182 protein-coding genes and 1 riboswitch are annotated in these 187540 nt (G+C 72.0%); of the genes, 90 read left to right on the top strand and 92 right to left on the bottom strand.

The genetic code is table 11. The features are described 5' to 3' along the window. Positions 1 to 130 precede the first annotated feature (130 nt). The gene (locus ACFYUV_RS33590; protein ID WP_387675568.1) at positions 131 to 562 is read right to left on the bottom strand and encodes an ATP-binding protein; all 432 of its coding nucleotides are present in this window, start codon (positions 560 to 562) and stop codon (positions 131 to 133) included. A gap of 92 nt (positions 563 to 654) precedes the next feature. Further along, positions 655 to 1203, bottom strand: a complete 549-nt coding sequence (locus ACFYUV_RS33585) for a TetR/AcrR family transcriptional regulator (protein WP_387675565.1) — start codon at positions 1201 to 1203, stop codon at positions 655 to 657. Between the two features lie 100 nt (positions 1204 to 1303). On the opposite strand from ACFYUV_RS33585, the gene ACFYUV_RS33580 reads away from it, so the two are divergent. Continuing rightward, the gene (locus ACFYUV_RS33580) at positions 1304 to 2878 is read left to right on the top strand and encodes an MDR family MFS transporter (protein ID WP_358286449.1); all 1575 of its coding nucleotides are present in this window, start codon (positions 1304 to 1306) and stop codon (positions 2876 to 2878) included. Here the strand turns inward: ACFYUV_RS33580 and ACFYUV_RS33575 are convergent. Then, a complete protein-coding gene (locus tag ACFYUV_RS33575; protein WP_387675563.1) occupies positions 2859 to 3179 on the bottom strand; it encodes an STAS domain-containing protein in 321 nt (106 codons plus the stop codon). The genes ACFYUV_RS33580 and ACFYUV_RS33575 overlap by 20 nt on opposite strands. Positions 3180 to 3248: 69 nt before the next feature. On the opposite strand from ACFYUV_RS33575, the gene ACFYUV_RS33570 reads away from it, so the two are divergent. Further along, entirely contained in the window at positions 3249 to 4196 is a 948-nt protein-coding gene (locus tag ACFYUV_RS33570; protein ID WP_387675560.1) for a GNAT family N-acetyltransferase, read from the top strand. A 23-nt stretch (positions 4197 to 4219) separates the two neighbouring features. Here the strand turns inward: ACFYUV_RS33570 and ACFYUV_RS33565 are convergent, their stop codons facing one another. From ACFYUV_RS33565 to ACFYUV_RS33545, 5 genes are read right to left on the bottom strand one after another with little or no spacing between them, the layout of a single operon-like run. Next, positions 4220 to 5503, bottom strand: a complete 1284-nt coding sequence (locus ACFYUV_RS33565) for an AAA family ATPase (protein WP_352327730.1) — start codon at positions 5501 to 5503, stop codon at positions 4220 to 4222. Further along, positions 5494 to 6930 carry a hypothetical protein gene (locus tag ACFYUV_RS33560; RefSeq protein WP_387675557.1) on the bottom strand — a complete coding sequence of 479 codons (1437 nt, stop codon included), beginning with the start codon at positions 6928 to 6930 and terminating at the stop codon, positions 5494 to 5496. The genes ACFYUV_RS33565 and ACFYUV_RS33560 overlap by 10 nt, the downstream gene beginning before the upstream one ends. Next, positions 6918 to 8048 carry a hypothetical protein gene (locus ACFYUV_RS33555; protein WP_387675555.1) on the bottom strand — a complete coding sequence of 377 codons (1131 nt, stop codon included), beginning with the start codon at positions 8046 to 8048 and terminating at the stop codon, positions 6918 to 6920. The genes ACFYUV_RS33560 and ACFYUV_RS33555 overlap by 13 nt, the downstream gene beginning before the upstream one ends. Then, the gene (locus ACFYUV_RS33550; RefSeq protein ID WP_358286459.1) at positions 8045 to 8815 is read right to left on the bottom strand and encodes a hypothetical protein; all 771 of its coding nucleotides are present in this window, start codon (positions 8813 to 8815) and stop codon (positions 8045 to 8047) included. Before ACFYUV_RS33550 ends, ACFYUV_RS33555 begins: the two co-directional genes overlap by 4 nt. 50 nt (positions 8816 to 8865) lie before the next feature. Further along, on the bottom strand, positions 8866 to 9546 hold the full coding sequence (locus ACFYUV_RS33545) for a class I SAM-dependent methyltransferase (RefSeq protein WP_387675552.1): 681 nt from the start codon (positions 9544 to 9546) through the stop codon (positions 8866 to 8868). A gap of 55 nt (positions 9547 to 9601) precedes the next feature. On the opposite strand from ACFYUV_RS33545, the gene ACFYUV_RS33540 reads away from it, so the two are divergent. Together ACFYUV_RS33540 and ACFYUV_RS33535 are read left to right on the top strand one after the other, a co-directional pair. Further along, complete coding sequence (locus tag ACFYUV_RS33540; protein ID WP_387675549.1) at positions 9602 to 10021, top strand: hypothetical protein; 420 nt, start codon at positions 9602 to 9604, stop codon at positions 10019 to 10021. After that, positions 10018 to 10593, top strand: coding sequence for a TetR/AcrR family transcriptional regulator (locus tag ACFYUV_RS33535; RefSeq protein WP_387675547.1), 576 nt, complete (start codon positions 10018 to 10020; stop codon positions 10591 to 10593). The genes ACFYUV_RS33540 and ACFYUV_RS33535 overlap by 4 nt, the downstream gene beginning before the upstream one ends. A 48-nt stretch (positions 10594 to 10641) precedes the next feature. On the opposite strand, the gene ACFYUV_RS33530 is transcribed toward ACFYUV_RS33535, so the two are convergent. From ACFYUV_RS33530 to ACFYUV_RS33510, 5 genes are all read right to left on the bottom strand, one after another. Continuing rightward, positions 10642 to 11856 carry a phosphotransferase family protein gene (locus tag ACFYUV_RS33530; RefSeq protein WP_387675544.1) on the bottom strand — a complete coding sequence of 405 codons (1215 nt, stop codon included), beginning with the start codon at positions 11854 to 11856 and terminating at the stop codon, positions 10642 to 10644. Then, a complete protein-coding gene (locus tag ACFYUV_RS33525) occupies positions 11853 to 13043 on the bottom strand; it encodes an acyl-CoA dehydrogenase family protein (RefSeq protein ID WP_387675540.1) in 1191 nt (396 codons plus the stop codon). The genes ACFYUV_RS33530 and ACFYUV_RS33525 overlap by 4 nt, the downstream gene beginning before the upstream one ends. A gap of 9 nt (positions 13044 to 13052) precedes the next feature. Next, positions 13053 to 13844: a hypothetical protein gene (locus tag ACFYUV_RS33520; protein ID WP_387675537.1), complete on the bottom strand. Its 792-nt coding sequence runs from the start codon at positions 13842 to 13844 to the stop codon at positions 13053 to 13055. Positions 13845 to 13846: 2 nt separating this feature from the next. Beyond that, positions 13847 to 14710, bottom strand: a complete 864-nt coding sequence (locus ACFYUV_RS33515) for a hypothetical protein (RefSeq protein WP_387675534.1) — start codon at positions 14708 to 14710, stop codon at positions 13847 to 13849. Positions 14711 to 14877: 167 nt separating this feature from the next. After that, positions 14878 to 15063, bottom strand: coding sequence for a hypothetical protein (locus ACFYUV_RS33510; protein WP_352350903.1), 186 nt, complete (start codon positions 15061 to 15063; stop codon positions 14878 to 14880). A 342-nt stretch (positions 15064 to 15405) separates the two neighbouring features. Between ACFYUV_RS33510 and ACFYUV_RS33505 the strand changes: the two genes are divergently transcribed. Next, positions 15406 to 15750, top strand: coding sequence for a DUF6285 domain-containing protein (locus ACFYUV_RS33505; RefSeq protein ID WP_364337380.1), 345 nt, complete (start codon positions 15406 to 15408; stop codon positions 15748 to 15750). A gap of 3 nt (positions 15751 to 15753) precedes the next feature. Here ACFYUV_RS33505 and mctP read toward each other — a convergent pair whose 3' ends face one another. The 4 genes from mctP to ACFYUV_RS33485 all read right to left on the bottom strand — a co-directional run bounded on the left by mctP (position 15754) and on the right by ACFYUV_RS33485 (position 18964). Continuing rightward, a complete protein-coding gene (gene mctP / locus ACFYUV_RS33500; protein ID WP_387675528.1) occupies positions 15754 to 17349 on the bottom strand; it encodes a monocarboxylate uptake permease MctP in 1596 nt (531 codons plus the stop codon). Beyond that, positions 17346 to 17558 (bottom strand): DUF3311 domain-containing protein, encoded by a 213-nt coding sequence (locus tag ACFYUV_RS33495; protein WP_352329975.1) that lies wholly within the window; start codon positions 17556 to 17558, stop codon positions 17346 to 17348. Before ACFYUV_RS33495 ends, mctP begins: the two co-directional genes overlap by 4 nt. A gap of 228 nt (positions 17559 to 17786) precedes the next feature. Next, the gene (locus ACFYUV_RS33490) at positions 17787 to 18416 is read right to left on the bottom strand and encodes a carboxymuconolactone decarboxylase family protein (RefSeq protein ID WP_387675525.1); all 630 of its coding nucleotides are present in this window, start codon (positions 18414 to 18416) and stop codon (positions 17787 to 17789) included. Next, positions 18416 to 18964 carry a VOC family protein gene (locus tag ACFYUV_RS33485; RefSeq protein ID WP_387675522.1) on the bottom strand — a complete coding sequence of 183 codons (549 nt, stop codon included), beginning with the start codon at positions 18962 to 18964 and terminating at the stop codon, positions 18416 to 18418. Before ACFYUV_RS33485 ends, ACFYUV_RS33490 begins: the two co-directional genes overlap by 1 nt. Before the next feature lie 78 nt (positions 18965 to 19042). On the opposite strand from ACFYUV_RS33485, the gene ACFYUV_RS33480 reads away from it, so the two are divergent. Then, complete coding sequence (locus ACFYUV_RS33480; protein WP_387675519.1) at positions 19043 to 19933, top strand: SDR family oxidoreductase; 891 nt, start codon at positions 19043 to 19045, stop codon at positions 19931 to 19933. 34 nt (positions 19934 to 19967) lie between these two features. Here ACFYUV_RS33480 and ACFYUV_RS33475 read toward each other — a convergent pair whose 3' ends face one another. Continuing rightward, a complete protein-coding gene (locus ACFYUV_RS33475) occupies positions 19968 to 20912 on the bottom strand; it encodes a WYL domain-containing protein (RefSeq protein WP_352350891.1) in 945 nt (314 codons plus the stop codon). Continuing rightward, entirely contained in the window at positions 20894 to 22507 is a 1614-nt protein-coding gene (locus ACFYUV_RS33470) for a CocE/NonD family hydrolase (protein ID WP_387675515.1), read from the bottom strand. The genes ACFYUV_RS33475 and ACFYUV_RS33470 overlap by 19 nt, the downstream gene beginning before the upstream one ends. A gap of 89 nt (positions 22508 to 22596) precedes the next feature. Between ACFYUV_RS33470 and ACFYUV_RS33465 the strand changes: the two genes are divergently transcribed. Next, positions 22597 to 23382, top strand: coding sequence for an SGNH/GDSL hydrolase family protein (locus tag ACFYUV_RS33465; protein WP_387675513.1), 786 nt, complete (start codon positions 22597 to 22599; stop codon positions 23380 to 23382). 89 nt (positions 23383 to 23471) lie between these two features. Here the strand turns inward: ACFYUV_RS33465 and ACFYUV_RS33460 are convergent, their stop codons facing one another. Continuing rightward, positions 23472 to 26978: a S8 family serine peptidase gene (locus tag ACFYUV_RS33460; protein ID WP_387675510.1), complete on the bottom strand. Its 3507-nt coding sequence runs from the start codon at positions 26976 to 26978 to the stop codon at positions 23472 to 23474. Positions 26979 to 27116: 138 nt separating this feature from the next. Continuing rightward, positions 27117 to 28556 carry a glycosyltransferase family 39 protein gene (locus tag ACFYUV_RS33455; protein ID WP_387675507.1) on the bottom strand — a complete coding sequence of 480 codons (1440 nt, stop codon included), beginning with the start codon at positions 28554 to 28556 and terminating at the stop codon, positions 27117 to 27119. A 239-nt stretch (positions 28557 to 28795) separates the two neighbouring features. On the opposite strand from ACFYUV_RS33455, the gene ACFYUV_RS33450 reads away from it, so the two are divergent. The 4 genes from ACFYUV_RS33450 to thyX all read left to right on the top strand — a co-directional run bounded on the left by ACFYUV_RS33450 (position 28796) and on the right by thyX (position 35902). Beyond that, on the top strand, positions 28796 to 30922 hold the full coding sequence (locus ACFYUV_RS33450) for an anthranilate synthase component I (RefSeq protein WP_358286490.1): 2127 nt from the start codon (positions 28796 to 28798) through the stop codon (positions 30920 to 30922). Positions 30923 to 31013: 91 nt separating this feature from the next. Then, on the top strand, positions 31014 to 32159 hold the full coding sequence (locus ACFYUV_RS33445) for an amidohydrolase family protein (RefSeq protein ID WP_387675505.1): 1146 nt from the start codon (positions 31014 to 31016) through the stop codon (positions 32157 to 32159). 187 nt (positions 32160 to 32346) lie between these two features. Further along, positions 32347 to 34986, top strand: coding sequence for a M4 family metallopeptidase (locus ACFYUV_RS33440; protein ID WP_387675502.1), 2640 nt, complete (start codon positions 32347 to 32349; stop codon positions 34984 to 34986). A 133-nt stretch (positions 34987 to 35119) separates the two neighbouring features. Further along, positions 35120 to 35902, top strand: a complete 783-nt coding sequence (gene thyX / locus ACFYUV_RS33435) for an FAD-dependent thymidylate synthase (RefSeq protein WP_352330108.1) — start codon at positions 35120 to 35122, stop codon at positions 35900 to 35902. 4 nt (positions 35903 to 35906) lie between these two features. Here thyX and ACFYUV_RS33430 read toward each other — a convergent pair whose 3' ends face one another. Together ACFYUV_RS33430 and ACFYUV_RS33425 are read right to left on the bottom strand one after the other, a co-directional pair. Beyond that, complete coding sequence (locus ACFYUV_RS33430; RefSeq protein ID WP_352330107.1) at positions 35907 to 36227, bottom strand: hypothetical protein; 321 nt, start codon at positions 36225 to 36227, stop codon at positions 35907 to 35909. A gap of 3 nt (positions 36228 to 36230) precedes the next feature. Then, positions 36231 to 37310 carry a WD40/YVTN/BNR-like repeat-containing protein gene (locus tag ACFYUV_RS33425; RefSeq protein ID WP_387675499.1) on the bottom strand — a complete coding sequence of 360 codons (1080 nt, stop codon included), beginning with the start codon at positions 37308 to 37310 and terminating at the stop codon, positions 36231 to 36233. Between the two features lie 175 nt (positions 37311 to 37485). Here ACFYUV_RS33425 and ACFYUV_RS33420 point away from each other — a divergent pair, with 175 nt between their 5' ends. Continuing rightward, positions 37486 to 38295, top strand: coding sequence for a helix-turn-helix transcriptional regulator (locus ACFYUV_RS33420; protein ID WP_358286498.1), 810 nt, complete (start codon positions 37486 to 37488; stop codon positions 38293 to 38295). Positions 38296 to 38317: 22 nt separating this feature from the next. On the opposite strand, the gene ACFYUV_RS33415 is transcribed toward ACFYUV_RS33420, so the two are convergent. Further along, positions 38318 to 39436, bottom strand: coding sequence for a globin domain-containing protein (locus ACFYUV_RS33415; RefSeq protein WP_387675496.1), 1119 nt, complete (start codon positions 39434 to 39436; stop codon positions 38318 to 38320). 349 nt (positions 39437 to 39785) lie between these two features. Between ACFYUV_RS33415 and ACFYUV_RS33410 the strand changes: the two genes are divergently transcribed. From ACFYUV_RS33410 to ACFYUV_RS33395, 4 genes are read left to right on the top strand one after another with little or no spacing between them, the layout of a single operon-like run. Beyond that, the gene (locus ACFYUV_RS33410; RefSeq protein WP_387675493.1) at positions 39786 to 40472 is read left to right on the top strand and encodes a gamma-glutamyl-gamma-aminobutyrate hydrolase family protein; all 687 of its coding nucleotides are present in this window, start codon (positions 39786 to 39788) and stop codon (positions 40470 to 40472) included. Positions 40473 to 40481: 9 nt separating this feature from the next. Next, on the top strand, positions 40482 to 41396 hold the full coding sequence (locus tag ACFYUV_RS33405) for an alpha/beta hydrolase (protein WP_364337353.1): 915 nt from the start codon (positions 40482 to 40484) through the stop codon (positions 41394 to 41396). Further along, a complete protein-coding gene (locus ACFYUV_RS33400; RefSeq protein WP_352350863.1) occupies positions 41393 to 42172 on the top strand; it encodes an enoyl-CoA hydratase/isomerase family protein in 780 nt (259 codons plus the stop codon). The genes ACFYUV_RS33405 and ACFYUV_RS33400 overlap by 4 nt, the downstream gene beginning before the upstream one ends. 57 nt (positions 42173 to 42229) lie before the next feature. Continuing rightward, positions 42230 to 42781, top strand: a complete 552-nt coding sequence (locus tag ACFYUV_RS33395) for a hemerythrin domain-containing protein (RefSeq protein WP_387675489.1) — start codon at positions 42230 to 42232, stop codon at positions 42779 to 42781. A gap of 6 nt (positions 42782 to 42787) precedes the next feature. Here the strand turns inward: ACFYUV_RS33395 and ACFYUV_RS33390 are convergent, their stop codons facing one another. Together ACFYUV_RS33390 and ACFYUV_RS33385 are read right to left on the bottom strand one after the other, a co-directional pair. Further along, a complete protein-coding gene (locus tag ACFYUV_RS33390) occupies positions 42788 to 43969 on the bottom strand; it encodes an acyl-CoA dehydrogenase family protein (protein WP_358286510.1) in 1182 nt (393 codons plus the stop codon). A gap of 26 nt (positions 43970 to 43995) precedes the next feature. Further along, a complete protein-coding gene (locus ACFYUV_RS33385; protein WP_358286512.1) occupies positions 43996 to 44586 on the bottom strand; it encodes an SAM-dependent methyltransferase in 591 nt (196 codons plus the stop codon). A 128-nt stretch (positions 44587 to 44714) separates the two neighbouring features. Here ACFYUV_RS33385 and ACFYUV_RS33380 point away from each other — a divergent pair, with 128 nt between their 5' ends. The 5 genes from ACFYUV_RS33380 (at position 44715) to ACFYUV_RS33360 (ending at position 48830) form a co-directional block, all read left to right on the top strand. Next, the gene (locus tag ACFYUV_RS33380) at positions 44715 to 46307 is read left to right on the top strand and encodes a histidine kinase (protein WP_358286514.1); all 1593 of its coding nucleotides are present in this window, start codon (positions 44715 to 44717) and stop codon (positions 46305 to 46307) included. Beyond that, the gene (locus ACFYUV_RS33375; RefSeq protein WP_387675482.1) at positions 46304 to 47002 is read left to right on the top strand and encodes a response regulator; all 699 of its coding nucleotides are present in this window, start codon (positions 46304 to 46306) and stop codon (positions 47000 to 47002) included. Before ACFYUV_RS33380 ends, ACFYUV_RS33375 begins: the two co-directional genes overlap by 4 nt. A gap of 62 nt (positions 47003 to 47064) precedes the next feature. Continuing rightward, the gene (locus ACFYUV_RS33370) at positions 47065 to 47484 is read left to right on the top strand and encodes a hypothetical protein (protein ID WP_387675479.1); all 420 of its coding nucleotides are present in this window, start codon (positions 47065 to 47067) and stop codon (positions 47482 to 47484) included. A 10-nt stretch (positions 47485 to 47494) separates the two neighbouring features. Continuing rightward, positions 47495 to 48085 carry a phosphoribosylanthranilate isomerase gene (locus ACFYUV_RS33365; protein ID WP_387675476.1) on the top strand — a complete coding sequence of 197 codons (591 nt, stop codon included), beginning with the start codon at positions 47495 to 47497 and terminating at the stop codon, positions 48083 to 48085. Further along, positions 48078 to 48830 (top strand): GNAT family N-acetyltransferase, encoded by a 753-nt coding sequence (locus ACFYUV_RS33360; protein ID WP_387675473.1) that lies wholly within the window; start codon positions 48078 to 48080, stop codon positions 48828 to 48830. Before ACFYUV_RS33365 ends, ACFYUV_RS33360 begins: the two co-directional genes overlap by 8 nt. A gap of 64 nt (positions 48831 to 48894) precedes the next feature. Here the strand turns inward: ACFYUV_RS33360 and ACFYUV_RS33355 are convergent, their stop codons facing one another. Continuing rightward, positions 48895 to 50529, bottom strand: a complete 1635-nt coding sequence (locus tag ACFYUV_RS33355) for a hypothetical protein (protein WP_387675471.1) — start codon at positions 50527 to 50529, stop codon at positions 48895 to 48897. Between the two features lie 180 nt (positions 50530 to 50709). On the opposite strand from ACFYUV_RS33355, the gene ACFYUV_RS33350 reads away from it, so the two are divergent. The 8 genes from ACFYUV_RS33350 (at position 50710) to ACFYUV_RS33315 (ending at position 60660) form a co-directional block, all read left to right on the top strand. Continuing rightward, a complete protein-coding gene (locus ACFYUV_RS33350; RefSeq protein ID WP_352350843.1) occupies positions 50710 to 51291 on the top strand; it encodes a CDP-alcohol phosphatidyltransferase family protein in 582 nt (193 codons plus the stop codon). Between the two features lie 4 nt (positions 51292 to 51295). Beyond that, the gene (locus ACFYUV_RS33345; RefSeq protein WP_387675467.1) at positions 51296 to 53800 is read left to right on the top strand and encodes a sugar phosphate nucleotidyltransferase; all 2505 of its coding nucleotides are present in this window, start codon (positions 51296 to 51298) and stop codon (positions 53798 to 53800) included. Positions 53801 to 54061: 261 nt separating this feature from the next. Next, positions 54062 to 54574 carry an FHA domain-containing protein gene (locus ACFYUV_RS33340; RefSeq protein WP_352325615.1) on the top strand — a complete coding sequence of 171 codons (513 nt, stop codon included), beginning with the start codon at positions 54062 to 54064 and terminating at the stop codon, positions 54572 to 54574. Positions 54575 to 54597: 23 nt separating this feature from the next. Continuing rightward, positions 54598 to 55224, top strand: coding sequence for a MerR family transcriptional regulator (locus ACFYUV_RS33335; RefSeq protein ID WP_358286528.1), 627 nt, complete (start codon positions 54598 to 54600; stop codon positions 55222 to 55224). A gap of 132 nt (positions 55225 to 55356) precedes the next feature. Then, positions 55357 to 55827 (top strand): bifunctional nuclease family protein, encoded by a 471-nt coding sequence (locus ACFYUV_RS33330; protein ID WP_090771501.1) that lies wholly within the window; start codon positions 55357 to 55359, stop codon positions 55825 to 55827. Between the two features lie 147 nt (positions 55828 to 55974). Continuing rightward, on the top strand, positions 55975 to 56595 hold the full coding sequence (locus tag ACFYUV_RS33325; protein ID WP_352325612.1) for a MerR family transcriptional regulator: 621 nt from the start codon (positions 55975 to 55977) through the stop codon (positions 56593 to 56595). Between the two features lie 48 nt (positions 56596 to 56643). Then, positions 56644 to 56740, top strand: a riboswitch (glycine riboswitch). Between the two features lie 166 nt (positions 56741 to 56906). Then, positions 56907 to 59732 (top strand): aminomethyl-transferring glycine dehydrogenase, encoded by a 2826-nt coding sequence (gene gcvP / locus ACFYUV_RS33320; protein ID WP_387675465.1) that lies wholly within the window; start codon positions 56907 to 56909, stop codon positions 59730 to 59732. A 127-nt stretch (positions 59733 to 59859) separates the two neighbouring features. Continuing rightward, complete coding sequence (locus ACFYUV_RS33315) at positions 59860 to 60660, top strand: tetratricopeptide repeat protein (protein WP_387675462.1); 801 nt, start codon at positions 59860 to 59862, stop codon at positions 60658 to 60660. A gap of 15 nt (positions 60661 to 60675) precedes the next feature. On the opposite strand, the gene ACFYUV_RS33310 is transcribed toward ACFYUV_RS33315, so the two are convergent. Further along, positions 60676 to 61032 (bottom strand): hypothetical protein, encoded by a 357-nt coding sequence (locus ACFYUV_RS33310; RefSeq protein ID WP_387675459.1) that lies wholly within the window; start codon positions 61030 to 61032, stop codon positions 60676 to 60678. An 82-nt stretch (positions 61033 to 61114) separates the two neighbouring features. On the opposite strand from ACFYUV_RS33310, the gene ACFYUV_RS33305 reads away from it, so the two are divergent. Continuing rightward, positions 61115 to 61750 (top strand): alpha/beta family hydrolase, encoded by a 636-nt coding sequence (locus tag ACFYUV_RS33305; protein ID WP_387675456.1) that lies wholly within the window; start codon positions 61115 to 61117, stop codon positions 61748 to 61750. Here the strand turns inward: ACFYUV_RS33305 and ACFYUV_RS33300 are convergent. Next, the gene (locus ACFYUV_RS33300) at positions 61707 to 61904 is read right to left on the bottom strand and encodes a DUF5999 family protein (protein WP_125637444.1); all 198 of its coding nucleotides are present in this window, start codon (positions 61902 to 61904) and stop codon (positions 61707 to 61709) included. The genes ACFYUV_RS33305 and ACFYUV_RS33300 overlap by 44 nt on opposite strands. A gap of 198 nt (positions 61905 to 62102) precedes the next feature. Continuing rightward, complete coding sequence (locus ACFYUV_RS33295; RefSeq protein WP_358286538.1) at positions 62103 to 62663, bottom strand: TetR/AcrR family transcriptional regulator C-terminal domain-containing protein; 561 nt, start codon at positions 62661 to 62663, stop codon at positions 62103 to 62105. A gap of 109 nt (positions 62664 to 62772) precedes the next feature. Here ACFYUV_RS33295 and ACFYUV_RS33290 point away from each other — a divergent pair, with 109 nt between their 5' ends. Beyond that, entirely contained in the window at positions 62773 to 63171 is a 399-nt protein-coding gene (locus tag ACFYUV_RS33290) for a hypothetical protein (RefSeq protein ID WP_364337329.1), read from the top strand. A gap of 144 nt (positions 63172 to 63315) precedes the next feature. Here the strand turns inward: ACFYUV_RS33290 and ACFYUV_RS33285 are convergent, their stop codons facing one another. The 3 genes from ACFYUV_RS33285 to ACFYUV_RS33275 form a co-directional block, all read right to left on the bottom strand. Further along, the gene (locus tag ACFYUV_RS33285; protein ID WP_358286542.1) at positions 63316 to 64653 is read right to left on the bottom strand and encodes an RNA polymerase sigma factor; all 1338 of its coding nucleotides are present in this window, start codon (positions 64651 to 64653) and stop codon (positions 63316 to 63318) included. A 170-nt stretch (positions 64654 to 64823) separates the two neighbouring features. Next, on the bottom strand, positions 64824 to 65174 hold the full coding sequence (locus ACFYUV_RS33280) for a hypothetical protein (protein ID WP_387675451.1): 351 nt from the start codon (positions 65172 to 65174) through the stop codon (positions 64824 to 64826). 46 nt (positions 65175 to 65220) lie between these two features. Next, complete coding sequence (locus ACFYUV_RS33275) at positions 65221 to 66366, bottom strand: AMP-binding protein (protein ID WP_387675448.1); 1146 nt, start codon at positions 66364 to 66366, stop codon at positions 65221 to 65223. A gap of 82 nt (positions 66367 to 66448) precedes the next feature. Here ACFYUV_RS33275 and ACFYUV_RS33270 point away from each other — a divergent pair, with 82 nt between their 5' ends. Together ACFYUV_RS33270 and menD are read left to right on the top strand one after the other, a co-directional pair. After that, entirely contained in the window at positions 66449 to 67342 is an 894-nt protein-coding gene (locus tag ACFYUV_RS33270; protein ID WP_387675592.1) for an o-succinylbenzoate synthase, read from the top strand. Continuing rightward, positions 67339 to 69000, top strand: a complete 1662-nt coding sequence (menD, locus tag ACFYUV_RS33265) for a 2-succinyl-5-enolpyruvyl-6-hydroxy-3-cyclohexene-1-carboxylic-acid synthase (protein ID WP_387675445.1) — start codon at positions 67339 to 67341, stop codon at positions 68998 to 69000. Before ACFYUV_RS33270 ends, menD begins: the two co-directional genes overlap by 4 nt. Here menD and ACFYUV_RS33260 read toward each other — a convergent pair. Next, a complete protein-coding gene (locus ACFYUV_RS33260; RefSeq protein WP_387675590.1) occupies positions 68990 to 69883 on the bottom strand; it encodes a 5'-3' exonuclease H3TH domain-containing protein in 894 nt (297 codons plus the stop codon). The genes menD and ACFYUV_RS33260 overlap by 11 nt on opposite strands. Positions 69884 to 69893: 10 nt before the next feature. Then, positions 69894 to 71138: a PP2C family protein-serine/threonine phosphatase gene (locus tag ACFYUV_RS33255; RefSeq protein WP_387675442.1), complete on the bottom strand. Its 1245-nt coding sequence runs from the start codon at positions 71136 to 71138 to the stop codon at positions 69894 to 69896. A 176-nt stretch (positions 71139 to 71314) separates the two neighbouring features. On the opposite strand from ACFYUV_RS33255, the gene ACFYUV_RS33250 reads away from it, so the two are divergent. The 5 genes from ACFYUV_RS33250 to ACFYUV_RS33230 all read left to right on the top strand — a co-directional run bounded on the left by ACFYUV_RS33250 (position 71315) and on the right by ACFYUV_RS33230 (position 75658). After that, entirely contained in the window at positions 71315 to 72430 is a 1116-nt protein-coding gene (locus ACFYUV_RS33250; RefSeq protein ID WP_387675439.1) for a M24 family metallopeptidase, read from the top strand. 4 nt (positions 72431 to 72434) lie between these two features. Then, a complete protein-coding gene (locus ACFYUV_RS33245; protein WP_387675436.1) occupies positions 72435 to 73199 on the top strand; it encodes a protein phosphatase 2C domain-containing protein in 765 nt (254 codons plus the stop codon). Positions 73200 to 73440: 241 nt separating this feature from the next. After that, the gene (locus ACFYUV_RS33240) at positions 73441 to 74307 is read left to right on the top strand and encodes a terpene synthase family protein (RefSeq protein WP_387675433.1); all 867 of its coding nucleotides are present in this window, start codon (positions 73441 to 73443) and stop codon (positions 74305 to 74307) included. A 248-nt stretch (positions 74308 to 74555) separates the two neighbouring features. Continuing rightward, positions 74556 to 75149: an ATP/GTP-binding protein gene (locus ACFYUV_RS33235; protein WP_352326803.1), complete on the top strand. Its 594-nt coding sequence runs from the start codon at positions 74556 to 74558 to the stop codon at positions 75147 to 75149. Between the two features lie 23 nt (positions 75150 to 75172). Further along, complete coding sequence (locus ACFYUV_RS33230; RefSeq protein ID WP_387675431.1) at positions 75173 to 75658, top strand: Lrp/AsnC family transcriptional regulator; 486 nt, start codon at positions 75173 to 75175, stop codon at positions 75656 to 75658. A gap of 71 nt (positions 75659 to 75729) precedes the next feature. Here the strand turns inward: ACFYUV_RS33230 and ACFYUV_RS33225 are convergent, their stop codons facing one another. The 6 genes from ACFYUV_RS33225 to ACFYUV_RS33200 form a co-directional block, all read right to left on the bottom strand. After that, on the bottom strand, positions 75730 to 76704 hold the full coding sequence (locus tag ACFYUV_RS33225) for an N-acetylglucosamine kinase (protein ID WP_387675429.1): 975 nt from the start codon (positions 76702 to 76704) through the stop codon (positions 75730 to 75732). Beyond that, positions 76704 to 77963 carry a 6-phospho-beta-glucosidase gene (locus ACFYUV_RS33220; RefSeq protein ID WP_387675427.1) on the bottom strand — a complete coding sequence of 420 codons (1260 nt, stop codon included), beginning with the start codon at positions 77961 to 77963 and terminating at the stop codon, positions 76704 to 76706. The genes ACFYUV_RS33225 and ACFYUV_RS33220 overlap by 1 nt, the downstream gene beginning before the upstream one ends. Further along, positions 77960 to 78850 carry a carbohydrate ABC transporter permease gene (locus tag ACFYUV_RS33215; RefSeq protein WP_352350803.1) on the bottom strand — a complete coding sequence of 297 codons (891 nt, stop codon included), beginning with the start codon at positions 78848 to 78850 and terminating at the stop codon, positions 77960 to 77962. The genes ACFYUV_RS33220 and ACFYUV_RS33215 overlap by 4 nt, the downstream gene beginning before the upstream one ends. Next, entirely contained in the window at positions 78847 to 79788 is a 942-nt protein-coding gene (locus ACFYUV_RS33210; protein WP_387675424.1) for a carbohydrate ABC transporter permease, read from the bottom strand. Before ACFYUV_RS33210 ends, ACFYUV_RS33215 begins: the two co-directional genes overlap by 4 nt. A gap of 6 nt (positions 79789 to 79794) precedes the next feature. Continuing rightward, positions 79795 to 81126 carry an ABC transporter substrate-binding protein gene (locus ACFYUV_RS33205; protein WP_387675422.1) on the bottom strand — a complete coding sequence of 444 codons (1332 nt, stop codon included), beginning with the start codon at positions 81124 to 81126 and terminating at the stop codon, positions 79795 to 79797. Between the two features lie 64 nt (positions 81127 to 81190). Then, entirely contained in the window at positions 81191 to 82387 is a 1197-nt protein-coding gene (locus tag ACFYUV_RS33200; protein ID WP_387675420.1) for an ROK family protein, read from the bottom strand. 314 nt (positions 82388 to 82701) lie between these two features. Here ACFYUV_RS33200 and ACFYUV_RS33195 point away from each other — a divergent pair, with 314 nt between their 5' ends. From ACFYUV_RS33195 to ACFYUV_RS33180, 4 genes are all read left to right on the top strand, one after another. Continuing rightward, positions 82702 to 84894 (top strand): HelD family protein, encoded by a 2193-nt coding sequence (locus ACFYUV_RS33195; protein ID WP_387675417.1) that lies wholly within the window; start codon positions 82702 to 82704, stop codon positions 84892 to 84894. 519 nt (positions 84895 to 85413) lie between these two features. Then, positions 85414 to 87117 (top strand): apolipoprotein N-acyltransferase, encoded by a 1704-nt coding sequence (gene lnt, locus ACFYUV_RS33190; RefSeq protein ID WP_387675414.1) that lies wholly within the window; start codon positions 85414 to 85416, stop codon positions 87115 to 87117. Next, positions 87114 to 87860, top strand: a complete 747-nt coding sequence (locus ACFYUV_RS33185) for a polyprenol monophosphomannose synthase (RefSeq protein WP_358286574.1) — start codon at positions 87114 to 87116, stop codon at positions 87858 to 87860. Before lnt ends, ACFYUV_RS33185 begins: the two co-directional genes overlap by 4 nt. Positions 87861 to 87957: 97 nt before the next feature. Beyond that, entirely contained in the window at positions 87958 to 88455 is a 498-nt protein-coding gene (locus tag ACFYUV_RS33180) for an FxsA family protein (RefSeq protein ID WP_364337293.1), read from the top strand. Positions 88456 to 88460: 5 nt separating this feature from the next. On the opposite strand, the gene ACFYUV_RS33175 is transcribed toward ACFYUV_RS33180, so the two are convergent. The 9 genes from ACFYUV_RS33175 to ACFYUV_RS33135 form a co-directional block, all read right to left on the bottom strand. Continuing rightward, a complete protein-coding gene (locus ACFYUV_RS33175; protein ID WP_387675411.1) occupies positions 88461 to 89474 on the bottom strand; it encodes a DUF2804 domain-containing protein in 1014 nt (337 codons plus the stop codon). A gap of 11 nt (positions 89475 to 89485) precedes the next feature. Further along, positions 89486 to 90889 carry an NAD-dependent succinate-semialdehyde dehydrogenase gene (locus tag ACFYUV_RS33170; protein ID WP_387675408.1) on the bottom strand — a complete coding sequence of 468 codons (1404 nt, stop codon included), beginning with the start codon at positions 90887 to 90889 and terminating at the stop codon, positions 89486 to 89488. Next, positions 90882 to 91547 carry a GntR family transcriptional regulator gene (locus tag ACFYUV_RS33165; protein ID WP_358286581.1) on the bottom strand — a complete coding sequence of 222 codons (666 nt, stop codon included), beginning with the start codon at positions 91545 to 91547 and terminating at the stop codon, positions 90882 to 90884. The genes ACFYUV_RS33170 and ACFYUV_RS33165 overlap by 8 nt, the downstream gene beginning before the upstream one ends. A gap of 14 nt (positions 91548 to 91561) precedes the next feature. Next, positions 91562 to 92722: a mandelate racemase/muconate lactonizing enzyme family protein gene (locus ACFYUV_RS33160; RefSeq protein WP_387675406.1), complete on the bottom strand. Its 1161-nt coding sequence runs from the start codon at positions 92720 to 92722 to the stop codon at positions 91562 to 91564. 7 nt (positions 92723 to 92729) lie between these two features. Next, positions 92730 to 93548, bottom strand: coding sequence for a carbohydrate ABC transporter permease (locus ACFYUV_RS33155; protein ID WP_352324937.1), 819 nt, complete (start codon positions 93546 to 93548; stop codon positions 92730 to 92732). Beyond that, positions 93542 to 94426: a carbohydrate ABC transporter permease gene (locus ACFYUV_RS33150; protein ID WP_387675403.1), complete on the bottom strand. Its 885-nt coding sequence runs from the start codon at positions 94424 to 94426 to the stop codon at positions 93542 to 93544. The genes ACFYUV_RS33155 and ACFYUV_RS33150 overlap by 7 nt, the downstream gene beginning before the upstream one ends. Continuing rightward, positions 94423 to 95781, bottom strand: coding sequence for an ABC transporter substrate-binding protein (locus ACFYUV_RS33145; RefSeq protein ID WP_387675400.1), 1359 nt, complete (start codon positions 95779 to 95781; stop codon positions 94423 to 94425). The genes ACFYUV_RS33150 and ACFYUV_RS33145 overlap by 4 nt, the downstream gene beginning before the upstream one ends. A 30-nt stretch (positions 95782 to 95811) precedes the next feature. Next, complete coding sequence (locus tag ACFYUV_RS33140) at positions 95812 to 96936, bottom strand: zinc-binding dehydrogenase (protein WP_387675397.1); 1125 nt, start codon at positions 96934 to 96936, stop codon at positions 95812 to 95814. A 76-nt stretch (positions 96937 to 97012) separates the two neighbouring features. Next, positions 97013 to 97648, bottom strand: coding sequence for a TetR/AcrR family transcriptional regulator (locus ACFYUV_RS33135; protein ID WP_387675587.1), 636 nt, complete (start codon positions 97646 to 97648; stop codon positions 97013 to 97015). A gap of 74 nt (positions 97649 to 97722) precedes the next feature. On the opposite strand from ACFYUV_RS33135, the gene ACFYUV_RS33130 reads away from it, so the two are divergent. From ACFYUV_RS33130 to ACFYUV_RS33115, 4 genes are read left to right on the top strand one after another with little or no spacing between them, the layout of a single operon-like run. Further along, on the top strand, positions 97723 to 98973 hold the full coding sequence (locus ACFYUV_RS33130) for an MFS transporter (protein ID WP_387675395.1): 1251 nt from the start codon (positions 97723 to 97725) through the stop codon (positions 98971 to 98973). Between the two features lie 4 nt (positions 98974 to 98977). Beyond that, on the top strand, positions 98978 to 100597 hold the full coding sequence (locus ACFYUV_RS33125; protein ID WP_387675392.1) for an alpha-amylase family glycosyl hydrolase: 1620 nt from the start codon (positions 98978 to 98980) through the stop codon (positions 100595 to 100597). Beyond that, the gene (locus ACFYUV_RS33120) at positions 100594 to 102300 is read left to right on the top strand and encodes a glycoside hydrolase family 2 protein (protein ID WP_387675389.1); all 1707 of its coding nucleotides are present in this window, start codon (positions 100594 to 100596) and stop codon (positions 102298 to 102300) included. Before ACFYUV_RS33125 ends, ACFYUV_RS33120 begins: the two co-directional genes overlap by 4 nt. Further along, positions 102287 to 103270, top strand: a complete 984-nt coding sequence (locus tag ACFYUV_RS33115) for a DUF2804 domain-containing protein (RefSeq protein ID WP_387675386.1) — start codon at positions 102287 to 102289, stop codon at positions 103268 to 103270. The genes ACFYUV_RS33120 and ACFYUV_RS33115 overlap by 14 nt, the downstream gene beginning before the upstream one ends. Before the next feature lie 61 nt (positions 103271 to 103331). Here the strand turns inward: ACFYUV_RS33115 and ACFYUV_RS33110 are convergent, their stop codons facing one another. From ACFYUV_RS33110 to ACFYUV_RS33100, 3 genes are all read right to left on the bottom strand, one after another. Beyond that, positions 103332 to 103676, bottom strand: a complete 345-nt coding sequence (locus ACFYUV_RS33110) for an RNA polymerase-binding protein RbpA (protein ID WP_043625492.1) — start codon at positions 103674 to 103676, stop codon at positions 103332 to 103334. 153 nt (positions 103677 to 103829) lie between these two features. Beyond that, on the bottom strand, positions 103830 to 104444 hold the full coding sequence (locus ACFYUV_RS33105; RefSeq protein WP_387675383.1) for a hypothetical protein: 615 nt from the start codon (positions 104442 to 104444) through the stop codon (positions 103830 to 103832). Positions 104445 to 104557: 113 nt separating this feature from the next. Continuing rightward, positions 104558 to 105052: a hypothetical protein gene (locus ACFYUV_RS33100; protein WP_387675380.1), complete on the bottom strand. Its 495-nt coding sequence runs from the start codon at positions 105050 to 105052 to the stop codon at positions 104558 to 104560. Between the two features lie 33 nt (positions 105053 to 105085). On the opposite strand from ACFYUV_RS33100, the gene ACFYUV_RS33095 reads away from it, so the two are divergent. Both ACFYUV_RS33095 and ACFYUV_RS33090 read left to right on the top strand, forming a co-directional pair. Further along, complete coding sequence (locus ACFYUV_RS33095; RefSeq protein WP_352350760.1) at positions 105086 to 105565, top strand: helix-turn-helix domain-containing protein; 480 nt, start codon at positions 105086 to 105088, stop codon at positions 105563 to 105565. Between the two features lie 113 nt (positions 105566 to 105678). Further along, complete coding sequence (locus ACFYUV_RS33090; protein ID WP_387675377.1) at positions 105679 to 106143, top strand: hypothetical protein; 465 nt, start codon at positions 105679 to 105681, stop codon at positions 106141 to 106143. A 6-nt stretch (positions 106144 to 106149) separates the two neighbouring features. Here ACFYUV_RS33090 and ACFYUV_RS33085 read toward each other — a convergent pair whose 3' ends face one another. The 7 genes from ACFYUV_RS33085 to ACFYUV_RS33055 all read right to left on the bottom strand — a co-directional run bounded on the left by ACFYUV_RS33085 (position 106150) and on the right by ACFYUV_RS33055 (position 112575). After that, positions 106150 to 107583, bottom strand: coding sequence for an MFS transporter (locus ACFYUV_RS33085; protein WP_387675375.1), 1434 nt, complete (start codon positions 107581 to 107583; stop codon positions 106150 to 106152). A 144-nt stretch (positions 107584 to 107727) separates the two neighbouring features. Then, entirely contained in the window at positions 107728 to 108528 is an 801-nt protein-coding gene (locus ACFYUV_RS33080; RefSeq protein ID WP_364337262.1) for a glycerophosphodiester phosphodiesterase, read from the bottom strand. Positions 108529 to 108562: 34 nt separating this feature from the next. Beyond that, a complete protein-coding gene (locus ACFYUV_RS33075; RefSeq protein ID WP_387675372.1) occupies positions 108563 to 109102 on the bottom strand; it encodes a TrmH family RNA methyltransferase in 540 nt (179 codons plus the stop codon). Next, complete coding sequence (locus ACFYUV_RS33070) at positions 109099 to 109689, bottom strand: methyltransferase (protein ID WP_352350751.1); 591 nt, start codon at positions 109687 to 109689, stop codon at positions 109099 to 109101. The genes ACFYUV_RS33075 and ACFYUV_RS33070 overlap by 4 nt, the downstream gene beginning before the upstream one ends. An 11-nt stretch (positions 109690 to 109700) precedes the next feature. Beyond that, positions 109701 to 110648, bottom strand: coding sequence for a VWA domain-containing protein (locus tag ACFYUV_RS33065; protein WP_387675369.1), 948 nt, complete (start codon positions 110646 to 110648; stop codon positions 109701 to 109703). Next, positions 110645 to 111577 carry a DUF58 domain-containing protein gene (locus ACFYUV_RS33060; RefSeq protein WP_387675366.1) on the bottom strand — a complete coding sequence of 311 codons (933 nt, stop codon included), beginning with the start codon at positions 111575 to 111577 and terminating at the stop codon, positions 110645 to 110647. Before ACFYUV_RS33060 ends, ACFYUV_RS33065 begins: the two co-directional genes overlap by 4 nt. Beyond that, complete coding sequence (locus ACFYUV_RS33055) at positions 111574 to 112575, bottom strand: MoxR family ATPase (protein WP_352350745.1); 1002 nt, start codon at positions 112573 to 112575, stop codon at positions 111574 to 111576. The genes ACFYUV_RS33060 and ACFYUV_RS33055 overlap by 4 nt, the downstream gene beginning before the upstream one ends. 55 nt (positions 112576 to 112630) lie before the next feature. Between ACFYUV_RS33055 and ACFYUV_RS33050 the strand changes: the two genes are divergently transcribed. Together ACFYUV_RS33050 and ACFYUV_RS33045 are read left to right on the top strand one after the other, a co-directional pair. Then, positions 112631 to 113392 (top strand): hypothetical protein, encoded by a 762-nt coding sequence (locus tag ACFYUV_RS33050; protein WP_358286614.1) that lies wholly within the window; start codon positions 112631 to 112633, stop codon positions 113390 to 113392. 43 nt (positions 113393 to 113435) lie between these two features. Continuing rightward, on the top strand, positions 113436 to 114308 hold the full coding sequence (locus ACFYUV_RS33045; RefSeq protein ID WP_387675361.1) for a DUF2268 domain-containing protein: 873 nt from the start codon (positions 113436 to 113438) through the stop codon (positions 114306 to 114308). Here the strand turns inward: ACFYUV_RS33045 and ACFYUV_RS33040 are convergent. Further along, complete coding sequence (locus ACFYUV_RS33040) at positions 114278 to 114916, bottom strand: response regulator (protein WP_387675360.1); 639 nt, start codon at positions 114914 to 114916, stop codon at positions 114278 to 114280. The genes ACFYUV_RS33045 and ACFYUV_RS33040 overlap by 31 nt on opposite strands. A 154-nt stretch (positions 114917 to 115070) precedes the next feature. Beyond that, entirely contained in the window at positions 115071 to 116378 is a 1308-nt protein-coding gene (locus ACFYUV_RS33035) for a sensor histidine kinase (protein WP_387675357.1), read from the bottom strand. A 144-nt stretch (positions 116379 to 116522) separates the two neighbouring features. Here ACFYUV_RS33035 and ACFYUV_RS33030 point away from each other — a divergent pair, with 144 nt between their 5' ends. Then, the gene (locus ACFYUV_RS33030) at positions 116523 to 117086 is read left to right on the top strand and encodes an ATP-dependent Clp protease proteolytic subunit (RefSeq protein ID WP_357975757.1); all 564 of its coding nucleotides are present in this window, start codon (positions 116523 to 116525) and stop codon (positions 117084 to 117086) included. A 2-nt stretch (positions 117087 to 117088) separates the two neighbouring features. Then, complete coding sequence (locus ACFYUV_RS33025) at positions 117089 to 117706, top strand: ATP-dependent Clp protease proteolytic subunit (RefSeq protein WP_364342966.1); 618 nt, start codon at positions 117089 to 117091, stop codon at positions 117704 to 117706. 372 nt (positions 117707 to 118078) lie between these two features. Here the strand turns inward: ACFYUV_RS33025 and ACFYUV_RS33020 are convergent, their stop codons facing one another. The 4 genes from ACFYUV_RS33020 to ACFYUV_RS33005 form a co-directional block, all read right to left on the bottom strand. After that, positions 118079 to 118345 carry a DUF3817 domain-containing protein gene (locus tag ACFYUV_RS33020; protein ID WP_387675354.1) on the bottom strand — a complete coding sequence of 89 codons (267 nt, stop codon included), beginning with the start codon at positions 118343 to 118345 and terminating at the stop codon, positions 118079 to 118081. Positions 118346 to 118347: 2 nt separating this feature from the next. Then, positions 118348 to 118845, bottom strand: coding sequence for a hypothetical protein (locus ACFYUV_RS33015; protein WP_387675351.1), 498 nt, complete (start codon positions 118843 to 118845; stop codon positions 118348 to 118350). A 418-nt stretch (positions 118846 to 119263) separates the two neighbouring features. Further along, a complete protein-coding gene (locus ACFYUV_RS33010) occupies positions 119264 to 119692 on the bottom strand; it encodes a MarR family winged helix-turn-helix transcriptional regulator (RefSeq protein WP_387675349.1) in 429 nt (142 codons plus the stop codon). Positions 119693 to 119733: 41 nt separating this feature from the next. Next, complete coding sequence (locus ACFYUV_RS33005; RefSeq protein ID WP_387675347.1) at positions 119734 to 120321, bottom strand: TetR/AcrR family transcriptional regulator; 588 nt, start codon at positions 120319 to 120321, stop codon at positions 119734 to 119736. Positions 120322 to 120401: 80 nt separating this feature from the next. On the opposite strand from ACFYUV_RS33005, the gene ACFYUV_RS33000 reads away from it, so the two are divergent. Both ACFYUV_RS33000 and ACFYUV_RS32995 read left to right on the top strand, forming a co-directional pair. Next, the gene (locus ACFYUV_RS33000; protein WP_387675344.1) at positions 120402 to 121439 is read left to right on the top strand and encodes an FAD-dependent monooxygenase; all 1038 of its coding nucleotides are present in this window, start codon (positions 120402 to 120404) and stop codon (positions 121437 to 121439) included. Positions 121440 to 121582: 143 nt separating this feature from the next. Continuing rightward, positions 121583 to 122344: a sulfite exporter TauE/SafE family protein gene (locus ACFYUV_RS32995; RefSeq protein WP_387675341.1), complete on the top strand. Its 762-nt coding sequence runs from the start codon at positions 121583 to 121585 to the stop codon at positions 122342 to 122344. 32 nt (positions 122345 to 122376) lie between these two features. On the opposite strand, the gene ACFYUV_RS32990 is transcribed toward ACFYUV_RS32995, so the two are convergent. Next, on the bottom strand, positions 122377 to 123498 hold the full coding sequence (locus tag ACFYUV_RS32990) for an MFS transporter (RefSeq protein ID WP_387675338.1): 1122 nt from the start codon (positions 123496 to 123498) through the stop codon (positions 122377 to 122379). Beyond that, positions 123495 to 124247 (bottom strand): DeoR/GlpR family DNA-binding transcription regulator, encoded by a 753-nt coding sequence (locus ACFYUV_RS32985; protein WP_387675335.1) that lies wholly within the window; start codon positions 124245 to 124247, stop codon positions 123495 to 123497. Before ACFYUV_RS32985 ends, ACFYUV_RS32990 begins: the two co-directional genes overlap by 4 nt. A 44-nt stretch (positions 124248 to 124291) precedes the next feature. On the opposite strand from ACFYUV_RS32985, the gene ACFYUV_RS32980 reads away from it, so the two are divergent. The 3 genes from ACFYUV_RS32980 (at position 124292) to ACFYUV_RS32970 (ending at position 126203) form a co-directional block, all read left to right on the top strand. Continuing rightward, positions 124292 to 125263, top strand: a complete 972-nt coding sequence (locus ACFYUV_RS32980) for a helix-turn-helix transcriptional regulator (protein WP_387675333.1) — start codon at positions 124292 to 124294, stop codon at positions 125261 to 125263. 79 nt (positions 125264 to 125342) lie between these two features. Continuing rightward, positions 125343 to 125951 carry a LysE family translocator gene (locus tag ACFYUV_RS32975; protein WP_387675330.1) on the top strand — a complete coding sequence of 203 codons (609 nt, stop codon included), beginning with the start codon at positions 125343 to 125345 and terminating at the stop codon, positions 125949 to 125951. Positions 125952 to 125990: 39 nt separating this feature from the next. Then, positions 125991 to 126203 carry a hypothetical protein gene (locus ACFYUV_RS32970; protein ID WP_352328267.1) on the top strand — a complete coding sequence of 71 codons (213 nt, stop codon included), beginning with the start codon at positions 125991 to 125993 and terminating at the stop codon, positions 126201 to 126203. Between the two features lie 13 nt (positions 126204 to 126216). Here ACFYUV_RS32970 and ACFYUV_RS32965 read toward each other — a convergent pair whose 3' ends face one another. Beyond that, on the bottom strand, positions 126217 to 126642 hold the full coding sequence (locus ACFYUV_RS32965; protein WP_387675327.1) for an SRPBCC domain-containing protein: 426 nt from the start codon (positions 126640 to 126642) through the stop codon (positions 126217 to 126219). Beyond that, on the bottom strand, positions 126639 to 126941 hold the full coding sequence (locus ACFYUV_RS32960; protein WP_364390571.1) for a metalloregulator ArsR/SmtB family transcription factor: 303 nt from the start codon (positions 126939 to 126941) through the stop codon (positions 126639 to 126641). Before ACFYUV_RS32960 ends, ACFYUV_RS32965 begins: the two co-directional genes overlap by 4 nt. 98 nt (positions 126942 to 127039) lie before the next feature. On the opposite strand from ACFYUV_RS32960, the gene ACFYUV_RS32955 reads away from it, so the two are divergent. Next, positions 127040 to 127381 carry a VOC family protein gene (locus tag ACFYUV_RS32955; protein WP_358286640.1) on the top strand — a complete coding sequence of 114 codons (342 nt, stop codon included), beginning with the start codon at positions 127040 to 127042 and terminating at the stop codon, positions 127379 to 127381. A gap of 36 nt (positions 127382 to 127417) precedes the next feature. Further along, the gene (locus tag ACFYUV_RS32950) at positions 127418 to 127996 is read left to right on the top strand and encodes a CGNR zinc finger domain-containing protein (protein ID WP_387675323.1); all 579 of its coding nucleotides are present in this window, start codon (positions 127418 to 127420) and stop codon (positions 127994 to 127996) included. A gap of 40 nt (positions 127997 to 128036) precedes the next feature. Here the strand turns inward: ACFYUV_RS32950 and ACFYUV_RS32945 are convergent, their stop codons facing one another. Continuing rightward, on the bottom strand, positions 128037 to 128798 hold the full coding sequence (locus tag ACFYUV_RS32945; RefSeq protein WP_387675320.1) for an SDR family NAD(P)-dependent oxidoreductase: 762 nt from the start codon (positions 128796 to 128798) through the stop codon (positions 128037 to 128039). Between the two features lie 139 nt (positions 128799 to 128937). Between ACFYUV_RS32945 and ACFYUV_RS32940 the strand changes: the two genes are divergently transcribed. Then, positions 128938 to 131235: a HelD family protein gene (locus ACFYUV_RS32940; protein ID WP_387675316.1), complete on the top strand. Its 2298-nt coding sequence runs from the start codon at positions 128938 to 128940 to the stop codon at positions 131233 to 131235. A gap of 72 nt (positions 131236 to 131307) precedes the next feature. Here the strand turns inward: ACFYUV_RS32940 and ACFYUV_RS32935 are convergent, their stop codons facing one another. Beyond that, the gene (locus ACFYUV_RS32935) at positions 131308 to 131760 is read right to left on the bottom strand and encodes a MarR family winged helix-turn-helix transcriptional regulator (RefSeq protein WP_387675313.1); all 453 of its coding nucleotides are present in this window, start codon (positions 131758 to 131760) and stop codon (positions 131308 to 131310) included. 97 nt (positions 131761 to 131857) lie between these two features. Between ACFYUV_RS32935 and ACFYUV_RS32930 the strand changes: the two genes are divergently transcribed. After that, on the top strand, positions 131858 to 135091 hold the full coding sequence (locus ACFYUV_RS32930; protein WP_387675310.1) for an efflux RND transporter permease subunit: 3234 nt from the start codon (positions 131858 to 131860) through the stop codon (positions 135089 to 135091). A gap of 113 nt (positions 135092 to 135204) precedes the next feature. On the opposite strand, the gene ACFYUV_RS32925 is transcribed toward ACFYUV_RS32930, so the two are convergent. Continuing rightward, a complete protein-coding gene (locus tag ACFYUV_RS32925; protein ID WP_387675307.1) occupies positions 135205 to 135582 on the bottom strand; it encodes a hypothetical protein in 378 nt (125 codons plus the stop codon). Positions 135583 to 136032: 450 nt separating this feature from the next. Here ACFYUV_RS32925 and ACFYUV_RS32920 point away from each other — a divergent pair, with 450 nt between their 5' ends. Further along, entirely contained in the window at positions 136033 to 141762 is a 5730-nt protein-coding gene (locus ACFYUV_RS32920) for a LamG-like jellyroll fold domain-containing protein (protein ID WP_387675304.1), read from the top strand. Between the two features lie 325 nt (positions 141763 to 142087). Next, complete coding sequence (locus ACFYUV_RS32915; RefSeq protein ID WP_387675301.1) at positions 142088 to 142426, top strand: hypothetical protein; 339 nt, start codon at positions 142088 to 142090, stop codon at positions 142424 to 142426. A gap of 132 nt (positions 142427 to 142558) precedes the next feature. On the opposite strand, the gene ACFYUV_RS32910 is transcribed toward ACFYUV_RS32915, so the two are convergent. Beyond that, on the bottom strand, positions 142559 to 142753 hold the full coding sequence (locus ACFYUV_RS32910; RefSeq protein ID WP_352350685.1) for a CsbD family protein: 195 nt from the start codon (positions 142751 to 142753) through the stop codon (positions 142559 to 142561). Positions 142754 to 142947: 194 nt separating this feature from the next. On the opposite strand from ACFYUV_RS32910, the gene purB reads away from it, so the two are divergent. Together purB and ACFYUV_RS32900 are read left to right on the top strand one after the other, a co-directional pair. Then, positions 142948 to 144378, top strand: coding sequence for an adenylosuccinate lyase (gene purB / locus ACFYUV_RS32905; protein ID WP_387675298.1), 1431 nt, complete (start codon positions 142948 to 142950; stop codon positions 144376 to 144378). After that, the gene (locus tag ACFYUV_RS32900) at positions 144375 to 145163 is read left to right on the top strand and encodes a GNAT family N-acetyltransferase (protein WP_387675295.1); all 789 of its coding nucleotides are present in this window, start codon (positions 144375 to 144377) and stop codon (positions 145161 to 145163) included. The genes purB and ACFYUV_RS32900 overlap by 4 nt, the downstream gene beginning before the upstream one ends. 23 nt (positions 145164 to 145186) lie before the next feature. Here the strand turns inward: ACFYUV_RS32900 and ACFYUV_RS32895 are convergent, their stop codons facing one another. Continuing rightward, positions 145187 to 145783 carry a dihydrofolate reductase family protein gene (locus tag ACFYUV_RS32895; RefSeq protein ID WP_387675292.1) on the bottom strand — a complete coding sequence of 199 codons (597 nt, stop codon included), beginning with the start codon at positions 145781 to 145783 and terminating at the stop codon, positions 145187 to 145189. A gap of 102 nt (positions 145784 to 145885) precedes the next feature. On the opposite strand from ACFYUV_RS32895, the gene ACFYUV_RS32890 reads away from it, so the two are divergent. Beyond that, complete coding sequence (locus ACFYUV_RS32890) at positions 145886 to 146926, top strand: DUF4037 domain-containing protein (protein ID WP_387675289.1); 1041 nt, start codon at positions 145886 to 145888, stop codon at positions 146924 to 146926. Between the two features lie 69 nt (positions 146927 to 146995). On the opposite strand, the gene ACFYUV_RS32885 is transcribed toward ACFYUV_RS32890, so the two are convergent. Next, on the bottom strand, positions 146996 to 147751 hold the full coding sequence (locus tag ACFYUV_RS32885) for a MerR family transcriptional regulator (RefSeq protein ID WP_387675287.1): 756 nt from the start codon (positions 147749 to 147751) through the stop codon (positions 146996 to 146998). A gap of 29 nt (positions 147752 to 147780) precedes the next feature. Here ACFYUV_RS32885 and ACFYUV_RS32880 point away from each other — a divergent pair, with 29 nt between their 5' ends. The 8 genes from ACFYUV_RS32880 to ACFYUV_RS32845 all read left to right on the top strand — a co-directional run bounded on the left by ACFYUV_RS32880 (position 147781) and on the right by ACFYUV_RS32845 (position 157536). Then, positions 147781 to 148584 (top strand): MerR family transcriptional regulator, encoded by an 804-nt coding sequence (locus ACFYUV_RS32880; RefSeq protein ID WP_387675284.1) that lies wholly within the window; start codon positions 147781 to 147783, stop codon positions 148582 to 148584. 94 nt (positions 148585 to 148678) lie between these two features. Beyond that, positions 148679 to 150133, top strand: a complete 1455-nt coding sequence (locus tag ACFYUV_RS32875) for an alpha/beta hydrolase (protein ID WP_387675281.1) — start codon at positions 148679 to 148681, stop codon at positions 150131 to 150133. 84 nt (positions 150134 to 150217) lie between these two features. Further along, a complete protein-coding gene (locus ACFYUV_RS32870; RefSeq protein ID WP_387675278.1) occupies positions 150218 to 150919 on the top strand; it encodes a response regulator transcription factor in 702 nt (233 codons plus the stop codon). Next, positions 150916 to 152379: a sensor histidine kinase gene (locus ACFYUV_RS32865; RefSeq protein WP_387675275.1), complete on the top strand. Its 1464-nt coding sequence runs from the start codon at positions 150916 to 150918 to the stop codon at positions 152377 to 152379. The genes ACFYUV_RS32870 and ACFYUV_RS32865 overlap by 4 nt, the downstream gene beginning before the upstream one ends. Before the next feature lie 91 nt (positions 152380 to 152470). Next, the gene (locus ACFYUV_RS32860) at positions 152471 to 153352 is read left to right on the top strand and encodes a polyphosphate polymerase domain-containing protein (protein WP_387675272.1); all 882 of its coding nucleotides are present in this window, start codon (positions 152471 to 152473) and stop codon (positions 153350 to 153352) included. After that, complete coding sequence (locus ACFYUV_RS32855) at positions 153349 to 154035, top strand: DUF4956 domain-containing protein (protein WP_387675269.1); 687 nt, start codon at positions 153349 to 153351, stop codon at positions 154033 to 154035. The genes ACFYUV_RS32860 and ACFYUV_RS32855 overlap by 4 nt, the downstream gene beginning before the upstream one ends. A gap of 9 nt (positions 154036 to 154044) precedes the next feature. After that, complete coding sequence (locus ACFYUV_RS32850; RefSeq protein ID WP_387675266.1) at positions 154045 to 155670, top strand: CotH kinase family protein; 1626 nt, start codon at positions 154045 to 154047, stop codon at positions 155668 to 155670. A gap of 375 nt (positions 155671 to 156045) precedes the next feature. After that, on the top strand, positions 156046 to 157536 hold the full coding sequence (locus tag ACFYUV_RS32845; protein WP_387675264.1) for an alpha/beta fold hydrolase: 1491 nt from the start codon (positions 156046 to 156048) through the stop codon (positions 157534 to 157536). A gap of 91 nt (positions 157537 to 157627) precedes the next feature. Here the strand turns inward: ACFYUV_RS32845 and ACFYUV_RS32840 are convergent, their stop codons facing one another. Continuing rightward, positions 157628 to 159874, bottom strand: a complete 2247-nt coding sequence (locus ACFYUV_RS32840; RefSeq protein ID WP_387675261.1) for an ATP-binding cassette domain-containing protein — start codon at positions 159872 to 159874, stop codon at positions 157628 to 157630. 57 nt (positions 159875 to 159931) lie between these two features. Between ACFYUV_RS32840 and ACFYUV_RS32835 the strand changes: the two genes are divergently transcribed. After that, on the top strand, positions 159932 to 160885 hold the full coding sequence (locus tag ACFYUV_RS32835) for an alpha/beta fold hydrolase (protein WP_387675258.1): 954 nt from the start codon (positions 159932 to 159934) through the stop codon (positions 160883 to 160885). Here the strand turns inward: ACFYUV_RS32835 and ACFYUV_RS32830 are convergent. Further along, the gene (locus ACFYUV_RS32830; protein ID WP_387675256.1) at positions 160852 to 161514 is read right to left on the bottom strand and encodes a response regulator; all 663 of its coding nucleotides are present in this window, start codon (positions 161512 to 161514) and stop codon (positions 160852 to 160854) included. The genes ACFYUV_RS32835 and ACFYUV_RS32830 overlap by 34 nt on opposite strands. A 90-nt stretch (positions 161515 to 161604) precedes the next feature. Continuing rightward, on the bottom strand, positions 161605 to 162813 hold the full coding sequence (locus tag ACFYUV_RS32825) for a sensor histidine kinase (RefSeq protein WP_387675253.1): 1209 nt from the start codon (positions 162811 to 162813) through the stop codon (positions 161605 to 161607). Here ACFYUV_RS32825 and ACFYUV_RS32820 point away from each other — a divergent pair. The 3 genes from ACFYUV_RS32820 (at position 162797) to ACFYUV_RS32810 (ending at position 164827) form a co-directional block, all read left to right on the top strand. Beyond that, the gene (locus ACFYUV_RS32820) at positions 162797 to 163057 is read left to right on the top strand and encodes a hypothetical protein (RefSeq protein ID WP_387675250.1); all 261 of its coding nucleotides are present in this window, start codon (positions 162797 to 162799) and stop codon (positions 163055 to 163057) included. The genes ACFYUV_RS32825 and ACFYUV_RS32820 overlap by 17 nt on opposite strands. A 167-nt stretch (positions 163058 to 163224) precedes the next feature. After that, entirely contained in the window at positions 163225 to 164496 is a 1272-nt protein-coding gene (locus tag ACFYUV_RS32815) for an alpha/beta hydrolase family protein (protein WP_387675247.1), read from the top strand. 79 nt (positions 164497 to 164575) lie between these two features. After that, positions 164576 to 164827, top strand: coding sequence for a helix-turn-helix transcriptional regulator (locus tag ACFYUV_RS32810; protein ID WP_358286695.1), 252 nt, complete (start codon positions 164576 to 164578; stop codon positions 164825 to 164827). A gap of 31 nt (positions 164828 to 164858) precedes the next feature. Here the strand turns inward: ACFYUV_RS32810 and ACFYUV_RS32805 are convergent, their stop codons facing one another. From ACFYUV_RS32805 to ACFYUV_RS32790, 4 genes are all read right to left on the bottom strand, one after another. Then, positions 164859 to 165683, bottom strand: coding sequence for a dienelactone hydrolase family protein (locus ACFYUV_RS32805; RefSeq protein ID WP_387675244.1), 825 nt, complete (start codon positions 165681 to 165683; stop codon positions 164859 to 164861). A 92-nt stretch (positions 165684 to 165775) separates the two neighbouring features. Further along, positions 165776 to 166804, bottom strand: coding sequence for a tyrosine-type recombinase/integrase (locus ACFYUV_RS32800; protein ID WP_387675241.1), 1029 nt, complete (start codon positions 166802 to 166804; stop codon positions 165776 to 165778). A gap of 112 nt (positions 166805 to 166916) precedes the next feature. Continuing rightward, positions 166917 to 168446 (bottom strand): UDP-N-acetylglucosamine 1-carboxyvinyltransferase, encoded by a 1530-nt coding sequence (locus ACFYUV_RS32795; protein ID WP_352326032.1) that lies wholly within the window; start codon positions 168444 to 168446, stop codon positions 166917 to 166919. A 16-nt stretch (positions 168447 to 168462) separates the two neighbouring features. Further along, on the bottom strand, positions 168463 to 170199 hold the full coding sequence (locus tag ACFYUV_RS32790) for an enoyl-CoA hydratase-related protein (RefSeq protein ID WP_387675238.1): 1737 nt from the start codon (positions 170197 to 170199) through the stop codon (positions 168463 to 168465). Between the two features lie 299 nt (positions 170200 to 170498). Here ACFYUV_RS32790 and ACFYUV_RS32785 point away from each other — a divergent pair, with 299 nt between their 5' ends. Together ACFYUV_RS32785 and ACFYUV_RS32780 are read left to right on the top strand one after the other, a co-directional pair. Further along, complete coding sequence (locus ACFYUV_RS32785) at positions 170499 to 170873, top strand: nuclear transport factor 2 family protein (protein ID WP_387675235.1); 375 nt, start codon at positions 170499 to 170501, stop codon at positions 170871 to 170873. Positions 170874 to 171448: 575 nt separating this feature from the next. Continuing rightward, the gene (locus ACFYUV_RS32780) at positions 171449 to 171781 is read left to right on the top strand and encodes a hypothetical protein (protein WP_387675233.1); all 333 of its coding nucleotides are present in this window, start codon (positions 171449 to 171451) and stop codon (positions 171779 to 171781) included. 45 nt (positions 171782 to 171826) lie between these two features. Here ACFYUV_RS32780 and ACFYUV_RS32775 read toward each other — a convergent pair whose 3' ends face one another. After that, a complete protein-coding gene (locus ACFYUV_RS32775) occupies positions 171827 to 172429 on the bottom strand; it encodes an SGNH/GDSL hydrolase family protein (protein ID WP_387675230.1) in 603 nt (200 codons plus the stop codon). A gap of 428 nt (positions 172430 to 172857) precedes the next feature. Between ACFYUV_RS32775 and ACFYUV_RS32770 the strand changes: the two genes are divergently transcribed. Next, positions 172858 to 173148 carry a hypothetical protein gene (locus ACFYUV_RS32770; RefSeq protein ID WP_364335639.1) on the top strand — a complete coding sequence of 97 codons (291 nt, stop codon included), beginning with the start codon at positions 172858 to 172860 and terminating at the stop codon, positions 173146 to 173148. A 273-nt stretch (positions 173149 to 173421) separates the two neighbouring features. Beyond that, a complete protein-coding gene (locus ACFYUV_RS32765; RefSeq protein WP_387675227.1) occupies positions 173422 to 173796 on the top strand; it encodes an STAS domain-containing protein in 375 nt (124 codons plus the stop codon). Here ACFYUV_RS32765 and ACFYUV_RS32760 read toward each other — a convergent pair. Genes ACFYUV_RS32760 through ACFYUV_RS32750 form a run of 3 tightly spaced genes read right to left on the bottom strand, consistent with a single transcriptional unit; the run spans position 173784 to position 175010 of the window. Beyond that, entirely contained in the window at positions 173784 to 174083 is a 300-nt protein-coding gene (locus tag ACFYUV_RS32760) for a DUF952 domain-containing protein (RefSeq protein WP_387675224.1), read from the bottom strand. The two genes, ACFYUV_RS32765 and ACFYUV_RS32760, sit on opposite strands and share 13 nt — an antisense overlap. Continuing rightward, positions 174080 to 174634 carry a GNAT family N-acetyltransferase gene (locus ACFYUV_RS32755; RefSeq protein WP_387675221.1) on the bottom strand — a complete coding sequence of 185 codons (555 nt, stop codon included), beginning with the start codon at positions 174632 to 174634 and terminating at the stop codon, positions 174080 to 174082. The genes ACFYUV_RS32760 and ACFYUV_RS32755 overlap by 4 nt, the downstream gene beginning before the upstream one ends. A gap of 52 nt (positions 174635 to 174686) precedes the next feature. Further along, the gene (locus ACFYUV_RS32750) at positions 174687 to 175010 is read right to left on the bottom strand and encodes a multidrug efflux SMR transporter (protein ID WP_358286711.1); all 324 of its coding nucleotides are present in this window, start codon (positions 175008 to 175010) and stop codon (positions 174687 to 174689) included. 72 nt (positions 175011 to 175082) lie between these two features. On the opposite strand from ACFYUV_RS32750, the gene ACFYUV_RS32745 reads away from it, so the two are divergent. Then, complete coding sequence (locus ACFYUV_RS32745) at positions 175083 to 176036, top strand: radical SAM protein (protein WP_387675217.1); 954 nt, start codon at positions 175083 to 175085, stop codon at positions 176034 to 176036. 9 nt (positions 176037 to 176045) lie between these two features. On the opposite strand, the gene ACFYUV_RS32740 is transcribed toward ACFYUV_RS32745, so the two are convergent. Then, complete coding sequence (locus tag ACFYUV_RS32740; RefSeq protein ID WP_387675214.1) at positions 176046 to 176543, bottom strand: GNAT family N-acetyltransferase; 498 nt, start codon at positions 176541 to 176543, stop codon at positions 176046 to 176048. A 90-nt stretch (positions 176544 to 176633) separates the two neighbouring features. Further along, positions 176634 to 178100, bottom strand: a complete 1467-nt coding sequence (locus tag ACFYUV_RS32735; RefSeq protein WP_387675211.1) for an MFS transporter — start codon at positions 178098 to 178100, stop codon at positions 176634 to 176636. A 65-nt stretch (positions 178101 to 178165) separates the two neighbouring features. Here ACFYUV_RS32735 and ACFYUV_RS32730 point away from each other — a divergent pair, with 65 nt between their 5' ends. After that, positions 178166 to 179140, top strand: a complete 975-nt coding sequence (locus tag ACFYUV_RS32730) for a helix-turn-helix transcriptional regulator (protein WP_387675208.1) — start codon at positions 178166 to 178168, stop codon at positions 179138 to 179140. 909 nt (positions 179141 to 180049) lie between these two features. Further along, positions 180050 to 180571: a hypothetical protein gene (locus ACFYUV_RS32725; RefSeq protein ID WP_387675205.1), complete on the top strand. Its 522-nt coding sequence runs from the start codon at positions 180050 to 180052 to the stop codon at positions 180569 to 180571. Positions 180572 to 180729: 158 nt separating this feature from the next. Here the strand turns inward: ACFYUV_RS32725 and ACFYUV_RS32720 are convergent, their stop codons facing one another. Both ACFYUV_RS32720 and ACFYUV_RS32715 read right to left on the bottom strand, forming a co-directional pair. After that, the gene (locus ACFYUV_RS32720; RefSeq protein WP_387675202.1) at positions 180730 to 181008 is read right to left on the bottom strand and encodes a hypothetical protein; all 279 of its coding nucleotides are present in this window, start codon (positions 181006 to 181008) and stop codon (positions 180730 to 180732) included. Positions 181009 to 181047: 39 nt separating this feature from the next. After that, positions 181048 to 181395: a hypothetical protein gene (locus ACFYUV_RS32715; protein ID WP_387675200.1), complete on the bottom strand. Its 348-nt coding sequence runs from the start codon at positions 181393 to 181395 to the stop codon at positions 181048 to 181050. A 70-nt stretch (positions 181396 to 181465) separates the two neighbouring features. Here ACFYUV_RS32715 and ACFYUV_RS32710 point away from each other — a divergent pair, with 70 nt between their 5' ends. After that, entirely contained in the window at positions 181466 to 181918 is a 453-nt protein-coding gene (locus tag ACFYUV_RS32710; RefSeq protein ID WP_387675197.1) for a DUF6082 family protein, read from the top strand. On the opposite strand, the gene ACFYUV_RS32705 is transcribed toward ACFYUV_RS32710, so the two are convergent. After that, positions 181834 to 182094, bottom strand: coding sequence for a hypothetical protein (locus ACFYUV_RS32705; RefSeq protein WP_387675595.1), 261 nt, complete (start codon positions 182092 to 182094; stop codon positions 181834 to 181836). The two genes, ACFYUV_RS32710 and ACFYUV_RS32705, sit on opposite strands and share 85 nt — an antisense overlap. A gap of 293 nt (positions 182095 to 182387) precedes the next feature. Here ACFYUV_RS32705 and ACFYUV_RS32700 point away from each other — a divergent pair, with 293 nt between their 5' ends. From ACFYUV_RS32700 to ACFYUV_RS32685, 4 genes are all read left to right on the top strand, one after another. Continuing rightward, a complete protein-coding gene (locus tag ACFYUV_RS32700) occupies positions 182388 to 182912 on the top strand; it encodes a hypothetical protein (RefSeq protein WP_387675194.1) in 525 nt (174 codons plus the stop codon). A 307-nt stretch (positions 182913 to 183219) separates the two neighbouring features. Beyond that, positions 183220 to 185433, top strand: a complete 2214-nt coding sequence (locus tag ACFYUV_RS32695) for an ATP-dependent RecD-like DNA helicase (protein ID WP_387675191.1) — start codon at positions 183220 to 183222, stop codon at positions 185431 to 185433. Between the two features lie 168 nt (positions 185434 to 185601). Continuing rightward, positions 185602 to 186795, top strand: coding sequence for an Ig-like domain-containing protein (locus ACFYUV_RS32690; RefSeq protein ID WP_387675188.1), 1194 nt, complete (start codon positions 185602 to 185604; stop codon positions 186793 to 186795). Between the two features lie 225 nt (positions 186796 to 187020). Next, complete coding sequence (locus ACFYUV_RS32685) at positions 187021 to 187329, top strand: MiAMP1 family antimicrobial peptide (RefSeq protein WP_352329610.1); 309 nt, start codon at positions 187021 to 187023, stop codon at positions 187327 to 187329. The last annotated feature ends 211 nt before the right edge of the window (positions 187330 to 187540 follow it).

The following is a 187540-nucleotide window of genomic DNA, read 5'->3' as shown; positions in this document are numbered from 1 at the left end:
GGGCGGGCCCCGCTCGCCCTCCTGCCCCCCCCCCCCCCCCCCCCCGCCCCCCCACAACCACCTCCACCCCCCCCCCCCCCCCCCCCCGGCCGCCCCCCCCCCCCCCCCCCCCCCGGCCCCGGTGTGCGGGTCACCTGGCGATGAGATGCTGTCCCGCCGCCCCGGGGGTGAAGCGCAGCTTCTTCTCCAGGCAGACCATCGCCCCGTTCTCGCGCACGTTGGTGAACCGGATGTCGTCGGCGAGCGCGCGCATGATCTGCAGTCCGCGGCCGTGCTCGGCCCCCGGGCCGGGTTCGATCACCTTGTTCGGATCGAAACCGCCCCCCGTGTCGACGACCTTGATGACGCACAGGTCGTCGTGCACGCAGGCGCTGACGGTGTAGTCGTCGCTGGGCGTCGCGTGCTTGATCACGTTCGCGCACGCCTCGGTCAGCATCAACTCGATGTCGTCGCGAATCTGGGCCTCGACGCCGAGCGACCGCAGCGTGCCGTCCAGCATCTGCCTGATCAGCGGGACGCTCGCCGCATCCCTGGGCAGTCGGAGCGCTATCGTCGCCTCCACTGCGTCTCCTCCCGTCTGGATGCGTGCGAGCCTTCTGCCCCGGATCCCGCGCGCCAATCGTCCATTGCGCCCCCGAAGCGCCACAGGGGTCGCTACTGCTCCACGAGCCGCAGCGCCACCTCCATGCACGCCTTGTCGATCTCCTCCTCGGTCAGCCCCTCGCCGGCCATCGACAGCCACTTGCCCGCGTGCAGCGCGAACAGCGCCAGAGAGCGGCTGATGCGCTCGGTGGGCGTGGCGCCGGGGTCGCTCATCTCGGCGGTGAGCTCCATCATCGTGTCGCGCATCCTGGCGAGCTGGGGGTGGTTGCGCATCGCCGTCTGGTTGCTCTCCAGGAAGCGGGCGACGGCCAGGTAGCGGGGCTGGCGCAGCCGTTCGGCGTAGCGTTCGAGCAGCTCGCGGCGGGTCTCGGGGGTCTTCGGCGCGTTCCTGGCCCACTCCAGCAGTTCCTGCAGCTCGGCGACCCGGAGGTCGACCAGGCTGCCGATGATGTCCTCCTTGGTCTTGAAGTGGTAGTACAGCGCGGCCTTGGTCACGCCCAGCTCTTCCGCGATCTCGCGCAGCGAGGTCGCCTCGTAACCCTGCTCCGTGAAGAGTTTCAGCGCGATCTCCTGGATCCGCGCCCGCGTGTCTTCCCGCACTTTGCACCTTGATTTCGACTTGACGGTCGGCAAGTAAGTATCTAGCTTATTCTAAGCTTGCCGGTCGGCAAGTAAGCAAGATCACAACTGGGGGTGTGCAGTGGCGGAGGCAGTCGGACGGCGCCGCGAGGTCATGGTCGTCCTGCCGGGCCTGATGCTGGCCATGGTGCTGGCCATGCTGGACAACATGATCGTGGGCACGGCCATGCCGCGCATCGTGGGCGAGTTAGGGGGCCTGACCCATCTGTCGTGGGTGGTGACCGCCTACGTCCTGGGCACGACGGTCTCGACGCCGATCTGGGGCAAGATCGGCGACCTGTACGGCCGCAAGACCATCTTCATCACCTCGGTCGTCATCTTCATGATCGGCTCCGCGCTGTGCGGCATGGCCGGCTCCTCCATGCTGGGCGGCCCCGCCGACGGCATGACCGAGCTGATCGCCTTCCGCGCGATCCAGGGCCTCGGCGCCGGCGGCCTCATGGTCAACGTCATGGCCATCATCGGCGACCTGGTGCCGCCCCGCGAGCGCGGCCAGTACCAGGGCATCATGGCCGGCGTCATGTCGCTGGCGATGATCGCCGGCCCGCTGGTCGGCGGCTTCATCACCGACCACCTCGACTGGCGCTGGGCCTTCTACGTGAACCTGCCGGTCGGCGCGGTCGCGCTGGTCCTGCTCGTGCTCAACCTCCACCTGCCGCGGACGCACAACAAGGTGCGCATCGACTGGGCGGGCGCGGTCCTGCTGTCGGTCAGCATCACCGCGATGGTGCTCATCACCACCTGGGGCGGCAACGAGTACACCTGGGGCTCCTGGCAGATCCTCACCCTGATCGCGGTCGCCGTGGTCTTCCTGGCCGGCTTCATCGTGGTCGAGCGCCGCGTGGCCGAGCCCATCATGCCGCTGCAGCTGTTCCGCAACCGCAACTTCACCCTGATCTCGGGCATCGGCTTCCTGCTCGGCTTCGCCATGTTCGGCGCGATCAACTTCCTGCCGCTGTTCCAGCAGACCGTCCAGGGCGCCACGGCCACGAACTCCGGCCTGCTGCTGCTGCCCATGATGGCCGCGGCCATGGTCGTGTCGCTGTTCGTCGGCAAGGCCATCACCAGCACCGGCAAGTACAAGATCTACCCGATCGTCGGCGGCGTCGGCATGGCCGCCGGCATGTGGCTGCTGTCCACGATGGGCGTCGACACCGCCTCCTGGCAGACCGGCCTCTACATCGCCGTGCTCGGCCTGGGCATGGGCTTCCTCATGCAGACCACCATGCTCATCGCGCAGAACAGCGTCGAGCAGAAGGACCTCGGCGTCTCCAGCAGCGCCACCACGTTCTTCCGGTCGATCGGCGGCTCGTTCGGCGTCTCGCTGTTCGGCGCGATCTTCAACAACCACTACCTGTCGGAGCTGACCGGCCGGTTCGGCGCGCAGGCGGCCGAGCGCATGACCTCGGGCGGCGGCGCCAGGATGGACCCCAAGCAGCTCGAACAGCTCCCCGTGCAGATGCGCACCGGGATCCTGGAGTCGCTGGCGACCTCGATCTCCGGCGTGTTCTGGTGGGCCATCGCCTTCGCCGTCGTGGTGCCGCTGCTGGCGGCCTTCATCAAGGAGATCCCGCTGCGCGGCGGCGCTCCCGCGGAGGCGGCCCCGCAGGAGGCGGTCAGCCCGGCGGCAGGCTGAACAGCCGGTCGATCGCCGTCAGCTGGAACAGGCTGCGCAGATAGGGCGTCAGCGCCACCACCCGCACCACGGCGCCGGCGTCCGCGGCCCGCAGCTGGAGGCGGACGAGCCCGGCCAGGCCGGAGGAGTCGACGAAGGTCAGCCGGGACAGGTCGACGTCGATCGCGGTGCAGCCCGCGGGGACGGGGAAGTCGCCCAGCCGGCTGACGGACTCGTAGTCGAGGTCGCCGGACAGGGCGAGCGCGACGGTCGTCGCGTCGGGGGTGGCGACCTCGATGTGCAGCGGCTTCCTGTCGACCACCCGGCCAGCCTAGCCACCCCGGGAAAAATGGGAGGCGGCGGGGTGGGCGAAGTGTGCACAATCCTCCCCATGCACATCTTGCGCCGCCCCCGGGTCGACGACGCCGCGGCCATCCACGAGCTGGTCGCGGCCTACGACACCGACGTCATCGGCTCGCCCGACATGACGCTCGACGACATCGCCGACGAGCTGGCCGAGCCGGGCTTCGACCTCGACAGGGACGGCTGGCTGGCCCACGACGAGACCGGCCGCCTGACCGGTTGGGCCTGGGCCTGCCGGGTGGGCGACAGCGACCTGGTCAACATCGAGGTCATCACCCGCCCCGGGCTGGACGGCCTGCCCGGCCTGGACGACCTGCGGCAGGAGCTGTGGCGCACGGTCACCGCCCGCGCCCGCGAGCTCGGCGCCGAGCGCGGCCACGACGGCGTCACCCTCGACATCGGCATCTACCGCGCCGACCAGGACAAGCAGTCCTACGCCAAGGAGCAGGGCTTCGCGCCCGGCACCAGCTTCCACCGCATGCGCGCCGACCACACGGCCCCCGTCGAGGCGCCCGCCCCGCCGCCCGGCCTCACCCTGCACACGGGCGAGGACGAGGAGACCCGCCGCGCCGCGCACGAGGTGCACCAGATCGGCTTCGCCGAGCACTTCGGCTTCATCTCGGTCGACTACGACCACTGGTACGAGCGCCGCCAGGCCATGAGCGTCACCGACTGGAGCCAGCTCACCCTGGCCAGGATCGACGGGGAGCCCGCCGGCGTGCTGATCGGCAACAACCAGTTCGTCCCCGACGAAGACTGCGGCTACGTCGCCACGCTCGCCGTGCACCCGCGCTTCCGCGGCCGGGGCCTGGGCCGCTTCCTGCTCCGGCACGCCTTCGCCGCCGACGCCGCCAGAGGCCGCAAGGGCACGATCCTGCACGTGGACAGCAACAACACCACCCCCGCGCTGGGCCTGTACGAGTCGGCGGGCATGCGCCGCGTGCTGGCCATCGACGTCTGGCGGCGCCGCCTCTGACGCCGTCCCGTCACCGGCTCCCGCTAGACCCGGTGGCGGGCCAGGTGCTCCAGCACCGACTGGTTGGCCTCCCAGCCGTCGGGGAACTTCACCGGCACCCCGAGCTGCACCGGCTCGGCCGACGGGTGGGCGTCCAGCAGCTCGGCGATGCCCGCCCGCGCCACCATCACGCAGGCGTGCCGGTGTCGTGAGGCCAGCACGCACAGCCGCCCCGACTCCAGGTGGAAGGCGGTGGCGTCGCGGCGGCCCGACAGCGGGTGCAGCACGATCGTCACGTCGTACTCGCGGCCCTGGAGGCGGTTGGCGGTGTCCACGGTGATCTCCGGCGGCAGCCCGGCGTTCCTGATCGCGGCCACCTGGTCGCGGTGGGCCGCCCCGACCGCGATCCGGTCGGCGGTCACCGGCCGCTCGCCCTGCTCGGAGGCGGCCACGGCGCCGCGCTGCAGCAGCCGCGCCGCCAGCAGCGCCACGGCCTGCACGGCCTCGCCGTCGGTGCGCACGGTGTGCCGCTCGGGCAGCTCCAGCAGCGCCCACCCCGACCGGGCGGCCTCCTCCAGCGCGCGGTCGTGCACGGTGCCCATGCCGCCCGCGGTCAGTTCGAGCCGCCGGTCGCCCGCCGAGGTGCCCGACCGGAACCCGGTGAACGGGTAGAACGCCTTCGACACCACCGGCGCGGCCGAGGCGGGCAGCCGCCAGGACACCGGCAGCCGATGGACCGGCAGCTCCGGGTTGTGCCGCAGCAGCACCGCCACCGCGCTCTGCAACGGGTCCCACGACAACCCCGACCAGCGGTCGCCGTCGACGATCGAGAACGGGTCGAGCTGTCCGGGGTCGCCGACGAACAGCGCCCGTTCGAACAGCCCCGCGATGCGCAGCAGCTTGTCCGAGCGCATCTGGTACGCCTCGTCCACGATCGCCCACGGCCACACCCGGCCGGAGATCCACGCCCACTTGTCGGCCGTGGCGATGACGATGTCGGGGTCGCCGAGGTCCTGGATCCTGGTGCCGACGGTGACGCCGGCCAGCTCCAGCATGCGCGGGTGGGGCACGTACCCGCCGGCCGACAGCCGTCCGACCTTCAGGTGCGGGTGTTTGTCGGAGATGCGGGCCACCAGGTCGTCGACCTGCTCGTTCGTCTGGGCGACGATCATCAGCGGCTCGCCGGTGGCGGCGATGTGCGCGGCGGCCCGCACGACCAGCGTGGACTTGCCGGCGCCCGGCGGGGAGTCGACCACGACGCCGCGGTTCCTGGGCAGGTCGGCCAGGACGTTCGCGATCACCTGCTCCGGGCTCTCGCTCACGACCATTCCTCCTGGGCGTCCTCGTCGTCGGGGATGTACTCCTGCGGCGGCCCGCCGTGCGTCCAGGGCGTGGCCTCGGCCTCGGGCAGCGCCGGCGAGCCCTGGAAGTCGTCGGTCAGCGAGGTGTAGCAGACCCGCTCGCCGATCTCCGGCACGGCGCCGGGCGCGGGCGTCCTCCCCCGGCCCATGCCCTTGGTGATCTTCAAGGTGATCAGCCCGTCGTGGGCCTCGACCAGCTCGGCGCCCTGGCCGCGGCGCTGCGGGGTGCCGAGCGAGGCGCCGGGCCGCAGGCGTACCGGGTCGTCGGTCTTCAGCACCACCAGCGGACGCAGCTTGCGCGAGCGGCCCTCGCCCTCGACGTTGTCGGGGACGGTCTCGACCACCTCGCCGGCGAACGCCTCGCCGGTCAGCCGGTACTCGGCCATCACCAGCGGGTCGTCGTAGGCGCGCTGCACGTCGTAGGCGGCCTGGGCACGTTCCATGCGGGCCAGCTTGGCCGCGGCCGCCACCGCGCCGTCGCGTCTGGCCTGCGGCGGCGCGCCCTCGGCGATGTGGGCGGCCATGGCGCTGAACGAGCCGCGGTCCTGCTCCCAGCGCTGGGCCACGCTCGCGCCCGGCTCCAGCCCGGCCAGCAGGTCGAGCGCCTGCCACATCAGCCGCCAGGTGGGTTCGAGCTGGGTGCGCAGCGCCTCGGCGACCCGCTCGGGCGACTCGCTGTCGATGGCCGGCGCGAGCACCTCGGCGTCGAAGCCCGGATCGGTCGCGGGCCCGGCGGGCGGCCAGATCAGCGGGTCCTCGGCGTCGTCGGAAGGGCCCTGGGTGATCCAGGACAGCAGCGCGGCCAGGTTGGCGTCCTCCAGCGCGCTCTGCCCGCTGGCCCAGTGGCGGCCCAGCTCCTCGGTCGCGGCCAGCGTCAGCGACGAGCCCGGGTAGGCCGCCCGCTCGGCGAAGTACGTCAGCCACCGCCCCAGCAGCGGCACCTCGGGCGGCACCGGGTAGGGCCCGTCGGGCCTGCGGAAGCGCGTGGAGCGGCCGAGCAGCCTGGTGAAGCCGACGCCCGCCTGGTTCGGCAGGACGAGCTGCGGCGCGTCGAGCGCCCGCTCGTAGGGGTCCGCGTTCTTGCGCTCCACCGTCTCGGTGTCGGCGGTGAACCCCTCGACGTACGGCAGCAGCACCCCGGCCAGCTCGGCGGCCCAGGCGAAGCGCAGGTCACGGTTGCGCGGCTGGGTGACGACGAGCAGGCGCGGCCGGTCGCGGTCGGTGCCGAGCATGGCGGCCAGCGGCGCGGCGGCCTCGCCCGACAGCTTGAGCGGGATGAACACCATCGGCCGCGCGCCCACGTGGCAGTGGCGGACCGTGGCGACGGGCTGGGCGATGCCCTCCCGCAGGGCGCGCAGCCGGGCGAGCGAGGTGAGCAGGCTCAACTGAGGCACTCCCTGCGCAGGCGTTCGGCGTTGCGGAGCAGGCCGGCGATCTCCTCCTGGCCGTCGGCGGGGTCGCGCAGGCCGTCGGCCAGGCCGAGCGCCTCGGCGACCGAGGCGACCCCGCCCAGCTCGTCGCGCACCTGGCGGCCGAGCAGGTCGGAGGCGCCCTCCTGGCGGGCCTCGTCGCGGCAGAAGAAGCACAGGTCGCACGCGGACAGGCAGTCGGGCGCGTAGCGGGCGGTGGTCCTGCGCAGCGCGTCGGCCAGCTCGGCCGCCGGGCGGGTGGGCCGGCCGTCCTCGCCGGGCCGCAGGTCGAAGCTGAGGTCCTCCGGCAGCGCGGCGAGCAGCCGGTCCAGGCCGGTCATCCGGGTGAGCTGACGGCGCAGCACCGCGAGCTGCCTGCGCACGTCGACCAGAGTCGCCACCGGCCGGTTGGCGAAGTTCTCGGGGCACACCAGCACCACGTCGTGGGAGACGGTGAGCGGGTCGTGCCCCAGCTCCGCCAGCATCGTGCGCAGCGCCAGCACATAGACGGCGGCCTGGCGGGCGGCGGCGGCCACCGCGGCCGGCTCGGCCTGCCCGTCGACCACCGCGAACGACTTGATCTCCACCACGTGGAAGCGCCCGCCGAGCTGGAAGGCCACCACGTCGGGTTCGAGGAACGCGGTGTGGCCGGCGATCTCCAGGCTGAGCAGCGGGTGGTCGAACAGCGTGCCGGCGTCCTGGTCGCCGCGCGCCGCCCGGTCGAACAGCGCGCGGGTGTGGGTGTGGCGCAGGTGGGCGCCGACGTTCTCCACGTCGTGGTAGGCCACCTCGGCGACCGGCAGGTCCAGCACCTCGCGCAGCATGCGCAGCAGCTCGGCGCAGCCGTCGGCCTTGACCAGCGCCTCGAACGCGTTCCCGCGGGTGATCGCGAACGGCGACTGGCCGAACGGCGCGGGGAAGCCCAGGTGGCGGGCGGCGGCGTCCTTGTCGACGCCGGCGCCGTCCATGAGGGCGCGGCGGGTGCAGCCGGGGTTGGCGGCCAGGGCCGCGATCGCTCTGGCGTCGTGCGGCTTGGGCGGCGTCGTGCCGCGCAGCGCGTCGAGCCGGTGGGCCGGGCCGTCCTCGCGTCTCAAGCCGCTCACGTCGCTGTCTCCTCCTTGATCGTGCCCAGCGTAGCGGCGCCGAAGAGCCTGGCCACGTCACCGAGCTGGGATGTGGCGCGTCGTGCCAGCTCGGCGCGGTCGCGCGTGTCGCGTTCTGCGTGCACCGCCAGCTCGGCCCTGGCCGCCTCGGCGATCCGCCGGCGGTCGGGCGGCCCGAGGTCGGTGGCCGTGGCGCCGGGCACGTTCCTGGCCATCCGCGCCAGTAAGCGCAGGGCCCGCTCGTCCTCGCCGTCGTGCGAGGCCACCGCGATGGCGCAGGTCAGGAAGTCGACGCGGGGGCTGAGCGGGCCGACCACCCGCCGCTCCAGCGGCCAGGTGCTGAGCGTCAGCAGGCCGCGGGCGGGGGAGAGGCGGTCGGTCAGCGCCGCGCACAGGTAGTACGGCCTGCCGTGCGGCGTGGACCGGAACGAGCGCTCCTCGTCGCGGCGCAGGCTGGTGAGCTGGGCGCTGCGGATGGTGCCGGCGAAGAACGCGCCGCTGACCGCCACCACCAGGCGCGGCTGCGCGGCGGCACCGAGCAGCGCGAGCGCCTGGTGGACCTGCTCACGCACGGTGACCAGCCGGGGGCCCTCCGCCCTGGCGCGCGGCTGCTCGCCACTCACCAGGGCGTCCCAGGCGCGCTCGGCGGCGCGCAGCTCGGCACGCAGCACGCGGGCCGTCGCGCCGTCCCTGACGCGCATGGCCTTGCGCACGCCGGCCCGGAGCCCGTCGATCCGCCGCTCCAGCTCGTCCAGCGGGTCACTCATGGCGCGAGGGTATCAACAGTTCCAGTATTTCCCAGTATTTACACCGAAATCTACGATGTAAAGGGGCGGGCCAGGAACCACATGCGGTCCTCGGTGAGGAACCGCTCCAGCCGCAGCCCCTCGGCGGCCAGGGCGTCGGCCAGCTCTTCGTCGGTCATGCGGCGCGAGGTGAACGACTGGGTCCAGACCCGGTCGCCGTGCTCGTAACGCATGGTCGCGGCGAACACGCCGGGGGAGATCTCCTCGACCTCCGCCAGGGTGATCGTGACGTCGCCGTCCTTCCTGCCCGAGCCGGCCCGCCAGCCGTCGTGCCGCTCGGCCGTCATCCACTGGACGAGCACCGCCCCGCCCGGCTTGACGTGCCGCGCGCACGCCGCCAGGAAGGACCGCCTGACCTCCACGTCGACGACGTTGACGAGCTGGGAGGCCAGCGTGACGGTGTCGAAGCGCCGGTCGAGCCGCAGGTCCTGGAGCCGCGCGTGCACGGTCTCGGCCCCGCGCACGTGCGCCAGCATCTCGGTGGACTCGTCCACGGCCACGACCTGTAACCCGGCCTCGACGAGCGCGTGGGTGACCCTGCCGACGCCGGCTCCGAGCTCCAGGACGGACCCGCCGGGCGGGGTCTCCTGGATGACGACGTCGGCGTCGCGGCCGGGCTGGAGGAGGGTGTAGAACTCGACCGGGGATCCGTCGGGGGTGATGGCGCCTGGGCCTGTGCCGGTGTTCTTCATGCCCAAAAACCTAACCGCCGCGTGAGCGGTCCGTGAGCGGGGGACGATGGCCTCTGTGACCGGTGAGGTACGAGTTCTGATCGGCGTCGGCGTGGGCCTGGCCGCCGTTCCCCCCGTCTATTACCTGACCGAGGCGGGTGCCAGAGCGCTGCGGGCCGGGCAGGCGGCCTTCGCTCCGGCCCCCGCCGGGGTGGGCCTGCTGGCGGCGGCGGCCCTGATCGTCGCGGTGCTGGCCGCCTGGCCCGCCGCGGCGCTGGCCTGCGGGGTGCCGCTGGCGGTGGCGGGCGTGCTGTTCGCCCTCGACCTGCGGGCCGCGATCGGCCTGGCGGGCGCGCTGCCCGGCCTGTGGGAGCCGCCGTGGGCCGAGCCGCCCGGCACCCTCGCCGGGGCGACCGGCCTGTACGCCTACACCGGCGCGTTACTGGTCTTCTCGGCGCTGCTGCCGCGTCGTCTGCGATCTATCCTGGGCAGATGAGCAGACGGGACCCCGACCGGCGCAGGGCGCTGCTCGACGCCGCCGACCGGGCCATCGTGGCCGAGGGCCCCGAGGTGTCGATGGCGGCCATCGCCGCCGAGGCCGGCATCACCAAACCCGTCCTCTACCGCCACTTCGGCGACAAGAGCGGCCTGTACCAGGCGCTGGCCGACCGCCACGTGCGCACGGTCATCGCCCAGCTCCGCCCGCAGTTCGCCGGGCCCGGCACCGACCTGCGGGCCCGTGCCCGCGCCGCCATCGGCGCCTATCTCGACCTGATCTCGGCCAACCTCGACCTCTACCGCTTCCTGTTCCACCGGGCCAGCGCCGAGGACACCCGCATCCGCTCCCACATGACCTCGCTCGTGCGCGGCCTGGGCGAGGAGCTGCGCCGGGTGCTGGCCGACGAGCGGGTGGTGGCCGACCCGGTGCGGGCGCAGGTGCTCGGCCACGCGTTCGTCGGCATGGTGCAGACGACGGGCGACTGGTGGCTGGAGCATCCGGAGGTGGACCGATCGCAGGTGGTGGAGGGGCTGGTGGACGTGATCGCGGCGGCCGTCGCCGGGGGCTGAGGGCTCCGGCGGGCCGACCGGCGGGCGGCCCGGCCCGGCCCGGCCAGCTCAGGTCAGTAGGCCGAGCAGGTCCCACTCGTTCTGGCAGGCGCGGCGGCCGAGGGCGGCCAGCTCGACCGAGGAGGCGCCGCCGCGCAGGTGCCGCATGGTCTGCATGACGCAGATGATGCCCCATTTCAGCACGCCGAACGTCTCCCACCAGCGCAGCGCGTCCAGGTCGACGGGCCGGCCGCCGGCCTCCTCGTAGGCGGCGATCAGCTCGGCGTAGCCGCCGAACCCGCCCACGGGCAGCGGCGAGCCGAACCGCCACGCCTTGACGCACAGCCAGCCCAGGTCCTCCAGCGGGTCGCCGGCGTGGGCCAGCTCCCAGTCGAGCACGGCCCTGACGCCCTCCGGGCCGACGATCAGGTTGCCGTTGCGGAAGTCGCCGTGCACGACGCTCGCCGGGACGGCGGGCGGCCGATCGGCCTCCAGCCTGCGCAGGGCCAGCTCGAACACCGGGTGCGGCTGGCCGGTCAGGTCGAGCACGCCACGCCAGAACCGCAGCGGGTCAGCGGGCACGGCCTGCGGCGCGGTCGCAGGCGCGGTCGCGGTCGCGGTCCCGGTCCCGGTCGCGGTCCCGGCAGGCGCGGATTCGAGGGGCGCGGTCTTGGGGGCGGTCGCGGGTTCGGGTTCGGTCGCGGGGCCGGTCTCGGGCAGGCAGGACAGTGGCATGCGGTGGATGGCCGCCAGCGCCCGCCCGCACTGGGCGGCCAGTTTCGGCCTGGCCTCCCGGTACGCCTCGTCCCGCAGGATCCGGCGCGGGATGGTCTCGCCGGGGATCCGGCTCATCAGGACGTACGGCCCGGCGGGCGGCTGAGTGGGCGGCCGGGCGGACGGTTCGGCCAGCGGTCGCGCGGGCGACCCAGGGGGCCGGCCGGTGTGCGAGTCGGTGGGTGGGCCGGTGGGCGGTCCGGCTGGTGGGCCGGCGGCGGCCACGACGTGCGGGACCGGGACCCCGGCGGCGGCCACGACGTGCGGGACCGGGACCCCGGCGACGGCCGCCGCCTGCATCAGCCGCGCCTCCTCGGCCAGCCCCGTCCCAGCCTCCAGGGCGGCCCCCGGCCCGTCGAGCCGGAGCACCAGCTCGTGCCGGTCGCCGCCGGGGACGACCACGTCCAGGGCCCAGGTCTCCCTGGAGGCCCCGCCGGGCAGCCTGATCGCGTACGGGACGGCCGCGTCCGGGCCGTACACCTCGCGGACGATCGTCTCGACGCGGTTCATCGGGGGCGGAACTCCCAGGCGCCGCCGGCCGCGTACGCGCCCAGGAGGCGGCGGCCGACCGCGTCGATGTGCACCTCGTCGGGGCCGTCGTAGACGCGCGCGGCGCGGGCGTGCCGGTACATGCGGTCCAGCGGCGTGTCGGGGGTCAGGCCGGCCGCGCCGTGCACCTGGACGGCCCGGTCGATGACGTTGTGCAGCATGCGCGCCCCCACCACCTTGATCGCGCCGATCTCGACGCGGGCCTGCGAGCCGGCGTCCACGGCCTCGGCGGCCTGGAGCGTGAGCAGGCGGGCGGCCTGGATCTCGGTGTAGGAGTCGAACACGTGCTGCCGCATGAGCTGCTTGGCCGCCAGCGGCTCGCCGAAGGCGGTGCGCGCGTGCAGCCGCCGGCACATCAGGTCGAAGGCCCGCTGCGCCTGCCCGAGCCAGCGCATGCAGTGGAAGATCCGGCCGGGCCCGAGACGCCGCTGGGCGATGACGAAGCCGTGCCCGCGCTCGCCCAGCAGGTTCGCGGCCGGCACCCGCACGTCCTCGTAGCGCACCTCGCAGTGCGCGCCGCCGAGGCCGAGCACGGGGGTCTCGCGCACGATCGTGTAGCCGGGCGTGTCCGTCGGCACGAGGATCATGGAGAAGGCCCGGTGGGGCGGCGCGTCCGGCTCGGTCCGGCACATCACGGTCGTGTACGCCGCCACCGACGCGCCCGTCGTGAACCACTTGTGCCCGTTGATCACCCATTCGTCGCCGTCGAGCACGGCGGAGGTGGTGAGCTGGGTGGGGTCGCTGCTGGAGACCTCCGGCTCGGTCATCGCGAAGCTGGGCGAGATGTCGCCGCGCACCAGCGGCTCCAGGTAGCGCTCGCGCTGCTCGGGGGAGGCGTGCTCGTGCAGCATGAGCGAGTCCTGCAGGGTGAACGTGCCGAGGGCGAGCTGCCCGTACTCGCTGCGGCCCTGGACCTCGTTGACGTAGACGTAGTCGAGGAACGGCAGCCCGCCGCCGCCCAGCTCGCGCGGGTGGCCGAGGGCCCACAGGCCCTCCTTCCTGGCCTCGTCCCGCAGCCCGGCCATGGTGGCGGCGGCCCGCGGCCCGCCCTCGTGCAGCACCTCCTCGGCCGGTTCGACCCGCTCGGTCATGAACGCGCGCACGGCGTCGCGGATCGGCCGGACGTGCTCGGGCACGGCGAAGCTCATGGGGTGATCTCAACCGAAATCCGTTGCGCGGTCAACGGTCGGCGCGCCCGCGCAGCAGCAGCGATCGAAGTCGAACCGCTCGGCGCAGGCCCGCTCCCACAGCCGGGCGGTGTCGCCGCCGGCGCGCGGGAAGACCAGCCGCGCGATCACCAGCGCGACCACCGCCCGCGCCCCGGCCAGGTAGAGCGCCGAGGCCGCGCTCTGGACGTGCGCGCCGGAGACGAACAGGTCGTCCACCAGCAGCACCCGCGCGCCGTCGACGCGGCCCAGCACCTGGAAGGCCCGCTCGTCCGAACGCCGCCGAGCGAGGTTCTCGGCCGCCTGCGCCGACCCGGCCATCAGCACGGGACGGTGCAGCCCGCGCAGGTCGCCGACCATGTCCACGATCCGCGGCATCGGGCCGAAGACCTCGATGGGCCGGTCGAGCCGGGTTCCGGGCAGCGTGGTGACCATCGTGAAGGGACCGCCGGCCAGCCGGGTCAGGCAGGCGGAGTGGGCCCGGTGGAAACGCGCCACGGTGGCGGCCAGGAAGGGCACCCGGCGCACGCTGCCCGGCGGGTCCCTGCGACGGGTCACGATCGCGTGCAGCTGGGCGCCGTCGCCGTCGCGCACGCACAGCGAGACGGGGACGACGTGCTCGGTGTGGCGGTACAGGCCCTGGGTGGTGACGCCGCAGGTGACGCAGAGCCCGGACGGCCCGCCGGCGCCGGTGTGGCAGATCCGGCAGACGCCGGGACCGGCGGCCGGGACGTTGCGGAAGATCTGCAGGTACGCCTCGGTCACCGCGCGGGCGTCGCCCATGGTCAGAAGACGGTCGTCAGCCGGGTCACATCTACAAGATTGACCGCCTGGCGCGCCAGCTCGTCAATGCCCGCTACGACAGTGACTCCTCCCCGGTAGGCCAGCCGGGGCGTCCAGGGCAGGCCGGGCGCGGCGAAGACGTGCTTGCCCTGGGACAGCGCCATCGCCGCCCGCTCGCCGTCGCAGGCGCCGGTGACGTAGAGCGCGGCGGCCAGCCCGCTGGTCACCAGCCCGGTCACCGCCCGCGTCCGGGCCGTCGTGGCCGTGCCCGGCCAGAACGGCGACACCGCCACGACGGCCCCGGGCCCGCCGACGCCCGGCCGCCCGCCGTCCGCACCGCCCATGAGAGCCCCGAGCCCCCCGGTCACCGGCCGGCCGTCGTCCGGGCCGACCACGATCGCGCGGCCGCCGGCCGTCGCCGCCGCGCCGGCGGTGCGCGGCGCGTCGCACACGACGGTCAGGCCGGCCGCGGACAGCGCGCGGGCCGCGGCGCGGGCGCCGGGGGCGTCGCCGGTGACCGCCACCGACCGGTGGTCGCCGGGCCCGAGCCGGCCGCGCACCCACAGGAACGGCTGGAGGTTGTGGGCGCAGGCCAGGTTGCCCGGATAGTCGTCGTCGAGCACGGTCACCAGCGCGGCGGGACAGGCTGCGATGAGCGCCTCGGCCCGGCCGAGGTCGCCCGGCCGCAGCCGCGCGACGACCCGCGCGGCGTGCGCCCTGTCGTGCTCGCCGAGCCCGCCGAGGTCGCCGCGGGCCAGCCGCACCGCGCTGCCCCGGGCCTCCACGACCCGCGCGGTGTGGTGCCACGGCCCGGCGGTGGCCCTGGTCAGGGCGAGCACCGCGGCCTGCTCCTCGGTCACCGACATATCACCCATCGTCCGGTTGGAACGACCGTACGCGTGCCCACCGACAGAACCGGCTCCCCATCGTGCCGCCCGCGGCCGCCCGGCCCGCGCGGACGCGCCGCGGCACGCGAAAGGGCCCGGCGGCCGCAGGGCATCCGCGGCCGCCGGGCCCTTCGGAGGGGACGGGGTCAGGCCGCGTTCTCCTCGGCCTTGCGGGGCAGGACCTCCAGCTCGAACGCGCCCGACCTGACCGCCTCCAGGAAGTGCTGCCAGTCGCGGCGCGGGATCTCCAGGACGACGTCCGGGGAGGAGTCGTGGATGAGCTCCACGTGGTCGTTGATGCGGCAGGCCTTGACGCGTACGTCGTCGTTCATGCTGCGCTCCCTCGGGTTGACTGCGGCTGAGCGGCCCGGGAAGCCGGGGGCCGGGAGCTGCGCCGGGCGACTTTCCCAGCCGTCCGGGCCGTCCGCGTGACCCCGGAGGGCCGGGCCGCTCGGGAAGCGTGCCATCGTCGCGCGGGGGCCCGCCACCGCCGGTACGGGCGGCTCGGTAGAGACACGCCGATCGTGGGCGGAGGCCTGTCGTCCCCGGGGTGGAGAAAGGTCATCCGTGGGCCGGGGGCCTTGACAGGCAGGGCGATGATCCTTATGCCTGGGCTCACGACTGGCCGTGCGCGGGCGTACGGCTCCGGAGCCGAGGTGACGGGAGTGCCGCCGATGGCGCAGCCCCATGACGTGCCCACCGCCGCGCAACTCGTCGCGGCCGTCCGCGGGTTCCTGCGGGACGACGTGCTGCCCGCGGTCGAGGGGCGGGTGCGTTTCCACACGCGGGTGGCGATCAACGTGCTCGCCATGGTCGAACGGGAGATGGAGCTGGGCCAGGACCAGGCCGCCGAGCACGCCGCGCGGCTGGCGGCGCTGGGGGTGGCCGACGACGCCGAGCTGGCCGCCGCCGTCCGCGCGGGCCGCTTCGACGGCGACGACGCGCTCACCGCCGCCCTGGTCCAGGCCGTCCGGGCCAAGCTGGAGGTGGCCGATCCCGGCTACCTCCAGCGGCCGTGAGCGTCAGTGGGAGCCGGCCAGGTCCAGGTCCTTGACGTCCGGGTCGCCCTCGTCGGCGAAGTAGTCGCCGCGCCGGGTGGCGTCCGCGCCGTCGGCCACCTTGGCCGCCCGGAAGATCAGCGTGGCGACCGCGGCCACGACCAGGTTGACGATCAGCGCGAGGAAGCCCGCGTAGATGGTCATCTTGGTGTCCAGGCCCAGGTTCGACAGGCTGAAGGCCGAGCCGCCGAAGTGCTCCTTGCCCTTGGCCGGGTTGGGGATGAGGTAGAGCATCCACATGCCCGCCGCCAGGCCCGCGGCCCAGCCGGCCATCAGGCCGCCCTTGTGGAACCAGCGGGTGTACAGGCCGAGCGCGACCGACGGCAGCGTCTGCAGGATGATCACGCCGCCGATGAGCTGCAGGTCGATCGAGAACTGCGGGTCGAGCAGCAGGATGCACAGCACCGCGCCCACCTTGACCACCAGCGAGACGACCTTGGAGACGTTGGCCTCCTGGGCGTCGGTGGCCTGCTTGTTGATGTACTCGCGGTAGATGTTGCGGGTGAACAGGTTCGCCGCCGCGATCGACATGATCGCCGCCGGCACCAGCGCGCCGATGCCGATCGCCGCGAACGCCACGCCGGCGAACCAGTCGGGGAAGAGCTGGTCGAACAGGTTCGGCACGATCGTGTTCGGGTCGCCGCCGACCGGCTTGGTGCCGGCCGCGATGGCCATGAAGCCCAGCAGCGCGATCAGGCCGAGCACGAAGCTGTAGGCGGGCAGCGCCGACATGTTGCGCTTGATGACGTTGCGGTTCTTGGAGGCCAGCACGCCGGTGAGGCTGTGCGGGTAGAGGAACAGCGCCAGGGCCGAGCCGAAGGCCAGCGTGACGTACTGGAGCTGGTTGGCGCCGTTGAGCAGGATGCCGTCGCCCGGCGCGGGGGTCTTGTCGAACTTGGCCTGCGCCATGTCGAAGATGTTGCCCCAGCCGCCCAGCTTGGCCGGGATGTAGATGACCGCGGCCAGGATCACGATGTAGATCAGCGCGTCCTTGACGAAGGCGATCAGCGCGGGCGCGCGCAGGCCGGACTGGTAGGTGTAGGCCGCCAGGATGGCGAAGGCGATGATGATCGGCAGGTGCCCGGTGATGCCCATCGACTTCAGCACCGCCTCGATGCCGACGAGCTGCAGCGCGATGTACGGCATCGTGGCCACCAGCCCGGTGATGGCGATCAGCAGCGCCAGCGTCGGCGACCCGAACCGGGCCCGGACGAAGTCGGCGGGCGTGACGAACCCGTGCACGTGCGAGACCGACCACATCCGCGCCAGCACCAGGAACACCAGCGGGTAGACCACCACGGTGTAGGGCAGCGCGTAGAAGCCGAGCGCGCCGGAGCTGAACACCAGCGCGGGCACGGCCACGAACGTGTAGGCGGTGTAGAGGTCGCCGCCGACCAGGAACCAGGTGACCCAGGAGCCGAAGCTGCGGCCGCCGAGGCCCCACTCGTTGAGGCTGGCCAGGTCGGTGGGCCGCCGCCAGCGGGCCGCCACGAAGCCCATGCCGCTGACCAGGATGAACAGCAGCCCGAAGACGACCAGCTCGGTCACGTGCCCGCTCATTTGGTCATCCTGTAGACGATCGTGGTGCAGCCGACGCCGACCACGATGAAGGCGAGCTGCAGCCAGTAGAACAGCGGGAAGCCGAGCAGGCGCGGCTCGTCGGAGTTGAACAGGAACGTCAGCAGCGGCAGCACGATCGGCACGACCAGCAGCCAGTTCCACGGGCTGCGGTCGGTACGCGGCGGCTGCCCGGATTCCCCGGTAGTCATCGGCCCTCCGATTGGGGGATCAGGAGCGGCGTGTTGACCGGCTCCTGACAACGTCGTCAATGGAGGGAGATTAGCTTTCCGGTGGTATTAAACCCAATGTCCGGAACATTACGGTTTGGCCTAAATGTCGAGATGAAATCTCAATATGTGAGACCAAGCCACCCCTCGCCAACGGCACGTTAAGTCCCTCCCGGGCCGCGCGGAACCGGGCGATCGGCGAATGGTCGGCTACTCGCGACGAACGGTCACTTCGTCGGCGATGTCGCGCGTCCCGTACCCCTCGGGGGCGGGCACCTCGGTGATCGGGTCGGGGCGGTCGTCGAACTCCAGCCGCAGCGCCCGCGCCATGGTGGCGTGCATCTCGTACAGGCAGACGATGTAGGTCAGCTCCAGGATCTGCTCGTCGGGCAGGTGGGCGCGCAGCACGGCGAACACCTCGTCGTGCACCCGGCCGCCGTCGAGCACCAGGCCGTCGGTGTAGGCCAGCACCGCCCGCTCCAGCTCGCCGAACCGGTCGCTGACCTGCCAGGAGGCCACCGCCCGCACCTTCTCCTCGGGCACGCCGAGCGCCCTGAGCTGCTTGCAGTGCTGGGAGTAGACGAACTGGCTCTGCCGCGCCCAGCCCGCCCTGGTCTGCCCCAGCTCGCGCAGCACCGGGTCCAGCCGTGACTCCCGGTAGATCTGGAAGCCCTTGACGCAGTGGCGGAAGATCTTGGGGTCGAGGGCGAAGACCGTCCACCAGTCGCCCGGCGAGCCGGTCGCGGTCCCCGTGCCGTCGGGGGACAGCAGCCGGTCGTGGAAGAACCGGACGACGGGGTCGGTCACCTCCTCCGGCGGCACCCGCCGCAGCCGCGGCATCAGACGGTCCGGTCGGCGGCCGTCTTGGGCTCGTGCCGGACGTCGCCCGGCTGCCCGACCGGCCGCGTCCAGGCGGCGAACTCCACCAGGATCCCGTCGGGGTCCTTGAAGTAGATGGACCGGACGAAGACGCCCTCGTGCATCGCGGGCGCCACGCCGAACTCGCTGTCGTCGTGGTTGAGCAGCACGCCCACGTCGATGCCCTTGGCCACCAGCCGGTCGCGGTACTCCTCGATGCGCTCGGGCGGCACGTCGAAGGCGATGTGGTTCATCGAGCCGACCGCCGACAGCAGCTCGCCCCGGTCCGGCAGGTTCTTCGGCGCCGAGATCCCCGGCACGCCCTCGGGCGCGTCGGGGAACCAGAAGAAGGCCAGCGCGTTGCCGCCGCCGCAGTCGAAGAAGAAGTGCTGGCCCCAGCCCAGGGGCAGCTCGATCGTCTTGATCAGCGGCATGCCCAGCACGCCGGAGTAGAAGTCGACGGTCTGCTTCATGTCCGAGCAGACCAGCGCGATGTGGTTGACCCCGCGGAGCTCGAATTCGCTGTTCATGGTAATCAATTACTTATCACGGCGTTCCTGCGGAAAACATGACAGGAGGTGGCGGGTATTCGGGCCACGATCGTGCCCGTGATTGTTGTGGTGGCGGGCGCGACCCGCGGAACGGGACGAGGAATGGCGGTCGCCCTGGGGGCGGCCGGAGCGACGGTCTACTGCGCCGGACGGAGCACGCGCGAGCGCCGTTCGGAGATGAACCGTCCGGAGACGATCGAGGAGACCGCCGAGCTGGTGAGCGCGGCCGGCGGGACGGGCATCGCGGTCCCCGTCGACTTCCTGGACCCGGCGGCGGTGGCCGGGCTGGCCGCCCGCGTCGAACGGGAACAGGGCCGCCTGGACGTGCTGGTCAACGACGTGTGGGGCGGCGACCACCTGTGGAAATGGGAGACCCCCGTCTGGGAGCAGGACCTGGACGACGGGCTGCGCCTGCTCAGGCTGGCCGTCGACACCCACCTCATCAGCGCCCGCCACCTGCTGCCGCTGCTGATCCGGCACGAGGGCGGCCTGGTCGTGGAGGTCACCGACGGCACCTGGGAGTTCCACAGGACCCGCTACCGCGAGAACGTCTACTTCGACCTCGCCAAGCTGTCGGTCAACCGGCTGGCCTTCGCCTGGTCCCACGAGCTGCGCCCGTACGGCGGGACGGCGGTGGCCGTCACGCCCGGGTTCCTGCGCTCTGAGGCGATGCTGGACGGCTTCGGCGTCACCGAGGAGAACTGGCGCGAGGCGAAGGCGGACAGCGCGTGGATGGTCTCCGAGACCCCCGCCTACGCCGGTCGCGGCGTGGCCGCCCTCGCCCAGGACCCCGACCGGCGCCGGTGGTCGGGGTCCTCGGTGACCAGCGGCGAGCTGGCCGAGGCGTACGGCGTCACCGACGTGGACGGCAGCCGGCCGCAGGTGTGGCGCTACATCGCCGAGGTCATGGAGAAGGGCGGCGAGGGCGGCTGGGAGGACTACCGCTGACACCCGTGGTGGAGCCGGGCCACGCGGGCGTCCCTCAGCGCCGGTAGAGCTCGGCCATGCGGGCGGCGGCGTCGGCGACCTGGGCGCGCAGCTCCTCCGGCGCCAGCACCTCGGCCTCCGGGCCGAACCGCAGCACCTGGGTGAAGGCCACCCGCGTCGACTCCACGGCCAGCCGCACGGTCCCGTCCGGCTGGAGCGAGGCCAGCGCGTCGTCCAGGGCGGCCGGGTCGGCGACGTACCGCAGCATGCGCCGGCCGGCCGGGGTCAGCCGCAACGTGATCACGTCCCTGAGCAGGGAGCGGCTGAACTCGGCCGCCTGCCCGGCCCAGAACGCGGCCAGGTCGAAGTCCGCGTCCCGCTCGAAGCGCGGCTCGCGCGCGCGGACGTCCCCCATGCGGTCCACCCGGAAGATCAGAAACCGTTCGCGCAGGCGGGCCACCAGGTACCAGGCGCCCGCCTTCAGCACCAGCCCGTACGGCTCCAGCTCCCGCGTGCGCTCCTTGTAGACCACCGTGACCGGCAGGTCGTTCCAGACGGCCCTGGCCAGCGGGGCCAGCGCCGGGGGCGGCGGCGTGTCGGCGGCGTACCAGCCGGGCGCGTCCAGGTGGAAACGCTGCGCGGCCGTGGCGGGCGCGTCGCGCAGCGAGGGCGACAGCGCGGCGGCGGCCTTGAGCCGGGCCGTCGCGGCGACCTCCTGCAACCCCATCTCGCGCAGCGCCGCGGGCACCCCCGACAGGAACAGCGCCTCGGCCTCGGCCCGGTCCAAGCCGGTCAGCCGGGTGCGGTAGCCGTCCAGCAGCCGGTAGCCGCCGCCGCGCCCGCGGTCGGCGTAGACCGGCACGCCCGCCTCCGACAGCGCCAGCACGTCGCGGTGCACCGTGCGCTCGGAGACCTCCAGCTCCCTGGCCAGCTCGGCCGCCGTCATCCCGCCCCTGGCCTGCAACAGCAGGACCAGCGACATCAGCCGCGCGGCGCGCACAGCGGCAGCACCACGGCCGAGGGGCGGGCGGGGGAGTGGAACACCTCGACGTCGGCCGGCACCATCGGGCCGCCGGGCGCGCCCACCGGCTCGCCGGTGCCCGGGTTGCGGGCGATCGTCGGGTACGCGCCGGCCGCCACGTGCACCCGGATCCGGTGGTCGCGGCGGAACCGGTGGCCGATCGGCCACAACTCCACCCGGACCCGGCGCACACCGTCGCCGTTCCCTTCGGCGTTCCCGTCATCGGCGGTGTGCGGGCCCAGCCGGCGCACCCCCTCGCACAGGTTGAGCGAGCGCCCGTCGGGGTGCACGTCGCAGACCCGGACCACGACGTCCACGTGCGGCGTGCTGGACCGGACGTAGACGTCGGCGTGCACCGGGCCGATCATCTCCGCGTCGGCCTCCAGCGCCGCGGAGCTGTAGACCAGCACGTCGCGCCGGGCCTCCAGGCGCCGCTGGTCACGCGGCCTGGAGTCGGCCAGCAGCACCGGGCCGCCGATCGCCGGCGTCGGATGGGCGGGGTGGTAGCGGAACCGGTCGGACCCGGCCTCCTCGGGCTCGCGCGGGTCCAGCCCGCCGCCCGGCCGCAGGTGCCAGCGCTGCTCCCGCACGCCCGGCACCGGCCAGTCGGGGTAGTCGCGCCACTCGCCGGCCCCGGTGACGTACAGCCGCACCGGGTCCGTCCGCAGGCCGGACGGGTCGTCCATGAGGTGGGCGCGGAACCAGGCCAGCGCCTCGGCCTTCGAGGGCCGCCCGTGCCGGGAGTCGACGTGGTACCAGGGCCCGATCGTCAGGTACGGCCGCCGCCCGGCCGCCCGCATCGCCGCGTAGTCCTTGAGCTGCCAGGGCAGGAAGACGTCGTACCAGCCGCCGAGCATGGTGACCGCCGCCTCCACCTCGCCGACCTTGAGCGAGAAGTCGCGCTTGTGCCAGTACGGCACGGCCGGGTCGGCGTGGTGGGCCAGCAGGTCGCGGAAGAACCGCAGCGGCCGGCCCGCCGAGGCCATGTCCAGCTCGGCCACCGGCCGCCCCGACAACACGGCCCGGCGGGTCACCCTGGGGGCGGTCAGCATCGCGGCCCCGCCGACGAAGCGGCGCGTCATGGTGTCGGTGAGCGTGGTCCAGCTCAGCGTCGACTCCAGCGCGAACGCGCCGCCCACGTAGGCGGCGTCCCTGAACTGGGAGGCGGTGATCTGCGTGGCCATGGCCTTGAGCTCGGGCCCGGCCTCGGCGGCGACGGCCCACTGGGCGTAGCCGAGGTAGGAGGGGCCGAACATGGCGAACGAGCCGCCGTACCAGGGCTGTTCGCGCAGCCAGGCGATGGTGGCCAGGCCGTCGTCGTGCTCGTCGCCGAGCGGGTCGAGGCTGCCGCCGGAGCCGAAGCCGCCCCGGCAGCTCTGGATCAGCACGTGGAAGCCGTTCCTGGCGAAGCCGCGGCCGTACATCCAGCCGAACAGGCCGCGCCGGCCGTACGGCGAACGGATCAGCACCGCCGGGCCCGGCCGCCCATGAGCCGGGGCGTAGTGGTCGGCCAGCAGCGTCACACCGTCGGGCATCGGGACGGGGATGTCCCGCCGCAGCCGCACGCGTCTCATGTCCTAACCAGTAACAGATCGGGCGGGACGGGTGGTAGCCGGGGGTTACGGTCGCGTAGGGAGAAAGGTCCTTGGCAAACTATCCGGTCATGGGACGAATCACGTCGTATGTCGCCCTAGGGGACAGTTTCACCGAAGGACTTGAGGACCCGGCCGACCACGGGTTCCGCGGCTGGGCAGACCGGCTGGCCGAGCACATCGAGGCCGACCGCCGCCAGGCCGGGGAGCCCGGACTGCGGTACGCCAACCTCGCCGTCCGCGGCCGGCTGATCGACCGGATCGTGTCGGAGCAGGTGCCGAAGGCGGTCGAGCTCGGCGCCGACCTGGTCTCGCTGTGCGCCGGGGGCAACGACATCCTGCGGCCGGGCAGCGGACCGGCGTCCGTGGCCAGGCGGCTGGAGGAGGGCGTCAGGACGCTCACCGAGGCGGGCAGCCGGGTGCTCATGTTCACCGGCTTCGACCTGCGGCACGTGCCGGTGATGCGGCTGGCCCACTCCAAGATCGAGGTCTACAACCTGCACATCCACGACATCGCCCGCCGCTACGACGCGCTGCTGGTGGACCTGTGGCCGATGCCGGTCCTGCGCGACCCGCGCGCCTGGAACGCCGACCGCCTGCACCTCAGCCCCGACGGCCACCGCCGGGTGGCGCTGCGGGCCGCCGAGGTGCTCGGCGTGCCGGTGGCGGAGGACTGGCGCGAGGCGTACCCGGCCAGACGACCGCCGGTCTGGACGGCCGCCCGCCGCGAGGACCTGCGCTGGGCCAGGACCTACCTCGGCCCGTGGATCGGCAGGCGCATCAACCGGCGCTCCTCGGGCGACGGCGTCGCGCCCAAGCGCCCCGACCTCGCCCCGCTGCCGACCGCCGGACGCTGACCCCGGCCCCGATCCGATTCCAGGCTCGCCACCGATCCCGGCCCCGGCCCGGGGTCCCGCCGCACCAGGAACGGCGGGACCCCGGACGGTCAGGGCAGCGCCTTGTCCGGGCGCTCGGAGACGCGCACGCCGTTGACCAGCGTGGCCCCCTGCCGGGCGGCGAAGCGCACGTTGAGCTGACCGTCGGTCACCTTCACCGTGTACTGCCTGGCCACCGCCGTGTACGTGCCCGCCTCCAGCGCCAGGTCCAGCGCCGGGATCGCGAGCTGGCCCTCGACGAGCACGTCGAAGACCCGTTTGCCCATCTGCGTGCTCTTCACCTCGGCGAAGTCCAGCTCCACCGTGTACGTCCCGGCGGGCACGCCGTCGAACCGGTACTCCAGCATGCCCTCCCTGGCCGTCCGGAACAGCGCCTGGTCGGCGGTGCCCGCGATGGTCCTGGACGTGCTCGCCGTCTTGGTCGAGGTCGCCACGTAGCCGTACCCGCCCTGGGTCCAGCGGCGGTCGGGCGCCCAGGCGTCGCCGTCGGCGTCGGTCAGCGCCTTCGACCCGCCGGCGTCGACGGCCACCTGGAACTTGGGCACCACCACGATCACCTTGATCTCGATGGCCGGCTGCCGCCCGCTGGCCGACTTGACGACCAGCTTGCCGGTGCGCATCCCGCCGGGCGTCACCCCGGCGGCGGAGAGCGTCACCCGCAGCGTCGCCTTCTGGCCCTTGGCCAGCTCGCCCGTCTGCGGCGTGACCGACGCCCAGTCGGCGTCGCTCGTCACCGTGTAGGCGGTGGGGGAGCCCAGGTTCGTCAGCTCAACCGTGCGCGTCCTGGTCGCCCCGGCGGGCATGACCGCGCTCAGCTCGGCGGCCGAGGCGCTCACCCGGCCGGTGACCAGGGCGGTGTCGATCCTGGTCAGCGTGCCGGGCGTAACGGTGACCGGCTTGGTGAAGGTGCCGTAGTTCTCCTTGGCCACCACCACGTCGTGGTCGCCCGCCGGGACCTGCCCGAAGAACGACCCGTCCGCGCCGGTCGTGAACGAGGCCACGTCGCCCAGCTTCACCGACGCCCCGGCCAGCGGCTCGCCGTCGTTGGCGTCGGTGACCACGCCGGTCACCAGGCCGTGCCGGCTCGCGGTGAACGTCACGCCGCGGCCGGTGGCCAGCGCGGCCTCCTCGTAGGAGTAGAGCAGCGCGTCCGTGCCGGCCGCGTTCTCGATGCCGACCGTGGCGCTGGCGCCCTGTTCGCGCTCGCTCTCGACGTCCTTGTACCGGAAGGAGACCGAGCCGTCCTCGCCCAGCAGCGCGGCGAACGACACCCGCTCGCCGGTCCCGCTGTAGAAGGTGACGTTGCGCCACTCCACGACGTACTGGCGGTGCGGGGCCGTGCCCGCCACGCCGGTGTAGACGCCCGCCTCGGCGTCCACCTTCAGGTCGTCCCAGTACGGGTAGACCGCGTTGTTCGGCGTGCCCGTGCCCGGCAGGCGGCTGTTGCTGCCCGTGGTGACCCGGTCGGCGGCGAAGGTGACGAGCCCGTTCGTGCTGATCCACGCCCTGGACTGCCCCGTGCCGTAGAACGGGACCGCGAACGGCAGCGTCACCTGCACGGCCTCGTCGTCGCCGGTCAGCGCCAGCTTCTCGGTCCCGGCGACGTACGGCTGCGCCGCCGCCCGGCAGGTGTAGCCGAAGCCGTCGCCGCGCAGCGGCAGCTCCACGTCCCTGACCGTGCTCCCGTCGTCCCCGTCTATGGAGACCTGCGCGCTCGCGCCGCTGGAGCAGCGCGAGACCGGGGTGACCGTCAGCGTGTACGTCCCGCGCGGCAGCGTCATCGTGTACCGGCCGGAGGCGTCGGTGACCGCGCTCACCGGCGTGCCGCCGGCGGCCACGGTCGCGCCCGGCTCGGGCACGCCGGCCGTGCTGACCGTGCCCGAAAGCGTGCCGGACGGCTGCCGGACGAGCGGCACGTCGCCGGTCGTGACCTGCTCGGCGGTCACCGTGGCCGTGGCGCTGCCGCGGTCGTAGCCGAACTTCTCCGCCGTCAGCGCGTACTCGCCGGGCAGCAGGCGCGGGATCGTGTACGTGCCGTCCTGCCCGGTGACGACCGCGCGCGCCAGCGGACCGGTCACCTTGACCGTCACGCCCGGCACCGGCTCGCCCGCCGCCGTGACCGTGCCGCGCAGCTCGCCCAGCCCCTCGTCCGGCGCGGCCTGGACGGCGGCGTAGGCGTCCAGCCGGCCCTCGCCCCAGACGTTGTTGTCGGCCGCGGTGCCGCCGCAGCTCGTGTCGGCCACGTCGATCGCCGTGCCGTCCAGCAGCGGCCGGGTCGCGGCCACGTCGCCCTGGAGCCGGGGCGCGGCCGACCAGATCAGCGCCACCGTGGCGGCCACGTGCGGCGAGGCCATCGACGTGCCGGTGTAGGAGTCGTAGTCGTCGTCCGGGACCGAGGAGCGCACGTTCACCGCGGGGGCCGCGATGTTCGGCTTGATCTCGCCGTCCTGGCCCTCGCCCTTGCTCGACCTGCTGTACAGCACGTTGTTGACGTCGAAGCCGCCCGCGCTGTAGCTGATCGCGTACTGGCCGGGCGAGCCGCTGGTGCGGCAGGCCGGGCCCTCGTTGCCGTTGGCGAAGGCGGGGAAGATGCCCGCCGCCACCCACGCCTGGACGGTCTCGACGTACCAGGGGTCGAACCCGTTGCCGCCCCAGGAGTTGTTGACGATGTCCGGCGCGAGGTCGGGACGCGGGTTGGCGCCGTTCAGGTCGGTCGGGGCCAGCACCCACTGGCCGGCGGCCAGCAGCGAGGCGTCCGTGCAGGTGTTGACCTCGCAGCCCTTGGCGGCGATCCAGCGCACGCCGGGCGCCACGCCGATGCCGTTCGCGCCCGCCATCGTGCCCATGACGTGCGTGCCGTGGCCGTTGTTGTCGCACGGCGCCGCCGACGGGCAGACGCGCGCCGGGTCGAACCAGTTGTAGTCGTGGGTGTAGGAGCCGTCGGGGTTCCTGCCCCGGTAGCCCGCGGCCAGGTCGGGGTGGTCGTACTGGACGCCGGAGTCGATGGAGGCGACCACGATGCCCTCGCCCCGGTCGCCCAGCTCGCTCCACACCCGCGGGGCGCCGATCCGGTCGACGTTCCACTCGACCGCGCCGGCCCTGGGCTCGGCCCTGCCGGTCACGGGCTCGGGCAGCGCGACGACGGTGACCGGGTCGATCCGGTCCACCTCGGGCAGCTCGCTGATCGCCGACGCCAGCTTGGCGTCCGCGGTCACCCGTACGGCGTCGACGATCCAGTACGAGGTGTAGTCGGCCTTCTGGGCGTCCAGCAGCTTGACCAGCCCGGCCTGCGAGGTCTTGGCCCGCTCGGTCTTGGCCTGGTAGACCAGCTGCGTCCTGGCCCGTTTGGTGGCGGCCCGGCGGGCGGCGCCGAGATCGGCGGTGCCCTTCATCCGGACCCAGAAGGTGGCCTTGCCGTCCTTGTCCAGCTCGGCCTGGACGGTCTGGGAGATCTTGCCGGGATCGGGCGCCGCGTGCGCCGGGGCCTGGGGGACGGCCAGGGCGGCGGCGGTGACGATCCCGGTCAGGATCGCACGCCAGGTGAGGGTGTTGCGCACGTGCTCTCCTTCACGACGTTCACGACGGTGAGGAAGAGGTGATCTTTCCGCCTCTGTCGAGAAGGGTGAAGAGATCCTGTCGGGAAAGCAAGGGCGCTGATCCTAACAAGCTCGGATAAGTCCCGAAATGTAATGTGGTCAGCTGAAATGTCGCCACATCGGCCAGGTGGCGGACCACGGCCGGACGGGATCCCGGCAGAGCCACACCGGCATGCCCTGCTCCTCGTTGTCGACGTCCACGCCGTTGTCCACGCGGGCCTTCTGCTCGCAGGAGCCGAACAGCGCGCGGGCCCGGCCACCCGCGTTCACCAGGATCGCCACGGTCGCGTCGTCCGGCGGCGGTCCGTACGCCCAGAGCTGGTTGTGGCCGGAGTACACCCGGGTCAGGCCCGCCCGGCCGAGGGCGCCGTACTCGCCGTAGTTGCCCGTCACGACCACCGCGCGGGCCTGCTCGTCCGGCGGCAGCGACCGCAGCACGCCGCCGACGGCGGCGGCGAAGCGCGGCCAGCCGACCGACTCGCGGGCCACCTCGTTGATCGCCGGCACCGGCGTGGCGGCCAGCGCGCCGACCGGCACGAGCGGCAGCGCGAGCACCGCGCAGGCCGCCGCGTTGACCGCGAGGAACGCCCACGCCGCGCGCACCCGCCCGGCCCGCGCCCGCGACACGCTCACGCACCCGGCCGCGAACAGCGCCACGATCAGTCCCGCGGTGTAGTCGAAACGCCCGCCGCTGACCAGCGTCAGCACCGCCGTCACCGGATAGGCCACCGCCACCGCCCGCACCCGCCGGTCGCGCCACAGCCGGACGAACCCCAGCGCCGCGACCACCGACACCACCGGCCCGAACAGCGTGAGCTGCATCGGTACGAACATCACCCGCATCTCGGCGCCCTTGTCCGCGCTGAGCGCGGCGGCCATCGACAGCTGCGGCCAGTCGTGCGTGGCCTGGTAGACCAGGTTCGGCGCGGCCAGCACGGCGGCCAGCAGCGCGCCGCCCCACAACCACGGGCTGCCCAGCGCCCGCCGCGGCCCGGCGATCAGCAGGCCCGCCGCCAGGCCCAGCACCAGCAGCGCGATGAGGTGCTTGTTGTAGGTGGCCAGCCCGATCACCGCGCCCGCCGCGAGCCACCAGCGCGGCTGCTCGCGCAGCAGCGCCCGGAGCGCGAACAGGATCGCCGCCGTCCACAGCGGCAGGTCGAAGCTGACCGTCAGCAGCGTGTGCGCCGCGATCAGCGTGTACGCCCCGGTCGCCGCGCCCACGGCGGCCATCGTCTGGGCGAGCCGGTCGCCGCCCAGCTCCCGCGCCACCAGCGCCACCAGCACGACCACGACCGCCGCGGCCAGCGCGGGGAACACCCGCAGCGCCGTCACCGTGTCGCCGAACAGCCCGAGCGCCGCCTTGCCCAGCATGGGCGTCAGCGGGGGCTGGTCGACGTACCCCCAGGCCGGGTGGCCGGCCAGGACACGGAAGTACAGCTCGTCGCGGTGGTAGCCGTACCAGGGGCTCAGTGCGAGGGCCACGCCGGCGGTCAGGACCGCGGTCACCGTCACCGGACGCCACGCCCAGGGCCGTTCCATGGACGTCGAGGCTAGATCCATTGCCCGCCTTTTGTCACTGCCTGAGCGGGTGTCGCGTTGCGCGATCTTGGTCCGGCGGTTAACCTGGGGGGCATGCGAAATCGCCCTCAGATCCAGTGGTGGCGCCGCTCCTAGGCGGCGCGTTTTCGCATTCCTCTCAAAGGACGGCCGCCCCGGATGGCGGCCTTTCTCGTGTCCGCCCCCGGGGCCTCATGATGTGACGTGGTAAGGGGCAGCAAGTGGAGACCAGCGGATATACCACCGCCGGGGGCGTCGGCGTCGAGCGCGAGGCACGCGACGTGTCGGAAGAGGCGCTCGAAGAGATCGTGACCGCGCTCGGCGAGCGGCGCGGCGGCGCCTTCTCGTCGGGCATGGACTACCCGGGCCGCTACAGCCGATGGGCCTTCGGCTACGTCGACCCCTGCCTGGAGCTGGTCGCCAAGGGGCGGGTCATCTCGGCGACCGCGCTCAACGAGCGCGGCAGGGTCGTGCTGCCCGCCGTGGCCTCCTGCCTGCTCGCCGCGGGCAAGCCGGTCAGCGAGCCGACGCCCGACCGCGTCGAGGTGCACGTCCCGGAGTCCGAAGACCTGCTGCCGGAGGAGATGCGCAGCCGCCGGCCCACCGTGTTCACCGCGATCCGCGAGGTCATCGCCGCCTTCGCGGGCGACGACCCCCACCTCGGCCTCTACGGCTCCTTCGGCTACGACCTGGCCTTCCAGTTCGAGCCCATCCGGCAGGAGCTGGCCCGTCCCGACGACCAGCGCGACCTGGTGCTCCACCTGCCCGACCGGATCGTCGTCATCGACCGCCAGCGCGAGACCAGCGTCGAGTACCGCTACGAGTTCACCGTCGACGGCGCCACCACCCGCGGCCTGGAGCGCACCGGCAGCTCCGTCCCGCAGGTCGTCCCCGGCGAGCTGCCGAAGGACCCGGTGCGCGGCGAGTACGCCAAGGTCGTGGCCGCCGCCAAGGAGCGGTTCAAGCGCGGCGACCTGTTCGAGGTCGTGCCCGGCCAGGTCTTCCACGCCGTCTGCACCGACCCGTCGGCCTTCTACCGCGGCCTGCGCCACAGCAACCCGGCGCCGTACGAGTTCATCATCAGCCTCGGCGACGGCGAGCACCTCGTGGGCGCCTCGCCCGAGATGTACGTCCGGGTCAACGGCGACCGCGTCGAGACCTGCCCCATCTCCGGCACCATCGCCCGCGGCAGCAACCCGGTCGAGGACGCCGAGGCCATCCGCACCCTCCTGAGCAGCGTCAAGGAGGAGTCGGAGCTGACCATGTGCACCGACGTCGACCGCAACGACAAGTCGCGCATCTGCGTCCCCGGCACGGTCAAGGTCATCGGCCGCCGCCAGATCGAGCTCTACTCGCGCCTGATCCACACCGTCGACCACATCGAGGGCCGCCTGCGTCCCGAGTTCGACGCCCTCGACGCCTTCCTCACCCACATGTGGGCCGTCACCGTCACCGGCGCCCCCAAGACGTGGGCCATGCAGTTCATCGAGGACCACGAGGCCACCACCCGCCGCTGGTACGGCGGCGCCATCGGCTTCATCGGCTTCGACGGCTCCATGAACACCGGCCTGACCCTGCGCACCGCCCAGATCAAGAACGGCGTGGCCACCGTCCGGGCCGGGGCGACCCTGCTGTTCGACTCCGACCCCGAGGCCGAGGAGCGCGAGACCGAGCTCAAGGCCAGCGCCCTGCTCGGCGCCCTGGCCTCGGTCAACCAGCCCGACGCCGTCCCGCCCGCCGTGGTCAGGGAGCAGCCGGGGGCCGGCATGAAGGTGCTGCTCGTCGACCACGAGGACTCCTTCGTCAACACGCTGGCCGACTACTTCCGCCAGGAGGGGGCCGACGTGGTGACGCTGCGCCACGGCTTCCCGGCCCACACCATCGACGACGTCGCGCCCGACCTGGTCGTGCTCTCGCCCGGCCCCGGCTGGCCGTCCGACTTCGGCATGGCCGCGCTCATCGACGAGATCTACGCCCGCGACCTGCCCGTCTTCGGCGTGTGCCTGGGCCTGCAGGCCATGGTCGAGCACGCCGGCGGCTCGCTGGAGCTGCTCGACTACCCCGAGCACGGCAAGCGCGGCCAGGTCAGCCGCCTGGGCGACAGCGCGCTGCTGGAGGGGCTGCCCGAGGAGTTCACCGCGGCCCGCTACCACTCGCTGCACGCCAAGCGGCCCGGCGTGGTCGGCTTCACCCCGACCGCGCTCACGCCCGACGGCAACGTCATGGCCATCGAGGACGTCGAGCGGCGGCGTTTCGCCGTGCAGTTCCACCCCGAGTCGATCCTCACCCAGGAGGGCGGCGCGGGCGCGAAGATCATCGCGAACGTGCTGCGCCTCACCCGGCGCTGACCGGGCCGGTTTCGTCTGGGAAGGGGCAGGGTGTTCCTGTCGTAGGGCAAAACGTCCGCGGGGGCGTGCGGGGCTCCCCTAGAGTCTCCGCATGCTCCCCGTAGCCCTGCCCGACACGGTGCGTGACGCGCTGCTCGCCCCGCTCGTCGACCACCACTGTCACGGGGTTCGCCGGGACGACCTGACCCGGGCCCAGTTCGAGCCGCTGATCAACGCCGGCGGCGCCCCGGCCCCGCCCGGCACCACGCATTTCGACTCGCCGTTCGGCATGAGCCTGCGCCGCTGGTGCGCCCCGCTGCTCGACCTGGAGCCGCACGCGCCCCCGGCCGTCTACCTCGCCCGGCGGGCCGAGCTGGGCGCGGGCGAGGTCAACCGGCGCCTGCTGGCCGGGGCGGGGGTGGTGGCGTTCCTGGTGGACACCGGGGACGAGGACATCGACCTGCTGTCGGCGGCCGAGATGGGCCGCCACGGCGGAGCCGCCGCCGACGAGATCGTCCGGATCGAGCAGATCGAGCAGGACGTCGCCGAGTCGGCGCAGCTCGCCGTCGACTACCTCGACGGCCTGGCCGACGAGCTGTCGGCCAGGGCCGCCAGGGCGGTCGGGCTCAAGACGGTCATCGCGGGCCGCTGCGGGCTCGACTTCGACCCGGCCAGGCCGAGCACCGGCTCGGTCATCGCCGGCGCCAACCGCCGCCTGGCCGACCCCAAACGGCCGCTGACCGACCCGGTGCTGCTGCGCCACCTGCTGTGGAGCGCGATCGACGTGGCCCGCGAGCGGGGGCTGCCGGTGCAGTTCCAGGCCGGGTTCGGCGGGCGCGGCCCCGACCTGCACCGTACGGACCCGGCCAGGCTCAGCGCCCTCATGGACGCGTTGCAGCCCCTCGGCGTGCCGGTCATCCTGCTCCACTGCTACCCCTACCACCGCACCGCCGCCTACCTGGCGGGCGTCTACCCGCACGTCTACGTCGACGTCGGCCCGGCCCTGCCGCACACCGCCGCCGCCTCGGCCCGCGTCATGGACGAGCTGCTGGAGCTGGCGCCGTTCCACAAGCAGCTGTTCAGCTCCGGCTGCCGGGGCGTGGCCGAGACCGGCTACCTCGGCGCCCTGTACCACCGGCAGGCGCTGGGCGCGGCCCTGCTGGCCAGGCTGGAGGCGGGGGAGTGGAGCCCGGCCGACGCGGCCAGGATCGCCCACATGATCGGCTCGGGCAACGCCCGCCGCGTGTACCGCCTCTGACGCCCGCTGGCAACGCCCGGTGGCGGCGATGCGCGTTGTGGCCGTGACGGAATGCCATTAATTCACGACATTTCCCTGACTAATCGGAAATTCACATTTCCGGTAATCAAATTGTGATTTGTCTATTTGTCAATATTGCTGTGATGATCGTGGACGCCAGAACCCCTACGCCACACCTGGAGGTGTCGTGTCCTGGCGTCCCTTCGTCCTCACGGCCGCAGCCCTGTCACTCGCGCTGGCTGTTCCCGGTGTCGCGGCGGCCGACGACCCGCCGCAGCCGCAGGTGGAGTCCCGGCCCGGCACCCGGGCTCCCGCCGAGGTGAGCGGGCTGGCCGAGCCCGCCGCCGCAGCGGACCCCGTAGCCGCGGCCAAGGCCCACCTGGCCGACCCGCGCTACCACCTCGACCCCGCCGACCTGGTGCCGCTGCGCACGGTCGTGAACGGCCAGGACGAGACCGTCAGGTTCGCCCAGCGGTACCGGAACCTGCCCGTCTTCGGCGCCCAGTACCTGGTCCGCTTCCGCAAGGACGGCGCGCAGCGCGAGGTCACCGGCGCCGGCGGCCGCTTCCTCACCGACCTCGACGTGGACACCACGCCCACGGTCACCCCCGCGCTGGCGGCCCGGCTGGCCCGCGCCCGGCTCGTCCGCGACGACCAGGTCCGCGCCACGGTCAAGGCCGCGCCCGGCGAGCTCGTCGTGCTGCCGCGCGGCAAGGGCGTGCTGGCCTGGCACGTCACCCTGACCGGCGCAGACGCGGCCAGGAAGCGGCCCGTCCTGCTGGACGCCTACGTGGACGCCCACTCCGGCCGGCCGCTGTTCGCCCTGGACCGGCTGCGCATGGAGGGCCCGGCGACCGGCAGCGGGCAGACCGCGCACGGCAAGACCGTCCCGCTCAACGTCTACCAGCGGGCCGACGGCGCGTACGAGCTGCGCGACCGCGCCCGCCCGATGTGGAACGGCACCACCGGCGAGATCCTCACCTACGACGCCGCCGGCGCCGACGTGCAGCAGTTCCTCGAACCCGGCGTGCCGGCCGGCACCGAGCTCGCCAAGTCGCCCACGCCCGCCTTCGGCCCCGAGCACACCGAGAGCGGCGCCGTGGACGCCCAGTGGGGCGCGGGCAAGGTCTACGAGTACTACAAGGGGCTCGGCCGCGACGGGCTCGACGGCAAGGGCGGCACGATGTACTCGGTCGTCAACGTCACCTACTACGGCACCCCTTTCGAGAACGCCTTCTGGGACGGCACCAAGATGGTCTACGGCGGCGGCGGCGCCGACCTGCACTCCTTCGCCGCCAGCCTCGACGTCGTCGGCCACGAGATGACCCACGGCGTCATCACCCACAGCGCCGACCTGGTCTACCAGGGCCAGTCGGGCGCGATGAACGAGGGCCTGGCCGACTACTTCGGCAACGCCATCCAGACCGGCGCGCTCGGCATCCCGATGAGCGACCCCGACGCCAGCCTGCTCGGCGAGGACCTGTGCAAGAGCCTGCCGCCCGCCCAGTGCGCCACCCGCGACCTCGACGACGACCGCAACGCCGCCGAGGACTACCTCGGCGTCACCACCGCGATCGACGCCGGCGGCGTGCACCTCAACTCCACGATCTTCTCCGGCGCGCTGTGGGACGTCAGGGAGCAGCTCGGCGCCGGCTTCGACAAGGTCGTCTACAAGGCGCTGACCGAGTACATGACCCCGCTCGACGACTTCGCCGACGGCCGCCGCGCCGTCGAGTCGGCCGCCCGCGCCGCCGGGCTGTCGGGGCGCGACCGGCTGGCGATCGCGGCGGCCTTCGAGCGGCACGGCATCAGGCCCGGCTGGGAGCGGCTGATCCGCACCGACAGCCGCGTCGTCCTGGACGGCCTCACCGACTCCCTCGACCCGCCCGCCCTGGCCGGTGACCGGTACGCCGTCACCGACAGCACCCCCGACGCGAACGGCCCCACCGTCATCAGGACCGGACGCGTGAGCGGCGGCCCCGCGACCACCGTCTCCGACGACGGCCGCTGGGACTGGACGCCGGCCACCGACGGCAGGCGCGCGGTGTGGGTCGCCCTCGACCCCGAGTCGGGCCGCTTCCAGGTCCGCTCCCGGCCGCTCGACGCCTCGGCGCCGTCCACCGTGCTGCACGAGACCACCGGCTACGTCTACGCCGCCGCGGTCTCGGGCGACGTCGTGGCCTGGTCCGGCGAGGACCCCGCGACCGGCGAGGTCGAGCTGTGGCTCAAGCGCGGGAACGCCGCCCCGGTCAACCTCACCGCCGACAAGGGCGTGGCCGGGTACATGCCCTCGGTCACCGGCGGCCGGCTGGTCTACGTACGGGTGAGCTTCGTCTCCGGCGGCAGCCACAGCACGCCCGTCGTGCACGACCTGGCGACCGGCAAGGAGGTCGTGGTGCCCGAGGTGCCGCCGGCCGGCGCGATCCCGTCGCTGTCGATCCGCCCGGCGCTGACGGCGGGGCACGTCGTCTGGCTCTACGACGCCGACCGCGACGGCCGCATGGGCGTCATGCGGGCCGCCCTGGACGGCACCGGCCAGACGCCGGTCGTGCCGGACGGGCCGCAGGCGCCGTACGCCACCTGGCTCGACGCGAGCGAGTCGCGGGTGACCGTCGGCGTGCAGCCGGACGGGACCACGCTGGAGAACGCGAACCTGACCAAGATCTACCAGGTTCCGGTCACCGGCGGGGCCCTTGAGCGCTACTCCTGCAACCGCGGGGAGCAGGCGCTGTTCGCCGCCGGCGCGGCGGGCCGCGTCCTGTGGCTGGACGGGACCGCCGGCGACACCGACCTGGTGACCCGCGACAGGCCCGCGCACCGCTGCTGACCTGGCAAGGGCGTCCGCCCGGCGCCCGCCGTGCCTCCGGAGGGGGACGGCGGGCGCCGAGTCGCGCGCAGCCCCGCGAGCTGGTTTGCTTGAGCCCGTCACAAACCACAGAACCCGAGCGGGGGGCTCCCTTATGCGCAGTGTCGAACCCGAGGTCTTCATCGTCGCCCGTCCTGAGCTTGACTACGACGAGCTCGGTCGTTACCTCGCCGAGGTCGGCGGCGAGAGCTGGCTGGAGCGGCTCGACCGCGGCGACCTCGACGCCCAGAACCTCGCCGAGTTCGCCGGCCGCCTCTGCTACCGCTCCTTCGAGCCGGGCCTCAACCCCAACGTGGTGCGCATCAGGGAGAACCAGGACGACTACCTGCGCAACATCCTGGCCAGCGCGCACGGCTCGGTCCTCGAACACGTCAGCTTCAGCTTCGTGCTGCACAACGTCAGCCGCGTCCTGACGCACGAGCTGGTGCGCCACCGGCCCGGCGTGGCCATCTCCCAGGAGTCGCTGCGCTTCGTCCGGCTCGACGAGCTGCCGTTCTGGTTCCCCGAGTGGGCCCAGCAGGACCCCGAGCTGATGAAGCGGGCCACGGCCGTGCTGGAGCAGCTGGAGCAGTTCCAGCTCTGGATGGCCGGCCACTTCGGGCTCGACGAGGAGGGCGTGCCGTTCTCGGAGAAGAAGCACCGCACGTCGTTCATGCGCCGCTTCGCCCCCGAGGGCCTGGCCACCGGCCTGGTCTGGACGGCCAACGTGCGCACGCTGCGGCACACGATCGAGGCCCGCACCGCCGTCGGCGCGGAGGAGGAGATCCGCCTGCTCTTCCAGCGCATCGGCGAGCTCATGCGCAAGGAGGCGCCCGCCCTGTTCGGCGACTACGTCGTCGAGGACGGGGCCTGGGTGCCGGGCTGGCGCAAGGTCTGAGGCGTCAGGCGAGCGCGGGCAGCACGTAGACCTCGGCGCCCGGCGGCAGGGCGCAGTCCAGGCCGCCGAGCCCGCGGGCGTTCTCCCCGCACACGATCATGCTGATGTGCCGGCGGATGCGGCCGTAGTCGTCGCGCAGCCGCTCCTCCAGCAGCGGATGGGTGCGGCGCAGCATGTCGAGCGCCGAGCCGAGCGTGGGCGGGGAGTCGCGGTCGGCGCCGACCGCGAACACCTTCACCTCGGTGCGCCCGCTCACCCACCGCCGCAGCGAGCTGGGCAGCACGAACACGACCATCGTCACGGGCTTGGTGAATGACCTGGCCATCGGTCAGAGCACCGCCGCGCGCACGCTCAGCACGTCGGGCAGGTGGCGGGCGACCTGCGACCAGCTCTCGCCGTCGTCGCGCGAGCAGTAGACCTCGCCGTCGCGGGTGCCGAAGAACAGCCCGGCGGGGGAGGCGGTCATCGCGTCGCGCAGCACGGTGGCGTGCACGGGCCCCTCGGGCAGGCCCTCGCCCAGCTCCTGCCAGGTGGCGCCGGCGTCCTGGCTGCGGCAGACCCGGTAGCGGTGGCCGACCGGGGTGCGGTCGACGTCGGCCGTCAGCGGCAGCACGAAGATCGTGTCGGGGCGGGTGGGGTGGACCACGATGGGGAAGCCGAAGTCGGAGGGCAGCGCGGAGCCGATGTCGTGCCAGCTGCCGCCGAAGTCGTCGCTGCGGTAGACGCCGAAGTGGTGCTGGAGATAGAGCCGGCCGGGCCGGACGGGGTCGAGGCAGACCTTGTGCACGCACTGCCCGAACTCGGGGTACTGCTGCCCTTCGGGCAGGAACGGCGCCCGGATGCCCTGGTTGGCGGCCTCCCACGACATGCCGCCGTCGCGGGTGCGGTAGAAGCCGGCCGCAGAGACCGCGATGCCCATGACCTCGGGGTCGGTGGGGTGGGGGACGATCGTGTGCAGGCACAGCCCGCCGCCGCCCGGCTGCCACCGCGGCCGGTGGGGATGGTCCCACAGGCCCTCGACCAGCCGGTAGGTCACGCCGTTGTCCTCCGAGCGGAACAGCGCGGCCGGCTCCACGCCGGCCCACACCACGCCCGGCTCCGACGGCGAGGGCGTGAGCTGCCACACCCGGGCCAGCGTCGCGTCGGTCTTGTCGGGGAAGGCGATGGGCGGCTGGGGCGCCTCGCCCCAGGACTCGCCGAGATCATCGGAGTACATCACGGACGGGCCGAAATGGCCGTACTCGATGCCGGCCAGCAACCGGGGTGTGCCTCCCCGGGTGTCGAAGGCCACCGAGGGCACCGCGACCGTGGAGAACCGGATCGGCTCGATCTCGAACGGGCCGCCGCCCGCCGAACGGGCGAGGAACAGGCCCTTGCGGGTGCCGATCGCGAGGACTGCGTCACTCATAGCATCGCTCCCATGTTCGCTTGCCGCCATCGTGCCACGCGCGCGGCGGCGGTGCCGAGGACTGGGAGATTTGCCGCACGCCTGCCGCCCGGCCGCCCCGCGGACGGCCGGGATGGTGCGGGCATTACCCGGCAGGTAATCGTGATACTTCCCTCTCCCCGCTAAATTTCCTGACATGGGAGCAGTAGCGATACAAGAAGAGACTTTTGGTGATTTGTTGCGGTCGTGGCGGCAGCGGCGCCGGGTGAGCCAGCTCGATCTGGCCATCGAGGCCGACGTCTCCTCCCGGCACGTCAGCTTCCTGGAGACCGGCCGCGCCCGGCCCAGCCGCGAGATGGTGATGCGGCTGGCCGAGGAGCTCGACGTGCCGCTGCGCCACCGCAACCGGCTGCTGGTCGCCGCCGGGTTCGCGCCGGTCTTCCCCGAGCGCGAGGTGCGCGCCCCGGAGATGGCCGTCGTCCGCCAGGCGCTGGACAAGATCCTGGCCGGGCACGAGCCGTACCCGGCGCTGGTCGTGGACGCGGCGTGGAACCTGGTGGCGGCCAACTCGGCGGCCGCCATGTTCATGGCCGGCGTGCCCGCCGAGCTGCTGGCCGAGCCGGTCAACGTGATGCGGCTGTCGCTGCACCCCGACGCGATGGGCGGCAGGCTGCTGAACCTGGCCGAGGTCCGCGCGTACCTGCTGCACCAGCTCCGCAGGCAGGCCGAGGCGTCGGCCGACGGCCGCCTGGCCGAGCTGCACGACGAGCTGGCCGCCTACACCTACCCCGGCGTCAACCTCAACGTGGCCCACGTGCCGGGACCGGGCGACATCCTGCTGCCGCTGCGCATCGCCGACGGCGACCGCGTGTTGTCGATGTTCACCACCATCGCCACCTTCGGCACGCCGATGGACGTGACCGTCTCGGAGCTGGCCATCGAGACGTTCTGGCCGGCCGACGAGGAGACCGCCGCCGCCTTCCGCCGCGACCCGGCGGCCTCCTGACGCCCACCGGGGACGTTCAGTCCTAGCGTTCACCGGGGACGACGTCGCGGTGGATGCGCGCAAGCGGCACGCCGTCGGCCTGCAGGCGGCGCACGGTGCCGTCCACCATGCCGCCCGGACCGCAGACGTACACGTCGTGCTCGCGCCAGGAGTGGAAGCGCCCGGTCACCTCCGGCAGGTGGCCGCGCATCCCGGCGTAGGACGGGTCCCCGGAGACCACCGGCAGCACCTGCAGCCACGGGAAGGACGCCTGCATCGCCAGCAGGTCGGGCAGGTCGTACAGCTCGTCGGCGGTGCGCACGCCGTGCAGCAGGTGGATCCGCGGCCGGCGGCCCGAGGCGATGACGTGCTCGACGATCGCCTTCAGCGGGGCCAGCCCCGTGCCGCCGGCCACGCACAGCAGGTCGCGGGCGCTGTGCTCGCACGGCGTCATCGTGCCCATCGGCGGCCCGAGCATGACCGTGTCGCCGATCCTGGTGTGCCTGGTCAGCGCCGTGGACACCCAGCCGCCCGGCACCGAGCGCACGTGCAGCGTGACCGTGTCGTCCGGGCGCGGCGCGTTGGCGATGGAGAACATGCGCCACACCCGCGGCCAGCGCGCGGTCTGGACGGTGACGTACTGGCCCGCCGTGTACGGCAGCCGCTGCGCGGGCCGCAGCGTGATCACCGCGATGTCCGGACGGCGCAGCTCGTGGTCGACGACCTCGGCCGGCCACCAGGCCGGCGAGACGCCCGCCTGCGACTCGGCCGACTCGATCATCAGGTTGGCCGCCGCCGTGTACGCCGACACCCACGCCGCCTCGATCTCGTCGTTCCACACCTCGGCGGCGAAGCGCCGGATCGTGGCCAGCAGGGCGGTGCCGACGGCCGTGTAGTGCTCGGCGAGCACCCCGTACTTGCGATGGTCCCTGCCGAGCTGGCCGAGGTAGGCGGCCAGGCCGTCCGGGCTGTCCAGGCTCCACACGATCCGGGTCAGCGCGCCGAACAGCCGGTCGCGCTGGACGTCCATCGCGGGCGGGAACATCCCCCGCAGGTGCGGGCTCGCGGCGAACAGCCGCCCGTAGAAGTACGCGGTCGCCTTGTCGGCCACGGGCTCGACGAGTGAGAAGCTCTCCTTCACCAGTCGCGGATTCAACGACATGCACTCAACCCCACCCCATTGGACCGGAAAATCGATTCCGGCCGCGTCGGCCACCTCCTGACGGCTCCGGGTCGTGAACGCGCTGTGTGCCCCGGCACATCCGGCGCGCTCGGAAATGAGTCTTACACCACCTCTGATGCGTCACAACCGATTCACCCCAATTGCGATATGGGCTTTTCCGGCGGAGAAAATGAATAAAAGTGATTTTCGTCTTTCGGATTCCGGTGTTTCCCGCCGGGCGGCGGAGGCGTAGCATCCCGCCATGGCGGTCCTCCACCCCGGCCCGGCGAGGCCCGGCTGACCGCCGGGACGGCCTCCCGCCTGCCCTGACCCGCCCCTGGAGATCCGCATGTCCCGACCGCTCATCGGCATCACCGCCTACCTGGAGGCCGCCCGCTGGGGCGACTGGGTGCGCGAGGCCGTGCTGTCACCGCCGTCCTACGCCAAGGCGGTCGAGCGGGCCGGCGGCGCGCCGGTGCTGCTGCCGCCGCTCGACCCCCATGTCGCCGCCGACCACGTCGGCGGCCTGTCCGGCGTCCTGCTGGCCGGCGGCGCCGGCCTCGGCGCCGCGGCCTACGGCGGCGAGCCCGACGAGCGCGCGCCCGAGCCGCAGCCCCACCGCGACCGGTACGAGCTGGCCCTGGCCGGGGCCGCCGTCCGGGCCGGCCTGCCGATCCTGGCCATCGCCCGCGGCCTGCACGTCCTCAACGTCGCCCAGGGCGGCACGCTGATTCCGTGGCTGCCCGAGGTGGTCGGCCACGAGCGGCACGGCGAGCCGGGCGCGGTGCACGACATCCAGGTGAGCGTGTCGAGCAAACTCGGCAAGGCGGTCGGCGACCACGTCGAGGCGGTCGCGCCGCACCACCAGTCCGTGCGCCGCCTGGGCAGCGGCCTGCTCGCGGTGGCCTGGGCCGACGACCAGATCGTCGAGGGCGTCGAGCTCCAGGGCCACCGGTTCTGCGTCGGCGTCCAGTGGCATCCCGAACGCGGCGGGGACAATCGGCTCTTCGATGCGTTCGTCGAGGCGGCCCGCTAGGCTGCGCTCATGCCGCTGCACCCCCAGGCGCGGGACTACGTCGCCCTCTACCCGTCGGACCTCAACACCGACCTGGCCACGCTCGACCTGGCCACGATCCAGGAGATGCGCGCGCACGACGGCTTCGCGGCCCAGCGGGGGCCGCTGACCAAACTCCCGTTCGTCCGCGACGAGCTCGCCGGCGACGTGCCGATCCGCATCTACCGCGCCGACCCCGGCGACGGCCTGCTGCCCGTCGTGGTCTACTTCCACGGCGGCGGCTGGGTCTTCGGCAGCGTCAGGCGCAACGACGCGCTCGGCCGCGACCTGGCCCTGCGCACCGGCGCCGTGGTCGTCTCGGCCGACTACCGGCTGGCCCCCGAACACCCCTTCCCGGCCGCCGCCGACGACGCCTGGACCGTCGTGCGCGACGTCTTCGCCAGGCCCGCCTTCTACCAGAGCAACGGCAGCGTGGCCGTCGTCGGCGACAGCGCGGGCGGCAACCTGGCCGCCGTCGCCGCCTGGCGGGCCGCCGGGTCCGGCATCCGGCTGGCCCACCAGGCGCTGGTCTACCCGGTGCTCGACACGGCCATGGACACCCCGAGCTACCGCGCCTACGCCAAGGGCTTCGGGCTCGACGCCGCCGAGATGGCCTGGTTCGCCGAGCGCTACGCGCCCGGCGCCGACCCCGCCGACCCGCTGCTGAGCCCCCTGCGCATCGACGACCTGACCGGCCTGCCGCCGGCCACCGTCCTCACCGCCGAGTGCGACGTGCTCAGGGACGAGGGCGAACACTACGCCCGCCGCCTGGCCGACGCCGGCGTGCCGGTGGAGGCGCGCAGGTTCGACGGCGCGATCCACGGCTTCTTCGGCCTGCCCGGCCTGTTCGACCAGGCGGCCGAGGCCAGGCAGTACATCGCCGACCGCCTGCGGGAGCACCTGTGACCTACACCAAGCTCAAGCTCGACACCCCGGCCGAGGGCGTGCTGCGCGTCACGATCAGCGAGCCCGGCAGGCTCAACGCCGTCGACATGACCGGCCACCGCGAGCTGAGCGAGATCTGGCGCGAGGCCGACCGCGACGACTCCGTCCGGGCGATCGTGGTCAGGGGCGAGGGCACGGCGTTCTCGGCCGGCGGCGACCTGTCGATGATCGAGGAGATGACCCGCGACCACGCCACCAGGATGCGCGTGTTCGCCGAGGCCCGCGACATCGTCTACAACGTGCTCAACTGCTCCAAGCCCATCGTCTCGGCCGTGCAGGGCCCGGCCGTGGGCGCCGGGCTCGCGGTGGCGCTGCTGGCCGACATCTCGGTCGCCGGCCGCACCGCGCGCATCATCGACGGCCACACCCGGCTCGGCGTCGCCGCCGGCGACCACGCCGCGATCATCTGGCCGCTGCTGTGCGGCATGGCCAAGGCCAAGTACCACCTGCTGCTGTGCGAGCCCGTCACCGGCGAGCAGGCCGAGCGCATGGGCCTGGTCAGCCTGTGCGTCGACGACGACCAGGTGCACGACAAGGCCATGGAGATCGCGGTCCGGCTCGCCCAGGGCTCCCAGGAGGCGATCCGGCTGACCAAATACTCGCTCAACAACTGGCTGCGCCTGGCCGGCCCCACCTTCGACGCCTCGCTGGCGATGGAGTTCCTCGGCTTCACCGGCCCCGACGTGGTCGAGGGCGTGCGCGCGGTGCGCGAGAAGCGGCCGCCCGCCTTCGGCTGAGCCGGGCGCGTGTGCTTGTCGCGTGTGCTTGTCCGGGCCCGGGGTAGGCGCACCCTCATGACGGACAACGATGTGGTCGACCTGCTGGTGCGCCAGCACGAGCAGATCAAGAGCCAGTTCACGGAGGTCGAGAACGCTGCCCCCGAGGACAAAGCAGCGGCTTTCCAGAGGCTGGTGCGCCTGCTGGCCGTCCACGAGACAGCAGAGGAGGAGATCGTCCACCCGTACGCGCGCCGCCACGTCGACGACGGCGACGACCTGGTGGACGAGCGACTGGCCGAGGAGAACGCGGCCAAGGACATGCTCACCCAGATGGAGCGGGCGGGCGTCGACGACCCGCAGTTCGCGGCCAACCTGGCCACGCTGCGCAAGGCCGTCGTCGAGCACGCCGAGGCCGAGGAACGCGAGGAGTTCCCCCGGCTGAGGCAGGCCGCCGGTGACAAGGAGCTGCGCGCGATGGCGCTCGGCGTCAAGGCCGCCGAGGCGCTCGCGCCCACGCACCCGCACGCCGGCGTCGAGACCGCGCCGAAGAACCTGCTGGCGGGCCCGCCCGCCGCGATCATGGACAGGGCCCGTGACGTGATCCGCAAGGCGACGGGCAGGGCCTGAGGGCCGTCAGAAACTCCGGGGCAACCCGAGCACCTGTGTCGCGAGGTAGTTGAGCAGAAGCTCCTCCGTCACGGGTGCCACCCTTCCGATACGGGCGTCGGCCAGCAGCCTGGCCACCGGGTACTCCAGCGAGTACGCCATGCCGCCGTGCGTCTGGAACGCGGCGTCGGCCGCCTCCCACGCGGCCTGGGAGGCGGTCAGCTTGGCGACGTTGGCCTCGGTGCCGCACGGCAGCCGCCGGTCGAAGGACCAGGCCGCCTTGTAGAGCATCAGCCGCGCCAGCTCGATCTTGGCCTTGACCTGCGCCAGCGGGAACGCGATGGCCTGGTTGGCGCCGATCGGACGGCCGAACACCTCGCGCTCCTTGGCGTAGCCGACCGCCACCCGCAGCGCCACCTCGGCGCCGCCCAGCGCGGAGGCGGCCAGCAGCACCCGCTCGGGGTTGAGGATGTCCCACAGCACGGCCGCGCCGCCGTCCACCTCGCCGACCACGCTCGTGGCGGGCACCCGCAGGTCGTCGACGAACACCATGTTGGACGGCGTGGTGTTCGCGCCCATCTTGGGGATCGGCCGGAAGGACAGCTGCCCGGCGGCGACCGCCTCGGGCACGTTCACCAGGAACACGGTCAGCCCGTGGGTGCGCGGCCTGGCCTCGGCCGCCGGGACCGTCCTGGTCACCAGCAGCATCCAGGTGGCCCGCTGCACGCCGGTGATCCAGATCTTCTGGCCGTTGAGCACGTAGTCGCCGCCGTCGCGGCGGGCCGAGGTGGTGATCGCCAGCGAGTTGGAGCCGGCGTCCGGCTCGGTCAGGGCGAAGCACGTCTCAACCTCGCCCGTGGCCAGCCGGGGCAGCAGCTCGGCCCGCTGCTCGGCGGTGCCGTGCCGGGCCAGGGTGAGCGCGCCGAAGCCGGGGGTGAGCACGTACGTGAAGGCCGAGCCGCCCGCCGCGCCCGAGCTCGCCAGCGTCTCGGTGGCCACCGCCAGCTCCAGCAGCCCCTGCCCGCCCCCGCCGTACTCCTCCGGCACGGCCAGGCCCAGCCAGCCGCCCTTGGCCAGGTCGGCCCAGACCTCCTCCGGCCAGCGCTTGTCGCTCTCGCACCGCTGCCAGTAGTCGAGGTCGTAGCGGGCGCAGATCTCGGCGACGCCGCGCTGGACGGCCTGGGCGCTCTCGGGAAGGGTGAAATCCATCACGCCATCGTAGAAGTTCGTTCTGTTCAGGGTCGAGGTCTGCGGGCGTGGAAGACGAAGGCCGGCGGCGTGTTGCGCCACACCGTGCGTCCGGGCACGACCTCCTCGAACCGCTCGGCCAGCAGCGCCCGGAACCGCCGGGCCGAGCTGAGCGGGATGGCGTGGATGTAGGAGAAGGTGGTGAAGGCCGCGCCGGGGCTCATCACCGACGTCACCGCGTCCAGCAGCTCGTGCTGCAGCCCCGTGGGGAAGGCCGCCCACGGCAGGCCGCTCACCACGACGTCGGCGTGGCTCAGCCCGCGCCCGGCCAGCAGCTCGCCCAGGCGCGCCGCGTCCGCGTGGGCCACGTCCACGGCGGGGAAGCGCGCCGCGAGCAGCACCGCGAGCCGCTCGTTCACCTCGACGGCCAGGTGGTGGCCGCGCCCGGCGAGCCGCTGCTGGATCTCCGCCGTGAACGGGCCCGTGCCCGGCCCGAGCTCCACCACGGTCGGCTCGCCGCGCTCCGGGACCGGCGCGCAGACGGCCGCGGCCAGCCGGCGCGAACTCGGGGCGACGGCGCCGATCACGGCGGGGGCGCGCAGGAACTGACCGAGGAACATTGCGGTGTCGTTGGACATGGACCCGAACGTATCGGGAAGATCACCCGCTGCGCTCCCTCCTCTGGACGAACCTGCGGCCACTAGGAGGAGACGGGGTCCTCCGCGCGGAGGATCAGGTATCGGCCGAGGGTGGATAGCGTGAGGCCATGCGTTGGCGTGGTGTGCCGCTCGATGTCCTGCTCGCGGCATCAGGCGTGGGGCTGGATCTGTTGACGACGGCCCACGCGGGCGACACCGCGTACCTGCCGGCGGCGATGAACATCCCCATGGCCCTCCTGGTGGGCCTGCCCATGGGGCTCGTACGGCGGTGGCCGCTGGCCGTCACCCTCTACCTGGCCGTCTTCCTCGTGCTCAGCGACCAGCTAGGCTCCTACACCTCCAACACCGCGCAGATCCTCATCTGCGTCGCGCTCGGCGTGGTCGGCTTCCGCGTCCCGTGGCGGCCCGCCATGGCCGGTGTGGGCGCCACCGTCCTGGCCACGGCGGTCAACATCGCCGACCCCGGCATCGCGATGACCGGCAACACCTGGATGTACTCGGTGCTGCTGCCCGTCTTCCCCACCGTGCTCGGGGCCTACCTGCGCAGCTCGGCCGAGCGGCTGGAGGAGCGCGACGTCACGCCCGACGCGCTGCTGGCCGCCGGCGGCGTGGCCATCACCGTGCTCAGCACCTGGACCTCCTGGCACAGCGGCGCCCTGCCCGTGTGGGTGATCGGCCTGCTGGCCGTGGTCGGCGGGCTGTCGCTCGGCGTCGCCCGGCGCCTGCCCGGCCTGGTCCTGCTGCTGCAGGGCGTGCTGCTGATCGCCGCCGACACCTATCTCAACGACGCCGTCAACACCTGCCTGATCCTCACGCTCATCGCGATCGGCGTGTTCTCCATGCGCGTCGCCTCCTGGGCCTGGACGGGGGCCGCGTACCTCACCGGCTGCCTGCTGACCGCCATCGCCGTCGTCGGCGACGGCACCGAGATCACCCCGCTGCGCGTCGGCGTGCTGATGACGCTGGTGGCCACGCCCATCGCGATCGGCCGCTACCTCGGCATGCGGCAGGCCGCCGCCGCCGCCGAACGCCTGCGCGCCGAGGAGTCGGCCCGGCTCGCGGTCGCCCAGGTGCGCGCCGACCAGCTCGCCGAGCGCGAGCGCATCGCCCGCGACGTGCACGACATCGTGGCCCACCACGTCGGCGCCATGGTGCTGCGCGCCAGCGCCGCCCGCTACACCGCGCCCGACGGGCCGGTCGCCGACGCGCTGTCCGACATCCGCGAGACCGGCCACCAGGTGCTGCAGGACCTGCGGGACCTGCTCGACCTGCTGCGCGACCCCGACCGCGGCCCCGACCTGCTGGCCAACCCGGCCGACGTGGTCCGCGAGTCCGCCGAACGCATGGCCGCCGCCGGCCTCGTCGTCGACCTCGACCTCGATCCGGCCAGCGACCGCGCCCCGCTCATCGCCCGCGCCTCCGCCGCGCGCATCGTCCAGGAAGGTCTCACCAACGTGCTCAAACACGCCGGACCCGGCACCCGGGTCCGCGTCACCGTGGCCCCCGCGCAGGAGGGGTTGTCCATCGAGATCCGCAACGGCCGCCCGCCCACCGTCATCGAGCGGCTGCCCTCCTCCGGCCGCGGCCTGGCCGGGATGCGCGAACGGGTGCGCGCCCTCGGGGGCACCCTCAGCGCCGGCCCCGACGGCGACGGCGGCTGGCTGCTGCTGGCCAGCCTGCCCGCCAGGAGCGCCGCGTGATCCGCGTCCTGGTGGCCGACGACCAGGCGCTGGTCCGCGCGGGCGTGCGCATGCTGCTGCAGGCCGCGGGGGACATGGAGGTCGTCGGCGAGGCCGAGGACGGCGCCGAGGCCGTCCGCCTGGCCGAACGCCACGTGCCCGACGTCATCCTGATGGACCTGCGCATGCCCCGCGTGGACGGCCTGGAGGCGACCCGGCGGGTGCTGGCGGCCCGCCCGGGGGCCCGCGTGGTCGTGCTCACCACCTTCGCCGAGGACGCCGACGTGCACGCCGCCCTGCGCGCCGGCGCCGTCGGCTTCCTGGTCAAGGACGACGAGCCGGAACGCATGGTCGACGCCGTGCGCAGGGCCGCCGCGGGGGAGCAGCTGCTGGCCCCCTCGGTGCTGCGCCGGGTCGTGGAACGGTTCCTGGCCGCCGAGGAGCAGGCCGCCGTGCCGCCGCCGTCCGGGCTGACCGAGCGGGAGCTGGAGGTGCTCGCCCTGGTCGGCACCGGCCTGTCCAACGCCGAGATCGCCGAGGAGCTGCACGTCGGCGTCACCACCGTCAAGACGCACATCGCCGCCGCCATGGACAAGCTCGGCCTGCGCAACCGCATCCAGGCCGCCGTGGTCGCCCACCGCTCCGGTCTCGTGGACGCCGCCTTCCGCCCGGTCCGTCCGCCACGTGGGGGACCGGGAGGTCATCCCGCAGGCTGACGACCGCATGTGGCCGTCCTCGACACGATGTGGGTCCTTCGTTCGCAGAAAGGATCCACATCATGGGGGAGACACAGGTCATGCCGCGTCCCGGCACGACCCGGCAGGTGTCGGCCGGGCTGCTCTACAGCCTGCGCGTCGCCATCATCGCCCAGGCGGCCGCGCTGCTGGTGGCCGCCTCGTTCGCCGGGCAGGCCGTGTCGGCGGGCGGCGGCCCGGTGGCCGAGACGCACGTCATGGCGGGCATGGTCGTCCACCTGGTGGCGCTCGTGCAGATCGTGCTGGCGATCCTGGTCTGGCGGCCAGGACGCGGCGCCGGCTGGCCGGTGTGGGCCAGCGTCGCGCTGTTCGTCGTCGGCGGCCTCCAGCACGTCACCTGGCTCTGGCTGGGCGCCCACCTGCCCAACGGGGTGCTGCTGTTCGGCCTCATCGGCGCGCTGCTGATCTGGTCGTGGTCGCCGTCGGCGGCGGGGCGCCGCTAAGGTCTGAGGTGTGTATGTGAAGATCTGCGGGTTGAGCGAGCCCGAGCACGTCGAGGCCGCCGTCGAGGCGGGCGCCGACGCCATCGGGTTCGTGCTCACCCGGAGCCCGCGCAGGGTCACGCCCGAGCGGGCGGCCGAGCTGGCCGTGCCGATCCCGCCCCACGTGCTCACCGTGGGCGTCTTCCGGGGCGAGACCCCCGAGGAGGTCCGGGCCGCCGCGCTGGCCTCGGGCGTGCGCGCCGTGCAGCTGCACGGCCACCACCCCCACGCCGACTTCACCGCCCTGAAAGACCTCGGCCGGCCGCTCGTGCGGGCCGTCGACGCCGCCGCCGACCTGCGGTGCGGCGCCTTCGACGAAGACCTGCTCATCGTCGACGCCCCGCGTCCCGGCTCGGGGGAGCCCTGGGACTGGGCGGCGGTGCGCGGCCGCCCGTCCGGCCGGTGGATGCTGGCCGGCGGGCTCGACCCGGCCAACGTGGCCGAGGCCGCCGAGGCCGCCGGCGCGTGGGGGGTCGACGTGTCCAGCGGCGTCGAGACCGCGCCGGGCGTCAAGGACTCCGCCCTGATCAGGGCCTTCCTGCGGGCCGCCCGCGGTGGCTGACGAGCTGGCGCGGGTCCTTTCCTTCCTGCACGGCTTCGCCCGGCGCAAGGCGCCCGTCGTGGCGCCGGTCCCCGGCGGGTTCGCGGTGCTCGACGAGCGCTACCCGATGTCGCACGACGACAACAAGCTCGTGGTCTGGAACGGCCGCCCGGGGCCGGTGCTCGCGGCCGCCGAGGAGCGGCTCGCCGGGCTCGGCCACCGGCTGGTGTGCGTCGACGACGACCGGCTGGGCCAGGAGTTCCGGCCCGCCTTCGCCGCCGCCGGCTACGGCCACGAGACGAACGTCGTCATGGCCTTCCGCGGCCCCCGCCCCGCCGCATCCGCCGCCGCCACCACCGAGCGGCTCGCGTTGGAGGAGCTGCTGCCCGTGCTGCGCGAGGAGTGGCGCGCCTCGCTGCCGCAGGCGTCGCAGGGCGTGGTCGACGGGCTCGCCGCCCGCGCCGCGGCCCGCGCGTCCGGCGCGGACCGGGTCGAGTTCCACGCCGTACGCGCCCCCGGCGGGCAGATCGCCGCCCACGCCGACCTCTACGTGCACGAAGGCGTCGCCCAGATCGAGAACGTCTACACCCTGGAACGCCACCGCGGCCAGGGCTTCGCCCGCGCCCTGCTGACCGCGCTGCTGGCCGCCACGGCCGGCGCCGAGCTGACGTTCCTGGTCGCCGACGCCGCCGACTGGCCGCGCGAGTTCTACGCCCGCCTCGGCTTCGAGCCGGTGGGCCACACCCACGCCTTCCTGCGCACCTGACCACCCGGCCTGGCTGCCCCGCCTGACCGCCTGGCCCGGCCGCCGCGACGGGCCGGGGGCGCGCTCAGGCGCCCACCCAGCGGGCCAGGGCCACCGCGGCGGGGCCCAGCAGGGCCAGCACGGCTCCCGACAACGCGTGCACCACCGTGTACGCCAGCAGCGGCGTCCCGTTCCCCGACATCGCGCGCACCCCGCCCAGGACGGTCGTCAGGCCGTGCTGCCCGGTCACCGCCCCCAGCACCAGCGGCGGCGGCGACATCATCAGCTTGGCCCCCATGGCCAGCGAGATCACCACCGGCACGGCGGCCGTGGCGACCGCGCCCAGGGCCACCTGCCAGGCGTGCCGCGCCACCAGTTCCACCGCCGCGGGCCCGGCCGACAGCCCGAGCGCCGCCACGAAGACGGCGAGCGCCACCTCGCCCACCACCCGGGCGGCACCGGCGTCGTACTGCCCGAAACCGGCCCGTCCCGCCCGTGCCCGGCCGAACACCAGCCCGGCCGCCAGGCAGCCGAGCGACGCCGTCAGGCCGCCCGCCAGGCCCGCCACCAGCCCCGCCACGAGCCCGGCGGCCAGGTAGACGACGTCGGCCCGCCGCCCGGCGTCCGCCCGCGCCCCGAGCCAGGACGCCGCCCGGTCCACGTCCCGCTTCAGTCCGGTCACCCGCACCACGTCACCGGCGCACAGCTGCGTGCCGGGCCGGACCGGCAACCGGCACCCCACCCGCCGCACCTCGCACACGTGCAGGTCCTGCACCCCCTGGCCGGACAGCCCGGCGCGCAGGTCGCGCACGGTCGCCGGCGGCCGGCCCCCGAGCATGACGTCGGCCACCTCCACGTCCAGGTCGAGCTCCCGCCCGCCCGGCACCTCGGGCCCGACCACCGCGCCGGCGTTGACGACGTCCTGCCGCACGCCGACCACCACGACCTCGTCGTCCCGCTGCAGCAGCGTGTCGGGGCCGAACGGGATCGGCCGGCCGTTCCTGCGCAGCCGCTCCACCGAGACCCGGGTGCCCATCGCGATCTCCGCCTGCCCGACCGTCCTGCCCTCGCCGGTGGTGACCTGGTGGGCCCGGCCCAGCACCGCCGGCGGCGGCGTCTCCTCCGCGCCGTCCAGCCGCCGCCACAGCGCCGCGGCCTCCTCCCGGGGGTCGAACCGGAGCGCCGCGGGCGCGGCCCGCACGGTCAGCAGCGCGACGGTGACCAGGGCGAGGAGGTAGGACAGGACGTACGCGGGCCCGAGCGCCTGCTGCGCGATCCCGGCGGCCTGCAGGGCGTCGGCCGCCGTGCCCAAGGCCACCGGCCCGGCCGCCGCCCCGGCGACCAGCCCGGCCGTGGTGCCAGGGTCGAGCCCGAGCGCGTCCGCGACCAGCGCCGCGACCGCCAGCGCCCCGACGACCTCGACGACCGTGAACCACAGGTACCGCAGGTTGCGCCCGGAGAAGGCGGCGAAGAAGGCGGGCCCGAGGGTGTAGCCGAGGGTGAAGGCGAAGATCGAGAACGCGATCACGCGCACCTGCTGGTGGACCTCGACGCCGCCGGTCAGCAGCCCGACGGCGAGGGCGGCGGCCAGCGTCCCGGCCGCGCCGCCGAGTGCCACCCCGCGGAACCTGAGCCTGCCCAGGGCGAACCCGAGGGCCAGGCAGAGGAACAAGGCGATCTCCGGCGCGTCCCGCAGCACGCCGGACTCCCAGGGCCACATCCGATCCCCCCAAGGCAGGCCGGCAGCGCGGGGGGATCGATCATCCAGCCTTTTCCCGCCCCCACATGCCGCGAAACGCCATCAACCCCCATCGGCCCCGCGTCCGTGCGGGGGCGGGCGAGCGGGGAATGGTCGCTGGTGGGGCGTCTGTGCCGGAGTTCCACGCAGTAGGGTCTCTGCGTGAGCGAAACTTCCGCCGAGGACCGGATCTGGACGGTTCCCAACCTGCTGAGCTTCCTGCGCCTGCTCGGCGTGCCCGTGTTCCTCTGGTTGGTTCTGGGGCCCAGGGCGGACGGGTGGGCCATCGCCATCCTCATCGTGGCCGGGTTCACCGACTGGCTCGACGGCAAGATCGCTCGTGCGTTCAACCAGACCAGCAAGCTCGGCCGGGTGATCGACCCGGCCGCCGACAAGCTGTACGTCTTCGCCACGATCCTGGCGTTGCTGCTGCGCGAGGTCATCCCGTGGTGGCTGGTGGCCGTCATCGTGGCGCGGGAGCTCTTCGTCGCCTGTTCGTTCCCCGTACTTCGCAAACACGGATATAAGGCACTTCAGGTGCATTTCCTGGGCAAGGCCGCCATGTTCAACCTCATGTACGCCTTCCCGCTGCTCTTCCTCGCCTCCCACACCGGGTGGTATGCCGATATAGCGCGAATTGCCGGGTGGGCCTTCGCGATCTGGGGCACCGGCCTGTATTGGTGGGCAGGGATCCTGTATGTGGTGCAGGTGCGCCAACTCGTAACCGCGACCACGAAGGAGTGATCGGGTGAAGGCGGTCGTCATGGCGGGCGGGGAGGGGACTCGGCTGCGTCCGATGACCGCCAACCAGCCCAAACCTCTGCTCCCGGTGGCCAACCGCCCGATCATGGAACACGTCCTGCGCCTGCTCAAACGGCACGGCATCACCGAGACGGTGGTCACCCTGCAGTTCCTGGCCGCCCTCGTGCGCAACTACTTCGGCGACGGCGACGAGCTGGGCATGAACCTCCAGTACGCCACCGAGGACCTGCCGCTCGGCACCGCGGGCAGCGTCAAGAACGCCGCCGCCCGCCTGCGCGACGACCGCTTCCTGGTCATCTCCGGCGACGCCCTCACAGATATCGACTTATCCGACATGATCCGTTTTCATCGCGAAAATTCGGCTCTTGTCACCATCGGCCTGAAACGCGTTCCCAACCCGCTCGAATTCGGGATCATCATCCTCGACGAGAACGGACGCGTTCAGCGCTTCCTGGAGAAGCCCACCTGGGGCCAGGTCTTCTCCGACACCGTCAACACCGGCATCTACGTCATGGAGCCCGAGATCCTCGACGCCGTGGCCGACGGCGAACCGGTCGACTGGTCCTCCGACGTCTTCCCCGCTCTCCTGGAACGCGGCGCCCCCATCTACGGCTACGTCGCCGACGGCTACTGGGAGGACGTCGGCACCCACGCCAGCTACCTCAAGGCCCAGGCCGACGCGCTGTCCGGCCGGGTCCGCCTCGACATCGGCGGCTTCGAGCTCTCCCCGGGCGTCTGGGTGGCCGACTCGGCCACGGTCGACCCCGACGCCGTCCTGAAGGGCCCGCTGCTGATCGGCGACTACGCCAAGGTGGAGGCGGGCGCCGAACTGCGCGAGTACACCGTGCTCGGCAACAACGCGGTCGTGCGCGAGGGCGCCTTCCTGCACCGCGCGGTCGTCCACGACAACGTCTACGTCGGTCCCGGCGCCCACCTGCGCGGCTGCGTCATCGGCAAGAGCACCGACGTCATGGGCGGCGCCCGCGTCGAGGAAAACGCCGTCATCGGCGACGAGTGCGTCATCGAGGCCGAGGCGTACGTCTCCAGCGGCGTCAAGGTCTACCCGTTCAAGACCATCGAGGCCGGCGCGGTCGTCAACACCAGCGTCATCTGGGAGTCGCGCGGCCAGCGCAACCTGTTCGGCCCGCGCGGGGTCAGCGGCCTGGTCAACGTCGAGATCACCGCCGAGCTGTGCGTCCGGCTGGCCGGCGCGTACGCCACCACCCTGCGCAAGGGCGCCTACGTCGTCACCTCCCGCGACTGCTCCCTGGCCGCCAGGGCGCTCAAGCGGGCCGTCATCGGCGCCCTGACCGCCGCCGCGATCAACGTCCTGGACCTGGAGGCCGCGCCGCTGCCCGTGGCCCGCTTCCACACCGCCCGCGAGTCGGCCGCCGGCGGCATCGCCCTGCGCACCACGCCCGGCGACCCGCAGAGCGTCGACATCGTCATCATGGACGACCGCGGCGCCGACCTGCCCCCGGCCGCCCAGCGCAAGCTGGAGCGGGTCTTCTCCCGCCAGGAGTACCGGCGGGCCTTCCCCGGCGAGATCGCCGAGCTGCACTACCCGGCCAGGGCCGTCGAGGGCTACACGCACGAGCTGATGCGGGCCATCGGCGTCACCGGCGTCAAGGACATGAAGGTCGTGGTGGACTGCGCCGGCGGCACCTCGTCCCTGGTGATGCCCACGCTGCTCAGCCGCGCCGGCGTCGAGGTGCTCACCGTCAACGCCCGGCTGGACGACGTCTCGCCCACCGAGACGCTGGCCGAGCGCCGCCGCGACCTGCAACGCCTGTCGGAGCTGGTCAGCTCCTCGCGGGCGGCCTTCGGCGTGCGCTTCGACCCGGTCGGCGAACGCATCGCCCTGGTGGACGAGACCGGCCAGCTCATCAGCGAGGAACGCGCCCTGCTGGTCGTGCTGGACCTGGTGGCGGCCGAGCGCCGGGGCGGCCGGGTGGCCCTGCCGGTCACCACCACGCGGGTCGCCGAGCAGGTCTGCCGCTTCCACGGCGTGCAGGTGCAGTGGACCTCGACCGCGCTCGACGCCCTGACCTCCGCCGCCCAGGGCCCCGACATGATCTTCGCGGCCGACGGGCGCGGCGGGTTCGTCGTGCCGGAGTTCAGCCCGGCCATCGACGGCCTGGCCGCGTTCATGCGCCTGCTGGGGCTGGTGGCCCGCACTCGGCTGTCGCTCAGCCAGATCGACGCCAGGATCCCCGAGGTCAAGCTGCTGCGGCGGAGCGTCCCGACCCAGTGGGCGGCCAAGGGCGCGGTGATGCGCTCGGTCATCGAGGCCGCCGAGGCCGAGCCCGACGGCTGGCGCGTGGACACCACCGACGGCGTGCGGGTCGCCCGCGACGACGGGTCGTGGGTGCTGATCCTGCCCGCCGCCGCCGAGCCGGTCACCGACCTGTGGGCCGAGGCCCCCGACATGGACGGCGCGCAGGCACTGCTCGAACGGTGGGCCCGCGTGGTCGAGCAGGCGGCCGTCTGATCACGTAGAGTAGCGGAAAAGCCTTCGCCCGAGATGTGCGCGCGGAGTGCCGCAAGATCGTAATGTAGAAACGCGCGGCGGCATGGACCACGGGGTGGGGGCGGCGGTAACTTTGTCAGCGTCCGAACCGCAGTCCAGCGCCCCGCCTTGACCTTTGCCGCTGATCAGCGTAAGTTGCGGCATTCGCAAACTTGAAGAGCGAAGGCAGGCGCGTCCCCAGCACCGTCGCCGCGTCTTCGCGGTAGGAGGCCGAGCCGATCGATGCCGAGCGTCTACTGCACGCAGTGCGGGCACGCCAACCCCGAGGATGCCCGTTTCTGTTCCCGCTGTGGGTCACCGCTGACCAGACCCGAGGTCTCCGGGGACACCACGTCGACGATCTCGGTCGCGGGAATCGAGGCGTACGAGGCTGAGACAGGCGACATGCTCCTGGCCGAACGGGCGCTGGTCGAACAGCTCCCGCCCGGCACGGCGTTGCTCACGGTCACCAGGGGGCCCAACCAGGGCAGCCGGTTCCGGCTGGACAAGGATCTCACCACGACCGGGCGCCACCCGGAGAGCGACATCTTCCTCGACGACATCACCGTCTCCCGTCGCCACGTCGAGTTCTACCGCCACCGCGGCGGCCAGTTCTCCGTACGGGACGTGGGCAGCCTCAACGGCACCTACGTCAACCGGGAGCGCATCGAGGAGGTTCCCCTGCACTCCGGAGACGAGGTGCAGATCGGCAAGTTCCGCCTCGTCTTCCTGATGAGGGTCAACGCCGGCGCATGAGCTCACAGGCGGCACGCTCGCACATGAGCATCGGGGAGGTGCTCGCCCTGCTGCAGGGCGAGTTCCCCGACGTCACCGTGTCCAAGATCCGCTTCTTGGAGGGTGAGGGGCTGATCGAGCCCGAGCGCAGCCCCTCGGGCTACCGCAAGTTCACCCATCTCCACGTCGAGCAGTTGCGTTTCATCCTGACCGAGCAGCGCGACCACTACCTGCCGCTGCGGGTGATCAAGGACAAGATGGCCGAGAGCTTCGGCCGTCCGCGCGCGGTGCAGCAGACGCAGGAGATCCGCTACGACCGGGCCCAGTTGCTGGAGGCGGCCGGCATCGACGAGGAGACCCTCGCCGAGCTGGAGGACTACGGCCTGCTGGCCCCCGTGGCCAGGCGCTACGACGAGGAGGCGCTGAAGATCGCGCGCAGCGTCGGCGCCCTGGCCCGCTTCGGCCTGCACGCCCGCCACCTGCGCGCGGTCAAGGCCGCCGCCGAGCGGGAGTGCGGGCTGGTCGAGCAGACCGTCGCGCCCATACTCAAGCGGCGCGCGCCCGGCGCCATCGGCGAGGCCGACGAGGCCGCCAGGGAGTTGTCCACGCTCCTGCTCGACCTGCACGCCTCCCTGGTGCGCCTCGGCGTCAGGTCTGTCCTGGGCCGCTGAGGGCACAGAGCTGGAAGGCCGGGGCACATTCCAGGCCTGCCGGGTGTTACGTTGAAATGCATAAGCGTGTAGCAGAAACGACCCAGTCAACAGCTGTGCCGGGCGACCGGCCGGCCGAATACGGAGCAGCCCGTGTTGCAGATGGAGGTCGTGGGCGTTCGAGTTGAGATGCCCACAAATCAGCCGATCGTCTTGCTCAAGGAGGCACACGGGGAACGGTTCCTTCCGATCTGGATCGGCATGACCGAGGCGACCGCGATCGCCCTGGCGCAGGCCGAGGAGCCGCCGCCCCGGCCGCTCACCCACGACCTGTTCAGGGACGTGCTGAGCGCGCTCGGCGTCGGGCTGCGCGCGGTCAACATCGTGGCCCTGCGTGACGGCATCTTCTTCGCCGACCTGGTGTTCTCCAACGGCGTGGAGGTCAGCGCCCGCCCCTCCGACTCGATCGCCCTGGCGCTGCGCACCGGCGCGCGCATCTTCGCCAGCGAAGAGGTGGTCCAGGAGGCCGGCGTGATCATCCCTGACGACCAGGAGGACGAGGTGGAGAAGTTCAGGGAGTTCCTTGACACGATCACTCCCGAGGACTTCGGCAGGGCGGGGTAGGTATTTCAGTGCATTTACGCTTCACGACGCGCCGAGCCGGATCGTTGACTGAGCATGGTCACGGTCCTACGGTGCAAGTGAAACCCGTGGTCGCCCTTTACGAACCCCCAGATCAGGCCATGGGATGAGAGAAAGCCGGAGGTCCGCGTGGCGGTCAGCAGCGGCGAGGGAAAGACGGCCGGCCAGGAAGATCCGGTGCGGCGCGAGAGCGCGCGGCAGCGTGCCGGAGAGCAGGGACTGCTCTTCGACGAGCAGCCCGCGACGGTGCCCGACGACATCGGATACCGCGGGCCCACAGCCTGCTCGGCAGCCGGCATCACCTACAGGCAGCTCGACTACTGGGCGCGCACGGGCCTGGTCGAGCCCACGATAAGAGCCGCGCACGGCTCGGGCTCGCAGCGGCTCTACAGCTTCCGCGACATCCTGGTGCTCAAGGTCGTCAAGCGGCTGCTCGACACCGGGGTGTCGTTGCAGCAGATCCGCACCGCGGTGCAGCATCTGCGTGACCGCGGGGTCGCCGACCTCGCGCAGATCACGCTCATGAGTGACGGTGTCAGCGTCTACGAGTGCACCTCGGCCGACGAGGTGATCGATCTCCTCCAGGGCGGCCAGGGCGTGTTCGGCATCGCGCTCGGCCGGGTCTGGCGAGAGGTCGAGGGCTCCCTCGCGGAGCTGCCGGGGGAACGGGCGGCGGTCGAGGACACCGTCCCGGCCGACCATCCCGCTGACGAGCTCGCCAAGCGGCGTCGCGCACGCCGCACGGGGTGAGCTGAACCGCTGAACACACCGTAGTAATCTAGGACAGAGTAAGGCTGATGACCCCGTGCGGGAGAGTCCCTGGGCTACGGTCCTGGGGCGCCGAAGGAGCAACCCTCCCCGGAATCTCTCAGGCATCCCGTACCGCTCGGGTGAGGCAACTCTGGAAAGCAGGTGCGCCCGCCAGGCGCACCTCACCGACGGTGCAAGCCCCACGGTGGGGTGAAGCTCTCAGGTCGCGATGACGTCGCGATGACAGAGGGGGAGATCCGGCACTCGCCCGCGCCCTGGCGCCGGTCTCCAAGCCTCGGGAGGCAACCTCCATGACCGACCTGTCCGCTCCGCCGTTCTCGTCCAGGCACATCGGCCCATCGGAGTCCGAGCAGCAGCGCATGCTCGAGGCCGTGGGCTTCGAGTCCGTCGGCGATCTGGTGGCCGTGGCCGTGCCCGAGGCCATCAGGGTCAAGGACCGGCTCAAGCTGCCGGCCGCCGCGAGCGAGACCGAGGCCATCGCCGAGCTGCGCGAGCTGGCCTCCCGCAACCGGGTGCTGACCTCCATGATCGGCCTGGGCTACTACGACACCGTCACGCCCGCCGTCATCCGGCGCAACCTGCTGGAGAATCCGGGCTGGTACACCGCCTACACGCCGTACCAGCCGGAGATCTCGCAGGGCCGCCTGGAGGCGCTGCTGAACTTCCAGACGGTCGTCTCCGACCTGACCGGCCTCGACGTCGCCGGCGCCTCCCTGCTGGACGAGGCCACCGCCGCGGCCGAGGCCATGACGCTGGCCCGCCGGGCCGGCAAGTCCAAGAGCGACGTGTTCGTGGTCGACGCCGACACGCTGCCCCAGACCAAGGCCGTGCTGGCCACCCGCGCCGAGCCGCTCGGCATCACGCTGGTCGAGCACGACCTCGACGGCGAGCTGCCCGAGTGCTTCGGCGTGCTCGTCCAGTACCCGGGAGCCTCGGGCCGGCTGCGCGACTTCCGCGACGTGGCCGCCAGGGCGCACGAGGCCGGCGCGCTCGTCGTGGCCGCCGCCGACCTGCTGGCCCTCACGCTGGTGGCCGCCCCCGGCGAGCTGGGCGCCGACATCGCCGTCGGCTCCTCCCAGCGCTTCGGCGTCTCCTTCGGGTTCGGCGGGCCGCACGCGGCCTACATGTCCGTACGCGAGGGCCTGCAGCGGCAGATGCCCGGCCGTCTGGTCGGCGTGTCGGTCGATGTCGACGGCGACCCCGCCTACCGGCTGGCCCTGCAGACCCGCGAGCAGCACATCCGCCGGGAGAAGGCCACCAGCAACATCTGCACCGCCCAGGTGCTGCTGGCCGTGATCGCCGGCATGTACGCCGTCTACCACGGCCCCGAGGGCCTGCGCCGGATCGCGCACCGCGTGCACCGGCACGCCGTCGCGCTGGCCGGCGGGCTGCGCGAGGCCGGCCTGGAGGTCGTGCACGGCGAGTTCTTCGACACCGTGCTCGTCCGCGTGCCCGGCAGGGCCGCCGAGGTGGTGGCCGCCGCCGCCGAGCGGGGCGTCAACCTGTGGCAGACCGGCGACGACCACGTCTCGATCGCCTGCGACGAGAAGACCGGCGCCGCCGAGCTGGTCAAGGTGTGGGCCGCCTTCGGCGTCGAGCGCGAGGAGGTGGCGCTGGAGGCCGACGCGCTGCCGGCCGAGCTGCTGCGCGAGTCGGACTACCTGACCCACCCGGTCTTCCACAGCCACCGCTCCGAGACCGCGATGCTGCGCTACCTGCGCAGGCTCCAGGACAAGGACATCGCGCTCGACCGTTCGATGATCCCGCTCGGCTCGTGCACGATGAAGCTGAACGCGACCACCGAGATGGAGCCGATCACCTGGCCGGAGTTCGCCGGCGTGCACCCGTACGCGCCGGAGGCCCAGACCGAGGGCTACCGGGAGCTCATCGGCACGCTGGAGGGCTGGCTGGCCGAGGTGACCGGCTACGACGCGGTCTCCATCCAGCCGAACGCCGGCTCCCAGGGCGAGTTCGCCGGCCTGCTGGCCATCCGCGCCTACCACCAGGCCAACGGCGACACCGAGCGGGACGTGTGCCTGATCCCGTCGTCGGCCCACGGCACGAACGCGGCCAGCGCCGTCATGGCGGGCATGCGGGTCGTGGTCGTGGCCTGCGACAGCGACGGCAACATCGACCTGGCCGACCTCGACGCCAAGATCGCCAAGCACCGCGACAAGCTTGCCGCGATCATGGTGACGTACCCGTCCACGCACGGCGTGTACGAGGAGTCGATCACCGAGGTCTGCGCCAAGGTGCACGAGGCCGGCGGCCAGGTCTACGTCGACGGCGCCAATCTCAACGCCCTGGTGGGCCTGGCCAAGCCGGGCGAGTTCGGGGCCGACGTGTCCCACCTCAACCTGCACAAGACGTTCTGCATCCCGCACGGCGGCGGCGGCCCCGGCGTCGGCCCGGTCGCGGTCCGCGGCCACCTGGCGGCCTACCTGCCCGGCCACCCGCTGCGCGACGGCGGCCCGGTCGGCCCGGTCTCGGCCGCCCCGTACGGCTCGGCGGGCATCCTGCCGATCTCGTGGGCGTACGTGCGGATGATGGGCTCCGAGGGCCTCACGGCGGCCACCGAGCAGGCCATCCTGTCGGCCAACTACCTGGCCCGGCGGCTGGCCCCGCACTACCCGGTGCTCTACACCGGCCGCGGCGGCCTGGTGGCCCACGAGTGCATCGTGGACCTGCGCCAGATCACCAAGGAGACCGGCGTCACCGTCGACGACGTGGCCAAGCGCCTGATCGACTACGGCTTCCACGCGCCGACCATGTCGTTCCCGGTGGCCGGGACGCTGATGATCGAGCCGACCGAGAGCGAGGACCTGGACGAGCTCGACCGGTTCGTGGACGCGATGATCGCCATCCGCGGCGAGATCGCCAAGGTGGCCTCCGGCGACTACGACAAGACCGACAACCCGCTGCGCAACGCGCCGCACACGGCCGAGTCGGTCACCGCCGACGAGTGGGCCCACCCGTACTCGCGGACCGAGGCGGCCTACCCGGTGGCCTCGCTGCGCGAGGGCAAGTACTGGGTGCCGGTGCGCCGCATCGACCAGGCGTACGGCGACCGCAACCTGGTGTGCTCCTGCCCGCCGCTGGAGGCGTACGAGGACTGATCCGCCCGCGCGGGTCCCCGCCCGGGGGCCCGCGCCGGATCTGGCCCAGTCCTGCACCGTCAAGTGAGCAGACATGATCGCGGCGAGCCGTTAGGCTCGGTGCGATCCGTCGCCTGAAGGAGCTCTCTTGACGTTCTCAGAGCTGGAGACCCCGCCTCTCGACACCGCCCGCCGCCTGGCCGAGGGCGGCGACCTGGAGGGTGCGGCGGCGATCCTGACCGAGTTGGTCGCCGACCCCGACAGCCCCGACCGGGCCCAGGCGGCCGTGGGGCTGGCCGTGGTGCTCGACGAGCGCGGCGACACCGAGGCCGCCCGCGCCGCGGCCCGCACCGCGCTGGCCACCGGCCATCCCGAGTACGCCGCCCAGGCCGCCTGCCACCTGGCCCAGGGTTTCGAGCGCGAGGGCCGCGACGAGCAGGCCAGAGCCGCCTGGCAGGCGGTGCTCGGCGTCGGCACGCCGGCCTACGTCCCGCTGGCGCACCTCGCGCTGGCCCGGCTGGCCGGCAGCCCGCAGGAGGCCGGCAAGGAGCTGCGCTCCGCCCTCGACGCGAGCCTTGACTCGGGCGACGCCGAGGCCGCCGCGCACGCGGCCCGCCAGCTCGCCGAGACGCTGCTGGAATACGGCGACCCGGGGGAGGCCGCCGGGCTGCTGCTGGACGCGCTGGAGTTCGCCCCCGCGCGGGAGCTGCCGGGGCTGCGGGTGCTGCTCGGCATCGCGCACCTGGAACTGGCCTGCGCCGAGTTCGCCGAGGCCGTCGAGAGCGGGGCCGACCCCCAGACGGGCGCGCTGGCCATCGAGCTGCTGGCGCGCACGCTGCCGCTGCGCGGCCGCACCGAGGACGCCGGCCAGGTGTGGACCTACGGCCTCGAACACGAGGACCAGACCATGGCCGCCGAGGTCCGGCTGCGCTTCCACCGCGACACCTGAGTGCCGTGCGGCGGCTCAGCCGCGGCGCATGATGGCCACGGCGGCGGCCACGTTGATGGCGACGATCGCCAGCCACGTGATCGTCAGGCCGACCAGCCCCGAGTTGCCGGCCGCGATGGCGGTCAGCGGGATGCCGAGGCCCATCGAGCCCAGCGCGACGGGGATCATCGCCGCGCCGTTGTTCTGCCGCTGCCTGGGCTTGGCCGGGGGAAGGCCGTGGCCGCTCAGCTCGGCCTGGACGCGGGCGGCGATGGTGGCGTCGAGCCGTTCGACGAAGGACTCGACGAGCGCGGCCTCGTAGTCGGGGCCGAGGTCGCGGCGGGCGTCGAGGGTGGCCTGCAGGTCATCCCGGATGGGGCGCATCTCTGGCATGCAAGCCATCATCCCGGCTGTCCGGCGCGCCGTCATCAGACCTGGGGGCCAATGGCGGATCCTCCCCAGGTACGGTGCTGCCATGGAGATCATGACGCCGCGGGGGCCGGCGCTGGTGCAGGTCGACGAGGCGGCCGAGCCCCGGCTGCTGCTGGTGCTGACCCACGGCTCGGCCGGGGGAGTGGACGCGCCCGACCTGCTGGCCGTCCGTGACGCCGCGCTGGGGGCCGGGGCGACCGTGGCCAGGGTGTCGCAGGCGTTCCGGGTCGCGGGGGCGCGGGCGCCGGGCTCGGCCGCCCGGCAGGACGAGGCCTGGGAAGCGGTGCTGGGCGAGCTGCGCGCCGGGTGGCCGGGGCTGCCGCTGGTGCAGGGCGGCCGGAGCAACGGCGCCCGGGTGGCCTGCCGTACGGCCTCGGCGGTGGGCGCGGCGGCGGTGGTGGCGCTGGCCTTCCCGCTGCACCCGCCCGGCAGGCCGGAGCGTTCCAGGGCCGAGGAGCTGCGCGGGGCCGGGGTCGACGTGCTGGTGGTCAACGGGGACCGGGATCCGTTCGGAGTGCCGGATCCCGCGGACTGCGCCCGGCTGGTGGTGCTGCCGGGCGAGGGCCACGACCTGAAGCGGGACCCCGCCCGGGTGGGCGAGGTCGTGGCCCGGTGGATCGGCGGCTACGCCGCCGTCAGGCGGCGCCCACCAGGGGGTCGGGCCGGTGCGGCGCGATGACGGTGCCGCTGGGCAGCAGCTCCCCGGTGTCCTCGAACAGGACGACGCCGTTGCAGAGAAGGCTCCACCCCTGCTCGGGGTGGCATGCGAGGGTGCGTGCTGCCTCGCGGTCCGGCGCCTCGGCAGACGGACAGGCCGGGTCGTGCGGGCACATCGGCGTGCCTCCGATATCTCGTGGGTGCTCCCGGGAGAGGGACGGGAGCCGCTCGGGTTTGTTGTTCTGGCAAGTGTGCGACGTGTGTCACACGGTCCGACATAGCCCGTTCGGACTGTTACAGGAGGATCCCCCGGTCGTGTGACCTTCGACACAGCGTGCCTTATGCAGGATAACGGGCCAAGCGCGACACGCGCACTACGTTTGCAACCCCTTGAGCAAAGCGTCGAGTCCTCTTTCGAAGTCCACATCCGCCCTTTCGTCCCGCCTGACCCATTCATCGACTTCCGGGTCAGCCCATCCGGATTGCTGGACTTCGACCGCCACGCTGCCGAACACGAACGCCCGCAGCGCGCGCACGGCCTCGGGGGCGTCGTTCAGGCCGCCGTCGGCGAGCTGCTCGGTCTGCTCCCTGATGGCGACGGCGGTGGCGCCCTTGGGCGGCTTGGTCAGGGCCAGCGCGAGCACGCCCGGATGCTCGCGCAGCAGCTCCCGGCCCGCCCGGCACCACGCCCTGGCCGTCTCCTGCCAGGTGGCCGCCTGCTCCACGTGCACGGACGTGACGTGCTCGGCCAGCGCGTCCATCAGCGCCTCCTTGCCGCGGGGCAGGTGGTGGTAGATGGCCATGGCCTCCACCTCCAGGGCGTCGCCCAGCCGGCGCATGGTGAGCCGGCGCAGCCCCTGGCTGTCGGCGATGTGGAGTGCGGCCTCGATGATGCGCTCGCGGGAGAGTGGGACGGGAGGTCTCTTTGCGGGCATGGTGATCATCTTACTGGGCGGCCCCGTCCGTCGCCCGGTGTTCGGGGGCGGTGTCGGACGGCGTACCCTTGTGGGTTGAACAGCAAAGACTGCGTGAAGGGCAGGGTCGATGGCGTTTTTCCGTCCGCGGGTGAGCCGGGAGGCCGAGGTTCGCTACCACGCGGACCAGGAGATCTCCAAGGGCTTCCCGCAGCTGCTTGACAAGGCCAGGCAGGCCGAGCAGATCGTGCGCGACCTGCGTGCGGCCGCGGCCGACGAGATCGAGCTGCTGGCGGCGGGCCGGGCGTTCGACGTCGCGCTGACCGAGGCGCTGCGGGCCGCCGAGGCCGGGCAGCGGGCCACGTTCGGCGTGCGCTCGTACGACGACCGCATCGCGCGCCGCAAGGCCAAGGCCACCCCCCGCGGGGCCATGTGGACGGCCGAGGTCGACCGGCTGCGCACGCTGCGCGAGGAGAACCGCATGTGGGGCATCCCGCGCGTGCCCCGGCCGGTGCCCGCCACCGTCTGACCGAAGGCACACGAAAGCCCCGGCGCCGTGCGCGCCGGGGCTCTTCGTGCGTTCCAGGCCCTCACCGTCAGGTCCTGACGGCCGGGCTCGCGTTCCTGGGCCGTCGCCGTCAGGTCCTGACGGCGACGGCCGGGGCGGTGCGGGTCAGCTGGCCCAGTCGAGCAGCGGGCGGGTGTTGCTCGGGTGGCGCAGCTTCGACAGCGACTCCTTCTCCAGCTGGCGGATGCGCTCGCGGGTCAGGCCGAGGTGCTTGCCGATCTCGTCCAGGGTGTGCGGCTTGCCGTCCACCAGGCCGAACCGCAGGGCCATGATCTTCGCCTCGCGCGGCGAGAGGTTGTCGAGCACGCCGCGCAGCTGGTCGCCCAGCAGCTGGCGGTCGACGATCTCCGACGCCTCCGGCGAGTCGACGTCCTCGATGAGGTCGCCGATCGTGGTCTCGCCGTCCTCGCCGATGGTCGCGTTGAGCGAGATCGGCTGGCGGCTGGTGCGCAGCAGCTCCTCGATCTGGTCCGGCGTCTTGTCCAGCTCGACGGCCAGCTCCTCGGGCGTGGGCTCGCGGCCCAGCCTCTGGTGCATGTCCCGCTCGACCCGCGACAGCTTGGAGAGCATCTCCAGCACGTGGACGGGCAGCCGGATCGTCCGGGCGGAGTCGGCGAAGCCGCGCTGGATGGCCTGCCGGATCCACCACATGGCGTAGGTGGAGAACTTGAAGCCCTTGGTGTAGTCGAACTTCTCCACGGCCCTGATCAGCCCCAGGTTGCCCTCCTGGACGACGTCCAGCAGGGACATGCCGCGGTCGGTGTACTTCTTGGCCACCGAGACCACCAGGCGCAGGTTGGCCTCCAGCATGTGGTCCTTGGCCTGCCGGCCGTCCTCGATGACCAGGTGCAGGTCGTCGCGCACGGACGGCGGCACGTCGGGGTGGGTCTCCAGCTTGTACTCCGCGTACAGGCCGGCCTCGATCCGGCGGGCCAGCTCGACCTCCTGGGCGGCGGTGAGCAGGGTACGGCGGCCGATCGACTTCAGGTACGTGTGCACCGAGTCGCCCATCACGGACTGGTTGTCGTCCAGGTCCATGGCCTCGGTCTCGATCTCGGCGTCCTCGGCCGTGAGTTCGAGGTCGTCGGGGGCCACGTCCTCCTCGTGCTCCGGCTTGCCGTCCACCGGGCTTTTTGCCTCGGCGGCCGTGCGGCCGGTAGCCTTTGCCCCGGAAGCCTTCCTCGGCTTGGGGGCGCTCTTGTTCGCGGTCTTCTGGGTGGTCTTCCTGGCGGCGGTCTTGGCCAGCGACGGCTCGTTCTCGGCAGCCAGGCTCACACCGGCCTCCGAGAGCTCGCGCAGAATCGTGCGGCCTTCAGAGGGGCTGATGCCGGCCTCGGCGAACGCGTCGCGCAGCTCCGCCAGAGAAAGGTGACCCTGGGCTCGCCCTCGTTCAATGAGCTGGTCGAGAGTCGCGGGTGGGGTCGCCACGGCGGTTCTGGGCATGAGGACACCTCCTCCGTACGGAGTCGAAGCGATCAGGCAGGTTGTGGTGGGGCGGTGGTCACTCCGCACGGCGCACCAGTATCAATAACGCCATCCACCGCTATTTGTTCCCGGAGGGATGAAAAAGGGGCGGAACGCCCAGAGGGCGCGCCACCCCCGGAAGGCGGGAACTACTCCGCCACCTCGAAGCTTCCGGTCCCCTCCGGCATGGGCATCGGCTCGGCCTCTTCCATGCGCTTGTCGGTCCAGTAGTCGATGACCTCGCGTGGATCGGGATTGATCTCCGTGGAGACCACGACGCCCTCGGTGTCGCCGGGGGAGGGCACCGGCCGGCCGGTCGGCGACGTCTGCTCGGCGCTCTGGTCGGCCCTCTGGTCGGCCCTCTGGTCGACCACGGCCCGGGTCTCCCTGGCGACCGCGTCGAGCTTGCCCGCCGAGGCGGCCGCCGCGACCGACGCGCCGCCGACGACGATCACGCCGACGACCGCCGCGGACGCCCACATCTTGCGGGTCTGGTTCATGAAGGCTCCCTTCCTTCTCTCCCCGTTATGACGCAGCCGCGCCGCGTCAGGTTCCTGTCCGCAGCCGTACGAGATCGGTCTTGCCGTTGGGCAGCAGCGGCAGGCGGGGGAGGAGGCGCAGGCCGCGCGGCGCGGCGTGGGCGGGCAGCCGGTCGCGGCAGTAGGCGCGCAGCTCGGCCAGCGTGGGCGGCGCGGCCGGGTCGGCCGGCACCACGAACGCCGTGACCGCCTCGCCCCACTCCGGGTCGGGCAGGCCGGCCACGGCCACGTCGGCGACCCCGGGGTGGGTGCCGAGCACCGCGCTCACCACGGCGGCCACCACCTTCTCGCCGCCGGTGTTGACGACGTCGTCGGCCCGGCCGAGCACGCGCAGCCGGCCGCCGTTCAGCTCGCCGAGGTCGGAGGTGACGAACCAGTCGCCGTCGAAGGCGGTCCGGCCGGCGAAGCGGTAGCCGGAGAAGAGCACGGGCCCGGCGATCCTGATCAGGCCGTCCTCGCCGATTTTGAGATCTACATCGTAAAGGGGGCGGCCGTCGTAGACGCAGCCGCCGCACGTCTCACTCATCCCGTACGTGGTGAACACCCGGGCGCCGAGCTCCACGGCCCGCTCGACCAGCCCCGCCCTGGGCGCCGCGCCGCCGAGCAGGATCGTGCGGAACACCGACAGGTCGGCGCCCGCCTCGACCAGCCGGTGGAGCTGCGTCGGCACCAGGGAGACGTGGTGGGCGCCGGAGGACAGCACGGCCCGCACGTCGAAGGAGGGGTGGATGATCGGCTCGCTGCCCGACAGCAGCGCGCGGACCAGCACCTGCAGGCCGGAGACGTGGGAGACGGGCAGGCAGCACAACCACCGGTCGCTCTCGGCGGCCCCGATCTTGCTCAGCGAGGCCGACGCCGAGGCGCGCAGGGCCGAGGCCGACAGCTGCACGCCCTTGGGCGCGCCGGTGCTGCCGCTGGTGGCGATGACGACCGCCACGTCGCCCGGGACGCCCTCGCCGCCGGGCCGCGGCTCGCCGCCGACGTGCGTGGGCCGCAGGGCCTGGAGGACCTGGTGCTCGTGGCCCGGCTGGAGCGGCAGGACGGCCGGGCCGTCGCCGGAGAGGGCGTCGCGGATCGCGGTGAAAAGGCCGGGGCCGGGAGGCTGCACAATGGCATGCAGCGGACGGTCCGGATGCGACGGGTTCCTCCACATGCTCGTAAGGTTAATGGCGACAGGTCGGACACAGGTGCAGGGTAGGGTCGTGACGCGTTCTCCCGTGGTCTTCCGGATTCCGATGCGGACGCGGTTTCGCGGGCAGACCGTCAGGGAGGGCGTGCTGCTGCACGGCCCGGCGGGCTGGGGCGAGTTCTCCCCGTTCCCCGAGTACGGTCCGCGCGAGTGCGCCCGCTGGCTGGCGTGCGCCCGTGAGGCCGCCTTCGACGGCTGGCCCGAGCCGGTGCGCGATCGCGTCCCGGTCAACGCCACCGTCCCGGCGGTCGACGCCGAGCAGGCCCACGAGCTGGTGCGGCGCTCCGGCTGCGGCACGGCGAAGGTCAAGGTGGCCGAGCGCGGCCAGACGTTCGCCGACGACCTGGCGCGGGTGGAGGCGGTGCGTGACGCCCTGGGGCCGTCCGGGCGGCTGAGGGTCGACGTCAACGGCGCCTGGGAGGTCGACGAGGCCGTCACTCGGCTCAAGCGGCTCGACCGGTTCGGTCTTGAGTACGCCGAGCAGCCGTGCGCGACCCTGGAGGAGCTGGCGGCGGTGCGCAGGGCGGTCGACGTGCCGATCGCGGCCGACGAGTCGATCCGGCGCGCCGAGGACCCGCTGAAGGTGCGGGCGGCCGAGGCGGCCGACATCGCGGTGGTCAAGGTGCAGCCGCTGGGCGGGGTGCGCGCCGCGCTGCGGGTGGTGGAGGCGTGCGGGCTGCCCGCCGTGGTCTCCAGCGCCGTGGAGACGTCGGTGGGGCTGGCCGCGGGGGTCGCGCTGGCGGCGGCGCTGCCGTCGCTGCCGTACGCGTGCGGGCTGGGCACGATGTCGTTGCTGGCGGGCGACGTGGTGGACGACTCGCTGGTGCCCGTGGACGGATGGCTCCCGGTGCGCCGCCCCTCGGTGAATTTTCAGCATTTGTCGGAATTTGAGATTGAATCTCCCCAGTGGCTCGGCCGGATGCAGGAGGCGTCGCTTTGAACCCCGCAACCGCGCTGGCCACCGTGCTCGTCGACGAGCTGGTGCGCTGTGGCCTGACCGACGTGGTGCTCGCCCCCGGCTCCCGCTCGGCCCCCCTCGCCCTGGCGCTGCACGCCGAGTCGCGGGTGCGCCTGCACGTGCGCATCGACGAGCGCTCGGCCTCCTTCCTGGCGCTCGGCCTGGCCAAGCGCTCCGAGCGGCCGGTGGCGCTGATCTGCTCCTCCGGCACGGCCGCGGCCAACTTCCATCCGGCGGTGATCGAGGCCGACGAGTCGGGCGTGCCGCTGCTCGTCCTGACCGCCGACCGTCCGCCCGAGCTGCGCGGCACCGGCGCCAACCAGACGATCGACCAGATCAAGCTGTACGGCACCGCCGTCCGCTGGTTCGCCGAGGTCGGCGTGCCGGAAGACCGTCCCGGCATGGTCGCCTACTGGCGTTCACTGGCCTGCCGCGCCTACCAGCGGGCCGCGGGGGCGGCCAACCCCGGCCCCGTGCATCTCAACCTGGCCTTCCGGGAGCCGCTGATCCCCGACGGCGACACGAGCTGGTCCGAGCCGCTCGACGGCGGCGCGAACGGCCCCTGGGTGCGGGCCCGCGTCGCGCCCCCGCCCATCGCCCTGCACATCCCGCCCACCCGGCGCGGCGTGCTGGTCGTCGGCGACGGCGCGGCCAACGTCCGGCGTTACGTGGCCGCCGCCGGCATGGCGGGCTGGCCGGTGCTGTCGGAGCCCAACGGCGGCGCCCGCTACGGCGACCACTCCATCTCCAGCTACCACTACCTGCTCGGCACGCCCGAGTTCGCCGACTCCCACCGTCCCGACGTGGTCGTCACGCTGGGCCGGCCCGGACTGTCGCGGCCGCTGCTGTCCTGGCTGAAGCGGACGGACGAGCACATCGTGGTCGCCCCCGACCTCGACCGCTGGCCCGACCCGACCAGGTCGGCCACCCAGGTCGCGCAGGCCGTGGAGATCCCGGTGGCCTCCGGCGACGACAGCTGGCTGCACGCCTGGCGGCAGGCCGACGCGGCCGTCCGGTCGGCCCTCGACGCGGTCCTGGACGTCTCCGGCACCTCCGAGCCGCGCCTGGCCCGCGATTTGGCCGACGCGCTGCCCAACGGCGCGCTGCTGTTCTGCGGCTCCTCGATGCCGATCAGGGACCTCGACCAGTTCATGCGGCCGCGGCGCGGCATCAGGCTGATGGCCAGCCGGGGCGCCTCGGGCATCGACGGGCTGGTGTCCACGGCCATGGGGGCCGCGCTGGCGCACAACGGGCCCTCGTACGCGCTGCTCGGCGACCTGTCGTTCCTGCACGACCAGAACGGGCTGATCCTCGGCCCCCGCGAGCCCAGGCCGGACCTGTGCATGGTGGTCGTCAACAACGACGGCGGCGGCATCTTCTCGCTGCTGCCGCAGGCGGCGGTGCGCGACCCGTTCGAGCGGGTGTTCGGCACGCCGCACGGCGTGGACCTGGCCTACGCCGCCGCCGCGAGCGGGACGCCGTACACGCTGCTCGGGGACGTCAGCGAGCTGTCCAAGGCGATGCGCGGCGAGGGGCCGCGGGTGGTGGAGGTGCGCACCGACCGCGAGGAGAACGCCGCCGTGCACGGCCGCCTGCGCGAGGCGGCCCAGGACGCCGTGCGGGAGTTCCTCAGCTCCTGAGCGCCTCCAGCAGGCGGTTGAGCGGGCTGTCGAGGCCGTAGCGGTCGGCCAGGGCCACCAGGGCCTCCGGGTCGCGCGGCTTGTCCGGCAGCGTCAGGTCGGCGGCGGGCAGCGGCGCGTCGGAGGCCACCTCGACCACGGCGGGCGCGGCGTCGAGGTAGTCGCGGGCGGCGGCCAGGCGGTTGCGGCTGCCGGCCGGGAAGCCCTCGGTGACGCCGGAGTCGAGCGCCTCCAGCAGCGCGGCGAGCGAGCCGAACCGGGTGATCAGGGCCGCCGCCGTCTTCTCGCCGACGCCGGGCACGCCGGGCAGGCCGTCGCTGGGGTCGCCGCGCAGGGTGGCGAAGTCGGCGTAGGCGCGGCCGGGCACGCCGTACTTGGCGGTGACGAACGCCTCGTCGACGAACTGCAGGTTGCGGATGCCGCGCGCGGTGTACAGGACGCGGACCGGGCGGGAGTCGTCGACGAGCTGGAACAGGTCGCGGTCGCCGGTGACGATCTCGACGGCGCCCCGCGCCTGGTGGGTGAGGGTGCCGATCACGTCGTCGGCCTCGTAGCCGGGCGACTCGGGACGGGCGATGCCCACGGCGTCGAGGACCTGGTTGATCACGGCGATCTGCGGCACCAGCGCCTCGGGCACCTCCTCGACGTCGCCGTGGGCCACCCGGTGCGCCTTGTAGGTCGGGATCGCCGCCACCCGGAAGGCGGGCCGCCAGTCGGCGTCCATGGTGGCGGCCAGCGCCGCCGGGGAATGCTGACGGACCAGCGTGGCGATCATGTCGATGAGCCCGCGCACCGCGTTGACCGGGGAGCCGTCGGGCGCCTTGACCGACTCGGGCACGCCGTAGAAGGCGCGGAAGTAGAGGGACGGTGTGTCCAGAAGCATGAGCACCCGTCTATGGTCGCACTCCCGCCGCCCTCCCGTCCGGCTCCGGGACGGCGACGGCCAGCAGGCACGCGTCGTCCTCGGGGTTGGGGCCGCCGATGCCGGCCAGCAGGCGGTCGAGCCCGGCGTCGAGGTCGTGGGCGGACAGGCCCCCGGCGGCGTCGAGCACCAGCTCCAGGCCGACGTCGATGTCGCGGGTACGCCGCTCGACCAGCCCGTCGGTGAACATCAGCAGCAGGTCGCCGGGGCGCAGCCGGGTGTGGGCCAGCTCGTAGGGCCGCCCGGAGTCGGCGCCGAGCAGCACGCCGCGCGGCCTGCCCAGCAGGGCCGCCCGGCCCCCGCGCACCAGGATCGGGTCGAGGTTGCCCGCCTGCCCCCAGCTGAACAGCAGCGTCTCGGGGTCGAGGTGGCCGATGACGGCCGTGGCGGTGGTGTCCTTCAGCTGGTGGAGGACGAGGTCGTTGAGCCACGACAGCAGGCGGTCGGCGGGCCGGCCGGTCATGGTGAGGCCGACGAGGGCGTGGCGCAGGTGGGCCATGTGGGCGATGGCGGGCAGCCCGTGGCCCGACACGTCGCCGATGGCCAGCAGCAGGCGGCCGTCGGGCGTGGTCGCGGCCTCGAACCAGTCGCCGCCCAGGCTCGCGGTCTTCTCGGCCGGCACGTAGCGGACGGCGATCCTGGCCCCCGGCAGGTCGAGGCAGCCGGTGGGCGCGGGCAGGATGGCCTCGCGCAGCGCCAGCATCACGTTGCGCTCCTCGGCCGCCTGCTCGCGGGCCTCCAGGAGCTGGCGGCGCGACTCCGACATCATGCGCTCGGCCCGGCGGCGGCCGGTGATGTCCTGGATGACGCCGTGCATGCCGACCGGGCCGCCTGGCGACATCAGCGGTTCGAGCACGACGCGCAGGTCGCGCAGCTCGCCCGTGCCGCGCCTGACGCGGAACTCGGCGTGCACGGGCTCGACGCCCTCCACCACGTGCCACAGCAGCCGGTCGAGCGCGTCGAGGTCGGCCGGCTCGACCATGGCGGCCAGGTCGGGCAGGGACAGCGGCCCCTCCTCACGGTCTCTTCCGAAGATCGCGTAGACCTGGTCGGACCAGACGGCGGCCCCGGTGCGCAGGTTCCATTCGGCCCAGCCCATGTTGCCCAGCCGCTCGGCGTGGGCCAGCCGGACGGCCAGCAGCTCCGCCCCCGCCCCGCGCGCCCGCCCGTGCGGGGCCTCCCTGACCAGCTCTGCCGCGCCTGCGAAGTCGACCATGGCCTCACTCTCAAAGTGCAGTGGAACTGGACAATTGGTCCCACACTACGTGATCAATGTGGAACGGAGTGTAGTCATGGGCTCTCGTGTTGTGAGAAGTTTTCGCGGATTTTAGCCCTCGGCGGACAAGCGGCCTGCTGGAGTGGGGGCGCCGGGCGTCCGAGTAGATTTGGCTCGTGACGTCCTCAGACCTGTATCCCGTGTCCCGTCTTGCCGCCGCGCAGGAGGCCACCGCCAAGGCCGGCCTCGACGCCCTGCTGCTCACCCCCGGGCCCGACCTGCGCTATGTCAGCGGCTACGACGCCAAGCCGCTGGAGCGGCTGACCTGCCTCGTGGTGCCCGCCTCGGGGGAGGCGTACATGATGGTGCCCCGCCTTGAGCTGCCGGCCGCGCAGGCCTCGCCCGCCGCCCGGCTCGGGCTGGAGTTCGTGGCCTGGGACGAGACCGACGACCCCTACGGCATCGCCGCCTCCCGGCTGGGCCGGGTGGCCAAGGTGGGGCTGGCCGACCGCATGTGGGCCATGTCGTCGCTGCGCTTCCGCGACGTGCTGCCGGAGGCGGAGCAGGTGCTGGCCGGCACGGTGCTGCGCGACCTGCGCATGCGCAAGTCGCCGGCCGAGGTGGCGGCCCTGCGCGAGGCCGGCGAGGCCATCGACGCGGTCCACCGGCAGGTGCCCGAGCTGCTGCGCGCCGGTCGCACCGAGCGTGAGGTGGGCCGCGACATCGCCGAGGCGATCCTGGCCGCCGGCCACGCCACGGTCGACTTCGTCATCGTCGCCTCCGGGCCCAACGGCGCCAGCCCCCACCACGACGTGTCCGACCGGGTGATCCAGGCCGGCGAGCCGGTCGTCGTCGACATCGGCGGCCAGCTCCACAACGGCTACTGCTCCGACTCCACCCGCACCTACAGCGTGGGCGAGCCGCCCGCCGAGTTCGCCGCCTACTACGAGGTGCTGCGCCGCGCCCAGGAGGCCGCCTGCGCCGCGGTGCGGCCGGGCGTGTCGTGCGAGTCGATCGACGCGGCGGCCCGCGAGGTCATCGCCGAGGCCGGTTACGGCGACTACTTCATCCACCGCACCGGCCACGGCATCGGCATCGAGACGCACGAGGAGCCCTACATCGTCGCGGGCAACGACGAGCCGATGGAGGCCGGGTTCGCCTTCTCCGTCGAGCCCGGCATCTACCTGCCCGGCCGCCACGGCGCCCGCATCGAGGACATCGTCGTCTGCACCGAGACCGGCGGCGAGCGGCTGAACAACACGCCGCGCGAGCTGGTGACCGTCCAGCCGTAACGGCATGTTCACCGAGGTCAGGTACGCCACCCGGCCCGGGTCGGCGCGGCCCAACGAGGACCTGGCGGTGGCCGGGCCCTCGTGGGCGGTCGTGCTCGACGGGGCCACGGCGGCGGCCGGGGCCGGCGGCGGGTGCGCCCACGGGGTCGCCTGGCTGGTCGGGCGGCTCGGCGGGGCGCTGGCCGCCGGGCTGGCCGCCGACGGGCGCTCGCCGCTGGCCGACATCCTGGCCGAGGCCATCTCCGTCACCATGGGCGCCCACTCGGGCACGTGCGACCTGGGCGACCCCGACTCGCCGTCCACGACCGTGGCCATGATGCGCCTGGGCGGGGGAGTGGTGGAGTACCTCGTGCTGGGGGACTCCCCGGTGGTGCTCGCGCGGGCCGACGGCGGGGCCGAGGTCATCGGCGACGACCGGGTGGAACGGCTGCCGGGCGGGCGGCCGTACTCGGCGGAGCTGGTGCGGCGCATGCGCAACGCCGAGGGCGGGTTCTGGGTGGCCTCCACCCGGCCCGAGGCCGCCGGTCAGGCGGTCAGCGGGGTCGCGGAGGCGTCCGGGCTGCTGGGGGCCGGGCTGTTCACCGACGGGGTGACCCGGCTGGTGGAGTGGTACGGCTGGAGCTGGGAGTCCGTGCTGGCCGAGCTGGCCGGCGGGGGGCCAGGGGCGGTGATCTCGGCCGTACGGGGGTTGGAGGTCGAACGCGGGGCGGTGCGCGGCAAACCCCACGACGACGCCACCGCCCTCTGGGCCGCCTTCCCTTCCTCCTGACTTCGCCCCGCTGCCACCTGATGCCCCGCTCCCACCTGACGCCGCCTTCCGGCTGACGGTGCCCTTTGCGTGACGCCGCCCTTCCGTCTGGCTTGCGTCGCCGCCCCTTCGCCGGTTCGCGGAGGTGGGAATGGCTTGATGGGTGTATGTGATCATGAAAGAATTCTTCGGCAGGTGCATTCGTCCGGCCGACTGTTGGGGGGCGTCGCCATGAGCTGTGTACCGTGCGGGTGGCCCTAGGGTGCCCGGCGAGGAGCTGGAGGAGGCGTACCGGCTCGGCCGCACCTGCGCCCTGGCCGCCGAGTGCGGCAGGGACCTGCGGCGTTGCGCCCAGCTGTACGACGGCCTGTTCCCCGGCGCCGCCTTCGACACCGAGTTCTACCAGGCTCTGACGCTCGGCACCGCCTTCAGCGCCCCCTGGGCGGGCGCCGGCGGGCTGAAGGCGGTCAACCGCAGCGCCCTGTGGGTGCTGGCCGTCGGCCGTCTGGTCGACCACACCGCCACCACCCGCGAGCAGGTCGACCGGCTGACGCGCGAGTGCGTGGAGGTCGCCGGCGGTGCGGTGCCGCGGTCGCCGGTCACCCGCTTCCTGGCCGACCTGCGTGACGAGCTGGCCACCGTCGAGGGGTTCGGGCCGGCGCAGCGGCTCTGGCACGACCAGCTCGCCCGGACGCTGGCCGGCATGGCCAGGGCCTGGGTGTGGCGGGACACCAGCGCCGTGCCCACCCTGGAGCGCTACCTCGACAACGCCGACAGCCGCGGCTCCTGCTTCGTGGACCTGTCCCACTGGATCTACACCGGCGACGGCTGGACCAGGGGCCACCTGGACGAGCTGCGGACGGTCAGCCGCCAGGTGCAGCGATACCTGCACCTGCTCGGCGACGTCGCCTCCTACCGCAGGGACCTGAGCTGGGGCGACCTGAACGTGCTGGGGCTCGGGGTCACCGGCGGCGAGGTCACCACGGCGATGGCCGGCCTGGCCCGCGAGGCGACCGGCCTGATCGAGGCGTTGCGCGGCTGCAGCCCGCGGGCGGCCGCCTACCTGGGCCGACGGATCGGCTTCAACGCCGGCTTCACCGGCATTTCGGACCTGGGCCCCGCAACCTAACGATCTCGTCGAATAAGCTGACAAGCCTCTTGACCGCCCGTCGCCCGCCAGGCGATTTATAGGACTACCGACGATAAATCGTGACATTTGGTTCGTTGTAAAAGTTTATGTCTTGAGTGGAAAATGTGGCGTTGCTAGGGTGGCTCGATGCCAGGCACGGCGTACGGCCTTCACCACGCGCCTTGACAGATTTCACTGACCAGGCGCGAAGGCCACGACGTGCGCGGGACCTGTACGGGCGGTGCTGGATGGAATTCGGTCGCGTCGACCGTTGGAGGCTGCCGACCGCGATCAAGATCTTGATCGCCGGCGGATTCGGCGCGGGCAAGACCACCATGGTCGGCGCGGTCTCCGAGACCCGCCCGCTGCGCACGGAAGAGGCGCTCACCCACGTCGGCACGCACGTCGACGACCTGTCGGGCGTCGAGCGCAAGCTCACCACCACCGTCGCGATGGATTTCGGCCGCATCACCATCCGCGACGACTACATGCTCTACCTGTTCGGCACCCCGGGTCAGGAACGTTTCTGGTTCGTGTGGGACGAGCTGGCCATGGGCGCGCTGGGAGCCGTGGTGCTGGCCGACACCCGCCGCCTGGCCGACTGCTTCCCGGCCGTCGACTACTTCGAGAAGCGCGAGCAGCCGTTCATCATCGCGCTCAACTGCTTCGAGGGCACCCGGCCGTTCACCGTCGGCGAGGTGCGCTCGGCCATCGGGCTGGAACCCGACGTGCCCATCGTGCTGTGCGACGCCCGCCGGCGCGACTCCGGCCGCCAGGTGCTCATCACCCTGGTCGAGCACGCGATGAACCGAGGGGTCGCTCCCGTCGGGACCATGTCGTGACCATCACCGGCTACCTTTGACCGATGGAGGAGATCGACCGCCGGATCGTCACGCTGCTCGCCCACGACGGCCGCATGAGTTTCACCGACCTGGCCAGGGAGACCGGGCTCTCCGTCTCCGCGGTCCACCAGCGCGTACGCCGCCTGGAGAAGCGCGGCGTCGTCCGCGGCTACGCCGCCGTCATCGACCACGACGCGATCGGGCTGCCGCTGACCGCGTTCGTGTCGATCAAGCCCATCGACCCCGCCGCGCCCGACGACGCCCCCGTGCGGCTGGCCCATCTGAGCGCCATCGAGGCCTGCCACAGCGTCGCCGGGGACGAGAGCTACATCCTCAAGGTGCGCGTGGCCTCGCCGGTGGCGCTGGAGGACCTGCTGCAGCAGATCCGCGCCTCGGCCAACGTCTCCACCCGCACCACCGTGGTGCTGAGCACGCCCTACGAGCACCGCGCCCCCGTCGTCGCCCCCGACGTCACGCCCGCCGAGCCCGACCAGAACACCTCCGCCTGAAGCCCACCGGGCGCCGCCCCCCCCGCAGGACCGGCGCCCGGGGCGCGTACCCGATGAGCGGGACACGCGCGTCAGCGGGTGACCGGGAGCGCGAAGTGGGAGCGCAGCCGGGCCAGCGCGCTCTCCGGAGCGCCCAGGTGCTCCAGTCCCAGCAGCGCCGCCCCCGCCACCGGCGGCAGGTCGGCCACCACGAGCTCGGCCCGCGGCGCCCTGGCCGCGAACGCCGCCTCCAGCAGCGGCGTCAGCAGCGGGTCGCGGGCCGTCAGCATGCCGCCGCCGAGCACCACCTCGACCGGCGTCGCCAGCAGGCCGAGCCGCCGCAGGCACACCTCGGCCATCACGGTGACCTCCTCGGCCTGCCGCTGGACCAGCGACCGGGCGACCGCGTCCCCGTCCGCCGCGACGGCCAGCACGCCGGGGGCCAGCTCGTGCAGCCGGCCTTCGTCCACGCGCCCGAAGTGCAGGTCGAGCACCAGCTCCTCGACGGTGGACGTGCCGAAGTGGGCCGTGACCAGCTCCGCCAGGGCCGTCGGGGCGCCGCGGCCGTCCTCGGCGCGCACGGCGTGCCACAGCGCCTCCTCGGCCACGCCCTGGCCGCCGCCCCAGTCGCCGCTGATCCGGCCGAGCGAGGGGAAGCGGGCGACCTGCCCGCCGGGGGAGACGCCGACCGCGTTGATGCCCGCGCCGCACACCACCGCGACCCCCCACGGGGCCGACGTGCCGGCCCGCAGCAGCGCGAAGGTGTCGTTGCGGACCACCACGTCGCCGAACCCGCGGGCGGCGAACTCGGCGGCCAGCGCCTCCTCCTCCACCGGGAAGTCGGCCCCGGCCAGGCAGGCCGACACGTGGCGGAACGCCTGGGCCGGCAGGCCGGTGCGGGCCGCCGCCTCGGCCACCACGTCCACGGCCGCCGCCACGCCCGCGCTCTGCGGCTCGAAGGGACCCGCCCGGCCGGTCGCGACCACCTCGCCGTCGTCCGCGACCACCGCGACGTCGGTCTTGCTGTTGCCGCCGTCGACGGCCAGGAGCAGCCGGGGGCCCGCCACTAGCCCACCGTCCAGGGCAGGTGCTCGCGGTTGGCCGCCAGCAGCAGGCCGGTCAGCTCCTCGGCGACGTCGTCCTGGCCGATCAGCGGGTGCGCCAGCAGAGCGTCGCGCACCCGGTCCGCGCCGCCCCGGCGGGCGGCGTCCAGGGCCAGGGTCTCGTACGCCGACACGTGCGCGATCAGCCCCGCGTACAGCGGCTCGACGGGCGGCGCCGGCAGCGGCGCGGCGCCGGCGGCGGTGATGGCCGCGGGCACCTCGATGACGGCGTCGTCGTCCAGGAAAGGCAGGGTGCCCTGGTTGCGCACGTTGACGACCTGGGCGTCGCCCCGGTCGCCGAGCAGCGAGGCGATCAGCGCCACCGCCGACTCGGAGTAGAACGCGCCGCCCCGCCGGTCCAGCAGCTCCGGCTTGGTCACCACCGACGGGTCGCCGTACATCTCCAGCAGCCGCGCCTCCATCTCGGCCACCTCGGCGGCCCGGGACGGCTTGTCGCGCTGCTCGCGCACCACCGCGTCGTGGGCGTAGAAGTAACGCAGGTAGTACGACGGGATGACGCCGAGCCGCCGGATCAGCTCCACCCGCAGCCCGAGGGCTTCGGCGATCTCCTCGCCGGCCCGGTCGATGATGTCGGGCAGCACGTCCCGGCCGTCGAGATGGACCGAACGCTCCCAGCTCAGGTGGTTCAGCCCGACATGCCCCAGCGAGATGCGGCCGGGGTCGACGCCCAGCCCGGCGGCGAAGCGGCGCTGGAAGCCGATCGCGACGTTGCACAGCCCGATGGCCCGGTGGCCGGCGTCGAGCAGCGCCCTGGTGACGATGCCGACCGGGTTGGTGAAGTCGATGATCCAGGCGTCCGGGGCCTGCCGGCGCACGATCTCGGCCAGCTCCAGCACGACCGGGACCGTGCGCAGCGCCTTGGCCAGGCCGCCCGCGCCGGTCGTCTCCTGGCCCACGCAGCCGCACTCCAGCGGCAGCGTCTCGTCGATGTTCCTGGCCGCCTGCCCGCCCACCCGGAGCTGGAACAGCACGACCTGGGCCCCTGCGACTCCCTCGGCCACCGAGGAGGTGGCCAGCACGCGCGCCGGATGCCCGGCGTGCGCCAGCATGCGCCGCGACATCCCCGACACCAGCTCAAGACGGGACGGATCCGGATCGATGAGGGCGATCTCCGTCACGGGCAGCTCGTCACGCAGCCGCGCGAACCCGTCGACCAGCTCCGGCGTGTACGTCGAGCCGCCCCCGACCACGGCGAGTTTCAACCCTTCACTCCTGTCAAGGTCACGCCCTCGATGAAGACTTTCTGGGCGAGGAAGAACACGATGATCACCGGGGCGGTCACCAGCAGGGTGGCGGCCATGGTGAGGTTCCACTGGACGCTGTGGAACGCCTTGAACGTGGCCAGGCCGAGCGAGAGCGTCCAGCCCTCCTGCTCGACGCCGGCGTACAGCAGCGGGCCGTAGTAGTCGTTCCAGCAGTAGAAGAACTGGAACAGGGCGACGGCGGCGACCGCCGGACGGGCCATCGGCAGGATCACCCGCACCAGCGTCCTGAAGTCCGAGCAGCCGTCCACCTTGGCCGCGTCGATGTACTCGCGCGGGATGGTGATCAGGAACTGGCGGAGCAGGAAGATCGAGAACGCGTCGCCGAACAACATCGGCAGGATCAGCGGCCACAGGCTGTCGGTCAGCCCCAGCCGGGCCCACACCAGGTAGATCGGCACCGCGATGACCTGCGGCGGCAGCATCATGGCGGTGATCACCAGCAGGAACGCCGCCCGGCGTCCCCGGAAGCGGAAGCGGGCCAGCGCGTAGGCCACCGGGATCGAGGAGGCCAGCGTGAAGACCGTGCCGAGGCCGGCGTACAGCAGCGTGTTGATCCCCCAGCGCAGCAGCTTCGACTTCTCGAACACCACCACGAAGTTGTCGAAGTTCCACGTGCGCGGCCACAGGTCGCCGGTCAGCGCCTGCTCGTCGGTCATCAGCGCGGTCAGCGTCAGGAACACCACCGGCGCCAGGAACATCAGGGCCAGCACGATCGCCGTCGCGTGCGTGGCGATCCACATCAGCGTGCGCCGCCGCCGCGCCCTGACCCCCTGCCGCCGCGCGGGGGCCGCGGGCGGGGCGGGGGCGGTCATGGTCGCGCTCATATCGCCTCCTCGGCCCGGCGGAACTGCCGCAGCAGGATCAACGTGAAGATCATCGACGTGGCGAACAGCAGCAGCGCCAGCACGCACGCGTAGCCCATCGTCCAGTCGCGGAAGCCCGACTGGAAGAGCCACTGAGGCAGCGTCAGCAGCGACTCGTCCGGGTAGCCGGGGGTGAAGGTGGAGCCGGGGGAGTCGGTCGCGCCCGAGGCCACCCGGGAGGCGATCATCGCCTGGGTGAAGTACTGCAGGGCGTAGATGACGTTGGTGACCAGGGCGAACATCAGCACCGGCGCGATCGTCGGCAGCGTCACGCTGCGGAACTGCCGCCAGGCCCCGGCGCCGTCGATGGCGGCGGCCTCGTACAGGTGCCGGGGGACGTCCAGCAGCGCCGCCATGAAGATCACGGCGAGCTGGCCGCAGCTCCACAGCGACAGCAGCGTCAGGCTCGGCTTGGACCAGGCCGGGTCGCCGAACCAGTCGGGCCCGTGGATGCCGAACAGGGCCAGGAACTTGTTCCACGGCCCGGTGGCCGGGTTCATCAGGAAGACGAAGGTGATCGTCCCGGCCGCCAGCGGGACCAGCGACGGCAGGTAGAAGATCGTCCGCAGCACGCCGACGCCGGCCTTGAGCCGGACCACGAGCTGCGCCAGGGCCAGGGAGAACAGCACCGTGGCCGGCACCATGATCGCCACCAGCCACAGCGTGTTCTTGGCCGACATCGCGACCCGCGGGTCGTGCAGCAGGTAGGCGTAGTTGTCCAGCCCGATGAACTCCGGCGTGCTGGTCATGTCGTAGCGGTAGAAGGAGAAGTACACCGTGGACAGCAGCGGATAGACGAAGAAGATCGACACTCCGGCGATCCACGGCGACAACCACAGCAGGGCGCGCAGGCCCTCGCCGCGCCGCCTCGGCGGCGCGGCGTGGGGGGAGGAGGCCATCGCCGATCAGCCCCCGGACAGCTTCAGCTTGTCGTCGATCTGCTTGTCCACGCCCTTGAGCCCGGCGTCGAGGTCGGTGACCGCGCCCTTCTCCCACTTGACGACGAAGGTCGCCAGCGCCTCCTGGTTGAACACGCTGTTGACGCTCGGCGGCAGCGTCGAGGTCTTGGGATGGGAGAAGACGTCGAGGAAGGTGGCGAAGTTCGCGTCCTTGGCCAGGTCGGGCGATTCCATCGCGGCCTTGGTCGTGGGCACGTTGCGCAGGGCGTTGGAGAGCGTCACCAGCGAGCTGGTGTCGGTGGTCAGGTACTTGACCAGCTCCCAGGCCTGCTGCGGGTTCTTGGCGCCCTTGGGGACGCCGATGACGGTGCCGGCGGTGAAGCCGCTGCCGTACAGGTCGGGCTTGTCGTCGGCGACCGGCAGGGGAGCGGTGGCGTAGTCGAGCTTCTTGGCGTCGTTGGCGATCATGGCGTTGCGCCATTCGCCGTCCAGCACCATCGCGATCTTGCCCTTGTAGAACGGGTGGTCGGCGCTCCACTCGTCGCCCAGGCTCTTGCGGAACTTCTCCAGCTTGTCGTAGCCGTACCAGTCGATGAGGTCCTTCTGCCAGCGCAGCAGGGCCTTCCACGCCGGGTCGGTGCCGATGGCCGAGGTGCCGTCGGCGTTGTACCAGGTGGCGCCGACCATGGGGGCCAGGTGGCTGGGGCTGTTCTCGTAGTACTGCGTGCTGGGGACGAACCCGGCCACCTTGATGTCGCCGTTCGCGTCCCGCACGGTCAGCTTCTTGGCCAGCTCGGCCAGCTCGGTCAGCGTCTTGGGCGGCTGGTTGCCCTTCATCAGGGCCTTGTTGTAGTAGAGGCCGTACGCGTCGGCCAGGAGCGGCAGCGTGCACTGCCGGCCGCCGAAGCCGGTGTAGGTACGCGCCACCTCGGGCAGCACCGACAGGTCGATGCCGTCCTGCTTGATGACCGGGGTGAGGTCCTGGAACGATCCCGACCTGCACCACTGGGCGACGTTGTCCGTCGTGAACGAGGCCGCCACGTCCGGCGCGTTGCCGCCCCGGATGGCCTGCGTGATCTGGTCGTCCTGGACGCCCTTGGTGGCCTTGACGGTGATCTGCGGGAACTTGGCGTGGAACCCGGCGATGGCCTGCTCGAACGCCTTGACCTCGGCGTCGGTGGAGAATCCGTGCCAGAGCTGGATGGTGGCCGCCGGGAGGGCCGCGGAGGCCGAGCCCGAGGGTCTGGGCTGGGAGCCGAGCGAGGGCCCGGCCTCCCTGCCGGCGGTGCAGGCGGCGAGCGCGAGGATCGCGACGGCCGCCAGGGGGACGAAGCGCACGGGGGGTGCCTCCTACCGCTGGGGGATCATGAAGGGAGGGTGGAACGGGATGGAGAAAGAGGCTCTAGGAAGGGACGGTCGAGCTGAAGACCTCGTCGCGCACGGTGTCCAGGGCCAGGTCGAGCGCGCCGGCCAGCACCGGGTTGCCCTCCACGTGCGACAGCCGCACGACGGGGCGGGGGATGGTGAGGGCGTGCAGCTCGTGCTCGACCAGCTCGCGCAGCGGCTCGCCGCCCGACAGCACGACGCCGCCGGTCAGCACGATCAGGCCGGGGTCGATGACGGAGGTGATGGCCGCCAGGCCCACCGCCAGGCGGGCGGCGATGTCGCGCAGCCCCGCCCTGGCGTCGTCGGCCTTCTGCCCCGAGCCCTCCGACACGCGTACCGCCTTGGCGATGGCCTGGCGGAAGTCGGTGCCGTGCACGCCGTAGGAGCGCAGCAGCCGCAGCACGGCCGGGCCGCCGGTGAGCGCCTGGTAGCCGTGGTTGGCGTAGCGGCCGGCCTCGCGCGCCGTCGGCGCGCCCGGGGTCGGCATGTACCCGACCTCGCCCGCGCCGCCGGTCGCGCCCCTGTGCATGCGCCCGCCGAGCACGATGGCCGAGCCGATGCCCTCGTCGGCCCACAGCAGCACGAAGTCGGAGTGCCCGCGCGCCGCGCCGTGCGCCTGCTCGGCCAGGGCGACGAGGTTGACGTTGTTCTCCACGTCCACGGCCGTGCCGAGACCCGCGCTGAGGGTGGGCACGAGGTCGTCGATCTGCCAGCCGGGCACGTCCTTGGCGGCGGCGTAGCCGAGCCGGCCGGTGGCCGGGTCGATCGCCGCCTGCACGCCGATCACGACCCGGCGCAGCTTGTCCGGCGGGTTCGCGCCGGCCAGCGCCGCGCCCAGCCGGTCGACCAGCTCGCCGCCCGGCCGCCGGGGCGTGGGCAGCGTGTACGAGCCCACGACCGTGCCGGTGATGTCGGCGACGCGGGCCTCGATGCGGTCGGGGGTGACGTCGAGGGCGCCCACGTGGGCCGCCGCCGGGTTGATCCGGTAGACCTCGGCGGTACGGCCCGGCAGGCCCTCCCTGATGCCGTCCAGGATCACCAGTCCGGCGTCCTGAAGGCGCGACAGCAGCTGGGAGGCGGTGGGCTTGGACAGGCCCGTCAGTGCGCCCAGCTCCGGGCGGGTCAGCGACCCGCGCTCAAGGAGCGCCCGCAGGGCCGCGCGGTCGTTGATCGCGCGCAGCAGGCTGGGCGTTCCCGGAACCGGACCGCTCATCAGGAGGACTCCTTCGACGAAGTTAGGAAACTTTCCTAACTCGTGAACATAGGGAGTTCTCCCATACTGGTCAAGAGGGCGAAACCAAGCCGTGACCCGGAAGGGGGAAGGGAAGATGGGAGTGCCTCGACAGGCGTGCTAATGTCATCGTTTGTCGCAACAACAAGCAGAATGGCCCGGAGTGTCCCATTAACCACAATAATGGTCAGGCGGCAACTCGTCAAACGGAGCTCGCCAAGGAGCAGTCTTACGTCACCGGTCTGTACGACCGCCTCGACGAGCTGCGCGAGCGCACCCAGCGCCGGCTCAAGGAGGTGCTGGCCACGGGCGCCGTCGGCACGATGCAGAACAGATCCGAGCGCGACTCCTTCGCCGACATGTACGCCGGGCGGCTGGCCCGGCTCTGGGCGGTGGAGCGCGGCCTGGTTTTCGGCCGGCTCGACCACGTCGAGGAGGGCCGGCTCTACATCGGCAAGCTCGGCCTCACCGACGACGAGCAACGACGCCTGCTCATCGACTGGCGCGCGCCCGTCGCGCAGCCGTTCTACCGCGCCACCCCCGCCGCGCCCATGGGCGTGACCAGGCGCCGCCACCTGCAGACCAGGGAGCGCAGCGTCGTCGGCGTCGACGACGACCTGCTCGACCTCGACGCGCTCACCGAGGACGACCGCGCCACCCTCAACGGCGAGGCCGCGCTGCTGGCCGCCCTCGACGAGCGCCGCACCGGCCGGATGCGCGACATCGTCGCCACCATCCAGGCCGAGCAGGACCGCGTCATCCGCAGCGACCTCAACGGCGTCCTGGTCGTGCAGGGCGGCCCCGGCACGGGCAAGACCGTCGTGGCCCTGCACCGGGCCGCCTACCTGCTCTACACCCACCGGGAGCGCCTGGAGCGCAGGGGCGTGCTCATCCTCGGCCCCAACCTCACCTTCCTGCGCTACATCGAGCAGGTTTTGCCCTCGCTCGGCGAGACCGACGTGCTGCTGTCCACCGTGGGCGAGCTGTACCCGGGCGTGACCGCCACTCGGCGCGACCGTCCGGAGGTGGCCGCGGTCAAGGGCGACGCGCGGATGGCCCAGGTGATCGAGCGCGCGGTGCGCGAGCGGCAGAAGGTGCCGCGCAAGCCCATCGAGCTGACGATGGGCCGGCTGACGCTCACCGTCGACCGGGCCATGCTCGACGCGGCCAAGAACAAGGCCGTGCGCTCGCGCCGCCCGCACAACCAGGCGCGCGCCGTGTTCGTCAGGTCGCTGCTGAACGCGCTGGCCCGGCAGCAGGCCCGCAAGATCGGCAAGGGGCTCATCGACGACGACGAGCTGGCCGACCTGCGCGAGGAGCTGCGGACCGAGCCGGTGGTCAAGGCGGCGCTCAACCGGCTGTGGCCGTACCTGACGCCCCAGCGGCTGCTGCTCGGCCTGTACGGGTCGCCCGAGCGGCTCGACGCGGCGGGGGGCGTCCTCAGCCCCGCGGAGAGGGCGCTGCTGCGCCGCGACTCGGCCGAGTGGACCGACTCCGACGTGCCGCTGCTGGACGAGGCCGCCGAGCTGCTGGGCGACATCGACGAGCACGTGCTGCGCGCCTCGGCGATGCAGGCCGAGGAGGAGCTGGCCGCGGCCCGCCAGGCCGAGGAGCACCAGCGCGAGGCCGAGCTGGCCTACGCGCGCGAGGTGCTGGAGCTGACCGGCCTGTCCGACGTCATGGAGGCCGAGCGGCTGGCCGAGCGCCAGCGCGGCGACGGCCCCTACCTCACCACCGCCGAACGCGCCGCCGCCGACCGCACCTGGGCCTACGGGCACGTGATCGTGGACGAGGCGCAGGAGCTGTCGCCGATGGCCTGGCGGGCGGTCATGCGGCGCTGCCCGACGCGGTCGATGACGATCGTCGGCGACATCGCCCAGACCGGCTCGGCGGCGGGGGCGCGCTCGTGGGCGCAGGTGCTGGACCCGTACGTGGCCGGGCGCTGGCGTCAGGAGCGGCTGACGGTCAACTATCGCACGCCCGTGGAGCTCATGGAGGTGGCCGCGCGGGTGCTGGCCACCATCGACCCGGCCCTGGAGGCGCCGACGTCCGTGCGCGAGCTCGGCGCGCGGCCCTGGTCGGCGCCGCTGCCCGCGCTGCCCGAGCTGGCCAGGTCCGAGGTCGGGGAGGGCGGCAAGGTCGCCGTGGTGGTGCCCGACGCGCTGCTGGACACGCTCGGCGCGCGGCTGGTCGCGGCGGTGGAGGGCGCCGCGGTGGTCACGCCCGGCGCCGGACGGGCCGCCGGGGCCGCCGCTCTCGACGCGCCCCTCGCGGTGATGGGCGTGGCCGACGCCAAGGGCCTGGAGTTCGACTCGGTGATCGTGGCCGAGCCGGACCTCATCGCCGCCCAGTCGCCACGCGGGCCGAGCGACCTGTATGTTGCTCTGACGCGTGCCACGCAACGGCTGGGCGTCGTCCACGAAGGGCCGTTGTCGCAGGCGCTGTCGGGCCTGCCGGGCAGGTCCCCGACGTCGGCAAATGGGCTTTGACCCGCTTTACGACGGCAGGCCGAACATGTCCCACCTGCGGAAACTTGATGTTCCCGCTGATCGGGACACGGTTGACATCTGAGGTGGAGTCGGTAGTTTGCTGCGCAGTCCAGCACGGGACTTGGCCGGTTGGCCGTCTCTGACATCGCCGGATCCTGCGTCCGTGACGGAGCGTGACTTCGTCCACACAGCCAGGTGCAGGGCCGTCGGTCCGTCGAGTCGGGGCACCCCAACCGGTTGGGGGGTTGGACCCGGGACGGGTCCGGGAGCCCAGTAGACAACGGAATTCCGCGCTCGCCGCCGACGAGACGGGTCCGGTCCGAAGGGTTTCCGGGCCCTCTTCCCGCTCTCGTGCGCAGGATCGCGGATCGCGCCGGGTGATCCCGTCCCAACGGGATCACCCAGCCGGCCGCCTGTGAGCGGCCGTTTTCGATCTCCGCGTGCGCCGCTGGCTTGAGCGCGGCCCCGGGGCGGTAGCGTTTTCGCAAGCAGGCGTGCGATTTTGCGAGGAGACCCGGCGTGGTTCAGGACAAGACGAGCGTTCCGCCCGTCCCCGGGCGCGAACCGGCTCCCGAGGCGGACGCCACCGCCGCCGAGACCGCCTCCTCTGCGGGTGAGAGCGATCGCGCCAAGGGCGAGGGCCGGTGGGTGCTCGTCGCGCGGGTCGCGGCCATGGTCGCCGGCGGGCTGCTGCTCTACACCGCCTTCCCGCCGCTCGACTGGTGGCTGTGCGCGCCGGTCGGCATCGGGCTGATCGTCGCCGGCCTCTACCGCGCCCGTCCCCGGCGCGCCGCGTGGCTGGGTTATCTGGGCGCCGCCGTGTTCCTGTTCCCGGCCCTGGCCTGGGTGCGCACGATCGGTGACGACGTCTGGGTCATGCTGGTGGCCACCGAGAGCGTGTTCTACGCCGTCATGGCCGCCCTGGCGGCCCTGGTGTTCCGGCTGCGGCTGTGGCCGCTGTGGTTCGGCGCGCTGTGGGTGATGATGGAGTGGGCCCGCGGCCTGGTGCCCGTCGGCGGCTTCCCGTGGGCGCGGGTGGCCTTCAGCCAGGGCGAGTCGCTGTTCACCTCCTACGCCGCGCTGGGCGGCGCGCCGCTGGTGTCCTTCGCCGTCACGCTGTGCGGCGCCCTGCTGGCCCACGCCGTCCTGGTACGGCCCGCCGCCACCGCGGGCAAAGCCGCGAACAAAGCCGCGGGCAAAGCCGCGGGCAAAGCCGCGGGCAAGGCTGTGAACAGAGCGGTGCGCAGGGCCGTCCCGGTGGCCGCGGCGCTGGCCGTGCCGCTGCTCACGCTGGCCATCCCGAGGCCGGGCGACGAGGGGCGCTCGATCAACGTCGGCATCGTGCAGGGCAACGTCCCGGGGCGGGGCATGCACCCGCTCGGCGACGAGCCGGCCGTCGTCCTGCGCAACCACGCCGAGGAGACCAAACGCCTGGCCGACGCCGTGCGCGCCGGGGCCCTGCCCAAGCCCGACATCGTCGTCCTGCCCGAGAACTCCACCGACATCGACCCCTACACCAGCGCCTTCGCCCGCCAGGTCATCGACGAGTCGGTCAAGTACGTCGGCGTCCCCACCCTGGTCGGCGCCGTCGTGGCCATCGGCGACGAGCACCGCGCCACGCGCAGCCTGGTGTGGGACCCGGTGAGCGGTCCCGGCGCCTACTACGACAAGCAGCACCTGGTGCCGTTCGGGGAGTACACGCCGTTCAAGGAGATCGTGCTGGCCCTGTGGGAGCGGGCCAACCTGGTCGGCCGCCAGTCGGTCGCGGGCACCAGGCCGGGCGACCTGAAGCTCGGCCCGGTCACCATCGGCGCGGTCAACTGCTACGAGGTGGCCTACGACGACACCGTGCGCGGCACCGTGCGCGCCGGTGGCACCCCGCTGGTGGTGCAGACCAACAACGCCAGCTACGCGCTGTCCAACCTGCCCCCGCAGCAGCTCGCGATGTCCAAGCTGCGGGCCGTCGAGCACAACAGGGCCGTCGTCACGGCCGCCACGACCGGGATCTCCGCATATGTCACGCCTGACGGTAAGGTCTCCTGGCAGACCCGTGAACTTGTCCCTGACATGAACGTGGTCAAGGTGCCCGTACGCACCCAGGAAACGATCGCCACAAAGGTGGGCGAGCTTCCTGAATGGGCATTGATGTTGATGGGAGCGGTGGCTGTGGGAGTCGCCGCACGGCGCGGCAGGCGAGGCGACCGAATGGGGAACGGCTCATGATGGAGACTGTCGGCCGGGTGCTCGTCGTCGTCCCGACCTACAACGAGCGCGACAACCTGCCCGCGATCGTCGAGCGGGTGCGCGCCGCCGTGCCGGACGCCCACGTGCTGGTGGCCGACGACAACAGCCCCGACGGCACCGGCGAGGTCGCCGACGCCCTGGCCGAGGCCGACGAGCACGTCCACGTGCTGCACCGGCCGGGCAAGCAGGGGCTCGGCGCGGCCTACATCGCCGGGTTCCGCTGGGGCCTGGGCGAGGGCTACGACGTGCTGGTCGAGATGGACGCCGACGGCTCCCACCAGCCCGAGGAGCTGCCCAAGCTGCTGCAGGCGCTGGCCGACGGCGCCGACCTGGCGATCGGCTCCCGCTACGTGCCCGGCGGCAAGGTGGTCAACTGGCCCCACCGGCGCGAGCTGCTGTCCAAGGGCGCCAACATCTACACCCGGGTGATGCTCGGCCTGCCGGTGCGCGACGCCACCGCCGGTTTCCGCGCCTACCGGGCCGCCACGCTGGAGAAGGTGGGCCTGGCCGGGGTCGAGTCGCAGGGCTACTGCTTCCAGGTCGACCTCACGCTCCGCACGTCCAGGCACGGGCTGCGGGTGGTGGAGGTGCCGATCACGTTCGTCGAGCGCACGGTCGGCAAGAGCAAGATGAACGGCAAGGTCATGTCCGAGGCGCTGTGGCGCATCGGCATGTGGGGCGTCACCGGCCTGCCGCGCCGCCTGCGCCGCACCCGCGGCTGACCGGCGGCTGACGGGCGCCCGAGGATCCGCGTCCAGGAACGCGCGCGGCCCGCCGGACGTTGTTCCTGATGTACGTGTGCGCGGAATCGAGGAAACGATGCGGCTGCTGCTGTTGCTGGCCCTGCTGGGCGTCCCGGTGCTGGAGGTCTGGCTGCTGATCCAGGTCGGATCGATGATCGGCGGATGGCCGACCGTCGGCCTGCTCGTCGCGGGCAGCCTGCTGGGCGCCTGGCTGGTGCGCCGTGAGGGCCGCCGGGTCTGGCGGCGTCTGCAGGCGGCGCTGTCGGAGGGCCGGGTGCCCGACCGGGAGCTGGCCGACGGTGGCCTGGTGCTGGCCGGCGGCGCCCTGCTGATGATCCCGGGCTTCTTCACCGACGTCGTGGGCTTCGTCTTCGTGCTGCCCTTCACCCGGCCGCTGATGCGGCGGCTGGCGTCGTCGTTCTTCGACCGGCGGGTCAAGCGGGTGGCGGCGGCCTCGCCGTACGCGAACATGTTCCCGTCGGCGCCCGGCGTGGACCGGGCCCCGCAGGGCGGCAAGGTCGTGCACGGCGAGGTCATCCGCGGCGAGGTCATCCACGACGACCGCGACGCCTGACGGCGCTACCAGCGCCGGTAGACCTCCTCGGCCCAGCCGTACAGGCCGTCGATCGTGACGCGCTCGCCGTCGTCGGCGACGACCGTGCCGCGGTAGTGGCCGAACGCCTGGGCCTCCTGGCTGCGCATGTAGAACGCGCGCCGCACGTCTGCCTCGCGCACGTGCTCGGGGACGAACTCCAGGTCCACGCGCTCGCCCTCGATGCGCCAGGGCGCCCGCCAGTCGGTGGTGTCGTACCGCCAGACCAGCTCCTCGCTGATCTTGTGCAGGCGGCCGTCGAGGATCAGGCCGTTCTCCACGCTGCCGGTGCCGTCGGTCCACTTGCCGCCGATCTGCAGGGCGACGTCGCGGCCGCCGGGACGTCCGGCGGCGGCGCCCCAGTTCCAGCGGATGTCGCCGGGCCAGCGCCCGCGGCCGAGGTCGAGCGTGGCCAGGGCGTCGGCGGGGTCGAACTCGTAGGTCAGGCCGCCCACGCGCACGGTGCCCTCGGCGGGCCGGCCGACGTCCTTGACCGTGTACTGGAAGCGGCGCGGGCCCCAGGGCACCACGACCGACAGGCTCTCGCGGCCCGGCACCCGGCGCACCAGCACGTCGGCGGCGATCTCGGCCGACTTCAGCCGCAGCCGGGTGCCGTCGGCGGTCTCGTCGACGCTGATGCGGACCGGGCCGGCGCCGATGCGCACGCTGCCCTCGCCGCCGCGCTCGGAGAAGGCCACGCCCCTGGCCGGGACGAGCAGGCCCCGGCTGGAGACCTGCTCGCCGGTGCGCCGGTCGAGGAAGAACGCCGACTCGCCGGCCAGGTAGTCGAGGCTGCTGGCGCTGAAGGCGAACACGTGGCCGGGGCTGGTGACGCACCAGTAGTCCCAGCGCATGGTGCGGCCCCAGCCGCGGATGTTGGCGCGATGCAGCGGGGTGCGGCTCCAGCCGACCGCGGCCGGGTTGAGCCGGCCGTCGGGCAGGCACAGGTCGACCCGGCGGGTGATCTCGCGCTCGGCGACCGCGCGCGGGCTCGTCTTCATCGTGCTCTCCGTCATCGTCCCAGCCCCACGCTGAGGTACTTGTACTCCAGGTAGTCGGCCACCCCGTGGTGGCCGCCCTCGCGCCCGTAGCCGCTGCTCTTGATCCCGCCGAACGGCGCCTGCGGCGGCGCCAGCGGGCCGCCGTTCACGGTGACCATGCCGAACTGCAGCTCCTCGGCCACGCGCAGGGTCCTGGTCAGGTCGTTGGTCCACACGTAGGCGGTCAGCCCGTACGGGGTGGCGTTGGCGCGTTCGACGACCTTGTCGCAGTCGTCGAACTCCAGCACCGGCGCGACCGGCCCGAACGTCTCCTCGCGGCAGACGAGCATGTCCTCGCTCACCCCGCCCAGCACGGTCGCCGGGTAGTACGTGCCCGCCCCCTCCGGACGCCGCCCGCCGGTCAGGACGGCCGCCCCCTTCGCGACGGCGTCCTCGACGTGCCTGCTCACCTTGGCCACGGCCGCCTCGTCGATGAGCGGGCCCAGCTCGGCCGCCCGCGCCTGGCGCACCAGCTCGTCGGTGAAGGCGGCGGCCAGCGAGGAGTGGACGAAGATCCGGTTGGGCGAGGTGCAGGCCTGCCCGGCGTTGAGGAACTTGCTGCGGGCCACCGCGCGGGCGGCGGCGACCGGGTCGGCGTCGGGGAAGACCAGCACGGGCGCGTGCCCGCCCAGCTCGACGCTGAGCCGCTTGACGTCGTGGGCGCTCTGCCTGATCAGCTCGCGGCCGACCTCGGTGGAGCCGGTGAAGGACACCTTGCGCACCCGCGGGTCGGTCATCACCGCCTGGCCGAACCCGGCCGGCCGGGACGTGGTGACCAGGTTGAACACGCCCGGCGGCAGCCCGGCCGCGACGAACGCCTCGGCCACCGCGATCGCCGACAGCGGGGTCTGCTCGGCCGGTTTGAGCACGACCGTGCAGCCTGCGGCCAGCGCCGGGCCGAGCTTGCGGGTGATCATCGAGACCGGGAAGTTCCACGGCGTGATGCCCGCGACCACGCCGACCGGCTCGGGCAGCAGCCAGATGCGGTTGCCCTCGTGCGCGCCGGGCACGGTCTCGCCGTACAGGCGGCGGGTCTCCTCGGCGGCCCACAGCAGGTGGTCGGCGCCCGAGAGCACCTCGCCGGTCGCCTCGGCGAGCGGCTTGCCCTGCTCGGCCGTCATGATCGCGGCGATCCGGTCGGCCCGCGCGGTCAGCTCGCCGGCGGCGGCCCGCATGAGGCCGGCGCGCTCGTGGGCGGGCATGGCCCGCCAGCCGGGCAGCGCCGCCGCGGCCGCGTCGACCGCCTGCGTGGCCAGCTCGGGGCCGCAGTCGGCGACCTGCGCCAGCGGCTCGCCGGTGGCGGGGGAGCGGACGGTGAAGGTCTGGTCGGCCTCCTGCCATGCGGCTCCGATGAGAGCCTTGCGGGTGTCAGCCATGTGTCTCCTGGATTCCTTCGATGAGGGCCTTCATGGCGGCCATCTCGTGCGCGTGCTGCAGCCTGCCCGCCAGCGGGATGTCGCCCTCGACCAGGGCGTTCCTGATGGCGATGTGCTCGGCGTGCGACTTGGGCAGCCGCCAGGGCACCAGGCGGAAGCCGCGCTGGGCGGTCTCCGTGCGGGCCCACAGGCTCTGCAGCATGCGGTGGGTGAGCTTGCTGTGCTCGGTGTCGCACAGCAGGGAGTGGAAGCGCCGGTTGAGGCGGGCGAAGGCGGCGACGTCCTCGCGGGCGACGGCGGTCTCGCACTCGGCGAGCACCGCGTCGACCTCGGCCAGTCGCGCGCCCTCCAGCGGCACGCCGCCCAGCTCCAGCGCCAGCGCGGTGAGCGCGGCCCGGACGCTGTAGAGCTCGCGCACGTTGGCCACCGTGAGCTCGGCGACCACGGCGCCGACGTGCGGGCGCTCGACCAGCCAGTCCTCGGAGCAGAGCTGTTTGATCGCCTCGCGCACGGGCGTCTCGCTGATGCCCACGGCCTCGGCCACCACCCTGGTGGTGATCTTGGTGCCGGGAGGCGCCTCGCCGCTCATGATCAGATGTTTGATGTGCTCCGCCGCAAGGTCCGCCTTGGTGCGGAAGGGGGAACGCGATTCGGCCATGGTTGAGGAGCCCTTCAGACCCGCTGGACGGTGAGCGGCTCGATCGCCGCGTGGTCCAGCTCTACACCGATTCCGGGCCCCGTCGGAACGGCGACGAGACCGCGGGAGTCGGGCAGCAGCGGTTCGGTCAGCATGGCGTGGAACACCTCCGGGACGATCACCGGCGGATCGTAGGGGTACTCCAGCCAGTCGCAGTTCGGCAGCGAGGCGCAAAGTTGCAGGTTGCCCGCCACGCCGAGCCCGGTGGCCCAGGCGTGCGGGATGACCTTGCGCTGCCGGGCGGCGGCCATGGCGCCGAAGTCGCGCAGCGCGCCGATCTCCTCGCTCTCGTTCGCGTCGGGCTGAAAGATGTCGAAGCAACCATCCTCCAGCATGCGCACGAGCTGGCCGATGCCCCGGTTGTGCTCGCAGCCCGCGATCGGTATCGGCGAGGCCGCGGTCAGCTCGCACAGGGCGCGGTAGTCGTGCCGGGGCAGCGGCTCCTCCAGCCACGCCACACCGAGCCCGGCCAGTTCCCTGGCGGTGCTGAGGGCGCGGTCGAAGTCCCAGATCAGGCGGGTGCCGTCGGGGGCGTAGCGCCAGCGGGCGGCCGCCTGGTTGGCGTCCACCATGATCGCCACGTCGGGGCCGACCGCCTCGCGGACGGCGGCGACCTGCCGCACGTCCTCGGCGATCGTGGCCGCGTGCACGCGCAGCTTGATCCCCTGGAAGCCCCGTTCGACGGCGGCCAGGGCGTCCTCGGCCCGCTGGGCCGGGTCGCGGAGCTCGCCGAAGCTCGCGTACGCGCGGACAGCTCCCGAGTGCCCGCCCCAGAGCTTGTACAGCGGCTGCCCGCAGGCCTTGCCGACGGCGTCCCACACGGCTACGCCGACGACCCACGGACGGGGGAAGACGTACTCGGCCACGTACCGCAGCCGGTTGGCGACGTGCGTGGTGTCGAAGGCGTCCAGGCCGACCAGCTGCGGGCGGATCCAGCCGCGGATCGCCTCCAGCAGCATCGGCCCGGTGCCGTGGCCCATGTCGCCGCCGGACACCCCGACGATGCCCTCGTCGGTCTCGACCTCGACGATGACCGCCGACATCGCCCGGTGCGCGCCCTCCGGGGCCCACGACGGCACGAACGGCCGGGGATAGGGCAGCTCGATGACCCGCGCGCGGACGTCTGTGATCCTCATCGGCTCCTCACCCCTTGGTCGCGCCGTCCGCGAGACCCTTGATCAGGTACTTCTGCACCAGCAGCGCGAAGACCACCACGGGCAGCACGGTCAGCACGCCGACCGCGGCCAGCGGCCCCCACATCCCGCCCTTCTCGGTGTCGGCCGCGATCCCGGCGATGGCGACGGGGATGGTGACCGCCCGGTCGTTGGTGAGGATCAGCGCGAACAGCAGCTCCTCCCAGGCCAGGATGATGCAGAAGATCAACGTGGAGACCAGGCCGGTCAGGCTCGTCGGCACGATGATCCGGAAGAACGCCCCGAACCGCGAGCAGCCGTCGATCATCGCCGCCTCCTCCAGCTCCTTGGGCAGCCCGCGGAAGAAGGCCCGCATCAGCCACACCACGTACGGCACCAGGAAGGTCACGTACGCCAGGATCACGGTGATGTACTGGTCGGTCAGCCCGAGCTTCCTGGCCACCAGGAACAGCGGCACCACCAGCGCGATCGGCGGCACCGCGCGCGAGGCCAGGATCAGCCCGCCCACCACGCCCGCGCCGCGCATCCGCAGCCGCGACAGCGCGTACCCGGCCATCGAGCCGGCGACCATGGAGATGGCCGAGGCGCCGGCCGCCACGATGACCGTGTTGACCATGCGGGGCAGGATGCGCGCCTGCTGGAAGTAGCTGACGTAGTTGTCGAGGGTGAACTCGCTCAGCCACCGCGGCGGCACCGTGAAGATGTCCCTGGGCAGCTTGAACGAGATCGAGACCATGTAGAGCACGGGGAACAGGAAGGCCAGCGTCACCAGGACGGCCCCGGTGACGGCCGCGTACCGTCTCACCATCGGTTCTCCAGACGCCGGGTCACGCGGAACAGGACAAAGGTGATCAGCATCGTCAGGACCAGGACGATCGTCGCCATCGAGGAGGCCGAGCCGAACTCCAGGCTCCGGAACCCCTTCTCGTAGATGTAGAGGTTGATGACGTTGGTCGAGTTGCCCGGCCCGCCCCTGGTGGCGGCCAGCGCGATGTCGAACATCTTGACCGCGCCCAGCCAGCGCACCACGAACGCGGCGGCCATCACCGGCACCAGCAGCGGCAGCGTGATGCGCCGCAGGATCGCCCAGCGGCCGGCGCCGTCGGAGCGGGCGGCCTCGTACACGTCGCCGGGCAGCGCCATGATCCCGGCCGAGGCGATGAGCACCACGAACGGCGTCCAGCGCCAGGTGTCGATGACGATCAGGCTGACCATGGCCAGCGTCGGGTCGCCGATCCACTCGACGGGCCCCACGCCGACCAGGCCGAGGGCGTAGTTGACGACGCCCCACAGCGGGTCGAGCAACATCCGCCACACGCCGCCGGCGACCACGGGGGCCACCACCATCGGGATGAGGAACAGGGCGCGCAGCACGCCCCGGCCCCGCCAGGCGACGTTGAGCAGGAACGCGATGGCGAACCCGAGCACCATCTGCAACGGCAGCGCGATCGCCAGGTAGACGCCGGTGACCCGGAGCGAGTCCAGGAAGCCCGGATCGCGCAGCACGGCCTCGTAGTGCCGCCAGCCGACCCATCCGGACGGCTGGAAGGAGGCCAGGTCGAAGTCGGACACGCTCACCCAGGCCGTGTAGAGGATCGGGTAGAGCAGCATGCCCGCCAGCAGCAGCAGGGCGGGAGCCAGGAAGAGCCAGGCCGTGCCCGGCTCTCCCAGTCGGGCACGCCTCACTGGTTGTAGCCCTTGGCCGTCAGCAGGTCGCCGATCTCCTTGGCGGCCTGGTCGATCGCCTGCTGCGCGGTGGCCTGCCCGGACATGGCCCGGCTGGTCTGCAGCGCCAGGATCTGCTGCACGGCGTCGGACTCGGGCAGCCTGGGCCGCCACATCTCACCCTTGGAGACGACCTCGTAGCCGTCCTTGAGCGCCTTGTAGACCGGGCCGGCCCACTCGGCCGGCGGCGTGCCGTCGAGGCTGGAGTTGCGGGCGGGGAAGGTGCCGAACGCCTTGCCGGTGAACTGCTCGCCCTCCTTGGAGGTCACCCACTGCAGCCAGGTCCAGGCGGCGGCCGGGTGCGTGGACTTCTTGGAGATGCCCGCCGTCCAGATGCCGCGGTGGGCGCCCGGCGAGGTCGATCCGGCGGGCAGGGTGGTGAGGCCCACCTGCTCGGGGGTCAGGGTGGTGGTCTCCTTGTCCACGGCGGTGCCCTTGTAGACGCTGCCCCACATGAACATGGTGGCCGTCTTGCCCTGCCGGAAGGCCTCCAGCGGCTCGTTGAACTGGTACGTGCTGGCCCCGGGCGGCGCGTACTTGAGCAGGTCGACCTGCGTCTGCAGGGCCTTGACGCCCGCCGGGCCGCCGAAGGCGACCTTCGTGCCGTCCAGGATCTTGCCGCCGTCGGAGTTGAGCACGGTCTGCCACACGGTGGGGGTGAGCGGGTCCTTGGTGAAGTACGTGCCCACGGCCCAGGAGTCGGTCCTGCCGTCGCCGTCGGTGTCCTGGACGAGCTTGGGGGCGTCCTTGAAGTACTGCTCCCAGGTCGTCTGGGCGGTCGGCTCGGCCACGCCGGCCTTCTTGTACAGCGACTTGTTGTAGAACATCAGCAGCAAATTGGAGCGCACGGGCACGGCGTACTGCTTGCCCTCCCACTCCCCGGCGGCCAGCGGCGAGGGGTTGAAGTCGGCCCAGTCGTAGCCGGGGTCGTTCCACTTGGCCAGCTCGGGGCCCTTGAGGTCGTACAGGGCGCCGGTCTTGGCGAGCTGCGGCAGCCAGGGGTCGTCGGCGAGCACCACGTCGTAGGTGGCGGTGGTGCCGGTCAGCTCCAGCATCGTCTTGGGCAGCTGGTCGTTGTAGGGGATGCCGTCGACGGTGACCTTGATGTTCGGGTACTTCTTGGCGAACTCCGGCACGAGCTTGTCCTGCCACTGCTTGGCGAACGCGTCGTTGGCGATCACGCGGATCGACACCGGGGCCTGCGCCGTGCCGAGGCCGCCGCCGTCGGCCGCGACCTCCTGCGACGACGAGCCGCAGGCGGCGACGCTGAGCGCGAGCACGGCCGCGGCCGTGACGAGCCGGGTGTTGTTCAACACGGGTGTCCTCCCGGAGGGGAATGGGGGATTTCAGGCGGAGGGGTCGACGGCGAGCTTGACGACGTCCCGGCCGTCCAGGGGGTGGCCCGAACCCAGGGCTTCGAGCGCCTCGCGGACCCGGCCGAGCGGCACGCGGTGGCTGACCACGCGCTCGAAGGGGCTGCCGCCGCGTTCCAGGATCGTCAGCGCCTGGTGGTAGCGGCGCTGCATGTCGGGGCCGGCGCCGTAGACGCCGGCGATCGTGAGGTCCCGCTTCAGCAGGTCGCTGTAGGGGTTGAAGGGGACGGCGCCGCGGTCGGTGAAGTTGCCCAGCTCGGCCAGCACGCCGCCGTCGGCGACCAGGCCGAGCGCCTCGGTGAACGCCTCGGGCGAGCCCGCGGTGCCGATGACGGCGTCGGCGCCGGCGCGTCCCAGCGCGTCGAACACCGCCCGGCGGCGCCCGGCGGGCCCTTCACCGAGATCGACGACGGTGTCCGCGCCGAGCAGTGCGGCCAGTTCCAGCCGGGCGCCCGGCGCGCCGACGGCGACCACCCTGGCCGCCCCGGCGGCGCGGGCGGCGACCACGGCCATCAGGCCGATCGCGCCGACCCCCTGGACCACGACGGTGGAGCCGATCCGGATCGCGGAACGTTCCACACCGTGCAGGGCCACCGACAGCGGCTCCTGCAGCACGGCGACCTCGGCGGGCAGCTCGGTCCGGTAGAACACCGTTCCCGCGTTCGAGGCGTACAGGTGGGTGGCGAAGCCGCCGGTCAGGTACGGCGGCCGGTCGGCGGGGGAGGCGAATCCGTAGGACGGCCGCCGGTCCGGGCAGCTGCCCGGCCTGCGGCGCACCTGGCATTCGAAGCACCGGCCGCAGCTCAGCGACGGGAAGACGCCCACCCGGTCGCCGACGGCCACCGGCCGTCCCGCGTGGTCGGTCGCGACGCCGTCGCCGAGCGCGGCAAGCCGGCCGACGATCTCGTGCCCGAGCAGCGCGGGGAAGCGCACGCTGGCCAGCCGGCCCCGGTAGATGTGGGCGTCCGTGCCGCACATGCCGCACAGCTCGACCTCCAGGACGAACTCTCCCGGACCGGGCTGCGGCAGGCCGTACTCGCGCACCTCCACCGCTCCCGCGACGTCGGTGACGATCGCCGCGCGTGCCGTCGCGTCCATGCACCGCCTCCTGCATTCTGCTTTCTATAGAATGTGGAAGACGGTAGTTCGTCCGGTTTTGAACGGTCAATCCTTGTTACCGGAATGTTTCTGAGGCCACGTCCACGAAGTAGGCCCGCAGCAGCCTGCGTCCTTGCTCGATCATGGCCGGATCGCCCTGCGGCGTCGCGGAGAACGTCAGGTGCAACACCGCCGCCGTGCACTGGATCGCCAGCCGCATCACCCGGTATGGATCCGGCAGCGCCGGCAGCCCCGCCTCCTCCAGCGCGAAGTGGTAGAGCCGCTCGGCCAGCACGTCCCCGCTCTCCCGCACCCGCCCGGCGGGCAGGAACGACGGGCCGCCCGGCCGGGTGTCGGCGAAGTCGACCACGGTGAAGCCCGGCACGCTCCTGCGCATCTCCACCGTCTCGGCCAGCACCAGCTCCGCCGCCCGCGGCCAGGTCAGCGGCGGCTCCTCGGCGACCCTGGCCCGCAGCCGGGCCAGCAGCACCTCCAGGTTGCGCAGCGCCAGCTCGCGCAGCATGCCCGGCTTGCCGTCGAAGAACTGGTAGATCGTGCCGGAGGGCACACCGGCGCTCCTGGCGACGTCGGAGATCGTCAGGGCGTCCAGGCCGACCTCGTCCAGCAGGCGGGCGCAGGCGTCGAGGATGCGTTCGACCCTGTCGATGCTGCGCCGCTGGACCGGTCGGCGCCGGATGCCGGGGTTCTCCACGAACAAGTCTTAACATAACGACCTGTCATGTTCTAACGTGACATCCTCTCACGTTCCCCCCAGGGAGGACCTGCATGGCCGAACCGCGCCTCGCGCCTGACAGACGGGTGTCCGCGGGCTGGATGTCCCTGCTGGCGCTGGCCCAGATGGGGGTCATCATGGCGATGACCGTCGGAAACCAGATCCTGCTCCCCTCCCACGTGGCGCGCATCGATCCGCAGCACAAGGAGGCGTCGCTGGCGGTGGTCTTCGCCGTCGCCGCCGTCTGCACGATCGTGGCCAACCCGCTGTTCGGCGCCCTGTCCGACCGCACCCGTGCCCGGATGGGCCGACGCCGCCCCTGGATCGCGGGCGGTGCGCTGGTCTGCGCCGCGTCCCTGGTCTTCCTGTCCCGTCAGGACTCCCTGGCCGGGCTGGTCGTCGGCTGGGCGGTCGCCCAGCTCGCCTTCACCGCCGCCCTCGCCACCGCCATCGCCACCGTGCCCGACCAGGTGCCGATCAGCCAGCGCGGCAAGGCCTCGGCGCTGGCGGGCGTGGGCCAGCTCGCCGGGCCGCTGCTGGGCGGCGTCGTGGTCACCGTCGTGGCGACCGGCTCGCAGGCCGGGTTCGTCGCGATGGCCGTCCTGGTGCTGCTGCTGGTGCTGCCGTTCAGCCTGTTCACCAAGGAGCCCGCGAGCGCGCCGGCCGACCTGCCGCCGTTCGGGCCGCGCTCGCTGCTGCGCAGCTTCAAGGTGAGCCCGCGCAGGCACCCCGACTTCGCCTGGGCCTGGCTGAGCCGCTTCCTGATCACCCTCACCCTCGCCATGGCCATCGGCTACCTGCAGTACTACCTGCGCGACGGCGTCGGCTACGAGGCGCTCTTCCCCGGCTCCACCGTCGAGCAGGGCGTCGTGGTGCTGGTCGCGGTCTTCACGCTGAGCAGCGTCGCGCCCACCCTGGTCGCGGGCTGGTTGTCGGACCGGTTCGGCAACCGCCGCACGGCCGTCTTCGTCGGCGGGCTCACCATGGCCGCCTCCGGGCTCGTGCTGACCTTCCTGACCAGCTGGCCCGCCGCGATCGCCGCCAGCGTCCTGCTCGGCGCGGGTTACGGCATGTTCGCCGCCGTGGACCAGGCCATGGTCACCCAGCTCCTGCCCGCCGACGCCGACCGCGGCAAGGACCTGGGGATCGTCAGCCTGGCCAACTCCGCCTCCGGCACGTTCGGGCCGGTCATCGCCGCGCCCCTGGTCACCTCCGCGGGCGGCTACCCGCTCATGTACGCCGTCGCGGCGGCCTTCGCCGCGCTCGGCGCCTGCCTCATCTGGAGAATCCGCAGTGTCCGATAACACAGTGTCCGACGGATCCGCAGCCTTCGACGGCGACGCCTGGTGGCGCGAGGCCGTCGTCTACCAGATCTACCCCCGCAGCTTCGCCGACGCCGACGGCGACGGCCAGGGCGACCTGCCCGGCGCGCTGGCCCGCCTGGACCACCTGGCCGACCTGGGCGTGGACGCCGTCTGGCTGAGCCCGTTCTACCCCTCGCCGCTGGCCGACGGCGGCTACGACGTCGCGGACTACACCGACGTGGACCCCCGCTACGGCACGCTGGCCGACTTCGACGCCTACGTGGCCGCGGCCACCGCCCGGGACATCAAGGTCATCGTCGACATCGTGCCCAACCACTGCTCCGCCGCCCACCCGCGCTTCCAGCAGGCCCTTGCGGCCGGCCCCGGCAGCCCCGAGCGCGACTGGTTCGTCTTCCGCGACGAGCCCAACAACTGGCAGTCCATGTTCGGCGGCCCCGCCTGGACCCAGGCCCCCGACGGCCAGTGGTACCTGCACCTGTTCGACTCCGCCCAGCCCGACTGGAACTGGCGGCACCCCGGCGTCACCGCCATGTTCGAGGACGTGCTGCGGTTCTGGCTGGACCGCGGCGTGTCCGGGTTCCGCATCGACGTCGCCGCCATGCTGTTCAAGGAGGACGGCCTGCCCGACGTCGTCCCCGGCAGCCAGGGCGCGCCGCTGGCGCCCGGACGGTCCGCGGTGCCGTACGAGCACCAGCCCGAGCTGCTGGAGCTGTACCGGTCCTGGCGCAAGATCCTGGCCGCCTATCCCGGGCCGCGCGGCACGGTGGCCGAGATCTGGTTCGCCGACCCCGCCCAGGCCCGGCCCTACCTCGCCGGCGACGGCCTGGCCCAGCTGTTCAACTTCCGCCTGATGCCCCTGCCGTGGTCGGCCGGGGAGTTCCGCGCGGTGATCGAGGAGTCCCACCGGCTGGCCCGCGAGACGGGCGGCTCGATCCCCTGGGTGCTGGGCAACCACGACGTGCCGCGGATGGCGACCAGGTTCGGCATCGACCAGGACCTCGTCCGCGCGCCCACCGCCGACGTGCTGCTCGGCAAGGTCGCCGTCGACCGCCAGCTCGGCCTCAGGCGCGCCCGCGCCGCCACGCTGCTGCTGCTCGCCCTGCCCGGCGCCGCCTACCTTTACCAGGGCGACGAGCTGGGCCTGCCCGAATACCTCGACATGCCGGCGCAGGCGCGGCAGGACCCCATGTTCGAGCGCACCGGCCGCGCCTTCATCGGCAGGGACGGCTGCCGCGTGCCGCTGCCCTGGTCGGGCACGTCCGCGCCGTACGGGTTCGGGCCGGGCGGCACCTGGCTGCCCCAGCCGGCCGACTGGGCGCACCTCACCGTCACCGCCCAGCGCGACGACCCCGGCTCCACCCTCAACCTCCACCGCGCCGCCATCGCCCTGCGCCGCGAGCATCCCGCGCTCGGCGACGGCGACCTGACCTGGCTCGACGCGCCGCCCGGCGTGCTGGCCCTCAGCCGCGAGCCCGGCTTCACCCTCATGGTCAACTTCGGCCCGGACACGGTGCCGCTGCCTCCGCACCACGACGTCCTGCTGGCCAGCGGCCCCCTGGACGGCGCCGCCCTGCCCGCCGACACGGCGGTGTGGCTCTCGTGACCGGCGACCCGACCCCGCTGCCGGAGTACCCCCGGCCCCAGCTCGTCCGCGACAGCTACGTCAACCTCAACGGCCGCTGGCGGTACGCGATCAACGACGGCTCGCGGCCCGCGTCGTACGACGGCGACATCCTCGTGCCGTACTCGCCGGAGGCGCCGCTGTCCGGCGTCGGCCGGCAGCTGCTGCCGGGGGAGACCCTGTGGTACCGCCGCACGTTCGACCCGCCCGCCGGGCCCGCGGGCGGGCGGGTGCTCCTGCACTTCGGCGCCGTCGACCAGACCTGCCGGGTGTGGGTCAACGACGTCGAGGTGGGCGGCCACAGCGGCGGCTACCTGCCGTTCTCCTTCGACGTCACCGACGCGCTGACCGAGGGCGCCAACACCCTCGACGTGGCCGTCCAGGACGGCAGCGACACCGGCTGGCACGCGCGCGGCAAGCAGCGGCTGCGCCGCGGCGGCATCTGGTACACCGCCCAGTCGGGCATCTGGCAGACCGTCTGGGCAGAGCGCGTGCCGGATCGGCACGTGGAACGGCTCACGCTGACGCCGGTGCTGGCCGAGGAGTGCGTCGAGGTGACCGTGCACGCCGCGGGCGGCGAGGCCGAGGTCGAGATCCTCGCCGGCGGCCGGGTGGCGGCCCGCGCCACCGTCCCCGCCGGGCGGCCGGTGCGCGTCCCGCTGCCCGGCGCGCGCCCGTGGAGCCCCGAGGACCCCTTCCTGTACGACGTGACCGTCTCGCTCGGCGAGGACCGCGTCCGCGGCTACGTCGGCATGCGCTCCTTCTCCGTCGGCCCCGACGCCGACGGCGTGCCCCGGCTGCTGCTGAACGGCCGGCCGTACTTCCACGCCGGGATCCTGGACCAGGGGTACTGGCCCGACGGCCTCTACACGCCGCCCTCGGACGAGGCCATGGTCGACGACATCGTCATGATGAAACAGCTCGGCTTCACCATGCTGCGCAAGCACATCAAGATCGAGCCGCTGCGCTGGTACCACCACTGCGACCGGCTCGGCATGCTCGTCTGGCAGGACCTGGTCAACGGCGGCGAGACCTACCGGCCGCTGGTCGTCACCACCCCCGCGCTGCTGCCGCTGCGCCTGGACGACCGCCGCCACCACCGCTTCGGACGAGCCGACGCCGCCGGGCGGGCCGCGTTCGAGGCCGAGCTGCGCGAGACCGTCGAGCACCTGCGCAACGTGGTCGGCCTGGCGGTCTGGGTGCCGTTCAACGAGGGCTGGGGCCAGTTCGACGCCGCGCGGATCGCCGGGGAGCTGGCCCGCCTGGACCCCACCCGCACGATCGACCACGCCAGCGGCTGGCACGACCAGGGCGCGGGCGAGCTGCTCAGCCTGCACGTCTACTTCCGCCGCTTCCGCCCGCCCCGCCCGGACGGCCGCGTCCTGGCACTGACCGAGTACGGTGGCTACAGCCTGGCCGTCGAGGGCCACACCTGGGGCGAGAAGGAGTTCGGCTACCGGCGTTACCGCACCGCCGACGAGCTGGGCGCGGCGTTCGTCCGGCTGCACGAGGAGCAGATCGTCCCGGCCATCCGCCAGGGCCTGAGCGCCACCGTCTACACCCAGCTCTCCGACGTCGAGGACGAGCTGAACGGCCTGCTCACCTACGACCGGGCCGAGCTGAAGCTGCCCGCCGACCTCATTCGCTCCGTCACGAGGAGGCTCGCCTTCCATGACCACCCATGAACGGGAGCTCACCGCCCCCGCCGACCTGTGCCTGCCCGGCGGGCGGCTGAACCCCGCCGCCGTCGGCTGGACCCGCAGGCCGCTGCACCGGGCCGACCTGCGCGGCTGGGGACGGCGCAAGCGCTGGGAGTACTGGGGCGTCGTCACCCCCTCCCACATCATCGGCCTGGTGGCCTCCTCGCTCGACTACGCCGGGGTGCACGGCGTCTACGTGCTCGACCGGGCCACCGGCGCGGAGTTCGCCAAGGACGTCGTCGTGCCGCTGGCCCGCGGCGCCTCCTTCCCCGACCGCAGCGGCGCCGGCACGGTCTCCGTGCGCGGCGGCGGGCTGGCGATCGACATCCGGCAGGACCCGGCCGCCACCGTCATCCGCGCCACCGCCCCCGGCGTGCGGATCGACCTGGAGGTGCCGCTGCCGGAGGGCCACGAGTCGCTCGGCGTCGTGGTCCCCTGGGGGCCGAACCGGTTCCAGTACACGGTCAAGGACGTCGGCCGCCCGGCACGCGGACGCCTGCGCCTCGGCCCGGACGAGTTCGCGATCGACCCCGCCGACTCCTTCGCGGTGCTCGACCACGGCCGGGGCAAGTGGCCGTACGCGGTCACCTGGAACTGGGCGGCGGGCAGCGGGCCCGGCCGGTCCGTCCAGCTCGGCGGCAAGTGGACCGACGGCACCGGCGTCACCGAGAACGCCCTGTTCACCGGCGGCCGGCTGCACAAGATCGGCGACGAGCTGGAGTGGACCTACGACCGCGGCGACTGGCTGCGCCCCTGGCGGATCACCGGCCCGCGGGTCGAGGTGGAGTTCCGGCCGTTCCACGAGAAGGTGGCCCGCACCCAGCTGGGCGTGGTGGCCAGCGAGACCCACCAGTGCTTCGGCCACTTCTCCGGCCGCGTCCAGGACGACGACGGCGCGTGGGTGGACCTCGACGGCCTCACCGGCTGGGCCGAGGAGGCGCGTCAGCGCTGGTAGCGGGGGGCGGGCACAGCAAAACCCCCGGGCGTCGCCCGGGGGTTTTCACCGTGAGAAGTGGTCAGGCGCTCTTGCGGCGCTGGGCGCGCAAGACCGCGAGCCTCTCGTTGAGCACCTCTTCCAAATCCTCGATGGACCGCCGCTCCAGCAGCATGTCCCAATGAGTCCGTGGGGGCTTGGTCTTCTTCGACTCCGGCTGCTCACCGTCGACCCGCACCGCGGTCGCGCCGCACATGCGGCACTCCCAGGTCGCGGGGATCTCGGCCTCGGCGGCAAGCGGAACCTCGAAGCGATGGCCCTTAGGACAGGTGTAGGACACCTCCTGGCGTGGGGCCAGATCCGTGTTACGGTCGTTCTCGTAGCTGGTTGCCCCGAGCCGGGTGCCACGAAGCGCGCGCTCGCCCATGTCTAAATGCCTCCTACAGGGCCCCCATACGTGGGGGGTCTGTCTCCCACGGTGTCTAACGCTTGGTACCGTGATGGGATTCCCACCCGCGGGGTGATCCAATCGCGCTTGGGGCCTCGGGTATTCGAGCCCGCTCCCAGCGGTCCCTCGTCCTCAGGCCGCGGCGGTCGCCCGCGGGGCTCTGAGCAGGCTCGCCGCCAGCCACAACCCGCCGATCATGATGAGCGCCCCGTGCGCGATCCGCACCGGGTACGGGCCGAAGAACTGCGGGATGAACAGCGCCAGGCCCAGCGCGAGCGCCGTCCCGGCCCCCTTGGGCAGGATCCCCGAACGCCACACGGCCACGGCTGCCATCACCGTTCCGGCGCCCAGCAGTGCCAGCCCGGCGGCGAACAGGGTGATCGCGAGCGGGTCGAAGCGGAACAGCTCGGCCAGCTCCATCAGCGCGGGCGCGCCGTCGCGCAGGGAACGTTGCGCGATCACGTGCAGGCCGAAGTCCTCGGCCCCGTAGTAGGGGAGTGTCAGGCCGGCTCCGGCCCAGGTCACCGCGGCCGCGCGCAGCGACAGGCGGTCGCCGAGCACCTGGTGCAGCCCGAGCGTGCCCAGCCCGAGCAGCACGAAGCCGAGCATCGCGGCCAGATGGCCGGTGACCCATGCGGTCGAGGCCATGGCGACGGCGTCGTCGCCGGACGGCCGCACCACCGGGTAGACGAACAGCAGCACGCCGCCGAGGGCGAAGGCGGCGGAGGTGAGGCGGGGGGAGGTCATGGATAACTCCTGGCTGAGGGCGTTGCTCTGTTGTGAGAGCAATGCTCTCGTGACAGGTGTTCCCGTGTCAAGAGCACTGCTCTCTGTTCAGAGCGATGGCCGCAGCCCGGAGGTCAGGCCAGCAGCGGCACCAGGGTCCGGTCGCCGAACCTCGTCATCGCGGCCAGCGGCGCGGAGGCCGCCCCCACCAGCAGGGGAAGGCCCGGTTTGCCCTTGTCCCTGGCGATGCGCGGGCCCAGGGCGGCCATCAATGCGGTCAGTCCCGGCAGTGGCCTGATCCACATGGTGATCTCCCGGACCAGGCCGTCGTCGTCCAGTTCGAGCTGGGCCACCTCGTTCAGCGGCTGGCGGCCCACCCGGGCGGTCGCCGTCAGCATGCGGGTGCGGCCGTCGCCGATGTCGCTCTGGTAGCGCAGGTCCGACAGCACGTCGAAGACCGCTTCGAACAGCGCTCCCACCTGTGTCAGGCCCTCGAACCTGGCCCGGTAGCTCAGCGGGGAGTGGAACACCACGCCGTCGGCGAGGGTGGTCTTGAGCGCCTGGGCGTCGTGCGCCTCGCCGGCCCGGCGGTATGCGCCGGCGGGTGAGTCCTGAATGTGAACTGTCATGGGTTCACATTATCAACCCACTATCATGGGTGCATGAACAGGTTCGGTGAGATGCACTGCTCCATCGCCCAGGCCGTCGGCGTCATCGGCGAGCCGTGGACTCCGCTGATCCTGCGCGACCTGTTCCTCGGCCTGCGCAGGTTCGACGACCTCGCCGAGGACCTGGGCATCTCGCGCAACCTGCTGGCCCGCCGGCTCGACCATCTCGTCGCCACCGGGGTCGTGGAGAAACGGCCCTACCAGGAGCGTCCGGTGCGCCACGAATACCTGCTGACCGAGGCCGGGCGTGACGTCGTGCCCGCCCTGCTGACGCTCATGGCCTGGGGCGACCGGTGGTCCACCCCGCCCGGCGGGCCGCCCGCGCTGCTCGTCCACTCCTGCGGGCGGGAGTTCACGCCCGTCGTCACCTGCCCCCACTGCGGCGGCGAGGCCACGGCCGAGACCGTGCTGCCGATGCCCGGTCCCGGAGCCGCCCGGGGGCCGGGCACCATGGTCCTGGCCGCCGATCTGTGACCTTCCGTGTTTGACGCGCGACCCTTCGTGAGAGGACTCTCATGGCCCGCTCACGGCCGCCCCACGGCGGCCCCGCAGGCTGAGGGGACCGCGACGTCGATCAGGAGGCGTAGATGGATCTCATGCCACGCTGGCCCGCGGCGGCCGCCGCGCTCGCGTTCGTCCTCGCCGGGGGAGGGATGCTGCTTCCGGCCCAGGCGGCGGCCGGGCCACCCCCGGCGCTCGTCCAGGCCGTCCATGACGACGACGGCGATGACGACGGCGATGACGACGGTGACGACGGTGACAACGAGCGCGCCGCCCCCCGGTCCGGGCGGCGCGAACCGGCCAGGAAGCAGGCCCACGCCCCGCGCCGGGACGACGACGTCGAGGCCATCCCCGGCATGGAGGCCCGCGACTCCCGGCCCCCCGAGCCCGTCACCCGCCCGGCCGAGGCCCCCGGGCGGGCCGAGATCCGGCTGGAGAGCGGCACCATGACCGGCGGCGGGCACGTCGGCCCGCTGGTGCTGCTGGCCATCCTGGGCACCGGCGCCCTGGTGGGCACCTCGTACTGGCTCTCGCGCCGGTACGGCCCCTGACGGGCGTCAGATCCGCGACGGGACCTCGTTGCCGGCCGCCCTGATGGCCTTGGGCAGGTTCGTCAGGGCGAGCAGCACGAAGCCCACCACGAAGAATATGATCATGGACACGATGGCGATCCGGTAGCTGTTGGTGACCTGCAGCGCGATCGTCACGGTCAGCGACCCGATGAACGCCGACCCCTTGTCGCTGATCTGCAGCAGGCTGAAGTACTCCGCCTCGCGCCCCTTCGGGATCACCTGCGAGAACAACGACCGCGACAACGCCTGCGTGCCGCCCAGCACGATCGCGATGGCGAAGGCCATCAGGTAGAACTGCAGCGCCTGCCCCTCGCCGACGAACATCGCCACCACCACGATCCCGGTCCACAACACCAGGCTGGCCAGCACCGTGCGCTTGGTGCCGAAGCCGCGCGCCAGCCACCCCAGCAGCAGCGCCCCGAAGAACGCCACGAACTGCACCATCAGGATCGCCGTGATCTGGACGGTCTTGTCCAGCTTGAGCGCCTCGGAGGCGAAGGCCGCGCTGTTGCCGATGACCGTCTGCACGCCGTCGTTGTAGACCAGGTAGGCCACCAGGAACAGCAGCGTCAGCGGGTACCGCCGCAGCTCGGCCAGCGTACGGCCGAGCTGGCGGAAGCTCCCGCGCACCGAGCGCAGCGCCGTGGTCTCGTGCGCCGCCACGGGACGGTTGCGCAGCCGCAGCAGCGGGATGACCGTGAACGTCGCCCACCACAGGCCGGCCGACATCATGCTGATGCGCACCGCCATGCCCTCGCTCAGCCCCAGGCTGTCGTGCTGCAGGAACAGCGCCAGGTTGAGCAGGAGCAGCAGCCCGCCGCCGAGGTAGCCGATCGCCCAGCCGCGCGAGGAGACCCCGTCGCGCTCCTCGGGGGTGGAGATCTGCGGCAGGAAGGAGTCGTAGACCACCACGGAGGAACCGTAGGCCAGGTTGGCCAGCACGAACAGCACGCCGCCCAGCAGATAGCGGTCGCCCTCGACGAAGTACAGGCCCATGGTGGCCAGCGCGCCGACGTAGGCGAACCCGCCGAGCAGCTCCCGCTTGCGGCCGGTGTGGTCGGCCAGCGCGCCCACGATGGGCAGGAACACGATCTGCAGGAACACCGCCACCGTCAGCGTCAGCCCGAAGAAGGCCGCGGGCCTGATGTCGGCGCCGAGCACGTCGACGTACCCCAGGCCGGGGTGGCGCAGGAGCAGCGCGTCGAACTGGGATGCGCACGTCTCGGGCGCGAGGTCGGGGAAGTCTTTCGCGCAGGCCGCGGTCCTGGCGACCGGGATCAGGTACGGGCCCAGGAAGACCGAGATGATCGTGGTGTAGAACGCCGAGTTGGCCCAGTCGTAGAAGTACCAGCCGCGTTGCTCGCGGCGGCGCGCCGCGGGGGAGTCGTCGAGGGCCGCGGGGGGTGCGGTGGAGGCCATGGTGTCGTGTCGCTCCTCTGCGGCCACGGGGGGTCATGCCTGACGAAGTGCCCATCTTCGCAGGTCGTGGGTCACGTCCACGTGTCGTGCCCATGACCTTACAGTGATCACCTCAGGAGAGGAAGGTGGCCGCCGCCGGGCGGGTCAGGCCGCCATGCCGCGCGGGTGCCACAGGCCCCGCCGTTCGAGGACGTCGCGCAGGCCGGTGACGTTGTCGGTCATGATGCCGTCGACGCCGAGGTCGAGCAGGTGCTCCATGCGGACGGTGTCGTTGATCGTCCACACGTGCACCTGCATGCCGATGGCGTGGGCCGTGCGGACCAGGCGGCGGGTGGTGACGCGCAGGCCGCGGAAGCCGACCGGCACCTGCGCGCACGGGATCCCGGCCCGCGACAGGCGGGCCAGCAGCCGGCCGTAGCCGGAGGTGGTGGCGGCGGCCCGCAGCGCGGCCACACCGCGCGGGCCGAGCGCCGAGCACACCTCGCGGCCCATGGCGGCCCTGGCCATGACCAGGCGCTCGTCGGAGAAGGAGGTCAGGCAGACGCGGTCGTAGGCGTTGGTGCGGCGGACCACCTCGGCCAGCGGCGCGATGGCCGCCGCCTCCTTGACGTCGATGTTGAAGCGCACCTGCGGCCACGTGCCGAGCAGGTCCTCCAGCAGCGGGATCTCGTGCACGCCGGCGATGCGGGCCTGCCGGACCTCCCGGTAGGGCAGCTCGGAGATGCGGCCCCGCCGGTCGGTCACCCGGTCGAGGGTGTGGTCGTGGAAGGCCAGCAGCACGCCGTCGGCGGTGGCGTGCGCGTCGGTCTCCAGGTAGTCGTAGCCGAGCGCGACCGCGCGTTCGAAGGCCGCCAGGGAGTTCTCGGCGCCCTCCAGCGCGCCGCCGCGGTGGGCGAAGGCCAGCGGCCCCGGATGGTCGAGAAAGGCGAAACGACGGCTGAGCACGACCCGGTGTCCCTTCCGATGGTGGACGGTTCGGTCACGTTTCGGGAAGATTCTCCCACTCCTGGCGGCGCGCCTCGGCCAGCGCGATGGCCGCGGCCACCGACACGTTGAACGAGCCGACCCGCCCGACCTGCGGGATGTAGCAGACGCCGTCGACGGCCTCCAGCAGGGCGGGGGAGCAGCCGTGGTCCTCGCTGCCGACCACCAGGCACACGTCGCGGCCGAGGTCGGCGCGGTGCAGCGGCACGGCCTCGCCGGTCAGCTCGATGGCCAGCACGGCGTAGCCGTCGTCCTTGGCGGCCTTGACCGCCTCGGTGGCCGGGACCGGCTCGTGCCAGGTGACCAGGCGCTCGGTGCCGAGCGCCGTCTTGCCCGCCTTGGGGTTGGTGGGCGGCGTGGCGTTGCCCGCCAGCCAGATCTGGTCGACGCCGAACGCCGCGGCGCTGCGGAAGATCGAGCCGACGTTGAACGGCCCCGTCACCGACTCCAGGATCAGCGCGAGCCGGTTGTCGGTGTTCCTGCGCCAGGTGCGGTTGAGCCGCTTGACGTCGGTGGGGCGCAGCTGCCTTCTCATCGGGCCACCTTCAATATGCGGTAGGCGGCTCGGGAGGCCTCGCGGGAGGCCTGCCAGCCCTGCTCGCCGAGCCAGCGCTGCAGGGAGTCCGAGCCGAGGTGTTTCTGGACGACCAGGTAGGCGACGCCGTCGGGCGTCAGCCGGGTGAGCCACCTGGTGAGCATCTCGTGCAGAGCCGGCTTGCCAATCCGGATGGCGGGATTGGACCAGATGGCCCGAAATTTCACGTCATCCGGCACTTCATCAACATGTACGGGTCTTACTTTGTAAAGGCCGGCGGCCTGGGCGTTCCGTCCGGTCAGCTCCAGGCTGCGCCGGTTCACATCGACGGCCCACACCGTCGCCCCGGGCGCCCGCGAGGCCATCGTCAGCGCGATGGGCCCGTAGCCGCAGCCCAGGTCGAGCAGGTCGCCCTCCTGCGGCGGCGGCGGGACCGACTCCAGCAGCGCGCGCGTGCCGACGTCGACCCGGTCGGGTGAGAACACGCCCCGGTCGGTCTCCAGCCGCAGGTGCAGGTCCGGCAGGACCAGGTCGACCGAGCCCGGCCTGCTCGCGGTCTCGGGACGTTCGGAGAAGTAGTGGGCCACGTGGGAAAACGTTACGGGATGCGGGTGCCGAACAAGACCGCGGCGCCGGCCACCAGCAGCCCGAGCACGATCGCGGCCACGATGAACCACTGGGTGATCTCCTGGCTGACCAGCTTGAACCCCAGGGAGGTGCCGATCTGCTCGTAGACGTCGCGCAGTTCGCTGCCGGACTCGGCGGCGTAGGCCCGGCCGCTGGTGCCGTCGGAGAGCGACTGCAGGGTCTGCTTGTTGACCGGGACGTTCACCGGCCTGCCGTCGATGTCGACGGTGCCCTCCTGGGTGCCGTACGCGATGGTGGAGACCGGGACGTGGGCCTGCTGGGCGGCCTCGATGGCCTCGGTCACCGACCGGCCGGAGGTGTTGTCGCCGTCGGACAGCAGCACGATCGCGGCGGGCGGTGGGTCGGTGGCGGCCTGCTGGTCGAAGGAGCGCACCGAGTCGAGCGAGTTGAAGACGGCCTCGCCGATCGCGGTGCCGGGCCGGGTGGTCAGGTTGCCGATGGCGGTGACGACGGCCTGGTGGTCGGTGGTGGGGGAGATGACGACGTTGGCCGAGCGGGCGAAGGAGACCACGCCCACGTTGAAGCGGTCGGGCAGCTCCCTGGCGAACGCCTGGGCGGCGGCCTTGGCGGCGCTGATGCGGTTGGGCTGGACGTCGCCGGCGTCCATGGACAGGGAGACGTCGAGGGCGATCATGATGGTGGCGCGGTCGCGGGGGACGCGTACCTGGTCGGCGGGTTTGGCGGCGCCGACCACCAGGAACGACATCATGACCAGGAACAGCGCCGGAGGCACGTGCCGGCGCCAGCCCGGCCCGGCGGGGGCGACGAGGTTGAGCAGCGCCAGGTTGGTGAAGCGCACGGTGTAGCGGCGGCGGGCGAACTGCGCCACGACGTATCCGGCCACCAGCAGCGCCACCAGCACGAACAGCCACAACCAGCCGGGCGCGAGAAACGTCATACGGGTCTCCGGTGGGCGAGATGGCTCATGCGGCGCTGGCGCAGGACGAACTGCGCCACGTCGAACACCCAGTCCCGGTCGGTCCGCAGCACCAGGTGGGCGATCCCGGCGCGGCGCAGGGCGAGCCGGGTGCCCTCACGCTGGAGGGCGGCGGCCTCGGCATATGCTTGCCGGACTTTGGGAGAAAGGTGCACTTCACGTACGTTCCCGGTCTCGGGATCGGTGAACGCCACCCGGCCGACGTCCGGCAGCTCCAGCTCGCGCGGGTCGATGACCTCCACGGCCAGCACCTGGTGGCGGGCGGCCAGCCGCCTGATCGGGCGTTCCCAGGGGCGTTCGGCGTCGGGGTCGAGCTCGGGGCGGTCGTCGAGGAAGTCGGAGACGATCAGCCGCATGCCCCTGCGGCGGCGGGTGGCCGCCAGCACGTCGATGCCCTCGGCCAGGTCGGGGGCGTCGGGCACGGCCCGGCCGCGCGGGGCGTCCATGAGGGAGTTGAGCAGCCCGTACAGGGCCGGGCGGCCGGTACGGGCGGGCATGCGGTGGATGTACTCCTCGTGCAGCACCAGCGCGCCGAACCGGTCGCCCATGCGGCTGGACAGGAAGCCGATCGCGCCGACGGCGGCCACGACCAGGTCGCGTTTGTCGGTGTCGGCGGTGCCGAAGTCCATGCTGGCCGACAGGTCGGCCAGCGCCCAGGTCTCCAGCTCGCGGTCGGCGATCAGGTCGCGGACGTGGGGGACGGTCGTGCGGGCGGTGACGGCCCAGTCCATGCGGCGCACGTCGTCCTCGCCGGGCACGTACAGGCGGCTGTCGCCGGTCTCGCTGCCGGTGCCGGGCAGCAGCCCCTGGTGGGCGCCGTGCAGCAGGCCGTCGAGCCGCCGCGTGACGGTCAGCTCCAGCCGTCGCAGCGCCTGCTCGGCGGTGTTCAACGGTTCTGGTTCCAGACGACCAGGGGCGGCGGCACGGCGTGCAGGATCTGCTTGACGACCTGCTCGGGATCGACGCCGTCGGCCAGGGCGTCGAAGGTCAGCATGAGCCGGTGGGACATGACGTCGACGGCCACGTCGCGCACGTCGTCGGGCAGCAGGTAGTCGCGGCCGCGCAGCAGGGCCAGCGCGCGCCCGGCCGAGACCAGGCCGAGGGTGGCGCGGGGGCTGACGCCGATCTCGATCGTCTCGGCCAGGTCGGCCAGCCCGTAGTCGGCGGGCGCGCGGGTGGACATGACCAGGCGCACCACGTAGTCGGCCACGAGCTGGTGCACCGAGACCTGCTCGGCGGCCTGCTGCAGGGCCAGCAGCCGGGCCGGGTCGAGCACGCGGTCGGGCACGGGCGGCGTGACGCTCATGCGGTGGAGGATCTCCAGCTCCTCGTGCGCGCTGGGGTGCGGCACCCGCACGCGGAACAGGAAACGGTCGCGCTGCACCTCGGGCAGCGGGTAGACGCCCTCGGACTCGATCGGGTTCTGGGTGGCCAGCACGATGAACGGCCTGGGCAGCGGATGCGTGACGCCGGCCAGGGTGACCTGGCGCTCGGCCATCACCTCCAGCAGCGCGGACTGCACCTTGGCGGGGGCGCGGTTGATCTCGTCGGCCAGCAGGAAGTTGACGAACACCGGACCCAGCTCGACGTCGAACTTCTCGTTGGAGGGGTGGAAGACGCGGGTGCCGACGATGTCGCTCGGCACGAGGTCGGGGGTGAACTGGATCCGGGCGAACGTGCCGCCCACGACGGTGGCCAGGGTGGAGGCGGCGAGGGTCTTGGCGACTCCCGGCACACCTTCGAGCAGGCAGTGACCGCGGGCCAGCAGGGCCACGACCAGCCGCTCGACCATGTGCTCCTGTCCCACGATGACACGCCGGACCTCGTCGAGACTTCGACGCAGCACCGCCGCGTCGTTTCCGCCTGGCAACTCTTCGGCGACGCTCATGACGCCATTCCACCAAACGCGCCGCGAACGTGCACGACGCCACGTCTGTGCTTTCATGGCAAACGTGGCAAGTCCCCTGCAGTACGGTGATCCGCCCCAGCTGGGGCGCTACGTCGTGCAGGCCCGCCTGCACACGGCTCCGGCCGGGTTCGTCTACCTGGGACAGGGACCCGACGGGCGCGCGGTGTCGCTGGCCGTGCTCACCCGGGGCGCCGCCCTCGACGCGGCGGCGCGCGACCGGTTCCTGACCGCGATCAAGGAGGCGCCGGGGCGGTCCGGCGGGCGCGGGTGGCTGGGGCTCGGCCGGGCGCGCGCCTCGGTGCTCGACGGGACGCCCGAGGTGCTCGACGTGCACGACGGGCCGGCGCCGTGGGTGGCGGTGCCGTACGCGCCGGGGCAGCCGGGGGCCGAACGGTTCCTGGACCCGGTCATGGTGGGCGGGACGTTCATCGGGCAGGCGCACGGGCCGGACTTCGTGCCGTACTGGCTGACCGACCGCGCGCCCGCGCTGCCGGGGCCGCTGGCGCGGCGGCTGCCGCTGACCGAGACGCGGCGGCGGGTGCTGCTGGCCGCGCTGGCGCTGGCGCTGCTGCTGGTGCTGGTCACGACGATCCTGCTGTTGCTGCTGTTCGGCAGGCGCGACAGCGAGCCGATGCCCCGGCAGCTCCCGCCGACGGTGTTCGTGCCCACGCCGCCGCCCACGCCCGCCACGCCGGTGCCGGAGCCCTCGCCGTCGCAGTCGCCGTCGCCGACGCGCACCGGTCCCGGCACGCCGGGGCAGTCGCCGGGCGACGAGCTCGGCGAGTCGCCGCTTTAATGCGTTTGAGCCTCACGTTACGTGAGGCTTTAGCGTCCGCGGCATGGAGTTCATCGTTCACGACACGCTCACGGCCATGGCGGACCTGCTCGCCCGGCCGCTCGCCGACCGGCCCGAGGCGCTGCGGGAGATGCTGGCGCCGATCCGGCCGGCGATCCCGGTGCCCGGCGACATCGTCGACATCCACCACCAGGGCGGCGGCTTCCGCGTCGACGCCGAGGACGCCCGTTACCTGCCCGCCGTCCGGGCCATGATCGAGGCCGACGTGCTCGGCCAGGTGCGCAGGGAGCTGGAGCGCGCCTCCCACGCGCTGAGGGAGGCCAGGCAGGCCTCCTCGCTTCAGGTGATGTTCGTGCTCGGCGACCCGGACAACGAGCACCTGATGAAGGTCAGCGGCGGCTACTACGGGATGGGCGGCTCGCCCGGCTGGCTGTACCTGCTGGGCTGGCCGTCGGAGGAGGTCATCGGCCGGATCGCGCACTGCGCGGTGCACGAGTTCCACCACAACGTGCGCTACACCAACGTCGAGTGGGACCCGCGGAAGGTCACCGTGGGCGAGCACGTGGTGGCCGAGGGGCTGGCCGAGGCGTTCGTCCGGGAGCTGTCCGGCCCGGAGGCCATGGGGCCCTGGTCGCGGATGGTGACCGGGGAGGAGCTGGAACGCGCCCACGGGCTGATCATGGACGCGTTCGACCTGGAGGGCATGGGGAACACCCCGGCGTACGTGCTGGGCGACAGCGCCATGCGGCGCTTCGGCCAGGAGCCCCGCGGCATCCCCGACATGGCGGGTTACGCGGTGGGGCTGCGGCTGGTGGACCGCGCCCTGGCCGCGAAGGGCCTGAGCGCCGCCGAGGCCACCCTGCTGCCGGCCGCGCAGCTGCTCGATCAGCCGGGGGAGACGAACCCGGACTCGTAGGCGGCGATCACGGCCTGGGTGCGGTCGCGCGCGCCCAGCTTGGCCAGGACGTTGCCGACGTGCGTCTTGACGGTCTCCTGGCTGACGACCAGCTCGGCGGCGATCTCGGTGTTGGACATGCCCCTGGTCATCAGCCGCAGCACGTCGCCCTCGCGGCCGGTGAGCCGGTCGATGCCCGGCACGTGGGCGCGCGGGCGGCGGCCGGCCAGGGTGCGGATCGCGGCCGGGAACAGCAGCGACTCCCCGGCCGCCACCAGCCTGATCGCCTGGATCAGGTCGTCCGGTCTGGTGCGTTTGAGCAGGAAGCCGCTCGCTCCGGCGCGCAGGGCGTCGTAGACGTGGTCGTCGTTCTCGAACGTGGTCACGACCAGGACCTTGGGCGGGTCGTCGAGCGTCACGAGCCGGCGGGTGGCCTGGATGCCGTCCATGGCGGGCATGCGGACGTCCATCAGCACGACGTCGGGGCGCTCGCGGCGGACGACCGGCAGGACCGCGGCGCCGTCCCCGGCCTCGCCGACCACGCGCAGGCCGGGCTCGGCGTCGATGATGACGCGCAGCCCGGCGCGGATGAGGTCCTCGTCGTCGGCGATCACGACCTTGAGTGTCATGCCCCTGACCGTAGCGGCACCTGGGTGGAGAGGGTTCGGGGGTGTCCTGGGCTGACGGCGGCGGCCTGTCCTGGGAGCGAGCTGTCTGGAGGGGATCAGCGGGGGCCTGTCTCGGGAGGGAGCTGCCCGGAGGGGGCGGCCGCGGTGTGGGGGGTCATGGGGTCGGGCGCAGGGGGAGGCGGACCGAGACCGTCCAGCCGTCCTCGTCGGGGCCGGCGCGCAGGTCGCCGCGGAGCAGGCGCACCCGTTCGCGCATGCCGTCAACGCCCCGGCCGCCGCCCCGCCTGCGCCTCCCGCCGTGCCTCTCGCCGTGCCTCCCGCCGGCGTTGCTGACCTCCAGCCGCAGGTCGTCGCCCTGCACGGCGGCGGCCAGCCGGACCGTGCCGCCGCCGTGCCGGATCGCGTTGGTCAGCGCCTCCTGCAGGATGCGGTACGCCTCCCTGGAGACGACGGCGGGCACGCCGGACAGGTCGCCCACGTCCTGCCGCACCTCGGCGCCGGAGCCGGCCACCAGCGCCGCGAGGTCGGCCAACGTCGCCTGGGGCGCCCGCCGCCCGTCCTCGCCGCTCTCCCGGTGGCCCTCGCGGCGCCCCTCCCGCCTGCCCTCACCTGCATCGTCGCGTGTGTCCGCGCGCCCGTCCGCGCGCCCGTCCGCGTGTGCGTCCTCGCGCAGGACGCCGAGCACGTGGTCGAGGTCCTCCAGTGCGGCGCGGGCGGACTGCTCGATGGCCGCCAGCGCGGTTCTGGCGGTGGCCGGGTCGCGGTCGAGGACGCGTCCGGCCGCGGCGGCCTGCAGGGTGACGACGCTGAGCGCGTGCCCGACCGAGTCGTGCAGCTCGCGGGCCAGCCGGTTGCGTTCGGCCAGCGTACGGGCGTGATCTTCGGCGGCGGCCAGCCGCTCGGCGGGAGTGGGGCCGAGCAGCGGGGGAGCCAGGGCGGCCAGCAGCGCGCCCGCGCCCGCCGCGCCCGCCACCAGCAGCGCCAGCGCCCCCACGCCCGCCGCCGCCCACAGCACGGACGGCCACCCCGGCTCGGCCGTGAGGCCCAGCACCGGCATCGGCTCCCCGATGAACGGCAGCGCCATCGTGAACATCGTGAACGGCACCACCGCCAGCGTGAACCCGCTCACCACGCCGCCCACCGCCAGATGCAGCGTGAACCACGCGGCGGTGCGCCGCCGCTCCTGCCACGACCGGCGGGCCTGCCGCGGCGGGGTCTCCACGCGGGCCCCGAGCAGCCCCTGGGCGGCGTTCACCTCCAGCGCGCGCACCGGCAGGAACAGCCCGGTCACCGCCACCACCGGCAGCACCGCGACGAACACCCCGACCTGGATCGGCATCAGCAGGTCGGGCGACGCGCCGCGCCACAACCCGGCGACCAGCACCCCGGCCATCATGTACGGCATCAGCAGCGCCCCGCCCAGGATGAGGCACGCCCAACGGCGGGGGAGGTTCCTTCTCACATCCGGGATTGTATGTCGATACTTTTTCGCGCTGGGAGTAATGCGCCTTGAGTGAAATGCGCCCCCAGCGAAAATAGGCCGGAATTCACCGTCGCCGGGTCTAGCGTTTTTCGCAGAATTAGTTTCGGCAGAAAGGCGACGTCAATGACGGAGACCCAGCGCGCGGCCTGGCCTGACCAGCTCAGTCAGCGCCTGCTGAAGGAACGCATCGTGGTGCTCGGCCAGGAGGTCGACGACGAGATTTGCAACCGGCTCTGCGGTGAGCTGCTTTTGCTGGCAGCCGAAGACCCCAATCGGGACATAACGCTCTACATCAATTCGCCGGGCGGCTCGGTGACGGCCGGCATGGCGCTCTACGACATGATGCAGTTCGTCCCGTGCGACGTGGCGACGGTGGCGATGGGCTTCGCCGCCTCCATGGGCCAGCTGCTGCTGACCGCCGGGGCGCCGGGCAAGCGTTACGCCCTGCCCAACGCCCGCATCGTCATGCACCAGCCGCTGGGCGGCATCGGCGGCTCGGCCAGCGACATCCAGATCCAGGCCGACAACATGCTCTACACCAAGCGCAGGATGGCCGAGATCATCGCCCACCACACCGGCCAGCCGCTCGAGCGCATCCAGGCCGACTCCGACCGCGACCGGTGGTTCACCGCCCAGCAGGCGCTGGAGTACGGGTTCGTGGACCACATCGCCGAAGGGATGAACTGACCATGAGCGGTCGCTACGTGCTGCCCTCCTTCACCGAGCGCACCTCCTACGGGGTGCGGGAGATGAACCCGTACAACAAGCTGTTCGAGGACCGGGTGGTGTTCATCGGCGCCCCGATCGACGACACGGTGGCCAACGACGTCATGGCCCAGCTCCTCACGCTGGAGTCGCTCGATCCCGACCAGGACATCAACATGTACATCAACTCGCCGGGCGGGTCGTTCACGGCGATGACGGCCATCTACGACACGATGCAGTTCGTCCGGCCGGAGATCCACACGGTCTGCATCGGGGAGGCGTCCTCGGCGGCGGCCGTCCTGCTCGCGGCGGGCACGCCGGGCAAGCGGGCGGCCCTGCCGCACGCACGCGTCCTGCTCCACCAGCCGGCCACGGAGGGCGGCCGGGGGCAGTCGAGCGACCTGGAGATCCACGCCAGGGAGATCGTGCGGATGCGTGACCAGCAGGAGGAGATCCTGGCCCGGCACACCGGGCGCGGGGTGCTGGAGATCAGGAAGGACATCGAGCGCGACCGCATCTTCACCGCCGAGCAGGCGCGCAGCTACCGGCTGATCGACGACATCTACGCCTCCAGGAAACGCACCCTGGCCGCCGCCCACTGACCTACCGCCCGAGCCTGGTGCGAGCCCGCTGGTCCCTCTGGGACCCGGCAGCCCTTGGGGCTGGTCTGCCTGGAGTTGGCCTGTGGGCTCGTGTGGGCTGGTCTGTCCGGGGCTGGCCTGCCCGCTGGTGTCCTCGGGGCCCTGCGGGAGGTCTGCCTGGGCTCGTGCGGGCTGGCCTGTCGCTGGTCTCCCCGGGTCTCTGCGGGCTGGGTTGCCTGTGCCTCGTGCCCGCTGGTTAGCCTGTGCCTCCTGCGGGCTGGTCTGCCCGGGACCTTCGGGTCGCCCGGCCGTGGTCCTGCCTGGACCGCGGTATCGGCGTCCTGTTTGGGCCTGGCCTGCTGGCCTGCTCGGGGCCCTGGCCGGGCCCCGGGATCATCCCTCCCGGCCGTCCGGTACGGCGCGCAGGCGTCGCAGGGCCAGCAGTCCGCCGACGCCGGGGACGAACGCGCTCCAGCGCGCCCCGGGCGTGCTTTGCGCCCTGGGTGTCATGGCCACCGTGGCGATGACGATGAGGTAAGCCATGCCGTGCAGCGGGCCGGCGTAGGTCGTGATCGCCTTGGCGTGCACGGTGAGCAGGTTGGTCAGCAGAACCGCCAGCGTGACGGCCTCGGCGGCGGCGGCGATGCGCAGGGTCAGCACGCTCAGGCTCCCGTCTGCTCGCCCGGACGGACGATCATGAGCACGACGACGGCCGCCCACAGCAGGTTGTAGACGCCGGTGAGCATCGTCAGCGTACGGAGTCGGCGGCCGTCGTCGGGGGCGTCGAGGGCCTGGCGCTGGCGGGGGTGGATCTGGGTGGCCAGCAGGGCGCCCGCGACGGCGGTGAGGACCATCGCCACGATGATCCAGGTCTGCCCCATCCGTCCCTGCACACTGGCCAGCACGATCCCGGCCAACGGGACGATCAACCCGAACGCGGCGTAACCACCGGTGATGCGGTGCAGCACAGCGGCTACGGCGGCACTGCGCTCCGCGCCGGCGGCTTTGCCAGAGCCGACGGCCGTGGCAGAGCCGGCGGTGGTGATGGGCGTCGTGGATGCGACGGGGGCGTAACGGGGGAACAAGCTCGACGCGACCGCCGAACCGCCGACGAACACGATCCCCGCCAGCACGTGGATGGACAACAGGACATGATTCATGGATCGCCTCCAACCTTCAGGGTGACTGAAGCCTAGCGAAACCTTCAGCCACCCTGAAAGCCGCCCGGTCATTCGGGACTGCGGCGCACCCGCGCCTCCGCCTTCGCCCGCGCCCGCGCCTTCGCCTGCTAGGCCATCGCGGCCGGGCTGCGCGTCCTGTACGCCGGCTTCCACCGCCAGATGGCCGGCCATGTCACCTGCGACCAGCAGGCCAGCTGCATCCCCGCCATCCTTGACCCGTCCCGATACGGCGCTCGCCCTGGTGGCCCTGCCGAGGGGCTGGCCGCCTACGTGCTCACTGGCGTCACCCCCCGACCGCCGCCCGCGAGCAGGTGCTGGCGGCCGTCGCAGGGCTCTACCGCTGATGCGGCGACGGAGGACGGGCAGGGGTGGAGGCGGGGCGGTGGGGGGCGAGAGGTCAGGGGGTGGGGAAGGCGGTGCGGATCGCTTCGCCCACCTGTTGGTGGATCGGGTCGGCGTCGGGGCCGAAGAGGCGTTCGTCGACCTTGGTGATGGCCTGGGCGGCCTCCCGCAGGAGGCGGTGCCCCTCGGGGGTGAGCTCGATGGTCGAGGCCGACCCCGCCCGCGCCGTACGGTCGCGCACCAGCCCCGCCTGGACGAGCCCCTTGACCGCCGCGTGCACGCTCTGCACCGAGATGCCCGACATGCGGGCCAGGTCGCTGAAGGACGCGCCGGGCACCCCGGCGATGTGTCCCAGCAGTCCCAGGCGGCTGATCGTCAGCTCAAGCGGCGCCAGCTCGGCGGAGAGCTCCGTCTCGACCCGCCGCGCCAGCGTGAGCACCACGATGGAGGTGCTCGACACGGGCGGTCCGTTCTCGATCGTCACCGGTCCAGTCTCGCCTACCCGGCCGTGGCGGCGCCCGCCGGTCACCCGTGCGGCGGGTAGACGGTGTGCAGGAGGTCGCGCAGGAAGGCGTCGAGGTCGTCGAGGCCATAGTCGGCCAGCGTCTCGGCCGGTTGGGTGAGCAGGTAGGTCAGGGCCGTGTTGAGGCACATCGTGACCGTCGCGGCGGTACGCCGGGTCGCGGGCAGGCCCGCCGCCTCGTGGGCGCGCAGGTGCAGGGCCAGGTCGGCGCGGGTGAGCTCGGCCAGGGTCGCGCGCAGGTCCGGTCTGCGCGCGGCCTCGGCGTGCAGTTCGAGGTAGGCCAGGACCCGCGACCTGTTGGCCGTGACCGCGTGCTCGACCAGGCGGCGCAGGAACGCGGCCAGCCCGTCGCGCCCCCGGATCTTCTCGGCCGGAGCCGCATGGAGGTCGGCCCAATAGCGCTCGACGCAACGTTCGGCGGCGGCCCGCAGGAGGGCGTCGCGGGTGGCGAAGTAGTTCTTGGCCGTGCCCTCCGGCAGGCCGGCCGCGCGGTCGATCGCCCGGTGGGTCAGGCCCCTGCCGCCCTCCTGGGCCAGCACCTCGATCGCGGCGTCGCGCAGCTGGTCGCGCCGGTTCCGGTTCTCCGCCATGGCCTCCATCCTCGCAGTTGCCTTGACCACCACAACAGTGGTACCACAGTTGTGGTGAACGAGAACAGGGAGGTGTCGCCATGAAGGGGTCCGCGGTGATCGTCGGCGCCGGGATCGGCGGTCTTGCGACGGCCGTCGGCCTGCGGAGGGCCGGCTGGGAGGTGACCGTGCTCGAACGCTGGCCCGAGATCCGTCCGGAGGGCACGGCCCTGGGCATGCGTCCGGCCGCCCAGTCCGCCCTCGACCGGCTCGGGCTGGGGGCGGAGCTGCGGCGCCGTACGGTGCCCTACCGTTCGGCGCAGATCCTGACGCCGGACGGCCGCCGGCTGGCCGACCTCCCCCTTGAGCGCATCGAACGCAAGGAGGGCAGGCCCGTGCTGATGCTGTCCAGGGTGTCGCTGATGGAGATGCTGCTCGACGCCGCCGGCGCGGCGACCGTCCGGACCGCCGCGGACATCACCGACCCCGCGGCCCTGCGCAGCCGGTACGACCTGGTCGTGGGGGCCGACGGGCTGCGCAGCACGGTCCGCCGGGCGTTCTTCGACACCACGGCCCGGCCGCGCTACACCGGCATCGTGGCCTGGCGGGGCGTCGCCGCGTTCGAGCCGCCCGTCCATGGCGAGACGTGGGGGGCCGGTCAGGTGTTCGGCGTCACGCCGCAGGAGCCCGGCGTGACCAACTGGTACGCCGCCGTCGCCACCCCCGAGGGGCACCGCGAATCCCTGGACGCGCTGCGCGCCCGCTTCGCCGGCTGGCACACCGCCGTCACCCGCGCCCTGGCCGAGGCCGACGAGAAGAACGTGCTCCGGCACGAGATCCACGACCTGCGGCCGCGCCTGCGCTCGTTCGCCGGCGGCAACGCGGTCCTGGTGGGGGACGCGGCGCACGCCATGACGCCCTCGCTCGGCCAGGGCGCCTGCCAGGCCCTCCTGGACGCCGACACCCTCACCACCTGCCTGCGGGAGGCCGGGGACGTGGCGTCCGCGCTGCGTCGCTACGACGCCTCGCGCAGGAGGCCCGCGCAACGCGTGGTCACCATGTCGCGCCTCATGACCCGCCTGGCCGGGCACCACCTGCAGGGCCCCCGCAACCTCCTGCTCCGCCTCCTCGACGCCTGACCGCACGACTGGAGCACGCGAGGGGCGGGGGTGGGGGCACCGGGGGACGGCGCGGGGGGGCCGGGGTGAGGGGGTGGCCTGCGGTGGGTGGTTAGAGGGGGCTGTAGTGTTCTGGGCGTTTCCGGGGGGAGTGGGGGAGCGGCGTGCCGCTGGAGCAGGTTGTGGTGTTGCTGGCGGCCGCGGCAGGCGCCGGATGGGTCGACGCCGTCGTGGGCGGCGGCGGGCTGGTGCAGCTGCCGGCGTTGCTGATGACCGGCATGCCGCCCGTCCAGGCCATGGCGACCAACAAGTTCTCCTCGGTGTTCGGCACGGCCTCGGCCGCCGTGGCGTACGCGCGCTCGACCAAGATCGACCGTCAGGTGGCGTTACCGGGTGCGGCGCTGGCCGTGGTGAGCGCCGGACTGGGCGCGTGGGCGGCGGCGGCGATCTCGGCCGACGTGTTGCGCCCGGTCGTGATGGTGGTGCTGCTCGGCGTGGCGGCGTTCGTCACGTTGCGCCCTTCGATGGGCGCCCTGCCGCAGCCGCACCTGCGGACCGACGGCCGGGTGGTGGCGGCGGTGGCCGCGGCGGGCGTGGGCATCGCCTTCTACGACGGCATCATGGGGCCGGGCACCGGCACCTTCCTCATCATCGCCTTCACCACCATCCTCGGCCTGGACTTCGTCGCCGCCTCCGCCTCGGCGAAGATCATCAACGTGGGCACCAACCTCGGGGCGCTGGCGGTGTTCGGGCTGCAGGGCCACGTGCAGTGGGCGCTCGGCCTCGGCATGGCGCTGTGCAACGTGGCCGGCGCCCAGCTCGGCGCCAGGATGGCGATCAGGCGCGGCACGGCGTTCGTCCGGGTCGTGCTGTTGTGCGTGGTGGTGGCGATGGTGATCAGGCTCGGTTGGCAGCAGTTCGGCTGATCCCCGGCACGCCGCCGCCCGCGATCGGACGCCTAAGACCGCAGGGCGGGGGCCGTCAGGGCGACGAAGGCCGCCATCAGCGCCGGTACGGCCAGCGCCCGAGGCAACCCGGCGAGCTGGGCCACCGCCCCGATGATCACCGGCCCCGACAGGAACCCCAGGTACCCCACGGACGCCACCCGCGCCAGCGCCCGCCCGGCGAAGGCCGGATCCCGATGCCCGGCGGCCGAGAACACCTGCGGCACGATGCATGACAACCCCGCCCCGAAGCAGCCGAACCCCACCACCCCGGCCACCGGCCCCCCGCCGAGCAGCGCCAGCCCGAGCCCCGCCGCCGCCAGCAGCCCGCAGCACCGCACCAGCACCACTGGCCCGAACCGGGCGGCCAGCCGGTCGCCCGCCAGCCGCCCCGCGGTCATCGCGATCGAGAACGCGGCGTACCCGGCGGCGGCGAACCCCGCCGAGGAGGCCAGGTTCTCGCGCAGGTAGACCGAGCTCCAGTCGGCCGCCGCCCCCTCGCCCACCAGGCAGCAGAAGGCCAGCACGCCGAGGAACAGGATGCCCTTGGGCCGTCCGGACCCCGAGCCGCCGGCCGGCAGGGGAGCGGGCGTCGAGCGCAGCGCCCACCGCCGGGCCCACACCGCCAGCACGGCGATCACCGCCCCCACGCACCCGAACGTCACCGACGGCGGCAGCCCGGCCTGCGCGAACAGCCCGCCCGTCGTGGCCCCGGCGAACCCGCCGACGCTGTAGACGGCGTGGAAGGACGACATCACCGGCCGCCCGCAGGCGCGTTCCACCTCGACGGCGTTGGCGTTCATGGACACGTCCAGGACGCCGTGGACGATCCCGAAGACCAGCAGCGCGGCGGCCAGCGCGCCCAGGTTCGGGGCGAAGGCGGGCGGCACCAGCACCACGCCCTGCGACAGGGCCGCCGGGATCATGACGCGGCTGCTGCCGTACCGGTCCACCAGGCGGCCGACGGTCGTCATGCCCGCGACGGCGCCCGCGGCGATGGCCAGCAGCGCCAGGCTGAGCCGTCCCGCGTCGAGCCCGAGGGCCTCCTTGATGGCGGGGATGCGGGCCGTCCAGGTGCCGATGGCCAGGCCGGCCAGGAAGAACAGCAGGTGGACGGCCGTCCGTTCGCGTCTCACCCGGCCTCCTTGACGTCCACCCCTGCCGCGAGGAGCGCGTCACGCTGCTCGGGCGGCACGCCCTCGTCGGTCACCACGACGTCCAGGCGGGAGATCGGGCAGACCGCGCCGAAGGCCGTACGGGAGAACTTGCCCGAGTCGCAGGCCACGATCACCCGCCGGGCGGCGGCGATGGCCGCCCGTTTGACCGCGACCTCGGGCAGGTCGTGCGCGGTCAGGCCGTGCTCGGCCGACAGGCCGCAGCAACCGATCACCGCGGTGTCGAAGCGCAGCGCCGCGATCGAGCTCTCGGCGAGCGGGCCGGTGACGTTCAGCTCGCCCTTGCGGACCTCGCCGCCGGGCAGCACCAGGCGCACCCGCGGCGCGGCGGCCAGCAGCGAGACGGCCTGCAACGCCAGCGGCAGCACGGTCAGCCGCCGCCCGGCCAGGGCGCGGGCCACCTCCAGCACGGTGGTGCCGCCGTCCAGGACGACCGCCTCCCCGTCGGCGATCAGCGCCGCGACCTGGACGCCGATGCGCCGCTTGGCCTCCACCGCCTCCCGCTCGCGTACCCCGAACGGCGGCTCCTCGCCGCGCAGCAGCAGGGACAGCGCCCCGCCCCTGACCCGGCGGACCACGCCCTGCTGGGCCAGCTCGTCCAGGTCGCGCCGGATGGTCATCTCCGACACGCCGTGCCGCTCGGCGAGCTCGGTCACCGAGACGCTGTCCTGGGCGCGCAGGGCGTTCATGATGGCGGTCAAACGTTCCATCTGTTCATACAAACACCGAAAATGTGCGCAATACAATGACGGATATGCGTGCCAGCCGCCTGCTCTCCCTCCTCCTGCTGTTGCAGACGCGGGGCCGGATGACCGCGCCCGAGCTGGCCGCCGAGCTGGAGGTGTCGATCCGCACGGTCTACCGGGACGTCGAGGCCCTGTCGGCGGCCGGCGTCCCGGTCTACGCCGACCGCGGACCGGCGGGCGGCTACCAGCTCCTGGACGGCTACCGCACCCGCCTGACCGGGCTGACGGCCGAGGAGGCGTCCTCGCTGTTCCTGGCCGGGCTGCCGGGACCGGCCGCCGAGCTGGGGCTGGCCGACGTCGCGGCGACCGCGGAGCTGAAACTGCTGGCCGCGCTGCCGCCCGAGCCGCGCTCGCACGCCTCGCGCATGCGCGAGCGTTTCCTGCTGGACGTGCCCGGCTGGTACCGCTCGGCCGACGACGTGCCGCACCTGAGCGACGTGGCCGAGGCGGTGTGGGACCAGCGGCCGCTGCACATGACCTACCGCCGATGGGGGCAGCGGGAGGTCGACCGGGTGATCCACCCGTACGGGCTGGTGCTCAAGGGCGGCTCCTGGTACCTGGTCGCCGCCCCGCCCGAGGGCTCTCCGCGCACCTACCGGGTCTCGCGCATCCTCACCGTCGAGCAGCTCCCGGGCCGGTTCCGCAGGCCGGAGGGGTTCGAGCTGGCGGCGTTCTGGCGGGCGTACGCCAAGGAGTTCCGCGAGCGCATGTACACCGCTGAGGCCGTCATCAGGCTGGCGCCCGGCCGGGAGGACCTGCTGGCGTACACGATGGGGTCCGACGTGGTCGCCGCGGCGCTGGCCGCGGCGGGCGAGCCCGACCCCGAGGGCTGGCGCACGCTCACCGTGCCGGTCGAGTCGCTCACCCACGCGCGCTGGCTGCTGCTGCGCATGGGCGCCGACGTCGAGGTGCTGGAGCCGGCCGAGCTGCGGGCGCTGATGGCCGAGGCGGTGGCCGGCCTCGGCAAGCTGTACCTCTAGAGCAACTTGCCAGGATAAATCGCGAGAACCCAGGATAAATCGCGAGAAATAGGCCGCTTTCTCTGTCAGCATGCCCAGCATGTACCTTCTGGCTTTCGTCGGCGCGTGCTTCCTGGTGGCCATGGTCCCCGGCGTGAGCACCGCCGTCATCCTGCGTCAGACGCTCCGCTCCCGCGGCTCCGGCCTGGCCGCCGCGCTCGGCAACGAGACCGGTATCCTGCTGTGGGGGCTGGCCGCCGCGTTCGGGCTGTCGGCGCTGCTGGTGGCCTCGCAGGTCGCCTATGACATCATGCGCGTCACGGGCGCGGTCGTGCTGGTGGTGATGGGCGCGCAGGCGCTGTGGAACGCGCGCCGGGGCACCCCGCCGGTGGAGGCCGAGGCGGTGGCCGGGGTGCGCGGGTCCTACCTGTCGGGGCTCGGCACGTGCCTGGCCAATCCCAAGGCCGCGGTGTTCGCGATGTCCTTCCTGCCGCCGTTCGTGCCGGCCGGCCAGAACGTGCCGCTGACGCTGGTGACCCTCGCCGTCGTCTGGGTGCTGGTGGACACCGTCTGGTACGGCCTGCTCATCTGGACCGTCGCCAGAGCCAAGGACTTCCTCGGCCGCCCGGCCGTCAGGCGCCGCCTGGAGCAGATCTCCGGCGTCGTGCTCATCGGCCTCGGCGTCCGCCTGGTCCTGGACGCGCGATGACCCGCTGAGCGGCGGGAGATCGTGGACTACCGTTAGGGCATGACCAACGACCTGGCGTCCCTGATGAGGCAGGCGCAGGACGACGATCCGCTGCTGGCCCTGCACGCCACCACCGCGCTGCGGCGCGAGATCGAGCGCCTGGAGGCCGTCCAGGTGCGCCGGGCCAGGGTGGCGGGCCTGCCCTGGGCGCAGATCGCCGACGCGATCGGCGTCAGCAAGCAGGCCGTGCACAAGAAGTACGGCCGCCGCTGATCACGTCCGCGTATCACGCCCGCGTCCATCGGGCGGCGAACCAGCCCAGCACGATGTTCCAGGAGTAGCCGCGGCGGATGCGCCCGGCCACGTCCGGCGGCAGGGTGTCCAGGCCGCGGTGTTCGAGCAGCACCCGCGTGCCGTCCTCGACCGCGGTGAAGGCCACCTCGATCTCCATCCGGCCGCCGGGGTTGAGCAGGTCGGCCCAGACCAGGCGGCGGGGCGGCTCCCAGTGCACGATCCGGCCCAGGTCGGCGTGGCCGCCGTCGTCCCACAGCTCGCGCAGGTAGCCGTCCTGGAAGCGGATGGCCACCGCGCGGGCGGGGTCGACCCAGCTGTGGCGGCCGCGCACGTACCACTGGTCGATCTCGTCGGTGAACATCCGGAACGCGGTCGCCGGATCGACCGGCACGACGACCGCCGCCCGCACGGCGTTCACCGCCCGCGCTCCACGTGGTCCTTGAACGAGCCGAGCTGCTCGGCCCAGAACGCCTGCACCTGGTCCAGCCACGCCTGCAGCGCCGCGAACGGCTCCTGGCGCAGGGTGTAGAGCCGCAGCCGGGCGTCGTCGCCGCCCGCCTCCGCCCGCACCAGGCCGCCGGCCCGCAACACGCGCAGGTGCCTGCTGAGCGCGGGGGCGCTCATCCGCACCGCCTGGGCCAGCTCGCCGGCCGGGCGCGGGCCCTCGCGCAGCAGGTCGATCACCTTGCGCCGGGTGGGGTCGGCGAGGGCGGCCAGCGTGGCGTCCAGATTGTTAACGTCGTTGTTAATCTTTGCCTGCTTCCGTTATGGTGTTGATGCTTAACGATAACGGCAATTGTTGCGGGGAGACGTGCATGAGTGTCCAGCTGGGTTACTACACCCTGTCGGTCGAGGACCTGGAGCGCGCGGCGGCCTTCTACGGGCCGCTGTTCGGCTGGGAGTTCAGGCGCGAGCACGAGCGCTACCTGCACGTCACCAACACCGACGTGCCGATGGGCCTGCGCGCCGGCGGCCGGTCCGCGCAGCCCAACCTCTACTACCACGTCGAGGACATCGACGCCGCCGTCGAACGGGTGCGCGAGCTCGGCGGCACGACGGGCGAGGTGTACGAGAGCAAGTCCGGCCGCGGCTGCTCCTGCACCGACGACCAGGGCACCGAGATCAGCCTGTGGCAGCCCGCCCCCGGCTTCGAGTGACCCTCGCCGACCTCACTGTCTAGGTAGGCTTCGCCGGTGACGACAGACGTGTGGCGCATCACCGGCCAGTCCCAGATAGACAGTTATGTCGGTAGGTGGGTGGATCTGGCCGTGCTGCTGGTCAACGAACTGGCCGTCACCCAGGTGCGTGGTCGTCCCGCCGGGCCGCCGGCCGACCGGCGCGCCGCCCTCGACGCCGCCTTCGTCCAGCATGGATGGACCCCCAGCAGGGCGCTGACCGGCGCCGACGCCGACCGGCTGGCCGGGGTGGCCGAGGAGCTCCGGCCCGCTTTCACCGCGAGCCCCGCCGCGCCGGCCGTGCTGAACCGGGCCCTGCTGCGGCACGGCGCGGTGCCCAACCTGCACGGCGACCCGCCGGTCCTGGCCTTCCACGGGCCCGCCGCCGGCCTGGTGGACGCCTGGGCGGCCGACACGGCCACCGCGCTGGCCATGGTGATCGGCGTCGGCCAGGGGGTGCGGCTGCGCACGTGCGAGGCGGCGGCGTGCGAGCTGGTCTTCTTCGACGCCACCCGCAACGCCTCGCGCCGGTTCTGCGGCCTGTCGTGCCAGAACCGCGCCAAGGCCAGCGCCTACCGCGCCCGCCGGCGCATCTGATCTACAACGTAAAGGCGTGGGGCCGGGGCAACCGCAGCCGTCAGTGCACGGAGAAGCCGCCGTCGACGAAGAGCAGTTGCCCGGTGACGAACGCCGAGGCGTCCCCCGCCAGGAACACCGCCGCGCCCGCGAAGTCGGCGGGCACGCCGTTGCGGCCGGTCATGTGCCGGGCGGCCAGCTCCTCGACGCGGCCGGGGACGGCCTGGGCGGGCTCGGTCAGCGGGGTGAGCACGAATCCGGGGATGATCGTGTTGACGCAGACGCCGTGGGCCGACCACGCCTCGGCCTGCGAGCGGGTGAGACCGGCGACGGCGGCCTTGGCCGCGCCGTACACGCCGCTGTCGCCGAAGGCGCTGATGGACTGCTGGGAGCCGACGTTGATGATGCGGCCCCTGCCGCGGGCCGCCATGCGGGGGCCGAAGTGCTGGCCGAGCAGGTACGGGGCGGTCAGGTGCACGGCGATGGTCTGCTCGTAGTCGCCGGGGGTGAGCTCGGCCATGGGCTTGCGGATGTTGTTGCCGGCGGCGTTGACCAGGATGTCGATCTCTCCGGCGGCGGCGCACAGGCGGGCCAGGTCGTCCCGGTCGTGCAGGTCGGCGCTGACGGCGGAGGTGGTGACGCCGTGGGCGCGCAGCCGCTCGGCGGCCCGGTCGAGCTCGGCGGGCCTGCGGGCGGCGAGGACGACCTCGGCTCCGGCCCGGCCGATCGCCTCGGCCATGGCCAGGCCGATGCCGGAGCTGCCGCCGGTGACGAGCGCGCGGCGGCCGTGCAGGGAGAACAGGTCGTGTAGATAGTCCGACACGACCGCTCAAGCTAGCACCAGCCGCGGGAACGCGGACGGGCGGCGTCGGTTGCCGGAACGGCGAAGGAGGGCTAAGCTCGTGAGCTCGACAATACGAGAAGCGGCTCCACAGAGCTCCCGTAAAGGAGTATAGCAGGGAATGGCTAATCGTCAAGATGGTCTCGCGGAAGCCCTTGACAGCGAGCAGCGTACGGTCCGGTGGCTGTACGCCAGGCTCGACGCGGCCAGGGAGCGGGCGCAGGCGACGCTGCGCCAGGTGTACGCCGGCGGCGGCGCGCTGGGCACCCGGCAGGCGCGGTTCGAGCGCGAGGTGACCGCCTCCGAGCAGGCGCGGCGGCTGGCCCAGCTCAACGCGGTCGAGCGCGGCCTGTGCTTCGGCCGGATCGACGACTCCGGCGGCGTCAGCACGTACGTCGGCCGGATCGGGCTGCGCGACGAGGACCACGAGTCGGTGCTGATCGACTGGCGGGCCCCGGCCGCGCGCCCGTTCTACGTGGCCACCGCCACCGACCCGGGCGGCCTGGTGCGGCGCCGCCATCTGCACCTGAAGGACCGCACGGTGGTCGGCATCGACGACGAGGTGTTCGACCTGGACGGCATGTCCGACGGCGACCGGCGCACGCTGGTGGGCGAGGCGGCGCTGCTGGCGGCGTTGCGGCGCGGCCGTACCGGCCGGATGGGCGACGTGGTGGCCACGATCCAGATCGAGCAGGACCGGGTGATCAGAGCGGGCCTGCAGGGGGCGCTGGTGGTGCAGGGCGGGCCGGGCACCGGCAAGACCGTCGCGGCGCTGCACCGGGCCGCCTACCTGCTCTACACCCACCGCGACACGCTGGAGCGGCGCGGGGTGCTGGTGGTGGGTCCCAACCCGATGTTCCTGCGCTACATCGGGCAGGTGCTGCCGGCGCTGGGGGAGACGCAGGTGGTGATGGCCACGGTGGGCGAGCTGTTCCCGGGGGTGCGGGCGGTGGCGGCCGATCCGCCGGCGGCCGCGGTGGTCAAGGGCGACCTGCGGATGGCCGAGGTGGTGGCCGCGGCGGTGGCCGACCGGCAGCGGGTGCCCGCGGGCGATCTGGAGGTGGAGCTCGACGGGCTGCGGCTGCGTGTGCCGCACGCGGTGTGCGTGCGGCTGCGCGATCGGGCGCGGGCGGTGCGCCTGCCGCACAACATGGCCCGCAAGCTGTACGTCACCGAGCTGCTGAAGGAGCTGGCCAGGGCGGAGGCGCGGGCGCTGGAGGAGTCGCTGCACCTGGAGGAGCTGGCGGTCGACGACCCGGAGCTGGCCGAGCCGCTGGACCTGGAGGGCGACCTGGACGAGACGGACATCGCGCTGGCGGCCGAGCGGCTGTGGGGGGAGGAGCCGGTGCGGCGCGCGGTGGCCGAGCTGTGGCCGGAGCTGACGCCGCAGGAGCTGGTCGCCGATCTGCTGTCCGCGCCGGACACGTTGTGGTCGGTGTGCCCGCCGGGCCTGGACTGGACGCCGCTGGTGCGGCCCCGCGAGTCGCCGTGGACGGTCGGCGACGTGCCGCTGCTGGACGAGGCGGCCGAGCTGCTGGGCCACGACGACTCGGCCGACCGGGTGGCGGCGCGGCGGGCGGGGGAGGAGTGGGCCGAGCAGGAGTTGTACGCGCGCGAGGTGCTGGAGACCACCGGCCTGCTGGAGGAGGGCGTCTTCGACCGGGCCGACGTGCTGGCCGAGCGGCAGGCCGACGACGGCGCGGGGCTGACGACGGCCGAGCGGGCGGCGGCCGACCGCACGTGGGCGTACGGGCACGTGATCGTGGACGAGGCGCAGGAGTTGTCGCCGATGGCCTGGCGGACGGTGGTGCGGCGGGTCCCGGCGCGGTCGCTGACCGTGGTGGGCGACCTGGCCCAGACGGGGTCGGCGGCGGGGGCGCGCTCGTGGGCGCAGGTGCTCGATCCCTACCTGGAGGGGCGCTGGCGGGAGGAGCGGCTGCTGGTCAACTACCGCACGCCGGTGGAGATCATGCGGGTGGCGGCCGACGTGCTGGCGGCGGTGGCGCCGGGGCAGGAGCCGCCGGAGTCGGTGCGGGACGGCGGCGACGAGCCGCGCGCGGTGCGGGCGGCGGTGGCCGAGCTGCCGGCGCTGGTGGCGGCGGAGCGGGCCGAGCTGGGCGCGCGGGGCGAGGGCGGCCGGTTGGGGGTCATCACCCCCGACGGGCTGCACGCGCGGGTGGCGGCCCTGTTCCCGGGGTCGGCGGACCTGGACGCGCCGGTGGTGGTGCTGACGGTGACGCAGGCCAAGGGCCTGGAGTTCGACGGGGTGGTGGTGGTCGATCCGGCGGGGATCCTGGAGCAGTCGCCGATGGGCGGCCACGACCTGTACGTGGCGGTGACGCGGGCGACGCGGCGGCTGACGGTGGCCCATGAGGGCGAGCTGCCGTCGATGTTGTCCCGCTTGAGATCTACAATGTAAAGCCGCTGGGCTGGTGACGTTCACCCGTAATTCCCCGAAAAAGCGACAACGATCGGGAGCGCCTCCGGCGGGTCATTCGTTGTAGAGCTTGTCCGCGACTTCGCGGATGCGGCGGGTGGCGTGGTCGAGGGCGCGCAGGGTCTCGGTGTCGAGGTGGGACATGATGCGCTTGTAGTGTCTGAGTCCCGCGTCGTTGATCTCGGCGATCAGGGTGGCGCCGGCGGGGGTGAGCTCGACCCGGCGCACCCGGCGGTCGTTGGGGTCTTCGTGCCGGCTGACCAGGCCCTGGGCGACCAGGCGGTCGACGATGCCGGTGACGGTGGCGAGGCTGACGCCGAGGGTGTGGGCGAGGTCCTGGCCCGAGGCCGAGCCGTGCGTCGACAGCTGCATGACGACGCGGAGCTGCCGGATGGTGAGGTTGGAGCTGAACAGGGGGGACTGTTGCCGGGTGAACAGTCTTCCCAGGTCGCGCTGTGTCTCGGTGATCCGGCGGATCAGGTCTTCGCGGTCGTCGCTCACGCTCACCTCTCGCTTCCTGAGAAGGTTATCAGGAAAGCTGGATCAGGCTAAATATTCGTATAAGGCAAAGTGTTAGTCTGGGGCGAACTTTGGAGGGGAGCCTATGACCGCTTTCGCCCGGTTGAGTCTGGTCAACCGCAGTCTTGTGATCTTGGTGGCGGTCGTGATCACCGCGTTCGGCGCGTTCACGATTCCGCAGTTGAAGCAGCAGCTCCTGCCGTCGTTGGCGTTCCCGGGCGCGTTCGTCATCGCGCCCTTCCCCGGCGCCTCGCCGGAGATCGTCGAAGACCAGGTGACGAAGCCGATCGAGGACTCCTTCCAGGGGATCCCCGGCATGGAGCAGATGACCTCCACGTCGAAGGAGGGCATGGCCCAGATCCAGGTGGCCTTCGAGTACGGCACCGACATCGAGGCCTCGCTGAACAAGATGCAGCAGGCCGTCGCCAGGATCACGCTCCCGCAGGGCGTCGATCCGCAGGTGGTGGCGGGCAACACCGACGACATCCCGGTGCTGGTGCTGGCGGTGGGCGACGGCGGCGACGAGCGGGCGATGGCCGACAAGCTGCGCCGGATCATGGTGCCGGAGTTGCAGAGCGTGGAGGGGGTGCGCGAGGCGACGGTCACCGGCACTCGTGACGAGGTCGTCACGATCGAGCCGGACGTCAAGAAGATGGCGCTGGCCGGGGTGTCGGCGGCGCAGATCCCCGAGGTGCTCAAGGCGAACGGCACGCCGATCCCGGCCGGGTCGCTGACCGCCGACGGCAGGTCGCTGACCGTGCAGGTGGGGTCGCGGGTCGACTCGCTGGAGAAGCTGAAGAACCTGTACCTGACCCCCGCGCAGCCCGCCCAGCAGCAGGCCCAGTCCCCGGCCCAGACGCCGGGGCAGGCGCAGGGCCGTCCGCAGGCCGGGCAGCCGGCCCAGACGGGCCGGGCGGCGCTGCCGCAGCAGGTGGCGCGGCCCAAGCCGCTCAAGCCGGTCAAGCTCGGTGACGTGGCCGAGATCAGGCGCGGCCTGGCCGACGCCTCGACGATCACCCGTACCGACGGCAAGACCAGCCTTGGCGTGTCGGTGACGATGACGCCCGACGGCAACGCGGTGACGATCTCCCACGAGATCCGCGAGAAGCTGCCGGAGCTGACGCGGTCGCTGGGCGACTCCTCCGACACGCAGGTGTCGGTGGTGTTCGACCAGGCGCCGTACGTGGAGGAGTCGATCGAGAACCTGACCACCGAGGGCCTGCTGGGGCTGGCGTTCGCGGTGCTGGTCATCCTGGTGTTCCTGCTGTCGGTGCGTTCGACGCTGGTGACGGCGGTGTCGATCCCGCTGTCGGTGGTGATCGCGCTGCTGGCGCTGTGGGCGGGTGACTACTCGCTCAACATGCTGACGCTGGGCGCGCTGACGATCGCGGTGGGCCGGGTGGTCGACGACTCGATCGTGGTGCTGGAGAACATCAAGCGCCATCTGGGTTACGGCGAGGCCAAGCTGCAGGCGATCCTGACCGCGGTGCGGGAGGTGTCGGGGGCGGTGACGGCCTCGACGCTGACGACGGTGGCGGTGTTCGCGCCGATCGCGATCGTGGGCGGCATGGTCGGTGAGTTGTTCCGGCCGTTCGCGGTGACGGTGGCGGTGGCGTTGCTGGCCTCGCTGGTGGTGTCGCTGACGGTGGTGCCGGTGCTGGCGTACTGGTTCCTCAAGGCGCCGTCGTTGTCGCCGGAGCAGGCGCGGGCCCAGCGTGAGGAGGCCGAGGCCAAGGAGCTGCGCAGCCCGTTGCAGCGGGCGTACCTGCCGGTGCTGCGGTTCGCCACGCGGTTCAAGCTGGTGACCGTGCTGATCGGGGTGGCGGTGTTCGTCGGGACGATGGGCCTGGCGGGCGGTCTGCGGACGAACTTCCTGGACTCCTCCGGGCAGAACACGATCTCGCTGACGCAGAAAATGCCGGTGGGCACCGATCTGGCCACGACGGACAAGGCGGCCAAGAAGGTCGAGGGCGTGCTGTCGGGGCTGGACGGTGTGGAGACGTACCAGGTCAACGTGGGTGGCGGCAACGCCATGCAGGGCGGCGTGGGCGGTGGCGCGGACCGGGCGTCGTTCTCGGTGACCGTCAAGGACGGCGCCGAGCCGGCGACGGTGGAGCAGCAGCTCCGCGAGAAGATCACCGGTCTGTCCGGGGTCGGCGAGGTGACGGTCGGCGGCGCCGGCGGGGGCGGGTTCTCCTCCGACACGGTGAGCGTGATCGTGCAGGCGCCCGACGCCGAGTCGCTGCGCACGGCGACCGAGGCGGTCAAGGGTGCGATGGGCCAGGTGAAGGGTCTGCGTGACCTGTCGTCGAACCTGGAGGCCAGCGCGCCGCGCATCGAGGTCGCGGTGGACCGGGAGAAGGCGGCGGCCAAGGGGTTGTCGGAGGGGCAGGTCGGCCAGGCGGTGGCGCAGGCGTTCCGCGGCGCGCCGCTGGGTCAGATCACCCTGGACGGCCGCAGCAGCGACCTGGTGCTGCGCGGGGGCGATGCGCCCGAGGACGTCAAGGCGATCGAGGACCTGAAGCTGCCGACGGCGGCGGGGCTGGTGAAGTTGTCGTCGGTGGCCAAGGTGGAGCAGGTGGCCGGTCCGACGCAGGTGACCAGGATCGACGGTGAGCGTTCTGCGACGGTGTCGGGCAAGGTGGAGGCGTCTGATCTGGGCACGGTCACCCAGGAGCTGACGACGAAGATGAAGTCGGTGGCGCTGGGCGCCGGCGCCCGGCACGAGATCGGCGGCGCCTCGGCCGACCAGGCGGACGCGTTCTCCGACCTGGGCATGGCGATGCTGGCGGCGATCGCGATCGTGTTCATGATCATGGTGGCGACGTTCCGGAGCTTCGTCCAGCCGCTGATCCTGCTGGTGTCGATCCCGTTCGCGGCGACCGGCGCGGTGGGTCTGCTGGTGGCGACCGACACGGCGATGGGCGTGCCGGCGTTGATCGGCATGCTGATGCTGATCGGCATCGTGGTGACGAACGCGATCGTGCTGATCGACCTGATCAACCAGTACCGGGATCAGGGGCTGGGCGTGGTCGAGGCGGTGATCGAGGGCGGCAGGCGCAGGTTGCGGCCGATCCTGATGACGGCGGTGGCCACGATCTGCGCGCTGACGCCGATGGCGCTGGGGGTGACCGGTTCGGGCGGGTTCATCTCGCAGCCGCTGGCGATCGTGGTGATCGGCGGCCTGGTGTCCTCGACGCTTCTGACGCTGGTGCTGGTTCCGACGTTGTACACGGTGGTGGAGCGGGTGAAGGAGCGGATGGGGCGCAAGCCGTCCGCGCCCAAGCACGAGGCCAAGGTCCTCACGCCGACGTCGTGAGCGGAGCACCCCGGCGCCGACCTCATGCGGCGCCGGGGCCGGGTGGGGTCGTGGATGCCCGGTGCGAGGTTTCTCACCTCGTGCCGGGCATCCGGCCGTTCGGGGTCGGGCCGTCAGACGTCGGTGAAGGAGGCGCTCTGGTCGAACAGGGTGCGGAAGGGGTAGAGGCTCTCGAAGATGACCGCGCGGGTGGTGACCTGCGCGCCGCCGACTGCCCATTGCGAGGCGATGACGTAGTGGGCGTTGACGGCGATGTTGGCGCAGCCGGTGAGGTCGAGGTATCCCATCGGCTGGCCGGATGAGGTGGCGTGGCCTTCGCCTCGGCAGCCGTTGCCGGTCTGTCCCTTGGCGATGACGTACATGTCGGAGATCAGGTCGAGTCCGTTCTTGCTGGCGCAGAGCCGGATGGTCCAGCCGTTCTGCGACCTGTCGGCGCAGCCGCCGGCGGCGTGCGCGGGGGTCGTGGCGCCGGCCACGAGACAGGCGCTCATCAGGAGCGTGCTGAGTACTGCTGCCGCCCGGCGGAGGAGATTGCGGCGGTCGCGGTGTGTTCCGTCGGCATGGGGCATGCGCCGTTCCTTTCGTTGCGGGAATTCGGTGTTTCTGGCGCGGGGGCCAGGTGCTTCATATGTAATTTGTGTGGTCTGCGGGCGGCAACGTGTTCATTTGGTCCACAGCGGGCTGGGCTGTGGTGGTTATGGGGGACGCGGGCACCACAGTGCGCCGTGGCGGGCGGGTTTTGCAGGCGTGATCGCCTTGCCACTCCGCGTGTTGTGAGAATGGCAATTACCAGTAATTCGGCCAGGTATATCGTGCCGGAGAAGGCGGCCGTTACAGATTTTATGTTTACCTTATTGTGATCCCTGATCTTGTTGCCTGGCGATCTTGACCGTAGGTAAATCTTGTTTGCTAATCCGACTCGGCACAGATTGTGAGTGTTAGTGAACAAGTTAGTCAGCGCGGCAACGGTGAGCGGGAAGCCGCCCAGGCGCCTCGCCGTCGCCGCGACGCTCATGGTGGCGGCGTCGCTGCTGGTGGCCGGCGCCACGGTGGCGTCGGCCGATCCCGAACCGGCTCCGACCGCGACCCCCGCTCCTCCGTCGATGACGACCTTCCCCCAGCCGGAGGATCCGGACGCGCCGCTGCGGGCGGCGGTGGCCCAGGCGCGCAGGACCGGGCAGCCGGTGCCGGTGGAGGCGGCCTTCACCGAGTCCGCCCGCGTGTGGGCCTATCCCGACGGGCACCTGACCACCCACGCCTACGACGGGCCGGTGCAGCTCAAACAGGCCGATGGCGGCTGGGGCCGGATCGACACGAGCCTGGTGGAGCGGGACGGCGTGCTGAAGCCGAAGCTGGCCAAGGCCGACGTGAGCTTCTCGCTGGGGGGCGACGGCCCGTTCGCCTCGCTGGCACGTGAGGGGAAGCAGCGGGTCGCCCTGTCCTGGGGCGCGCCGCTGCCACGCCCGGAGATCACCGGCGACAAGGCCCGGTACGCCGATGCCGCCGGGCCCGGCGCCGATCTCGTGGCCACGGCCCTGCCCACCGGGTTCCGGCATGACGTCGTCCTGCGTGAGCGGCCCACGAAGCCGGTGGAGTTCCGGCTGCCGGTGGAGACCGACGGCTTGACGCTCTCGATGTCGAAGGGGGGCGGGCTGGCGCTGAAGAACAGCAAGGGCAAGACCGCCCTGTCGGCTCCGGCGCCCCGGATGTGGGACGCCGCCGCGGCCGACGCCGCCGACGGCCGGCCGGGCCGCGAGGCCAAGGTCAGGACGAGTGTGGAGACCAAGGACGGCCGGACCGTCCTGGTGCTGAAGCCGGACCCGGCCTGGCTGGCCGACCCGGCCACCCGGTACCCGGTGACCGTTGATCCCACCACCACTCTGGGCGTCACCCAAGAGGTGGGGATCATGTCGCCCAACTCCCAGATCGCGCCGGGCAGGGTGGGCCGCCAGAACTACCGGTACTGCACCGGGACGTGGCCCAACCAGACGTGCGCCGACAGGCCGGAGACGCTGCGGGCGCTGATGGCCTTCGACACCACGTCGATCGCCAACCGGAACGTGCTCAAGGCCACCATGCAGCTGACCCTGCGGGCCAACGCCAGCTCCTGCCTGGTCAACTACCAGTCGATCTTCGCGCACCGGATCACCGAAGCCTGGGTGGCCGACGACACGTTCTGGAGCAGGCAGCCCGCCACCACCCCCGACGGGCGCTCCTCGATCAATCCGTGCATCCAGCCGCAGACCGCCGGGGCGGTGTGGAGCTGGGATCTGACCGCGATGGCTCAGGCCTGGGCCGGCGGCACCCCCAACCACGGGCTGATGCTGCAACTGGGCACCGAGACCACCCCCGCCTCCAACGCCAGCGAGAACTTCGACTTCTGGCCTCAGGCCTACAACCAGAACGTGCCCAGGCTGAGCGTGGACTGGGTGCTGCCGCCGGAGATCCCGACCGTGGCCGCCGAGTCCATCGACTCCTTGAGCGGCAATGACGCCATCGCCCGCTCCACCGCGGTCAAGGTCACCTACAAGTCCAGCGTGCCCGAGGCCACCCCGCTCGACTACACCGTCAGCGTCAACGACTCCACCATGGCGCCGCCGCCCGCGCAGCTCCCCACCGGCGAGGCCGCCTACTGGAAGCTGGACGAGACGTCCGGAGCCGGCGCGGCCGACGCCTCCGGCCACAACCTGAACGCCACCCTGACCGGCAACTACAGCCGCGTCCCGGGGCAGGTGGGCCAGGCTCTCAAGCTGTCCGGCGGAACCGGCGCCACCGCCGGGCCGGTGCTCAACACCGATCAGAGCTACACGGTGACGGCCTGGGTCAAGTTGGAGGACAGCGCCGACGACCAGGTGGTCTTCTCCCAGCAGGGCGTCAACCAGCCCGCCTTCACCCTGGCCTACGCCCGCTCCACGGTTCCCGAGGTCGATCAGCGGTGGGTGCTCACCATGGTCACCCAGGACATCCCCGACCGGATCTACGAACAGTGGGCGGTCTCCAAGAACATCGCCCGGGTCGGCCGATGGAGCCATGTGGCCGTCCAGTACGACCAGACCGCTCACAAGATCCGCCTGTTCGTCGACGGCGAGCTGGCCGACGAACGCGATCACACCGCGAACTGGAACGCCCGCGGCGCCTTCCAGTTCGGCAAGGGGCAGATCGCCGGCAGTCACACGCCCTTCACCGGCGCGATCGACGACGTCCACGCCTACCAGCGGGTCCTGTCACCGTCAGACCTGCGCACGATGGTCACCGCTCCGGGCACCACGACGAACAACGGCGTGCCGGCCGGCCAGACGCCGGAGAGGATCTTCTCCCTGGACAATCCGGCCAGCTTCAAGTTCGTGGTCAAGGCGTGCCGGACCGGGGTGACGCCGCCGTCGTGCAACGAGAGCCCGGCCTACCGCATCACCTCCGACGCGGCCACGCTGCCCACCGACACCGAGACCGGCATGGCCGACCCTGTCCAGCCGATCCTGTCCGGCATGGTCAACCGCCCCTCCGGCGGGCCGGTGACCGCCAAGTACTACCTGTACGACAACGCCGGAACCCCGGTCGGATCGGCTCCGCTCGGGACCCGGAACGTCAGCGGCGGCGAACGCGCCTCCTTCCAGATCCCGGCCAACACGGTCCAGCCCGGCACCACCTACAAGTGGCAGATGGTGGCCTGCGCCGTCGGCCAGGGCGGCACCACGACGCCGAACCCCACACCGACACCGACACCGACCCCCACGCCGCCTCCCCAGGGACTCGTGGCGGCCTACGGCATGAACGAGGGCACCGGGACGAGCGTCGGCGACATCTCGGGCAGGAACAACGCCGGCTCCGCCCAGAACGCCACCTGGACCACCGGCAAGTTCGGCCAGGCGCTGTCCTTCAACGGCACGTCCAGCAAGGTGTTCGTCCCGCACAACGCCTCGCTCGTGCTGCCGCAGGGCATGACCATGTCCGCGTGGATCAACCCGACCAGCCTGAGCGGCTGGCGCAGCGTCGCCTTCAAGGACTACACGGGCGGCGTCGGCTACGGCCTGTACGCCTCCAACGGCACGGCCCCCAGCAGCTGGCTGCGTTCCGGCGGCGCCCACCAGCAGGTCGACGGCACGGCGGCGCTCCCCACCGGCACCTGGTCCCACCTGGCGGTCACCCACGACGGCACCACCGCCCGCCTGTACGTCAACGGGCAACAGGTCGCGCAGAAGGCCGTCGGCGCTCTGGAGGACTCCGGCGGCGCCCTGCAGATCGGCGCCAACACCAACTGGGGCGAGTACTTCGGCGGCGCGATCGACGAACTGCGCATCTACAACCGCGCACAGACCGCCGCCGAGATCCAGTCGGACATGCAGATCCCGATCGGCGCGCCCCCGACCCCGACGCCCACCCCCACCCCGACGACCACGCCGACCGACCCCACCACGCCGACCACCCCGATGCTCGAGGAGGTCTGCACCTCCAAGACCGCCCCGGTCTCCTTCACCACCCCGGGCACGCCCCCGCCGCCCCCGGTGGAGGATGTGCGGCACCTGACCCTGGGCAAGGACAACTTCGTCATCAAGTCGGCCAAGACCGACCCGGCCGCCTGCGACGGCCAGCCGTGCACGGTGACCGACTCGACCACGGCGCACATAGGGGGCGCCGGTACCGAGAAGACCGTAGCGGTCGTCAAAATCAAGCTCGACGAGCTCCCTCCGGGATCGATGGTGACGGAAGCCGTCCTCAAGCTCGGTGAACCCGTCTGCCCGGCGGGTACGTGTCCGGCCGACGCCATTGTCACGGCGACGCCGTTGCAGAGTTCGGTCACCGGCGAGACCAAGGGGTCAGATCTGGCCGCTGATGCCGATGCCGACGTCGCGCCGTACACGCTTCCACTGAGCGGTCCACAGAGTGACATCGCGAGCAGCGTCTACCAGTGGCTGATGCTGACCTCGAACAAGGATGAGGTGATCACGTTCGGGGACGTCGCGGCAGCCGAGCAGCCCTCGCTCACCCTCACCTATCTGCCGGCCGGGCCGCCCGGAAAGGTGCTCAACCTGGTGGCCTCCGGTGGCGACGCGAGCGCCGTCGCCAGTTGGGGCCTGCCTGAGAGCAACGGCAGCGTCGCCCTGCTGGACGGGTACGACGTCGAAGTGCTCGACAACGGTGGAGCCGTGGTCAAGACACTTGAGGCGAAGGAGCCCTACGCGGCTGTCTCCGGCCTGACGAACGGGCAGAATTACACCGTCCGAGTGCGCGCGAAGACAGCCTTCGGTACCAGCGGCTGGGAAGCCGCCACGGTTACCACCAAGGCCGTCCCGCCGCCTCCGGCACCAGGAAGCACGTGTGTCCTGGAGCCCTTCTCGGCGGCAGGCCAAGCCGCGGGCACGAAGACCGCCGCCGCGAGCTCTGGCGCGCAGGAATACGGCGACCGCATCAAGGCATACTTCCAGGCGCAGGATGTCGTCCTTGAACGAGAAGCCGCGACCGTCTGGGACGCCCCTGGTGTCACCCCCGAGGCGCCTGCCACGGCCAAGCTGTCGTTGCTCAACGATGAGCTCGATCACAATCTGAAAGACATGCAGCGGAGGGGCGTCACCCGCGACGGCTCCGCAGTCGAGTTGCTGAACCCGGTGATCCAGGCCATGCCCGATGGAACCGTCAAGGTCACCACGGAAGTGAAGCGAACCTGGACCGAACAGAAGAGTTCAACCGTGAGCGCGGGTCAGGCGCGTTCCGCCACAGGCGCGGCCGGTGTCGTCGAAGGCATCGAATCCACGCTCTCGATCTTCGTCTTCGACCGCTGCGGTGACCTGACCATCATCGACGTTCCTCTGCCGAACTACGAGGACACGAGCGACGGGCATGACCCATGCTCCGGCGTCGTCAATCCTGACGGCACGGTCGAGGAAGTGTGCGGCGTCTCCGAGGGGGGCGCAGGCGGGGCCGCTGCCGGCCCCGGAGGTTGCCGGGCCAATCCGTACGACATCTACTGCCAGCAGGTGGAGAGCCTGCGTATCAAGAACTGGTACGTACGGTCGTCGGTGTATTCCAAGTGGTCCAAGCCGGTGGACTGGGGCAGGAAGAAGGCTCACGAGTGGTGGGCCGTGGGTCCCTTCGAGAACATGTTCTTCGCCTACCCGAACTCTGGTAAGTACTGGAACACGAAGTTCGGTCTGGCGATGCAGAAGGCGCTGTTCGGCACCAAGAAGGAGAAGGGGATGGAGGTGATCGCCAAGGGGTGTTTCCTGCAGGAGTCCCTCAATCTCGGGAGTGACATCGCGACCGACGTCGCACCCAAGATCTTCAACAACTCGCCGGAATACAAGTTCAACATCTCCCTTCCCGTCGAGTATTCGATCGCGGGCGAATGTCACGAGACCAAGCTCACCAACAACCTCGAGAACGCCAAGACCACGGTCAAGCGCAGCGAGCCCGAGGTCACGGCTGAATGCAGCACGAGCCCTCTCATCGGGGTCTGCATGCTCACGCGGTTCGGGCACCACTTCCACGGCATCCTGAACGCCGAGTTCAAGCTGGCGGACATGAAGTACACCTTCATGGCCGAACACTCCATCGTGTGCCATACCGAACGCACGTTCGTCGTGGAAGTCGGATGGGTGTGGCACAAGGAGAACAAGGGAGTCGGATGTCGCCCCACGCGCGGCGCGTTGACCGCGCAGGCCGTCCCCGATAAGTAGCCGCTTGTCGTCGTGGAGGCGCTCGGAACACTTCGAGCGCCTCCACTTCCTTGAGACGGGAACGCCTCATGGACGAACGAGCAGTCCGACGAAGTAAAGGGCGCTTTTCCTGACGGCGCTGACTGCGTAATGGAAACGCGATTCGGGGTTTCGGGCGGAGAAATGCGTTCGAGGCCGGAAAATAAATTCCGGGCGGATGCCTTGACGGTTGCCGGTAATGGCGGGTCACGATGGAGGGGCCAGAGGAAGATGTCCTGTGGGAGGAAACGTGTTCAAGGAAGCATGCGCTGTGAGCGCCCTTGTCGCTGCCGCCCTCGCCCCTTCGATGGCCTCGCAGGCACTGGGGGAGAAAGTCCACGCCACCACCGCCACGCCCGCCACGTCGGCCGCGCTTGCCGACTGTGCCGCGGGCGGCGCCGCCGGTAACGCGCCCAAGTGCAAATACCTGGAGGAAGGCAACAAGCGGTGCTACTACTGCCGCGACAAGAAGGGCAGTGGGTACAAGAAGCAGTACTGCGAGCAGAAGACCAAGCAGCCGGAGCAGTCGACCGAGCGCGAGTGCAAGACCACCAAGGAGCCGATCACGGGGAGCCCGGACCGTACGTGCAAGACCTGCACGGACGCCAAGACCGGCAAGGTCCTGTCCCGGGAGTGCAACAGCTAGCCGACGCGGGGCCCGCGCTTCCGGCGACGGTCCGGCCGGCCCGGTAGCGGGGGCCGGCGACCGGGAAGCGGGGGAGGCGGTGCGGTGCGAGGTCGGGACGACCCCCCGCGCCGCCCCCCAAGGCCGCGGCGGTCACTTCTTGAAGGCGTCCTTGACCTTCTTGCCGGCGTCCTTGACCTTCTCGCCCGCCTGCTTCAGGCCGCCTTCGGTCTGGTCGGCGCGGCCTTCGGCCTGGAGGCTCTCGTTGTCGGTGGCGTCGCCGATGTTCTCCTTGGCGCGTCCCTTGAGCTCCTGGGCCTTGTTGCGGATCTTGTCGTCGGTGCTCATGTTCATGCCTTTCTGGTCGGGTCCTCGCGACTTCCTGTACTTACCGGCCAGGGCGGGCGGAAACATGGCCCGCGTCCGGCCGGGCGCGTGACGGCGCTGGTCAGCGCCCCTGCGTGAGGGCGGACGCGGCCGCCGGGAAGCCGGTGCGGGCTGGATGCGGTGCGGGTGACGGGGTGTGAATAGACTTGTCCAACGTGACTTCCAAGCCGCGCATCCCGAACGTCCTGGCCGCCCGCTACGCCTCACCCGGGCTGGCCCGCCTGTGGTCTCCCGAGTACAAGATCATCGCTGAGCGGCGGTTGTGGCTGGCGGTGCTGCGGGCGCAGGCCGAGCTCGGGGTGGCGGTGCCCGAGGGCGCGGTCGCCGACTACGAGAAGGTGGTCGAGCAGGTCGACCTGGACTCGATCGCGGCGCGCGAGCGCGTCACCCGCCACGACGTCAAGGCGCGCATCGAGGAGTTCAACGCGCTGGCCGGGCACGAGCAGGTGCACAAGGGCATGACCTCGCGCGACCTGACCGAGAACGTCGAGCAGCTGCAGATCCGCGACAGCCTGCTGCTGGTCCGCGACCGCGTCGTGGCGCTGCTGGCCCGCCTGGCCTCCCTGGCCGAGGAGCACACCGCCACCGTCATGGCCGGGCGGTCGCACAACGTGGCGGCGCAGGCGACGACGCTGGGCAAGCGGTTCGCCTCGGCCGCCGACGAGCTGCTGGCCGGCTACCACCGGCTGGAGGAGCTGATCGGCCGCTACCCGCTGCGCGGCGTCAAGGGCCCGGTCGGCACCTCCCAGGACATGCTCGACCTGCTGGGCGGCCGGCAGGACAGGCTGGCCGAGCTGGAGGAGAAGGTCACCGCCCACCTGGGGTTCTCCCGGCGGCTGACCAGCGTCGGGCAGGTCTACCCGCGGTCCCTGGACTTCGAGGTGGTCTCGGCGCTGGTGCAGCTGGCGGCCGCGCCGTCCTCGCTGGCCAAGACGATCCGGCTGATGGCCGGGCACGAGCTGGTCACCGAGGGGTTCAAGGAGGGGCAGGTCGGCTCCTCGGCGATGCCGCACAAGATGAACACCCGCTCCTGCGAACGCGTCAACGGCCTGACCGTGGTGCTGCGCGGCTACGCCTCGATGGTGGGCGAGCTGGCCGGCGACCAGTGGAACGAGGGCGACGTGTCCTGCTCGGTGGTGCGCCGGGTCGCGCTGCCGGACGCGTTCTTCGCCTTCGACGGGCTGGTGGAGACGATGCTGACGGTGCTGGAGGAGTTCGGCGCGTTCCCGGCGGTGATCTCGGCCGAGCTGGGCCGCTACCTGCCGTTCCTGGGCACGACGAAGATGCTGATGGCCGCCGTGCGCGCCGGCATGGGCCGCGAGCAGGCCCACGAGCTGATCAAGGAGCACGCGGTGGCGGCGGCGCTGGCGATGCGGTCGCGGGGCGCGTCCAACGAGCTGCTGGACCTGCTGGGCGGCGACGAGCGTTTCCCGCTGGACCGCGCCGAGCTGGAGGCGCTGCTGGCCGACCGGGTCTCCTTCACCGGCGCGGCCGCCGCGCAGGTGGCCGAGGTGGTGCGGCAGGTGGGGCAGGTCGTGGCCGAGCACCCGCAGGCCGCCGCGTACCGGCCGGGCGAGATCTTGTGATCCACCGGCTCGGCGACCCGGGCGCGCTGCGGGCCGCGTGCGGTGATGACGACCTGGTCGTGTGGACGGCCCAGGACCTGCGCGCCCAGGCCCGCGCCTGGGCGTCACGGCAGGCGGTGGTGGCCGCCGCTCCGGGCATCGCCCGGCACGACCGGCTGGCGGTGTGGGGCGACCCGGACGACGCGGCCGAGCTGGTCCGGCACGCGCTGGCCGAGCTGGGGCCCACCTACCGGCCGCTGGGCGAGCGGGAGCTGATGCGGCGGGTCGCGGCGAGGCTGGAGGGCGTGCGGGAGAGCGGCGCGTTCTCCTGGATGAGCCTGCAGGGGCCGCCGGCCGGCGCTCGCGCCGGCCAGGCAGACGCGTCGCCCCTGCACGCCGCACCACTGGCCGCCGGCCCGCCGCCGGTGGTCGGCTGGCTGGACGGCGACGCCGAGCAGGAGATCGCGGCGCTGCTGGCCGGGGACGCGCCCTCGTCGTACGCGGTGCCGGGCGCGGCCGGGGTGCGGCGCTGGGCGGGTGTGCGGGTGGGGCGCGAGCTGGCGGCGGTGGCGGCCGACGCGTGGTCGGCGCCGTCGGTGGGTTTGCTGGCCGGGGTCGCCACGGCCGCCCGCTTCCGCGGGCGGGGGCTGGCCGAGCGGGTGTGCGGCTGGATGTCGTCCCAGCTCGTGGCCACGCACGGCCGCGCGGCGCTGATGGTGGACGACGTCAACGCCGCGGCGATCAAGGTGTACGAGCGGATCGGCTACCGCCGGCGCCTGGTGCTGGCCTGCCACGTCGCCGGCTGAACCCCCCGCTCGAAGGCGGCGGGTCAGGTGATGGCGCGGTAGGTCAGGTGGGTGGCCAGGGGGGAGAAGTGCGTCTCGACCGGCTCCCACTGGCGGGGGCGCACCTGGGCGAACAGGCGGGTGCCCGCGCCGAGCAGCAGCGGCGCCAGGTGCAGGCGCAGTTCGTCGAGCAGCCCTTCGTCGGTGGCCTGGCCGATCAGGTCGGCGCCGCCCATGAAGACGATGTCGCCGTCCCCGGCCACGGTGCGGGCGTGCTCGACGGCCGCGGCGGGGCCGTCGGTGACGAAGGTGAACAGTTCGGGCCGGCGTACCGCTGAGGGCGGGACGTGGGTGACGACGAACACGGGCGTGGCCCGCGCCTGCTCGCGGGCCACGCCGTAGCCGAGCGGGTCGCCCCACCCGTAGGGGCCGTCGACCACGTCGAAGGTGCGCCGTCCCATGATGACGGCGCCGGTGGCGCGGACCGCGCCGCCCAGGACGCGCGCGTCGACGTCGGTGGGCCGGCGGGCCCAGGCGTGCAGCAGTTCGCCGCCGGTGCCGAGGCCGTGTTCGAGGCCGGGGTCGGGGCCGGTGACGTAGCCGTCCAGCGATACGGAGATGTCGGCGACGACCTTGCTCAACGGGTCCCTCCCCCTGGCGTGTCCGGTCGGTCACCACGCTGCCATCGGCGCTGGGAAAACCGGGTGAGGTTCGGGCGGTGCTCGTGCAGAGTTGACGGCGTGATGTCCAACTTTGTGCCTGGTATTGAGCTTTCTCGTGCCTTCTACGGCGAAGTCGTCGCGCCGCTGCTTCCCGGGGTGCGGCACAGCGCCGCGCTGATCGGCCCGGGGTCTGAGGTGCTCGCGTTCGACACGGCCCGCTCGGCCGACCACGACTGGGGGCCGCGGGTCCTGCTGTTCGTGCCCGCCGGTCAGGTGGAGCCGGTACGGGAGCGGGTGACGGCGGGGCTGCCCGACCGGTTCGGGGGTTTTGACACCGTGTTCGAGTACCACGGGGTGCGGCAGCCGGGGGTCGTGGTCGCCGAGCTGGGGGAGTGGCTGGTCGGGCGGCTCGGGTTCGATCCGCGTGCGGGCGTGTCCCTGCTGGACTGGTTGTCCGTGCCGTGGCAGACGCTGGCCGAGGTGACGGGCGGTGAGGTCTTCTGCGACGGGTTGCCGGGTGTGGGGCTGGAGGCGGCCCGGCAGGCGTTGCGCTGGTATCCGCAGGACGTGTGGCGGTACGTGCTGGCCTGCCAATGGCAGCGCATCGGCCAGGAGGAGCCGTTCCCGGGGCGGTGCGCGGAGGTGGGGGACGAGCTGGGGTCGGCCGTGGTGGGGGCGCGGCTGGCGCGGGAGGTGATGCGGCTGGCGTTGCTGCTGCGGCGCCGCTACCCGCCGTACACCAAGTGGCTGGGCAGCGCGCTGACCCGGCTGCCGGGCTCGGCCGAGCTGGGCGAGGCGCTGGGGGCGGCGATGGCGGCGCGGTCGTGGCGCGAGCGGGAGGAGGGCCTGACGGCGGCGTACGGACGGCTGGCGGCGCTGCAGAACCGCATGGCGCTGACCGAGCGGCTGGAGGAGGGGGTGCGGGGGTTCCACGACCGGCCGTTCCGGGTGATCGGCGGGGAGCGGTTCGCGCGGGCGCTGATGGCGTCGGTGACGGATCCGCTGGTCAGGGGGCTGCCGGTGGCGGGGTGCGTGGACCAGTTGTCGGACACGGTGGAGCTGTTGACCTCGCCCCGCCGGGCGCGCGCGCTGACGGCGGCCGCGCTGGACCTCCCGGCTTAGAAATCTACATTGTAAAGGTGCTGGGTCTGGACAAGATCCATTCTGCTCGATCAAAACCCAGCAGCCAGGTCAGAGGCGGCGGGCGTTGGCGTGGATGGCCTGGCGGTAGTACGCGGCCAGGCCGGGGGCGCGGTCGTCGTAGGTGGCGGTGAACCGGGGGTCGGTGGCGTACAGGTCGCCGAGGCCGCGGTGGAGTTCGGGCGTGCAGTCGTAGAACCAGCGGGTGATGTGGGCGCGGTGGCGTTCTGCGATGTCCATGACCTGGGGGTGGTCGGGGGCGAGCCCGCGGGCGTGGGCGGCGCGCATGTCGTCGTCGATGGCGGTGGCTTCGGCGGTGAGCTGGAGCCAGTCGGTCTTGGTGTAGGCGGCGGCGCGGCGGTGGCTTTCGGTGGAGGCGTCGGTGTGGCCCCAGCGGCGTTGGACTTCGGCGTGGTGGTCTTCGGGGGTGAAGTGGCCGAAGACGTCGAAGCGTTCTTCGGGGGTGAGGGGGAGGTGGTGGGTGTGGGCTTGGATGGCGCGTTCGACGTTGGTGATGACCTGGTGGAGGCGTTGGGCTTTGCGGGTGAGGAGTTGGTGTTGGCGGTGGAGGTGGGTGAGGTGGTCGGTGTGGGGGTGGTCGAGGATGTCGGTGATCTGTTCGAGGGGGAAGCCGAGTTCGCGGTAGAGGAGGATTTGCTGGAGGCGGAGGAGGTCGTCGTCGGTGTAGCGGCGGTAGCCGGCGGTGGTGCGTTGGCTGGGGGTGAGGAGGGCGATTTCGTCGTAGTGGTGGAGGGTTCGTACGGTGATGCCGGCCAGTTTGGCGACTTGGCCGATGGACAGGGTCATGGGTCTGACGTTACGTGAGGGTGGGTGTGGTGGTGGATGAGGAGTTGCTGCCGATTGGGCAGTTTGCGCGGCTTGGCCGGTTGAGTGTGAAGCAGTTGCGGCATTACGACGAGTTGGGGTTGTTGCGTCCGGCGTATGTGGATGAGGTGACGGGTTACCGGTATTACCGGGCCGATCAGGCGCGGGAGGCGTTGTCGATCGGGTTGTTGCGGTCGTTGGATGTGCCGTTGGCGGTGGTGGGGCGGGTGTTGTCGGGGGAGGTGGGGGCTTTGGAGTCGGTTCGGGTGTCGTTGGAGGTGGAGTTGGCGCGTCGGCGGCGGACGCTGGCGTCGTTGGAGCGGGTGCTGGCTGTGGGGTTGCCGGCGGCTGAGGTGGATGTGGTGCGGCAGGGCGGGGAGCGGGCGGCGTTCGTGGGTGAGCGGGCGGCGGGGTTGGAGGATGTGGGGCGGGCTACGTCCGCGGCGGTGGCGCGGTTGGTGGCGGGGGTGCCGGAGGGGTTCGGGCCGGTGCGGTTGGTGGGGTTGTTTCCGGTTGATGTGGGTGAGGTGGTGGACGTCCGGGTGGCGTTGTTGCTGGACGAGGAGAGGGAGGTCGGTCAGGGTTTCGAGGTGGGGGTGTTGCCGGGCGGGGTGTTCGCGCGGGCGACTCATGTGGGGCCTTATGACCAGATCGCGTTGACGGTGCATGCTGTGCTGGCGTGGTGTGCTGAGCGGCGGCTGGTGGTGAGGGGTGCGGTGCGGGAGGTGTATGTGTCGGATCCGGGGTGTACGCCTCCTGGGGAGTTGGTGACGGACGTGCTGGTTCCGGTGGTGGGTGATTTGTCGGTTTCGTGATGAGGTCACGGGCGGCCGGTGACGAGGTCTCTGGTTCGGCGATCGACGACCCGGCAGAGTCGTGGACGTCCCCACCGGAACCGAGAGGCCGCTGATGAAATCCCTTGCCCTGTTGTCCGCGTCCGCCCTGACGGCCACCCTTCTGGCGGCTCCGGCGCACGCCGCCGTCACCTCGTGGAGCTCCTGCCGGCCGGGCGAGGGCGTCGATCCCCGCCAGGAGTGCACGACGATCGAGGTGCCGATGGACTACTCCGCCGCCGGCGGCCCGTCGGTCACGCTGGCGGTGTCGAGGATCAGGACGGCCCGTCCCGACGTGCGCCGTGGCGTGTTGCTGATCATCCCGGGCGGTCCGGGCAGCCCGGGGCTGAACCGGCCCAGCACCTTGGTGAAGAAGCTGCCCAAGGACGTGCTCGACCGCTTCGACGTCGTCGGGTTCGACCCGCGTGGCGTCGGGAAGAGCTCGCCGGTCTCCTGCGGGCTCGCGCCCGCCGACCTGTCGCTGACGCGCATGAAGCCCTACCCCGACGCCGACGGGGGGATCGCCGGGAACGCGGCGTGGTCGCGCCGGATCGCCGAGGCGTGCGCCCGCAACGGCGGGCCGCTGATCCGGCACATCAGCACCCGCAACCACGCCAGGGACATCGACCGGATCCGGGTGGCGCTCGGCGAGGACAAGATCTCCTACTGGGGAGTCTCGTACGGCACCTACGCGGGCGCCGTGCACGCCACGATGTTCCCCGGCACCACCGATCGGGTGATCCTCGACAGCAATGACGACCCCGATCCGCACCAGGTGGCGCGTCAGTGGCTGGCCAACTACGCCGTCGGGGTGCAGGACGCCTTCCCCGACTTCGGCGCGTGGGCGGCCGCGCGTGACGGCGACTACGGCCTGGGCGCCGACGTGGCCGCGGTGCGCCGGACGTTCCTGGAGCTGGCCGCGCGGCTGGACCGCGAGCCGCTCGCCTGGCCGGGGTCCGAGCCGGAGCAGCGGCTGACCGGCAACCTGCTGCGGGAGACCCTGCTCAACGCGCTGTACTCGCGGGCGAATTACCCGATGCTGGCCGGGCTGTTGAAGGCCGCGCTGAGCGGTGCCGAGCTGCCCGCGCCGAACCAGCCGCCGCAGGCCGCGCTGCAGAACACCGCCGCGCACGCCGGTGCCACGATGTGCAACGACGTCGAGTGGCCGAGCTCGCTCGCCCGGCACGAGCAGCAGGTGCGGCGCAGCCGGGCCGCCTACCCGTTGACGGCGGGCATGCCGGTGAATCTGGGGCCGTGTGCGTACTGGCCGTTCCGGCCTGCCGAGCGGGCCACGCGGATCGGTTCGCGGGGTCCGGCCAACGTCCTGCTGATCCAGAATCTGCGGGATCCGGCCACGCCCTACAGCGGGGCGCTGAAGATGCGTGCGGCGCTCGGGCAGCGGGCCCGGATGATCGCGGTGGACTCCAGTGGTCACGGGGTGTATCTGGCCAACGGCAATGCCTGCGGTGACCGTGCCGTCACCGGCTTCCTGGTGACGGGCCGTCTGCCCGAGCGTGACCTGAGCTGCTGATGCACGGCTCTGCGGTCGGGCGCCGCCGAGCGGCGCCGCGGACGCTCACACGTTTTTCTCACCTTGTGCAGGTAGAACGATGTGGTGAGCGAACAATCCGCCGCGAAAGTGCTGGTGGTCGACGACGAGCCGAACATCCGCGAGCTGCTGTCGGAGGCCCTGGAGCTGAACGGCTTCGCCGTGCGGACGGTCTCGGACGGCCGCCGGGCGCTGGAGGAGGTGGCCCGGGAGCGGCCGGACATCATCGTGCTGGACGTGATGATGCCCGGCCTGGACGGGTTCACGGTGGCGCGCAGGCTTGGCGAGGCCGGTGACAGCCCTCTGGTGCTCTTCCTGACCGCCAAGGACGCGGTGCCCGACCGGATCGCGGGGCTGACCGCCGGCGGCGACGACTACGTGGCCAAGCCCTTCAGCTTGGAGGAGGTCGTGCTGAGGTTGCGGGCGATCCTGCGCAGGACGCGCCCGCCGGAGGAGCAGGCCGACGACGGCGTCCTGCGGTGCGCGGACCTGGAGCTGGACGAACAGGCTCATACCGTGCGTCGGGCCGGGCGGCAGATCCACCTGTCGCCGACGGAGTTCAGCCTGCTCAGGTATCTGATGATCAACGCGGGTCGGGTGGTCAGCAAGGCGCAGATCCTCGACCGCGTGTGGGACTTCGACTTCGACGGCGAGAGCAGGATCGTCGAGTCCTACATCAGCTACCTGCGGCGGAAGATCGACGCCGGTGGCCCGCCGCTGATCCACACGCTGCGCGGCGTGGGTTACCGGCTGCAGAGCACGTCGTGAGGGTGGCCCGCCGTCCGTGGCCGCTGCGGCTGCGGCTGCTGGTGGCTCTGCTAGGCCTGGCGGCGGCGGGGCTGGCCGTCTTCGCGGTCGCCGGCACCGTGATGCTGGAGCAGTCGCTGCTGTCGCGCGTGGACGCGCAGCTGGCCGAGTTCTCCGCGACCACCTCCGCCCGCCGGCCGCCGATCGGGCCTGCGCCGCCGCCCGGGAGCGTCCAGTTGCCGACCCAGTTCCGGATCGCCGTCTACGACCGTGCAGGGCGATTGGCCCGGCTGATCCCCGCGGACGCGACGGGCGGCCCGCAGGTCCCGGCCGAGGTGGTCAGGTCGGTGCCGTACCGGCCGTTCACCGTGCAGGACCGGAGCGGGCGGGAGGACTGGCGGGTGCTGCTCAGGCAGTTGCCGAACGGCGAGCGCGTCGCCTTGTCGATGTCGCTGGAGGCCAACCGGGCCACCGTGCGGCAGTTGCTGGTCATCGAGGCCGGCGCGGGAGCGTTGGTGCTCGTGCTGCTGGGCGCCGTGGCCTGGGCGGTGGTGCGGCTGGGCCTGCGCCCGCTCACGCGCGTCGAACGCACGGCGCGGGCGATCTCCGCCGGCGATCTGGACCGGAGGGTCGCCGATGCCGATCCGCGCACCGAGATCGGGCGGCTCGGCCAGACGCTCAACACGATGCTGGAGCGGCTGTCGGCCGCTCTGCGCGCCCGCCGGGAGTCGGAACAGCGGCTGCGCCGTTTCGTCGCCGACGCCTCCCATGAGCTGCGCACCCCGCTCACCTCCATCCGGGGCTTCGCCGAGCTCTACCATCACGGTCAGGGCCCGCGGGACGCGGTGGCCGAGCGGCTGCTGCGCAGGATCGAGGCAGAGGCCGAACGCATGGGCGTCCTGGTGGAGGACATGCTGCTGCTGGCCCGGCTGGACCAGGAGCCCGCCTTGGCGCCCACCGTCGTGGATGTGCACGTGCTGGCCGGGGATGTCGTCCATGCCGCCCAGGCGCGCGACCGCGAGCGGTCGATCCGGCTGGTCGTCTCCGCCGAGCCGGTGTTCGTGCTGGGCGACGAACATCGGCTGCACCAGGTCATCGCCAACCTGGTCGGCAACGCGATGCGGCACACGGCTGCGGAGGCGGAGATCCGGGTGGAGGTGGCCCCTCGCGCCGTGGCCGGGGTTCCCGCGGCCGGGGTGGTGCACGCCGGCGATGGGCCCGCTGCGCACGTCAGGGCCGCGCTGGTCGAGGTGCGCGACGAAGGGCAGGGCATCGAGGCCGGTCATCTGCCGCACGTGTTCGACCGCTTCTACCGGGCCGATCCCGGCCGTTCCCGTGACAGTGGTGGAACGGGGCTGGGCCTGGCCATCGCCGCGGCGCTCGTGCAGGCGCACGACGGCCGGATCGAGGTGACCAGCGTTCCGGGCCGCGGCACCGCCTTCCGTGTGCTGCTGCCTCTTGAGCAGCCTCGCGACGGCTGAACGCCCCGGCCGTTCATCCTCTCGTCAGGCGCGGTTCACACATTGCTCCCAGCTTCGTGCGGTCAGATGTGTGCCGACGAAAGGAGGGACATTGCTGAAAAGGTTCCGCGAACCAGCCGTTTCCGCAGCTGAGCAGGCCGGTCAGCCGCCGTCGGAGGCGGTCGGTGACCAGGGCCACCGGCTGCGGGCCCCCAGCAAGCTGCACGCCTTCAACCGCTACGAGATCAAGTACCTCGTGGACGCCTGGGAGGCGGTCGCGCTGCGGGAGGAGATCGAGCAGCGGCTCGATCGCGACCAGCACAGCGGCGAGGCGGGCTACGGCGTCTGGAGCGTCTACTACGACACCCGGCAGTTGCGCTTCTACTGGGAGAAGATCGAAGGGCTGAAGTTCCGCAGGAAGCTGCGGGTGCGCCACTACGGCGACCGCTTCTGTGTGGACGGCGCCACGCCGGTGTTCGTCGAGATCAAGCAGCGGGTCAACCGGGTCACCCAGAAGCGGCGGGTGTCTCTTGCGTACGCCGACGCGCTGCGCCTGTGCGACGGGCGGCAGATGGTCGGGCACGACCCGTCCCAGCGGGCCTTCCTGGAGGAGGTGCTCGACCTGGTGCTGCGCCTGGACCTGCGGCCCGTCGCGATGACCGGCTACCAGCGGCACGCCTACCTCGGCCGCGACGCCGACGTGGGCCTGCGGGTGACGTTCGACCGGCATATCCGCGGCCGTGACCGGGACTTCCACCTCGGCGCCGACGCCGAGAACCGGCTCATCGTCCCGGCCGGCAAGTCGATCGTGGAGGTCAAGGCCGACGAGCGCGTGCCGTACTGGCTGACCGATCTGACCGCCAAGCGGAACCTGCAGGTGGTGCGGGTCTCCAAGTACTGCCAGAGCGTCGAGGCCCACGGGCTGGCGCCGCGCTCGATCTTCCACGTTCCCGACCACGATCTCGTCCCCTCGACCGTTCTTCCGGAGGCATGACCCCGATGGACTTCTCCTTCCAGGACCTGTCCGGCACGTTCAGCGTGGCTGACATCGCCGTCGCGATGGCCCTGTCGTTCGTGCTCAGCGCCATGATCGGCTGGGTGTACCGGGCCACGCACCGCAACGTGTCCTACAGCCAGTCCTATGTCCAGACGCTGGTCGTCCTGGGCATGCTGATCTCGTTGATCATGCTGGTCGTCGGGTCCAACATCGCCCGTGCCTTCGCCCTGGTCGGCGCCCTGTCGGTGGTGCGGTTCCGCAACGCCATCAAGGAGACCCGCGACGTCGGGTTCATCTTCCTGGTGATGGGCGTCGGCATGGCCGTCGGCACCCGCTTCTACCTGCTGGGCGTCGTCGCCGCCGTCGCCATCTCGCTGATCGTCATGGTCATGCACCGGTTCGACTGGTTCCAGCTGGACGTGCGGCGTCAGGTCGTGAAGGTCCAGGTCCCTTCGGAGGAGGACCTGGCCGCCTCGATCCAGGACGTGCTCGTCCGGCACACCGACGAGTTCGAGCTGGTCAGCATGGAGTCGATCAGGGCGGGCGCGCTCACCGAGCTCATGTACACCGTCAAGATCAAGAAGGGTGGTGAGCCGGGCGACCTGATCTCCGCCCTGCGCGAGCGCAACCACGGCCAGTCGGTCACCGTCCTGACCGGGTACGACCAGAGCGACCTGTAGGCCCGGCACATGGCACAGACCAAGCGGCTCAAGCACCGTGTCCCCGTCAGGCTCCGGCAGAACTGGAGGCTCGTCGCGCTGTGCGCGGCGTTCCTGGCCGCCTGCTGGGGCGTCTTCGGCAGCGGCACGATCCGTCCGTACGTCACCACCGCCCAGGCCGCCGAGGCCAGGACCGTCACCACGAACCTGACCGGCACCAAGGACCTGTTCGACGCCTCCACCGCGCACGAGGTGAAGCTCACCTTCACCGACGAGGCCTACCAGGACATGCTGAGCGAGTACTTCAAGGACGGCGAGAAGAAGTACCTCGAAGCCGACCTGACGATCGACGGCACCCGCGTCCCGAGCGTCGGCGTCCGTCTCAAGGGCAACTCCACGCTGGGGCAGCTGACCTGGAAGGGGCAGTCCAAGCGGCGGGCCGTGCCCGGCGGCTTCCAGCCGCCCGGCAACGGGCAACCCCAGAACGGGCAACCCCAGAACGGGCGGCCGCAGGGCGAGGGCGGGCCTTTGGGCGGCGGCATGCCCGGCGCCTCCTTGAAGGCCGAGGAGCCGGAGAAGCTGCCCTGGCTGATCAGCTTCGACGAGTTCGTGGCGGGCCGCCGCTACCAGGGGCGCACCCAGGTCGCCGTACGGCCGGCCGCGATGGGCTCGACGACGATGCTGAACGAAGCGCTCGGCATCGCGCTGGTCGGCGCCTCCGGCGAGCCGACCCAGCGCTCGGCCTACAGTTCCTTCACCGTCAACGGCCGCGCGTCCGCTCCGCGCCTGGTGGTGGAGTACCTGGACGAGGGCTACGCGGCGGAACTCGGCGACGGGGTGCTGTACAAGTCGCTGGCCACCGGCTCCTTCACCTACAAGGGCGAGGACCAGACCGAGTACACCGGCGACTTCAAGCAGATCAACAAGGTCGGCGGCAAGGACCTGCAGCCGGTCATCGACCTGGTCAGGTGGACGGGCGAAGCCTCCGACGCCGAGTTCGCCGAGGGCCTGGCCGACCGCCTGGACGTGACCTCGTTCGCCCGCTACCTGGCCCTGCAGCACATCATGGTCAACTTCGACGACATGGCCGGCCCCGGCAAGAACTACTACCTGTGGTACGACACGGCCACCAGGAAGTTCAAGGTCATCACCTGGGACCTCAACCTCGCCTTCAACGGCGACGCCAAGAGCGGCGTGCACGACACGATCGGGATGGGCGGCTTCGGCCCTGGACGTCCCCAGCAGAACCAGCAGCAGGGCCAGACACAGCCCCAGACGCAGGGCCAGACGCAGGGCCAGACGCAGACCCTGCCGGTGCAACCCCGGCAGGGGCAGCCGCCTCAGGGCCTGACCCCGCCCGGCGGCGGGCAGGGGCGTCCCGGTGGCGGCATGATGGGCATGAGCCACCCCCTGAAGGAGAAGTTCCTCAAGAACGCCACCTTCAAGAAGATGTACGAGGGGCAGTACCGCGCCCTGTACACCAAGCTGCTGGGCAGCGGCGCCGCCTCCGGCCTGCTCGACGACCTCGTCGCCGCCTACAAGCTGAACGACGGCGCCGACACCGCCGAGGTCGACGCCGAGGCGGAGACCCTGCGCACGTTCCTGCGGACCCGGACCGAGACCCTGCGCTCGGACAGGGCGATCACCGGCGCCTGACCCGCACGCGGCGAACGGAATCTGGCGTGTTCCACGTCCGGGGCCCCTGACGCGAGGGGGCCACCGGCCCGGGAGACCCCGTTGACGCCGGATTCCGTTCCAGCTCTCGCCGGCCCCGGCTCGGCGGCGGGTTTCCGGCCGTGCGGGCTCTGCCACCCCGCACCCGCATTTGTCCAGATTCTGACGTAATGTCCACCGGCGCGGCCTTCGCCTGTTAGATTCCGAGTCGTGATCAAGGAGAGGCACGGCAGCGGCCCCGCAACAGACCGCTGAGGCAGGACGGGAGACGCTCCGCGGCCAGGCCAGGGGGCCCGATACGCGCCGTGCGAGCAGCCCCGCCCGCCGATCGACGTGCCGATCGACGATAGGAGCAATGTGCTGAGAAGAACATCCCTGCTCGCAGCCGCCCTCATGGCGATGGCGACGCTGTTAGCCGTCCCCATGGCGGGGACGGCCGGCGCGGCGGTGACCCGGCAGGACGTCACGGATGCCGTCGGCAAGCGCGGCATCACCTGGGGGCCGTGCGAGGAAGAACCCACCGTCGAGTGCGGCACGCTGGCCGTGCCCATCGACTGGTCCGAGCCCGACGGGCCGACCGTCGACCTGGCCCTGGCCCGCCGCAAGGCCACCGCCCCGTCGGCGCGGATCGGCTCCCTGCTGACCAACCCCGGCGGGCCCGGCAACTCCGGCGTGAACGACATCCTGCGCCCCTCCGGCTTCAGCCAGGACATCCAGCGGCGCTTCGACATCGTCGGCTACGACCCCCGCGGCGTCGCCCGCAGCCGCTCGGTGACCTGCTCGGCCTCGGTGTACAACCAGATGCCCTACCCGGTCATGACCAGCCAGGCCGACTACCTGACGTGGGTCGCCTTCGACAACAGGCTGCGCGCCGACTGCCGCAAGCTCACCGGCCCCCTGTACGACCACCTCGACTCGGTCAACGTGGCCCGCGACATGGACGCCATCCGCGCCGCGCTGGGTGAGGACAAACTGACCTCCTACGGCGTCTCCTACGGCACGCTGGCCCAGCAGATGTACGCCGAGCTGTTCCCGGGCCGGATCCGCGCCATGGTGCTGGACAGCAACATGGACCACAGCCTGGACGTCAAGGCGTTCCAGGTGAGCGAGGCCGCCACCGTCCAGGACAGCTTCGAGGAGTTCATCGCCTGGTGCGCCCGTGACAGCGACTGCGTCCTGCGCGGCCGCGACATCCGGGCGTTGTGGAAGGGGCTGCTGGCCAAGGCGGGCCGCGGTCAGCTGTTGTGGCCGGGCGACGGCCGGCCGGTGAGCGCGCACAACCTGCAGTGGCTGGGCGTGGTGCTCAACGAGGCGCCCGCCTGGCGGCTGGAGGCCAAGGTGCTGCTCGCGCTGGCGGGCGGCCCGGTGCCCGAGGACATGCCCGGCCCTCCCGGCAACTGGCCGGTGAACGGCCAGTACGCCGAACTGCCCACCGCGATCTTGTGCCAGGACTGGAACCTGTCGCTGCGGGGCTACGCCGAGTACGCCGAGGTGATGCGCGCCTCCAACGCGGTGCCCCCCGACATGCGCTACAACCCGATGCCGATGGGCGACATGCCGATCTGCCAGGGCCATCCGGTCAACAACCCCCAGCACCCGCTGCGGTACAAGGGCAGCACGCCGCTGCTGGTGGCCACCTCCAGGCACGACCCCGACACGCCGTACGCGTGGTCGGCCAACGTGGCCCGTCAGCTGGGCCCCAAGGCCACCCTGCTCACCTACGACGGCTGGGGCCACGGCGTCTACGGCATGACCACCTGCACCACGGCCGCCATGGACAGCTACCTGATCTCGGCGTCCGTACCCGCCAAGGGCATCGGCTGCCCGGCGGAGCAACCCCAGGGCTGACAGTGGGGCTGACACTGGGGCTGACACTGGGCTGACCACGGGCTGATCGTGCCGCCCCCGGCACGATCAGCCCCACCCCTCCCGCGGCCGGTCAGGCAAGCGCGGCCGCCAGATGCTCGGCGGTACGGGACCCCGAAGCGGTCAGCAGGTCGGCGGGGGTGCCCTGGAACATCAGGCGGCCGCCGTGTTTGCCGCCGCCCGGCCCCAGATCGATGACCCAGTCAGCCCGTTTGACCATCTGCATGTGGTGTTCGACCACGATGACCGTGTTGCCGGCGTCGACGATGCGGTCGAGCAGGTCGATCAGGGTGTCGACGTCCGACAGGTGCAGGCCGGTGGTGGGCTCGTCCAGGACGTAGACCGCGCCCGTCTTGGTGAGCTCGCCGGCCAGTTTCATCCGCTGGCGTTCGCCGCCCGACAGCGTGGAGGTGGGCTGGCCGAGGGTGAGATAGCCCAGGCCGACGTCGACCAGCGTGGTGACGCGGTCGCGGATGGCCGGTTCGGTGAAGAACGCGGCGGCCTGCTCGGCGGTCAGGGCCAGGACGTCGACGATGGTGTGCCCGCGCAGCCGGTGCCGCAGGGCCTCGGGGTTGTAGCGGCTGCCGCCGCACATCTCGCACACGGCGGTGACCGGGTCCATGAACGCCAGGTCGGTGTGGATGACGCCGCGGCCCTCGCAGGCGGGGCAGGCGCCGGTGGAGTTGTAGCTGAACAGGCCCGGCTGGGTGCCGCCGGCGCGGGCGAACAGACGGCGGACCGGCTCCAGGACACCGATGAAGGACGCCGGGCTGGAGCGGGCCGAGACGGCGACGGCCCCCTGATCGACGATGACCGAGCCGGGATGCTGGGCGGTGAACACCTCGCCGATGAGAGTCGACTTGCCGGACCCCGCGACTCCGGTGACGCAGGTCAGCACACCGGTCGGCACGTCGAGGGTGAGATGGTCGAGGTTGTGCAGGGCGGCGTCGGTGATAGTCAGGTGCCCGGTCGGGCGGCGCACGGCGCTCTTGAGCGGGGTACGGGCCCGCAGGTGGCGGCCGGTCAGGGTGCCGGAGCGCGCCAGCCCTTCGACGGAGCCCTCGTAGACGACGGTGCCACCGTGCAGACCGGCTCCCGGCCCGAGATCGATGACGTGGTCGGCGACGGCGATCACGTCCGGGTCGTGCTCGACCACCAGGACGGTGTTGCCCTTGTCACGCAGGGCCCGCAACAGCGTGTTGAGCCGGCCGACGTCGGCCGGGTGGAGGCCGGCGCTGGGCTCGTCGAACACGTACGTCATGCCGGTGAGGCTGGAGCCGAGATGGCGGACGGTCTTCAGACGCTGGCTCTCGCCGCCGGACAAGGTGGTGGTCTCGCGGTCGAGGGTGAGGTAGCCCAGGCCGATCTGGTCGATGCGGCGCAACGCGGCGGCCGCGGTGTCGGCGACGGGGTTGCCGAGCCCGGTCAGGACGCCGATGAGGTCGGTGATCTCCATGGCGGCGTGGTCGGCGATGTTGTGGGGGCCGATCATGGTGGCCAGGGCCGCCTGGTTGAGACGCGCGCCCCGGCACTGGGGGCAGGTGCCCTCGGTGACGAAGGCCAGGACCGCCTCTCGGGTCTTGTCACTCAGCCCCGACAGGTCGCGTTTGAGGTAGAGGCGGGTGAAACGGTCGGCGACGCCTTCGTAGTCGACCTTGTTGAGGGTGCCGTTCTTGCCGCGGACCTCGACGGTGAAGCCGCCGCCGTGCAGCAGCAGGTGGCGCTCTTCCTCCGTGTAGTCGGCGACGGGTTTGGCGGGGTCGAAGGTGCCGGAACGGGCGTAGATCTGCCACTGCCACGTGCCGACCCCGAACAACGGGAAGCGGATGGCGCCGTCGTCGAGGGACCGGCCCGGGTCGAGCAGCGCGTCGAGGTCGAGGCGGACGGCCCGGCCGAGGCCGTCGCAGCCGGGACACATGCCGTGGGGGTCGTTGAAGGAGTAGGCGTAGGAGTAGCCGGCGCTGGGCGTGCCGTAGCGGGAGAACAGCACGCGCAGGATCGGCAGGATGTCGGTCATGGTGCCGACGGTGGAACGCGAGCTGCCGCCGACCGGCTTCTGGTCGACGACGATGGCGGCGCCGAGGTTGTCGATGGCCTCGGCCTCGGGTTTCTCGTGTTTGGGCAGCCGGTTGCGGACGAACCAGGAGTAGGTTTCGTTGAGCTGGCGCTGGGACTCCACGGCGACGGTGTCGAAGACGACCGACGACTTGCCGGAGCCGGACACGCCGGTGAAGACGACGAGCCGGTTCTTGGGGATGCGCAGGGACAGGTTCTTGAGGTTGTTCACGCGCGCGCCGGTGATGACGATGCTGTCGTCCATACGGTCACGGTAGCGACGGGCGCCGACAGTTTCCGTCCCTGCCGGGAAGGGGCGAAAGTGGGCGTGAAAGTGGGCGTGAAAGTGGGCGTGAAAGTGGGCGAGGAGACGGCGTCCGGGGTCGGGCCGGCCGGGCTGGACATCGTGTACGAGCGGCTGGGCGACCGGGCCGCGCCGCCCGTGCTGCTGATCATGGGGGCGGGCGGGCAACTGATCAACTGGCCCGACGGGTTGTGCGCCGAGCTGGCCGGGCACGGCCTGCAGCTGATCCGGTTCGACGGCCGTGACTGCGGGCGCTCCACCCACTTCGACGACGCCGGCGAGCCGGACTTCGCCGCGGCGCTGGCCGGTGACCTGTCCTCGCTGGCCTACACGCTGGACGATCTGGTCGCCGACACCGTGGGGCTGCTGGACGTCCTGGGCCTGGACAGCGTCCACCTGGTGGGCGCGTCGCTGGGCGGCATGATCGCCCAGGCGGTCGCCGTCGCCCACCCTGGGCGGGTCAGGTCGCTCACCTCGATCATGTCCACGCACGGCGACCGCATGACACCCCCGCCGGCGCGCCCCGGCGCCGCGCGCGGCGTCCCGGGGCCGCCGCCGACCACCCGCGAGCTGTACGTGGCGCGCATGGTGGCCGGCGCGAGCGCCCACGGCGTGGCCGCCGACCTGGAGGCGGTACGGGCCGTGGCCGAGCGGGCCTGGGACCGCGGCTGGTCGCTGGCCGGCATGCTGCGGCAGGCCGCCTCGGTGATCGGGTCGGGCGACCGGCGGGAAGGATTGTCTCGGCTGGAGGTGCCGGCGCTGGTGATCCACGGCGCGGCCGACGCCGCCGCCGACCCCGCCGGCGGGCGGGCCACGGCCCAGGCGATCCCGGGCGCGGAGTTCTGGCTGGTCGAGGGGATGGGACACGGGTTCCCGCCGGGGGTGTGGCGGCAGGTCAGCGCCCGGATCGCCGCGCTGGTCCACCGGGCGGAGAGGGGTCATGAGGAGGGGCGGATCAGGCCGCTCTCGTAGGCGAACACCACGACCTGGGCGCGGTGACGCAGCCCGAGTTTGAGCAGCACACGGCTCAGATGCGTCTTGACGGTCGCCTCGGCCAGATGCAGGGCGGCGGCGACCTCGGCGTTGGACAGGCCGCGCGCCACCTGGACGAGCACGTCGTGCTCGCGGGCGGTCAGCAGGTCCAGCAGCCGGTGCCTTTCGCGGGGGCCGGGGGTGAGCTGGGGGGCGAACCTGTCCAGCAGGCGGCGGGTGACGCGCGGCGACAGGACGGCCTCGCCCGCGGCGACGTTGCGGATCGCGCTGAGCAGGTCGGCGGGCGGGGTGTTCTTGGGCAGGAACCCGGCGGCGCCGGCCTTGAGGCCGGCGAAGGCGTACTCGTCGAGGTCGAAGGTGGTCAGGATGAGCACCTTCGAGGCGGGACAGTCGCGGACGATCCGGCGGGTGGCCTCGATGCCGTCCAGGCCGGGCATGCGGACGTCCATGAGCACGACGTCGGGGCGCAGCCGGCGGGCCTGCAGGGCGGCCTGTTCGCCGTCGGCGGCCTCGCCGGCGACGTGCAGGTCGGGTTCGGCGTCCAGCACCATGCGGAAGGCCATCCGCAACAGCGCCTCGTCGTCGGCGATCAGCAGCCGGATGGTCATGGCACGTCCGGGCCGGTCAGGTCGATGCTCATGGCGCGTCCGGGCCGCTCGCGTGGGGGCCGGTCAGGTGGAGGGCGGTCAGGTCGAGGCTCATCGCGTGTCCGGGCCGGTCAGGTCGAGGACGGCTGCGACCCGCCAGCCGCCGCCGGGGGCCGGGCCGGCGTGCAGGGTGCCGTCGTAGGCGGCGACGCGTTCGCGCATCCCGGCCAGCCCCCGCCCGGCGGGCCGCAGGGGCGCCGGACGGCCGCCGTCGTCGGTGATCTCGATGTCGGCCCGCCGGCGGGTCAGGTGCACCCGGACGTGCGCGCGGGCGCCTGGGGCGTGCCGCAGCGTGTTCGTCAGCGCCTCCTGAGCCAGCCGGTAGAGGGTGAGCTGCGCGGCGGCCGGGACGTCGGCGGGGTCGCCGTCGACCCGCAGCCGGGTCGGCAGGCCGGCGGCGCGCATCCGGTCGGCCAGCGGGCCGAGGTCGGCGATACCGGGCGCCGGGTGCAGCGGAGCGATGCCCGGCTCCTGCTCCTGGCCGATGCCCTGGCCGATGCCTCGGTCAACGCCTCGGTCAACGCCTCGGTCGACGTCCTGACCGGTGGATCCGGCGGCGGCTCGGTTGGCGCTTCCGTCGGCGGCTGGATCGGTGGCTCGGTCGGCGTCGTGGTCGGCGTCCTGGTCGGTGCTGAGGGAGCGGCGCATGTCGCGCAGCGCCTGGCGGCCGGTGTCGGCGATCTGCGCCATCGCGGCCACCGCCTGACCGGGCGCACGGTCGTGGACGTAGGCGGCACTGTCTGCCAGCGCCACCATGACCGACAGGTTGTGGGTGACGATGTCGTGCATGTCGCGCGTCATCCGGGCGCGCTCCTCGGCGACCGCCAGACGTGCCCGCTGGTCGCGGTCGCGTTCCAGGGAGGCGACGTAGGCCCGCCGGGTCCGCGTCCACAGCCCGGCTGCCAGGGCGGCGGCCGACATCGCGCTCAGCGCCGCCACCGTCAACGGCATCCGGCCAGGCGGCGCCCACCGGGCCGCGGCCGCCACCACCCCGGCCTCCAGCACGAACGCGGCGGCCAGCGTCGCCCGCCACGGGCGGCGGGCCGCCACCGTGTAGAGCGCGACCAGCAGCGCCGCGTCGGCCGGAAGCTGCACGTCGATAGCCCACTGCAGGGCGGCCGCGCCGCCGATCACGCACAGCACCAGCAGCGGGGCGCGCCGCCGCCATGCCAGCGGCGCCACCAGAGCCACCTGCAGGGCCAGCACCGCAGGGCCGCCCTCGACCACCCGGCCCGGCCCCAGCGTGACCACGAAGATCACAGCAGCCAGCAACGCGTCGGCAGCCACAGGCGGCATCGAGCCGATCACCGAACGGATCGCCGAACGGATGACGGAGCCGATTGCCGAGCCGCTCACTGGGCGGACCGTCGAACCCATCACCGAGCCGATCACCGAACGAACCACCGAACGAACCACTGGGCGGACCGCCGAGTCGATCGTTGAGTCGACCATCGAGCGGGGCGGCGCGGTCGGGCGGGCGGCCGGAGTCATGCGCCCACCCTAAAGGCCGCGCCCCGGCGCCCCCCATCCTCCGCAAGGAGGAACATCTCGGCCCCTCATCCGAAAGTCGTACCCGCAGGTCAGCCCGTGGCCGCTGGCCCGCTCGCGAGCCCGCCTGCCAGCCTCGGACCACACCCCCCGCCTTCCGTCCCGTTCGAGGAGAACACCGGCATGCTCGTGAAGACGTACGCGGCCCCTCTGGCCGTCGCCGCCCTGACCCTGACGCCCGTCACCGTCCCCCTGCACGCGCAACAGGCACAGCAGGCACAGCAGGCACAGCAGGCGCGGCAGGCGGTCACGGTCGCCCTGCCCGCGCCCGGCGGCCCCCACCCGGTGGGAACCGTCGCCCTGCGCCTGGTCGACCGCTCCCGCCGCGACCCCCTGTTGCGGTCGAAGCCGTACCGCGAGCTGATGGTCAGCCTGTGGTACCCGGCCAAGGGCGGCACGCAGCCGCTCGCCCCCCACATGGCGCCCCTGGCCGCCGCCGACTGGGACCGCCGCTCCGCGCCGCCCATGGGCATCGCCAAGGGCGCCGTCGACTGGGCCGCCACCCGCACCGCCGCCCGTACCGGCGCGCCGGTCGAGCGCGGCGCGGGCCGGCTGCCCGTCGTGCTGTTCGGCTCCGGCGACGGCGGGCCGCGCACGCTGGGCACCACGCTCGTGCAGGACCTGGCCTCGCGCGGCTACCTCGTCGTCACCGTGGACCACACCTACGAGGCCGACCAGGTGGAGTTCCCCGGCGGGCGGGTCGTGCGCGCGCTGCCGCTGCCGGCCAAGCTCACCCCGCGTGTCATCGAGGCGCTGCTGGAGCGGCACGCGCGGGCGCGGCTGGCCGACATGCGGTTCGTGCTGGACCAGGTCACGGCCCTGGGGCAGGGACGGGCCATCGGCGGCGGGAAGATGCCCGCCGGGTTGCGCGGCGCGCCCGACCTGACGCGGGTGGGGGCGCTGGGGCAGTCCCTGGGCGGGTCGGTGGCGGCCCAGCTCGTCCACGACGACCCGCGGGTGGACGCCGGGGTCAACCTCGACGGCGGCTACGTCGGCCCGGTCGCCGCCACCGGCGTGGCTAGGCCGTTCCTGCAGCTGGCGGCCCAGACGCACACACGGGACAGCGAGCCGAGCTGGAAGTCGTTCTGGCGGGCCTCGACCGGGTGGAAGCGGGAGCTGCGGTTCAAGGGCGCCGCGCACGGCTCGTTCACCGACCTGCAGGCGCTGCTGCCGCAGATCGCCGCGGCGCTGCCCAAGGCGGGGGAGGGGAAGGAGGATGGGAAGCAGAGCGGGGTGCCGGTCGCCGACTTCGTCGGCACGATCGATCCGCAACGGTCGGTGGCGGCCCAGCGCGCCTACGTCGGGGCGTTCTTCGACCTGCACCTGCTGGCCAAGCCCACCCGCCTGTTCCAGGAGCCCGACAGCCGTTTCCCCGAGGTGTCCCGCATCCCCTGACCCTGAGGCCGGATCGGAGGTCCGCCCGGGGGCGATAACAATACCGGTATAAGTATCCCGCGGGTGTAAGGTGGGCGGCATGGTGCGATCCCCGCTGACCCCCGAGGAGCGGCTGCGCGGCGAGCAGCTCGGCCACATGCTGCGCCAGGCCCGAGGCGAGCGCAGCATCGTCGAGGTGGCCGCCGCGGCCGGCATGTCCGCCGAGACCCTCCGCAAGATCGAGACCGGGCGCATCGCCACGCCGGCGTTCTTCACCATCGCCTCACTGGCCGACGTCCTGGGCATCTCCCTCGACCGCCTGGCCGTCCGCGCCACCCCCGCCCGAACCTGACCCGCCCGCCACCTGACCGTGCGGGCCGGGGTCATTTCGTACGGGAGCGGCGTACCTCGTCCAGCACGTCCTCGATGCGCCGCCAGGCGTCCTGAGCCGCGGCCGGGTGGAAGGTGTCCCGCTCGTCGGCGGCGAACCCGTGGCTCGCCCCCGGATACACCACCGTCTCCAGCCGCTCGGCGATCGCCCGCTGCTGGGCGCCGTCGATGATCGGGTCGTCGGCGCCGAGCAGCACCACCAGCCGCCCCGGCGCCCGCGCGGCCCGCTCCAGCGTCGGCTCCGGCCGGCTCAGCGGCAGCTCGGTGCCCGTCAGCCAGCCCGGGTAGAGCGCTATCGCCGCCGCCAACCCCAGCTCACCGGCCACCGAGCACACCACGTGCCCGCCCAGGCTGAACCCGACCGCCGCGGCGGGCCGGGCGCCCACGCGCCGCAGGTGCTCAGACGCGGCACGCGCGTCATCCAGCACCTGCTCCCGGCGCAGCAGCCAGGCCAGCTCCAGCCCCCGTTCCCGGCCGGCCGCATCGACCGGCAACTCCACCACCCGCCCCACCGGGCCACCCGTCACCGCATCCACGGCAACCGTCACCCCGCCCCCCGCTTCGCCCGCCTCCCGCACAAGCCCCGCCGAAGAGCCCGCAGGGGACGGCAGCAGCTCGTGCCGGTGGTTGAAGTCGGGCACGACGGCCGCATGCCCCAACCCCGCCAGCCGGTCGGCCATCCGCCGCGCGTACCCGCTCACCCCGAAGATCTCACCGGCGACCAGCACGCCCACGGGCCGCCGCACCCCCACGGGCAGGGCCGTGTAGGCCGCCATACCCGCGATGTCCACCCATCCGGTGGTGATCTGTCCGTTCACGCGGCCGAGCTAACCAGCCCCCGCCCGCCCCCGGCCAATCACCAACCCGATGGCCGCCATCACGACCCCGATCGCCCCCTCGGGCCGAGGCCCTATCGCGACGGCTTGTCACGCAACAGCGGATGCGACCGCATCGCCACCTCCAGCTCCCCGGGCAGCTCGTCACGGTAGCGCCCCAGCGTCGACAGGTCGCTGTGCCCCAGCACCCGCCGCACCGCGTCCATGTCGACCGCGTCGGCCAGCAGATGCGTGGCCGTGGTGTGCCGCAGCCCGTGCGGCGTCACCGAACGCCGCTGATCGGGATCGACGTGCCGCTGCACCCGGTCGATCACCGCCTGCACGTCGCCTCGCGCCAGCCGCCGCCCCCGCCACGACAGCAGCAGCGCCTTGCCGTCGTCGGCGCCGGCCACCTGCCCCCGCCCCCGCGCCAGGTAGGCCTGCAACACCTCGGCCACGTCGTCGGGCAGCGGCACGTCACGCGTACGGCCGCCCTTGCCGAAGATCCGCCAGTAGCGCACCCCGTCGTTGGTGTAGAAGTCCTCCACGTTGGCGCGCACCAGCTCCGACACCCGCGGCCCCACCGTCGACAGCAGCAGCACGATCACCGCGTCACGCAACTGCATGCGCTGGTCGCGGCGCTTGCCCTCCTGCTCGGGCGCCTCCCGCAACTGCCGCGCCGCGCCGATCAGCCCTTGGGCCTGCTCCCGCGTCAGCGCCCGCCGCTCCGGACGCAGCCCGCCCCGCTGCTTGGCCGTCACCGTCGCCGCCGTCATCGGGTTGATCTGCACCCACCCGGCCAGGGTGGCGTGCTTGAACAACGCCGAGATCGACCGCCGGAACCGGGCCTGCGAGGACGGCGACTGCCCCGCCCCCGCCCCGCCCGCCTGCCGCGCGTCGGGCTTGCGCGCGAACGCCAGCAAGATCGCATCGACGTCCTCGCCGGTCAGGTCGTCGAGCACCACGTCGGCGCCGGCCAGCGCCACCAGCGTGGCCACGTCACGCGCGTAGACCTCGGCCGTGGCCGGGGACAGCGCGCCCGTCGACGTCTTGGCCACCACCAGCTCCACGTAGCGGTCAGCCGCCTGTCCCACCGTCAACCTGTCGAGCTCCGCGGGCCGCACCGGCTCCCCTCCTCACATCTCGGCGACGCACCGAACGCACCTGCCCGCGGACGACGCCGCGCGCAGGGATGCAGCTTGCAGAGGAGACGGTAGCGGCCGCCACCGACGAAAATCAGATGTCGCGGAAGGTCTCGATGCGCGCGCCCAGCGCGTTCAGCCGCTCGGCCAGGTCCTCGTAGCCGCGGTTGATCACGTACACGTTGCGCAGCACCGACGTGCCCTCGGCCGCCATCATGGCCAGCAGCACCACCACCGCCGGGCGCAGCGCCGGCGGGCACATCATCTCGGCGCTGCGCCACCGCGTGGGCCCCTCCACCAGCACCCGGTGCGGGTCCAGCAGCTTGACCGAGGCGCCCAGCCGGGTCAGCTCGGTCAGGTAGATCGCCCGGTTGTCGTAGACCCAGTCGTGGATCAGCGTCGAGCCCTGCGCCGCGGCCGCGATCGCGGCGAAGAACGGCACGTTGTCGATGTTCAGCCCCGGGAACGGCATCGGGTGGATCTTGTCGATGGGGGAGACCAGCTTGGAGGGCCGCACCGTCAGGTCCACCAGCCGGGTACGCCCGTTGGCCGCCCAGTACTCGCCCGTGCGGTCGCAGTCGAGCCCCATCTCCTCCAGAACCGCCAGCTCGATCTCCAGGAACTCCACCGGCACCCGGCAGATCGTCAGCTCCGAACTGGTCACCACCGCGGCCGCCAGCAGGCTCATCGCCTCCACCGGGTCCTCGGAGGGGGAGTAGTCGACGTCACGTTCGATGGAGGCCAGCCCGTGCACCGTCAGCGTCGTGGTGCCGATGCCCTCCACCCGCACGCCGAGCTGCTCCAGGAAGAAGCACAGGTCCTGCACCATGTAGTTGGAGGAGGCGTTGCGGATCACCGTCACCCCCGGATGCCGGGCCGCGGCCAGCAGCGCGTTCTCCGTCACCGTGTCGCCGCGCTCGGTCAGCACGATCGGCCGCGCCGGGGCCGCGCCGCCGTCCACCTTGGCGTGGTAGAAACCGCCCGTCGCGGTGATGTCCAGCCCGAAGTGCTTCAGCGCCGACATGTGCGGCTGGACGGTACGCGTGCCCAGGTCGCAGCCGCCCGCGTACGGGATCTGGAATTCCCCCGTACGGTGCATCAACGGCCCCAGGAACATGATCACGCTGCGGGTCCGGCGGGCCGCCTCGGTGTCCATCGCCTCCAGCTCCAGCCGGGCCGGCGGCACGATCTCCAGGTCGCTGCCCTCGTTGATCCACCGCGCCCGCACCCCGATCGAGGCCAGCACCTCCAGGATCCGGTAGACCTCCTCGATCCGCGCCACCTTGCGCAAGATCGTGCGGCCGTTGTTCAGCAGCGACGCGCACAACAACGCCACACAGGCGTTCTTGGACGTCTTGACGTCGATGCTGCCCGACAGCCGGCGCCCGCCCACCACCCGCAGATGCATCGGACCGGCATACCCCAGGGACACGATCTCGCTGTCGAGCGCCTCCCCGATCCGGGCGATCATCTCAAGACTGATGTTCTGGTTGCCGCGCTCGATCCGGTTGACCGCGCTCTGACTCGTCGCCAGCGCATCGGCCAGCTGAAGCTGCGTCCAACCGCGATGCTGACGCGCATCCCGGATGAGCCGGCCGATCCGCACAAGGTAATCATCTGCCACAACACACGACCATATCTCACATATGAGATGCCACCGCGACCCCGGGTCCCGACGCGCCGGACAGCTCCCGATGACCCGCCAGATGCGGGGGAGTGGCCTGCGCCCGCGCCTTGCCCACGAACGCCCGGCGCGCCTCCCGGAACCCGTTGCGGTCGTCGAACATGTCCCGGCTCATCTCCGCCAGCTCCTCGGCCCGGTAGGCGTCCAGCGGCTTGCGCCGCTCGTCGGCCTCCCGCGCCTGCCGCCGCGCCGCCAGCAACGCCTCGTAGGAGGAGTCCTGGGCCAGCCGGTGCGCGAAGTCCACCACCCGCCGCTCGAACTCCTGCCGCGACCCGCCCGCCACCCGATCGGCCAGCCCCAGCTCCACCGCCTCGGCGGCCCCCACCGGCAACGCCCGCCCGGTCAGCTCCGCCGCCGCCTGCGCCCCCACCCGCCGCGGCAGCACGTACGTCCAGAACTCACTGCCGAACAACCCCATCGTCCGGTAATGCGGATTGAGCACCACCGGCTCCCGCACGATCACCCGGTCGGCGCCCAGCCCCATCATCACCCCGCCCGCCCCCGCGTTCCCCGCGATCGACGTCACCACCAGCTGCGACGTGCACGCCACGATCTCCCGGCACACCGCGTTGATCGCGTTGATGTTCATCCACGCCTCCAGCTCCGGATGACGCGCCGCCTCGATCACGTTCAGGTGGATGCCGTTGGAGAACACCTCGCCACCGCGCACCACCAGCACCCGCGTGTCCTGCGCCGCCGCGTACCGCAACGCCGCCGCCAGCCGCCGGCACTGGTCGGTGGACATCGCGCCGTTGTAGAAGTCGAAGCTCACCACCCCGACCTCCTCGCCGCGCTCGTAGGTGATCTCGCTGTAGCCGGCCCGCTCACCCACACCCGCCAGCCGCTCACCCAGCACCATCGTCGCCGGCAGCTTCACCCCGCTCACCTGAGAGCCCGCCTGAGAGCCCGGCTCTGCGCCCGCCTCCAGGCGCAGGTGGCCCACCCACACGGTCCCCTGACCGGTGTGCACCAGCACCGCACCCTCACGCCGGGCCGCCACCGCCCCCGGCGCCCCGGCCAGATCGGGACCCCGGTGCACGTCGAACACCCGCACCGGCAACCCGCACAACCGGGCCCGGCCGCCCGGCGCCCCGTCAGCCGCCCGCACCAGCCGCACGATCTCCTCGGCCGGCTGCTCCCAGGAGAACTCCCGGTCGGCGTGCCGCATCGGCCGCCGCAGCCGCCCCGTCACCTCGGGGGAGCGGTAGTCCAACGGCGCCGGCGCGAACAACGGATCAGCCGCCTTGCCCGCGACCTCGGCCACCAGCTCCACCGCCGCGTCGGCCACCGGCCCGTTGTACAGCGCCGACTTGCGCGGCGGCTCCGACGGCATCGGGAACGTCCGCCACCCCCAGATGGGGCCGGCGTCCATCTCCTCCACCGCCTGCAGCGCCGTCACCCCCCACGCGCGCTCGCCTTCGGCGATCGCCCAGTCCAGCGAGGACGGCCCCCGGTCCCCGGGCGGCCCCGGATGGATGATCACCGTACGGTGCCCGCGCCACAACGCCTCCGGCACCCGCTCCTTCAGGAACGGGCAGATGACCAGGTCCGGCTTGACCAGCTCGGCCGCCTCCACCATGACCCGCTCGGAGATCGCCAGCTCGACGCTCACATCATGGCCGGCCCGCCGCAGCTCCAGCCAGGCACGCTGGGTCAGGCCGTTGAACGAGGAACACAGGAGCAGGATGCGCAACGCGGAACTTCCTTCACCGAGACGTCAAGGGCAGCGGGCAGGGGAGAGGCGTCAACCGATCGCGAGCGGACGAACACCACCAGTACCGGCATTAACGGCAGTCCCATAAGGCCCAGGCATCTCTAGATGTTGACACGAATCTTCCACCGATGCTGACAAATCACCGCAGACAGCCGGGCTGAGCAGCCAAATTGCCCTGATATGCCCGGAAAAATCCTGGCGGGGGAGACACCTCAACCCCGGCCAGCACCCCCACCCGAAACCCGCCGCAAGGGACAACCCGCCCCACAATGGATCACATGGACACCCGCGCCGCCGCCCAGCACTTCGCCGACACCTGGCAACACGGCTGGACCCACCACGACACCACCGCCATCATCGCCCTCTACAGCGACGACGCCACCCACACCAGCATGCCCTTCCGCCCACCCCACCACGGAAAAGACGCCATCGCCGACTACATCCGGCAATCCTTCACCGGCGAAAGCGACCCCCACGTCACCTTCACCACCCCCATCGTCGACGGCGACCAGGCCGCCATCGAATACCGGGTCCACGCCCTCGACAACGGCCACCCCGTCACCCTCGCGGGCTGCGTCTTCGCCCGCTTCAACCCCGACGGCCTGGCCATACAGACCCGCGACTACTGGCACACCACCCCAGGCCACCGATAAGCAGAAAAATCAGCGCCGCCCCATCGGCACCGGCGCCACCACCCCAGGCACCGGCAACGGACGCGCCACCTGCCGCGTCTCCTCAACCTCCGCCACCTCCGCACGCCGCTCGGCGTGCCCACCCCCGCAATACCCGTTCGTCAGGATCAACCGCCCCCGCAGCGGGGTGTACGCCTCCCTGTCGGAAGCAGGCAGAACCCCCTGACACACCGGACATAAAACCGACTGGTTCCCCACGTGCTGCTCCTCTCGCTGAGCGAATAGCAGGAGCTCTACCCTAAAACCACCGAACATGACAAAGACAGTGAATCAACACGCCGTCAAAGCCCCCGTCAGCCCCCAGGAGAACCCCGCCACACCACCCCACCACCCACAAAACCCCAGATCACACCCCCATTCCCAATTCACCCGCCAAGATCACAATGAAGGCGGAAACACCCGAAAAAACTTCCCACCAACCCCACAAGCAACCCCAGGGAACCACCGATGACGAGCCAGCCCTTGCTCAACCGCATCAACCAGGAACAACCGCGCACCTAGCCCACCTCTCCCTGCCCGTGGGCTACCCTCCGCCCATGGCCAAGTTCCTCGCCCTCCTCAACGGCGCCGCCGACAACACCGACAAGGCCGAACTCACCGAGCAGCAGCAGAACGAGTTCATACACGCATGGGCGGCATGGGCCCAGAAGAACGAGCACGCCCTGATCGACCCCGGAGCGCCCCTCTTCCACAAAAAACTGGTGACGACCCACGGCATCAAGGACTTCACCGACGCCAAGACCGGATACGCGATCGTGGAGGCCCACACCCACGAAGACGCGGCACAGCTCTTCAGCGACCACCCTCACATCGCCCTGATGCCCGGCAACTCGATCGAAGTCCTCGAATGCCCACCCATCCCGTCCTGACAAACGCCCAACCGCCACGCGCGGGCCCCACCACCCCGGCGCCCCTCACGGGATGAACAAAGACCCACTCACCCCCACCGGCTCCCACAGGCCAAGCGCCCGCAGCAGATTCCTCGCCAACGCCCGATGCCCGTACTCATTGGGATGACACCCGGACCCCATCCAATGCTCGCCACCGTCCCAGGCCGCATGATGATCCACCAACACATCCGCCTCCAGCGAGCGCACCACCTCGGCATAAGCCGGCAGATCCGCCCAGCCGGACTCCGGCGCCCGATTCGGCGTCTGAAGCACCACCGTCGCCCCCGCCTCCCGCACCCGGGAAACCACAGCGGCATAGTCACGGGCAAAAGCCGCAAGACCCGCCGGCCCGGCCACACAGTCGTTCAGCCCGAACATCAGCACCACCACATCAGGCCGATGACGCAACACCGCGTTCTCCACATCGAGCTGAGAGACCTTCTGACCACTCACCCCGGTGTTGATCACCACATCGGACGGCCGGTTCAGCTCGAACCGCACCCGCTCGGCGAACAACTGCGTGTAGTCACGCCACCCGAACGTGTGCAACGCCCCCTGAGTCACGCTGTCACCCGTGAACAACCACACCGTGCTCATCCCGATCACCACACCCCAGACGACGACCATGCCGCACGAAAGGCTAGACGATCACCGCCCCCACCACCCTGCACGGGGGAGTAGCGCTACGAACCAACGCTGGACAACCACCAAAAGGTAGCGCCGCCGACACAACCGCCCATCGGCCTCATCCGCAAAGGGGAGGCCGAACCGCCGCGCCGCCAAGCCTCAGGCGCCAGACGCGGGTCGCCCAGCCGCCCCGTACGCACAGCCCCCCGGCGGGAAGCACGACAGCGATCGCGCCCGAGTTCGACCACACAGCCGCCGAACGCAGCCGACCACCACCGCGACGGCACACCCCACCCGCGACCGGAAGCGCGGAGGAGGCCCTCGATCCGCTCTACTTGACATAATGTTCATTATCGAGCAACCAGCCAACGCCACGACGCAGCAAAAACATCCCGCATGAACAGTCACCCGCCGGGCAGATTTCCACCATGCCCAGCCTGACGTCCAGCCAGTTCCTCGCCGCCCCGCCGGCTCTGGCCGCCTCGACGGCCGGCCTCGTCGCACTCACCGCGGTCATCGTCGCCGCCGTCATCTGGCTGATCATTCTGGCCGTACGGTTCACCAAGAGCCCCCGCAATCGCCCCAACCCCAGCGTCGACCTGGTGGACCAGGCCCGGGAGCTGAAGGCCCTCGGTCAGATCCAGGAAGCCGTCTTTTTGGTGCGCGGCGAGACCGGCATGAGCCAGCGTGCCGCCTCCCGATTCGTGAACCGCCTCTAGCCGGACAAACTGCTCATACCGTACAGAACGTGGATTCTGTGTGGTTTGGGTAATTCGTCCGCAAAAGGGCTGCTCTTGGGGCTCTGGAGATCCCGGTGATTACGCACGGCGGTCGGACGGCTGCTCTATGCTGTCGGGGTGCGGGTGTGTGAATAGGGGGCGTGAAACCCCTCCGGCCTCGGCGAGGCCGCCTTGGTCCAGGGGGGTCGGCGGTCCCGGCGTACGTCACCGGCCGCACGGTCCACGGTCCACTCCCCCCTTCCGACACCGGGCATGTGTGAGCCCGGGAATGGCGGCTTTGTCGTGAATACCCCGGACCCCCTCGGGTGTGCGTCCCTCCCCCATCTGCTCTATGTCGATCACCAGTTGCGCATCACGTGCTGCCCGATGCCGGGTCCGTCGATCATCCGGTTGGTGGGCGAGGTGGACGCGACGAATCAGGTGGCGCTGGCCGAGACGTTGGGGCGGGCGCGGCGGATCGACGAGTCGCTGGTGGTGGATGTGAGCGGGCTGGATTTTCTGGGGGTGGAGGGGGCGCGGTTGCTGGTGGTGTCGTGCCGGGCGGGGCGTACGCAGTTGGTGGGGACGCCGCCGCATGTGTTGCGGTTGTTGCGGGCGATGGGGTGGACGGGTGGTCAGGGGGCGTAGGGGTGGGTGGCGGTGACGGCGGTGACGGGGAGGGGGCCGTAGAGGTGGGGGTAGCCGTTCTCGGTGCGGATGTCGAGGCCGGTGGGGTCGATGTCGAGGACGAGGAGGGGTTGGGTGACGGCGGTGTAGTAGGTGTCGTGGACGGTGCGGAGTTGGGTGTGGTCGTGGCTGAGGTGGATGAAGCCGATGTCGTCGAGGGTGTGGCCGAGGGTGGAGATGCGGTACTCCCCTGTTTGCTGGGCGTGTTGCCAGTCGGTTTGCAGGGCGAGGTGGTGGAGGACGGTCATGGGGTCCATTCGGTTTCGAGGATGGCGTAGATGGTTTCGCTGGTCCATTCGCCTTTGACGATTTCATTGTCGATGAGGGTGGCTTCGTGGCGCATGCCGAGTTTTTCCAGGACGCGGGCTGAGGCTTTGTTGCGGGCGTCGAGGCGGCCGGTGATGCGGTGGAGGCCGAGTTGGGTGAAGCCGAGGTGGATGAGGGGGCGGGTGGCTTCGGGGGCGTAGCCGTGGCCGTGGTGGTCGGGGTGCAGGACGTAGCCGATTTCGCCTTGGCGGTGTTGTGTGCTGGTCCAGATGAGCAGGGCGTTGCCGATGAGTTGGCCGGTGGTGCGCAGGGTGATGGCGAGGTCGAGGGCGTCGCCTTCGTCGTGGAGGGTGTGGCGGGTGATTTTTTTGTCGAGGGAGGTGCGGGTGGTTTGGCGGTCGCGGGGTTCCCAGTAGAGGTAGCGGGTGACGTCGGGGCGGGATTCGTAGGCGTGGAGGGCGTCGAGGTCGTCGGGGGTGAAGGGGCGTAGGCGGAGGCGGGGGGTGGTGAGGGGGTATTCGGGTGTGAGCACGGGGGCAGTGTAGGGAGGGGGTGGGGGGTGTTCAATGCGTTTTTGGTGGGGTTCAGTGGCTGCCGGCGAGGTTGAGGACGATGACGCCGCCGATGATGAGGAGGATGCCGCTGATCTTGAGGGGGGTGAGGGTTTCGCCCATGAGGGTGGCGCCGATGAGGGCGATGGCGGCGGTGCCGGCGCCGGACCAGATGGCGTAGGCGGTGCCCATGTCGAGTTGGAGTTTGAGGGCGCGGGCGAGCAGGACGAAGGAGGTGATGTAGCCGGTGGCGACGGCGATGGTCCAGCCGATGTGGGTGAGGCCGTTGCTGAGTTTGAGTGCGGTGGTGGCGAGGACTTCGGAGGCGATGGCGAGGGCGAGCAGGATCCAGGCCATGGGGTTCCTTCGGGGTGTGGGTGTTGCGGGTTCCGCTTGAAAAGGTAGTCGAATGCGTGTTCCACTGGTTGGGTGGGTTGGGATGCGCTGGCGCTTGTCGAGGCGGTCGATGAGCGGCCGCTGATCGAGCGGCGCGCGGTGGTGCGTGACGGTTTTTATGAGACGCAGGCCCGTACGGTGATCGAGCGGGTGCCTGGGAGTGCGGGCATCGTCGAGCGGTGGGCGGTTTCGCCTTATCGGGGTTGTGCGCATGCGTGTTTGGGGTGTGGGGCGCGGGCGGGTCATCGCAGGCTGGGGTTGGATGCGGGGGCTGATTTCGATGCTCGGATCGTGGTCCGGGCGAATGTGGTGGAGCGGTTGCGGTCGGAGTTGGGGCGGTGGGAGGGCGAGCCGCTGGCGGTGGGGGTGGCGGGCGATGGTTATCAGCCTGCTGAGGAGAGGTATCGGTTGATGCCGGGGGTGGTGGCGGCGCTGGGGGCGGCGGGGGTGCCGTTCACGGTGTATACGCGCAGTGCGTTGGTGTTGCGGGATGCGGAGGTGCTGGCGCGGGCGGGTGCGCGGGTGGCGGTGTCGATCGCGTTCGTGGACGAGCGGATCAGGCGTGCGGTGGAGCCGGGTGCGGTGGGGGCGCAGGCGCGGTTGGAGTTGGTGTCGGCGCTGGTGGAGGCGGGGGTGGAGTGCCGGGTGTTGATGGCTCCGGTGTTGCCGTTGCTGAGTGATGCGGCTGATCAGTTGACGGCGACGGTGCGGCGGATCGCGGGTGCGGGGGCGGTGGCGGTGGAGCCGGTGGTGTTGCGGTTGCCGCCGGGGACGCGGCAGTGGTATTTGCGGTGGTTGGCTGGGGCGCATCCGCATCTGGTGGAGCGTTATGAGGAGCTCTACGATCGGGCGGGGTTCCCCTCCCCCGGCTATGAGCAGCGGATCACGGGGCAGATCGCGCAGTTGTGCCGGGTTTATGGGATGCGGTGCGGTGCGCCCGAGCCGGTGGGTCGGGGGCCGTCGGCGGCTCAGTTGTCGCTGGTGTGATCCCTGGGGTCAGGGGCGTTGGCGGAGGATCATGCCGGGCCACTCCCCTACGGTGAAGGGCTGGTCGCGGGTGAATCCGCAGCTTTCGTAGTAGGAGATGAGGCGTTCGTCGTCGCCGGCGTAGCAGTCGACGCGGACGAGTCCGAGGCCGCGGTCGCGGGCTTCTTGCAGGGCCCATTGCAGGAGGTGTCGTCCGACGGATCGTCCTGCGTGGCGTTGGTCGATGACGAGGACCTGGACGTAGAGCTCGGGTTCGGTGGCGGGGGTGACGTAGGGCAGGGCGTCGCCGACGACGATGCAGCCGGCTGGTTGGTCGTCGATCTCGGCGATGCGCATGCCGCCGCCGGCGAGCCAGTCGGCGGCTTGCTGGGTGCGGCGGGGGTCGCCGGTGAAGGGGCGGGTGCCCCATTGGCCGGTGCGGTTCTGGCTGACGAGCCATTGCACGGCGCTGTCGAACATGGTCAGGAGGACGGCGTCGTCGCCGGGGCGGCCTTCTCTGATCTTCACCGGTGACACTGTAAGGGGTGGTGGGTGGGTTGGGTGCTGACGGGGGTCGGGTTGGTGGTGTGGTCCCGCTCCCCCGTCTCGGGGTCGTGTCTATGGGGCGTTCGTGGTTGTGGTTTTCGGGAGTGCGAGCATCACGAGTGCGGTGATGAGGTAGAGCGCGGTGGAGGCGATCAGGACGATGCTGAGCGCGTGACTGTAGGCGGGCGGGGCCGGTGGTGCGGTGGCTGGTGGGGTGGCGGTGGTGAAGAAGATGGTGCCGAGGACGGCGATGCCGGCCGCGGCGCCGATCTGGTTGACGGTGGACAGGACGCCGCTCGCGGCGCCTGCGTTGCGTCCGGGGACGCCTGCCAGGACGACGTTGACGAGGATGGGTGCGGCGAGGCCGAGTCCGAGGCCGCCGGCGAGCAGTGCGAGGGCGAGGGGCCAGTAGCCGGGCTGGTTGCCGTCTTTGACGATGGACCACAGGGTGAGCTGGGATGCGGCGATGGTGAGTGAGCCGGTGATGAGGAGCGTTCTGCCTGCTTTGGTGGCGAGGGCGACGCCGAGGCCGGAGGTGACGATCGAGCCGAGTGCGTACGGGAGGATCACCAGGCCGGTCTGCCATGCGGTTCGGCCGGTCGCGTTCTGGAGGTAGACCGACAGGGTGAGGAAGGACGGTGCGATGCCGCCGAAGAAGAGCATGGAGGCGGTCAGGCCGACGGTGAAGGCGCGGGTTCTGAGCAGGGCGGGGTCGAGGACGGGTTCGTCGCCGCGTCGGGTGAGGCGGCGTTCGTGGGCGAGGAAGATCGTGAGCAGGAGGGTTCCGGCTGCGAGGAGGGCGTAGCTGGTCCAGGTCCATCCCCAGGTCTGGGTCTGGATGATCGGCAGGAGCAGGAGGAGGATGCCGGTGGCGGCCAGGAGTGCGCCGGTGAGGTCCAGCCGGGCGGTGGCGGTGGAGCGGGACTCCGGCAGGGCTTTGGCGCCGATGGCGAGGGCGAGGATGGAGACGGGCACGTTGATCCAGAAGATGGTGCGCCAGCCCAGTCCGAGCAGGTCGGCGTCGACGAGCAGGCCGCCCAGCAGTGGTCCGGCGACCGCGGCGAGGCCTTGGACTGCTCCGTAGGCGCCGAAGGCCTTGGCGTGTTCGCCCGGGGGGAAGGTGGCCCGGATGATGCCGAACACCTGCGGGACCATGATTCCTGCGGTCAGTCCTTGCCCGGCTCGCATGGCGATGAGCATGCCGGGGTCGGTTGCCAGGGCGCACAGTGCCGAGGTGGTCATGAAGCCGGTCAGTCCGATGGTGAACAGGCGCTTGCGGCCGTGCTGGTCTCCGAGGCGTCCGCCGGTGATGAGGCCCGTGCCCAGGGTGAGGGTGTAGGCGGCGATCGTCCATTGGAGCTGGGTGTCGTCGGCGGCCAGGTCGTGGGCGATGGCGGGGGCTGCGACGGTGACGATGGTCGCGTCGAGAAGGTCCATGAAGGATCCGAGGAGGACCACCAGCAGCGCGGTGGTCGCGCGGGTGCGGGTGTCGCGTGTGGGGGGCGCTTCGGTGGTTCGTGGGCTGGGTGTGTCGGTCATGGCGGCCACTTTTGTCGGCATGGTTGCCATCGAGTGGCCGCTTTGGGTGGGAAGATCGGGCAATCATGGCTGCCACGTCCGCGCGTACGCTCAAGCTGCTGTCGATCTTCGGGATCGGTGCGACTCTGACGGCCGGCGAGCTCGCCGGCCGGGTCGGGGCGTCGGTGAGGACCGTGCGTCGCGACATCGAGACGTTGCGGGATCTCGGGTACGAGATCGAGGCCGTCCGCGGGGCGGGTGGAGGGTATCGGCTCGGTCGTGGCGCCCGTTTGCCGCCGGTGGTCTTCGACGAGGATCAGGCGGTGGCCACGGCGGTCGCGCTGCAGACGGTGCCGGCGGTCCTGTCCGGTATCCGGGAGAACGCGGCGCGTGCTCTGGCGACGCTGCACCAGGCGATGCCGGTGCGCGGCCGTCTGCAGGCCGAGGCGTTCACCGTTTCCTCGGCGCGTAACTACTGGGAGTTTCCCGCGCCGCCGATCGAGGCCGGGGTCGTCGCGGCCGTGGGCGGTGCGATCAACCGGCGGCATCTCGTGCGGGTGGACTACACCGGCGACGGCGAGCCTGTCACGCTCACGTTGGAACCGCATGAACTGGTGGTGTGGGCCGCGCGCTGGTATCTGGTCGCCTTCGACCGGGACGCCGGCCGGTGGCGCGCGATGCGGGTGGACCGTTGCACGCCGCACCCGCCCACGCACGTCCCTTTCGAGCGGCGTGACGTCCCGCACGGTGATCCTGTCGTCTTCGTGATGACGGCGCACGACCGTGGGGATGCCGCCGCTGAATGGCCGTGTCGCGGTTCGGCCGTTCTGGCTCTGCCCGCTGCCACGGTTGCCCGGTTCGCCCCTGGCGGGTCGACGGTGGAGTACGTCTGCGAGGGCACGTGCCGGCTCACGCTCGGCGCGTGGTCATGGCCGGGGCTGGCGGGGCTGCTGCTCACGTTCGACGCCGATCTCGCGCACATCGAACCGGCCGAACTCAGGCAGGCTTTGTGCTCGCTGGGCGCCCGGATCGGCAGGGGGCTCGACTCCGCGGCGCGGTGAACCCTGCTGTCGTGAGGCGCCTCTCCCCTGGTCAAGAGCCATGAGCTCTTCCCTGCCATCGGCTGCGTCCGTGTCTCGCCGGTGCTGGGCAAGGCTGTGCGGAGGTGCCCACTTCGAGCAGGGCGGATGCTGGGAGTTGTTCGGCACGTGGTTGATATTGACCACGTTCACGGGGGTCGTGCTCTTCTAGGCGTCTTCGGGGCATCGGGAGTCGAGCGGGCAACTGCGCAGGTCTCCACGACCAGGTCAGATCCCAGGTCGTCTCGTCGATGACGCCGGTCGGCGTCGCACCGACCTTGTCCTGGTAGCTGGCGCACACGGCCTTCGACTCCGGGCCGTAGACGCCGTCACGTCGCCTGACCGGGGCCCCGCTTCACCCGCGCGTACGGCTCCTTCCCTCGGGCACGAGGCGGAGTAAAGGAACTCGTGCAAGCGCCAGGGTGAGCAGACGGCATCTGGTCGGAGACGGGGTGGATGGGGCCGCCCAGGGCGAACCCGGCCCGCCGAGCAGGCGGCAGCGACCTGCCGGACCCCTGCCTGGCGGGCCTGCGCCGGGCGTGGGTGCGCGGTGGGCTGGGTGCGCCGCCCGGGGCGGGCCGTCGCGTCTGTACCCGTACATGCAGCCCCGGAGCTCACTCGCCCTGTCCAGGATCATCGTGCGCAAATATGCACGCCTCCCCCTATTTGCTGCTAAATATCTGAAACGATTGCTTTTTATTTGTCTTTCGAAACTCCTTACCTTCCACAGAAAACGTGTGCGCTTTATCGCTTCGCCGAAGGGGTACTTTCAAATTTGCAACCATTTAGGGGCAGCTATTGGCCCCTTTCGTTCGAATCTGGCATCTACAGGGGAAACACGTGGCTCCATACCAGAGCGGGCGCGCTTCGCACCCACTCGGCATCACACGCGTGCTGGCGTTTGCTCTAGCCGCTACGGCAACCAGCGCACTCACGGCTCTCTCAGTTCCAGCGCCGGCCTTTGCCGGCGTCCACACGACACCGGTCGCCGGCGTTCACGGCCTCGCGGATGCCAAGGTCGTGAAAGCAAAGAACCGCTCCTTCCCCGGCGGGATGGACGACGACAACGCTGTCGCGATCGACTCGGCCTTCCAGGGGGATCCCGAGGACGAGGAGAGGCCGCCGACCAAGTTCGTCGGGGTCGTTCGGGAGGACAAGGTACTGATCAGGGACCCGCGGACGACGCCACGATGGCACGACCTGTCCTCGCGGCTGCCCAGGAACTTCGGCCGCCTGGTCGACATCACTCTGGCTGCGCCCGACGAGGGGACGACCGTGCATGTCACTGTCCTCAACGCGCACTCCCGCATAGCGCAGAGCACGTGCACCGTCTTCCCGCCTCCGGGCACCATGGCGACGCGGCCCTGGCCCGCCAACTGCAGCCCCTTCTTCGACATCACGCCGCCCAACTGAGTCGACCGGGTCTGATCCGCTGACGCCGCTTGCCGTGCCCTGAACCTTCGGGGCACGGCACTCGCGTTGATCTCGACCGTTTTGGCCCATGTCGGGCCACGTGAGCAACTGGCATGTCGCCGTCGAGGCTGATCCGGCCGTGCATCCACCACGGGTCGTCACGTGACCAGTGGTTCTCGCGCGCCCACCACGCCGAGCGGCCACACCCTCAGGTGCCCGGACACGGTGTGCTCGGCGCCGGCCGCGCCGATCGTGAGCTGGGCGGAGAAGACGCCGAACGTCTTGCCGAGGACGAGCTCGCCGCCGAGAGTGCCGGTCGGCCGGTCAGACCACGGACCGGGCCCCCACGTTGTCGAGCCGAGAGCCTGCATGGTCTGGGTGAACTCGGGCGTGTACACCTTGCCGCTGTAGGGCCGGCCAACGTCGAAGTGCCGCACGTGGAGGCTGCCTTGCGGGTCGGGGCGGCACCGCACCGATCACAGACCACCCAGCGGGCCGCGTCGGTGCCGGGCGGCGTCGGCCCGTACCCGTCGACCACCGGCTTGTGACCACGGAGCCGGCACCAGAGCATGAGGCGCGGCACCTGGTGCGCCCGGAACCCGCGGTGGACGAGCATGCCGCTGGCGGCCGTCGCGCTTGAGGCAGTCGGTCGAGTGCCACCACATGATCAGTTCTCCGAGGGGTGAGAGATGGTGGGCGCGGGGCGGCCAGTGCCAGGTGCCGGGCTGGCCGCCCTCGATCCGGCTGGTGACCCAGTAGGTGTCGTTGCCGTCCAGGTGGACCTGGAGGTTGGCGTGGGCGGTGCCGGACGTGCGCACGACCATGGCGGAAGACGTCGCCGACCATGACGCCTCGTAGGCGTCGCGGCGCTCATGCGGAGGGCTCCCGAAGCTCGTGCAAGGCGGAGGGGTCCCGTGGCACGGCCCAGAAGACGACCTCCCCCTCCGGCTTCGCATCCTCGTCAACCTCTGGCTTGAGCAGTGGCGCTCGATGCACAACTTCGGGCTGATGGATGACTCGGAAATCCGTCGGCTTGTTTCAGGTCTCTTCGCGGGTGAGGCAGGTCGGAGGCGCTGGGCGGAGTGCAACGACGGGTACAGGGCCGATCGGCGAAACGTCCCCACCCGCGCTATTTCCCGGATAATGGACGAAGAGCTGGCGAAGGCTACTCGGGCACCAGCAGTGCCCATAACCCTTTCCACAGACCACACCGGGCAAGAGACACTGGCGTGCCGCTGCAGCAGCAGCAGCAGGAGCTGCCCTCATCGTCGACGTTGCGATAGGACGGCTCCGGTCGCGAAGGTGTGCCGCAGCTTGTGCGGGTGCGGCCGCTCCATCCCGGCCTGACGGTCGAGCCGCCGCCCCGTGGCCACATCGGCGTTCGGGTGCGGCACCAGCTCGGCGGTCACGGTTCGCCTTCGCCATCGAGGAGCCTGTCCACTGGTTTCCGTCATGCCGGCCTTGCCGAGGAGGTCGTCGATGAACACCGCCCGGTAGTGCAGCTCGGCCGCGAGCCAGAGCACCTCGTCGTCGTAGCCGGCCGCCGCCGGTCGTGGACCAGACGCAACGCCAGTTCGCTGGATGCGGCGAAATGGCACCGGCCGGAGCGCCCGGGCAGGCGAGAGACCCCGCGAGAGACGCCACCAGCTCGAAACCCGACATGCCAAAGGCGTCGAACGAAACTGAGGCGACGTCACCCCTCACGTCAGCCAAGAAGCTGCGACATTTGGCCATGGACGAATCTCCTCGGCACGCCGTAGCGTAGCCCTGACTATTAGCCCTTAGGGGGGAAGCAACAGTCACGGGGAGACCAACCATGCCACGCTTCGAAATCGCACGCATCAGCACCACGGCCCTGCTCCTCTCCGCAACCTTAGCGGTCGCAACACCGCCGGCACACGCCGTGCAGGCTGCCACATCGGCCGCCTTTACTTATGACCCAAAGTGTCAGTTCCGGGCTGCGAGGAAAGTCGGCAATAACTGGCACATCAGTGAAGGAGGCGGAAATCTCCTCAGGAGCGGGGAAGAGGTCTGCCAGACTGGCGCCGCGAAGCTGATCATGCAATCCGACGGTAACCTCGTGCTTTACAACAACGGCAGAGCGGTTTGGGCGGCCAACACCACCGAAACGTTGACGAAGCCCAGTGGTTATCGGGCCGAGTTCCAGACCGACGGCAACTTCGTGGTCTACGCCTACAATCCCCCTATCGTCAGATGGGCCTCCAACACATGGTCAACGTGCAGCGGCAGCGCGGTTTGTGAACTCGTCATCCAGGCCGACGGCAACGTGGTGATCTACAACATGAGCAACTCGAACAAGGTCGTCTGGGACGCCTGGTAGTGCGGCACATCTTCGCGACGCTCGCCTAGGAGGCGAGCTTGTGCGGGTGCATCCCCTCGATCCCGGCCTGACGACCGACACGCCGGACTCGTACACGTCCTTGCGGTCGAGGCGCCGGCCCGTGGCGGACGCGAACAGCGGGCCGGTCAGCGCCGCCACCGCCACCGCCACCCCGGCCCGCTCGGCGCGGTCGGCCAGGTATCTCGTCGATCGCGTGCGCCGCCGCCGGCGGGACCATGCGGTCTTCGGCTTGTCGCTCTCCTGCTGCTCTACCCTTGCCTTCAAAACAGGCAACAGAGGGGTTTGCGTGAAGCCTGACGCCAACGGTTCGCTCGGTGTGTCCCTCGATGCGGTGCTTGAGCGCATCACCTTCGCCAGTGAGGAGACGGGGTACACGATCGCGCGGGTGGCCACCGAGCGGTCGGGGGCGGAGTTGCTGACCGTGGTGGGGCCGTTGCTCGGGGCGCAGGTCGGGGAGTCGTTGCGGTTGCGGGGGCGGTGGACGTCGCATCCGCGCTACGGCAGGCAGTTCGAGGTGTGGTCCTACACCACCGTGTTGCCGGCCACGGTTCAGGGCATCCGGCGATATCTGGGGTCGGGGCTGATCAAGGGGATCGGTCCGAAGATGGCCGAGCGGATCGTCGATCATTTCGGTACGGGGACGCTGGAGGTGATCGAGCAAGAGCCACAGCGGCTGGTGGAGGTTCCGGGGCTGGGTCCCAAGCGGACGAAGATGATCGCGGCGGCGTGGGAGGAGCAGAAGATCATCAAAGAGGTGATGATCTTCCTGCAGGGGGTCGGGGTGTCCACCTCGATCGCGGTGCGGATCTTCAAGCAGTACGGGGAGTCGTCGATCTCGGTGGTGCGCGGGCAGCCGTACCGGCTGGCCGATGAGGTGTGGGGCATCGGGTTCAAGACGGCCGACACGATCGCCCAGGCGGTGGGGATCCCCCATGACAGTCCCGAGCGGGTCAAGGCGGGGCTGCGGTACACGTTGTCGCAGGCGGCCGACGACGGCCACTGCTATCTGCCGGCGCCGAACCTGGTGGCCGACGCGGTCAAGATCCTCGACGTGCCGGCCGAGCTGGCCACGCGGTGCATGGAGGAGCTGGCGGCCGAGGAGGGGGTGGTGCGCGAGCAGGTGCCGGCCGGGGACAACAGCGTGCCGGCGGTGTATCTGCCGCCCTTCCACCGGGCCGAGCTGTCGCTGGCCGGCGGGTTGTTGTCGTTGCTGAACAGCGGCCATGACCGGCTGCGGTCCTTCGCCGACGTCGACTGGGAGCGGGCCGAGTCGTGGCTGGCGGCCCAGACGGGCGCCGAGCTGGCGCCCGAGCAGCGTCAGGCGGTACGGCTGGCGCTGACGTGCAAGGTGGCGGTGCTGACGGGCGGGCCGGGCTGCGGCAAAAGTTTCACCGTGCGGTCGATCGTGACGCTGGCCAGGGCCAAGCGGGCCAAGGTGATCCTGGCCGCGCCGACCGGGCGGGCGGCCAAGAGGTTGTCGGAGCTGACCGGGCACGAGGCCACCACGGTTCACCGGTTGTTGCAGCTGAGGCCGGGCGGGGAGGCCACCTTCGACCGTGACAACCCGCTGGACGCCGACCTGGTGGTGGTGGACGAGGCCTCGATGCTGGACCTGCTGCTGGCCAACAAGCTGCTCAAGGCGGTGGCGCCCGGCACGCATCTGCTGCTGGTGGGCGACGTGGACCAGCTTCCCTCGGTGGGGGCCGGGGAGGTGCTGAAGGATCTGCTGGCCGCCGTGGACGTGCCGCGGGTGCGCCTGACGCAGATCTTCCGCCAGGCGCAGGAGTCGGGGGTGGTGACCAACGCCCACCGGGTCAACACCGGGCACCATCCGGTGCTGGCCGGCATGTCGGACTTCTTTCTGTTCCCGTGCGAGGAGCCGGAGGAGATCGCGGCGATGACGGTGGACGTCGTCGCGCGGCGCATCCCGTCCAGATTCGGGCTGGACGCCCGGCGTGAGGTGCAGGTGCTGGCGCCGATGCACCGCGGCGCGGCCGGGGCCGGGGCGCTGAACATCGCGCTGCAGGAGGCGCTGACGCCGGCCCGCGAGGGCATGCCCGAACGCCGGTACGGCGGGCGGGTGTTCCGGGTGGGCGACAAGGTCACCCAGTTGCGCAACAACTACGACAAGGGCGCGGCGGGGGTGTTCAACGGCACGGTGGGGATCGTCACCGGCATCCGTCCCGACGACCACAGCCTGACCGTGCGCACCGACGAGGACGAGGAGGTCGACTACGCCTTCGACGAACTGGACGAGCTGGCCCACGCCTATGCCGTCTCCATCCACCGCAGTCAGGGCAGCGAGTATCCGGCGGTGGTGATCCCGCTGGCCACCAGCGCGTGGATGATGCTGCAGCGCAATCTGCTCTACACCGCGATCACGCGGGCCAAGAGGCTGGTGGTGATCGTGGGGTCGCGGCGGGCGCTGGCCCAGGCCGTACGGACCAAGGGCGCCGGACGGCGGCACACGAGCCTGACCCATCGCCTGGAGCGGCGCTGAACCCCCACGGGCAAGCGCGTTGATCGTCGCGTTGACGCAGGTTGACCTGGGGTTGACAGCAATTAGTGATGCAAATGTGACCGAACTCTCCTAAATGCTTCTGCGTCATACATGCAGGAGCATTAAAGTCTTTGGGGTGGGTTTGCCGCCCTGGGGGAGAGGACAGTCTTGAACGTTGCGCCCGCATGGACGAAGTCTGCCGCCGGCCTCGCGCTGCTGGCGGTCGCGGCCCTGACGGCATCCTGCTCGAGCGGGAACGCCGCCTCGCGCGGGCCGGAAGCGCCCGACGCCACCACCGTGGCCACCCCGCAGGCGCCCACCGTCACCATCAGCCCCGCCGAAGGCAGCGCCAAGGTCAGCCCCGACAAGAAGGTCGTGGTCACCGCCGCAGGCGGCGCGCTGGAGGAGGTGACCGTCGAGGGCGGCGGCCACACGGTCGAGGGCAGGTTCAACGCCGACAAGACCAAATGGGTCTCCCGGACGCCGCTGAAGCCCTCCACCAATTACAACGTCTCGGCCAAGGCCGGCGCCACCGCCGCCACCAGCACCTTCACCACGGTCAAGCCCGAGCGGGAGCTGCAGGTCGCCGACGTCACCCCCAACGCCAAGGGCGAGACCCTCGGCGTCGGCGCCCCGATCATCGTCACCTTCAACCAGCCCGTCACCGGCAAGGCGGCCGTCGAGCGCGCCCTGGAGGTGGAGGCCGAGAAGCCCGTCACCGGCGCCTGGCGGTGGATCAACGACACCACCGTCATCTACCGCACCGCCAAGTACTGGCCCGCCCACCAGAAGGTCACCTTCAACGCCCGCATCACCGGCGTCAAGGCCGGCAAGGGCCTGTACGGCGTGAAGGACTACTCCGCCAGCCTCAAGATCGGCGCCAAGGTCATCAGCAAGGTCAACACCAAGACCCACATGATGTACGTCTACAAGGACAACAAGCGCGTGCAGACCATGCGCATCAGCGCCGGCATGGCCACCACCCGCGAGTACACCACGACCTCCGGCGTGCACCTGACGATGGAACGCGGCAACCCGGTGCGCATGATCTCCCCCGGCCGCAAGAAGGGCGACCCCGGCTACTACGACGTGATGATCAACCACGCCGTGCGCATCTCCAACTCCGGCGAGTACGTCCACGCCAAGGACAACGTCTGGGCCCAGGGCGTGCGCAACGTCAGCCACGGCTGCATCAACTCCCGCCCCGACCAGGCCAAGTGGTTCTACGACAACTTCCAGCGCGGCGACGTCGTGGAGATCACCGGCACCAACCGCGAGCTGGAGTGGAACAACGGCTGGGGCTACTGGCAGCTGCCCTTCTCGCAGTGGAAGAAGGGCAGCGCCCTGCACGCCAAGTCCTGACCGCTCCCCCGCTCCCCCTCCTTTTTTCGGGCCGGCTTCCAGCCGCTCACCGCCGCCGGCAGGCGCGGCGGTGAGCGGCTTTTTCGACGGCCCGGACCGCTGCCGTGAACCGTCCTCGACGGCCCCTCGCCCTCGCCATCAGCGAAAACGCCTCGACGTGTACGAAGGGTTGCCATACGATTACCCATCGTGGGCATTCGTCAGGAACCCTCGAAGGAGTACACGTTGAAGAAGATCCTTCTCGTCCCCGCGATCACCGCCGGGTTCGTCCTCGCCTCGGCCGGCGCCGCGTACGCCTCCCAGTACGTCGCCTACGAAGGCCCCGGCTTCACCGGCCGCTCGGTCGTCCTGGACGCCTGCGGCGTGTCCAACATCCCCTACCACGGCTCCTACAAGTGGTACGGCGACGGCCAGAGCGGCCGCATGTACAACCAGCCCAACGCCTCCGGCGTGATGCACTTCGAACTGGCCTCCAACCGCAACGCCGAGCAGCGCACCCCCGTCGGCTGGAAGAGCATCTTCATCGTGTGCTGACCCGCCGCCCCTGACCGGCCGTCCCCCGGGCACAGGGGGCGGCCGGTTTCGGCATGCGCGCGTACGGACGGCCGTGCGAGGCACACTTGCCAGTACGACCATCGGCACGCGCGGGGGGGGGGGGGGGGGGGGGGGGGGGGCGGGCGCCCCCCCCCCCCCCCGCGCCCCCGCGCGCCCGCCGCCCCCCCCCCCCCCCGCCCCAACCCCCCCC

It is taken from the genome of Nonomuraea sp. NPDC003560, from assembly GCF_042878785.1.
Classification (GTDB): Bacteria; Actinomycetota; Actinomycetes; order Streptosporangiales; family Streptosporangiaceae; genus Nonomuraea.
The sequence above is the reverse complement of the archived record's forward strand: the minus strand, read 5'-3'. Positions and strand labels throughout refer to the sequence as shown.

Bases quoted from the DNA above. Each gene is read 5' to 3' on its own strand.
- ACFYUV_RS33570 (WP_387675560.1), top strand. From the start codon at position 3,249: ATGCACATCTTGCGCCGCCCCCGGGTCGACGACGCCGCGGCCATCCAC.
- ACFYUV_RS33565 (WP_352327730.1), bottom strand. From the start codon at position 5,503: ATGGTCGTGAGCGAGAGCCCGGAGCAGGTGATCGCGAACGTCCTGGCC.
- ACFYUV_RS33550 (WP_358286459.1), bottom strand. From the start codon at position 8,815: ATGAGTGACCCGCTGGACGAGCTGGAGCGGCGGATCGACGGGCTCCGG.
- ACFYUV_RS33545 (WP_387675552.1), bottom strand. From the start codon at position 9,546: ATGAAGAACACCGGCACAGGCCCAGGCGCCATCACCCCCGACGGATCC.
- ACFYUV_RS33535 (WP_387675547.1), top strand. From the start codon at position 10,018: ATGAGCAGACGGGACCCCGACCGGCGCAGGGCGCTGCTCGACGCCGCC.
- ACFYUV_RS33530 (WP_387675544.1), bottom strand. From the start codon at position 11,856: ATGAACCGCGTCGAGACGATCGTCCGCGAGGTGTACGGCCCGGACGCG.
- ACFYUV_RS33525 (WP_387675540.1), bottom strand. From the start codon at position 13,043: ATGAGCTTCGCCGTGCCCGAGCACGTCCGGCCGATCCGCGACGCCGTG.
- ACFYUV_RS33520 (WP_387675537.1), bottom strand. From the start codon at position 13,844: ATGGGCGACGCCCGCGCGGTGACCGAGGCGTACCTGCAGATCTTCCGC.
- ACFYUV_RS33515 (WP_387675534.1), bottom strand. From the start codon at position 14,710: ATGTCGGTGACCGAGGAGCAGGCCGCGGTGCTCGCCCTGACCAGGGCC.
- ACFYUV_RS33510 (WP_352350903.1), bottom strand. From the start codon at position 15,063: ATGAACGACGACGTACGCGTCAAGGCCTGCCGCATCAACGACCACGTG.
- ACFYUV_RS33505 (WP_364337380.1), top strand. From the start codon at position 15,406: ATGGCGCAGCCCCATGACGTGCCCACCGCCGCGCAACTCGTCGCGGCC.
- mctP (WP_387675528.1), bottom strand. From the start codon at position 17,349: ATGAGCGGGCACGTGACCGAGCTGGTCGTCTTCGGGCTGCTGTTCATC.
- ACFYUV_RS33495 (WP_352329975.1), bottom strand. From the start codon at position 17,558: ATGACTACCGGGGAATCCGGGCAGCCGCCGCGTACCGACCGCAGCCCG.
- ACFYUV_RS33490 (WP_387675525.1), bottom strand. From the start codon at position 18,416: ATGCCGCGGCTGCGGCGGGTGCCGCCGGAGGAGGTGACCGACCCCGTC.
- ACFYUV_RS33485 (WP_387675522.1), bottom strand. From the start codon at position 18,964: ATGAACAGCGAATTCGAGCTCCGCGGGGTCAACCACATCGCGCTGGTC.
- ACFYUV_RS33470 (WP_387675515.1), bottom strand. From the start codon at position 22,507: ATGAGACGCGTGCGGCTGCGGCGGGACATCCCCGTCCCGATGCCCGAC.
- ACFYUV_RS33465 (WP_387675513.1), top strand. From the start codon at position 22,597: ATGGGACGAATCACGTCGTATGTCGCCCTAGGGGACAGTTTCACCGAA.
- ACFYUV_RS33455 (WP_387675507.1), bottom strand. From the start codon at position 28,556: ATGGAACGGCCCTGGGCGTGGCGTCCGGTGACGGTGACCGCGGTCCTG.
- ACFYUV_RS33445 (WP_387675505.1), top strand. From the start codon at position 31,014: ATGCTCCCCGTAGCCCTGCCCGACACGGTGCGTGACGCGCTGCTCGCC.
- thyX (WP_352330108.1), top strand. From the start codon at position 35,120: ATGCGCAGTGTCGAACCCGAGGTCTTCATCGTCGCCCGTCCTGAGCTT.
- ACFYUV_RS33430 (WP_352330107.1), bottom strand. From the start codon at position 36,227: ATGGCCAGGTCATTCACCAAGCCCGTGACGATGGTCGTGTTCGTGCTG.
- ACFYUV_RS33425 (WP_387675499.1), bottom strand. From the start codon at position 37,310: ATGAGTGACGCAGTCCTCGCGATCGGCACCCGCAAGGGCCTGTTCCTC.
- ACFYUV_RS33420 (WP_358286498.1), top strand. From the start codon at position 37,486: ATGGGAGCAGTAGCGATACAAGAAGAGACTTTTGGTGATTTGTTGCGG.
- ACFYUV_RS33415 (WP_387675496.1), bottom strand. From the start codon at position 39,436: ATGTCGTTGAATCCGCGACTGGTGAAGGAGAGCTTCTCACTCGTCGAG.
- ACFYUV_RS33410 (WP_387675493.1), top strand. From the start codon at position 39,786: ATGTCCCGACCGCTCATCGGCATCACCGCCTACCTGGAGGCCGCCCGC.
- ACFYUV_RS33405 (WP_364337353.1), top strand. From the start codon at position 40,482: ATGCCGCTGCACCCCCAGGCGCGGGACTACGTCGCCCTCTACCCGTCG.
- ACFYUV_RS33395 (WP_387675489.1), top strand. From the start codon at position 42,230: ATGACGGACAACGATGTGGTCGACCTGCTGGTGCGCCAGCACGAGCAG.
- ACFYUV_RS33390 (WP_358286510.1), bottom strand. From the start codon at position 43,969: ATGGATTTCACCCTTCCCGAGAGCGCCCAGGCCGTCCAGCGCGGCGTC.
- ACFYUV_RS33385 (WP_358286512.1), bottom strand. From the start codon at position 44,586: ATGTCCAACGACACCGCAATGTTCCTCGGTCAGTTCCTGCGCGCCCCC.
- ACFYUV_RS33380 (WP_358286514.1), top strand. From the start codon at position 44,715: ATGCGTTGGCGTGGTGTGCCGCTCGATGTCCTGCTCGCGGCATCAGGC.
- ACFYUV_RS33370 (WP_387675479.1), top strand. From the start codon at position 47,065: ATGGGGGAGACACAGGTCATGCCGCGTCCCGGCACGACCCGGCAGGTG.
- ACFYUV_RS33355 (WP_387675471.1), bottom strand. From the start codon at position 50,529: ATGTGGCCCTGGGAGTCCGGCGTGCTGCGGGACGCGCCGGAGATCGCC.
- ACFYUV_RS33340 (WP_352325615.1), top strand. From the start codon at position 54,062: ATGCCGAGCGTCTACTGCACGCAGTGCGGGCACGCCAACCCCGAGGAT.
- ACFYUV_RS33335 (WP_358286528.1), top strand. From the start codon at position 54,598: ATGAGCATCGGGGAGGTGCTCGCCCTGCTGCAGGGCGAGTTCCCCGAC.
- gcvP (WP_387675465.1), top strand. From the start codon at position 56,907: ATGACCGACCTGTCCGCTCCGCCGTTCTCGTCCAGGCACATCGGCCCA.
- ACFYUV_RS33310 (WP_387675459.1), bottom strand. From the start codon at position 61,032: ATGCCAGAGATGCGCCCCATCCGGGATGACCTGCAGGCCACCCTCGAC.
- ACFYUV_RS33305 (WP_387675456.1), top strand. From the start codon at position 61,115: ATGGAGATCATGACGCCGCGGGGGCCGGCGCTGGTGCAGGTCGACGAG.
- ACFYUV_RS33300 (WP_125637444.1), bottom strand. From the start codon at position 61,904: ATGTGCCCGCACGACCCGGCCTGTCCGTCTGCCGAGGCGCCGGACCGC.
- ACFYUV_RS33295 (WP_358286538.1), bottom strand. From the start codon at position 62,663: ATGCCCGCAAAGAGACCTCCCGTCCCACTCTCCCGCGAGCGCATCATC.
- ACFYUV_RS33290 (WP_364337329.1), top strand. From the start codon at position 62,773: ATGGCGTTTTTCCGTCCGCGGGTGAGCCGGGAGGCCGAGGTTCGCTAC.
- ACFYUV_RS33285 (WP_358286542.1), bottom strand. From the start codon at position 64,653: ATGCCCAGAACCGCCGTGGCGACCCCACCCGCGACTCTCGACCAGCTC.
- ACFYUV_RS33280 (WP_387675451.1), bottom strand. From the start codon at position 65,174: ATGAACCAGACCCGCAAGATGTGGGCGTCCGCGGCGGTCGTCGGCGTG.
- ACFYUV_RS33275 (WP_387675448.1), bottom strand. From the start codon at position 66,366: ATGTGGAGGAACCCGTCGCATCCGGACCGTCCGCTGCATGCCATTGTG.
- ACFYUV_RS33270 (WP_387675592.1), top strand. From the start codon at position 66,449: ATGCGGACGCGGTTTCGCGGGCAGACCGTCAGGGAGGGCGTGCTGCTG.
- ACFYUV_RS33260 (WP_387675590.1), bottom strand. From the start codon at position 69,883: ATGCTTCTGGACACACCGTCCCTCTACTTCCGCGCCTTCTACGGCGTG.
- ACFYUV_RS33255 (WP_387675442.1), bottom strand. From the start codon at position 71,138: ATGGTCGACTTCGCAGGCGCGGCAGAGCTGGTCAGGGAGGCCCCGCAC.
- ACFYUV_RS33245 (WP_387675436.1), top strand. From the start codon at position 72,435: ATGTTCACCGAGGTCAGGTACGCCACCCGGCCCGGGTCGGCGCGGCCC.
- ACFYUV_RS33235 (WP_352326803.1), top strand. From the start codon at position 74,556: ATGGAATTCGGTCGCGTCGACCGTTGGAGGCTGCCGACCGCGATCAAG.
- ACFYUV_RS33230 (WP_387675431.1), top strand. From the start codon at position 75,173: ATGGAGGAGATCGACCGCCGGATCGTCACGCTGCTCGCCCACGACGGC.
- ACFYUV_RS33215 (WP_352350803.1), bottom strand. From the start codon at position 78,850: ATGAGCGCGACCATGACCGCCCCCGCCCCGCCCGCGGCCCCCGCGCGG.
- ACFYUV_RS33210 (WP_387675424.1), bottom strand. From the start codon at position 79,788: ATGGCCTCCTCCCCCCACGCCGCGCCGCCGAGGCGGCGCGGCGAGGGC.
- ACFYUV_RS33200 (WP_387675420.1), bottom strand. From the start codon at position 82,387: ATGAGCGGTCCGGTTCCGGGAACGCCCAGCCTGCTGCGCGCGATCAAC.
- ACFYUV_RS33185 (WP_358286574.1), top strand. From the start codon at position 87,114: ATGATGGAGACTGTCGGCCGGGTGCTCGTCGTCGTCCCGACCTACAAC.
- ACFYUV_RS33180 (WP_364337293.1), top strand. From the start codon at position 87,958: ATGCGGCTGCTGCTGTTGCTGGCCCTGCTGGGCGTCCCGGTGCTGGAG.
- ACFYUV_RS33175 (WP_387675411.1), bottom strand. From the start codon at position 89,474: ATGAAGACGAGCCCGCGCGCGGTCGCCGAGCGCGAGATCACCCGCCGG.
- ACFYUV_RS33170 (WP_387675408.1), bottom strand. From the start codon at position 90,889: ATGGCTGACACCCGCAAGGCTCTCATCGGAGCCGCATGGCAGGAGGCC.
- ACFYUV_RS33165 (WP_358286581.1), bottom strand. From the start codon at position 91,547: ATGGCCGAATCGCGTTCCCCCTTCCGCACCAAGGCGGACCTTGCGGCG.
- ACFYUV_RS33160 (WP_387675406.1), bottom strand. From the start codon at position 92,722: ATGAGGATCACAGACGTCCGCGCGCGGGTCATCGAGCTGCCCTATCCC.
- ACFYUV_RS33155 (WP_352324937.1), bottom strand. From the start codon at position 93,548: ATGGTGAGACGGTACGCGGCCGTCACCGGGGCCGTCCTGGTGACGCTG.
- ACFYUV_RS33140 (WP_387675397.1), bottom strand. From the start codon at position 96,936: ATGGACGCGACGGCACGCGCGGCGATCGTCACCGACGTCGCGGGAGCG.
- ACFYUV_RS33130 (WP_387675395.1), top strand. From the start codon at position 97,723: ATGGCCGAACCGCGCCTCGCGCCTGACAGACGGGTGTCCGCGGGCTGG.
- ACFYUV_RS33115 (WP_387675386.1), top strand. From the start codon at position 102,287: ATGACCACCCATGAACGGGAGCTCACCGCCCCCGCCGACCTGTGCCTG.
- ACFYUV_RS33110 (WP_043625492.1), bottom strand. From the start codon at position 103,676: ATGGGCGAGCGCGCGCTTCGTGGCACCCGGCTCGGGGCAACCAGCTAC.
- ACFYUV_RS33105 (WP_387675383.1), bottom strand. From the start codon at position 104,444: ATGACCTCCCCCCGCCTCACCTCCGCCGCCTTCGCCCTCGGCGGCGTG.
- ACFYUV_RS33100 (WP_387675380.1), bottom strand. From the start codon at position 105,052: ATGACAGTTCACATTCAGGACTCACCCGCCGGCGCATACCGCCGGGCC.
- ACFYUV_RS33095 (WP_352350760.1), top strand. From the start codon at position 105,086: ATGAACAGGTTCGGTGAGATGCACTGCTCCATCGCCCAGGCCGTCGGC.
- ACFYUV_RS33090 (WP_387675377.1), top strand. From the start codon at position 105,679: ATGGATCTCATGCCACGCTGGCCCGCGGCGGCCGCCGCGCTCGCGTTC.
- ACFYUV_RS33085 (WP_387675375.1), bottom strand. From the start codon at position 107,583: ATGGCCTCCACCGCACCCCCCGCGGCCCTCGACGACTCCCCCGCGGCG.
- ACFYUV_RS33075 (WP_387675372.1), bottom strand. From the start codon at position 109,102: ATGAGAAGGCAGCTGCGCCCCACCGACGTCAAGCGGCTCAACCGCACC.
- ACFYUV_RS33065 (WP_387675369.1), bottom strand. From the start codon at position 110,648: ATGACGTTTCTCGCGCCCGGCTGGTTGTGGCTGTTCGTGCTGGTGGCG.
- ACFYUV_RS33055 (WP_352350745.1), bottom strand. From the start codon at position 112,575: ATGAGCGTCGCCGAAGAGTTGCCAGGCGGAAACGACGCGGCGGTGCTG.
- ACFYUV_RS33050 (WP_358286614.1), top strand. From the start codon at position 112,631: ATGGCAAACGTGGCAAGTCCCCTGCAGTACGGTGATCCGCCCCAGCTG.
- ACFYUV_RS33045 (WP_387675361.1), top strand. From the start codon at position 113,436: ATGGAGTTCATCGTTCACGACACGCTCACGGCCATGGCGGACCTGCTC.
- ACFYUV_RS33040 (WP_387675360.1), bottom strand. From the start codon at position 114,916: ATGACACTCAAGGTCGTGATCGCCGACGACGAGGACCTCATCCGCGCC.
- ACFYUV_RS33030 (WP_357975757.1), top strand. From the start codon at position 116,523: ATGACGGAGACCCAGCGCGCGGCCTGGCCTGACCAGCTCAGTCAGCGC.
- ACFYUV_RS33025 (WP_364342966.1), top strand. From the start codon at position 117,089: ATGAGCGGTCGCTACGTGCTGCCCTCCTTCACCGAGCGCACCTCCTAC.
- ACFYUV_RS33015 (WP_387675351.1), bottom strand. From the start codon at position 118,845: ATGAATCATGTCCTGTTGTCCATCCACGTGCTGGCGGGGATCGTGTTC.
- ACFYUV_RS33005 (WP_387675347.1), bottom strand. From the start codon at position 120,321: ATGGCGGAGAACCGGAACCGGCGCGACCAGCTGCGCGACGCCGCGATC.
- ACFYUV_RS33000 (WP_387675344.1), top strand. From the start codon at position 120,402: ATGAAGGGGTCCGCGGTGATCGTCGGCGCCGGGATCGGCGGTCTTGCG.
- ACFYUV_RS32985 (WP_387675335.1), bottom strand. From the start codon at position 124,247: ATGGAACGTTTGACCGCCATCATGAACGCCCTGCGCGCCCAGGACAGC.
- ACFYUV_RS32980 (WP_387675333.1), top strand. From the start codon at position 124,292: ATGCGTGCCAGCCGCCTGCTCTCCCTCCTCCTGCTGTTGCAGACGCGG.
- ACFYUV_RS32975 (WP_387675330.1), top strand. From the start codon at position 125,343: ATGTACCTTCTGGCTTTCGTCGGCGCGTGCTTCCTGGTGGCCATGGTC.
- ACFYUV_RS32970 (WP_352328267.1), top strand. From the start codon at position 125,991: ATGACCAACGACCTGGCGTCCCTGATGAGGCAGGCGCAGGACGACGAT.
- ACFYUV_RS32955 (WP_358286640.1), top strand. From the start codon at position 127,040: ATGAGTGTCCAGCTGGGTTACTACACCCTGTCGGTCGAGGACCTGGAG.
- ACFYUV_RS32940 (WP_387675316.1), top strand. From the start codon at position 128,938: ATGGCTAATCGTCAAGATGGTCTCGCGGAAGCCCTTGACAGCGAGCAG.
- ACFYUV_RS32930 (WP_387675310.1), top strand. From the start codon at position 131,858: ATGACCGCTTTCGCCCGGTTGAGTCTGGTCAACCGCAGTCTTGTGATC.
- ACFYUV_RS32925 (WP_387675307.1), bottom strand. From the start codon at position 135,582: ATGAGCGCCTGTCTCGTGGCCGGCGCCACGACCCCCGCGCACGCCGCC.
- ACFYUV_RS32915 (WP_387675301.1), top strand. From the start codon at position 142,088: ATGGCCTCGCAGGCACTGGGGGAGAAAGTCCACGCCACCACCGCCACG.
- ACFYUV_RS32910 (WP_352350685.1), bottom strand. From the start codon at position 142,753: ATGAGCACCGACGACAAGATCCGCAACAAGGCCCAGGAGCTCAAGGGA.
- ACFYUV_RS32890 (WP_387675289.1), top strand. From the start codon at position 145,886: ATGTCCAACTTTGTGCCTGGTATTGAGCTTTCTCGTGCCTTCTACGGC.
- ACFYUV_RS32885 (WP_387675287.1), bottom strand. From the start codon at position 147,751: ATGACCCTGTCCATCGGCCAAGTCGCCAAACTGGCCGGCATCACCGTA.
- ACFYUV_RS32875 (WP_387675281.1), top strand. From the start codon at position 148,679: ATGAAATCCCTTGCCCTGTTGTCCGCGTCCGCCCTGACGGCCACCCTT.
- ACFYUV_RS32855 (WP_387675269.1), top strand. From the start codon at position 153,349: ATGACCCCGATGGACTTCTCCTTCCAGGACCTGTCCGGCACGTTCAGC.
- ACFYUV_RS32850 (WP_387675266.1), top strand. From the start codon at position 154,045: ATGGCACAGACCAAGCGGCTCAAGCACCGTGTCCCCGTCAGGCTCCGG.
- ACFYUV_RS32840 (WP_387675261.1), bottom strand. From the start codon at position 159,874: ATGGACGACAGCATCGTCATCACCGGCGCGCGCGTGAACAACCTCAAG.
- ACFYUV_RS32830 (WP_387675256.1), bottom strand. From the start codon at position 161,514: ATGACCATCCGGCTGCTGATCGCCGACGACGAGGCGCTGTTGCGGATG.
- ACFYUV_RS32815 (WP_387675247.1), top strand. From the start codon at position 163,225: ATGCTCGTGAAGACGTACGCGGCCCCTCTGGCCGTCGCCGCCCTGACC.
- ACFYUV_RS32810 (WP_358286695.1), top strand. From the start codon at position 164,576: ATGGTGCGATCCCCGCTGACCCCCGAGGAGCGGCTGCGCGGCGAGCAG.
- ACFYUV_RS32785 (WP_387675235.1), top strand. From the start codon at position 170,499: ATGGACACCCGCGCCGCCGCCCAGCACTTCGCCGACACCTGGCAACAC.
- ACFYUV_RS32780 (WP_387675233.1), top strand. From the start codon at position 171,449: ATGGCCAAGTTCCTCGCCCTCCTCAACGGCGCCGCCGACAACACCGAC.
- ACFYUV_RS32775 (WP_387675230.1), bottom strand. From the start codon at position 172,429: ATGGTCGTCGTCTGGGGTGTGGTGATCGGGATGAGCACGGTGTGGTTG.
- ACFYUV_RS32770 (WP_364335639.1), top strand. From the start codon at position 172,858: ATGCCCAGCCTGACGTCCAGCCAGTTCCTCGCCGCCCCGCCGGCTCTG.
- ACFYUV_RS32765 (WP_387675227.1), top strand. From the start codon at position 173,422: ATGTGTGAGCCCGGGAATGGCGGCTTTGTCGTGAATACCCCGGACCCC.
- ACFYUV_RS32760 (WP_387675224.1), bottom strand. From the start codon at position 174,083: ATGACCGTCCTCCACCACCTCGCCCTGCAAACCGACTGGCAACACGCC.
- ACFYUV_RS32750 (WP_358286711.1), bottom strand. From the start codon at position 175,010: ATGGCCTGGATCCTGCTCGCCCTCGCCATCGCCTCCGAAGTCCTCGCC.
- ACFYUV_RS32735 (WP_387675211.1), bottom strand. From the start codon at position 178,100: ATGACCGACACACCCAGCCCACGAACCACCGAAGCGCCCCCCACACGC.
- ACFYUV_RS32730 (WP_387675208.1), top strand. From the start codon at position 178,166: ATGGCTGCCACGTCCGCGCGTACGCTCAAGCTGCTGTCGATCTTCGGG.
- ACFYUV_RS32715 (WP_387675200.1), bottom strand. From the start codon at position 181,395: ATGGTCGTGCGCACGTCCGGCACCGCCCACGCCAACCTCCAGGTCCAC.
- ACFYUV_RS32700 (WP_387675194.1), top strand. From the start codon at position 182,388: ATGCCACGCTTCGAAATCGCACGCATCAGCACCACGGCCCTGCTCCTC.